This window comes from Microbacterium sp. BR1, from assembly GCF_002812725.1.
In the GTDB taxonomy this organism is placed as follows: Bacteria; Actinomycetota; Actinomycetes; order Actinomycetales; family Microbacteriaceae; genus Microbacterium.
Genome location: NZ_NMUN01000003.1, coordinates 113,551 through 338,547 on the forward strand (window position 1 = coordinate 113,551; position 224,997 = coordinate 338,547).

General features: G+C 68.5%; 195 protein-coding genes and 1 tRNA gene (1 of these 196 only partly in view). 109 read left to right on the plus strand and 87 right to left on the minus strand.

The window, feature by feature from the left end:
• A protein-coding gene (locus CGU35_RS03265; RefSeq protein ID WP_100810352.1) for an NAD(P)H-quinone dehydrogenase crosses the window boundary here: on the plus strand, positions 1–1,315 show its 3' portion. It extends 137 nt beyond the left edge of the window; 1,315 of the gene's 1,452 nt are visible here — the last part of the coding sequence; the start codon falls outside the window, past its left edge; its stop codon occupies positions 1,313–1,315.
• 27 nt (positions 1,316–1,342) lie between these two features.
• Here the strand turns inward: CGU35_RS03265 and CGU35_RS03270 are convergent, their stop codons facing one another.
• The gene (locus tag CGU35_RS03270; RefSeq protein WP_100810196.1) at positions 1,343–3,109 is read right to left on the minus strand and encodes an acetyl/propionyl/methylcrotonyl-CoA carboxylase subunit alpha; all 1,767 of its coding nucleotides are present in this window, start codon (positions 3,107–3,109) and stop codon (positions 1,343–1,345) included.
• Positions 3,110–3,187: 78 nt separating this feature from the next.
• Positions 3,188–3,835 (minus strand): Maf family protein, encoded by a 648-nt coding sequence (locus CGU35_RS03275; protein ID WP_100810197.1) that lies wholly within the window; start codon positions 3,833–3,835, stop codon positions 3,188–3,190.
• A 59-nt stretch (positions 3,836–3,894) separates the two neighbouring features.
• Between CGU35_RS03275 and CGU35_RS03280 the strand changes: the two genes are divergently transcribed.
• Genes CGU35_RS03280 through CGU35_RS03295 form a run of 4 tightly spaced genes read left to right on the plus strand, consistent with a single transcriptional unit; the run spans position 3,895 to position 8,289 of the window.
• On the plus strand, positions 3,895–5,217 hold the full coding sequence (locus tag CGU35_RS03280) for a class I SAM-dependent RNA methyltransferase (RefSeq protein WP_100810198.1): 1,323 nt from the start codon (positions 3,895–3,897) through the stop codon (positions 5,215–5,217).
• A 9-nt stretch (positions 5,218–5,226) separates the two neighbouring features.
• Entirely contained in the window at positions 5,227–5,892 is a 666-nt protein-coding gene (locus CGU35_RS03285) for a response regulator transcription factor (RefSeq protein ID WP_100810199.1), read from the plus strand.
• A complete protein-coding gene (locus CGU35_RS03290; protein WP_100810200.1) occupies positions 5,882–7,267 on the plus strand; it encodes an ATP-binding protein in 1,386 nt (461 codons plus the stop codon). Before CGU35_RS03285 ends, CGU35_RS03290 begins: the two co-directional genes overlap by 11 nt.
• Entirely contained in the window at positions 7,264–8,289 is a 1,026-nt protein-coding gene (locus CGU35_RS03295; protein WP_100810201.1) for a hypothetical protein, read from the plus strand. The genes CGU35_RS03290 and CGU35_RS03295 overlap by 4 nt, the downstream gene beginning before the upstream one ends.
• Positions 8,290–8,517: 228 nt before the next feature.
• Here CGU35_RS03295 and CGU35_RS03300 read toward each other — a convergent pair whose 3' ends face one another.
• The 3 genes from CGU35_RS03300 to CGU35_RS03310 form a co-directional block, all read right to left on the minus strand.
• On the minus strand, positions 8,518–8,733 hold the full coding sequence (locus CGU35_RS03300) for an acyl-CoA carboxylase subunit epsilon (RefSeq protein WP_100810202.1): 216 nt from the start codon (positions 8,731–8,733) through the stop codon (positions 8,518–8,520).
• Positions 8,730–10,316 (minus strand): acyl-CoA carboxylase subunit beta, encoded by a 1,587-nt coding sequence (locus tag CGU35_RS03305; RefSeq protein ID WP_198519506.1) that lies wholly within the window; start codon positions 10,314–10,316, stop codon positions 8,730–8,732. The genes CGU35_RS03300 and CGU35_RS03305 overlap by 4 nt, the downstream gene beginning before the upstream one ends.
• Positions 10,317–10,535: 219 nt before the next feature.
• Positions 10,536–11,363, minus strand: a complete 828-nt coding sequence (locus CGU35_RS03310; protein WP_100810204.1) for an endonuclease domain-containing protein — start codon at positions 11,361–11,363, stop codon at positions 10,536–10,538.
• A gap of 232 nt (positions 11,364–11,595) precedes the next feature.
• Between CGU35_RS03310 and CGU35_RS03315 the strand changes: the two genes are divergently transcribed.
• The 5 genes from CGU35_RS03315 (at position 11,596) to CGU35_RS03335 (ending at position 16,311) form a co-directional block, all read left to right on the plus strand.
• Positions 11,596–12,408, plus strand: a complete 813-nt coding sequence (locus CGU35_RS03315) for a biotin--[acetyl-CoA-carboxylase] ligase (RefSeq protein WP_100810205.1) — start codon at positions 11,596–11,598, stop codon at positions 12,406–12,408.
• Positions 12,409–12,469: 61 nt separating this feature from the next.
• Entirely contained in the window at positions 12,470–13,048 is a 579-nt protein-coding gene (locus CGU35_RS03320) for a PH domain-containing protein (RefSeq protein ID WP_100810353.1), read from the plus strand.
• Between the two features lie 84 nt (positions 13,049–13,132).
• A complete protein-coding gene (locus CGU35_RS03325) occupies positions 13,133–14,266 on the plus strand; it encodes a 5-(carboxyamino)imidazole ribonucleotide synthase (protein WP_100810206.1) in 1,134 nt (377 codons plus the stop codon).
• Between the two features lie 141 nt (positions 14,267–14,407).
• A complete protein-coding gene (purE, locus tag CGU35_RS03330; RefSeq protein WP_100810354.1) occupies positions 14,408–14,875 on the plus strand; it encodes a 5-(carboxyamino)imidazole ribonucleotide mutase in 468 nt (155 codons plus the stop codon).
• Positions 14,872–16,311 carry an LCP family protein gene (locus tag CGU35_RS03335; RefSeq protein WP_100810207.1) on the plus strand — a complete coding sequence of 480 codons (1,440 nt, stop codon included), beginning with the start codon at positions 14,872–14,874 and terminating at the stop codon, positions 16,309–16,311. The genes purE and CGU35_RS03335 overlap by 4 nt, the downstream gene beginning before the upstream one ends.
• A gap of 201 nt (positions 16,312–16,512) precedes the next feature.
• Here CGU35_RS03335 and CGU35_RS03340 read toward each other — a convergent pair whose 3' ends face one another.
• The 4 genes from CGU35_RS03340 to CGU35_RS03355 form a co-directional block, all read right to left on the minus strand.
• Positions 16,513–17,655 (minus strand): glycosyltransferase, encoded by a 1,143-nt coding sequence (locus tag CGU35_RS03340; RefSeq protein WP_100810355.1) that lies wholly within the window; start codon positions 17,653–17,655, stop codon positions 16,513–16,515.
• 105 nt (positions 17,656–17,760) lie between these two features.
• Positions 17,761–18,507, minus strand: coding sequence for a hypothetical protein (locus CGU35_RS03345; protein WP_100810208.1), 747 nt, complete (start codon positions 18,505–18,507; stop codon positions 17,761–17,763).
• Between the two features lie 120 nt (positions 18,508–18,627).
• Positions 18,628–19,185, minus strand: coding sequence for a hypothetical protein (locus CGU35_RS03350; RefSeq protein ID WP_100810356.1), 558 nt, complete (start codon positions 19,183–19,185; stop codon positions 18,628–18,630).
• 144 nt (positions 19,186–19,329) lie between these two features.
• The gene (locus tag CGU35_RS03355) at positions 19,330–21,096 is read right to left on the minus strand and encodes a DUF4012 domain-containing protein (RefSeq protein WP_157813876.1); all 1,767 of its coding nucleotides are present in this window, start codon (positions 21,094–21,096) and stop codon (positions 19,330–19,332) included.
• A 123-nt stretch (positions 21,097–21,219) separates the two neighbouring features.
• Between CGU35_RS03355 and CGU35_RS03360 the strand changes: the two genes are divergently transcribed.
• A complete protein-coding gene (locus CGU35_RS03360; RefSeq protein WP_100810210.1) occupies positions 21,220–22,323 on the plus strand; it encodes a glycosyltransferase in 1,104 nt (367 codons plus the stop codon).
• A gap of 6 nt (positions 22,324–22,329) precedes the next feature.
• Here the strand turns inward: CGU35_RS03360 and CGU35_RS03365 are convergent, their stop codons facing one another.
• Together CGU35_RS03365 and CGU35_RS03370 are read right to left on the minus strand one after the other, a co-directional pair.
• On the minus strand, positions 22,330–23,031 hold the full coding sequence (locus CGU35_RS03365; protein WP_442923026.1) for an ABC transporter ATP-binding protein: 702 nt from the start codon (positions 23,029–23,031) through the stop codon (positions 22,330–22,332).
• A 22-nt stretch (positions 23,032–23,053) separates the two neighbouring features.
• Positions 23,054–23,923, minus strand: coding sequence for an ABC transporter permease (locus CGU35_RS03370; protein WP_100810212.1), 870 nt, complete (start codon positions 23,921–23,923; stop codon positions 23,054–23,056).
• A 122-nt stretch (positions 23,924–24,045) separates the two neighbouring features.
• Here CGU35_RS03370 and CGU35_RS03375 point away from each other — a divergent pair, with 122 nt between their 5' ends.
• Positions 24,046–24,972: a glycosyltransferase family 2 protein gene (locus tag CGU35_RS03375; protein ID WP_157813877.1), complete on the plus strand. Its 927-nt coding sequence runs from the start codon at positions 24,046–24,048 to the stop codon at positions 24,970–24,972.
• A 218-nt stretch (positions 24,973–25,190) separates the two neighbouring features.
• Positions 25,191–27,104, plus strand: a complete 1,914-nt coding sequence (locus tag CGU35_RS03380; protein WP_157813878.1) for a glycosyltransferase family 4 protein — start codon at positions 25,191–25,193, stop codon at positions 27,102–27,104.
• Between the two features lie 14 nt (positions 27,105–27,118).
• Here CGU35_RS03380 and CGU35_RS03385 read toward each other — a convergent pair whose 3' ends face one another.
• Together CGU35_RS03385 and CGU35_RS03390 are read right to left on the minus strand one after the other, a co-directional pair.
• Positions 27,119–29,359, minus strand: a complete 2,241-nt coding sequence (locus tag CGU35_RS03385) for a glycosyltransferase (protein WP_100810215.1) — start codon at positions 29,357–29,359, stop codon at positions 27,119–27,121.
• Between the two features lie 82 nt (positions 29,360–29,441).
• Positions 29,442–31,640, minus strand: a complete 2,199-nt coding sequence (locus tag CGU35_RS03390; protein WP_100810216.1) for a glycosyltransferase — start codon at positions 31,638–31,640, stop codon at positions 29,442–29,444.
• A gap of 107 nt (positions 31,641–31,747) precedes the next feature.
• On the opposite strand from CGU35_RS03390, the gene CGU35_RS03395 reads away from it, so the two are divergent.
• A complete protein-coding gene (locus CGU35_RS03395) occupies positions 31,748–33,697 on the plus strand; it encodes a hypothetical protein (RefSeq protein ID WP_100810217.1) in 1,950 nt (649 codons plus the stop codon).
• A 3-nt stretch (positions 33,698–33,700) separates the two neighbouring features.
• Here CGU35_RS03395 and CGU35_RS03400 read toward each other — a convergent pair whose 3' ends face one another.
• The 3 genes from CGU35_RS03400 to CGU35_RS03410 are packed head-to-tail and all read right to left on the minus strand — an operon-like array spanning position 33,701 to position 36,701.
• Complete coding sequence (locus tag CGU35_RS03400) at positions 33,701–34,861, minus strand: glycosyltransferase family 4 protein (protein WP_100810218.1); 1,161 nt, start codon at positions 34,859–34,861, stop codon at positions 33,701–33,703.
• Positions 34,810–35,238, minus strand: a complete 429-nt coding sequence (locus tag CGU35_RS03405) for a GtrA family protein (RefSeq protein WP_100810219.1) — start codon at positions 35,236–35,238, stop codon at positions 34,810–34,812. The genes CGU35_RS03400 and CGU35_RS03405 overlap by 52 nt, the downstream gene beginning before the upstream one ends.
• Positions 35,235–36,701, minus strand: coding sequence for a UbiA family prenyltransferase (locus CGU35_RS03410; RefSeq protein ID WP_157813879.1), 1,467 nt, complete (start codon positions 36,699–36,701; stop codon positions 35,235–35,237). The genes CGU35_RS03405 and CGU35_RS03410 overlap by 4 nt, the downstream gene beginning before the upstream one ends.
• A 161-nt stretch (positions 36,702–36,862) precedes the next feature.
• On the opposite strand from CGU35_RS03410, the gene CGU35_RS03415 reads away from it, so the two are divergent.
• Genes CGU35_RS03415 through CGU35_RS03425 form a run of 3 tightly spaced genes read left to right on the plus strand, consistent with a single transcriptional unit; the run spans position 36,863 to position 41,593 of the window.
• Positions 36,863–38,233, plus strand: a complete 1,371-nt coding sequence (locus CGU35_RS03415; RefSeq protein WP_100810221.1) for a polysaccharide biosynthesis protein — start codon at positions 36,863–36,865, stop codon at positions 38,231–38,233.
• Positions 38,234–38,274: 41 nt separating this feature from the next.
• Positions 38,275–39,087 carry an NAD-dependent epimerase/dehydratase family protein gene (locus CGU35_RS03420; protein ID WP_269800319.1) on the plus strand — a complete coding sequence of 271 codons (813 nt, stop codon included), beginning with the start codon at positions 38,275–38,277 and terminating at the stop codon, positions 39,085–39,087.
• A gap of 52 nt (positions 39,088–39,139) precedes the next feature.
• On the plus strand, positions 39,140–41,593 hold the full coding sequence (locus tag CGU35_RS03425) for an LGFP repeat-containing protein (RefSeq protein WP_100810223.1): 2,454 nt from the start codon (positions 39,140–39,142) through the stop codon (positions 41,591–41,593).
• A gap of 28 nt (positions 41,594–41,621) precedes the next feature.
• Here the strand turns inward: CGU35_RS03425 and CGU35_RS03430 are convergent, their stop codons facing one another.
• The 10 genes from CGU35_RS03430 to CGU35_RS03475 all read right to left on the minus strand — a co-directional run bounded on the left by CGU35_RS03430 (position 41,622) and on the right by CGU35_RS03475 (position 53,792).
• On the minus strand, positions 41,622–43,586 hold the full coding sequence (locus CGU35_RS03430; protein WP_100810224.1) for a hypothetical protein: 1,965 nt from the start codon (positions 43,584–43,586) through the stop codon (positions 41,622–41,624).
• 73 nt (positions 43,587–43,659) lie between these two features.
• Positions 43,660–45,081 carry a sugar nucleotide-binding protein gene (locus tag CGU35_RS03435; protein WP_100810357.1) on the minus strand — a complete coding sequence of 474 codons (1,422 nt, stop codon included), beginning with the start codon at positions 45,079–45,081 and terminating at the stop codon, positions 43,660–43,662.
• An 8-nt stretch (positions 45,082–45,089) separates the two neighbouring features.
• Complete coding sequence (gene rfbB / locus CGU35_RS03440; RefSeq protein WP_100810225.1) at positions 45,090–46,088, minus strand: dTDP-glucose 4,6-dehydratase; 999 nt, start codon at positions 46,086–46,088, stop codon at positions 45,090–45,092.
• Positions 46,088–46,957 carry a glucose-1-phosphate thymidylyltransferase RfbA gene (gene rfbA, locus CGU35_RS03445; RefSeq protein ID WP_100810226.1) on the minus strand — a complete coding sequence of 290 codons (870 nt, stop codon included), beginning with the start codon at positions 46,955–46,957 and terminating at the stop codon, positions 46,088–46,090. The genes rfbB and rfbA overlap by 1 nt, the downstream gene beginning before the upstream one ends.
• A 76-nt stretch (positions 46,958–47,033) precedes the next feature.
• A complete protein-coding gene (locus CGU35_RS03450; RefSeq protein WP_157813881.1) occupies positions 47,034–47,954 on the minus strand; it encodes an NAD-dependent epimerase/dehydratase family protein in 921 nt (306 codons plus the stop codon).
• Positions 47,951–48,961 carry a GDP-mannose 4,6-dehydratase gene (locus CGU35_RS03455; protein ID WP_100810228.1) on the minus strand — a complete coding sequence of 337 codons (1,011 nt, stop codon included), beginning with the start codon at positions 48,959–48,961 and terminating at the stop codon, positions 47,951–47,953. Before CGU35_RS03455 ends, CGU35_RS03450 begins: the two co-directional genes overlap by 4 nt.
• A gap of 47 nt (positions 48,962–49,008) precedes the next feature.
• Positions 49,009–50,250, minus strand: a complete 1,242-nt coding sequence (locus CGU35_RS03460) for a lipopolysaccharide biosynthesis protein (RefSeq protein ID WP_100810229.1) — start codon at positions 50,248–50,250, stop codon at positions 49,009–49,011.
• On the minus strand, positions 50,247–51,374 hold the full coding sequence (locus CGU35_RS03465) for a glycosyltransferase family 4 protein (RefSeq protein ID WP_100810230.1): 1,128 nt from the start codon (positions 51,372–51,374) through the stop codon (positions 50,247–50,249). The genes CGU35_RS03460 and CGU35_RS03465 overlap by 4 nt, the downstream gene beginning before the upstream one ends.
• Positions 51,375–51,378: 4 nt before the next feature.
• Positions 51,379–52,578, minus strand: a complete 1,200-nt coding sequence (locus CGU35_RS03470) for a glycosyltransferase family 2 protein (protein WP_232711128.1) — start codon at positions 52,576–52,578, stop codon at positions 51,379–51,381.
• A complete protein-coding gene (locus tag CGU35_RS03475; RefSeq protein WP_100810231.1) occupies positions 52,575–53,792 on the minus strand; it encodes a glycosyltransferase family 4 protein in 1,218 nt (405 codons plus the stop codon). The genes CGU35_RS03470 and CGU35_RS03475 overlap by 4 nt, the downstream gene beginning before the upstream one ends.
• A 216-nt stretch (positions 53,793–54,008) precedes the next feature.
• On the opposite strand from CGU35_RS03475, the gene CGU35_RS03480 reads away from it, so the two are divergent.
• The 3 genes from CGU35_RS03480 to CGU35_RS03490 all read left to right on the plus strand — a co-directional run bounded on the left by CGU35_RS03480 (position 54,009) and on the right by CGU35_RS03490 (position 57,024).
• Positions 54,009–55,067, plus strand: a complete 1,059-nt coding sequence (locus CGU35_RS03480) for a glycosyltransferase family 4 protein (protein WP_100810232.1) — start codon at positions 54,009–54,011, stop codon at positions 55,065–55,067.
• A 72-nt stretch (positions 55,068–55,139) separates the two neighbouring features.
• Positions 55,140–56,021 (plus strand): glycosyltransferase family 2 protein, encoded by an 882-nt coding sequence (locus CGU35_RS03485; RefSeq protein WP_157813882.1) that lies wholly within the window; start codon positions 55,140–55,142, stop codon positions 56,019–56,021.
• 61 nt (positions 56,022–56,082) lie between these two features.
• Entirely contained in the window at positions 56,083–57,024 is a 942-nt protein-coding gene (locus tag CGU35_RS03490; protein WP_100810234.1) for a UDP-glucuronic acid decarboxylase family protein, read from the plus strand.
• A gap of 1 nt (position 57,025) precedes the next feature.
• Here CGU35_RS03490 and CGU35_RS03495 read toward each other — a convergent pair whose 3' ends face one another.
• Positions 57,026–58,336 (minus strand): UDP-glucose dehydrogenase family protein, encoded by a 1,311-nt coding sequence (locus CGU35_RS03495; protein WP_100810235.1) that lies wholly within the window; start codon positions 58,334–58,336, stop codon positions 57,026–57,028.
• A 53-nt stretch (positions 58,337–58,389) separates the two neighbouring features.
• Complete coding sequence (locus tag CGU35_RS03500; RefSeq protein ID WP_100810236.1) at positions 58,390–60,318, minus strand: DUF6541 family protein; 1,929 nt, start codon at positions 60,316–60,318, stop codon at positions 58,390–58,392.
• A 159-nt stretch (positions 60,319–60,477) separates the two neighbouring features.
• On the opposite strand from CGU35_RS03500, the gene glf reads away from it, so the two are divergent.
• The 3 genes from glf to CGU35_RS03515 all read left to right on the plus strand — a co-directional run bounded on the left by glf (position 60,478) and on the right by CGU35_RS03515 (position 63,267).
• The gene (glf, locus tag CGU35_RS03505) at positions 60,478–61,614 is read left to right on the plus strand and encodes a UDP-galactopyranose mutase (RefSeq protein ID WP_100810237.1); all 1,137 of its coding nucleotides are present in this window, start codon (positions 60,478–60,480) and stop codon (positions 61,612–61,614) included.
• Positions 61,615–61,729: 115 nt separating this feature from the next.
• A complete protein-coding gene (locus tag CGU35_RS03510; RefSeq protein ID WP_100810238.1) occupies positions 61,730–62,521 on the plus strand; it encodes an ABC transporter permease in 792 nt (263 codons plus the stop codon).
• On the plus strand, positions 62,521–63,267 hold the full coding sequence (locus CGU35_RS03515; protein ID WP_100810239.1) for an ABC transporter ATP-binding protein: 747 nt from the start codon (positions 62,521–62,523) through the stop codon (positions 63,265–63,267). The genes CGU35_RS03510 and CGU35_RS03515 overlap by 1 nt, the downstream gene beginning before the upstream one ends.
• 18 nt (positions 63,268–63,285) lie before the next feature.
• On the opposite strand, the gene CGU35_RS03520 is transcribed toward CGU35_RS03515, so the two are convergent.
• From CGU35_RS03520 to CGU35_RS03535, 4 genes are read right to left on the minus strand one after another with little or no spacing between them, the layout of a single operon-like run.
• The gene (locus tag CGU35_RS03520; RefSeq protein ID WP_100810240.1) at positions 63,286–64,284 is read right to left on the minus strand and encodes a glycosyltransferase; all 999 of its coding nucleotides are present in this window, start codon (positions 64,282–64,284) and stop codon (positions 63,286–63,288) included.
• Entirely contained in the window at positions 64,281–66,191 is a 1,911-nt protein-coding gene (locus CGU35_RS03525) for a glycosyltransferase (RefSeq protein ID WP_100810241.1), read from the minus strand. Before CGU35_RS03525 ends, CGU35_RS03520 begins: the two co-directional genes overlap by 4 nt.
• 54 nt (positions 66,192–66,245) lie before the next feature.
• A complete protein-coding gene (locus CGU35_RS03530; protein ID WP_232711129.1) occupies positions 66,246–67,589 on the minus strand; it encodes an O-antigen ligase family protein in 1,344 nt (447 codons plus the stop codon).
• A complete protein-coding gene (locus CGU35_RS03535) occupies positions 67,586–68,989 on the minus strand; it encodes an O-antigen ligase family protein (protein ID WP_100810242.1) in 1,404 nt (467 codons plus the stop codon). Before CGU35_RS03535 ends, CGU35_RS03530 begins: the two co-directional genes overlap by 4 nt.
• A gap of 183 nt (positions 68,990–69,172) precedes the next feature.
• Between CGU35_RS03535 and manA the strand changes: the two genes are divergently transcribed.
• The 4 genes from manA to CGU35_RS03555 all read left to right on the plus strand — a co-directional run bounded on the left by manA (position 69,173) and on the right by CGU35_RS03555 (position 75,476).
• A complete protein-coding gene (gene manA, locus CGU35_RS03540) occupies positions 69,173–70,363 on the plus strand; it encodes a mannose-6-phosphate isomerase, class I (protein ID WP_100810243.1) in 1,191 nt (396 codons plus the stop codon).
• Between the two features lie 164 nt (positions 70,364–70,527).
• Complete coding sequence (locus tag CGU35_RS03545) at positions 70,528–70,848, plus strand: WhiB family transcriptional regulator (RefSeq protein ID WP_081766244.1); 321 nt, start codon at positions 70,528–70,530, stop codon at positions 70,846–70,848.
• Positions 70,849–70,905: 57 nt separating this feature from the next.
• Entirely contained in the window at positions 70,906–74,076 is a 3,171-nt protein-coding gene (locus tag CGU35_RS03550; protein WP_198519509.1) for a glycosyltransferase family 2 protein, read from the plus strand.
• Positions 74,073–75,476, plus strand: a complete 1,404-nt coding sequence (locus CGU35_RS03555; RefSeq protein ID WP_100810244.1) for a DUF5719 family protein — start codon at positions 74,073–74,075, stop codon at positions 75,474–75,476. The genes CGU35_RS03550 and CGU35_RS03555 overlap by 4 nt, the downstream gene beginning before the upstream one ends.
• Before the next feature lie 72 nt (positions 75,477–75,548).
• Here the strand turns inward: CGU35_RS03555 and CGU35_RS03560 are convergent, their stop codons facing one another.
• Positions 75,549–75,995: a metallopeptidase family protein gene (locus CGU35_RS03560; RefSeq protein WP_232711130.1), complete on the minus strand. Its 447-nt coding sequence runs from the start codon at positions 75,993–75,995 to the stop codon at positions 75,549–75,551.
• A gap of 142 nt (positions 75,996–76,137) precedes the next feature.
• Between CGU35_RS03560 and CGU35_RS03565 the strand changes: the two genes are divergently transcribed.
• Together CGU35_RS03565 and CGU35_RS03570 are read left to right on the plus strand one after the other, a co-directional pair.
• The gene (locus CGU35_RS03565; RefSeq protein ID WP_100810361.1) at positions 76,138–76,344 is read left to right on the plus strand and encodes a DUF3499 family protein; all 207 of its coding nucleotides are present in this window, start codon (positions 76,138–76,140) and stop codon (positions 76,342–76,344) included.
• A 189-nt stretch (positions 76,345–76,533) separates the two neighbouring features.
• Positions 76,534–77,817: an HNH endonuclease signature motif containing protein gene (locus CGU35_RS03570; protein ID WP_157813883.1), complete on the plus strand. Its 1,284-nt coding sequence runs from the start codon at positions 76,534–76,536 to the stop codon at positions 77,815–77,817.
• Between the two features lie 183 nt (positions 77,818–78,000).
• On the opposite strand, the gene CGU35_RS03575 is transcribed toward CGU35_RS03570, so the two are convergent.
• Positions 78,001–78,858, minus strand: coding sequence for an RDD family protein (locus CGU35_RS03575; RefSeq protein ID WP_100810246.1), 858 nt, complete (start codon positions 78,856–78,858; stop codon positions 78,001–78,003).
• A 17-nt stretch (positions 78,859–78,875) separates the two neighbouring features.
• Between CGU35_RS03575 and CGU35_RS03580 the strand changes: the two genes are divergently transcribed.
• From CGU35_RS03580 to katG, 3 genes are all read left to right on the plus strand, one after another.
• Positions 78,876–79,871, plus strand: a complete 996-nt coding sequence (locus tag CGU35_RS03580) for a stage II sporulation protein M (RefSeq protein WP_100810247.1) — start codon at positions 78,876–78,878, stop codon at positions 79,869–79,871.
• A 100-nt stretch (positions 79,872–79,971) separates the two neighbouring features.
• The gene (locus CGU35_RS03585) at positions 79,972–80,439 is read left to right on the plus strand and encodes a Fur family transcriptional regulator (RefSeq protein WP_100810248.1); all 468 of its coding nucleotides are present in this window, start codon (positions 79,972–79,974) and stop codon (positions 80,437–80,439) included.
• Positions 80,440–80,470: 31 nt separating this feature from the next.
• Positions 80,471–82,810, plus strand: a complete 2,340-nt coding sequence (gene katG / locus CGU35_RS03590) for a catalase/peroxidase HPI (RefSeq protein ID WP_100810249.1) — start codon at positions 80,471–80,473, stop codon at positions 82,808–82,810.
• A gap of 71 nt (positions 82,811–82,881) precedes the next feature.
• Here katG and CGU35_RS03595 read toward each other — a convergent pair whose 3' ends face one another.
• The 6 genes from CGU35_RS03595 to CGU35_RS03620 all read right to left on the minus strand — a co-directional run bounded on the left by CGU35_RS03595 (position 82,882) and on the right by CGU35_RS03620 (position 89,169).
• Complete coding sequence (locus CGU35_RS03595) at positions 82,882–83,670, minus strand: aquaporin (protein ID WP_100810250.1); 789 nt, start codon at positions 83,668–83,670, stop codon at positions 82,882–82,884.
• 78 nt (positions 83,671–83,748) lie between these two features.
• Entirely contained in the window at positions 83,749–85,104 is a 1,356-nt protein-coding gene (locus CGU35_RS03600; protein WP_100810251.1) for a DUF58 domain-containing protein, read from the minus strand.
• A gap of 8 nt (positions 85,105–85,112) precedes the next feature.
• Entirely contained in the window at positions 85,113–86,069 is a 957-nt protein-coding gene (locus CGU35_RS03605; RefSeq protein WP_100810362.1) for an AAA family ATPase, read from the minus strand.
• 33 nt (positions 86,070–86,102) lie between these two features.
• A complete protein-coding gene (locus CGU35_RS03610; protein ID WP_198519510.1) occupies positions 86,103–87,305 on the minus strand; it encodes a DUF4350 domain-containing protein in 1,203 nt (400 codons plus the stop codon).
• Complete coding sequence (locus tag CGU35_RS03615; protein ID WP_157813884.1) at positions 87,302–87,964, minus strand: DUF4129 domain-containing protein; 663 nt, start codon at positions 87,962–87,964, stop codon at positions 87,302–87,304. Before CGU35_RS03615 ends, CGU35_RS03610 begins: the two co-directional genes overlap by 4 nt.
• Positions 87,961–89,169 carry a hypothetical protein gene (locus CGU35_RS03620; RefSeq protein WP_100810253.1) on the minus strand — a complete coding sequence of 403 codons (1,209 nt, stop codon included), beginning with the start codon at positions 89,167–89,169 and terminating at the stop codon, positions 87,961–87,963. The genes CGU35_RS03615 and CGU35_RS03620 overlap by 4 nt, the downstream gene beginning before the upstream one ends.
• Before the next feature lie 232 nt (positions 89,170–89,401).
• Here CGU35_RS03620 and mtrA point away from each other — a divergent pair, with 232 nt between their 5' ends.
• From mtrA to hpf, 5 genes are all read left to right on the plus strand, one after another.
• Complete coding sequence (mtrA, locus tag CGU35_RS03625; RefSeq protein WP_100810254.1) at positions 89,402–90,082, plus strand: MtrAB system response regulator MtrA; 681 nt, start codon at positions 89,402–89,404, stop codon at positions 90,080–90,082.
• 125 nt (positions 90,083–90,207) lie between these two features.
• Positions 90,208–91,911 carry an MtrAB system histidine kinase MtrB gene (mtrB, locus tag CGU35_RS03630; protein ID WP_232711148.1) on the plus strand — a complete coding sequence of 568 codons (1,704 nt, stop codon included), beginning with the start codon at positions 90,208–90,210 and terminating at the stop codon, positions 91,909–91,911.
• Positions 91,908–93,575 (plus strand): LpqB family beta-propeller domain-containing protein, encoded by a 1,668-nt coding sequence (locus CGU35_RS03635; RefSeq protein ID WP_100810255.1) that lies wholly within the window; start codon positions 91,908–91,910, stop codon positions 93,573–93,575. Before mtrB ends, CGU35_RS03635 begins: the two co-directional genes overlap by 4 nt.
• A gap of 86 nt (positions 93,576–93,661) precedes the next feature.
• Positions 93,662–94,411 (plus strand): ComF family protein, encoded by a 750-nt coding sequence (locus tag CGU35_RS03640; protein ID WP_100810256.1) that lies wholly within the window; start codon positions 93,662–93,664, stop codon positions 94,409–94,411.
• A 94-nt stretch (positions 94,412–94,505) separates the two neighbouring features.
• Positions 94,506–95,171, plus strand: a complete 666-nt coding sequence (gene hpf / locus CGU35_RS03645; RefSeq protein WP_100810257.1) for a ribosome hibernation-promoting factor, HPF/YfiA family — start codon at positions 94,506–94,508, stop codon at positions 95,169–95,171.
• 118 nt (positions 95,172–95,289) lie between these two features.
• On the opposite strand, the gene CGU35_RS03650 is transcribed toward hpf, so the two are convergent.
• Together CGU35_RS03650 and CGU35_RS03655 are read right to left on the minus strand one after the other, a co-directional pair.
• Positions 95,290–96,600 (minus strand): hypothetical protein, encoded by a 1,311-nt coding sequence (locus CGU35_RS03650; RefSeq protein ID WP_100810258.1) that lies wholly within the window; start codon positions 96,598–96,600, stop codon positions 95,290–95,292.
• A gap of 41 nt (positions 96,601–96,641) precedes the next feature.
• Positions 96,642–97,280: a PadR family transcriptional regulator gene (locus CGU35_RS03655; RefSeq protein WP_100810364.1), complete on the minus strand. Its 639-nt coding sequence runs from the start codon at positions 97,278–97,280 to the stop codon at positions 96,642–96,644.
• 399 nt (positions 97,281–97,679) lie between these two features.
• Between CGU35_RS03655 and CGU35_RS03660 the strand changes: the two genes are divergently transcribed.
• Positions 97,680–98,669, plus strand: coding sequence for a phosphodiesterase (locus CGU35_RS03660; protein WP_269800317.1), 990 nt, complete (start codon positions 97,680–97,682; stop codon positions 98,667–98,669).
• Here CGU35_RS03660 and CGU35_RS03665 read toward each other — a convergent pair.
• Positions 98,626–100,296, minus strand: coding sequence for a stealth family protein (locus CGU35_RS03665; protein WP_100810259.1), 1,671 nt, complete (start codon positions 100,294–100,296; stop codon positions 98,626–98,628). The genes CGU35_RS03660 and CGU35_RS03665 overlap by 44 nt on opposite strands.
• Positions 100,297–100,611: 315 nt before the next feature.
• Here CGU35_RS03665 and secA point away from each other — a divergent pair, with 315 nt between their 5' ends.
• The 3 genes from secA to CGU35_RS03680 all read left to right on the plus strand — a co-directional run bounded on the left by secA (position 100,612) and on the right by CGU35_RS03680 (position 105,230).
• Positions 100,612–103,440 (plus strand): preprotein translocase subunit SecA, encoded by a 2,829-nt coding sequence (gene secA, locus CGU35_RS03670; protein ID WP_100810260.1) that lies wholly within the window; start codon positions 100,612–100,614, stop codon positions 103,438–103,440.
• A gap of 139 nt (positions 103,441–103,579) precedes the next feature.
• Positions 103,580–104,806 carry a pyridoxal phosphate-dependent aminotransferase gene (locus tag CGU35_RS03675; RefSeq protein WP_100810261.1) on the plus strand — a complete coding sequence of 409 codons (1,227 nt, stop codon included), beginning with the start codon at positions 103,580–103,582 and terminating at the stop codon, positions 104,804–104,806.
• Between the two features lie 70 nt (positions 104,807–104,876).
• On the plus strand, positions 104,877–105,230 hold the full coding sequence (locus CGU35_RS03680) for a hypothetical protein (RefSeq protein WP_100810366.1): 354 nt from the start codon (positions 104,877–104,879) through the stop codon (positions 105,228–105,230).
• Positions 105,231–105,239: 9 nt separating this feature from the next.
• Here the strand turns inward: CGU35_RS03680 and CGU35_RS03685 are convergent, their stop codons facing one another.
• Together CGU35_RS03685 and CGU35_RS03690 are read right to left on the minus strand one after the other, a co-directional pair.
• On the minus strand, positions 105,240–106,715 hold the full coding sequence (locus CGU35_RS03685; RefSeq protein ID WP_157813885.1) for a DHA2 family efflux MFS transporter permease subunit: 1,476 nt from the start codon (positions 106,713–106,715) through the stop codon (positions 105,240–105,242).
• Positions 106,716–106,779: 64 nt separating this feature from the next.
• Positions 106,780–107,205, minus strand: a complete 426-nt coding sequence (locus tag CGU35_RS03690; RefSeq protein WP_100810263.1) for an Rv3235 family protein — start codon at positions 107,203–107,205, stop codon at positions 106,780–106,782.
• Between the two features lie 158 nt (positions 107,206–107,363).
• Between CGU35_RS03690 and CGU35_RS03695 the strand changes: the two genes are divergently transcribed.
• Positions 107,364–108,014, plus strand: coding sequence for a hypothetical protein (locus CGU35_RS03695; protein ID WP_232711131.1), 651 nt, complete (start codon positions 107,364–107,366; stop codon positions 108,012–108,014).
• 24 nt (positions 108,015–108,038) lie between these two features.
• On the opposite strand, the gene CGU35_RS03700 is transcribed toward CGU35_RS03695, so the two are convergent.
• Positions 108,039–108,317, minus strand: a complete 279-nt coding sequence (locus CGU35_RS03700) for a helix-turn-helix domain-containing protein (protein WP_100810264.1) — start codon at positions 108,315–108,317, stop codon at positions 108,039–108,041.
• A gap of 177 nt (positions 108,318–108,494) precedes the next feature.
• Here CGU35_RS03700 and CGU35_RS03705 point away from each other — a divergent pair, with 177 nt between their 5' ends.
• The 3 genes from CGU35_RS03705 to CGU35_RS03715 are packed head-to-tail and all read left to right on the plus strand — an operon-like array spanning position 108,495 to position 111,952.
• On the plus strand, positions 108,495–109,121 hold the full coding sequence (locus tag CGU35_RS03705) for an SAF domain-containing protein (protein WP_100810265.1): 627 nt from the start codon (positions 108,495–108,497) through the stop codon (positions 109,119–109,121).
• Positions 109,118–110,449 carry an AAA family ATPase gene (locus CGU35_RS03710; RefSeq protein ID WP_100810266.1) on the plus strand — a complete coding sequence of 444 codons (1,332 nt, stop codon included), beginning with the start codon at positions 109,118–109,120 and terminating at the stop codon, positions 110,447–110,449. Before CGU35_RS03705 ends, CGU35_RS03710 begins: the two co-directional genes overlap by 4 nt.
• Before the next feature lie 9 nt (positions 110,450–110,458).
• On the plus strand, positions 110,459–111,952 hold the full coding sequence (locus CGU35_RS03715; protein WP_100810267.1) for a sensor histidine kinase: 1,494 nt from the start codon (positions 110,459–110,461) through the stop codon (positions 111,950–111,952).
• Positions 111,953–111,994: 42 nt separating this feature from the next.
• Here CGU35_RS03715 and CGU35_RS03720 read toward each other — a convergent pair whose 3' ends face one another.
• A complete protein-coding gene (locus tag CGU35_RS03720; RefSeq protein ID WP_036295594.1) occupies positions 111,995–112,243 on the minus strand; it encodes a WhiB family transcriptional regulator in 249 nt (82 codons plus the stop codon).
• A gap of 255 nt (positions 112,244–112,498) precedes the next feature.
• Here CGU35_RS03720 and CGU35_RS03725 point away from each other — a divergent pair, with 255 nt between their 5' ends.
• The gene (locus CGU35_RS03725) at positions 112,499–112,924 is read left to right on the plus strand and encodes a histidine kinase (protein WP_232711132.1); all 426 of its coding nucleotides are present in this window, start codon (positions 112,499–112,501) and stop codon (positions 112,922–112,924) included.
• A 2-nt stretch (positions 112,925–112,926) separates the two neighbouring features.
• On the opposite strand, the gene bcp is transcribed toward CGU35_RS03725, so the two are convergent.
• From bcp to aroA, 3 genes are read right to left on the minus strand one after another with little or no spacing between them, the layout of a single operon-like run.
• Positions 112,927–113,403, minus strand: coding sequence for a thioredoxin-dependent thiol peroxidase (gene bcp / locus CGU35_RS03730; RefSeq protein ID WP_100810268.1), 477 nt, complete (start codon positions 113,401–113,403; stop codon positions 112,927–112,929).
• Complete coding sequence (gene rsgA, locus CGU35_RS03735; RefSeq protein WP_374935775.1) at positions 113,400–114,497, minus strand: ribosome small subunit-dependent GTPase A; 1,098 nt, start codon at positions 114,495–114,497, stop codon at positions 113,400–113,402. The genes bcp and rsgA overlap by 4 nt, the downstream gene beginning before the upstream one ends.
• Before the next feature lie 14 nt (positions 114,498–114,511).
• Entirely contained in the window at positions 114,512–115,894 is a 1,383-nt protein-coding gene (gene aroA / locus CGU35_RS03740; protein ID WP_100810269.1) for a 3-phosphoshikimate 1-carboxyvinyltransferase, read from the minus strand.
• A gap of 46 nt (positions 115,895–115,940) precedes the next feature.
• On the opposite strand from aroA, the gene CGU35_RS03745 reads away from it, so the two are divergent.
• Genes CGU35_RS03745 through CGU35_RS03755 form a run of 3 tightly spaced genes read left to right on the plus strand, consistent with a single transcriptional unit; the run spans position 115,941 to position 118,215 of the window.
• Positions 115,941–116,609: a sigma-70 family RNA polymerase sigma factor gene (locus CGU35_RS03745; RefSeq protein ID WP_100810370.1), complete on the plus strand. Its 669-nt coding sequence runs from the start codon at positions 115,941–115,943 to the stop codon at positions 116,607–116,609.
• Entirely contained in the window at positions 116,606–116,851 is a 246-nt protein-coding gene (locus CGU35_RS03750) for an anti-sigma factor family protein (protein ID WP_100810270.1), read from the plus strand. Before CGU35_RS03745 ends, CGU35_RS03750 begins: the two co-directional genes overlap by 4 nt.
• 59 nt (positions 116,852–116,910) lie before the next feature.
• Complete coding sequence (locus CGU35_RS03755) at positions 116,911–118,215, plus strand: GNAT family N-acetyltransferase (RefSeq protein WP_100810271.1); 1,305 nt, start codon at positions 116,911–116,913, stop codon at positions 118,213–118,215.
• A gap of 22 nt (positions 118,216–118,237) precedes the next feature.
• Here the strand turns inward: CGU35_RS03755 and CGU35_RS03760 are convergent, their stop codons facing one another.
• On the minus strand, positions 118,238–122,002 hold the full coding sequence (locus tag CGU35_RS03760; protein ID WP_100810272.1) for a multifunctional oxoglutarate decarboxylase/oxoglutarate dehydrogenase thiamine pyrophosphate-binding subunit/dihydrolipoyllysine-residue succinyltransferase subunit: 3,765 nt from the start codon (positions 122,000–122,002) through the stop codon (positions 118,238–118,240).
• A 156-nt stretch (positions 122,003–122,158) separates the two neighbouring features.
• Between CGU35_RS03760 and CGU35_RS03765 the strand changes: the two genes are divergently transcribed.
• The 3 genes from CGU35_RS03765 (at position 122,159) to CGU35_RS03775 (ending at position 126,258) form a co-directional block, all read left to right on the plus strand.
• A complete protein-coding gene (locus CGU35_RS03765) occupies positions 122,159–123,613 on the plus strand; it encodes a GuaB1 family IMP dehydrogenase-related protein (protein WP_100810273.1) in 1,455 nt (484 codons plus the stop codon).
• A 231-nt stretch (positions 123,614–123,844) separates the two neighbouring features.
• A complete protein-coding gene (locus tag CGU35_RS03770) occupies positions 123,845–125,215 on the plus strand; it encodes a hemolysin family protein (RefSeq protein ID WP_100810371.1) in 1,371 nt (456 codons plus the stop codon).
• Positions 125,212–126,258: a hemolysin family protein gene (locus CGU35_RS03775; RefSeq protein ID WP_100810274.1), complete on the plus strand. Its 1,047-nt coding sequence runs from the start codon at positions 125,212–125,214 to the stop codon at positions 126,256–126,258. The genes CGU35_RS03770 and CGU35_RS03775 overlap by 4 nt, the downstream gene beginning before the upstream one ends.
• 215 nt (positions 126,259–126,473) lie before the next feature.
• Here CGU35_RS03775 and CGU35_RS03780 read toward each other — a convergent pair whose 3' ends face one another.
• Positions 126,474–127,562: an NADH:flavin oxidoreductase/NADH oxidase gene (locus CGU35_RS03780; RefSeq protein WP_100810275.1), complete on the minus strand. Its 1,089-nt coding sequence runs from the start codon at positions 127,560–127,562 to the stop codon at positions 126,474–126,476.
• Between the two features lie 42 nt (positions 127,563–127,604).
• On the opposite strand from CGU35_RS03780, the gene CGU35_RS03785 reads away from it, so the two are divergent.
• The 7 genes from CGU35_RS03785 to CGU35_RS03815 all read left to right on the plus strand — a co-directional run bounded on the left by CGU35_RS03785 (position 127,605) and on the right by CGU35_RS03815 (position 134,219).
• Positions 127,605–128,501 carry an ADP-dependent NAD(P)H-hydrate dehydratase gene (locus tag CGU35_RS03785; RefSeq protein ID WP_100810276.1) on the plus strand — a complete coding sequence of 299 codons (897 nt, stop codon included), beginning with the start codon at positions 127,605–127,607 and terminating at the stop codon, positions 128,499–128,501.
• Positions 128,502–128,597: 96 nt separating this feature from the next.
• Positions 128,598–129,866, plus strand: a complete 1,269-nt coding sequence (locus CGU35_RS03790) for a hypothetical protein (protein ID WP_232711133.1) — start codon at positions 128,598–128,600, stop codon at positions 129,864–129,866.
• Between the two features lie 13 nt (positions 129,867–129,879).
• Entirely contained in the window at positions 129,880–130,227 is a 348-nt protein-coding gene (locus tag CGU35_RS03795) for a thiamine-binding protein (protein WP_100810277.1), read from the plus strand.
• Positions 130,228–130,362: 135 nt separating this feature from the next.
• A complete protein-coding gene (locus tag CGU35_RS03800) occupies positions 130,363–130,791 on the plus strand; it encodes a DUF6855 family protein (protein ID WP_100810278.1) in 429 nt (142 codons plus the stop codon).
• 56 nt (positions 130,792–130,847) lie between these two features.
• Positions 130,848–132,119, plus strand: coding sequence for an MFS transporter (locus CGU35_RS03805; protein WP_374935777.1), 1,272 nt, complete (start codon positions 130,848–130,850; stop codon positions 132,117–132,119).
• Between the two features lie 71 nt (positions 132,120–132,190).
• Positions 132,191–133,528, plus strand: coding sequence for a TrkH family potassium uptake protein (locus tag CGU35_RS03810; RefSeq protein ID WP_100810279.1), 1,338 nt, complete (start codon positions 132,191–132,193; stop codon positions 133,526–133,528).
• Positions 133,521–134,219, plus strand: a complete 699-nt coding sequence (locus tag CGU35_RS03815; RefSeq protein WP_181003423.1) for a potassium channel family protein — start codon at positions 133,521–133,523, stop codon at positions 134,217–134,219. Before CGU35_RS03810 ends, CGU35_RS03815 begins: the two co-directional genes overlap by 8 nt.
• A 12-nt stretch (positions 134,220–134,231) precedes the next feature.
• Here CGU35_RS03815 and metX read toward each other — a convergent pair whose 3' ends face one another.
• Both metX and CGU35_RS03825 read right to left on the minus strand, forming a co-directional pair.
• Positions 134,232–135,437 (minus strand): homoserine O-acetyltransferase MetX, encoded by a 1,206-nt coding sequence (metX, locus tag CGU35_RS03820; RefSeq protein WP_100810280.1) that lies wholly within the window; start codon positions 135,435–135,437, stop codon positions 134,232–134,234.
• 303 nt (positions 135,438–135,740) lie between these two features.
• Positions 135,741–137,063, minus strand: coding sequence for a bifunctional o-acetylhomoserine/o-acetylserine sulfhydrylase (locus CGU35_RS03825; RefSeq protein ID WP_100810281.1), 1,323 nt, complete (start codon positions 137,061–137,063; stop codon positions 135,741–135,743).
• Between the two features lie 159 nt (positions 137,064–137,222).
• Between CGU35_RS03825 and CGU35_RS03830 the strand changes: the two genes are divergently transcribed.
• The 4 genes from CGU35_RS03830 (at position 137,223) to CGU35_RS03845 (ending at position 139,893) form a co-directional block, all read left to right on the plus strand.
• A complete protein-coding gene (locus tag CGU35_RS03830; protein ID WP_100810282.1) occupies positions 137,223–138,008 on the plus strand; it encodes an SDR family oxidoreductase in 786 nt (261 codons plus the stop codon).
• A 66-nt stretch (positions 138,009–138,074) separates the two neighbouring features.
• Entirely contained in the window at positions 138,075–138,569 is a 495-nt protein-coding gene (locus CGU35_RS03835; protein WP_100810283.1) for a phosphoribosyltransferase, read from the plus strand.
• A 4-nt stretch (positions 138,570–138,573) separates the two neighbouring features.
• The gene (locus CGU35_RS03840) at positions 138,574–139,266 is read left to right on the plus strand and encodes a uracil-DNA glycosylase (protein WP_100810284.1); all 693 of its coding nucleotides are present in this window, start codon (positions 138,574–138,576) and stop codon (positions 139,264–139,266) included.
• A gap of 9 nt (positions 139,267–139,275) precedes the next feature.
• A complete protein-coding gene (locus CGU35_RS03845; RefSeq protein ID WP_100810285.1) occupies positions 139,276–139,893 on the plus strand; it encodes a GNAT family N-acetyltransferase in 618 nt (205 codons plus the stop codon).
• A 67-nt stretch (positions 139,894–139,960) separates the two neighbouring features.
• Here the strand turns inward: CGU35_RS03845 and CGU35_RS03850 are convergent, their stop codons facing one another.
• The 7 genes from CGU35_RS03850 to CGU35_RS03880 all read right to left on the minus strand — a co-directional run bounded on the left by CGU35_RS03850 (position 139,961) and on the right by CGU35_RS03880 (position 147,098).
• On the minus strand, positions 139,961–140,827 hold the full coding sequence (locus CGU35_RS03850; protein WP_100810286.1) for a potassium channel family protein: 867 nt from the start codon (positions 140,825–140,827) through the stop codon (positions 139,961–139,963).
• A gap of 125 nt (positions 140,828–140,952) precedes the next feature.
• Positions 140,953–141,753: an ABC transporter ATP-binding protein gene (locus CGU35_RS03855; RefSeq protein WP_100810287.1), complete on the minus strand. Its 801-nt coding sequence runs from the start codon at positions 141,751–141,753 to the stop codon at positions 140,953–140,955.
• Positions 141,750–142,592, minus strand: a complete 843-nt coding sequence (locus CGU35_RS03860; RefSeq protein WP_100810288.1) for an ABC transporter ATP-binding protein — start codon at positions 142,590–142,592, stop codon at positions 141,750–141,752. The genes CGU35_RS03855 and CGU35_RS03860 overlap by 4 nt, the downstream gene beginning before the upstream one ends.
• Positions 142,589–143,521, minus strand: a complete 933-nt coding sequence (locus CGU35_RS03865) for an ABC transporter permease (protein ID WP_100810375.1) — start codon at positions 143,519–143,521, stop codon at positions 142,589–142,591. The genes CGU35_RS03860 and CGU35_RS03865 overlap by 4 nt, the downstream gene beginning before the upstream one ends.
• A gap of 11 nt (positions 143,522–143,532) precedes the next feature.
• Positions 143,533–144,483, minus strand: coding sequence for an ABC transporter permease (locus CGU35_RS03870; protein WP_100810289.1), 951 nt, complete (start codon positions 144,481–144,483; stop codon positions 143,533–143,535).
• A complete protein-coding gene (locus CGU35_RS03875) occupies positions 144,480–145,991 on the minus strand; it encodes an ABC transporter substrate-binding protein (RefSeq protein WP_100810290.1) in 1,512 nt (503 codons plus the stop codon). Before CGU35_RS03875 ends, CGU35_RS03870 begins: the two co-directional genes overlap by 4 nt.
• Before the next feature lie 183 nt (positions 145,992–146,174).
• Positions 146,175–147,098 carry an alpha/beta fold hydrolase gene (locus CGU35_RS03880; protein ID WP_100810376.1) on the minus strand — a complete coding sequence of 308 codons (924 nt, stop codon included), beginning with the start codon at positions 147,096–147,098 and terminating at the stop codon, positions 146,175–146,177.
• Between the two features lie 118 nt (positions 147,099–147,216).
• On the opposite strand from CGU35_RS03880, the gene CGU35_RS03885 reads away from it, so the two are divergent.
• Entirely contained in the window at positions 147,217–147,705 is a 489-nt protein-coding gene (locus CGU35_RS03885; RefSeq protein WP_100810291.1) for a carboxymuconolactone decarboxylase family protein, read from the plus strand.
• Complete coding sequence (locus CGU35_RS03890) at positions 147,702–148,421, plus strand: tyrosine-protein phosphatase (RefSeq protein WP_100810292.1); 720 nt, start codon at positions 147,702–147,704, stop codon at positions 148,419–148,421. The genes CGU35_RS03885 and CGU35_RS03890 overlap by 4 nt, the downstream gene beginning before the upstream one ends.
• 132 nt (positions 148,422–148,553) lie before the next feature.
• Here CGU35_RS03890 and CGU35_RS03895 read toward each other — a convergent pair whose 3' ends face one another.
• Positions 148,554–150,005: an HNH endonuclease signature motif containing protein gene (locus tag CGU35_RS03895; RefSeq protein ID WP_100810293.1), complete on the minus strand. Its 1,452-nt coding sequence runs from the start codon at positions 150,003–150,005 to the stop codon at positions 148,554–148,556.
• A gap of 188 nt (positions 150,006–150,193) precedes the next feature.
• Between CGU35_RS03895 and CGU35_RS03900 the strand changes: the two genes are divergently transcribed.
• A complete protein-coding gene (locus tag CGU35_RS03900; RefSeq protein ID WP_100810294.1) occupies positions 150,194–150,667 on the plus strand; it encodes an SIP domain-containing protein in 474 nt (157 codons plus the stop codon).
• 31 nt (positions 150,668–150,698) lie between these two features.
• Here CGU35_RS03900 and CGU35_RS03905 read toward each other — a convergent pair whose 3' ends face one another.
• From CGU35_RS03905 to CGU35_RS03920, 4 genes are all read right to left on the minus strand, one after another.
• Positions 150,699–151,172 carry a Fe-S oxidoreductase gene (locus tag CGU35_RS03905; RefSeq protein ID WP_100810295.1) on the minus strand — a complete coding sequence of 158 codons (474 nt, stop codon included), beginning with the start codon at positions 151,170–151,172 and terminating at the stop codon, positions 150,699–150,701.
• Positions 151,169–152,056, minus strand: a complete 888-nt coding sequence (locus CGU35_RS03910; protein ID WP_100810377.1) for an arginase family protein — start codon at positions 152,054–152,056, stop codon at positions 151,169–151,171. Before CGU35_RS03910 ends, CGU35_RS03905 begins: the two co-directional genes overlap by 4 nt.
• Before the next feature lie 31 nt (positions 152,057–152,087).
• Positions 152,088–152,840, minus strand: coding sequence for a PspA/IM30 family protein (locus tag CGU35_RS03915; protein ID WP_100810296.1), 753 nt, complete (start codon positions 152,838–152,840; stop codon positions 152,088–152,090).
• Between the two features lie 103 nt (positions 152,841–152,943).
• Positions 152,944–155,004: a TPM domain-containing protein gene (locus tag CGU35_RS03920; protein WP_198519512.1), complete on the minus strand. Its 2,061-nt coding sequence runs from the start codon at positions 155,002–155,004 to the stop codon at positions 152,944–152,946.
• Positions 155,005–155,227: 223 nt separating this feature from the next.
• On the opposite strand from CGU35_RS03920, the gene CGU35_RS03925 reads away from it, so the two are divergent.
• The 3 genes from CGU35_RS03925 (at position 155,228) to CGU35_RS03935 (ending at position 157,976) form a co-directional block, all read left to right on the plus strand.
• Positions 155,228–156,070 carry a DUF3097 family protein gene (locus CGU35_RS03925; RefSeq protein WP_100810297.1) on the plus strand — a complete coding sequence of 281 codons (843 nt, stop codon included), beginning with the start codon at positions 155,228–155,230 and terminating at the stop codon, positions 156,068–156,070.
• 294 nt (positions 156,071–156,364) lie between these two features.
• Entirely contained in the window at positions 156,365–157,024 is a 660-nt protein-coding gene (gene trmB / locus CGU35_RS03930; protein WP_100810379.1) for a tRNA (guanosine(46)-N7)-methyltransferase TrmB, read from the plus strand.
• 43 nt (positions 157,025–157,067) lie between these two features.
• Positions 157,068–157,976 carry a CPBP family intramembrane glutamic endopeptidase gene (locus CGU35_RS03935; RefSeq protein ID WP_100810298.1) on the plus strand — a complete coding sequence of 303 codons (909 nt, stop codon included), beginning with the start codon at positions 157,068–157,070 and terminating at the stop codon, positions 157,974–157,976.
• Between the two features lie 15 nt (positions 157,977–157,991).
• Here the strand turns inward: CGU35_RS03935 and CGU35_RS03940 are convergent, their stop codons facing one another.
• The 3 genes from CGU35_RS03940 to CGU35_RS03950 form a co-directional block, all read right to left on the minus strand.
• Positions 157,992–158,648 carry an SRPBCC family protein gene (locus CGU35_RS03940; protein ID WP_198519513.1) on the minus strand — a complete coding sequence of 219 codons (657 nt, stop codon included), beginning with the start codon at positions 158,646–158,648 and terminating at the stop codon, positions 157,992–157,994.
• A 465-nt stretch (positions 158,649–159,113) separates the two neighbouring features.
• Positions 159,114–159,186: transfer RNA gene (locus CGU35_RS03945), tRNA-Arg, on the minus strand.
• A gap of 62 nt (positions 159,187–159,248) precedes the next feature.
• Complete coding sequence (locus CGU35_RS03950; protein ID WP_100810299.1) at positions 159,249–160,064, minus strand: SGNH/GDSL hydrolase family protein; 816 nt, start codon at positions 160,062–160,064, stop codon at positions 159,249–159,251.
• A 115-nt stretch (positions 160,065–160,179) separates the two neighbouring features.
• Between CGU35_RS03950 and CGU35_RS03955 the strand changes: the two genes are divergently transcribed.
• The 10 genes from CGU35_RS03955 to CGU35_RS04000 all read left to right on the plus strand — a co-directional run bounded on the left by CGU35_RS03955 (position 160,180) and on the right by CGU35_RS04000 (position 172,811).
• Positions 160,180–161,031, plus strand: a complete 852-nt coding sequence (locus CGU35_RS03955) for a transglutaminase-like domain-containing protein (protein WP_100810381.1) — start codon at positions 160,180–160,182, stop codon at positions 161,029–161,031.
• Positions 161,032–161,185: 154 nt separating this feature from the next.
• Positions 161,186–162,853, plus strand: coding sequence for an arginine--tRNA ligase (gene argS / locus CGU35_RS03960; RefSeq protein ID WP_100810300.1), 1,668 nt, complete (start codon positions 161,186–161,188; stop codon positions 162,851–162,853).
• Positions 162,854–162,855: 2 nt separating this feature from the next.
• The gene (locus CGU35_RS03965) at positions 162,856–163,665 is read left to right on the plus strand and encodes an LmeA family phospholipid-binding protein (protein WP_100810301.1); all 810 of its coding nucleotides are present in this window, start codon (positions 162,856–162,858) and stop codon (positions 163,663–163,665) included.
• 215 nt (positions 163,666–163,880) lie between these two features.
• Complete coding sequence (gene lysA, locus CGU35_RS03970) at positions 163,881–165,320, plus strand: diaminopimelate decarboxylase (RefSeq protein WP_100810302.1); 1,440 nt, start codon at positions 163,881–163,883, stop codon at positions 165,318–165,320.
• Complete coding sequence (locus CGU35_RS03975) at positions 165,317–166,654, plus strand: homoserine dehydrogenase (RefSeq protein WP_100810303.1); 1,338 nt, start codon at positions 165,317–165,319, stop codon at positions 166,652–166,654. Before lysA ends, CGU35_RS03975 begins: the two co-directional genes overlap by 4 nt.
• A gap of 1 nt (position 166,655) precedes the next feature.
• Positions 166,656–167,741: a threonine synthase gene (thrC, locus tag CGU35_RS03980; RefSeq protein WP_100810304.1), complete on the plus strand. Its 1,086-nt coding sequence runs from the start codon at positions 166,656–166,658 to the stop codon at positions 167,739–167,741.
• Between the two features lie 79 nt (positions 167,742–167,820).
• Positions 167,821–168,747 carry a homoserine kinase gene (thrB, locus tag CGU35_RS03985; protein WP_232711136.1) on the plus strand — a complete coding sequence of 309 codons (927 nt, stop codon included), beginning with the start codon at positions 167,821–167,823 and terminating at the stop codon, positions 168,745–168,747.
• Positions 168,748–168,881: 134 nt separating this feature from the next.
• Positions 168,882–171,146, plus strand: a complete 2,265-nt coding sequence (rho, locus tag CGU35_RS03990) for a transcription termination factor Rho (RefSeq protein ID WP_232711137.1) — start codon at positions 168,882–168,884, stop codon at positions 171,144–171,146.
• Between the two features lie 26 nt (positions 171,147–171,172).
• On the plus strand, positions 171,173–172,246 hold the full coding sequence (gene prfA, locus CGU35_RS03995) for a peptide chain release factor 1 (protein ID WP_100810383.1): 1,074 nt from the start codon (positions 171,173–171,175) through the stop codon (positions 172,244–172,246).
• Positions 172,247–172,403: 157 nt separating this feature from the next.
• Complete coding sequence (locus CGU35_RS04000; protein ID WP_100810306.1) at positions 172,404–172,811, plus strand: phage holin family protein; 408 nt, start codon at positions 172,404–172,406, stop codon at positions 172,809–172,811.
• Positions 172,812–172,955: 144 nt separating this feature from the next.
• On the opposite strand, the gene CGU35_RS04005 is transcribed toward CGU35_RS04000, so the two are convergent.
• The 4 genes from CGU35_RS04005 to cysK form a co-directional block, all read right to left on the minus strand.
• Positions 172,956–174,551: a hypothetical protein gene (locus CGU35_RS04005; RefSeq protein WP_100810307.1), complete on the minus strand. Its 1,596-nt coding sequence runs from the start codon at positions 174,549–174,551 to the stop codon at positions 172,956–172,958.
• The gene (locus CGU35_RS04010; RefSeq protein WP_100810308.1) at positions 174,533–175,276 is read right to left on the minus strand and encodes an ABC transporter ATP-binding protein; all 744 of its coding nucleotides are present in this window, start codon (positions 175,274–175,276) and stop codon (positions 174,533–174,535) included. The genes CGU35_RS04005 and CGU35_RS04010 overlap by 19 nt, the downstream gene beginning before the upstream one ends.
• A gap of 139 nt (positions 175,277–175,415) precedes the next feature.
• Positions 175,416–175,994 carry a serine O-acetyltransferase EpsC gene (gene epsC / locus CGU35_RS04015; RefSeq protein WP_100810309.1) on the minus strand — a complete coding sequence of 193 codons (579 nt, stop codon included), beginning with the start codon at positions 175,992–175,994 and terminating at the stop codon, positions 175,416–175,418.
• Position 175,995: 1 nt separating this feature from the next.
• A complete protein-coding gene (gene cysK, locus CGU35_RS04020) occupies positions 175,996–176,934 on the minus strand; it encodes a cysteine synthase A (protein WP_100810310.1) in 939 nt (312 codons plus the stop codon).
• 169 nt (positions 176,935–177,103) lie between these two features.
• Here cysK and prmC point away from each other — a divergent pair, with 169 nt between their 5' ends.
• From prmC to CGU35_RS04105, 17 genes are all read left to right on the plus strand, one after another.
• On the plus strand, positions 177,104–177,994 hold the full coding sequence (gene prmC, locus CGU35_RS04025) for a peptide chain release factor N(5)-glutamine methyltransferase (RefSeq protein WP_100810384.1): 891 nt from the start codon (positions 177,104–177,106) through the stop codon (positions 177,992–177,994).
• 100 nt (positions 177,995–178,094) lie between these two features.
• Positions 178,095–178,784 (plus strand): L-threonylcarbamoyladenylate synthase, encoded by a 690-nt coding sequence (locus CGU35_RS04030; RefSeq protein ID WP_100810311.1) that lies wholly within the window; start codon positions 178,095–178,097, stop codon positions 178,782–178,784.
• Positions 178,781–179,956 (plus strand): MraY family glycosyltransferase, encoded by a 1,176-nt coding sequence (locus CGU35_RS04035; RefSeq protein ID WP_181003417.1) that lies wholly within the window; start codon positions 178,781–178,783, stop codon positions 179,954–179,956. The genes CGU35_RS04030 and CGU35_RS04035 overlap by 4 nt, the downstream gene beginning before the upstream one ends.
• Positions 179,953–180,474: a hypothetical protein gene (locus CGU35_RS04040; protein ID WP_051512886.1), complete on the plus strand. Its 522-nt coding sequence runs from the start codon at positions 179,953–179,955 to the stop codon at positions 180,472–180,474. Before CGU35_RS04035 ends, CGU35_RS04040 begins: the two co-directional genes overlap by 4 nt.
• A 239-nt stretch (positions 180,475–180,713) precedes the next feature.
• Positions 180,714–181,505, plus strand: a complete 792-nt coding sequence (atpB, locus tag CGU35_RS04045) for a F0F1 ATP synthase subunit A (protein WP_100810312.1) — start codon at positions 180,714–180,716, stop codon at positions 181,503–181,505.
• 43 nt (positions 181,506–181,548) lie between these two features.
• Entirely contained in the window at positions 181,549–181,785 is a 237-nt protein-coding gene (gene atpE / locus CGU35_RS04050; protein ID WP_036294846.1) for a F0F1 ATP synthase subunit C, read from the plus strand.
• Positions 181,786–181,814: 29 nt separating this feature from the next.
• Positions 181,815–182,384 carry a F0F1 ATP synthase subunit B gene (locus tag CGU35_RS04055; protein ID WP_036294851.1) on the plus strand — a complete coding sequence of 190 codons (570 nt, stop codon included), beginning with the start codon at positions 181,815–181,817 and terminating at the stop codon, positions 182,382–182,384.
• A complete protein-coding gene (locus CGU35_RS04060) occupies positions 182,384–183,190 on the plus strand; it encodes a F0F1 ATP synthase subunit delta (protein ID WP_100810313.1) in 807 nt (268 codons plus the stop codon). The genes CGU35_RS04055 and CGU35_RS04060 overlap by 1 nt, the downstream gene beginning before the upstream one ends.
• 79 nt (positions 183,191–183,269) lie before the next feature.
• Complete coding sequence (gene atpA, locus CGU35_RS04065; RefSeq protein ID WP_100810314.1) at positions 183,270–184,910, plus strand: F0F1 ATP synthase subunit alpha; 1,641 nt, start codon at positions 183,270–183,272, stop codon at positions 184,908–184,910.
• Positions 184,911–184,930: 20 nt separating this feature from the next.
• Positions 184,931–185,827, plus strand: a complete 897-nt coding sequence (locus tag CGU35_RS04070; RefSeq protein ID WP_100810315.1) for a F0F1 ATP synthase subunit gamma — start codon at positions 184,931–184,933, stop codon at positions 185,825–185,827.
• Positions 185,828–185,868: 41 nt separating this feature from the next.
• Positions 185,869–187,323, plus strand: a complete 1,455-nt coding sequence (gene atpD, locus CGU35_RS04075; RefSeq protein ID WP_100810316.1) for a F0F1 ATP synthase subunit beta — start codon at positions 185,869–185,871, stop codon at positions 187,321–187,323.
• 2 nt (positions 187,324–187,325) lie between these two features.
• Complete coding sequence (locus tag CGU35_RS04080) at positions 187,326–187,586, plus strand: F0F1 ATP synthase subunit epsilon (protein WP_100810317.1); 261 nt, start codon at positions 187,326–187,328, stop codon at positions 187,584–187,586.
• A 109-nt stretch (positions 187,587–187,695) separates the two neighbouring features.
• On the plus strand, positions 187,696–188,466 hold the full coding sequence (locus CGU35_RS04085; RefSeq protein ID WP_100810318.1) for a YaaA family protein: 771 nt from the start codon (positions 187,696–187,698) through the stop codon (positions 188,464–188,466).
• 101 nt (positions 188,467–188,567) lie between these two features.
• Positions 188,568–189,185 (plus strand): DUF5684 domain-containing protein, encoded by a 618-nt coding sequence (locus CGU35_RS04090; protein ID WP_100810319.1) that lies wholly within the window; start codon positions 188,568–188,570, stop codon positions 189,183–189,185.
• A 278-nt stretch (positions 189,186–189,463) separates the two neighbouring features.
• The gene (locus CGU35_RS04095) at positions 189,464–190,357 is read left to right on the plus strand and encodes a PP2C family protein-serine/threonine phosphatase (protein ID WP_232711139.1); all 894 of its coding nucleotides are present in this window, start codon (positions 189,464–189,466) and stop codon (positions 190,355–190,357) included.
• Between the two features lie 58 nt (positions 190,358–190,415).
• Complete coding sequence (locus tag CGU35_RS04100; RefSeq protein WP_100810320.1) at positions 190,416–193,307, plus strand: FtsK/SpoIIIE domain-containing protein; 2,892 nt, start codon at positions 190,416–190,418, stop codon at positions 193,305–193,307.
• Positions 193,308–193,425: 118 nt separating this feature from the next.
• The gene (locus CGU35_RS04105; protein WP_100810321.1) at positions 193,426–194,973 is read left to right on the plus strand and encodes an APC family permease; all 1,548 of its coding nucleotides are present in this window, start codon (positions 193,426–193,428) and stop codon (positions 194,971–194,973) included.
• A 49-nt stretch (positions 194,974–195,022) separates the two neighbouring features.
• On the opposite strand, the gene CGU35_RS04110 is transcribed toward CGU35_RS04105, so the two are convergent.
• Positions 195,023–196,018, minus strand: a complete 996-nt coding sequence (locus CGU35_RS04110) for an asparaginase (protein WP_100810322.1) — start codon at positions 196,016–196,018, stop codon at positions 195,023–195,025.
• A 95-nt stretch (positions 196,019–196,113) separates the two neighbouring features.
• Here CGU35_RS04110 and CGU35_RS04115 point away from each other — a divergent pair, with 95 nt between their 5' ends.
• The gene (locus tag CGU35_RS04115; RefSeq protein WP_100810323.1) at positions 196,114–196,587 is read left to right on the plus strand and encodes an OsmC family protein; all 474 of its coding nucleotides are present in this window, start codon (positions 196,114–196,116) and stop codon (positions 196,585–196,587) included.
• A gap of 32 nt (positions 196,588–196,619) precedes the next feature.
• On the opposite strand, the gene CGU35_RS04120 is transcribed toward CGU35_RS04115, so the two are convergent.
• Positions 196,620–197,408: a lysophospholipid acyltransferase family protein gene (locus CGU35_RS04120; RefSeq protein WP_181003416.1), complete on the minus strand. Its 789-nt coding sequence runs from the start codon at positions 197,406–197,408 to the stop codon at positions 196,620–196,622.
• Between the two features lie 123 nt (positions 197,409–197,531).
• Between CGU35_RS04120 and CGU35_RS04125 the strand changes: the two genes are divergently transcribed.
• Positions 197,532–198,479, plus strand: coding sequence for an FKBP-type peptidyl-prolyl cis-trans isomerase (locus CGU35_RS04125; protein ID WP_100810324.1), 948 nt, complete (start codon positions 197,532–197,534; stop codon positions 198,477–198,479).
• 101 nt (positions 198,480–198,580) lie between these two features.
• Positions 198,581–199,660, plus strand: a complete 1,080-nt coding sequence (dxr, locus tag CGU35_RS04130; RefSeq protein ID WP_100810325.1) for a 1-deoxy-D-xylulose-5-phosphate reductoisomerase — start codon at positions 198,581–198,583, stop codon at positions 199,658–199,660.
• Positions 199,661–199,692: 32 nt separating this feature from the next.
• On the opposite strand, the gene CGU35_RS04135 is transcribed toward dxr, so the two are convergent.
• The 3 genes from CGU35_RS04135 to CGU35_RS04145 all read right to left on the minus strand — a co-directional run bounded on the left by CGU35_RS04135 (position 199,693) and on the right by CGU35_RS04145 (position 202,884).
• A complete protein-coding gene (locus CGU35_RS04135) occupies positions 199,693–201,339 on the minus strand; it encodes a Mur ligase family protein (protein WP_198519515.1) in 1,647 nt (548 codons plus the stop codon).
• 135 nt (positions 201,340–201,474) lie between these two features.
• A complete protein-coding gene (locus CGU35_RS04140; RefSeq protein ID WP_100810326.1) occupies positions 201,475–202,188 on the minus strand; it encodes a YcnI family protein in 714 nt (237 codons plus the stop codon).
• Between the two features lie 87 nt (positions 202,189–202,275).
• Positions 202,276–202,884: a hypothetical protein gene (locus CGU35_RS04145; protein WP_100810327.1), complete on the minus strand. Its 609-nt coding sequence runs from the start codon at positions 202,882–202,884 to the stop codon at positions 202,276–202,278.
• A gap of 124 nt (positions 202,885–203,008) precedes the next feature.
• On the opposite strand from CGU35_RS04145, the gene CGU35_RS04150 reads away from it, so the two are divergent.
• A complete protein-coding gene (locus CGU35_RS04150) occupies positions 203,009–204,388 on the plus strand; it encodes a M50 family metallopeptidase (RefSeq protein ID WP_100810328.1) in 1,380 nt (459 codons plus the stop codon).
• A gap of 127 nt (positions 204,389–204,515) precedes the next feature.
• Here the strand turns inward: CGU35_RS04150 and CGU35_RS04155 are convergent, their stop codons facing one another.
• Positions 204,516–206,441, minus strand: a complete 1,926-nt coding sequence (locus CGU35_RS04155) for an anthranilate synthase family protein (protein WP_100810329.1) — start codon at positions 206,439–206,441, stop codon at positions 204,516–204,518.
• 203 nt (positions 206,442–206,644) lie between these two features.
• Between CGU35_RS04155 and CGU35_RS04160 the strand changes: the two genes are divergently transcribed.
• Both CGU35_RS04160 and ispG read left to right on the plus strand, forming a co-directional pair.
• Complete coding sequence (locus CGU35_RS04160; RefSeq protein ID WP_100810330.1) at positions 206,645–206,923, plus strand: 2TM domain-containing protein; 279 nt, start codon at positions 206,645–206,647, stop codon at positions 206,921–206,923.
• A 46-nt stretch (positions 206,924–206,969) separates the two neighbouring features.
• Complete coding sequence (gene ispG, locus CGU35_RS04165; protein WP_181003414.1) at positions 206,970–208,121, plus strand: flavodoxin-dependent (E)-4-hydroxy-3-methylbut-2-enyl-diphosphate synthase; 1,152 nt, start codon at positions 206,970–206,972, stop codon at positions 208,119–208,121.
• A gap of 36 nt (positions 208,122–208,157) precedes the next feature.
• Here the strand turns inward: ispG and CGU35_RS04170 are convergent, their stop codons facing one another.
• The 3 genes from CGU35_RS04170 to CGU35_RS04180 all read right to left on the minus strand — a co-directional run bounded on the left by CGU35_RS04170 (position 208,158) and on the right by CGU35_RS04180 (position 212,595).
• Positions 208,158–209,624, minus strand: a complete 1,467-nt coding sequence (locus CGU35_RS04170) for a maltokinase N-terminal cap-like domain-containing protein (RefSeq protein ID WP_100810331.1) — start codon at positions 209,622–209,624, stop codon at positions 208,158–208,160.
• Positions 209,621–211,390, minus strand: coding sequence for a maltose alpha-D-glucosyltransferase (gene treS, locus CGU35_RS04175; RefSeq protein ID WP_198519516.1), 1,770 nt, complete (start codon positions 211,388–211,390; stop codon positions 209,621–209,623). Before treS ends, CGU35_RS04170 begins: the two co-directional genes overlap by 4 nt.
• 263 nt (positions 211,391–211,653) lie before the next feature.
• On the minus strand, positions 211,654–212,595 hold the full coding sequence (locus tag CGU35_RS04180) for a linear amide C-N hydrolase (protein WP_157813886.1): 942 nt from the start codon (positions 212,593–212,595) through the stop codon (positions 211,654–211,656).
• 107 nt (positions 212,596–212,702) lie between these two features.
• On the opposite strand from CGU35_RS04180, the gene CGU35_RS04185 reads away from it, so the two are divergent.
• Positions 212,703–213,695, plus strand: coding sequence for a hypothetical protein (locus CGU35_RS04185; RefSeq protein WP_157813887.1), 993 nt, complete (start codon positions 212,703–212,705; stop codon positions 213,693–213,695).
• Between the two features lie 140 nt (positions 213,696–213,835).
• On the plus strand, positions 213,836–215,614 hold the full coding sequence (locus CGU35_RS04190; protein WP_100810390.1) for a proline--tRNA ligase: 1,779 nt from the start codon (positions 213,836–213,838) through the stop codon (positions 215,612–215,614).
• On the opposite strand, the gene CGU35_RS04195 is transcribed toward CGU35_RS04190, so the two are convergent.
• On the minus strand, positions 215,611–216,225 hold the full coding sequence (locus tag CGU35_RS04195; protein ID WP_100810334.1) for an acetate uptake transporter family protein: 615 nt from the start codon (positions 216,223–216,225) through the stop codon (positions 215,611–215,613). The two genes, CGU35_RS04190 and CGU35_RS04195, sit on opposite strands and share 4 nt — an antisense overlap.
• A 116-nt stretch (positions 216,226–216,341) precedes the next feature.
• On the opposite strand from CGU35_RS04195, the gene ppk2 reads away from it, so the two are divergent.
• Complete coding sequence (ppk2, locus tag CGU35_RS04200; protein WP_232711140.1) at positions 216,342–217,250, plus strand: polyphosphate kinase 2; 909 nt, start codon at positions 216,342–216,344, stop codon at positions 217,248–217,250.
• A gap of 47 nt (positions 217,251–217,297) precedes the next feature.
• On the plus strand, positions 217,298–219,130 hold the full coding sequence (locus tag CGU35_RS04205) for a lipase family protein (RefSeq protein WP_100810335.1): 1,833 nt from the start codon (positions 217,298–217,300) through the stop codon (positions 219,128–219,130).
• A 13-nt stretch (positions 219,131–219,143) separates the two neighbouring features.
• Here the strand turns inward: CGU35_RS04205 and CGU35_RS04210 are convergent, their stop codons facing one another.
• The 4 genes from CGU35_RS04210 to CGU35_RS04225 are packed head-to-tail and all read right to left on the minus strand — an operon-like array spanning position 219,144 to position 223,230.
• A complete protein-coding gene (locus CGU35_RS04210) occupies positions 219,144–219,968 on the minus strand; it encodes a DUF1206 domain-containing protein (RefSeq protein ID WP_232711141.1) in 825 nt (274 codons plus the stop codon).
• Positions 219,965–220,861: a DUF1206 domain-containing protein gene (locus tag CGU35_RS04215; protein ID WP_232711142.1), complete on the minus strand. Its 897-nt coding sequence runs from the start codon at positions 220,859–220,861 to the stop codon at positions 219,965–219,967. Before CGU35_RS04215 ends, CGU35_RS04210 begins: the two co-directional genes overlap by 4 nt.
• A gap of 41 nt (positions 220,862–220,902) precedes the next feature.
• Complete coding sequence (locus tag CGU35_RS04220; protein WP_100810336.1) at positions 220,903–222,411, minus strand: alanine/glycine:cation symporter family protein; 1,509 nt, start codon at positions 222,409–222,411, stop codon at positions 220,903–220,905.
• Between the two features lie 45 nt (positions 222,412–222,456).
• Entirely contained in the window at positions 222,457–223,230 is a 774-nt protein-coding gene (locus tag CGU35_RS04225) for an NADH:ubiquinone oxidoreductase subunit 4 (chain M) (protein WP_100810337.1), read from the minus strand.
• A 105-nt stretch (positions 223,231–223,335) separates the two neighbouring features.
• Here CGU35_RS04225 and nusA point away from each other — a divergent pair, with 105 nt between their 5' ends.
• The 3 genes from nusA to CGU35_RS04240 all read left to right on the plus strand — a co-directional run.
• A complete protein-coding gene (gene nusA / locus CGU35_RS04230) occupies positions 223,336–224,325 on the plus strand; it encodes a transcription termination factor NusA (protein ID WP_100810338.1) in 990 nt (329 codons plus the stop codon).
• Between the two features lie 72 nt (positions 224,326–224,397).
• Positions 224,398–224,670 carry a YlxR family protein gene (locus CGU35_RS04235; RefSeq protein ID WP_100810339.1) on the plus strand — a complete coding sequence of 91 codons (273 nt, stop codon included), beginning with the start codon at positions 224,398–224,400 and terminating at the stop codon, positions 224,668–224,670.
• A gap of 55 nt (positions 224,671–224,725) precedes the next feature.
• On the plus strand, positions 224,726–224,997 hold a 272-nt coding region (locus CGU35_RS04240; protein WP_232711143.1), incomplete at its 3' end, for a translation initiation factor IF-2 N-terminal domain-containing protein.

Genomic DNA, 224,997 nt, shown 5'->3' on the forward strand with positions numbered 1-224,997 from the left:
GGTCATCACGGATGTCGTGCCTTCGAAGACCCTGATCGCCACCGCCGACGCGGCCAAGGCGATCTCCGAGGCATCCGATCTCGGCGTTCAATTCTTCGCGCGGAACTCGGACGGCAAGCCCAGCCGCCCCGAAGTGGCGATCAATCTCGCGGCGGTCAACAAGCGCCTGCTCTCCCTCGCACGCCAGCAGTCCGAGGACATGCGTCAGACGCTGCTCGACGCGGGCGTACGCATCATCTCGGGTCACGGCCGACTGGAGGGTGTGGGTGCCGTCGTCGTCTCGACCGGACCCGGTGGCACCGACTTCGATCGCGTCGAGGCCGACACGCTGGTCATCTCGGTCGGCGCCTCGCCGCGTGAGTTGCCGAGCGCAAAGCCCGACGGTGAGCGCATCCTGACGTGGACTCAGCTCTACGACATGCCCACTCTCCCCGAGCATCTGATCGTCGTCGGGTCGGGTGTCACCGGTGCCGAGTTCGCCTCGGCGTACATGAATCTCGGTGCCAAGGTCACGCTCGTCTCGAGCCGCGACCAGGTTCTGCCCGGCGAGGACGCCGATGCCGCGGCCGTGCTCGAGAAGGTGTTCCGCCGCGGCGGCATGACCCTGCTCTCGAAGGCGCGCGCCGACTCGGTCGTCCGCGAGGGTGATGGTGTGGTCGTGACGCTCGCCGATGGGCGCCGCGTCGAGGGCAGCCACTGTCTGATGGCGGTCGGGTCGATCCCGAACACCGCCGGGCTCGGCCTCGAAGAGGCCGGGGTGCAGATGACGTCGTCGGGCAACATCCGCGTCAACCGCGTTTCGCGCACGTCCGTCCCGAACATCTACGCCGCGGGGGACTGCACGACGTTCGTGCCGCTGGCCTCGGTGGCCTCCATGCAGGGCCGCACGGCCGTGTTCCACGCGCTGGGCGACATCGTGATCCCGATCGAGCGTCGCCGGATCGCGGCGAACATCTTCACGGCCCCCGAGATCGCGACGGTCGGATGGTCCGAGCAGGACATCCTCGACGGCAAGATCGAGGGCGTCGTGCACAAGCTGCCGCTCGCGGCCAACCCGCGCGCGAAGATGATGGGCATCACGGACGGCTTCGTGAAGCTCATGGCCCGTCGGGGTTCGGGGACGGTGCTCGGCGGCGTGATCGTCGGGCCCAAGGCATCCGAACTCATCTACCCGATCGCGGTGGCGGTGGATCGTCGACTGAGCGTCGACCAGCTCTCGCGCGCCTTCGCGGTGTACCCGTCGCTCGCGAGCAGCATCACCGACCTGGCGCGCTCGATGCACGTCGTCGACCGCGGACCGGACGACGAGGGCTGAGCCCTCGCGGCAGCGGAGCGCGCCGGCTCAGCTGATGGTGAGCAGCTGGTGACCGGCCGAGACCGTCGTTCCCGGGTTCGCGTCGATCCCGCCGACCACGCCGTCCTTGTGCGCCTGGATGGGCTGCTCCATCTTCATCGCCTCGAGCACGACGACCAGGTCGCCCTTGACGACCAGCTGCCCGTCCTCGACCGCGAGCTTGACGATGGTCGCCTGCATGGGGGCCTTGACGGCGTCACCGGATGCTCCGGAGAGCACGGTCTTCGCGTGATCGCGGCGTGAGGGCGGCACGGCGACCGGGCGTCCGGCAGTTGTCGAGGACGACACGATCCGGTCGGGCAGGCTGACCTCGAGGCGCTTGCCCGCGACCTCGACGACGACCGTGTGGCGTGCCTCGGGGGGCGTCGGATCGCTCAGTTCGCCATCCCACGGCGCGATGTCGTTGGCGAACTCCGTCTCGATCCACCGGGTGTAGACGCCGAAGTTGCCGTCCTCGGCCGTGAAGGCGGGGTCGCGGACGACCTTGCGGTGGAAGGGCAGCACGGTGGGCAGACCCGCGACCTCGAACTCGTCGAGCGCGCGGCGGGCCCGGCTGAGCGCCTCGGCGCGGTCGCGACCGGTGACGATGATCTTCGCCAGCAGCGAGTCGAATGCGCCGCTCACAGTGTCGCCCGCGGTCACGCCGGAGTCGAGGCGGATGCCGGGGCCGCCGAACGTCTTGAAGACGTGGATCGGACCGGGCTGCGGCAGGAACCCGCGGCCCGGGTCTTCGCCGTTGATGCGGAACTCGATCGAGTGACCGGTGACCTCGGGGTCGCCGGCCTCGAGCAGACCACCCGCGGCGATCCGGAACTGCTCGCGCACGAGGTCGACGCCCGTGACCTCTTCCGAGACCGGGTGCTCGACCTGGAGGCGGGTGTTGACCTCGAGGAACGAGATGGTGCCGTCCGCGCCGATCAGGAACTCGCAGGTTCCGGCGCCGACGTAGCCGACCTCGCGCAGGATGGCCTTGGACGACTCGTAGAGCGTGCGCGTCTGCTCCGGCGTGAGGAAGGGCGCGGGCGCCTCTTCGACGAGCTTCTGGTGGCGGCGCTGCAGCGAGCAGTCGCGTGTCGAGACGACGACGACATTGCCCGCGGAATCCGCGAGGCACTGGGTCTCGACGTGACGGGGCTTGTCGAGGTACTTCTCCACGAAGCACTCGCCGCGGCCGAACGCGGTCACGGCCTCGCGGGTCGCGGACTCGAAGAGTTCGGCGATCTCATCGAACTCGCGGGCCACCTTCAGCCCGCGCCCGCCGCCGCCGTACGCGGCCTTGATCGCAACGGGAAGCCCGACCTCGCGAGCGAAGGCGATGACCTCGTCGGCGTTCGAGACGGGGCCCGGAGTGCCGGGCGCCAGGGGGGCGCCGACGCGCTCGGCAACGTGACGCGCGGTGACCTTGTCTCCGAGGGCGTCGATCGCCTCGGGCGGCGGGCCGATCCAGACGAGGCCCGCGTCGATGACGGCGCGGGCGAAGCCGGAGTTCTCGGCGAGGAAGCCGTAGCCCGGATGCACGGCGTCGGCGCCCGAGCGGCGCGCGATGGACAGGATCTTCTCGATGGAGAGATACGTGTCGGCGCTCGTCGTGCCCTCGAGGGCGTAGGACTCGTCGGCCAGGCGCGAGTGCAGCGCGTCACGATCCTGATCGGCGTACACCGCGACGGAACCGAGTCCGCTGTCGCGGGTGGCTCGGATGATACGGACAGCGATCTCGCCACGATTGGCGATGAGGACTTTGCCGAATTCGGGCATGGTCGCCAGCCTACCGACGCTCCGGCCCCGGGATTTGACAGGTACCGACAAGAAGCCGCCGGGAACGTGGGCGAACGTCTACAACACCCTCCAGAGGCTCGTCCATTCCACGCCCAGTTCGCGAGCCAGGCGGCGCAGAGTGGGAAGCGACATCCCCACCACGGTCGACGGGTCGCCCTCGATCCGCGTGATGAACGCGGCGCCGAGGCTGTCGATCGTGAACGCCCCCGCGACATGCAGGGGTTCGCCGGTGGCGACATAGGCCGCGATCTCGGCGTCCGCCACGTCATCGGCGAACGTCACCGAGGCGTAGGCGACGGCGTGCGCCTCTCGGGGCTCGAGTCCCGGGCCGACGCGGAAGACGCTGTGGCCCGAGTGCAGCACGCCCGTCTTCCCGCGCATCGCGTGCCACCGGGCGGTCGCGTTCTCGGCGGTGTACGGCTTGCCGAGGATCTCGCCCGCCAACTCGAACATCGAGTCGCCGCCGATCACGAGCCCATCGAAGTCCGGGTCGTCCCGGGCGACCCGCGCCGCGACATCCGCAGCCTTCCGTCGTGCCAACAGGAGGACGTGCTCGTCGGGCGAGAGCGTGCGGGCCTGCGCCGTCTCGACGGCGCGGATGACCTCGTCTTCGTCGACGTCGGGCGCCATCGTCAGGGGTTCGATACCCGCCTGGCGCAGCAGCATCAGACGGGCGGGAGAGGTCGAGGCGAGGCAGACGCGCATGCTCCCACGCTAGCGAGCGGCGCGACCGGGTATTCACCCGACTGTGAAATGCTCGGGACGTGGATACCGCCCAGACAGTCGACCTCGAGATCACCGGAGTCGCGCACGGCGGCATCTTCGTCGCCCGCCACGAGGGCCGCGTGATCTTCGTCCCCGACGCGATTCCGGGCGAGCGGGTGCGAGCTCGCATCACGGATGACTCGCGCCCCGCGTTCTGGCGTGCCGAGGCCCTCGAGGTGCTCGAACCTGCCGAGACCCGACGTCCGCACATCTGGGCCGAGGCCGACATCGCCCGGCCGCCGCACGTGCGCCCGGGCGGCGCGGACTTCGGGCACATCCGCCTCGATGCCCAGCGTGAGCTCAAAGCACGCGTGCTGCGCGAGGCGTTCGAACGCTTCGCCCACCTGCCGATCGACGTGACCGTCGAGCCCGCGGGCGCCGACGAGAGCACGGACGGCACGGGCTGGCGCACGCGCCTGAGCCTGCATGTCGGCCCGGACGGCACGGTCGGGCCCTTCGCGGCGCGCTCGCACGACATCGTCCCCGTCTCGTCGCACCCCCTCGCGGCGCCCGCGCTGGCCGAAGCCGCGCTCGGCCTCGGCACCCGGGGCGGCGATCGGGTCGATCTCGTGCTGCCCGCAGACGGACAGGTGCGTGTCATCGAGCGGACGGATGCCTCGGGCCCGCGCCGTGGTCAGCGTGGCGGTGCCCGCCGGGGCGCCGATGCTGCCGACCGCGAGGTCGTCGTCGAGACCGTACGGGGGCGAACGTTCCGCGTCGACGCCGGCGGGTTCTGGCAGGTGCATCGGCTCGCCGCGACGACGCTTGCGGACGCGGTCACGAAGGCTCTCGCGAGTACGGGATTCGATCCGGATGCCCCGAACCTCGACCTGTACGGCGGAGTCGGCCTGTTCGCGGCCGTCCTCGGCGAGGCCGGCGGGCCCGCGACGCGCGTCGCGACGGTCGAATCCGCGTCCCGGGCTACCCACCACGCGGCGCGCAACCTGCGTGAGTGGGGCAACGCCGAGGCGATCACGGCGCGCGTCGACCGTTTTCTCGCGGCCGAAGTGGCCGAGCTGGCCGAGGCATCCGCTCCTCACGCATATCGTGACGCCACGGTCCTGCTGGATCCGCCGCGTGCCGGGGCGGGTGCCGGTGTGGTCCGTGCGATCGCGGCGCTGGCGCCACGGACCACGATCTATGTCGCGTGCGACCCGGTGGCGCTCGCGCGCGACACCGCCACGTTCCTGACCGAGGGGTACGCGTTGCGTGATCTGCGGGCCCTGGACCTCTTCCCCAACTCGCACCATGTCGAGGCCGTTGCGGTCTTCGAACGCGACGCGCACCGCGCTGCCGCGGGTTCGGCAGGCTCGCGCAGCTAGGCTGTCCCCATGACGCGGGTTGCCCTGATCGACGATCACGAATCGGTACGCCTGGGGCTGGAAGCGGCCCTCGATCGTGCGGGCAAGGAACTCGTCTTCTCGGGTGCCACTGTCGCCCAGTATCTGGGGTGGCGTGCTGGCTCGCGCTCGGCCCCGGCGGACGTCGTGGTGCTGGATCTGACGCTCGGCGACGGCACGACCGCGACCAGCAACGTGAGCCGCCTCGTGTCCGACGGTTCGAGCGTCATCATCCACTCGGTTGCCGATCGCCCGGCAGCCGTCCGCGAGGCGCTCATGGCCGGAGCCGCGGGCGTCGTCAGCAAGAGTTCCCCGATCGGTGACGTCATCTCCGCGATCCGGACCGTGGCGGCGGGCGAGCACCTCGACAACGTGGAGTGGGCGAGCGCCGTCGACGGTGACCGTGCGTTCGCCGATGCGCAGCTCTCGGCGCGCGAACGCGAGGTCTTGCGTCTGTACGCGGCCGGATTGCCGCTGAAGGTCGTGGCCGACCGATTGGGTGTCGCCTATTCGACGGCGAAGGAGAACATCACCCGGGTCCGCGTCAAGTACGTCGAGGTGGGCAGGCCCGCACCGACGAAGGTCGACCTGTTGCGTCGAGCGATGGAGGACGGAATCGTCGAGCAGGCGTCGGAAGATCCGTCCGGTGGCTCCTGAGGTCGATGTCGTGAACGCCGCACCGGAGCCGGCGGCTGCGTGGGACCGGGCATGGGGTCAGATCCCGCAGGGCCGATTGGCTTCCGCCTGGCAGGGAACCTTCACCCGTCGGCGCATCGAACGCATCGCTGCGATCGCCGCGGCGGTGGGATGCTTCGTGCTGGGAATCCAGGCGTTCTTCATCGCCCTCGGAAACAACGCGGGGCTGCGACCCGGGTGGACCGTTCCGCTTCTGACGATCGTCTTCGGCTCTCTCGTCATCATGTGCGGCGCCTGCTTCTTCCGTGCGACGGCCCGGGTCGCCACCGGCGCTTTCGCCGTCATCTACATCGTGATGCTGGCCATTTGGCCGCTGGCCACGGCCGGGGCCGTGCCCGCCGCGACGCCGGAGCCGTGGCCGTGGTACCTGATCAACGTCGCGACGATCGCTGCGGTCATCGCGTTCCCCTTCCCCCTCCAACTGGCGTGGACGATCGCCACGCCCGTGCTGTACGGGATCGTGCGCGTCGTCCAGGGCGGCTTCCAGTTCGAGTATCTGCTCGCCGCGGTCTTCGAAGTGCCCTACTCCCTGATCCTGGGCGGCCTGCTGATGACGCTCGTGACGATCTTCCGGCGCATGGCCTCTGGCGTCGACCGCGAACGTGCGCGCACCGTTGCGGCATACGCGCAGGCCGCCGAGGCGCAGGCTGCCCAAGAGGAGCGGGTCGCCGTCTCGGCGCTCATGCACGACAGCGTGCTCGCGGCCCTGATCGCGGCGGAACGCGCCGACGGCCCGCGCGCTCGGTCGCTCGCCATGTCCATGGCGCGTGAGGCGCTCGAGGGGCTCGCCGACACCGGCACCCCGAGCGGCGGGATCGACCCGCAACCGGCGACGATGAAGTCTCTCGCCCGTGGCATCCAGGCATCCCTCGCCGACCTCGGCTTGCGACTGCAGGTCCGCGTCGAGGCGACGGATGACGAGCCGACGATACCGGGCACGATTGCCGCAGCGATGATCCGCGCGGCGACCCAGGCCGCCGCCAACGCGATCCAGCACGCCGACGGCGTCGGACTCGAGGCGATCGTGCGTCGGCCGGTCGACCTTCCGCGCGAGCCCGTGCTCGGCACGGACGCTCCGCGATCCATCGACGGAGAGTCGGGCGAGGATGCCTATGCGCCGTCCGACGTCGCCGATGACTTGCCCCGCCTGGCTGCGGTCGAGGTCGTGGTGTCGGACAAGGGGCCGGGATTCGATATCGACGCCGTACCCGACGATCGCCTCGGGATCAGCGCATCCATCCTCGCGCGCATAGCGGCGATCGATGGAGAGGCCGTCATCGATTCCGGACCGCACGGTACCGTCGTGACGCTCCGGTGGCGTGAGGTGCGTCGATGACCGTTCGTACCGTGCTCGCGGCCCTCGCGCTCGCCTTCGCCATCTACCAGGCGGCGCGTGGCCTGCTGTGGACTGTCTGGCCCCAGAATCCGGGCCTCCTGCTCGCCGCGGTCATCATCTACCTCGCGGCGACGGTCGTGACGATCTTCGCCGTACCTCGTCCGCTCGCAGGGTCCGATTCGCCTCGCGAACCGATGCCCCTCTGGGCTGCGCTCGTCGCGGCCGGCACCGTCGTGATCATCCCCTCGATGACCGGCTTCGCGGTGGCAGACGCCGACGGCATCGCCCGCACGGCGACCTACGCAACGTGGTACGTCGGGGGCGGCGGCGCGCTGATGGTCGTGCTGATGGTGCGGCGCAGGACGTGGATCGCCTGGGCAGGCACGGTCGTGCTCTCGATCGGCGCCATGATCTGGATGGGTCCGGTTCAGGCGCTGAGCCAGGGGCTCGTGGGCTCTATCGTCTGGGTCGGTGTCGCGCACCTGTTGGTCTTCTTGATCGATCGTGCCGAGCGCGACGCGGATCAGCTCGCGGAGCTGCAGGCCGTCACGTCCGCGTGGGAGGCCGCGCAAGAGGGGCGTGAGCGCGAGCGGCGTGTGCAACTTCAGCGCGCTCTGGCCGTCGGCGGCCCGGTTCTGGCCCGCGTGATCGCGATGCACGGTCTGCTCAGCGAGGCCGAGCGTCGCGAGGCCGGGATGGCCGAGGCGCGTCTGCGGGACGAGCTTCGCGGCCCACGCCTGCTCGACGATCGCGTGCGAGCCGAGATCGACGCGGCGCGCCGCCGAGGTGCGCAGGTGAGTGTGTTCGACGAGGGTGGCCTCGAGGGTGTGTCCGACGACGACCTGAGCCAGATCCGCGCCGAGCTGGCCGAGGCGCTGCGTGACTCGCAGTCGAACAGGATCATCATCCGAACGTCGCCGGACGACAGCGTCGCGGTCACCGTGGTCGGTCGACTCGTGGTCGAGCAGACCGACGAAGACTCGGTCGACCTCTGGCGCGAGATCCGGCACCCCGGTCGCTGATCGAACTCGTCCGCAGATGAGAGGAGAGGGGCGGCGAAGTCGCCCGCCCCTCTCCGTTGCGGAACGATTACCCGAAAATCGTCCGCGGAGCCGCTGTCCCGAGAATCGGGGGTCGCGGCCATACGCATGAGCGTGTCACGCATATTCAGTATGCGGTGGCCGAAAGATCCATGTCTGTAGGTACTTTGGGGGACAGTTTTGCCGGTTTTCCAGGGTTTTCGACGCGGGTCAGCCCGACCGTCCCCAGGGGAGTCCGCGCTCGAGCGGGGGGCGCAGGGCGCGGGCGCTGCGTGCCCAGGCCGACATCGCCGAGTCGTCTTCGGCGACCACGGCATCCGCCTCTCGGACGTACGCCTCGGTCACGACGGCGAGCAGCGCCGCGAGCTCCTGCTCGTCGGCCGCACCGCGCAGAACCTCGACCGATACGGGCTCGGATGTGCTCACAGCGGGATGTTCCCGTGCTTCTTCGGCGGCAGGCTCGCACGCTTGGTGCGGAGCGACCGCAACGCCTTGGCGACCATCACGCGTGTGGATGCCGGCTCGATGATGCTGTCGAGCTCGCCGCGCTCAGCTGCGAGGAAGGGGGACGCCACGTTGTACGTGTATTCGTTGGCGAGGCGCGTACGAACCGCCGCGACATCCTCGCCCGCCTCCTCCGCGCGCTTGATCTCGCCGCGATACAGGATGTTCACCGCGCCCTGGCCGCCCATGACGGCGATCTCGGCACTCGGCCAGGCGAAGTTCATGTCGGCGCCGAGCTGCTTCGAGCCCATGACGATGTATGCGCCGCCGTACGCCTTGCGCAGGATCACGGTCACCAGCGGGACGGTGGCTTCGGCGTAGGCATAGAGCAGCTTCGCGCCGCGACGGATGACTCCGGTCCACTCCTGGTCGGTTCCCGGGAGGTAGCCGGGCACGTCGACCAGCGTCAGGATCGGGATCGAGAAGGCGTCGCAGAATCGCACGAAGCGGCTGGCCTTCTCACCCGCGTCGATGTTCAGCGTGCCGGCCATCTGGGAGGGCTGGTTCGCGATGATCCCGACCGAACGACCCTCGATGCGCCCGAACCCGATGACGATGTTCGGGGCGAAGAGGGGCTGGACCTCGAGGAAGTCGCCGCCGTCGACGACGCGCGCGATCACCTGGTGGATGTCGTAGGGCTGATTGGGCGAGTCGGGGATGACCGTGTTGAGGGCGCGATCGCCGTCGGTCGTCTCCCACTCGAACCCCGACTCGTACACCGGGACGTCCGTCATGTTGTTGTCGGGCAGGAAGCCGAGGAGAGTCCGCGCGTAGTCGATCGCGTCGTCCTCGTCCTCGGCGAGGTAGTGGGCGACGCCGCTGCGCGTGTTGTGGGTGTACGCGCCGCCGAGCTCGTCCATCCCCACGTCTTCGCCCGTGACGGTCTTGATCACGTCGGGTCCGGTCACGAACATCTGGCTGGTCTTGTCGACCATGATCACGAAGTCGGTGAGTGCGGGGGAATAGACCGCGCCGCCCGCCGCGGGGCCCATGATGAGCGAGATCTGCGGGATGACACCCGAGGCTGCGGTGTTGAGGCGGAAGATCTCGCCGTACTTGCCGAGGGCGACGACACCTTCCTGGATGCGCGCGCCGCCCGAGTCGAGGATGCCGATGATTGGCATGCCACCGCGCAGGGCCAGCTGCATCACTTTGATGATCTTGTCGCCCGCGACCTCGCCGAGCGATCCGCCGAAGGTCGAGAAGTCCTGGGCGTAGACGGCCACCGTGCGGCCGTGGATCGTGCCGGTGCCGGTGACCACCGAATCGCCGTAGGGGCGCGCCTTGTCCATGCCGAACGCTGTCGTGCGGTGTCGCACGTACTCGTCGATCTCGACGAAGCTGCCCGTGTCGACGAGCAACTCGACGCGCTCGCGGGCGGTCAGCTTGCCTTTCGCGTGCTGCTTCTCGCGCGCGACGAGCTCGGCACAGACCACCGCTTCGTCGTAGCGGGCGCGCAGATCCGCGATCTTGCCGGCGGTGGACAGGTCGGGCTCATGACTCACGCGAATCACTCTATCCGGGCACCCCGCGCTCGAACGGTTGACGGTCTCGCACAACGACCCGCGACATCCGTTGTGGATTCTGTCTTGCGCGGTCTGGGCAATTCCTCCCGCGCCCGAGCCTGACCCCCGCTCCTTGCCCTCGGCCCGGCCTCACTCGAGGACTTCGGCTTGAGACGAGGAGCGCTTGGCTTGAACTTTCCTCTCCCCGCCCCGAAGCCCTCATGCGATGTGCAGGTTCTGAGCGACAGCGGCGAGAATCTGGCGCTCAACGAGTGGCCACCGATCCATGATCTCGACGTAATCGAAGCGCAGGACGGTGAACCCCGCGAGGCGTAGTCTCCGATCGTGCGCGATATCGGCGCGGCGCTGCGCTGCTTGGTGATACGCGAATCCGTCCAGCTGGATGACGAGTCGTTGCCCGATGAGGAGATCGACATCATGACCCAGCAGCGGAACCTGTTGCCGGGCCAGGATGCCGAGCCTCGCGAGCCGATGAACGACGAGTGTCTCGAGTCCGGAGTCGGACGCGCCACCGGCTTCTGATGCGAGTGCTCGCGCGGCACGCGTCGTCCACTCAACCGCCTGCAGATGCGCGACGGTAACAAGGCGCTTGTTGATGGCTGACTCCCAGATCGCCAGCGCGTCCAGGTGCGGCAGGCAGGTCGCCACGCGGGCGAGGACATTCTCGATGGCATCCAATGGCGACCTGGGGAACGCGTTCACCGGACCGATATTGCGATGGGCCACGAAGCGCGACACATCTCGCCCGGCATGCGGGTGGACCGCCAGGTGCACACGGTCGGGTGGACGCGGAACCCAAAGCCCGAGCATCCGTGCTGCGGATACGCACGTCAGACGCGCGCTGGCGCTCATCGCGGCCAGCAGTTCGTTGTCGACGCCCGGAACGTGCAGCCATTGTCGAGCGGTGACGAGGACGAGCGCCGAGCGCAACGCCTGTTCGATGCGGTAGCGCGTCCATCCCGCCTCGATTGCGTCAGCGCGGTGCGCCCACCCACCGCGCGCCCTGAGCCATGACGGAAGATCCATGCCGACATCGTTGCGCTCGCGCCGGGCTGTGATTGCCCCGCGGATGCGAACGGGGGACGATCGACGTTCCGTCGCGACGGGGGAGGGAGCGTGGGCCACTCCACAGGGGAGTCGATCGGCGCGTGCGCGAAGGAGTTCGGGGTGAGAGGAGGGCTCTCGAGCTGCGATGCTCCTCGCGCCGCCCGGAAGTCCTCCGGCCGCGCCGCGTCCTCTGGGCGCCTAGCCTGAAACCATGACCCTGCACGCAGAGAACTTCCGACGGGCGGCCACGGTCGCCACGCGTTTCGCCATCGCAGAGCGAACGGGTTCCACGAACGCCGATCTCGTGCGCGACCACGCACTCGACGCGTCCGCCTGGCCGCACCTCTCGGTTCTCGTCACGGACGACCAGACCGACGGACGTGGCCGGTTGGGCCGGGTGTGGTCGGCGCCGCCCGGATCCGCGCTCGCGGTCTCGGTCGTGCTCGATGTGGGAGATCTGCGCCCGGCCGACCGGGGGTGGGTGCCGCTCCTCGCGGGTGCCGCGCTCACACGCGCCGTCGCGGCACAGCTCACGGCGCTCCTCGGCCCCACGCACACGGTGAGGATGAAGTGGCCGAACGATGTGCTGGTCGACGGCCGGAAGATCAGCGGCATCCTCGCCGAGGTCGTCCCGGGGATCCCGGACACCATCGTGGTCGGTGCGGGCATCAACACGGCGATGACGGCCGAGCAGCTACCGGTGCCCACCGCGACGTCGTTCGCGACCCTCGGGGTCAGCATCACGCCGGATCTCGTCGACACGGTGCTCGCCGACTACCTCGCCGCTCTCGGTGAGCTCATGGGTGCGCTTCTGCTCGAGGACGGAGACGCCGTGCGCGCCGGCGTCCACGCCGAGGTCGAGGCGCTCTGCGGGACGATCGGGAGCGCCGTCCGCGTCCATCTGCCGGACGGGTCCGAACTCGTCGGCGAGGCGCTCCGGCTCGGACCGCACGGCGAGCTGGTCGTCCGCAACGGGCCGGACGAGACATCCGTCGTCGCGGGTGACGTCGTGCACGTCCGCTGACGAAGCGCACGGCACCGCGTGGGATGCGTCCGCCCGTGCTCGCGACCGGCAGAATGAGCGCATGACCCAGCCGACGACCTACGGCAATCGCCTGCCGGCGCCGCCGCCCGGGATCGCCGCACCCGAGCGCCTGGTCGCGCGCACGCGGGGGAGCGCGCGCCGGTTGGGCTGGTCGGCGTTGGTCCTGGTGGCCGTAGCGGGGGCCACGGGTTGGTTCTACGACAACCTCCCCGCGCCGTTCGAGAACTGGATGCTGCTCGCGGCCGCCGGAGTCGTCGTCGTGCTGCTCGCGGTGTTGCCGTGGATCGTCTGGCTGAGTCGGACGTACACGATCACGACGCGTCGAGTCATCGCGCGCCGGGGCATCGTCTCCCGCCGCGCACGTGAGCTCTCGCACGCGCGTGGCTACACGATCGGCCTGCGCCGCGGACCGATCCAACGGATGTGGCGGGCCGGCACCATCACCTTGAGCAACGGGGTGGACGAGCCGCTGCGCCTCGTCAACGTGCCCGATGTCGTGCTGCTACAAGAGGTGCTCGCCGACCAGATCGAGGTCAGTCAGATCCTGGCGCATCGCGATGCCCAGGGCATGGCGATCGACGAATCGGCGGCCCCGCCCCGCCCGCCTCTTCCCGCCTGAACGGCCAGCGGGGCCCTGTCGCGTGACGCGGTCCGTCCGGTGACAGGATGGAAGCGCACGTCGAGCCATCCTCGAGGGGGAACCATGACATACCGCGTCGGAGTCGTCGGCGGTGGGCAGCTGGCACGCATGATGATCGCCCCGGCGGTCGAGCTGGGGGTCGAGATCCGCGTTCTGGCCGAGGCGGAGGGGATGTCTGCGGCCCTCGCCGCGACAGCGGTCGGCGACTACCACGACGCCGACACGGTGCTGGCATTCGCGCGGGAGGTCGACGTCATCACGTTCGACCACGAACACGTTCCGCAGTCGGCGCTGCGCGCGCTCGTCGATGCCGGTGTCGCGGTGCACCCGGGTCCCGATGCGCTGCAGTTCGCCCAGGACAAGATCCTCATGCGAACGCGGCTGGCCGAGCTCGCGGTTCCGCAGCCCGACTGGGCCGCGGTATCGGACGCCGACGGGCTGCAGGAATTCGTCGACGCACACGGAGGCCGCGCCGTCGTTAAGACCCCGCGCGGTGGATACGACGGCAAGGGCGTGCGTGTCGTGAATCACGGCACGGAGGCCGCCGACTGGTTCGCCGCGCTCGCCGAGGATGCACACGGCGGACGACTTCTCGTCGAAGAGCTCGTGGACTTCCGGCGCGAGCTGGCGCAGCAGATCGCTCGAAGCCCCCGCGGTGAGATCGTCGCGTACCCCGTGGTCGAGACGATCCAGCGCGACGGGGTGTGCTCCGAGGTCCTCGCCCCCGCACCGGGCGCGGGTGGGCGGCTGGAAGATGTCGCGAGCGCGATGGCCGGCGACATCGCGGAGGGGCTCGGCGTGACGGGCATGCTCGCCGTGGAACTCTTCGAGACGACGGATGAGCGCCTGCTGGTGAACGAACTCGCCATGCGGCCGCACAACAGCGGTCACTGGTCCCAGGATGGCGCGCTCACCAGCCAGTTCGAACAGCACCTGCGCGCGGTCCTCGATCTGCCGCTCGGCTTGACCGCGCCGCACTCCCCGTGGACCGTCATGGTCAATGTCCTCGGCGGACCCGCCGAGGGCGGTCTGGCCGAGAGGGTTCCCGCGGCGATGGCGGCGCATCCGGGCGCGAAGATCCACCTGTACGGCAAGGATCCGCGCCCCGGACGCAAGGTCGGTCACGTGAACGTCGCGGGCGACGAGCTCGACGAGGTCGCCTACGAGGCCCGCGCCGCGGCAGCACACTTCGCTTGAGCGCGCGGCGCAGTTCGCTTGAGCGCGCGGCGCAGTTCGACTGAGCGCGCGGCGCAACGGCATTCTTGCAGGAGCGGGGCCTAGCCTGGTCGGGTGACCCGGCCGCTGCATTCCTCCGAGGCGCCCATCGTCGGCGTCGTCATGGGCTCCGACTCGGACTGGCGCGTCATGAGCGACGCCTCCCAGGCCCTCTCGGATCTGCTCATCCCGCACGAGGTCGAGGTCGTCTCGGCGCATCGCACGCCCGACAAGCTCATGTCGTACGGGCGCGCGGCGCGGGCGCGAGGCATCCGGGTCATCATCGCGGGCGCCGGCGGTGCCGCACACCTGCCCGGCATGCTCGCCTCGGTCACGTCGCTGCCCGTCATTGGAGTGCCCGTTCCTCTTTCGACCCTCGACGGACTGGACTCGCTGCTCAGCATCGTGCAGATGCCCGGCGGTATCCCCGTCGCCACGGTGTCGATCGGTGGCGCGAAGAACGCGGGACTCCTCGCGGCCCGCATCCTCGGGTCATCCGATGCCGCTCTGGCCCACGCGCTCGACGACTACGCACGGCGTCTGGAGTCCGAGGTCGAGGAGAAGAACCGGCGGCTGAAGGAATCGTTGTGAGCGTCGCCGCCCCCACCCGGCTGCCACGCGCCACGCCCTCGCTGCCGCCGATCGTCAACCAGCTTCCGCTGAGATACCCGGACTCCGGCTCGGCCGACTACATGCGTCGCCGCGCGTGGTGGCTCGTGGTGTTCAACGTGCTGGTCCCGGGCTCTGCCCAGATACTTGCGGGCAGCAGGAAGCTCGGGCGGTTCGCGCTCGGCGCGACGCTGTTCATGTGGTCGGTCCTGGTCCTCGCGGGCGTCGCGTCGCTCCTCTGGCCGTTCCTGCTCCTGTGGGTCGCGACGAACGGGATCGCCCTGTTGCTCATCCAGGGCCTCCTCATCGCGTACGCGGCGCTGTGGGTGATCCTGGCGATCGACACCTTCCGGTTGGTGCGACTGGTGAAGTTGCGCCCGCTCGCGCGTGTCGGTGTGTCGGCCGTGCTCGCCGGACTGCTCGTCCTCACATCGGGCGGCGCTCTCTGGGCCGCGGATGTCACGGGTACCACTCGAGGCACGTTGGGGTCGATCTTCGGTCTGGGCGGACCCGCCGTGCCGCCGTCGGACGGCTACTACAACATCCTTCTGCTCGGTGCCGACAGCGGCGAGGGACGCGACTCGATGCGCTACGACAGCATCTCGGTCGTGTCCATCAACGCGGACACGGGTGCTGCGACCATCACCGGCATCCCGCGCGACATGCCCGGGTTCCCGTTCGCACCGGGACCGATGCTCGACCTGTACCCGGAGGGGCACACGAACCACCCGGACGCGAAATGCGGCTGGGGTTCGGGAATCAACCAGCTGCGCACCGAGGTCGAGGTCTGCCGGGACGGTGACGCCCTGTACCCCGATGCGCGCGCCGCCGGCTCCTCCCCGGCGATCGAGGCGACGAAGGATGCCGCGGAAGGCATCCTGGGCATCGAGATCCCCTACTACGTCTTCATCGACATGCACGGCTTCGCTGCTCTCGTCGATGCGCTCGGCGGCGTGGACATCACGGTCGAACAGCGTCTGCCGAAGGGTGGCGGACCCGCGTATTCCGGGCAGTCGGCCGAGGACTGGGCGATCGGATGGATCGAGGCCGGCCCACAGCACATGGACGGTGATACCGCGCAGTGGTACGCACGTTCGCGGTACACGACGAATGACTGGGATCGCATGAAGCGCCAGCGCGAGCTGCAGGCCGCGATCCTGGCCCAGTTCACGCCGAGCAATGTCCTGAGTCGCTTCAAGGATGTGGCGGTCGCCGGCACCGCGATCGTCGAGACCGACCTTCCCGAGTCGATGCTGCCGTACTTCGCGGACCTCGCCCTCAAGACGAGAGAGCTTCCGATCACGGCGATCGAGTTGACGCCCGAGGGTGGCGTCGACGCCGAGCAACCCGACTACGCCTACGTGCGCGAGCTCGTGCAGTCGAAGCTGCATCCTCCCACCCCGACGCCGACGCCCTGACTCCGCGCCTGCCGAATTCTCGCCGCGTCACTCGGGCCGAACTTCCTCACCTGGGGCGTCAGCATGACGCTGGGGCGTGGGGCCCCACGCCCCAGCGTGTTTCTGACGCCCCAGGTCGGCGCTGAAGGGGGCGACGACACCGCGGGCGCTGAAGCGGGCGACGACACCGACGACACCGACGCTGTGGCGGAGGGGCTCGGGCTATAGCTCGCCGGGCTGCATCGCCTGTTCGTCGAGCTTCTGCGCGAGTGCGCGACGCCGTGACGGCGCGCCCTCGCGCTGCGGTGCGTAGACGACGAGGGAGTGGAAAGCGAAGCGCGCCACGAAAGCGACGGCGAGAGTGATGGCCGCCGCGAGCACGCTCGAGATGTGCCACGTCTCGACCAGGAGCGCCAGCACCGGGATGCGAATGAGCGCCTCGGCGTTGTTGAAGCTGAACGACTTGGCGAACCTCAGCCAGCGCGCGGAGGCGTTCCCGAGCATTTCGCGGAAGACGAACCGCTCCTGCAGGAAGAAGTTGCCCAAGATCGTGACCTCGGCGGCGATCACCGCGGCCCACACGTAGCTCATGCCCACATGCGTCAGGCCCGCCATGATGCCGATGTTGGCGACGGCCCCGATGGCTCCGATCAGGGCGAAGCCCGACATCTTGCCGAACTTCAGCACCGAGAGCTGCGTGAGAAAACGCAGTCCCTGACGGACGGATGCCTTCGACGATCCGGCCGATCGCTCGGCGAAGTCGAACGGCACCTCGGCCAGGACGACGTCGTTGCGGGCGAGGATCTCCAGGAGGATCTTGAAGCCCCGTGGGCGGAGGCGGTCGAGGTCGAGCTGGGTTCGGTCGACGAGGAAGTAGCCCGTCATCGGGTCCGTCGAGTTGCGCAGGCGCAGCGGGAACATCGCCTTCGTCAGCAGCGTCGCACCGCGCGAGACCGCCGTGCGCATGGCATCCGCCAGCCCTGTCGCGTCTCCACCGCCGGTGTAGCGGGATGCGGCGACGATGCCGGCGCCGGTGCGCTGCCGGGCACGGAGCATGTCGGGAATGGTCTCGGGAGGATGCTGCAGGTCACCGTCCATCACGATGCAGATGTCCGACTCCGCCAGACGCAGGCCTTCGAGGACCGCCCCGCCCAGGCCCGCCGTCGGCGCGTCGCGGTGGACGAGTCGCACCGGTATCTGCGTCGCGGCAGCGACGCGTTCGACCGCCGCCGGGGTGTCGTCGGTGGAGTCGTCGACGAAGAGAATCTCGCGATCAAGCCCGTCGGTCGCGGCTTGGATCCGCCGAACCAGTTCAGCGATGTTCGGCGCTTCGTTGAAGGTGGGAACGATGATCGAGAGGTCCACGGCGCACCCCTCGTTCACTCAGCGATCCCCGGACGGGGCCGTCATCGACGATGCAAGAATATCCCGCTGGAGGGACGCCAAACTGGGTCTTTCGTTTGCGTGGGTTCAGCGTCGTCGGGATGCGATCAACAGGACGATGATCACCACGCTCGCGGCCAGAGCGATGGCCGCGAGAAGCAGAAAGATCGCGGGGAATTCTGCGAGGCCGGGCCATCCGGGGGAGTCCGGGGCACCCCCGGGGATTCGGACCTTTCCCTCCCGGTCGGGCGGGGTGGGATGTCCGGCTTGACCTTGGTTGTCGGGCACGGCCTGTGGGGGCGTGGTCGCACCCGGCGTCGCCGCCTGCGTCGCGTGGCTTGCTTCTCCCGGCCCTCCCGCCTGTTCATGGGGCAGAAGGTGGGGGATGCCGGGGGTTCCCGGCACATGGGGAGTACCGGGAACCGTCGGGGGGTGGTCCGGCGGGTTTCCGGTCACGGTGACGACGGCGACGAAGTCGCGCGAACCCGAGAAGGTGAGCACGTACGGGCCCGAGCCGAGCAGGGGGGCGACGAAGACCACCGACATCCCCCCGTCTGCGCGGCTCACGAGCTCGGGCGACCCGGTCGCCATGTCGAAGATCAGAGCATCCTCGGCGCGATGGCCCGTGACCTGCGCCCGCACCGTCTCGTGCGGGGTGAAGAACCCCGCCGAGAACGTCGCCACCGCCCGACCCCCGGGCGCGATGACCGCGGGCGCAATCCAGGCGCCGGGCGAGACCACATAAGAGTCATCAACCACGTGAGCGACAGCCCCACCGCCGGGGGAGGTCAGTGCAGCGAGCGCGAGGGCCGCCGCCACGACCAGCTTGATCATCGAACTCCCCGTGTGGCCCAGCTGTCCGGCCACGCGCCTAGGTCTTGCCGACACGTTCGCGCATGGGGCGTCACGCCCCTGCCCGCCGGACGAGGCCGGGGAGGGGCGTCCGCACCGAGATCAGGCGCGCCGGCGGCGCAGAACCGTGAACGCGATCAACGCGGAGCCCACGACCAGCAGAGCCGCGCCGCCGCCGAAGATCCACGGCGACGTCCCGCCACCGGTGAGCGCGAGCGCCCGGTCGACTCCGGGGTCGTGGTCGCACGACGCGGCCGTGTCCAGGCCGTGACTGACGGTGATGGGCGCCGTGTAGCTCTGCGTCGCGCTGGTGAAGGTGATGTCGTAGACGCCTTCGCCGTCGACCGGGGGCAGGAAGGTCGCGGTCAGGCTGCCGTCGGCCGCCGCCTGGACGTTCGGGGTGAAACTCGCGCCGCTGACGCGCAGCCCGGACGCCGAGACCTCGACGGTCTCGCCGCCGAGCCAGTATCCCGCGCCGAACACGATGGTCGACGTATCGCACGGTCCGATGACCGGATTCTCGATCGTGACCGAGGCCGGCAGAACGTACGGAACGTAGTCGTCGTCGGTCTCTGCAAAAGCGGCGGTGGGAGCGGCGAACGCCCCGACGGCCAGAATCCCCAGTGTCACGGCGAGCGCGACGAACTTATTCTTCAGCATGATATTCCCCAGGCTCACGCGAAGCATCCGCGCGCTTCTGCTCCCCAGCGTCATGCGCGCGTTTCGATCGTGGGTCCGAGGACGGACGATCGAAGACTTCCCCAAATTGGTGTCAACTACCCCAGCTGACACTCACACACTACATCATCCGTCACACGATGCCGAGATAAATTCCACGTTCGTAGACCTGGCCAGCGGAGTGCTCACGAGGTCCCACACCCGCTCGGGGTCGGACGCCACCGTTCCCGCGAACTCGACGACGAGGGTGTGCGAGCCACCTGCCGTCGTCACGAATTCCGTCTGCAGCGCCGTGCGATCGTCGTACTGCGCGCTCTGCACGCCGGGGCGGGCATCGTCGAACGAGTAGTCCTGCAGGGTCCACCCCTGCGGCCCGACCACCGTGAGTCTCGTCAACGTCTCGCCGATCGGAGTGTCGGTCAGACCGAAGCCGTTGACATAGCTCGGCAGGCTCGTCGCCGCGTCCGCGGGGATCGTGTTGGTCCAGTTGACCGTGACCCGCGCCGTGGGCGTGGCGCCGCATTCGTCGACCTCGAGCGTGACGTTGGGGTCTGCGTAGTAGTCGAGCTTCGCGCCGGTGAGGTCGTTGAAGAAGACCCCTACGCGCGTGGCGTCGTCGTCGGGAAGGAGGATGGTCTCGAGCTCAGACCCCTCGATGCGTTCCTGTTCTTCGGGATGCGCACTCCACACGTGGAGGCGATGTTCGTCGAGCGCACGCTCCACCGACGTGAGGAGGTTCGGCAGGCCGACCTGTCCTGATGTCACGGATTCGAACAGCCGCAGCGTCACGGCGGAGAAGAAGGCATCCAGCACGGTCGGCTCTTGGATCTCGCGGTACGCGACCGAGAGCAGGATGTCGACGGCGTTGCCGGAGTCGAGCACGACCGAGCCGAAATCGAGGGGTCCCGTCGCCTCGAGGAGGTACCCGAGGCTGGTCGTGTCGATCGCGATGACGCCGTCGACGGCGATTCCGGTCGAGCGCTCGAGGAGGGCAGCGGCCGCGCTCGCCCCTTCCGCGAACGGCAGCGGCGACATCGTGTTCTGGATGTATCGCCCAGGCAGATCGGCGAAGAGGGCGATCGTCGACGGGGAGAGCGGAATCACCGATTCCTTCTCGATCACGTAGTCGCCCGAGCTCAATTGTCGCTCGATGCCGACGCGGCCGTCCTCGACGGTGATGACGGCTCCCGCGCCCGGTATGCCACCGTACGTCCGTGCCTCGGCGTTGTTCAGCATCAGGAGCAGATACGTGCGGGGTCCGTCGGCGCCGAGCATGGCCGGGAACAGAGCTGCCGCCCGGTCGAGCGCGTCCACGGCCGTGGCAGCGGGCAGGAGTACCTCCGTGAGGCGGTCGACGGCCCCCGCGACGAGCGGCACGGTCGGCTCGGGCAGATCGCGCACCGTGTCGACGGATCGCTGAAACGCGTCGTTCGCCTTTTCCACCACCGGCGCAGCATCGACCAGGGGCGTGAGGTCCAGTCGACCTTCCGTGAATCCCAGTCGAGCGATATCTATGTCATCTGCGATGGCGACCAGCGGCGAGATCGCGGAGACCGCCAGGTCGTCGGCGATCTCGCTCACCTCGCGCACAGCGGTGAGGTTCGAACCCAGCCACGGCACGAACTCGGCCAGACGCCAGACCGGATCCGACGTCGCGTCGCGCGCCGTCCGCGCGTCGGCGGCGAACGCGTCGGCGGCGGCTGCGCTGGCGGCCGGGTCGCCCGCTTCGAGCAGAGCCGGGAAGGTTGCGGCGACCTCCGCCGCCGATTCGAGGCTGTCGCGCGCGATCTGCGCTCGCGACAGGGTCCACAATGCGGCGGCGGCGGTCAACAGGATGAAGATGCCGACACCGACGAATGTCCAGAGGATGCGTCGGCGAGCGGTAGTGGTCACGCTCAGCATTCAAGCATCCCTGACGGTGAAGTTGCTTCGCATCTGTCGTGGTGTGGATAGCGCGCGCCCGGCGCGCCGGGTCCGCACGGGCTTGCGCGAGGCTCGGCGACTAGAGTCGAACGGGTGACAGTTCGACTGCGGGTGGTGCTCGACCGAGTAGCCGGGACCAACGATCCCGACCTCACGATCGCGTCCGCAGAACTCGTTTCCGCTCTCGTGCACACGGCTCCTCGAGGATGCCGAGTGGCAGGCATCGATGGCCGAGAAACGCCAAACGCCGTCCCGCCTGAGGGTCTGGTCGACGTGTGGCGGGCCCCCGTCGGACGTCGCGAACTCGCGACCGCCTGGCGGATGGGGGTGTCGCTCGGGGGATCCGGCGGGATGATCCACTCACCGTCGCTCATGGCGCCTCTCGTTCGGCACGACCGGACACACGATCACGATCAGACTGTCGTGACCGTGTGGAGCCTTGAGGCATGGACACACCCGCAGCGCCTCGACCGTGCTGATGCCGCCTGGCAGCGCGCCATGCTCAAGCGGGCCGTTCGATTCGCTGACGCCGTCGTCGTGCCGACCCACGCGATGGCGGCAGAGTTGGCCGAGATCGCACCGCTCGGAGGCCGGATCCGCGTGATCGCCGGCGCTCCGCGCACGGGCTTCCGTGTTCCGGCAGACGCACCAGGACGCGCGCGCACGCTCGGACTACCGGAGCGCTACATCGCGGTTGCGGGCAGTATCACTGACCCCGAGGGTCTGATACCGGCGCTGCGCGCGGCCTCCGACCTGGACGTAGATGTGGTGGTGGCCGGGGGAGGGAACGATGACCCGGCACGGGTCGGTGAGCTAGCCGACGCGAACGGTCTCTCCGGGCACCGTGTACGAACGCCGTCCTTGATCGATGCCTCCGATCGCGCCGCGGTCCTCCACGGAGCGCTCGCGGTGGTCGCGGCATCCGAGGCCCCCGTCTTCCCGTGGCGCGCGCTCGAGGCGCTCGCCGTCGGCGCCCCTCTCATCGCGGCGAAGACAGCGCAGAACGAAGAACTGGTGGGGGATGGCGCGTACCTGACTGCCCGCGGCGACTCGGACGATGTGGCCGAGGCGCTCCGGCGCGTGATCGAAGACGAGGACTTCGCCGCGCGCTTGCGCGTGCTGTCGGAAGACCGATCGCGGGCTTTTTCGTGGCGAGACGCGGCCGAGCGGGTGTGGCAACTCCACGCCGAGCTGTAGCGCGTTCTACGCCCGCATGTGCGCGACGGCGTCCTTGCTGTCGCCGTCGAAGACCGCTTTGCCATCGCGCAGGAGGATCCCGCGTTCACAGAGATTCGACACCATGTCGAGGTCATGACTGACGACGACGAGAGTCTTCCCCTCCTCGTGTAGCTCTCGGATGCGTGCGATGCACTTCTTTTGGAACGGCTCGTCGCCGACGGAGAGGATCTCGTCGATGAGGAGCACATCGACCTCGGTGTGGATTGCGACCGCGAATGCGAGGCGAAGGAACATCCCCGACGAGTAGTGCTTGACCTCTGTGTCAATGAACTGCTCGATTTCGCTGAACGCGACGATCTCGTCGAAACGTGACTCGGTCTCGCGTTTTGACATGCCCAAGATCGCTGCATTCAGATAGACGTTCTCGCGCCCGGAGAGGTCGGGGTGGAACCCCGCACCAACCTCGATGAGTCCTGCAACGCGGCCGCGAATGCGGATATTTCCCGTGTCGGGGCTGAGGACTCCGGACAACATCTTCAGGGTGGTCGACTTGCCCGACCCATTGAACCCGAGCAGTGCGACGGATTCGCCCTGCGCGACCGAAAAAGATACACCGTCGAGAGCGTGAAAGTCGGTCGTCAGGGGCTTGCGCCGCACCGCGGCGAGAAACGTCTCCTTGATGGAGTGCGTGTGCCGCAGTTTGAAGCTCTTATGCACGTCCTCCACGAGGATTGCGGGGATAGGCGTGTCAGAGATCCTGGGCAAAGCGGCCCTCCAGCTTGCGGAACACGAATTGCCCAATGATCAGAACGACAATAGAGATCGCGAGCGCGAGGAACGAGAACTCCCAGAGGCCGGGCAGTGGCTCTGCGTCTCGTGGGTCAAGAGGCATCCAGACTCCGTAGTGGAAGAGCTCGACAGCGGGCGTCACCGGATTCAGACGGTAGAGGAAGAACAACCAGTCGGGGACCTTCGATGCGACCATCTGCCATTGGTACATGACGGGCGAGGCCCAGATTGCGCACATGAGGATGATGTCGACGAACGCCTGAGCATCTCGAAAGCTAACGTTCACCGCTCCGAAGAGCAGCCCCAGCCCCGTTGCGAGGACTGCGACGATGACGAGGGCGAGGAGTATCGCGCCGATGTGCACGACCGACGGTGCCCATCCGAAGAACAGCGCGATCACGATCACGACGACGATTTGGGGAAGGGTATTCACCGCGGCGACGAGCATGCTCGCAACAGGGAACAGCTCGCGAGGCAAGTAGATCTTCTTTATCAGCGCGGAGTTGTCGACGAGGGATCGTGTGCCGTTCGCGAAGGCCTCGTTGAAGAAAGTAACGATCGTGATGCCGGCCAGCAGATAGATCGGGTAGAAGTCGATGGCCCCGCTGAGGCCGAGGAAGATCCCCAGCGCAACGAAGAAGACGGCGAACTGTACGAGTGGCTTGACGTACGACCAGAGCCAGCCGAGGACAGATCCCCGATAGCGGATCTGAACCTCCTTGCGGACCAGCAATGTGAGGAGATACCGGCGGCGGAAGACATCCACCATCCCGAGGCCGGTGCCGGGTTCGCGAAGGGGCACCGCCGAGGAGGATTTGTCGACGCTCATCGCTTCCCCTCAGGCCGGTCGGCGCAGTTACCCATCCGTCCATTCTAGATGTGCTCGGTCCGCGTCTCCGCCCGCGCGATGGATATCATGGGGCAGATGTGTCGGACGGGGAGGAACTCGTGGTGAGCGATGCTTCCGGTCTGCCCGCTCGCGTGAACATCGTCATGCGCACTCGAAATCGACCCGTCCTGCTCTCCAGGGCTCTCGACGATGTGCTCGGGCAGGAGTACCTCGGATGGGTTCTTACCGTCGTGAATGACGGCGGCGACCGTGCGACGGTCGATGACCTCGTCGAGCGGCGAGCGGGCCTCCGGGACCGGGTCCGGGTGATCCATAATGAATCGTCAGTGGGAATGGAAGCGGCGTCGAATCAGGGCGTCCATGCTGTGGAGAGCGACTTCGTCGCGATCCACGACGACGACGACACTTGGCACCCTCTGTTCCTCTCCCGAACGTCGGAATGGTTGGACGATAATCCCGAATCGCCCGCGGTCTCCGCGCGTACGGAGATCGTCTGGGAAGAGATCACGGGCCGGATCGTTCGGGAGGTATCCCGGGAGACGTTCCTGCCGGACCGCACGCAGGTGACTTTCTTCGATCTGCTCCGTTTCAACACCTGCGTGCCGATCTCATTGCTCTATCGGCGCGAGCGGTTGGTCCAGGTCGGTCTGTTCGACGAGACGCTGTCCGCCACAGGCGACTGGGAATGCAACCTTCGTCTTGCGGCGACCGGCCAGCTCGGTTTTCTTCGCGAGACGCTTGCATTCTGGCATCAGCGTGCGGGACAGAGCGGTGACTTGGGTAATTCGGTCATCGCCGCGCGAGAGGCTCACCGGGATCTCGATCGACTCGTGCGTGATAGAGCGCTACGGGCATATGTCGGAGATCACGGAGCGGGACTACCCCTGTACCTGACGCGTTTCTTGGACGATCGTTTCGATGAGATGAGGGAGCGCCTCGACCGGATAGAGCGGGCGAACGCCACTCGATTCCCCGAGCGCGTCATCGCTGCCGCCCGCAGGGTGCTGCGACGACGGGCGAATCCGTGACCTCTGCCGACCTCGTGGCGATCGTGTCGGTGTGGAGACATGGACGCGAGGTGGTGTCCACGCTGCATTCGCTGGATCTGGCACGGCGCCGAAACAGAGGCTTCAGGCGGATCGTCGTCACATGTCCTGCGGAGCTCAGTGATCAGGTCCGTGACGCCGTTGCACGTTCGCGGGTGGGAGACATCGCGGTACACGCCGTCGCGGGAGACCCGACACCAATGGCATTGCGTGCAGATGCCGTAGCGGTGTGCGATGCCGAGTTCTTCGCCTTCGTGGACGCGGGAGACCTCGTCGGCGAGCGTTGGCTGGACGCGGCGCAGGCCGCGCTCGTGTCGTGTCGGCGTCGAGTCATCCGGCCCGAGTTGATCATTACCTTCGGCCGACGCAGCGGATCCTGGCCTCAGCGGGAGTGGCATGGTGACGTGAGCACTGCTCGCCTGCTCGCGAGCTTCGACCCGTGGGCGGGGGTTCTCGCTGTTTCGCGGGATGTGCTGTCGGAGGTGCCGTTGCCGCGAACCGCGACTTCCAATCTCGCGGCGCGGATGTGGAATGCCGCGCTCATCCAGGCGTCGATCCCTCAGGAAACGATGAAGCGATCCGTCGCATTCGTCCGTGTCTGGGACGACCAACCCACGTGGGAGTCGGCGAGCGGTCCCGTCCTCGCTCAGAGCGCACTCCTAACGAATCGAGAAATCGCCGCCGCGAAGGTTCCGCGCCACCCACCGCGGAAACGGGTGCCGACCGTTCTCGCGAGGATCGCGCGTGTCGCGCGATCCAGCGTCCGTCCCTGGCGGGACGCCGCCGCTCGGTGTGCGACGCGCCGCCGAGCTGCTCGTAGGTTCGCGCCGGAGGTGCTGTCGGATTGGCGATCTCAGAATGCCATTGAGCCGCTCCTGCCCTATCCGAGGCCGATGGTCGGGGAATGGTATGAAAAATGGGGCGCGCCGTGGCCGACTCGCCTCGCTCGCGAAGCGGACGCGTATTGGAACCTTCTGAAGGCTCTGCCGCCCCGCGTTGACTATCTCTTCTTCGCCCCGTGGGTCCGGACGGGTGGCGGGGATCGTGTGCTTTCCGCGTATCTCTCTGCTGTCGAACGGCTGGACGAGGGGGCGAGCGTTGCACTCGTGACGACCGAGGACATCGCGTCGACTCGCCTTGATTCGCTGCCACCACGAGTTGCCGTCGTGCAACTCCGGGATGAGCTGATGGCGGGAGTCCCGCGGCAGGCGCTCGTCGATCGTATTCTCCCGCAGCTAATCGCTCAGCTTGCGCCGCACACGATTCATGCGTTCAACTCCACGGTGGCGCTCGACATCTTCGAGTCCTACGGGCGTGCGCTCGCTCCTCGCTCAAACCTGTATATCTCGACGTTCGCGATCGATCGAACGCCGGATGGCGAGCGGACGTCGGTGCTCTTCCTGAGATCGCCCGATTTCCTCGAACCCGTCACGCGAGTGTTGACGGACAGCGATGCGTTCGTGCAGCAGATGGTTCAGGAGCAGGGCTATGATCCAGCTGCTTTCATTGTTCAGCGTCAAGTGATCGCGTCTTCGTCTCGATCACGTCATGAGCCCGCTCGATTCGATCGCGCTCGTCCGCTTCGGATGCTGTGGGCGGGGCGGTTCGACGTGCCCAAACGCCTCGACGTCCTGGCCCGCGTGGCGACCGAACTGCGCGGCCGCGGTCTGCCTGTCGAGGTGGTGTTCTGCGGCGAAGAGGTGATGGGAGACCCGACGCTCGGAGCGACTTTGGCATCACTCGCGAAGTCGGGCGCCGAACGTCGACCGGCATATGCAGCGTTCGCCGAACTTCCTCTTGCTGACTTCGACGTCGTGATCATGACGAGCGAATGGGAAGGGCTTCCGCTTGTCATGCTCGAAGCGATGGGATCGGGAATACCCGTTATTGCGCCGTTGGTCGGAGGGGTTGGGGAGGTACTGAACGACGAAACCGGGTACCCGATCGTGCGATTCGACGATGTCGGAGCGTATGTCGAAGCGACCGAGTCGATCCTCACCGACTACGCGGCAGCGCGTGCTCGCGCATCCCGCGCGCGCGCTCTCATTCTCGGCGAGTTCTCGTCGGCGAGTTTCGACGCGCGCCTCTGCTCCGTCCACGGCTATTTGCGCTGAGGCGATGTCGGTCGCTACCTGAGGTCTGTGGCGAGGGTCTCGCCGACCGTTCGTGCGAAGGCAGCCCAAGAATGATGTGAGACCGCGAAGGCATATCCGTTCTCGATGAGCTCGCGACGGAACTCGATATCCGCCATCAGACGCTCGACTGCATCCGCATAACCCTCGATATCGTCCGGACCATTCGTCAGGAGTCCCGTCGTCTCGTGGACGATGATGTCGGGGACCCCGCCCACGCGTGACGCGATCGCGGGCAGTCCAAGCAGGAGTGACTGCACCAACACAAGGGGTAGGCCCTCGGACTTCGAGGTGAGGAGTAGAGCATGGTACCGATTCGTATCGAGCGATGCGAGGCCACCCGAGTAGGGCCCGCGGTAGATCGCTCCCGCCTCTTTCAAGTCGCGCAATAAAGAGGTTCCGGCGGGAGTCAGAACGCGTTGGCCCCACACCTCGATGCGCGCGGGGATCTGCCGACGACGCAGCTCACGACTCAGCGCGACCAGGACGTCCGGGCGCTTCTCATCGTCCAGACGGTGAGGCCACAAGAGTGTGAACGGGGCCATATCCGAGAAGCGGTCATCTCGGTAGGCGTTCGTGTCCCGGTTCAATGCGGGTGTCTCGTCCATCGCTGGCTGCCGGTGCACGAGTACACGCTCGGGTGGAAGAGCGAGGATCTCCTCGATCAACATTTCGGTTGTGCTGTTGTCGGTCAGGAGCCCGTCTATCGCGTCGAGGTAGGTGCGCTGACTGTCGTCGGTGATCGGGTTCACCGGGTACCCCTCGCCGATCCTGTCGAATGCAAAGAGCGTGGCGTACGCCCGTGTACCGTCCAGGATCTGGCCGTGATGGTCCTGCAAGGCTTCGGTCACGTGGAAACAATTCACGGAGACGAGCAACTCTGGGCGCACGAGGACGATCAGCTGGGCGATAAGCCGACGTCGGATGTGCGGGGCCAACTCGAGCCAGCGCGAGTCGAGGTGGACATAGCTGATCGACTCGGGGATCAGCTCCCTGACGGTCCGCTCCTGGAGGAACGTGCCGAGTATCGTTGTGCGATCGCGGAATCGGTCAGTGCCCGCTAGGGCCTTCGCGTAGTTCAGGGACACGATGTCCGCCCCACCGACTCCGATCCAGGGGACGGCGACCAGAGCGCCCCCGCGTCTGTCGAGCTGATCGAGCGCAGCTTCGAGGCACTCTGCGTATCCATCGTCCCTTGCGAGCCATATGGGTAGCTTCTGAAAGGAGTGCGCTGTCCAGGATACCGCTGGATCGATTTCGGCCGCTGCGCTGAGCGCAGCTGCGACGGCCGGCCGAACTCGATTCGTGGCGCGTTTCCCGGAACCCGTGACCGTTCGCATCACGCCGCGAGCTGCACGGTAGATGCCGTGCTTCGCTTCGAAACTCAGCCAGCGTGTCGACCAGCGCGCGAACGGCAGAAGGATCGCGTACGCGCGCTGCGGGAAGCTTCTGCGGTGAGGAGACGAGGAGGAGCCGGGTTGCGTACCTGGGATCGGGAGGTGCCGCTTGAGTCCTTCGAAGTCGAAGACGGGCAGGATCGACACAGAGTGGCGGCTATTGACGCCGCCCTGTTCCCGCACTCGATAGAAGAACACCGTGTCGGGCGCTACGTCGTGCACGACGCCAGCGGCGCTCGTGTCGATATTCCACACCCAGTCTTCGGGGCCATAGCCTTTCTCGGGGGGCAGTGTGCGATAGGGATGCTCGAGGTATACGTCGCGTCGCGTTACGGCCGAGGACGGCCAGAGGTTGTGCCTGATCAGGTCGCGGTACGACACATCGTGCGTTCGTGTGGACTCGGTACGCCAGAGGAGCGACCGCGCTCCGAAGCTCACGACATACTCCGGATGGATGATCGTTGGGGCGTCGCTTGCCCGCAGGAGGCGGAGCGCATCGTCGAGATAATTCGATGACACGAGGTCGTCGCCGTCTACGAAGGCGACGTACTCGCCCAGTGCTTCGTACGCTCCAGCATTCCTCGAGGCGCCCGACTCGCCGAGCGCAACCTCTATCATCCGCACGTCATAGCCGAGGTCCGAGAGCGTGCACCATCGCCGCGCTTCGGACAGCACGACGTCGTCGGCGTTGTCGCAGACGATCAGGAGTTCGGCGGTGTTTCCAGAGTCCACAACGCATTCCAGCGCCGAAGCCACAGAGCGCAGCGTCGGTCGCAGGAGTCGGCCTTCGTTGTGCGCGGTGATCACCACAGTCAAATCCGGTCGCCGCGGCAGAGGCATCAAGAACCCACTTCATCGATCGGAGAGCCCCGCGGGGCGAGTGTCACAGCATCAGCACGATTCTCCCACGAGTCGTCCCCGGTCAGTTCCCCGCCGATTCCCCGAACACCTCTGCTACGCGGCTGCGAAACGACGCCCAGGAGTGCTGGGCAGCGGCGTATTCGTATCCCTGTTCGATGAGCGTCCGGCGCAGAGCGGACGAACGAAGGCGTCGGATCGCGTCCACCATTTCTTCCACGTCTTCGGGGCCACGCACCAGCAGGCCTGTGCGCCCATCGATGACGATCTCTGGCACACCTCCTACTGCCGTCGCGACGACCGGGAGGCCCAGGAGCAAGGACTGGACCAGGACGAGCGGCAGGCCCTCCGTCTGTGAAGTGAGAAGCAGGAGGTGGTAGTCGGTGAGTGGGAGGCTCAATAGGCCGCCCGCATATGGACCGCGGTAGCGGATGCCTGCGCCTGCGAGATCTGTGAGGAGGCCGTCGGCCGCGCTCGAATCGACGACAGGCGATCCCCATACGTCGATCTCAGCCGCTATCCCATGGCTGTTGAGGGTTCTTGCGAGCTTGATCAGGGCATCTGGACGCTTTTCCGCATCGAGTCGGTGCGGCCACAGCACGCGGATCGGTTCGTCGTCCGCGAGGTCATCCGAGTATGCAGCGCCCCCGCGATCGAGGTCGGGAGTGACAGGGAAGGCGGGCTGAAGATGCACATGAGTCATGTGCTCGACGGTCACGATCTCCTTCAAACGCGAGGCCATCGTCGAGTTATCGGTGAGTATTCCCGCCGCCAGGGAGAGCGGCGCGCGCATTCCCTCGTCGGTGAGAGGGCTCGATGGCAACCCGGAGACGCGTCGATCGAATCCGAACATCGTCAGATAGAGGTCCGTGGCATCTGTGATCTGCTCGGGGAACTGCTGCATCGCGTCAGTGATGTGATGGCAGTTCACGGAGATGATCGATCGTGGGGCGAGAAACACCACCAGTTGGGCGAAGAATCGCTGACGCCAGTACCCATCGCGCTCGTCAAGCAGTGTCGGAATTTGAAGGAGCGAGACGCCGTCCGGCACTGCGTCGAGCACAGTTCTCGCTGGGTCCCCTGTGGTGAGAAGGACGACGCGTTCATCGTTCGCCGCGAGTTCGATCAACGCGCGGAGGTAGTTCGTCGCTACGAGGCCCCCTCCGCCGATTCCGAGCCAGGGCACGGCGACGAGAGTGGTTCGTCGGCCGTTGCCCTGCGATAGGAGGCGCTCGAGCAAGGCGCCGTGCCCATCGTCGCGAGGCCGCCAAAGCGGGAGCTGCGCAAGGTTCTCGACCGCCCAGGAGACTGCTGGGTCGAGCACGGTTGCTTCGCGAAGCATCTCGAGGAGTTCGGCCGACGGGCATGTGTCAGACGCGACGGCACCTTCTCGGTCTGCCCCGCGCTCGACGACTCGCTTCAGCGCGGCGCGCAGGCGCCCCGGCAGCGGGAGCCGTCTCGCGAAGCGAGCCGCACGATCGAGGCCGCCGTGCCGCGGTGTGCGGACGTGGGGATCGTGCGCGATCGGCGCGGTGTCGGGGTATCGAAGGAGTCCCGTCATGTCGATCGGGGGGAGGATCCGCGCAACCGCGTCGGCGGCATTCGTGGAGAACGTTTCGCGCTGCAGGTGCATTGTCTGGGCGACGGAGCGATGGTCGATTCCGGAGGACAGGGTGTCCACGCTCCACGCCCACACCTCCGCGTCCCGACCGTACGACGCGGGAATTTCCTTGAACGGCGCCGTGCTGAGCGTCCGCCGCCTTCCCAGGGCGAGGGATGACCAGGGTTGATGATGGATCAGGTCCGCGAGGGCGAGATCCTCGCGTCCGTGGGGGAGAAGGCGCACCTCATTCTTCCGACCGAAGCTCAGGACGGCAGCGGCGTGGATGATGCACTCGCGATCCGTGGACATGGCCGCGGAATGCGCCCGAGCCAGAAAGTCGGGTGTCATCATGTCGCCGGAATCGATCATCGCAACTGTGGTTCCGGTGGCAGAACGGACCGCTTCGTTCCTCGCCCCGCCGCGTGTCGTGGCGTCGCTCCGGAGAATGTGTAGAGGGGAATCGTGTGAAGACATGTGGGATTCGAGCGGCGGCAGTTTTATGCTCCTGCTGGTCGCGATGATGACTTCGCAGGAGAGCCCTAGCGCCTCAGCACGCGCGGTTGCGGCGAGCACGGAGTGGACAGTCGGCCGGAGAGAGCGCGTATCGCGATCTGCGATGACGAGGACGGAGACGTCGATCACATCGGAATTGGCGCTCATCCTTGTATTCTCCTCTCGGTCATGCGCCTGCGCACGTTCCTTCACGCGGTGCGAGCGCTCGCCGAGCCACTGAGTTCGCAGTGAGGTCCATCGGATATCCTCGCGATGTGCTGAATACCCTTGCCGGTTCTGTCGGTCTCGTCGTGCAGGCCGGGTTGTTCGCCGGTGTGTATCTCCTCGCCGCGCCGCGCCGTGGACGTGCTATTGCGCTGCTCTTCGCGGCGCTCGTCGCTGTCGACGGTTACGCTCTCATCCTTCTCGGGGCGATGGCGCTCGGGATCCCGTGGCAGGCTAGCAACGGAGTTCTGGTGCTGGCCCTCGTCGGTCTGGCCTGCTCTCCTTCTGCACGCGAGCGCGTTAGGCGTTCGCGTGCTCGACTAGGAACCCTCGTGCGTGCATCGTGGGGAGCCATCGGAATTCTTGCGGGCGTCCTCGCAATACAGCTGCTCGCCGTCATCCTGGCTCCGGAGATGTCGATCGACGGTCAGCTCTATCATGGTCCAGTGCTTGCCCAACTCCTGCAGAGCGGCACGCTTTGGGGCTGGGACGCCCCCAATCAGTACATGTATTACACCGATCTCGCCATGGTGGGCACGCTCAACCTCGCCACATTTACAGGTACGACATGGTTCGACAACGGTGCCCAAGTGCCGCATCTGATCATCCTGCTTTTCGCACTGAACGTGGCTCTACAGGCGCGATTCCCCAGGGCGTGGGTGCGGTTTGCGATGGCCGGGTTGATTATCTCCGCGCCAGTCATCTGGATTCAGCCGCGCATCCTGTACGTGGATGTGGCATACGGTGCGGCGGTCGCCGCTCTGATCGTCCTGATCGCGACATCGCGGCGCGCGCAGTGGTGGGATGTGACGATCGCAGCGATCGCGGGCGCGTCCATCCTCGCGATCAAGCCGACCGGGCTGTTGACGGGTGGGCTGCTCCTCGCCGCGCTCGTCGTCGTGGCGATATGGAGAAGACGCCGTTCGCGACTTCCATGGCAACGCGCGGTCGGCGGTGTGGTAGCTGCCGGAGTCGTACCGATCATGCTTGCTATGGGCTTCTACTTTCGGAACCTCGTCTCCTTCGGAAACCCCGTCTACCCGGTCCAGGTGACGGTAGGCTCCTTCTCGCTGCCGGGCATCATCGACCTCAGCGTCTTCGCGTCGGGCGATCGCGGGTCGGGGTTGCTCGATCTGCTTCGCTACCAGACGTTTGCGGAAAGCCTCTGGGACGGCGTCGTAAACGGAGTCACCAAACCCGACTACGACCCGCGGTCGGGCGGGTTCGCGTACATGCCTCTGTTCGTGCTCGGAATCGCGGTGGCCATCGTCGTCGCGCAGATCGTCTGGCGAGCGCGGGATAGTCGTGTACCCATCGACCGGCGCGGCAACTGGGGAGTCCAAGCGGCCTTAGTGCTCATGAGCGCTGCCGTACTGATCGTCCAACCCGCGACTTTCGATACCCGGTACGTGATTGGGCCCGCGGCTGTACTGGCGGTGGCGGTCCTCCTGCCCACAACGTTGCGCACGACGCCGCCGATAATCGATATTGCGGCGGGCGCGGTCGCCCTCGTCCTCGCCATCGGGCAGGTGGCCTGGGCCGAGTCGAACATCCTGCTGGGCATGTCCACGATCAAGGACCTGCGAGGATTCCCTGCGGTATGGCAGCCCATTACCCCGGGGAATCCGTGGGGTCGGGGCGAGAGCATCTCGTGGCTGCCCGACGATCCGTCGCGTTGCTTCGACATTGTGCTGCAGACCTCGGGCGGTGTGAGCGCGGGCGGACTCGCCGAACGCACCTCCCTGTCCGCACTGCCATACGGTCTCTACGGTCCCGCCCTGTGCAATGTCGTCACGCCGGTGCAGATCGATTCATACGCGGACGGTTCGTTCCAGGCGCACCCGCTCCTCACGGCTGACTTCCTCCTCTTCAACGCCGACGACGAACAGAAGTGGAGGCAGCTGGCGCCGGGTGCGTCCGACTGCTGGATCGTCGTCGACCAGGTGCCGGGCTCCGAGACGTATCCTCAGGATATCGTCGTCATCCGGGCTGTCTGTTGACGATCAATTGCTGCGCACCCGCATATGGATCTCTCGATATGCCAACTCCGGTCTGGGTGACAGATAGACGGAGTCGAGGATCTTGCGCGCGGACTCCTTATCGTAGGAGCTTTCGAGTGCGACGCGTATGGCGCGCGCGAGATCGACGCTATCGCCGGTATTCGCGACCTCTCCGAATCCCGTCGTCTGGATGATGGTGCGGACCCCGGGGAGGTCTGACGCGACGACCGGCGTGCCAGCAGACATCGCCTCCACCTGCACAATCCCGAAGGCTTCGAACGAGTTGGTGGAGGGAAGGACGAAAAGGTCGAGCGACGCGTAGAAGTCTGCGATCTCGTTCTCTGCAAGGAATCCGAGAGATCGGACTCGTCCTTCGCTGATGAGCTCCTCGAGCCGCGCGCGATCATAGCCCACTCGCTCGCTTAGCCCTTCGAGCGGTCCCGCGAGGGTGAGGAGTATGTCCGAGGGAAGGAGATCGAGCGCATCCATAAGAGTGTCGATGCCCTTCTCGGACGTCGGTCTACCCAGGAATCCGATCTGCCGCCGGCCAGGGACGGCATAGCGAGCGACGCCACCGCGGCGGTCCTCGCTGGTCGCGGGAACGGCCATGGAGCCCTTCCTCGCAAAAAGCCGATGCAGTCTCGAATGCTCGGCATAGTCTGCGCTCGACGTGCACACCACGGTGGAACGACGGATAAGGGAGCGGTGGGAGATGTCGAGCGCACGGGCCATGAGTGACATCGTGACGCCCCCCGAAGGTGCATCGCACTGATAGGTCACAACGGAAGGGCGCCGACGTAGTATCCATCCCAGAAGACCCGATTCCGGGAGTGGCAGATGGAAGTGTGTCGTTCCCGGCTTCTTGCGCACGCGCCATGCGGCGCGCAAGAAGCCGCTCGAGAAGTTGCCGCGCCCGAGAGAGAAGTTCCGTCGATACGCGTGGACGGTTACGCCCGACTCGACGTATTCGATGCTCGGGCCGGATTTCGCGACACAGTGCACATGGACCTCATTGCCCTGCCGAACCATGTCCTCGGCGAGAGCGGCAGCCATGTTCGTCAGTCCGCTGACGTGCGGCTTGTAGTACTGAAGGAACACATCGATGCGGTGCTTCATCGGTCCTTCTCCTCTCTCGCGGATGGCTGCGTCGCTCGGAACACCCATTGGCGGTTGACGATGAACGTGGCGATGAGCAGTACGGCGGTAATTCCCACCTGAGAGGGGAAGGCAGGGAGGCCCCAGAGCGTGACCGTCAGGAAGAGGAGGAACGAGTTGATGAGTGAAACGGCCAGATTGACCACAGCGAACTTCGCCAACTCGCGGCGCCACATTCCGCGCGACCGCCACACGACGAGACGCTGGAAGATGAACCCGTTGATGATTCCGAGGCCCGCGGAAATCCAGTACACGGCCTGGACACCGAGTGTCTCGCCGAGGAACGTGTCGAGCAACCAGAACACCGCGAGCGTGAAGCCGACGTTGTAGATTCCGACGGCCAGATACCGTCCGCCTTGGCCTGCGAGGCGGACATGCCGACTCACGCGATCACTCGCGCGTAAGGGAGAATCGTCGCGGTCAAGGGGAGCGACGCGATGACGAACACGACCGCCATCACGAGCGCAGCCCCGAGGCTTGCGCGGTCGCGGAGCGCGAAGATGACCGGATCGTCGTGCATGAGGCCGCGGCCCGCCTTGAGCCACAGATTGGCGACCCAGAAGAACATCACAGGGATCACGAGCCAGAGAACCACCGGAGCGGCGTAGATCTCGCGGACGGCTTCGCTCTGGATGTAGATGGCGGTCAGGAGCGTCGCCGCCACACCGGAACCAGACCCGAGGGCCAGAATCGCATGAATGTCGTCACCCGAGTAACCGCGACCGGGTATCGTTCCGCCGCCCTCCCGGCGCTCATGTGCCTCGGCGTAGCGCTTCACGAGTGCGAGCGAGAGGAACAAGAAGAGCGCGACGCCAGTGAACCAGAAGGAGAGCGCGATCCCCGTCACGACCGCACCGGCGACGATTCGCACCATATAGAGCAGGGCGAGGACGACGACATCGATCAGCGCGATGCGTTTCAAGACGAAGCTATACGCCAGGGTGAGCGCAGCGTATGTGAGGAGTACTCCGAGGAATGCGGCGCTGAGTGCGGTGCCCAAGACGATGGCGAGAATCGCGAGGATGCCCGCGACCACGAGTGCATGGACAGGGGATATCCATCCCGCTGCGAGCGGGCGTGCCCGCTTTCGCGCATGAGCGCGGTCCGCGCGGAGGTCCACCGCATCGTTCAGGAGATACACGGAAGCGGCCATCAGCGTAAACGCGATGAACCCGCCGACTGCAAGAGCGAGTGCGCGTAGATCAGTCAGCTGGTGCGCGGCCACGAGAGGGAGAAAGAGGAGGAGATTCTTCAGACTCTGGTGGATCCGCACCGCTCGGAGCCAGGCGCGCCACGGACGTGGCCCCGGGTCGCGCAGGACCGCCGCGAACACGAGGTCCCGTGCCCACCGCGGGACGCCGGCGCGACGCGTGGTGGCTAGGTAGGCCTGATCGGCCGAGCGCCAGACGGCGCGGTCGGCCGGTGAGTTGCCGACGTAGTCGAAGCCCCTCTCGCCGAACTCGCTCACGAGAGCACGAGCCTTCTCGTGGCTCGTGAAGTTGAGGTCGCCTGTGCTCGTATACGCACTCTCGATCTCCGGCACGCGCGGCAGGAACGCGTCCGCAACGGCGGCGTCCGCGCCGGTGGCCAAAAAGACGCGTCCGCCGTCCTCCGCACGAGCAACTATCAGATCACGCACAGCCGAGTTGAGCGGCGCCGTCTGCACATCGGCGCGTTCGGTTTCGGCGAAGGCTCTCTTAAGAGCCACCTTGCCGCCACGGAACATCGCGACGACTGCTCGCAGCAGGCTCCGCGGATGCGCGAGGTTCGCGGCGATCGCCTCGTGCAACGTGTCGGATCGAAGCAACGTGCCATCGAGATCGACGACCAGCGGCTTGATACTGTCCACAGGATCCAATCTATTGCGCGCGCATGCCGCCTAACGCGCGAGCATGCCGCTTGCAAGCCTAGTCGTCGTCCCGGTAAACGGCTTCAACGGTTCCGACGAGGTTTGTCGAACTAGAATCTCCGGAGCGTCCCCGGCAACCGATCGAAGGTAGAGCAGTCTTGATGAAACGAGTCCTGATCGCGGGTAGGGGCGCTGCCGGCAAGAGCTTGGCTGACGATACCGCGGCTGCTGGCGACATCGTCGTCGGATATCTGGACGATACGGCGACGGGGCCTGATGTTCTCGGGCGCCTGGACGAGGTGGGCTCCGTCTGCCAGCTACATCGCGTGGATGTGGTCTACTTTGCGATTCCCTCCGCACCGAGCGATGTCGTGCGCGATTTCGTGGGGCGTGTGCCGCGCCCCGCCGTTGAGCTCGCTGTGATTCCTCGGACCTACCGGATCGTGGCTAGGGAACGGGTGGCGCTGACGGACCTGACCGATGTCGATGTGCTGGACTTCGTCGGTCGAGCGCCGGTGAAACACGACATGGTAAGTGCGCGGGAGCTCATAGAGGGGCGACGGATCCTGGTGACGGGAGCGGGCGGCTCGATCGGTTCGCGGCTCGTTACGCAACTCCACATGCTCGATCCTGAGATCGTCGTGTGCGTGGACAGGTCGGAGCCGGCGATCTTTCACCTTGGACAGTCGCTCATCGACATTCCCAACTTCAGGTTGGAGGTCGCGGATGTGCAGTCCGAGCGCCGGATCGCGCAGATCATGGCACGTCACCGGCCCGAGGTCGTATTCCATGTCGCGGCATACAAGCACGTCCCCCTCATGCAGCAGAACGTCGTCGAGGCGTTCAACAACAACGTCGGCGGCACGCTGAACGTCCTCGAGAAGGCAGCCGAGTGGGGTGTCGAACGAGCGGTCTACGTATCGACCGACAAGGCGGTTCATCCGACGAACGTCATGGGAGCAACCAAACGCATCGGCGAACTTCTCCTCGCCGACTTGGCTCGGGGCGAATCGGCGACCAGATTCTCCGGTGTGCGCTTCGGCAATGTGTTGGAGAGCGAGGGGAGCGTCATGCAGACATTCCGTCGGCAACTTCAGCGCGGGCATAACCTGACGGTGACGCACCCTGAGATCACCCGCTACTTCATGACGATCGACGAAGCGGCGCAGCTCGTGATCCAGAGCGCTACGACCGGACAGCAGGGGGATCTCTTCGTTCTGGACATGGGCGAGCCGATTCGGGTGTATGACCTCGCGCGCGCTCTGATCGACGCCGTGAATCCCGCGTTGGAGATCGAGATCATCGGACTTCGGCCCGGGGAGAAGATGTACGAGGAACTTTCCTATCGATCAAGCTCTGTCGATGCAACAACCCATCCAAAGATCTTCATCGTTACGGAGCCTGGCGAGCGGCCTCCAGGCGACGCGCTCGTCTGGGCTCGGCGGATGCTGGACCGGACTCGTGCCTACGAGATCTCGGATGACGAGTTGCGCGTCGAACTCCGATCGTTCGGCTTTTCGGCTCTCCAGTGACGAAAAGCCCGAGGACGCCCGCGCGCGCGGACGTTCTCCTGGTGGGAGCCGCGGGGCCCATCGGGCGCGCGACGACTGAGCGGATGCGTTCGCGGGGTCTGAGAGTGGTGGCCACGGCGAGGTCCGGCCGACTGGAGCCGCTCGATGTGTCAGACGACGCGCAGGTTCTCGATGTGCTCGCGAGGTGGCGGCCACGCGGGGTGGTCTACCTCGCCTCTCCCGTGTTGACTCCGTCCGACGCGGACGCGAGGCAGCGCGCCGTGCGCGCGCTGCGCGACCTCGAGCGATTCCTCCATGCTTGCGCGGCGAACGATGTCGACCGCTTCGTCTTCGCATCGAGTGCCGCCGTGTACGGGGATGCCTCGCCGCGACGGTTGCGCGAGTCCGACCCTCTGCTCGGCACCTCGGCGTATGCGGACTTCAAGCGGCGCGCCGAAATCGCTGTCGGCGGTTCCCGGCTCTCGGGCGCCTCGTTGCGATTGTTCAACGTCTACGGACCGCGTTGTCACGCTTCGCTCATCAACCGACTGGTCGAAGGGGAGCGCCCTTCGCTGTTGATGACATCGAGCTTCGTGCGCGACTACGTCGACGTGCGCGACGTAGCCGAAGCAATCGACGCTGCGGTAGCGTCCCCCGCTTTGGGGCCGATAAACGTGGGTACCGGAATCGGGATCGACAATCTCTTACTCGCGGGATGGGCTCGCGATGAGTACGCACCCGTCCCCGGCGAAGGGATACATTCTTTCAGCGTGGCTGATGCGACGCATGCCGAACGGGTCTTGGGTTGGACCGCGCGACGCCGAGTGGAAAGCGTCTGGAAATCCCTGGACACCACGACACGCGGCTGGGCGTGACGAACAGCGGGGAATCCACGGGTTATCGGCGCACCTATGCGAACCTTGACGAGTGAGTTCCTTTCTGCATATCCTGCGCGCGCGCGTCGCCGCAATCTCCGCGCTTTCGATCGCGGTGGCGCTCTTCGTTGGTCTGCCCGCGGTGAACGCCGAGGCAGGAGAGCTGTCTCTCAGCTCGCCCACGCTAGAATCGGGGATCACCAGCGCCGCTATCGAGTCAGCGGGCCGCGTTCAGACGGCGAACCTCGGCGCATTCAACCCGGGCCGCATCATCGACGACGCCCTGTTCTTCAACGGCTCCGCGATGACCGCGCGACAGGTCCAGGATTTCCTCGACTCCAAGTACCAGGGCTGCGTCGCAGGCTATACCTGCCTTCGTTCGTACCGTCTCGATACCTATTCCAAACCGGCCACGGCGTACTGCGGAGCATATTCCGGTGGCCCGTACGAATCCGCCGCGGACGTGATTGCCAAAGTCGGTGCTGCGTGTGGAATAAGCCAGAAGGTCCTGCTGGTCACACTACAAAAAGAGCAAGGCCTCGTCACGCATTCCGCGCCCAGCGACTTGCGTTACCGGAAGGCGATGGGGCAGGGATGCCCGGACACCGCCAATTGTGATTCTAACTATTACGGTTTCTTCAACCAGATATACGGAGCGGCACAGCAATTCAAGGTCTACGGTGTCTCCCAGAACTTCAAATACTACGCTCCGGGGAAGACGTGGAACATCAGATACAGCCCGGACGCCACTTGCGGTTCCTCGCCCGTCTACATCCACAATCAAGCTACCGCCAATCTGTATTACTACACCCCCTACCAGCCGAATTCTGCGGCCTTAGCTGCTGGATACGGCGAGGGTGATAGATGTTCGAGCTACGGCAACCGAAACTTCTACAGCTATTACACCGACTGGTTCGGCCCGACGCTCGGCAATGAGGTCGGCTCATACTTCCTGTCGTATTACGCGTCGAATCGGGATTGGCTGGGTTACACGACGGGTCCCATGACGTGCGGCGGCCCGAATGGCGGCTGCTCACAGGCTTTCCAGAACGGCTTCGTGTTCAGCAGCACCCACTCGACAGCGACTGGCGTTCGTCCCGATGTCTTCGCGACATGGTCAAATCAGGGCCGTGAGTTCGGTTCCCTGGGATATCCGATTGCGGATCGCCGCTGTGACGACATGGGTTTCGGCTCGTGTCGGCAGGAGTTCCAGGGCGGCTGGATTGTGTCGAGTCCCGTGGGCGGTATGCGTGTCGTGCTGAACGACGTGAGGTACACCTGGTCGAACTGGGGCCGTGAGTACGGTGCTCTCGGTCTTCCACTAGGTGACGCGACGTGTGCCGGCGCCACATGTATTCAAATATTCGAAGGTGCGTGGGTGGTTTCTAACCCAGCCGTGGGGACTCGGGTTGTACCTAACGCGGTGCGCTGGCTCTGGACGGACTGGGGACGCGAGGCCGGGATCCTCGGCCTCCCCGTCGGGGACCCCTCGGTGCCTGGCGGCTCGAACTATGTGCAGGCGTTCCAGGGTGGTGTGGTGACCGTCACGAATGGCTCGGCCGGTTTGACGTCGTCGACGGATCCGTGGTTTGGGACGGTGTTGGCGAACGGCTGGTTGGGTTCTGGGGTGAGCGGTAAGTGGTGCGGTATGGCTGCGGGTGCGTGCTCCCAGGCGTTCCAGAACGGGTGGGTGGTGCACAGTGGTGCGGGGGCGTATGCGATGCCGTCGGCTGTGGTGTCGTTGTGGTCGAGTTGGGGTCGTGAGGGGGGTCTGCTCGGGTTCCCGACGTCAGGTCCTTCGGCGGATCCTGGGTCGGGGAATTACACGCAGGCGTTCCAGGGTGGTGTGGTGACCGTCACGAATGGCTCGGCCGGTTTGACGTCGTCGACGGATCCGTGGTTTGGGACGGTGTTGGCGAACGGCTGGTTGGGTTCTGGGGTGAGCGGTAAGTGGTGCGGTATGGCTGCGGGTGCGTGCTCCCAGGCGTTCCAGAACGGGTGGGTGGTGCACAGTGGTGCGGGGGCGTATGCGATGCCGTCGGCTGTGGTGTCGTTGTGGTCGAGTTGGGGTCGTGAGGGGGGTCTGCTCGGGTTCCCGACGTCAGGTCCTTCGGCGGATCCTGGGTCGGGGAATTACACGCAGGCGTTCCAGGGTGGTGTGGTGACCGTCACGAATGGCTCGGCCGGTTTGACGTCGTCGACGGATCCGTGGTTTGGGACGGTGTTGGCGAACGGCTGGTTGGGTTCTGGGGTGAGCGGTAAGTGGTGCGGTATGGCTGCGGGTGCGTGCTCCCAGGCGTTCCAGAACGGGTGGGTGGTGCACAGTGGTGCGGGGGCGTATGCGATGCCGTCGGCTGTGGTGTCGTTGTGGTCGAGTTGGGGTCGTGAGGGGGGTCTGCTCGGGTTCCCGACGTCAGGTCCTTCGGCGGATCCTGGGTCGGGGAATTACACGCAGGCGTTCCAGGGTGGTGTGGTGACCGTCACGAATGGCTCGGCCGGTCTGTAGCTTCCGCCGTTGTCAGCTACATGTTTCGTTAGTTGCGTAGAGCACACGTGTTGGCGAGTACCGCATTCGCTTCAGGGAAGCTGCCTTCGAACGCGGGGATCGTGAGTATTCGCTGCCAGCACTGCGCGGAAGCGGGGTACGCAGCTTCCCAGAACGCCATGTCTCGTTCGTAGAGGACGAGATAGTCGGCAGTCATCAGCGCCGCCTCTGCAGCGCCCTGACGGGCGCCGTCGGCGACGACACCCGGGATTGTGATTCCGATCACCTCGTTGCACAAACGTGGACCATACAGGGGGTAGGGCAGAGCGGCGAACGGAGCATCGGTCTGCCAGCCGTTGGCGTCCAGACCACCCGAGGTCTGCAGCGCAATGGTCGAACAGTCATCGCCGAGCCAGGACGTCCGCCACCCTTGTCCCCACGGATTGCCGGGTGTGTCGGCTTGGAGATCCGCTGAATAGCTTCGCGTATCGAGTACAGATCGTAGCCCGGGATTCATATGCGTCTCAGTCCACCAGATCTGATTGCCCGCGAGTATCAGTGCGCACAGGGCGGCGATCGCATCGATCAACCGAGGGGGGCGCAAGACGGGGCTGATGGCGAGTGTTGCAGCGAGAATGCAGACCGTCGGGCCTATTACGTAGCGCGAGTCGAACGACGCTGGTTGGAGGGTGATCACTCCGATGGAGAGAGCCGTGATGATGATGGCTGGCACGAAGAGGTCTGCGCGCCATGCGAATCGTGATGTGCGCAGCACTCCCACGATCGCCTGAGCGATCAGGAGGGCAACTGCAAGAATCAAGATCCAGAGGGGGACGTAGCCGAAGCCGCCCTCGCGGGGGTCGTAGTCGAGTTTGGTGACTCCATGCATCGCGCCGCTCGCGAGCCCTTCGGCGAAGGTCCGGAGACGGATGAGATCAACCAGCCCCGCGCCTCGGTCACCCGACGAGAAGAGCGAGAAATCGACGACTCCACGTAAGTCGAGTGGGCCGAGCGAGACCCGAACTGGGTAGACGGGATTGCCGAACGCGATGAGATTGCGCGCGTAGAAAGTCAGCGAGAGGAGGAGGGGGACCAGCGCTGCTGACGCATGGTGAAGCAGGAGCGGACCGACGCGCGCACGTTGCCGAACTCCCCGAACGATCACGGCGAGCACGAGGAACCCCAAGAGGAGAGCGCTCGTTGCAATCCCAGTCGGCTTGGATGCGAGGACGCCGGCGATCGCCATCGCGCACATCATCGTGTCGAGCGGACGCGCGTGTCGAACAACGGCAATCAGCACGATCGACGTCGAAATCGCTGCACCGTAGGCCAGGTCCACTAGGAGGGTTCGAGGCTGAAGCCAGATCACAGGAGCGGAGACGATCAGTATGGCCAGACACATGCGCACGGTAGAGCTGCGAAACCGCCGCTGAAACGCGACGTTCAGCACGAGCAGCAAGACGAACAGATGCGGAATCTGAGCCGCATCGTCGAATGCCGCCGTGCCCGTGAACGTCGCAAGATTGATGGCACCGACCATCGTCAGGTCGGTGTATGCCATGTACTGGCTGACCATGTCCCAGCCCCACAGACTCCCCGACTGCGAGAGCAGAGCGAGGATGGGGCCGTGGTACATCATTCCGTCACCGGACACCTCAGGCTTGAACGCGGCGATGGTCCAGTGAATCCCGAGGGCGGCGACGATGATCGCCAAAGCAGGCCAGTTCCTGCGTGCGTCCGATGGGATCATTCGCAGGCCATTGAGGACCGGCTCGCGCACCGAACGCAATGCGAACGCGCCAACGATCGTCGCGGCCAGGATCACGTTCGTGACCTGCCACGGAACGTTCACGAAGAGAAGGGCCACCACGACAAGCGGATAGCCCACTATCGCCACAAGCGCCCCGTAGAGGGCAGCGAGGGCCGTCCCTCGTGAGGAACGCAGTGATGCGGCGACGCCGAACAGAAGTGCCAACTGGACGAGTATGCCCAGCGAGCCGAAGATGCCGCTCATTGATGCTGTCGGTGCCTGGGCAAGGCATTCAGCCGCAGTACTGCCTCAGTCGGGACAACACGCGAGTTGCCCATCAGACTTCCCCACACCATCGGGCAACGGCCTGCCCAAGACGTCGATCGAAGTCGACCGGTGAATAGCCAGTCGCCTCAATCTTCGAAAGGTCGAGTTCGCTGCTGCGCGGTCGAGGAGCGACCGGACCTTGGGCCTCGCGGTAGTACTCAGTGGTGGACACGGGCGTGACGCGATTAGCGTCGCCCCCCGCGAGAGAGAAGACCATGCGAGCGATCTCCGCCCAGGACCGCGGGTCGCCTGCACCCGTGAGGTTGTAGACGCCGAAGGGGGCTCCCGTCTCGACTAGATGGAGTATTCCAGTGGCAAGATCTTCGGTGAAGGTCAGGCGTCCCACCTGATCGTTGACGACCTTGGGTGCCACGCCACGCTGGGCCAGGTCGACCATTGTCCTCACGAAGTTCCTCCCGTCGCCGATGACCCACGATGCGCGTACGACGTAGTGCTTGGGAACCGTCCCCACTAGAATATCGCCCGCGGCCTTCGTCTGGCCGTATACACCAAGAGGACTAACAGGGTCGTCTTCGCGGTACGGTCGATCGGTCTCGCCATCGAAGACATAGTCCGATGAGACATGAACGAGCGTGAGGTCGTTCATGGCCGCGATCCTCACGAGGTGAGCGACCCCCTGGACATTCGTCGCCCAGGCCTCCCGTCGCCCATCTGGCGTCTCGGCGAGGTCGACTGCTGTATACGCCGCAGCGTTGATGATGACTTCGTAGTCGCTCCACAGGCGGGCATGCAGCACCGACTCATCGGCGACATCGAACTCCTGCCGGTCCGCGAACTCGACATCTTTCCTCGCATCGAGTGCTTGTCGGAGGGCGTGTCCGAGCTGGCCCTCCCCGCCCACGACCAGGATCTTGCGTCGAGCCACCGGAATCACGGCAGCCAGTCGTGGGTGACGCCTGTCCTTGGCGGACACCGCCGCTCGATCCAGCGCGATCGGCCACGCGATCGCCGCGGTCTCATCTTCGAGGTTGAGGAAGGTGTAGTGAGCGTCCGAGGACCAATGATCGTTCACCAAATAGCTGTAGGCGGTGTCTTCTTCCAAGGTCTGATAGGCGTTTCCCACCCCGCGCGGAACGAACACGGCACGCGACGGGTCGAGTTCTGCGGTGAAGACGGTTCCGAAGGTCGGCCCGTCCCTGAGGTCGACCCAGGCCCCAAAGACGCGACCCGTAGCGACGGACACCCACTTGTCCCACGGCTCCGCATGAATACCGCGCGTTGTGCCGATTGCGTCGTTGAACGAGACGTTGTTCTGCACCGGGCCGAAGTCCGGAAGGCCCATCGCAATCATCTTCTCGCGCTGCCAGTTCTCCTTGAACCAACCTCGCGAATCGCCGTGGACGGGCAGATCCCACACAGTTAGTCCAGGAATCGGGGATGGAAACGCTGCGAGATGCTTACCGAACTCCATGACCACGCCTAGTGACCCTTCGATGCGTAGAAGGCCTCGGTCGCGTCCTTCGCGGGCGCCCACCACGCTTCGTTCGCGCGATACCACTCGATTGTTGCCGCAAGCCCGGCCTCGAAGTCCCGGAATCGAGGGCGCCATCCCAGCTCACGTCTCAGTTTTGTTGAGTCGATGGCATAGCGGAGATCGTGCCCGGGGCGGTCCGCGACGTGTTCGTATGCGTCTGATGGCTCGCCGAGCAGCGACAGGATGAGCTCTACGATCGCCTTATTGTTGCGTTCTCCGTCCGCACCAATCAGATACGTCTCCCCGATTTTCCCTCCCTCGAGGATCGCGAGGACCGCCGAAGAATGATCGTCTGCGTGGATCCAGTCGCGCACGTTCTCGCCCGCCCCATAGAGTTTGGGGCGGATGCCGCGGAGGATGTTCGTGATCTGGCGGGGGATGAACTTTTCCACGTGCTGGTAGGGGCCGTAGTTGTTGGAGCAGTTGGAGATCGTGGCACGGACGCCGAAGGAGCGTACCCATGCCCTCACCAGAAGATCGCTTCCGGCTTTCGTCGATGAGTACGGCGACGAGGGGTTGTAGGGGGTCTGCTCGGTGAATCGCGCCGGGTCGTCGAGTTCGAGGTCTCCGTAAACCTCGTCGGTCGAGATGTGGTGGAATCGACGGTCATGCCGGCGGGCCGCTTCGAGCAATGTGTAGGTGCCGATGATGTTCGTGTCGAGAAAGGGACGCGGATCGCTCAACGAATTGTCGTTGTGCGACTCGGCCGCATAGTGCACCACGGAGTCTGCGCGTCCGACCAGGTCATCGACGAGCGTCGGATCGGCGATGTCGCCCTTCACGAAGGTGACGCGGCTCTCCGGCAGACCCGCGAGGGAGGCGAGGTTTCCCGCGTAGGTGAGTTTGTCGAGAACGGTAACGTGATGATCGGTGTGCTTCACGACGTGGTGAACGAGGTTCGAGCCGATGAATCCGGCACCGCCGGTGACAAGGAGCTTGGCCATCACCGGCCCCGCTCAAGGATCTCGAGTAGGTAAGCGCCGTAGCCGGACTTCACGAGATCCTGAGCGCGAGCGCGCAGTTCCTCGTCGCTGAGGAACCCCTGCCGCCAGCCCACCTCCTCGGGGGAGCCGATCTTCATCCCCGTGCGCCTTTCGATCGTCCGCACGTAGTCGGCGGCATCGGTCATCTGATCGAATGTTCCGGTATCGAGCCATGCCGTACCGCGAGGCAGCACCTCGACGGTCAGCTTGCCTCGCTCGAGGTACGCGCGGTTGATGTCGGTGATCTCATACTCTCCCCGAGCGCTTGGGGCGAGGCAGCGCGCGATCTCGACGACGTCGTTGTCGAAGAAGTACAGCCCGGGGACTGCATAGTTGCTCTTGGGCCGGACGGGCTTCTCTTCGAGGGAGATCGCCGTTCCAGCGGCGTCGAACTCGACCACGCCGTACGCGTGAGGGTCGGAGACCCAATAGGCGAATATCGCCCCTCCGTCTACCTCGGCATAGCGTTTCAGCTGAGTGCCCAACCCCGGGCCATAAAGAAGATTGTCGCCAAGTACGAGAGCCACTTTGTCTTCGCCGATAAAATCGGCGCCGATCGTGAAGGCTTGAGCTAGCCCGTCTGGGGATGGTTGACGGGCGAAGCTCAATGAGATGCCGAATCGCGAGCCATCGCCGAGGAGATGCTCGAAGAAAGGAGCATCGTGTGGTGTCGTGATGATGAGGATGTCGCGAATGCCCGCCAGCATGAGAGTCGACAGCGGGTAGTACACCATCGGCTTGTCGTAGACGGGGATGAGTTGTTTGGACACACCCAGCGTGATCGGGTGCAGGCGGGTGCCAGAGCCGCCGGCGAGGATGATGCCCTTCACAAGAGACCAGCCTGCCACGTCGTGACAACGTCGTCCTCGACCGTCGAGGGCAGCTCTGGACGCGCCGTTCCGTGCGTCATCGTCGTCCCGCGACAAAGTCGTAGATCGATTGCCGCCATCCGATGGTCGGTTTCCAGCCGAACTCGTCGCGCAGGCGAGCTGCGGAGCCGACGATGTTCGGTGGATCCCCGGGGCGCAAGCGCGCAGAGTCCACGATGACCCGTGGTATGGGGCGACCAGACGCGGCCGCGACAGCCGCAAGTACCTCGCGCCCCGAGTGCGATTCGCCGGATGCCACGTTGTACAGCCGGTGTGCGTGTGTAGGAGCGAAAGCGAGCGTCAGATACGCTCGCGCGACGTCACGAACGTCGGTGAAATCGCGTTTCGAGTCAAGATTTCCCACGGTCAACGCTTCGCCATCGCGGAGATCTCGCATCGCGAGAGCGAAGTCGGGAACGATGAACCCGGGACCCTGGCCGGGGCCGATGTGGTTGAACGGACGCGCGACGACCGTGTCGAGTCCCCGGCGGGAGTAGTACTCAGATTGTGTTTCGACGAGAAGCTTCGCTACGGCGTAAGGGGAGTTTGCGGAGCATGGATCCGCTTCCGTGATCGGATGCCCGTCCTCGGGTGGGGTGTACACGGCACCCGAGGAGACGACGACAACCCGTGCCCCCTGCCCTGCATGGAGCAGCGCCTCGCACATCGTGGTCATAATGCCGCTGTTGACCGTCAAGTACCTTTGCGGCTGCCCGAATGACGGCCCGACTGCTGCAAGGCCGGCGAGGTGCACGACGGCATCCGCGTGTTCGAGCACCGGCCATGTCGTCTCGAGGTCGGCGCGCAGGTATACCGCGGCGTGCGGAGAGAGGGCGTCGGACGGCTCCGGTTCCCGGCCGACCCCGATGACGCGCACCCCGTCCGCCGAGGCGAGCGCGGCCACGTGCGCGCCGACGAAGCCGTTCGCGCCCGTGATGACGAGCGTTGGTGCGCTCACGCGGACGCTATCGACGCGGCGGCCGATTGCGTGGCGAGGTCGTGTGCCACCATACGGCTCACCAGCCCGGGGAAGTCGACCTTGCGGCGCCAGCCGAGCTCCTGTTCGGCCTTCGTCGGGTCGCCGAGGAGGATGTCGACCTCGGCGGGACGCATGAACTCGGGATTCTGCCGGACGTACGGGCGCCAGTCCTCGATGCCGATCTCGGCGAACGCGAGCGTCAGGAACTCCTCGATCGAGTGCGTCTCGCCCGTGGCGAGCACGAAGTCGTCGGGCACGGAATGCTGCAGCATGCGCCACATCCCCTCGACGAAGTCGCCCGCGTAGCCCCAGTCGCGCTTGGGCCAGAGGTCGCCGAGCTCGATGTCGGGCTGCAGACCGAGCTTGATGCGTGCCACGGCGTGCGTGATCTTGCGAGTGACGAACTCTACCCCGCGACGTTCGCCCTCGTGGTTGAAGAGGATGCCGCAGGCGACGAACATCCCGTAGCTCTCGCGATAGTTCTTCGCGATCCAGTGGCCGTACAGCTTCGCGACGCCGTAGGGGCTGCGCGGGTGGAAGAGCGAATTCTCGTTGTAGCCCGCACCGGGGCGGTTGTAGTCGAGCCCCCCGAACATCTCCGAGGTCGAAGCTTGGTAGACACGGGTACGTTCCGCGCGGCCGGTGATCCGCACGGCCTCGAGCACGTTGAGAACGCCCTTGGCCGTCACATCCGCCGTGAGCGTGGGGTTCTTGAATGAGTACCCCACGTGGCTCACGGCCGCGAGGTTGTAGAGCTCGTCCGGGTCGGAGGTCTCTACGGCGCGCACGAGCGATGTCGGGTCGGTGAGGTCACCCTCGATCAGGCGGACGTACGGCATCTCGACAGCGACGCTTTCGCGGCGCGGATTGTGCTGGCCCCGGATCAGGCCGTAGACCTCGTAGCCCTTCTCGTGGAGCAGCTCAGCGAGGTGCCCACCGTCCTGACCGGTGATCCCGGTGATGAGTGCGCGGCGCGTATCTGCCATGAATTCCTCCTGCTTGATAACCCTGACAGCATAGTCGGCGAGGCTCCCTACGCCGTGATGGGCGGGGTCTGGTCGAGCGTCTGCAGCGCCCGCCGACACCGTCGCCAGAGCAGTACCGTCGCTCCCATTTCGGTGAGTGCGTATCCGATTGCTGCGCCGACGGGTCCGATCATGAGCGCGAGCACGATCATGGCCGGGACTCCGACCAGTGTGGACAGCAGCGTCGCGCGCAGGACCGCGCCGGCTTCGCCCGCAGGGTAGAGGATGTGCCGGGTCATGGAGGTGCGAACGGAGAAGAACGCGAAGGTGAGACCCATCGCCAGAAGCACCGGAGTCGATGACGCTGCGGCCGCACCGAAGAGGATCGCGCTTACCCAGGCGCCGAGAACACCGAGGCCGGCGAAGCCGAGGAGCCCGACCAGCCCGTGCGCCGTCAGAGCAAGTCGCATACGACGGCTGCGTCCGGGCCCGTGCGCCTCCGCGATCCAGGTCTGCAGGGCGTTCGCGAGCGTCATCGGGATGAACTGACCGAGCTTGAGCATCTTGTCCGCCGAGGCGAAACCCGCCGCCGCGGAGACCGGAGCGGTGAGCGACACGAGTGGCGTCGGCACGGTCGAATAGACGCTCAGCCCGACATCGTTGAGCGCGACGGGCGAGCCGGACCGGAATAGCTCCGCGACGTCCCGTCGGCGCGGCCACGCCGCGGGGTGGCTCCTGAGAACGCGCAGTGTGAAGAGTCCCGTGCCGACCAGAGTGACGGCGATCCCGGCGATCGGATAGAGCTCGACGGGAGCGCCGTAGAGGATCGCCAGAGCGCAACCGGCGGTGACGGCGAGGCGCGGGAGCGAGTCGTAGAAGACGATGGAGAGCGGATGGCCGACACCCGCCGAGAACCATGTGAAGGTCAAGGCGATGAATGCCCCCTGAAGCCCCATCAGTACCGCGAGCCACGTGTGCCCCGGGTCCGCGACCACCCAACAGATCACACACATGATCGGGAGGGCGAGCGTGGCGACGAGCAGGCGGACCACGAGCGATCCACGGTACAGCTCACCGCGCCGCGTGTGGTCACTGATGGAGATGAGCGCGGGGCCGATCGACATCCAGCCGTATCCGATCACGATCGATGCGAGCGAGCCGATCGACTCACCCGCTATCGCGCTCGCCCATCCGGCCGGCCCAGCCGAGCGTGCCACGATGGGCAGGACCAGGAGCGGCGAGATGGCGGCGATCGTCGGGACGAGGAAGAACAGGACGAGGCGCCGCCACAGGGGGGAATCGTCGTTCATCGACCGGTCCGGCTTCGCTCGGCCGCAGCCTGGATGACTCGCGCGGTCTGCTCCGCCGAACGCTCCCACGTGTATTCGCTGCTTCGCCGCACGCCGGCCTCGCGGCGCTCTGTCTGATCATCAGCGAGTGCGTCACGGATTGCCGCGGCGAAAGGCGCCGGTGAGGTCGCATCCGCATAGATCGCGACATCGCCGCCGACCTCCCGCAACACGGGCACATCGTTCGCGAGCACCACGCACCCGCGGCGCATCGCGTCGAGCACGGGCAGGCCGAATCCTTCTTCGAGAGACGGGCACACGTACAGCGATGCGCACGCGTAGAGCGCCTCGAGCTGTGCTGCGCTCACCCAGCCCGGCAGGACGACGTCGCCTTGGAGGCGCAGACGTTCGACGAGCGGAGCCAGGGGGTCCGCGCCGCGACTGCCCGGAACGACGACGAGGGGGCGGTCGCCCTCCACGGTCGCAACGGCGCGCAGGATGCCCTCGAAGTTCTTGTGCGGGAGCCGGTTGCCGGTGCTCATCACGATCGGGCGGCCCGGACGGATTCCCAGCGCCGCGAGCTCGGACCACGGGTCGTCCGGCACGGACGGCTCGTTGGTTCCGTGCGCGATGACCGTGACGACTGCCGGATCGACTCCCATGTGGGCGATCACCTCGGACGCTGCGGTGTGCGAGCCGGTGATCACGAGGTCCGACGAGCGGGCGGCCCGTCCCATCAGCCAGGCCGTCACGCGAGCGAGCACACCGCCCAGACCTCCGCCATCGCGGAGGTGATAGGTCGCGTCGTGGGTCGTCGTCACACGGGGGACGACGGAACGGCCGAGCGGCGCGAAGTTGGCCGGGCTCCAGACGACATCGGCCCCGAGCCGCCTTGCGCGCCGGTCGACTGCCAGCACCTCACCGGCCGCCCACGACAAGCGATCCGTCCCGACCCAGTCGACCACGTGCACCTCGCCGGGGAAGAACCCGCGTACGCGGTCCGCCCCTGCTCGATTCGTCAGCGCGACGAACTGCGCGTCGGGGAGCGCCTGCGGCAGACGCGTCGCGATCGCACGTGCGTACGTCTCGGTGCCCCCTCTCCGTCCGGTGAAGAAGAGCAGATCCACGAGCACTCGGATCGGCATCCGATCAGCTCTCGATGACTGCGCCCGGGCGGGTCTCGCGGCGGGGAGTGGTGAGGACACCGGAGAAGAAGCTCATCATCATCGTCTGGAACCCGAGGATCAGACCGAGCGCGCTGGGGATGGCGATCCGCACCACGTCTGCCGCATCCTGCGGACCGAAGTCGAGGCTTCCCCATCGTGCGACCTGGACGACGCCGATCGCGATACCGATCAGGAAGAGAGCGAGTCCGATCAGCAGGCCGCGTTCGGCGGACCACTTCGCCACGACGGACCGATAGCGGGGACTGGCCGGAAGGAATCCTTCCTGCGTTGCGAAGAGCTTGGTCAACCAGAAGAACAGGAGCGCCTGGTAGCCGATGACGCACAGCGCGCTCGCGTAGACCATCGTCGTCACGTCGAAACCGACTCCGGCGATCTCTATGCCTCCGAAGGCGATGATGCCGACGGCGATGGCACCGAGGAGGAATGCGACGAGGCCGGGGTACACGAACAGCCAGCGCGGTGCGAACAGCAGCAGGAATCGCAGGTGACGCCACCCGTCGTGCCAGCTGCGCAGATGCGGCGGGCGGGATCGTCCATCCTTCTTCAGGGTCGTCGGCACCTCTTCGATCCGGTACCGCGCGAGCGAGGCTTTGACCACCATCTCGGAGGCGAACTCCATCCCGGTGGTCTGCAGGTCGAGAGCGCGGATGCGGTCGCGATTGAAGCCGCGCATGCCGCAGTGGAAGTCGCCGATGCCGGGGCGGAAGAACAGCTGGCCGATTCCCGAGAGCACGGGGTTGCCGAGGTACTTGTGCAGAGGGGGCATCGCTCCGGGTTCGATACCGCCCTTGAAACGGTTGCCCATGACGAGGTCGGCGCCACCGCGCAGGCGCTCGACGAAGGCGTCCAGGTTCACGAAGTCGTAGCTGTCGTCGGCGTCGCCCATGATGATGAACCGACCGCGTGCGTTCTCGATCCCGTTGATCAGCGCGGCTCCGTATCCTCGCCGCGGCGCTTCGCTCACGCGCGCGCCGAGTCCTGTCGCGATCGCCTGGGAGCCGTCTGTGGACCCGTTGTCCGATATCAGGACCTCGCCCCGCACGCCGCTGCGCGACAGGAAGCTCTGCGCCTTTTCGATGCAGATGGCCAGGGTCTCTGCCTCGTTGAGGCACGGCATCAGGATGGTCAGTTCGAGCGAGTCCTGCTGGGCGGGCTGGGTCACGTTGATCCTTCTGGGGTCTCGGCGCGGTGGTCGTCAGCTGTCCGCTGCGGATCGGGCGGAGATCCGAGTTCCGTGAGGATGCCGTCCACCGTGCGGGCGACGGTGCGCGTCGTGATGGCCGATTCGTACCAGGATCTCGCACTTCGACGGAGAGTCGTTCCGCCGCGGACGGCTCGCACGATCGTGTCGCCCAGATCGGACGGCGAGGTCGAGTCGGCGATGTAGCCGTTGACCCCGGCCTCGATGAGCTCGGTTGCGGCGTTTCCCGGGTCGGAAACGAGGACCACGGGGGTTCCGTGCGCCGATGCCTCGACGACGACGAGCCCGTACCCCTCGCGTCGTGACGGGTTGACCAGCAGGGCGGCACCGGCCATGATCTCGTCGAGCCGCTCCTGGGACACGAATCCCTCCCGTTCGGTCCATGCTTCGCCGTTCACCGCTGTGATCGCATCGTCGACGGCCGAGGTGCTCGGGCCCGAGCCCAGGATCACGAGTCGTAGGTCGGGGATCTGTTCCCGGGCTGCGGCGATGGCCGCGGGGATGACTTCCACCCGTTTGTCCGGGATGTGTCGGCCGGCGTACACGGCATAGGGCGGCGAAGCGGCCTCTGGGCTGAACCGATTCGGCGAGTCGCCGTCGATCAGGCCGGGGCTGATCGCCAGGCGTCCGCGCAGGCCTTCCCTCTGCAGCTGCGTGGCGGTGAGTTGCGAATGGCAGGTCGCGATCGGTGTCAACCGAACGGCGATCCGCTGCAAAGCCCACGCGACCGTGCCGGTCACGCGGCCCGCATATTCGATCCACTGCGCTCGACCCCAGACCTCGAGATAGTCGACGACGATCCGGGTTCCGGAGCCCGCGAGCGCGGCCCGGGCGGCGAAGACGTTCAAGATCGGCAGACCGCTGACGATGATGGCGCGATATTCGCGTCGTCGGCGCAGGAGGAAGCGGAACAGCCCCCACGCATAAGCGAGTGCGGCGGACGTGCGGCGGACGCCCTTTTCGTCGTAGAGGCGCAGCGCTCCCGTGACGGGAATGACGGTGAAGGCGTCCTGTGCGGGTGCCTCGTCGGCCGGCCACTGCCTGGTCGTGAAGTAATCGACGTCGATTCCGCGGTGCTGCAGGTGTTCGGCATACGAGCGATAGACCCGCTCTCCGCCGCCGGTGGAGTGCGGGAAGAGGCAGTCGTAGGCGATCGCGATTCGATCTCGTCGCACGCGGTCTCAGCATTCTTCGGGGCGGAGCGGATGTTCCGCACTGATCTCTTCGACGAAAGCCGGGGCGTCGGGCATCCGCTCGTCGATCATGGTTCACCCGGTCGGCAGATCACCAGGACAGTGACACACTTTAGCCGATGGCGCTTGAGCGGCTCCTGATCGAGGGAGCACGCGTGCTGCCCGGTCCACTGCGGGCGTCTCAACTACGATGGCCCGGTGACGATTGCGATCAACGGGCGGTTCGTCCTCAGCTCTTTCGGCGGGGCGCGCCGCTTCGCTTTCGAACTCACCGAGGGTCTCCACCGGCTCCGCGAGGACGTCCTGCTGCTGGTCCCGCCGGTGCCCGCCGGCACCGAGTTGCCGAACGTTCCGACGCGGACGATCGGTCGCACGTCAGGTCCGCTGTGGGAACAGATCGAGTTGCCGCTGTGGCTGCGGACCCACGGGCGACCTCTGCTGGTCAATCCCGCCACGATCGCCCCCGTCTTCCACTCGCCGCAGATCTCCGTCGTGCACGACATCGCCCCCGCGCTGCGACCGCAGGATTTCAGCGCTCTCTTCCGGCTGCAGTGGAAACTCGCGGTGCGATTCGGGATGCTGCGCCGAGGGCAAGGACTCGTGACGATCAGTGACGTGTCTCGCCGGGAGATCGCGGAACACTTCGGCGTCACCCCGGAGCGAATCGAGGTCGTGTACCTCGGAGCGGACGGCCCCGCCGGGGGAGTACCGCGCTCGACGTCCGATACGGCGTCGTCATTTCTCGTGTTCGGACGCCACGGCGCGGCGAAGAACATCCGCGCGGTCATCGATGCCGCGACGCACCTGCCGGATTCGTCACCGCTCACGGTGCGGTTCATCGGACAACTCGACCCCGCACTCGAGCCGTACGCGCGCGACAAGCGCGTCACCGACGGTCGTCTCGTGTGGCGAGGACGGGTCAGCGACGAGGATCTGGTGAACGAATTCGCCGGTGCGCTCGGTTTCGTCTGGCCGTCGCTGCACGAGGGATTCGGTCTTCCGCCTGTCGAAGCGCAGCGGTTCGGTCTGCCGGTCATCGCCTCGGACATCCCCATCAATCGCGAGATCCTGGGCGATTCCGCGATGTACTTCCCCCCGATGGACCCTGCTGCGCTCGCCGCGTGCATGACCCGGCTCGCCGAGGACGCCGCTCTCCGTGGCGAGCTGCGTGAGCGAGGCCGAGAGAACGCCAGCCGCTTCACCTGGGACGAGACCGCGCGCGGTTGGGATGCGCTGATCCGCAGCCACGGCTCATGACGTCGTGCGCCGAACGGCACCGCTGAGGCGGGGTGTCTCCGTGATCGCACGAATCGGGGGAGAATGGCCGACGTGAACCTCGGACTTGTCGTGACGACCCTGGGACGGATCGATCCGTTGCGCGCCCTTCTGACCTCGTTGGTGGGGCAGCTCGAAGCCGACGACCGTGTCGTCTTGGTCACTCAGGGGCGTCATGACGAGGTGGTCGCGCTCGCCGAGGAGTTCGAAGCGCAGGGAGTTCCGGTCGTCGTCGCGCGGTCCGAGCGCGGCGCCGCCCTCGGTCGCAACACGGGCGTGGCGGCCCTGCCGGCGGGAGATTTCGTCGTCAACTTCCCGAACGACACGACCGTGTTCCCCGCCGGCGTCGTCGGCCGCATCCGCGCCGCAGTCGGCGCGCCCGACTTCATCGCCGGGGGCTTCACCTCCTGGGACGAACGAGGCCCGAAGACCGTGCTCCCCGCCGCGGGCACCGCCCTCGACAAGTGGAACGTGTGGAGCGTCATCGAGATGGGCATCCTCATGCGGCGATCGCTGTTCGACGAGGTGGGGGGATTCGACACGACGATCGGCCCCGGTGCGACCACGCCCTGGCAGGTGGCCGAGGGCACCGACCTGCTGCTGCGTGCCATGGAGCGAGAGCCGGCGATGGCCGAGGAGTTCGTCTGGCTCCCACACGACGTCTATGTCGAGGGGATCTCCACAGCGTTCGGGCTGACGCCGCAAGAGCGACGCCGGAAGATGCGAGCCTACGGACGCGGAACGGGTCGGGCGATGGCCGTGCATCGCTATCCGCTGTGGTGGCGCGCGGCCTTCACTCTCGCGGGGCTGCTCTACGGGGTGCGCAACCCCCACCCGGTCACCCTCACCGATGGATGGCCGATGTTCGTCGGACGACTCGAGGGTTCGCTCGGATTCACCGTGGGCCAGCGCGCGATGGTTTCGACCACCCGCTGACGCTCGTGCGCGAGCACGTCGGTCGCCTGGTCGTCACGATGCGGGCGGGTAGGCTACGTGGGTGTCATCTCGGATTCTCGTCACCGGCGGCGCCGGATTCATCGGCTCGCACCTGTCAGAGCGCCTTCTCGCCGAAGGCAATGAAGTCATCTGCGTCGACAACTTCTTCACCGGGGCTCGCGCGAACATCGAGCACCTGTTCGGCAACCCTCGTTTCGAGGTGTTGCGCCACGACGTGACGTTCCCGCTCTACGTCGAGGTGGACCAGATCTACAACCTCGCCTGTCCGGCGTCGCCCGTGCACTATCAGCACGATCCGGTCCAGACCACGAAGACGAGCGTGGTCGGCGCGATCAACATGCTCGGCCTCGCCAAGCGGCTCCGCGTGCCGATCCTGCAGGCGTCGACCTCGGAGGTCTACGGGGACCCGGCCATCCATCCGCAGACGGAGGATTACTGGGGCAACGTCAACCCGATCGGTCCCCGATCCTGCTATGACGAGGGCAAGCGCGCTGCCGAGACCCTCTTCTTCGACTACCGCCGGCAGCACGACCTCGACATCAAGGTCATCCGTATTTTCAACACCTACGGTCCGCGCATGCACCCGAGTGACGGCCGGGTGGTGTCGAACTTCATCGTCCAGGCGCTCCGCGGCGAGCCGATCACGATCTACGGTGACGGCTCTCAGACGCGCTCGTTCTGCTACGTCGATGACCTGGTGGACGGCATGGTGCGCCTGATGGCGACGGGCCATGACGTCACGGGTCCGATCAACGTCGGCAATCCGGGCGAGTTCACGATGCTCGAGCTCGCGCAAGCGGTCATCGAGATCACGGGAAGCTCGTCGACGCTGGATTACCGGCCGCTTCCGCAGGACGATCCGAAGCAGCGTCAGCCCGATATCTCCCGAGCCCGTGCGGAACTGGGCTGGCAGCCGACCATCGCGCTCACGGAGGGGCTGCGGAGCACGGTCGACTACTTCCGCGGCGTCCTCGCGGTCTGACCTACGGGCGCCCCATACCCAGGTACGTCCACCCCGCGGCGCGCCAGGCCACCGCATCCAGGCAGTTGCGCCCGTCCACGACGATCGGATTCGAAACGAGCGCGGCCGCGCGCACGGGGTCCAGGTCCCGACGGTAGGCGTCCCACTCGGTCACCACGATGACGGCGTCCGCGCCGGCGAGCGCTTCGTCGAGGTCGCGCGCGAACGACAACTGCGGGTAGGCCCGCGCGGCGTTGTCGATCGCCGCGGGGTCCGTGACGACGACGTGGGCACCCAACCCCTTCAGGCCGACGGCCACGTCGAGCGCGGGTGAATCGCGGATGTCGTCGCTGTGGGGCTTGAACGCGGCGCCCAGCACCGCCACCTTCTTCTCGAAGAGGGTTCCGTCGAGCGCATCGACGACCATCTGCACGGCCCGTTCACGGCGCCTGAGGTTGATCGCATCGACCTCGCGCAGAAAGGCGACGGACTCGCCCCGGCCGAGCTCCTCGGCGCGCGCCGAGAACGCCCGGATGTCTTTCGGGAGGCATCCGCCGCCGAACCCGATCCCCGCACCGAGGAAGCGCCGGCCGATGCGGACATCGTGCCCGATCGCGTCGGCGAGTTGTGTCACGTCTGCTCCGGTGACCTCGGCGATCTCGGCCATGGCGTTGATGAACGAGATCTTGGTCGCGAGAAACGCGTTCGCCGCCACTTTGACCAGCTCGGCGGTCGCGTAGTCGGTGACGATGAAGGGCGTCCCGCTCGCCACCGCGGGGTGGTAGACGTCCCGGAGGATGTCGGCTGCCCGAAGGCCGTCGGGACCGCTCGGTACACCCGCCACCAGACGGTCGGGTTCGATCGTGTCTTGCACGGCCCAGCCCTCACGGAGGAACTCCGGGTTCCAGACCAGCGTCGCTCCGGTGGGCGCTATCCGCTTCGCCAGGCGCTCCGCGGTGCCGACGGGGACGGTCGACTTCCCGGCGACGACGTCGCCCGGCTGAAGGTGGGGGATGAGCGCGTCGATCGCCGCGTCGACGAACGTCAGGTCCGCCGCGTCACCGCCGCGCTGCTGCGGAGTGCCCACACCGATGAAGTGCACCGCGGCCCCGGCAGCGGCGGCGATGTCGGTCGTGAACCGGAGCTTTCCGGCGTTGATGCCCTCGGTCAGGATCTCGGTGAGGCCGGGCTCGAAGAAGGGCGCTCGAGCGTTCGACAGCGCTTCGATCTTGTTTGCGTCGACATCGATCCCGACGACGTCGTGACCGATCGATGCCATCGCGGCGGCATGGACGGCACCGAGATAACCGCAGCCGATGACAGACAGGCGCATGGAGGGACCTTTCGTTGAGAAAATGGGAGGGTAGGCCGCGTGTGCGAGGCTGCTCAGCAGCCCTCGACTCGGAAGAGGCGCGCGCTCGGTCCCTCCGAGTCGACCAGCACGAGGTGAGACGAGGTTCGGAGATCGTTCAGACCGGCCATCTCGACCCCCGAGTCGGGATTGCTGAAGACGTTGGCTGCGCCGAAATCGAGGACGTGCGTCACGCCGAGTCGCTCGATCGCCTCGCAGACGCCCGGATCGTCGTCGATATTCACGAGGTTCTTCTGAACGTAGAGTTCATCGTCGTCGCGGCTGCCGAAGACGTGCTTGTCGACGACCTGCCTCCCGCCCAGCGCATACGCCAAGGACGCGCCCGTCCACGGGTTGCCGAGGATCAGCGCGTCCTCGGGGGTCGTTTCTTTCAACCTGTCGATCAGCGCCCGTTCCTGGCTGGTGAGGAGAGCCGAGGTCGAGCTGAAAGCGTATGAAGCGCGCGCGTCGTTCGCCACGGCCGTGACATTGGGGCCCACGCCGACGGAGAGGAGTGCTGCAGAAGCCGCGATCGAGAGCACCGCTCGAAACCATCGAGGCGCCGACCATCGGTGCAGGAGCCATTCCGCTCCGTCTACGACCGCGAGCACACCGGCGGTCACCACCGGGATACCGACGACCGGAAGCAACGCCGCCAGCCGGAACGAATCGTTGTACCAGGGATTGGTGATCAGGTCCCGGATGAAGGTTCCCGCCGGAAGGCCCGACGCGACGACGAACATGAGTGCCGCAACCGCGAAGGGAACCGCGACCCTCAGGTACGTCAGGGGCCGTCGTGCGATCGCGATGAACCCCAAGAGGATCAGGAGGGACGTCACCACGGTGATCGGGTACGCCCGGGGGCTGAGCAGCGCCGCCTCGCCGAAGGCCTGGGCGGTGCTCTGCCAGGCGCCCCAGCCGGACATCGCACTGCCTGTGCGCGCGAAGCGCCACAGCAGAAGTCCGCCCGCGGCCAAGCCTCCCGCGATCACCGCGGTCCGAACCCAGGTACGCCGCTCTCGCCTGTCAAACGCGGTTCTGAGCATCTCGGCGAGTGCTGCAGCCGCACCGAACGCGTAGAGGGCGAGAAATGCATTCGGGTGCGAGAGTCCGACCGCGGCGCAGATCACGAGCAACACGACCGCAGCCCGGACCAGAGGTGCCCGGCCCGATGAGCGCAGGAGCAGGAACACCGCGGCGAGTCCCGCAGGGAGGATCGCATAGCCGGTCATGTTCGGGTAGAGCACACCGAAGTAGAGGAGCAGGATCGGGAACGCTCCGAAGCCCGTCGAGAGGGCCGCCGCGCTCCACAGCGCCGCCGCCCGCTCGCGGAAGACGACCGCCGCCAGTGCCATCGACGACGCGGGCCAGATGACCCCGGCGATGGCGAGGTTCGCGGCGTTGACGGCGACCGGGATGCTGACTCCGGTGGTCTGCGCGGCGAGGGTGACGTAACTGTGCCATCCGTTCGGATAGAACCCGATGTCGGACGTGCGTCCGACCGCGAATGCAGACGCGTCGGCGGCATCGAGGGTGAGTCGAATGGAGCCCAGATGAACGATGTTGTCGAACGTCTGCGAGATGTTTTCGGGGTCGCCGAACACGTAGACGAGTTGAGCGACGATGATCGTCGCCGCCAGCACCAGCCCGGCGACCGTAGAAACGATCGCGCGCACGGGCGGTCGCTCGACCGGTTCTCTCCCCACCCATCGGCGCAGCCCGAACGCCACCGCCGCTGCTACCGCCGTGACGATCGCGACGGGGATGACCGACCACGGTAGGCCGATCAGGGGGGCGAGATTCGCCGCGATCGCGACGATGGCCGTGGAAATCGCCGGCACGAGCAGGTACGGCGTGAGCGCACGGGGGTTCCAGCCGGCCATTCGGACGATGAGACCCGGCAGGACGATGAGCGCGACAGCGACGCAGAACGGTGCAACGGCCACCAGCCAAGACCCGCCCATTCCGACTCCTGTCACTGTTGACGACCGTCAGCAATGCTAACGGAGCGATTCCGGTGCATTGCTGAAGCAGGTCCCGCGGGTAGTCCGGGGTAGCATCGTGGGGGTCGTCACGGCCCTGATCACTCGCCTTCGGCGCCCTGCGACACGAAAGAACGCTGCATGGATCTCCTCATCGTCGGCTCCGGATTCTTCGGGCTCACCATCGCCGAGCGCGCCGCAGCATCCGGTCGCAAGGTGACCGTCATCGATCGTCGTCACCACATCGGCGGAAACGCCTACAGCGAGGACGAACCCGAGACGGGCATCGAGGTCCACCGCTACGGCGCTCACCTCTTTCACACGTCGAACCCCACCGTGTGGGAGTACGTCAACCGCTTCACGACCTTCACCGACTACGTGCATCGCGTGTACACGAACCACAAGGGCGTCGTGTACCCCCTGCCGATCAATCTCGGCACGATCAACCAGTTCTTCCAGGCGGCGTACTCGCCGTCCGAGGCGCGCGCGCTCGTTCACGAACTGGCGGGCGAGTTCGATGTGAAGGATGCCGCGAATCTCGAAGAGAAGGCGATCGCGCTGATCGGTCGGCCGCTGTACGAGGCTTTCATCCGGGACTACACCGCGAAGCAGTGGCAGACGGACCCGACCGACCTGCCCGCCGAGGTCATCAGCCGGCTTCCCGTGCGCTACACCTACGACAACCGGTACTTCAACGACACGTGGGAGGGCCTGCCGACCGACGGGTACACGGCGTGGATCGAGCGGATGGCGGATCACCCGAACATCGAGGTCAAGCTCTCGACCGACTTCTTCGACGCGACGCAGCCGCTGAACAAGGCCGCCACCGTCGGCCAGCTGCCCATCGTCTACACGGGACCCGTCGACCGCTACTTCGACTATGCCGAGGGTGCGCTGTCGTGGCGCACGCTCGACTTCGAAGAGGAAGTGCTCTCCGTGGGCGACTTCCAGGGAACTCCGGTCATGAACTACGCCGACGCCGACGTGCCGTACACCCGCATCCACGAGTTCAAGCACTTCCACCCCGAGCGTGCCGACCGCTACCCGACGGACAAGACCGTCATCATGCGCGAGTTCTCGCGCTTCGCCGAGGGTCAGGACGAGCCGTACTACCCGGTCAACACCCCGGAGGACCGCTCCGGGCTCCTGGCCTACCGTGAGTTGGCCAAGGACGAGAAGGATGTGTCGTTCGGCGGCCGCCTCGGGACGTACCAGTACCTCGACATGCACATGGCGATCGGTGCCGCGCTGTCGATGTGGAACAACCAACTCGCCTGACTGTCGAGCGGCCCCGCAGACGCTATACCCGGAAGCGGGACCGAGTGCCGGCACGGCGTGTCGCATCCTCTCGCGGCGCGAAGGCCGACCCCGGCCCGGAAGTAGACTCGCATGCGTGACCACCGCCGCCGTCGGTAGCCCCGGCTCCGCCCGGCGATACCTGCACTCCCTCTGGCTGCTCTCGGCCCGCGATCTGAGGGTCCGGTACGCCACGAGCGCCCTCGGTTACCTGTGGTCGATCCTCGATCCGCTCGTGATGAGCGCGATCTACTGGTTCGTCTTCACGCAGATCTTCCAGCGGACGGTTGGGCACGATCCGTACATCGTGTTCCTGATCACCGCTCTGCTGCCGTGGGTGTGGTTCAACTCCGCCGTCTCGGACTTCACGCGGGCGTTCAACAAGGACGCGCGTCTCGTGCGCTCCACGGCGATTCCCCGTTCGATCTGGGTCAACCGCATCGTCCTCAGCAAGGGTGTCGAATTCCTGTTCTCCCTCCCCGTGCTGGTCGCTTTCGCCATCGTCGCGGGCGCGCCGGTCGGCTGGGGGCTGCTCTGGTTCCCGGTTGCGATAGTCCTGCAGACGGCGTTGCTCGTCGGCCTCGGCCTGCTGGTGGCACCGTTGTGCGTGCTGTACACCGACCTCGAGCGCACCACCAAGCTGATCCTCCGCGTGCTCTTCTACGCCTCGCCGATCATCTACAGCGTGGGCGACCTGCCGGGCATCTTTCCCCAGCTGGCGGCGTTCAATCCGCTGTCGGGCATCTTCACCCTCTACCGCGTCGGGTTCTTCCCCGAGGTGTGGGACACCCTCAGTGTCGTCGTCGGTGCTCTCATGTGCCTCGCCTTCCTCGGGCTCGGAATCCTGGTGTTCCGGGGGCTCGAACGACCCGTCCTGAAGGAGCTCTGATGGGCGGGGCAGCCATCGAGGTGCGCGACCTCGGCATCCGGTTCCGGCGCAACCGCCGCGGACGTCGCAGCTTCAAGGACCTGTTCGCCGGGTCATCCCGCCGCGTTCGTCCGAACGAATTCTGGGCGCTACGAAACGTCTCGTTCGACGTGCAGCCGGGGGAGTCGATCGGCGTGGTCGGCCGCAACGGGCAGGGCAAGTCGACCCTCCTGAAGCTCGTCGCACGGGTACTGATCGCCGACGAGGGCAGTGTGCGCGTCAACGGCGGCGTCGCACCGCTGATCGAGATCACGGGCGGCTTCGTCGGCGACTTGACGGTGCGCGAGAACGTCCGCCTGACGGCCGGTCTGCACGGGATGTCCCGCGCCGAGGTCGCTCGGAGGTTCGACGGCATCATCGACTTCGCCGAGTTGCACGACTCGGTCGACACGCCCTACAAGCACCTGTCGAGCGGCATGAAGGTGCGGCTCGCGTTCGCGGTCGTCTCGCAGCTCGAAGAGCCGATCCTGCTGGTCGACGAGGTGCTCGCGGTGGGGGACAAGGCCTTCAAGGAGAAGTGCTACCGCCGGATCGATGAGCTGCTGGCCGAGGGGCGCACGCTCTTCTTCGTCTCGCACAACGAACGCGACCTGCGCCGTTTCTGCACGCGCGGTCTCTACCTCGACAAGCATCGGCTCGTGCTGGACGGCCCGATCGACGAGGTCCTCGACCGGTACAACGCCGACCACAACAGCCCCCCGGCCTAGCCGGTCCCTCCGACAGGCTCAGCGCGGCGCGGCCTCGAGCGCGGGCATCGGCTCCCACGACGCATCCCGCGCGATCTTGCGTCCATCGCGCAGGCCTCGCCACAGGTTGCTCGTCCCGCGCACGGTGTGCTCGACGAACACCAGGCGGATCAGTTCCTTCGCGAAGGTGAGGAACGTGCCGACCGCGAAGCGGACAGGCCGATGGGCGCCGTGCGCCTGGAAGTAGTGCCGCATGTGGCCGCGGTTGCGCATGATGTAGTACCGATACGCGTTGCTGGAGGCGTTCAGGTGCCGCACGCCCATGTCCCACTGGCGGATCTCGCGGGTGCGGCGCAGCACGAACTCGTCCACGATGACCGCGGTCGTCTGTCGAGATGCGAGCCAGCCGTACACCGAGTCGTCCCAGTAGATGAAGAAGCGCGGATCGGGCAGGCCGATCTTCTGCACGATGTCGCGGTGGATGAACATCCCCTCGAAGCATCCGGAGTTCATCTCGCGATAACCCGACTCGTCGAAGCCCGCGGGGGCGAACGGGATCGGGATGCCGAGGGGGATCGACAGGCGGTACTGCCAGTAGAACTCGCTGCCGTCGTAGTCGTAGCGGCGCCCCTGGATGCTCTTGAAGCGCGGCGCCCACGCGCCCATGCGGGCGAGGCCGTCGGGCAGGACCTCGACGTCGTCGTCCATGAGCCACATCCACGTCGATCCGAGGTCGTACGCGACGCGCATGCCCTCGCTGAACCCGCCGGACCCGCCCGTGTTGGTCTCGAGGCGGCGGTAGATGATCGTGGCGGGGATCTGCTCGCGGAAGGACTCGACGACCTCGGCGGTGTCATCGACCGAGGCGTTGTCGATCACGACGACACGGCCCGGGTGCGGGTCCATCCGCACGATCGACGCGAGCAGCTTCGACAGCAGCGCGGAACGGTTGTACGTCACGATCGCGATCGTCGCCGATGCGGGGTCGAACGCCTCGCGCTCGTGGACGCTGGCTTCCGTATTCGTCGTCGTGGTCATGATCGTCCCTCGAACGTGCCCTTCCAGGCGGCTTGCGAGCTCAGCTGCTCGGCATCCGCCCTGTACCGCTTCGCCAGCGAGGACCACTCGCGGCGGAGGCGGCGGTGGAGCAGAACAGTATCCATCAGGAGCCGACGGTACTGACCGCGGTCGCGCGTGTAGACGTTCTTGCCCGACCCGTCGGCGGCGCTGACCAGGGCGCTGTCGAACTGCGGAACCCGCCACCAGTGGGCGTCGCCCTTGGCGAACTCGACCTCGGGGTGTTCCACGTTCTCGGGCCGCGGCTTGTGCAGCCAATGCGCAGCGAGCGTCCGGAGCGTGAAGATACGCAGGCGCATGCCCGTCGGACTGTCGAACTCGTGCGTGCGCTTGCGTCCGAACACCTGGCGACCGCGGCGGGCGCGCATCGGAACACCGGAGTCCTTGTGGATGATCGTCTCTGGGAATTCCGCGGCGAGCTTGCGCGCCGCGGGCATCGCGGTGGCGAGTCCGGCGCGCATATGGGCCGGTCCCGAGAGGATGTCGCGCAGCGCCCGGTGGCGAAGCGTGACCGGGTAATACTGCATCATCATGAGGTGCTTCAGATCGACACGTCGGCTGTGGCGCAGGAGCGTGCCGCCCTCGGGCTGACCCGAGTGCAGCAGCGCGGCGACGATCCGATTGCGAGCGTGGAAGTACGCCTGCCAATCGAGCGAATCGTCCTTGCCGAGCCACGAAACGTGCCAGAGTGCGACGCCCGGAACCGAGACCGTCGGAAAGCCCGCCTCTCCGGCACGCAGGCAATATTCGGCATCATCCCACTTGATGAAGGCGGGCAGGGACAGCCCGACCGCTTTCAGTGTCTCGACGGGGATGAGGCACATCCACCAGCCGTTGTAGTCGGCGTCGAGCCGCGCGTGCAGCTCGGGTGTCTGCCGCAGGTTCGCGACGCTGAAGTCGTGCGGCATGCGCTCCTGATTGAGCGTCCGCCACATGAACGGGGCTTCGTCGACGACTTCGGCCCAGGCATGAAGTTTCGGGCGATCCAGCAGGTCGAACATGTGCGCGCCGACGATCGTGGGAACGCTCGCGTACTGGCCGAAGACGATCGAGCGCCGGACGGACTCGGGCTCGATCCGGACGTCGTCGTCGAGGAGCTGGACGAAGCCGCTCTCGCCCGCGTCGAGCGTCTCGGACATCGCTCGGGCGAATCCGCCGGAACCGCCGAGGTTCGGCTGCCGGATGATCCGCAGCTTGTCTCCGAGTGCTTCGGCGACGCCCGGGTACGCGGCCTCGTCCTCGACGTTCACGGTGCCCTGGTCGATCACCAGGATGCGGTCGATGAACTCCAGAGCCTCGGGCGCATCCGCGAGCGCGCCGAGGGTGCCGACGCAGTAGTCGGGCTTGTTGTATGTCGTGATGCCGAGTGTGGCGCCCCCCGTGCGGATGGGAGCCTGCTCGGTCGTCCATTCCGCGCCCTCGAGCACGGCGTTCGAGTCGTCGGCCACGACATCGAACCAGATCCAGCCGCCATCGCTGTACTGGTCGAGGCGCAGATCGAACGACGAGGTGGCGTCCCCGGCCACCTCGCGCGTCTCGAGTCGCTGCCGCGCCCCCTGGCCGTTCGACCGGTAGACCAGCAGCGTCGCACGCCCCGTCGTCCGCACGGTCAGGCGGACATCGCGGACGGGCGTCCAGTGCTGCCAGTACGAAGCGGGAAAGGCGTTGAAGTAGGTCCCGAGTGAGACGCGGCGCCCAGCGAGGATTCGTGCACGACGGCGATCGAGGATGTTGCCGAGGTGCGCGCGACTCGAGACGCGCACGGGCTGCTCGTCGACGACAGACCAGGTCTCGGGGTCGGCGTACAGCGGCAGGAGGTCCGGGTCGCGATCGAGGGGGAAGACGACATGTTGCAGGACGTGAGTCACGGGCGATTTCTCCGGGAGTGGGCGGGCGCGCAGGCGTCGTGCCGACAGTGCAGCCTACCCCGCGCGATCGAGCGGTTGCTGGGGGAGCGCCGGGGGCACGTTTGTCGGCGCGGCTGATCGGATGCCATCCCGCCACGACCGGCTGAGCCCCGCACGCACGACGCAGACGACGAGCAGGAGCCACCCGAATCCGCTGAGCGTGAAGCTCTCGAACATCGAATCGACGAGCAGGGTGACCAGGATGAGCGGTGTCCAGGCGTAGAGGACGGAGCGACGCTTGCTCGCCACCAACCATGAGCGGACGACCGCGAGCGCGCACATTCCGGCGAAGAGCAGGAAACCCACCCATCCGGACTGCAGAAGCACGTCGAAGTACGCGTTCAGGGCGGTCGCGTGCGACTCGTTCGTGATGATGTTGATCGACGCGAACGGGAACTCGGACGTCGGCCACGGGCCGAACCATCCCCAGCCCTGAATCGGGCGGAAGCGCACGTAGATCAGGATCGTGTCCCAGAGCTCGGCGCGAGTCGCGAAGTCGGAACCGGCGTTCAGGAGCGCGACGATCGCATTCCGGAAGAAGTACGCGATCGTGCCGCCGAAGACGAGGAGTGCCAGCAGGGCGATCTGGAGGGTCCTTCGCTGCGCGGCGGGGGCGTGGCGGACGAGAGCCAGCGCGCCGGTGGCGAGGGCGACCGCGAGAGCGAGAACGAACACCGTCGGAGACGCGGACAGGATGGCGAGGAGCCCGCCGAGCACGAGTGAGAAGATCGCGAGGCCGCGCGGGATCGACCGGGTCCGCCACTCGATGACGAACGTGATGAGGGCGATCACCGCGACGAAGCCGAGCATGTTGCGCGTGCCGAAGATGCCCTGGACCGGACCGCCGAGGGCGATGTTGCCCTGGATGCCGAGGAATCTGATCGGTATGTCGAGCAGGATGCCGGAGAGGATCTCGAGGGCGAGCGACAGCGAGAGGAGGGCGCGGAGAGTGTCGCCGAGGGCACGCATGGTCTGCAGGGTGTCGCGAACGTGAGCGACCACGATCGCGAGAAACGCCGGTCCCGCGAGCACGAGCCAGCCGACGAGCGTTCGGGGGGGCTCCGTGCTCCACACGGCCGTTGCCAGCAGCCACACGAGGAACAGCACGAGAGTCGAGGGGACGAGGCGCATCAGCACGAGCTCGTGTCGACGGCGGACGAGTATCGCGATGCCGACGGCGCACAGCCCCGCGACGATCGTGGCGTAGGCCGTGACCCCCGCCGTCCTCTGGATCGCGAAAGACAGCGCGATGGAGCCGAAGACGGCGAGCGTGAACGCGCGCGCGAAGGCGGCGGAGTCGAGTGCGTCCCAGACCCACTCGAGCAGGGGATGCCGAGGCAACCCCGCGGGATTCGTCACGGGATGATCCGCTCGACCTGCTCGCCGCGCTCCATCGCGAGCCGGCGCTCGGTCGGGCCCTCGCCGACGAGCGGCGACTGCCCGATCTTGTGCGAGAGCATGACGACGAACAGCCAGCCCCACTCCGACAGGGGGCGGGATTCGGCCAGGCCCTGAACGAGCAGGACCGTCATGACGAGCGTGGGCAGCAGCGTGAGCGCCTGGTACGGCCGGTCGGCCGTCAGGTCCCAACGGGGACGGTCGATCGCGAAGAACCAGGCGCGCCAGATTAGGGCGACGTACGTCAGGATCAGCAGGCCGAGGCCGATGGCGCCGACCTGGAAGAAGGCGTCGAGCCACATGTCGTGTGCGTGGAACACGGTCAGATCGTTGACGACGATCCAGCCGTCGAACTCGGGCACCCACGGCAGCCATGGGGTCGAGAACCCCCAGCCCAGGACGGGATGCTCGATCGCTCGGGCCCACACGGTCTCCCAGATGTACTCGCGCCCGGTGAGGTCGCTCGACTTGCCGAGCAGCGCCAGCACCTGATCGCGACCGAACCATGCGGCGAGTGCCCCACCGACCCCTATCACGGCGTAGGCGATGTAGAACTTGGTGCGCTCGCCGGGTCGCCGGGTCGTCCGCATGAGCAGGGCGGTCGCCAGCACGATGGCCACCGCGATCACGGCCAACCAGACCGTTCCCGAGCTCGAACGCCAGAGCAGGAACGCGGACAGCGCGATCCATCCGTACAGCAGGGCCTTGCGCGGCGCGCCCGAGGCGATGCGGATGGCGAAGACGATGATCGCGAGCAGCGCGGCGATCGCGAGCAGGTGTGCGTTGCCGACGATGCCCTGGATGCGGCCCCCGTCGAACAGGTTGTTGCGTGACCAGTCCAGCTCGGTGACCATGTCGCCGTCCCACAGCAGGAAGTTCGGCAGGACCGGATGCCGCACGACGAGCGAGACCCAGAGCTCGAACAGGATCGACAGCGCCATGACCCACTTGAGGGCCGACGCGATCGCGCGCACGAGCTCGCGCCAGGTCAGTACGCTCGCGATGAAGAGTCCCTGGACCGTCGTTGCGGCCAGCAGCACCCATGTCAGGACGGTCGCATCCCGCCACGTCGACCAGATCACGGATACACCGGCCCACGCGACATACGCGAGAGGCAGCCACGGGAGCTGTCGCCAGGCGATGACGGGACGCAGCACGGCCCAGAGTGCGCCGCTGACGAGCGTCGTGACGCAGACGAGGACGACGAGGCCGACGGCGCCGAGCAGGTTGAACCAGAACGTCGTCGCGAGCGCGATGAAGAGGACGAAGATCGTGTACCCGCGCAGCATCAGGTGGCCCGTCGATTCGCGGGTGGGCGCCGCCGGAGGGGCGCCGACGGGGTGTCGCGTGTGGACGGCCATGGTGGATTCAGGGTACCCGTATCGGCGCTGCATCCCTCGGTGGGTGAGCGCGCCACACCGCGCGCGGCATGAGGACTTCGGCGCGAGAGGAGGATGCGGCGGGCTCCGGGGTCCTCGCGCCGAGCTGAACTCCTCACGTGCGTGCTCAGTCGAGGCGCGGGCCCGCCCGTCTAGGCTTGTCGCATGCTCGTGCCCCTCACCAATGTCCCGCGCAACTACGACTGGGGTTCGCGTGACGCGATCGCCCGTTTGCAGGGCCGCGAGGCATCCGGCCCGCCCGAGGCCGAGGTGTGGTTCGGGGATCATCCCGGTGCGCCCGCCCTCGTCGGCGACGGGTCGGGGCGCACGCTCGACGCCTGGATCTCCGAGGAGGGCGCGGCGCGGGGCATCACGACATCCCTGCCGTACCTGCTCAAGCTGCTCGCGGCAAAGTCGCCCCTGTCGATCCAGGCTCATCCGACCCTCGAACAGGCCCGAGCGGGTTACGAGAGCGAAGAGGCCGCGGGCGTGCCGCGCGATGCCGCGCATCGCAACTATCGCGACGCCAATCACAAGCCCGAGGTGATCGTCGCCATCGATCGGGACTTCGAGGCGCTCGCGGGCTTTCGTCCGGTCGGCGAGCTTGCAGAGATTCTGGATGCCCTGGGTGTGGAGGACCCGGATGTGCGCCACCTCCGCGACGCGCTCGATGGGACCGAAGACGATGCCCGGCGGGCGATCACCACCTTCGTCGGCGCGCTGCTGACCGGTGAAGTCGGGGGAGCGGCCGCGTTGATCGCGGCCACGGCGTCCGCGGACGCCCCGCGGTTCCGGGACGACTTCGCCGCCCTGCGTCGCATCGAAGAGGCGTATCCGGGTGATCCCGGCGTCGTCGTCGCCCTGCTCATGAACCGCATCGTGCTCGCGGAGGGTGAGGCGCTGTTCGTGCCGGCGGGCGTGCCCCACGCCTACCTGCGAGGTCTCGGGGTCGAGATCATGGCGGCGAGCGACAACGTGCTGAGGGGCGGCCTGACGCGCAAGCACGTGGATGTTCCCGAGTTGCTGAGTGTTCTCGACGCGAGTCCGGGACCCGTCGCGCTCTTGACTCCGGTAGCCGAGGCACCGGGTGTCGACGTCTTCGCTCCCCCCGTGTCGGACTTCTCGCTGGTGCGGGTGCGGCGGAACGATGCGGCCGATGGGGAGACGCCGGTCGAGCCGCTCGGAGCCGCGATCGCCCTCGCGACGCGCGGGCGTCCGACGATCATCGGATCGACCGGATCGCTCACGCTCGCGCCCGGGGAAGCCTGCCTGATCACCCCGGATGAGGCGACCGTGCGGATCGCGGGAACGGGCGAGGTCTTCCTCGCGCGGTCCGGTCGAGCGGTGTCGGGCTGAGCCGGGCGCGCCTCCGACCGTCGACACGCCCGGTCCGGCGCGTCGTGAACGTTCATCTCCGGATTGAGGGTTTACGATGCCGCGCTTGACCTGGAGCGAATGACAACGGTGTAATTAGTCCTACGCGATTGCGTGTGTGGGGGGACTAAGAGGTGGGAGACGAAATGGCGGGTACGGAATATCGTTCCGGCGTTCCCGACAACTGGTTCGTCGACCCGGTTAATTTGGGGGTTCCGGGAGTTCGACGGCCTGTCGAGGACGAAGATCCCTTGTCGTGGCAGACGGACGCGTTGTGCTCGCAGACGGATCCGGAGGCCTTCTTTCCGGAGAAGGGCGGATCCACGCGAGACGCAAAGCGTGTCTGCACGACGTGCGAGGTACGCGGCCAGTGCTTGGATTACGCACTGGCCAACGATGAGCGCTTCGGCATCTGGGGCGGGCTCTCCGAGCGCGAGCGCCGCAAGCTGAAGCGTCGGGCGGTCTGACACACGCGGCGCGTTCACCCCGGCGAAGGCGCGTCGCGCGCCTAGGCTGACGGAGTCATGCCAGCCCGTGTTCATGCTCTTCTGGTCGTGCGCGTCGATGGCGCGGACGACCAGGCGATCGGGCACCTCGAACGCACCCTAGGGGCGCTGGGCGAGGGCACCCGGCGCCCGGACGCCCTGACCCTGGTCGTCTGTGGCCGCGTCGCCCCGCGGCTGACCGAGCTCGCCTCCTCAGCCGGAGTCGAAGCCGTCATCGAGGCTCCCCGCAATACCGGCTACGCGGGTGCGGTCCGGATGGCGAGCGTCCGGCTCGGCGACGCCGACGCCATCTGGCTTCTCGCGCAGGACACGGCGCCGGATGCGGACGCGCTTCGTCTCCTCGCGGGGTCGCTCGAGCTGCAGCCTTCGGTTGCCGCGGCGGCGCCGAAACTGGTCGCGTGGGATGCCTCCGACGCGATCGTCTCGCTCGGAGTGTCGATGACCCGATACGGGCGCACCGTCGGCCTCGTGGACGGGCGACTCGACCAGGGGCAGCACGACGGGGCGGAGGACGCACTCGGCGCGGACATCCGGGGGCTGCTCGTGCGACGCGCGGTGTGGGATCTGCTGGGCGGCATCGACCCCGCCCTGCAGGGCGCCGACGAGGGGCTCGACCTGGGTATCCGCAGTCGCCTCATCGGCGGGCGGATCGCTCTCGTCCCGGCCGCGCGCATGGCGGTCGCGGGGGACGGCGTCGCGGGCGTGCCCGCACCGCGCGATGGTCGTCGCATCCGTCAGCGGGATTTCATGGCGCGAACGGCGCAGCTGCACCGACGGCTCGTCTACGCGCTCTCCGGGCTCGTGCCGCTGATCTGGTTGAGCATCCTTCCGCTCGCCGTCGCGCGGACGATCCTGCACCTCGTTCGCAAATCACCCGGCTCCGTCCCCGGCGAATGGCGCGCGAGCGCCCTGGCGTGGGCCCGCGTGGGCGGGGTCGCCCGCGCGCGCGGCAGAATCCGGGCAGCGGCCCGCGGCACGGGAATCCGGGTCCCGTGGGCGCAGCTCGCACCGCTGCGCGTGACGCGGGCGGAGCTCGTCCGTCGATTCGACGACCCGGACGACACGGCCACGGAAGCCGATGTGCGCACCGATCTGAGGTTCTTCACCGGTGGCGGCGCCTGGACGGTGCTCGCGGCGCTCGTGGTCGGAGCGATCGCCTTCTTCCCCCTGCTCGCCTGGAGCAGCGTCGAGGGTGGTGGTCTGCTGCCGTTGCAGTCCACCCTGCACGGCCTATGGGCCGATGCGGCATACGGTCGACGGGAACTCGGACTGGATGTCGTGGGTCCGGCGGACCCCTTCGCCGTGATCATGGCGATCCTGGGCAGCCTGACCCCCTGGAATCCGTCGACGGCCCTCATCGTCCTCTGGGTTCTCGCCCTCCCGCTCGCGACGCTCGGTGGCTGGTATGCCGCAACGCGCCTGACCGAGCGCTCGGGCTTGCGCATCGCGGCCGCGATCCTGTGGGCCCTCGCGCCCACCTTCCTGACGGCGCTCGTGCAGGGGCGTCCCGGAGCCGTTCTGCTCCACCTGCTGCTTCCCTGGCTGTTCTACGCCGGTGCGGTGGCGCGACGATCGTGGGGTTCGGCGGGAGTGGCGTCGTTGCTCCTCGCGGCCGCGGTGGCCTGTGCCCCCTCACTTGCCCCTGCGCTCGCCGTGCTCTGGTTCGCCGCACTGGTCACCGCGGGCCGCGGTGTTGCGCGTGTCGCGTGGCTGCCGGTACCGGCGCTCGCGATGTTCGCGCCGCTGATCTGGTTCCGCGGCATCCGCGGCGGGGACGTCTGGGGACTATTCGCGGATCCGGGACTGGTGTGGGCCGCGCCGCAGGCCACGGCGGACGTCGCGGGTCGGGCGCTCCTGGCCGCCGGATTCCCGACACCGGACCTCGCCGGGTGGACGACGTGGCTCGTCGGTTCGGGCATCGACTCCGGGGCCTCATGGTGGCTCGTGCTGCCCCTCGCTCCGCTCGCGGCTCTGGCGCTGTTGTCGCTCAGCACCCCACGCTGGCCGGTCGGCGGGACGCTCGTCGCCGTCGCGGTGGTGGGGCTCGCGTCGGCGTTCTTCGCAGCCGGATTCGTCGTGCAGTTCGCGGCGGGTGAACCCGTCGCCCTGTGGCCGGGGAACGGTCTCAGCCTCGCCTGGCTCGGCGTCGTGGGGGCGGCGGTCGTCGCTGCCGATACGCCCCTCGCGCGTCCGATCGGGGCGCTGCGTCCGTGGGCGGTCTTCGTCGCCGTGGCGGGCGTCGTCATCCTGTCGTTTCCCGCGCTCTCGGCGACGATCCAAGATCGAGCAGAGCTGCAGAACGGCCGGTCCTCCACGCTCCCCGCCTTCGTCGCCGCGGTCGGGCGCGACGATCCCGATCTCGGCACGCTCGTGCTCACACCGCTGGCCGATGGGGCCGTTTCGGCTCGCGTCGTGTGGGGTGCGAGCGAAACGCTCGGCGGCCAGACGACGCAGCTGAGCACCGCGACGGTGCCGACCGCTTCCGCGGAGCAGCTCGCGGCGCTCTCGGCCGAGCTCGTCTCGCCGAGTGTCGTCGACGTCGCCGCCGATCTCGCCGCGCAGGGCATCGGCTTCGTCCTGCTCGGAGACGGCGCGGGCACAGAGGCATCCGACGCTCTCTCGCTCCAGGCGATCGCCTCGCTGGACGCGCGCGCCGGTCTGGACGCCGTCGGTGACACCGCACGCGGCAAGCTCTGGCGGGTCGCCGACGACATCGAACTCGCACCGCGCGCGCCGCTCAGCCGCGCGGACGTCGCGATACAGCGCGTCATCGTCGCTGGTCAGGCGGGTATCGTCCTGATCGCGCTGTTGTTGGCGTTCCCGACCGCCGCCTCGCGCCGTGCCGCGAGGTCTCGTTCACGCCTGGTGGGGATGCCGACCCGGGCGGCCGGCGCGGGTACGTCCCGGCCGCGCCCGGCGCGCGTTCGTGCCGAGCGGACCGCGCGGACCGAGCGGACCGAGAACGCTGTCGCGGAGCCGACCGAGGCCGGGCACGCCGAGCCGGAGTCACCGGAATCCGAGACGACGGCGTCCGGTTCGACAGAACCCGACGCGCAGCAGCCCGAGCCCGAGCCCGAGCCCGAGCCAGAGGGCGATGGTGCTGGCGCTGGCGCTGGCGAGGAGAGCATGACCGATCGAACGCAGGACGACCGCGCGACGCGCGCGTCGGACGGAGAGGATCGCGCATGAGGGCGACGGGCTGGCTTCGGGCGCTGACGACGAGCACACGGGTGCTCATCGGGGCGTTTCTCGCGGTCGTGATCGTCGTCGTGGTGATCGCTGCGGTCGGATTCCCCGTGCCGGGACTCACGCGAGAAGCGCTGCGCATCGTCGATACTCCGACGCCCTCCGAGTCGGTGGCTGTCTGCCCGGGACCCTTGCTGGCCACCGGCCGTACGTTCGGGGCGGCCGGCGACGTCTCGGTCGCGGGCGAGGCATCCGTCGTGTCCGGGGCTCCGGAGGGGAGCCCGCGCGAGGATTCTCTGTCAGCGCGCATCGGCGAGGGTCCGCGGGTCCTCCGGCTCGAGCCGACGGGCGACGTACCCGCCGCCCTCGCGGCCGCTCAATCGTCTACGGTCGCGGACGACGACCTCTCGGGATTCGCCGCCACCGCGTGCACGTCGCCGCAGTTCGAGTCGTGGCTCGTCGGCGGCGCGACGACGACGGGCTCGTCGGACCTCGTGGTCCTGTCGAACCCCGGCGACGTTGCCGCAACCGTCCAGCTGACCGTCTACGCATCGACGGGAGCACTTGCGCCGCCGGGTGGCCGTGACGTCGTCGTCGCCGCGGGCTCGCAGGTGGTTCTGCCCCTCGCCGGTCTCGTTCTCGGCGAACTCGCGCCCGTGATCCGGGTGCAGGCCGAGGGCGCGGCCGTCGTCGCGCACCTGCAGACGAGCCGGACGCAGACGCTTCAGCCTGTCGGGCTCGACGTCACCGGACCCACGTCCGCGCCGACCGAGCATCAGAGGATCGTGGGCCTCGTCACACCGAACCCGGGCGAGGGGGCTGCGAGCAACGTCGCCACGGCCTCGGTACGGTTGCTGGCTCCGAGTCAAGCGGTCTCGGCAAAGATCAGCGTCTTCGCCATGGGCGCCACCCAGCCGGTCGGTCAGCCCGTCGACGTCCCGCTGAGCGCGGGAGTCCCGCTCGAGATCGATCTGCCGGGGCTCTCGGCCGGCACGTACACGATCGAGGTGACCGCGTCGTCCCCGATCGTCGCCGCCGGATGGAGCTCGACCGCGGCCGACGGCGTCCGCGACAACGCCTGGATCGCGGCCTCGCCGGCCCTGGATGAGCCTTCGTTCGTCGCGGTCGCACCCGCTCCGGCCGGGGCGTCTCCCACGTTCCGCGTTGCTGCCGACGATGAGCCCGCGCGGGTCACCCTCACCCCGCTGGACGGGGGCGCACCGATCGAGGTCTCGCTCGAGGCGGGTGTGTCGCAGTCGTTTACGGTCGCGTCCGGGGTGTGGCGTGTCGAGGCATCCGACACCGTCTTCGCGTCGATCGGTTACGCGGGTCCGGCTGCGCTCGCCGGATACCCCGTTTCCGCGTCGGCGCAAGCGTCGGCAGCTGTCGTCGTCGTTCCGTGAGGCATCGCGTTCGCTAGGGCGTCGTCGCCTGAGGCGCCGTGCCGAGGTGCGGGGCGCCGACTCCCGACGCGTTCAGAAGTAGCGGAAGCGTTCGGGCCCGAGGTCCCAGGGGTCGCGGTCGAGATACTCGGCGGCTGCGCGAAAGACGGTGCCCTCGATCATCATGCGCCGGTGGAGTTCGTCATCCCGATGCGTCCGCGCGAGTCGCTCGATCGGCACGCGGAAGAGGACGATCCGGTTCGCCTCGCGATCGATATGCCACCGGGGGATTCCGTCTTCGTGCGGCTCCGTCGGCATGTGGCCGATCTGGAACTCGACATCGCGCAGTTCGGGCCACGCCGAGCGGAGGAAATCGGATGCCGCGCCCACGGCGATGTCGAAGCGCTCGAATCGCGTATCGAGGGGGCCGATCGGTGGTCGGACGACGGCGCTGCGCCCCTGTCGGCCGTGCCGACCGTGTCGGTCCGGGCGCGGTGTGGGATCGACGCCGCGCGTGGACTTGCCTCGCCGAGCGATCATGCCTCGATCTTAGGCCGATGCCCGCGGCCCCGTTCGAGCGGTCGTCGGGAACGTGAGTGCCGGCGGCGCATCGCCGGTCACGTATCGCCGGGCACCGCGCGCCGCGGTTGCGGTGTCGGGAGGTGCGGCTACGCTGACCCCGATGCACGCAAGACTCTGCTCGAAAGTGGGCTGCGCCCGCGAGGCCATCTCGACGCTGACCTACGACTACGGCGACCAGATGGCCGCCCTCGGCCCGCTCGGCGTCGCCGCAGACCCGCACGCCCACGACCTGTGCGCGATTCACACCGAGCGCATGTCCGTGCCCAAGGGATGGGTCGTCGTCCGTCACGAGACGCTCCGCGCCTGACACCTGCGGTTGTTCCAGTTCATCACGGGCTGGATCGCCGGTTTCGGGTGATCGAGGCGGGCCGGTGCTCAGGCTCGCCCGGATAGGCATCGGTGGATGTGAGAACTCTCATCTTTTCGGGGCTTTCTCAGCGTGATTCAGGGCCATTTCGGGACTCGGATGTCGGTGGCTATCCGTAGAGTTTCGAACATGCATTCGAATGTTCGCGACGCATCCGGTGACGATGTCGATGTCGCCGCGCGTGATCTCGCGGTGCGGTTCGCGGAGGCGTCGCGGGCGGTGGCGCGGGCGCAGGCGGCGCAGGCGCGGGTGTTGGCGGATGCGGCGGACCTCGGGATGCGGCGGGTTGCCGAGTTGGTGTCGACGTCGTCGCGTGAGGCGGAGTTGCCGGTGCGGGCGTTGGCGGCGGAGTTGGGTGCTGCGGCGAACATGTCGGACCGGACCGTGCAACGCCGGATGAACGACGCCGCGACCCTGGCTGAGGCGTTCCCGGCGACGTTCGAGGCCTGGGACGCGGGACGGGTCAGTGCAGGGCATGTCGCGGTGATCGTGGAGCACGGACTGCCGCTCACGGATGCGGAGGCGCGGTCGGAGTTCGAGGCGGATGCGTTGGCTCGCGCGGAGGGGACCACGCCGGGACGACTGGGAACGGCATTGGCTCGACTCGCGGAGTCGTTGCAGCCCCGGTCATTGACGGAGGGTCACCGGGAGGCGCGGGCATCGCGGGGTGCGTGTGTGCGGGACCTCGGCGACGGCATGGCGGAATTCAGCACCATCCAACCCGCGGTGTTGGCGCATGCGATGCACGACCGGATCACCCAGCAAGCGCGGGCGATCAAGAACACCGACCCGAGTGATGCGCGCACCGTCGATCAGATCCGTGCGGACCTGGTCGCGGACATGCTCCTCACCACCACCCCGGACGCCGGGTCGGGGGCGGGAATGTCAGACGGATTCGGCGGGTTGGGGGCGATCCAGGCGATCGTGAACGTCACGGTTCCTGCCCTGGCGTTGGCCGGGGTGACGGATGAGCCCGCGGAACTGGCGGGGCGCTACCCGATCGACCCCGTGACCGCCCGCGCTCTTGCCGGGCACGCGACCGGGTGGGACCGGGTTCTCGCGGACCCGATCACCGGGTGTGTTCTTGCCGTGGACCGGTACACGCCCTCGGCGGATATGAAACGGTTTCTGCGCGCGCGGGATCAGCACTGCCGGTTCCCCGGCTGCCGGCAACCCGCACACCGGTGCGACCGCGACCACACCCACGACTACGCCCTCGGCGGTGACACCCGCACCTGCAACCTCGCGTGCCTCTGGAAGAGACACCACACCCTGAAAGGCGAAACGGGCTGGACCGTCCGCCAACTCGGCGGCGGGGTCCTCGAATGGACGTCGCCGGGTGGGCACGTCTACATCGACAGACCGCCACCCGCCGTCCACTTCACACCCAACACCGACCCACCACCCTTCTAAGGCATGGACTCGACGCATGGTCGGTCGCTGATCTCGTCGACGTGACCCGTTGTGCGTGCCTGGTCGCTGAGCTTGTCGGGGTGACCCGTTGTGCGTGCCTGGTCGCTGAGCTTGTCGGGGTGACCCGTTGTACGTGCCCGGTCACTGAGGCTGTCGACGTGACCAGCGCCGCCGCGACACGAGTCAGCGGCGGGGAAAGCCGAAGGGGACGCGCTCGAGGATCGGTGCGAGCTCTCGCATCCGGTTCTCTTGCGCGGCGAGTGCGCGTAGCTCGCGGTCGCGACGGGCGGCAGCTATACCGAAGAGGGCCGTGAGAGGGTCGGCGAGGGGCATCGGGAAGACGAATGCGGACACCTCGTCACGGAGTTCGGCGGCGATGCGGTCGCGCGCGGCGGGCGCGAGTCGCGGCGCCTGTGCGAGGAACTGGGCGAGGCGGCGCGAGACGCGATCCGGCAGTCGTGCCACATCGACGACGGTGGCCCACTGTTCCAGCCCGGGCGGAACCGGCGGGAGCGGCGGTGGGAGCGGCGCGACACGAGTGTGTTGCGAATATGTCCCGGCGAGCAGATCGCCCAGGCGCTGCGAGCGTGGGGTGAACGCTCCTGCGAGAACGGCGATCACACCGACCGTGAAGTAGATCTCGAGCACGCCGACGAGAGCCCGGATCAGGGCCTGACGGAATCCGGATGCCCCGCCATCCGATCGCACGATGCGCGTTCCGACCGCCAGTCGACCGAGACTCCTTCCGCGCGTCGTCGTCTCGACGACGGTGGGCAATACGACCAACACGAGAACGAGCGCGACGATCAGCGTCATCTGCTGGGCGCCCGCGGGCAGGAGCGGTCCGAGCGGGCCCGTGATGATCAGCAGGGCCGCGAGCATCAACACCAGCGACAACAGGATGTCGATCACCGCGCCGACCGCCCGAAGCAGCACGCCGGTGGGTTGCACGTCGAGGGCGACGGCCTCGCCGGTGAGGACCTCGTCCTCGCCCAGATGAATGGCCAGATGGGTGGCCTCGGGAGAGGAGCGCGAGGTCATGCGGGTAGTTTAGGCGCGTGGACCTCGACGCGCTGGCGACCGCACGGGCAGCCGAATGGCAACGGCTCGCCGAGCTGTCGTCGCGTCGAAGGCTCACGGGTGCCGAGGCCGACGAACTAGTCGCGCGCTATCAGTCCGCCTCGGCGGACCTCGCCGAGATCAAGTCCACGGCGGGGCGGGCGCCCCAGGGCGATGTCCTTTCGACGCTGCTCGCCGCGGCCCGGCTTCGGTTGACCCGCGCCAGCGCGAATCCGCTGCGCGCCCTGCCACGCTTCTTCGCGCTGCAACTGCCCGCAGCGCTCTACCGGGTGCGCTGGACGACACTCGTGATCGCCGCGGTCTTTGTCGCGGTCGTCGTGATCGTCGCCGCCTGGGTGGTGAGCGATCCCGCGCTGGTCGCGGTACTGGGGGACCGCGCGGATCTGCAGTACTACGCCGACGAGGAGTTCACGAGCTACTACTCCGAGAACCCGGCGGCCGTCTTCGCGGGAGCCGTGTGGACGAACAACGCCTGGATCGCGGCGCAATGCGTCCTGTTCGGGATCACCGGCTTCTGGCCCGTCATGGTCTTGATCCAGAACGCCGTCGGCGTCGGTACGGCCGCCGCCGTCATGTTCGCGTTCGACCGCGGCGACGTCTTCGTGCTGTTCATCCTTCCCCACGGTCTGCTCGAACTGACGTGCATCTTCGTGGCGGGAGCCGCCGGCCTCCACATCTTCTGGGCATGGGTCGCACCCGGGCCGAGGACGCGTCTGGAGGCGCTCGCGGTCGCGGGCCGGTCACTTGCCACCATCGCGATCGGCATGCTGCTGGCGCTGCTCGTGTCGGGCATCATCGAGGGCTTCGTGACGGCGCAGCCGTGGCCGTGGCCCGTCAAGATCGGCATCGGAGCGGCAGCTCTCGCCGGATTCCTGTTCTACATGCTCTTCGTGGGCGGTCGGGCGTCGCGTGCGGGCGAGACCGGAGATCTGACGGAGTCCGAGGCGGGCACGCCGACGCTCGTCTCGGGCTGAGTCGCACCCACTCATCGGATCCCCCCGTTCGTCGTTGCGTCGCCTGTTATTCACGGCTGCTTGTTTTGAGGTGATCAAAACTGGGGTCTAGGCTAAGGGAATGAGTTCCGCGACTGTCCATTCCCCCGGGTTGGATGCGGCCGATCTCATCCGACGGGCCGGGCTGCGGGTGACGGAGCCCCGTCGCGCGGTCGTCGAGGCCCTCCGCGTCAGCCCTCACGCGAGCGCCGAGACGGTGTTCCGCCTCGTGGCGGCGTCGGTTCCCCAGACCAGCCTGCAGTCGGTCTACAACGCGCTCGGCGACTTCGCGGACGCGGGCCTGGTGCGCCGGATCGAGCCCGCAGGTCGGCCCGGACTGTTCGAGCTCCGCGTCGCCGACAACCACCACCACGTCATCTGCACGGGATGCGGGGCGGTCGCCGATGTGGATTGCGCCGTCGGCGAAGCACCCTGCCTCACTCCCTCCGAAACACACGGCTTCGCGGTCCACGCGGCCGAGGTGACGTACTGGGGCACGTGTCCCGACTGCACGGCCGCTGCGATCGCCGCGGCATCCGCGACCCCCTGAACCCCACAACGAATCCCGAGGAAGGAAGACCATGAGCGACATCGACGACACCACCACCGGTATCGGCAACGATCCCACCGGTACGGATCAGTCCGTCACCGACATCGACACGCCCGTAGACGAGCGCGAGGACGGTGAGACGCGTCCGAGCCCGAACCCGGACGATGCCAGCTGCCCCGTCATCCACGGTCAGTCGCAGGCTCGACCCGACCGGGCACAGCCGCACCCGACGACGGGTTCTGCCAACCGCGTGTGGTGGCCGAACCAGCTGAACCTGAAGATCCTCGCGAAGAACCAGCCCGCGCGCGACCCGCTCGGTGCTGACTTCGACTACCGGGCGGCGTTCGCCTCGCTCGACCTCGCCGCGGTCAAGGCCGACATCGCCGAGACCCTCACCACGAGCCAGCCCTGGTGGCCCGCCGACTTCGGTAACTACGGACCCCTGATGATCCGCATGGCGTGGCACTCGGCGGGCACGTATCGGGTGACGGACGGCCGCGGCGGTGGTGGCACCGGGCAGCAGCGCTTCGCGCCCCTGAACAGCTGGCCCGACAACGTCAGCCTCGACAAGGCGCGCCGCATCCTGTGGCCCGTCAAGAAGAAGTACGGCCAGAGCCTCTCGTGGGGCGACCTGATGATCCTCGCGGGCAACGTCTCGCTCGAGACCATGGGTTTCAAGACGTTCGGCTACGCCGGCGGGCGCCCGGATGTCTGGGAGCCGGACGACGACGTGTACTGGGGTCCCGAGACGACCTGGCTCGCCGACGAGCGCTACGAGGGTGACCGCGAGCTCGAGAAGCCGCTCGCTGCCGTGCAGATGGGCCTCATCTACGTCAACCCCGAGGGCCCCAACGGCAACCCCGACCCGCTCGCCTCGGCCCGTGACATCCGCGAGACGTTCGGCCGTATGGCGATGAACGACGAAGAGACCGTCGCGCTCATCGCGGGCGGCCACACCTTCGGCAAGACCCACGGCGCGGCCCCCGACACCAACGTCGAGGCGAACCCCGAGGCCGCCGGTCTGGAGCAGCAGGGCCTGGGCTGGAAGAACAACTTCGGCACGGGCAAGGGCGACGACACCATCACGTCGGGTCTCGAGGTCACCTGGACGTATCACCCGACGCGCTGGGACAACGAGTTCTTCCACATCCTGTTCGCCTACGAGTGGGAGCTCATGAAGAGCCCGGGCGGCGGACACCAGTGGCGTCCCATCAACGGCGGCGGCGCCGACATGGTGCCGCTCGCCCATGACCCGTCGAAGCGCCGCGAGCCGCGCATGCTGACGAGCGACCTCGCCCTGCGCGTGGACCCGGACTACGAGAAGATCTCGCGCCGGTTCCTCGAGGACCCGGATGCCTTCGCCGACGCGTTCGCGCGTGCCTGGTTCAAGTTGACCCACCGCGACATGGGACCCATCGCCCGCTACCTCGGCCCCGAGGTCCCGGCCGAGGAGCTCATCTGGCAGGACCCGGTACCCGCCGTCGACCACGAGCTGATCGACGAGGCAGACGCCGCGGCGCTGAAGGCGCAGATCTTGGCGACCGGCCTGACGGTCGCCGAGCTCGTCGCGACGACCTGGGCCTCGGCATCGACGTTCCGCGGCAGCGACAAGCGGGGTGGCGCCAACGGTGCGCGCGTCCGCCTCGCGCCGCAGAAGGACTGGGCCGTCAACAAGCCCGAGCAGCTGGCCCGCGTGCTGGGTGTGCTCGAGGGCGTGCAGGCATCCTTCAACGAAGGCCGCACCGACGGCAAGAAGGTCTCGCTCGCCGACCTGATCGTGCTCGCGGGCAACGCGGGCGTCGAGAAGGCGGCCGAGGATGCCGGCGTCAGTGCACGGGTGCCGTTCCACCCGGGACGCACCGACGCGACGCAGGAGCAGACGGACGCCGATTCGTTCGCCTACCTCGAGCCCACCGCCGACGGCTTCCGCAACTATCAGGGTCCGCTCGCGCCGATGCCGGCCGAGTACCACCTGATCGACCGCGCGAACCTGCTCACCCTCACGGCTCCCGAGATGACCGTGCTGGTCGGCGGGCTCCGGGTGCTGGGTGCGAACTGGGACGACTCGGCGTACGGCGTGTTCACCGACCGTCCCGGCGTGCTGACGAACGATTTCTTCGCCAACCTGCTCGACCTCGGCACGACATGGAAGCCGCTCGACCCGGGCTCGCACGCCTTCGAGGGTCGTGTCGATGGGACGGACGAGCTGTTCGGCCGCGGCACGCGCGTCGACCTGCTGTTCGGTTCGAACTCCGAGCTGCGCGCCCTGGCCGAGGTGTACGCCTCGGACGACGCACACGAGAAGTTCGTCCGCGATTTCGTCGCCGCGTGGGGCAAGGTCACCGAGCTCGATCGCTTCGACCTGGCCTGACCCGCGACTGACGCAGAAGAGCGGCCCGTCCCCGAGGGGGCGGGCCGCTCTTGCGGTGCCTGCGGTCGTTTCTACCGGGTGCGCGCTTCGGCCTGAGCCGGGAACGCCGGCTTCGGCTCGAACAGGGCGCGGTGGACGAATCCCGCGATCAGACCGCCGATGAGCGGGAACACGATGAAGACCCAGAGCTGTGCGAGCGCGTCTGCGCCGCCGTAGATCGCCGTCGCGATCGAGCGCGCCGGGTTGACCGACGTGTTGTCGATCGGGATCGACGCGAGGTGGATGAAAGTCAGCGTGAGACCGATGGACAGGCCCGCGAGCGCCGGTCCCGTGCCCCGGGACGCGTGCGTGACGCCGAGGATGACCATCACGAAGATCGCCGTGAAGAGAACCTCGGCGATGATGGCCGCGCCGATGCCGAAGCCGCCGGGGGAGTGTTCGGCATACCCGTTGCTGGCGAATCCACCGTCCTGGGCGCCCTGCAGCCATCCGTCGGGTCCGAAGAGCCCGATCAGCACGATCAGGGTCGTTCCGACCGCGCCACCGACGAGTTGGGCGACGATGTAGGCGGGAGCGTTCTTCCATTCGAAGCGCCCGGATGCCGCGAGGCCGAGCGTGACGGCGGGGTTGAAATGTCCGCCCGAGATCGGTCCCCAGGCGTAGATACCCGCCATCAGGGTCAGACCGAACGCCAGGGAGACCCCGACGAACCCGACGCCGAGCGGCGTGCCGTTCGAGCTGACGCCGAAATTCGCGGCGAACAGTGCGGTGCTTATGGAGCCGAAGACCAGGAGGAAGGTGCCGAGTGCCTCGGCGGCGAGTTTCGTGGCTGTGGAGGGGGTTTTCACGGGTTCCGTCATGGCGGACTCCTCTCTTCTGGTGCCGAGCGTAGCGGGGCGCGTGCGTCCGGCGCGAGAGCCGCGCATCAGGTGTTCTTCTCAGAGTCGCCCGGCGGCCTTGAGCGCCAGGTACCGGTCGGAGATCTGCGGGGGCAGTTCGTCCGGTCCGCGCAGGACTGCGTCGGCACCGAGACGTGTCAGCGCGTCGGTGAGGCGCCGTGTATCGAGCAGTGTTCGCTCTGCCGCCGCGGCGAGCCACAGGTCATCGCTCCGATCGCGCTCGGCCGCGATCTGGTCGAGCAGGACGTCAGTCACGGCCCCGACGAGGACACGACTCCGCCCCGTTACGGCCGGCAGCCGCGAGAGCAGCGTGCGGCTCGCGCTCGCGGCGTCGAGCGCGGTCAGCAGCACGACGAGCGACGCGTGCGAGGTGAGCCGGGATGCCTGGGCGAGCGCGGTGTCCCAGTCCGTGTCGATCAGCTGGGGTTCCACGTCGGCCATCGCGTCGACGAGCGCCGGCAGCAGGCGGGTGCCCCGCACGCCACTCACCCGCGCGCGCACGACCCGGTCGAACATGAGCAGGTGCACGTGGTCGCCGGCCCGGTCGGCGAGGGCCGCGAGCAGCAGCGCGGATTCCATCGCGGCGTCCAGACGGGTGCCATCGCCCACGCGGGCGGCTGAGGCGCGTCCCGTGTCGATCACGATGACCACGTGCCGGTCGCGTTCGGGCCGCCAGGTGCGGAGCATCGTGGTGCGGGCCCGCGCGGTGGCACGCCAGTCGATCGAGCGCACGTCGTCACCGCGCACGTACTCGCGCAGCGAGTCGAACTCGGTGCCCTGCCCGCGCACCTGGACGCTCGTGCTGCCGTCGAGTTCCCGCAGTCGGGCGAGCCGTGAGGGAAGGTGGCGACTCGCGTGAAAGGGCGGCAGGACGCGGAGCGCGGCCGGTGCGGAGGTGACGGCCTGGCGACCCGCGAGCCCCAGGGGGCCGAGGCTGCGCACAGCGACGAAGGCCGTCCGGCGCTCGCCGCGTCGGCGGGGGACGAAGGTCACGGGCAGAGTGCGGCTCTCGCCGGGAGGTATGTCGAGCTCCTGACGCGAGGGTTCGGCTCCCGCGGTCGGTTCCCAGCCATCGCGGAGGAGGCCCCGCAGCCGCCGTCGCCCCGTGACCGCGACCGTGATCGTCGCGCGCACCGGCACGCCCAACCGGGCGCGTGCTGGTGTCTCGCGCTCGATACGGATGGCACGCGGGTCGGCCGCGGCCGAGGCATCCGCGATAGCCGCGATCGTGCAGAGCAGGAGCCAACCCGCGACCGCCAGCCACGCGACGGTTCCTGAAGGAATGCCCGTGCCGGTCGAGCCGCCACCGTCGGATCCGCCCGCGGCGAGCGAGAGCAGGATGACGGGCACGACGCCGAGGCCGATGAGCGCGGCGAGACGTCCGGTCACGTACACGGGTATCCCTAGAGCGGCACGGGGGTCTGCTGCACGACCTGGCGCAGGATCGCGTCGGCCGTCACCCCCTCGATCTCGGCTTCGGTGCGCAGCCGCACGCGGTGCCGCCACACGGGAACGAGCATCGTCTGCACGTGATCGGGGGTGATCGCGGGGTAGCCGCCGAGCCACGCCCACGCTTTGGCGGCGGCCAGCAGCGCGGTCGAAGCGCGTGGGCTCGCACCGAGCTCGACCGACGGGCTCGAACGCGTCGCGCGCGCCAGATCGACGACGTACGCGAGCATCTCGTCGGTTGCGGCGACGGATGCCGCAGCGCGCTGTGCGGCGTGCACGTCGGCGATCGTCACCGCGGGCTCGACACCGGCGGCCTCGAGGTCCCGCGGCGAGAAGCCCGCGGCGTGGCGGCGCAGAACGGAGACCTCGGCGTCGCGATCGGGCGCCTCGATCACGAGCTTCAACAGGAACCGATCGAGTTGTGCTTCGGGAAGCGAGTAGGTGCCCTCGTGCTCGACGGGGTTCTGCGTCGCCGCGACCAGGAATGGGTCGGGCAGCGGACGCGTCACGCCGTCCGCCGAGACCTGGCGTTCCTCCATCGCCTCGAGCAGCGCCGACTGCGTCTTCGGTGGCGTGCGGTTGATCTCGTCCGCGAGCAGCACGTGCGTGAAGACCGGGCCTTCGCGGAACTCGAAATCACCCGCGCGCGCGTCGTAGACGAGCGATCCCGAGACGTCCCCCGGCATGAGGTCCGGTGTGAACTGGATACGGGTCGTCTCGAGGCCCAGCGCGCGGCTGAACGAACGCACGAGCAGCGTCTTGGCGACACCGGGAACCCCCTCGAGCAGCACGTGGCCGCGGGCGAGCAGGGCGATCAGCAGGCCCGTGACGGCGCCGTCCTGGCCGACGACGGCCTTGCCCACCTCTTCCCGCACGCGGTTCATCGACTCCCGCAGGGCGTCGTCACTCATCCGTTCTCCCTCATTCGTGGTCATCGGTTCGTCTCATCGTCCGGTGTCATCGTCCGGTCTCATCGGGTCGGGCGGGGTCTCGCCCCGGATGCCGCGCGCGACCGCGGCCTCGAGTGTCCGCAGGCCGTCGCTCAGCGCGAGCAGTTCGCGCTCGCCGCGGGGTTCGTCCTCGATCAACAGATCCCTGGCCGCCCGGTGAGAGATGCCCGCGAGGTCGGCGGATGCGTCGGCGATCTGTGCGGCACCGGCCGCGGGTGGGAGCGCGAGGGCGCGGCGGAGCCGCTCGAGCGTGCCGAGGCGCAGCGCGTCCGCCGCGTGAACGGTATCCCCGCCGTGTTCGTACAGGCGGCCGCGCCCCTCCATGGTCTCGGTGGCGCGCGCCGTCACGGGCAGGCGTTCCACGACGAGCGGCCCGAATCGGCGTCCACGCCAGAGCGCCGCCGCCACCGCGCTCGCGCCGAGCAGCACGATCGCCGGGGTGACCCACCCGGGGGTCAGCTCGCCGAGCGTCGGCTCGGTCGCCACGTCGCTGTCGGTGAGCGCGGGCACATACCAGACGAGGTCCGGCAGGCGCCCCATCAGGTTCAGCGCGAGCGCGGCATTGCCGTCCGACGCCAGGCTGTCGTTCGTGATCAGGCCACGTCCGTCGAAGGCGGAGACACGGCGGTCCGCACCCGCGCCGATGAGCAGTCCGAATCCGTCACCCGCCGGGTAGCACCCGGCTGCACCGGACGTGCCGGGCACGAGCAGACGTCCGGGCATCACGGACCCGGCGCGCCGTGCGGGCGCTGCGTCGCATTCCGGCGCGACGGTCTCGGCCGGTGCGAATCCGCCGGCCGTTGCTCCGGGAAAGAGCAGCTCGACGCCGCGGGCTCGCGGGTCGACCAGCACGATGTCGGTCGCCGCCTCGAAGATCTCGCGCAGTGCGTCATCGCCGAGGATCGGCGAGTCTGCCATCACCAGGGTCGTCGGGGCCGCGCCGAGAAGCCGCAGCGTCTCGTCGCGATCACGCGTGACCGCGACGGCGACACCCTGCTCGCGCAGGATCGCGACGAGCGCTGCGGTGCCGCCGGGGCCGACGCTCTCGGGATCGAGTCGGTCCCTCTCGGTCCAGGTGCCGATGCCCGAAAGCAGCGCACCGGCGATGCCGACGAGGATCACGAACGCGACGATGGAGATCCAGACCACGGCGCGGCGGCGGGACGCCGGGACGGTGCCCACGGCATCCGGCGTCACGATCGGCTCCCGGACGCGACCGCCGCGCGTTCGTCACTCACCGGGCGCGCGGCGGCCACGGCGTCATCCGTCGCCGCAACCCGCTCGTAGTCGCCGGGCGTTCCGGGACGGCGCAGATAGCGCACATCATCGAAGACGGATGCCGTCTCGACCAGCGACCGAGCGAGCGCGGGGAAGGCCCGCGCGGCCGATCGGGCGAACGACTGCGCCGTGGCGCCGGGGCGCGCTGCGACGACACCCCGGTCGATCATCGAGCGCGCCAGGGCACGAAAGCGCAGCACGATCGCGGTATCCCAATCACCGGCGCCGGCTCGCTCGGATGCCTCGCGCCGGAGGTCTGCGGCGGCGCGGACGTCGTCCTCGCCGAACAGCGGGGTCGCCGCCGCGGTCCGTCGTGAGAGCCGCGGGCGACCCCAGATCGCGAACGCCACGACGATGAGTGCGATCGCGAGCAGCGCGAGCCCGACGAGGACCGCGGGGCCGAGCCCCGCCGGGGCCCCCGCGCCGAACAGCGCCCCGAGCATCTCGTTGATGGCTTGGGCGAGCCGGTCGAGCGGCGTCGGTTCGGCGGCGGCGTAGCGCGGATCGGCGAGTTCGCGCTCGGCCCACTCTCGTCCCTCGGCGCCATCCGGGATGAGGGGGAGGTCTCCGAGTCTCACGGCCGAGTGGATTGCGGGTCGGCGTCGCTCCCACCCGCGGTCGGGGGCGCCCACGTGCGAGCGTCCGGGGGCGCGGCCGGTGATGGCGGCGCGGGCGGTGGCGGTGACGGGGCGGGGTACGGCGGCGGCGCATAAACGGGTGGTCCCCACACCGGGGGCATCGGCGGGCGGTCCGCGTGCGGCCCCCACGGGTCGGGGAGGGGGGAGCCCCCGGCGTCCCGGCGCTCGACGTACCGGAGCAGTTCGATGTCGAGTCCCTCACGCCGCATCCGGCAGTCGATGTAGATCAGGACGCTTGCCGTGGACTGCACCACCAGTCCGACGGCCTGGATGGTGAGGGTGAGCACATAGGTCAGCACGACCGTCACCACCACCGCGACGATGGCGCCCGCGGTGGGTTCGCCGGTCGGCGAGACGATCGTCGTGAGAGCGGTGCTGAGCAAAGACAGGGGGAGGCTGACGAACTGGGCGACCGCGCCGAACAGCAGCGAGATGATCACGATCACCCCGAGGGCCGTCCAGAAACGACCGCGCACGAGCACCCACGATCGGGCGATCGCGCCACGGATCGTCGCGCCCTCGAGGATCAGGGCGCTGGGCACGAGGAGCAGCTTCGTGCTGAGCCACAGCGAGAGGGGGATGGCGCCGAGGATCACGAGCACGGTCAACACGATGGCGATGGCGGGATGCACGGCGACGCCGATGGCGATGATGGCCGCCGTCACAGCCGCGACGAGCAGACCGATGGCGAGCAGGAGCAGGGCGGAGTACCCGATCAGCCGTCCGAGGCTCGGTCGCACCTGCCGCCACAGCACCGAGAGTCGGAGCTTTTCGGCCACGACGGCGTGCGATACCTCGCCGACGACGACCGCCTGCACGATGACCTGCAGCGCCGTAGCGAGCAGACCGAGGACGAAGGCGGCCAGTCCCGTGATCAGGGTGGAGCCGGCGAGGACCGCGTCGAATTCTTCCGTGCCCTCGCGAAGCGTGTCGAGGCGCGAGAAGGTCAGCCATCCGATGCCGCCGACGCCGACGATCAGGATGATGAAGGCGATCGCCTGAACACCGAGGGCGAAGCCGAACAACACCGCCGGGTTGTGCCGCAGCGCCGCGAACGAGCGGCCGAGGATCGTGCCGAATCCGAGCGGATGGAGGGGGATGATGCCGGCCCGGGGCGCGGGCGTCCACGTCGGCTGGGCGCTCATCTGGATCCTCCGTAGGCACTCGGCGGGCACGGGGCGGGCGGATGCATGCACCCGGCGCTGGTGTTCGCTCGTCCATCGTGTCACACGCCCCCGGCCACGCCACAGGCAGCGCCACAGGCAGCGCCACAGGCGGCGTTCAGTCCACGCTGGGGCGCTGTCGACTACTCTGTGGTTACCGGCCGCGCTCGGGCCGCGCACGACACTCCGTCGCAGAAGGACGAAACCCCGTTCCATGAGTTCACGCATCCTGGTCGTCGACGATGACACCGCCCTCGCCGAGATGATCGGGATCGTCTTGCGCACGGAGGGCTTCGACCCCGTGTTCTGCTCCGACGGCTCCGTGGCTCTCGACGCCTTCCGCTCCGAGCGTCCGGACCTCCTGCTGCTCGACCTGATGCTCCCGGGCATGGACGGGATCGAGATCTGCACGCTCGTGCGCGCCGAGTCCGGCGTGCCGATCATCATGCTGACGGCCCGCACCGACACGGCGGATGTCGTGAAGGGGCTCGAGTCGGGCGCCGACGATTACATCGTCAAGCCCTTCAACCCCAAAGAACTCGTCGCGCGCATCCGCACCCGCCTGCGTCCGACGCCCGAGAGCACCGGCGCGCCGCTGCGCATCGGCGATCTCACGATCGATGTCGCCGCCCACGAGGTGCGCCGCGCGGGCGAGATCATCGCCCTCACACCGCTCGAGTTCGAGCTCCTCGTCGCGCTCGCCGCGAAGCCCCACCAGGTGTTCTCTCGCGAGATGCTCCTCGAGCAGGTGTGGGGCTACCACTACAAGGCCGACACACGCCTCGTGAACGTCCACGTGCAGCGCCTGCGCGCCAAGGTCGAGCTCGACGCCGACAACCCCCAGATCGTGACCACGGTGCGCGGCGTGGGCTACCGCGCCGGCGCTGTCGTCTGAGGATCGCCGTGACGCCGTCCCCGACCGCGTCCCCGCCTGCTGCGCCCACGAGTACGGCGACGACGAGTACGGCGACGACGAGTACGGCGACGACGAGTACTGTGCCGCAGGCCACGCGGACGTTCGTGTCGTTCGCGTGGCGGCATCCGTCGACGTGGATCGAGGGCACCTCGCGACTGTGGCGTCGTTCGCTCCGTTTTCGCACGGTGCTCATCACCCTCGCCCTGACGGCCTTCGCGATCCTGATCGCGTGCGTCTGGATGGCGCTGGCCATCCAGAACGACCTGTTCCAGTCGCGTCGTAACGAGGTCCTCGACGACTCGCTCCGTGCGGCGGTCGCGGCCCAGACGAAGCTCGATTCGGCCGAGGTGCAGGGCGACCGGGTGCGACTGCAGAACCTCATGCGCGGCGTCGGCGACGACATCGCGCGGCAGTCGTCCAGCGACGAGATCGCGGTGTTCCGTGTGGATTCGGCCCCGTCGTCGATCGCGCCCCAGGACTTCACCGCCGGGGGATTCGACGAGCAGATCGTGTCGGAGGGTCTGCGCGAGCGCGTGCAGGCGCAGCCGTCGTCCCAATGGTGGCAGTCCGTATCGCTCGAGGATGCCTCCGGTCGAATGGTCCCGGGGATCGTCGTCGGGCAGCAGCTGCTCGTGCCCGAGGTCGGCGCATACGAACTGTATCTGGCGTACGACCTGTCGGCCGCCTCGCAGACGCTCGGTTTCGTGCAGAGCACGCTCTGGATCGTCGGCATCACCCTCATCCTGCTCATCGGGGGAATCTCGTGGTTCGTCCTGCGTTCCGTCGCGACGCCGATCTCCGAGGCCGCCGAGACGAGCGAGCGGCTGGCCGCGGGCGAATTGCAGGTGCGGCTGCCCGTCCGCGGCGAGGACGAGCTGGCAACTCTCGGACGATCGTTCAACGCGATGGCCGACAGCATCCAGGCCCAGATCCTCGAGCTCGCCGACCTGTCGCTCGTGCAACAGAGATTCGTGTCGGATGTCTCGCACGAGCTGCGCACGCCGTTGACGACGATCCGCCTGGCGGCCGACATCCTGAACGATCGTCGTGAGAGCTTCGACCCGGCGGCGTCGCGCGCGGCCGAGCTGCTGCACGCGCAGGTGCAGCGCTTCGAGACGATGCTCGGCGATCTGCTCGAGATCAGCCGCTACGATGCCGGATCGGTGCAGCTCGAGTGGGAGCCGACGAGCCTCGCGCATCTCGCTGAAGACATCATCTCCGAGATGGAGCAACTGGCCGAGCAGCACGGGTCGGATGTGCGCCTCGTGGCGCCCGGCGGGTATTCGCCGGTCGACATGGACGCGCGCCGGGTCCGCCGAATCGTCCGGAATCTGCTCGGCAACGCGATCGAACACGGCGAGGGGCGGCCGATCGTGGTCAGCGTCGACAGCAACTCGACCGCCGTCGCCATCGGTGTGCGCGATTTCGGGCTGGGCATGAAGCCGACCGACGCCGAGCGGGTCTTCGACCGCTTCTGGCGCGCGGATCCCTCGCGCAAACGCTCCATCGGCGGCACGGGGCTCGGACTGTCGATCGCGCTCGGCGACGCGCGGCTGCACGGCGGCACGCTCGCGGTGTGGAGCGAGGCGGGCAGGGGCTCGAACTTCGTCCTGACACTGCCGCGCCAGCCCGGCGGCACGATCGAGGCGCCGCCGCTGCGTACCGAGCCCGACGCCGAGATCGACGCGCTCGGACTGACGCAGGCCATCGACGTCCTGGGTAACGAGACCACGCCCGGGGACGATCACACGGATGCGACATCGCCGGATCCGGCGAGCGACAGGGCACGATTCGGGGGAGTGTCATGAGGGCGAGGATCGTCGGGGCCCTCGCGGCTCTCGTGCTGGTGCTCGCGGGCTGCGCGGGGCTGCCGAGCGGCGGCTCGGTCAACCCCGGGCTCGCGCTCGACGAGGCCCCGGACGTCCCCGACTTCTCGTTCCTGCCGAACCGTCCGCAGCCCGGCGCGACGCCGGAGCAGATCGTGGAGGGATTCGTCGCGGCGGCGACGAGCCCCGCCGGACGGTGGGAGATCGCGCGGCTGTTCCTGGCCCCCGACATCAGTCGATCGTGGCGCCCCGAGACGGGCGTCACGATCGACCGGCCGGGGTCACGCAGCGTCACGATGGTGGACAGCGACGTGGTCGAGATGACCGTCGCGCAGACCGGCGAGGTCGATCAGACGGGCGCCTTCCACGCGGCGGATGGCGGTGCCGCCACCCTCGGATACGAACTCGAGCAACAGGGCGACGGCGAGTGGCGCATCAGCAAGGCGCCCGACGGGATCGTGCTGAACGAACAGGATTTCCGCGTCGTCTTCAGCGCGTACGGCGTGATGTTCTTCGATCCCTCGTGGAAGTTCCTGGTGCCCGATGTGCGGTGGTTCCCGACGCGGCAGAACGTGGCGACCCTCATCACACAGGCGATCATCGGCGGCGGGCCGAGCCCGTGGCTCGCGGGCGCCGTGGTGTCGGCGGTCACCGACGGTGTCGTCCTGGAATCATCCGCCGTGCCCGTCGTGCAGGGCATCGCCCGGGTCGAGCTGGGTGCGGCGGCACTCGACGCCGACCCGGTCGCGCTCGGTCGGTTGCTGCGGCAGCTGCAGGCGAGCCTGCAGGGCACGGGGGTGGCGGGTGTCGAACTGCTCGTGGGCGGCGCCGAGCTCGCGGTCGAACCCGCGCAGGCGCTCAGCACGGCAATCGATGCGCGGCCGCTCGTGCAGATCCCGGACGGGTTCGGATTCTTGGGCGAGGGCGATCTGACGACCGTTTCGGGGCTGAGCACGCGTATCGCGGAGCTCGACGCCTATGCGATCGCCGTCGGACGCGGGGCACGCACGGCTGCCGTCCTGCTCGCCGAGGGCGGGGTCGTGCGCGTGGAGGGCAACGTGGTCACGACCGCAGACGAGCGGGCCGATCTGATCGAGCCGGCGATCGACCCGGACGACACCATCTGGACCGTTCCTGTGAACCAACCCTCGGCCGTGCGCCTCGCGACTGCCGGCGGAGACACCCGTGACATCGCCAACGCCTGGCCGGGCGCGACCCAGATCGGAGCCATGGAGGTGTCGCGTGACGGTACGCGCGTCGCGGCCATCGTTACGGACGCCGGTCGAGATTGGGTCGAAGTGGCCGGCATCCAACGCGCCGACGGGGCGCCGGTGTCGCTCGGCGCGCCCGAGCGCGTGCTGCGTCTGGATGGGAGCGGGTCCGATCTCGCCTGGCTCGACGATCGCACGCTCGGCATCCTCTCGGAGGGCACCGAGGGTACGGTCGTCACGGAGCAGGTCGTCGGGGGCCTGAGCACGTCGGGCACCGGACCGGCGGGTGTCGCGGTCTCGCTCGCTGCCGGACCGACGGTGTCGTCGGCGCGGCTGCTCACCGTGGACGGCGCGCTGTTCGTCCGCCGCGGCACGACCTGGCAACGCGCGGCGGATGAGGTGCTCGTGCTCGCGTCGCAGCTGGGTGCCAACTGATCCTCCCCAGGCCCTGTGTCGGCTGACTCCGCCCCGATTCCGCACGCGTGTCGTCGTCGAGCAGTCGCCGGGGGCACCCTGGATCGATGTGGTCGACGGGGCAGGACGCCTGGCGGATCGTGCGCCGTGCGGTCGCCGACGCCGCCGCACTCGCTCTCCCGGAACGGTGCGCCGGATGCCTCGCACCTGGACGACGCGTCTGTGCCGCCTGCCTGCGGGCGCTCGCGCCGGACCCCGCGCCGGTCGTGGTCGCGGGCGATGAGCTCGCGGTCTGGGCGGGTATACCCTTCGCCGGGCCCGCGGCATCGATCCTGCGCACCGTGAAACGCGACGCACGGCCCCGGCTTGCGCGGTGTCTCGCCCCGGCGCTCGCCGGAGCTCTGCGAGAAGTCGCTCACTCGTCGGAGGCCGCGCCGGGTTCGCTCGTCGTGGTGCCCATCCCCTCGAGCCCGAAGAGCTTGCGTGCCCGGGGATTCCGGCTCGTCGATCTGGTGGCGCGGCACGCGGGGGTGCAACCGCGGCGGCTCCTCGCGCTACGCCGCTCGGCTGCCGATCAGCGGGGACTGGGGCGGGTCGACCGGCTCGAGAACCTTCGCGGCGGCATGCTCGCACGCCGGGCCACGGGGCTCCGGGTCGTGATCGTCGACGACGTCGTGACGACGGGCGCCACGCTCATCGAGGCCGCGCGGGCGTTGCGGGCCGGCGGTGCCGTCGTCGTCGGCGCCGCCACGATCGCGGCGACACCCCTGCGTGGACACACCCCGTCGCGAACACGGCCCTTCGCGAACACAGCCCTTCGCGAACACAGCGGTGATGCATCCGAAACTCGCAGGTGACACTCCCGGTCTGCAGGGCTAGCGTGGGAGAGACCAAGGCGAGCGCACGATCCGCTCTTGTACGGGCGGATCGTCCCGAGCAAGGAGGTCAAAGATGGAAACAGGCATCGTCGGCGTTGGAGTGAGCGTCACGGATCGATTCCGATCGGTGGTCGAAGAGAAAGCGACCCGCATCGAGAACCTCGTCCCCCGAGCGCAGCGGCTCGAGGTGAAGGTCACGCACCGCGCTTACAAGGGCGGGCGCATGGAGGACGACACGGTCGAGCTGACTCTGATCGGAAAGGGTCCCGTCGTCCGGGCCGAAGCAACGGATGCGGACAAGTTCGCCGCCCTCGACCTCGCGGTCGACAAGATGTGCGAGCAGCTGCGCCGGGCCAAGGGCAAGCGCGTCGACGCACGCAAGCACCCGCACGGCGCCCACTTCGAGAAGGGCAGCGGCGAGCTCACGGGGATCGATGTTCAGCCGGCCTCGGCCGACATGATCCACGCGGTCGCCACGGGCGAGATCCCGATCATCACCGGCAACGAGGACGAGCCCGACTACACGCCCGTCGTGATCCGCGTCAAGAGTTTCGACGCCGAGTGGATGCCCGTGGAAGAGGCCGTCGATCGCATGGAGCTCGTCGGGCACGACTTCTTCCTGTTCATCGATGCCCGCACCGATAAGCCGAGCGTCGTCTACCGGCGCAAGGGCTGGGACTACGGCATGATCTCGCTGGGCGCGCAGTCCGCGCCGCCCGCCGAGGTGCTCGCCTCGTAGCATCCCGCCGCCGCGTCAGTCATCGAACGGACGCGACACGCCGTCACCTCTCGGGTCGCACGGCGTGTTGCGTCCGTTCGCGCGAGCGGGGGATCGCGTCGCGTGGCGCTGAAGCGCGTCAGTCGAACATGCCGCCGAGCAGGCTGCCGATGACGAGGCCGCCGAGCATGCCTCCCATGCCATCGCCGCCCTGCCCGCCGCGCCGACCTCCACCCCAGCCATCATCCTGCGGGGGGCGCGACGAGTCGATGTCGCGCTGGGCGAGTTGGAGCGCCTCGCTCGCGAGCTGCGCCGACCGGCGTGCGAGCTGGAAGGCGTCCTCGCGCGAATCCTCGTCGCCGGGCAGCCCGGCCATATCGGCTCGCGTGCGCTCGGCTTCGGCGAGTCGCGTGCGCGCATCGGCACCGATCCAGCCGCGGTGACCGGCGATCACGTTGCGGGCGACCGCGATCTGACGGTCGGCGTCGTCGGTGGCATGGCGGACCTGGGCGGGTGTCGGCAGCGGCTTCGCCGCGCGCTCGCGCGCCTTGTCGACCGCGACATCCAGTGCCGTGTTCGCCTCGCGCAGGTGTGAGAGCTGCGCGAACGGGTCGACCTTCGTGTTGGCCGGGGGCAGTGCAGAGAGCGCGGATTGGAGGGCGCTCAGCGCCGCCGTGACCTGGGGGGTCGCCGGTGCATCGCGCGCCGCGATCACGTCGCCGCGTGAGTCCGCGATGACGTCCGCCAGGGTCGACTCAGCACGCAGCGCCTCGATCTCGAAGTCGTCGACACCGTCGAGAAGCGTCGCCGCGCGGCGCACGGCCTCGGTCGCGGTCTCCAGCGCGAGCATCGCCTCTTCGCGTCGGGATGCCTCACGCCGCCGTTCGGAGATGTCGGCGCTGTGCTCGGCGAACGACAACAGCTGCTCGGCCTCGTCCGGCGCGCGGTCGATCTGCTGGAGCGCGGACGGCGCGTACCGGTCGGCGAGACGCGCAACCGTCGTGCGGGCCTGGGGAAGCCGCTCGCGCAGGCGCACGGCGTCGGAACGCACCTGGGCGAGGATCTCGGGTGCGCGGCGCACCTTTGCAATCTGCTCGGCCAGGGTCTGCGTCTTCTCGTCGAGCAGGTTCTCCGCCCACTCGCAGAGCTGGGTGATGCGTGCGTGACGCTCGCGCAGCTCCTCGGGGGTGTCGGGGATCTCGTCATGATTCAGCTGGTTGAGATGGAACGCCTCGGCGAGGTGGTGGCGCACGGCGTCGAGCGCGGCACGGAGGTCCTTCGTCGCGCCCTCGCCCAGTTCCGCGTTCGCGAAGTCCAGCTCATCGGCCGTGACCCGGATCCGCTCATCGGCCTCGACCAGCGCCCGGCCTGCGCGGCGCGCCAGTTCGGCATCCTGCGCATCCAGTGCGGACTGCTCTTCACGCTTGCGTTTGCCCCAGAATCCGGCCATGCTCCGATCCTAAGCCGGGTTCGCTCTCGCCTCTCCGTCGTTCAGGCGATCGGAGTGCGCCCTGCGAGAACGCTCGACGAGGCGCCGAGGCCACCGACCCGGGGCGGGCGACCTCGGCGCGGACGCTCGGCGACGAGGGGCAACGTGATCTCCCTCGGCGGGTGCTGCGCCAGGCGGTCCCGAACGTGATCGAGCCAACGAACCTCGGTCTCCGCCTGGAACAGGAGGGCATCGGCGACGAGTCGGGTCGCGAGTTCTGCTCCGTCGGGCTCGTCGACGTCCCCCTCACGCGCTTTCCTCAGTGCCTCGAGCGCGGCGAGCGACGCGCTTCTCTGTGTCTCCACGATCGCGACGACGTCGACGTCGGGAAGCGTGGCGGCGAGCGCGAGTTTCAGAAGGAGTTCGTCTCGTGTCCCGCTCGGGCGGATGACGGGGGAGCGGAGCCAAGATCCGGCCTCGTCCCGCCCCGCCTGTGTGATCTCGTAGTACACGTGTCCCTGGTCATCGGTCGCGCCCTTCGCGACGAGTCCGTCGCGCTCGAGCCGATCGAGCGTCGTGTATATCTGGCCGACGTTGACCGGCCAGCTCGAGCCGGTGCGGCGGTCGAATTCGGACCGCAACTGGTAGCCGTAGCAGGGGCCCTGATCGAGGATCGCGAGGAGGCTCTGGCGGACGGACATACGGATCTCCAGACGAACGGCATTCTCGGTATACATCACCGAGTATATGAATATGGAGCAGGGCTCTGTCGTCGGAAGGAGCAGACGATGGGTGTATCCGGCACCGCTCCCGTGGTGCGAGTCCCGATCGTCACCGCGCCCGGGGTTCTTCACCCCGCTCACGTCGTCACACTGCAGCACGATCTGCGCGGCGGCGGGCCTGCCCGGCGTCAGCGACCGACCGCCGGACTCCGTCTTCTTCAGTCGGGGCGTGACGGCGAGCTTTGGGCGTGGCGGGGTGCTTCCACGCTCCTGACGGGTCGCCCGCCGTGTCCGATTCATCCGGAATCTGCGTCACGAACCGACATCGTTCACCGTTTCGCACCCAGGTGTTCGAAACACTCCGGTAACATTCCGGGCGTGATCACCGCGAACGGCGTGCGTATCGCCGAGTACGCACGCCCGAGTCATCAACTGCTGCACCTCAGCGATACGCACCTGAGGGCGGGGGATGACCCGCTGTACGGTTCCATCGATGCCTCCGCGCGCCTGGGTCGCGCGCTCGCGCAGATCGCCGAATCGGGGTCCACACCCGATGCGATCATCTTCACGGGCGACCTCGCCGACCACGGCGAGCCCGAGGCCTACGAGACGCTTCGCGCGCTCGTCGATCCGTGGGCCGCTCGCCTCGGTGCACCCGTCATCTGGGTCATGGGCAACCACGACGACCGCGCCTCGTTCCGCGCGGGACTGCTGACGGATAGCGCAGCGGATGCCTCGGCCCCGGTCGACGCCGTGTACGACATCGACGGCCTGCGCGTCATCGCGCTCGACACGTCGGTTCCCGGCCACCACCATGGCGAGGTCACCGAAGCCCAGCTCGAATGGCTCGAGATCGAGCTCGCCATCCCCGCCGCCCATGGGACGATCCTCGCGATGCACCACCCGCCCGTGCCGAGCGTGCTCGACCTGGCCGTCACGGTCGAACTCCGCGACCAGTCACGTCTCGCGGCCGTGCTGCGGGGGAGCGATGTCCGCACGATCCTCGCCGGACACCTGCACTACTCGACCGCCGCGACCTTCGCGGGCATCCCCGTCTCGGTCGCATCGGCCACCTGCTACACGCAGGATCTCGGCGTGGTCGTCGGCGGCACGCGTCCGCAGGATGCCGCGCAGGCGTACAACCTGGTGCACGTCTACGACGAGACGGTCGTGCACTCCGTCGTATCGGTCGGTGACACGGTCGCACTCGGCTATGTCGATCCCGCCGAGAGCGCTCGGCGGATCGCGGAGGCCGGCATCGTGATCCCCGACTCCGCGACGCGCGCGCTGCGCGCCGAACGCCTCGACGACTCCGGGCGGGTGGTTACGAGCCGACCGCCGACGACGCCTCTTCCGATCGTCCGCTGACCGACTCGCCCGCCGCGCTTGTGTCGGACACCGTGACCTCCCACGGTGCCCGGACCGGGAAGTACCCCTCGAGCGTGTCGCGCAGCACCCGCTCGCGAAGCGCCTCGGGGACCTCGGGACGGCTGCCGTCGTTCAGGCAGAACATATCGACGTCGCGACGAGCCAGCAGGCGTTCCATCTGTCGGATGCCGGGCTGCAGCGTCGTCTGGATGTAGCGCGTCCGCGGTTCCCGGGTCGTCACGGCTCGGCCCGTCATCAGCGCGTAGTAGTGGTAGAGCGAGTTCGTCACCGAGATGTCGGTCGCCGAACGGAACGTCGCCGCCGCCGTCCGGGCGAAGTCCTCGGGGAACGTCTCTTCGAGTTCGTACATGACGCTCCGGCGGAGCGGCGCGGCGCAGTGCTCGAGGTCACGTGCGATCACGCGGCCGAAACGCTCCTCGAGCAGGGCGCGGTTGATCCTCGCGGCGTTGTCGTGGCCGCTTCGCTCGGGATCGGTCGGGCCCACGCCGATGCGTACCCGCGATTCGACGAAGCGCGAGATGCCCGCCGCCGTGAAGAACAGTTCGGGGCGCACGGGGCGGCCGAAGAACATGTCATCGTTGGCGTACAGGAAGTGCTCGGCCAGCCCCTCGATCCGGTGAAGCTGGGCCTCGACCGCGTGTGAGTTGTGGGTGGGCAGCGACGCTCGGTCGGCGAAGAACTCTTCGCTGCGCACGATCGTGACCTTCGGGTGCTCGGTCAGCCACCAGGGTGCCGGGCTGTCGGTCGCGATGAAGATGCGCCGGATCCACGGGGCGTACTGGTTCACGGAGCGCAGCGCGTAGCCGATCTCGTCCACGTGACGGAAGCGTGCCGAGTGCTCGTCGCCGTCGCCGACGACGTAGCGGCTCATCCTCCGGGCGCGCTCGCGCTGGAAGTCGCTCGACGAACCGTCGACCCACGAGAAGACGATGTCGACGTCGTGCGTGAACTCCGACGGACCGGGGGTGAACATCCCCTCGAGCGTCCGCCAGTCTCGTCCGTGGCGCGCGATGGTGACGAAGCGGAGGTCGTCGGCGGCCATGACGCGGCGCGAGAGCGCATTCGCGTGGGGTGCCGTGACGACCGGGCCATCCCATCGCCAGAACTCCAGACGGATGCCGTGGCTGGCGCCCAGGCGGAGTGTTCCGCTCGGACTCACCCGCGGGCGGTAGATCGTGGCGCTCTCGTCGCGGCCGAACGGGTTGTTCGACCCTGCTCCGAAGACGCGGGCGCGTCCGGCGCGGCCGACGATCCACGGCTCGGTTTCCGCATCCGCCCGCAGCGCGGCGATGGCACGTTTGCGTGCCGCTGCGTCAACGGCCAGGGCAGGGCGCCCGCTGGCGCGCCGCAGCAGGATCGGTTCGATATCGGCGGCCTCGAGCAACGCGGCGAGCCGGAGCAGATCGTCGGTCTGCGCCTGGTCCGGCGTGACCTCTGCCACGAGATGCGGGACACCGCCGACCAGGACGACGTCGTCTCGTTCCAGTACAGGAGCCCAGCCCGCGGAGGCCTCGTCCGGCGCGGCGCGCTGCCCCGAAGGGGTGCTCCGCCCCGAGTCGACCCGTCGTGCGGAGGGAACACCGTTTTCTGAAACGACACGCGCCATCGATCACCTGTTTCTTTGTCGTGCGACCCGCGGGCGTCCTCGCCGCGTTCGATCGCTGCCTTCTCGTCGTCGGGGCGATCGCCGATCCGGCGATGCGAGCCCCTCTCCGCAGTGTAAGTCAGCAAATGTGTCACGCGTGTTGCGGGATAGCCCCTTGACAAGCGACGGATCTGACAAGCGGCGGATCGAGTGCCCGCCCGGGACCGGGTCGTCACTCACCCAGGGGATTCCAGGTCACGGACCGGTAACATGAGACCGTATGCCTGTCGCGCGGATACCGATCCGCGGGGCATCCGATCGGATGGAGATCCTGCCGTGGCAAATCCCCTCGAGAAACTGCTCCGAGCCGGTGAGGGTCGTATCCTCAAGCGTCTGCAGCAGGTCGTCAAGGCCGTCAACGCCCTCGAGGAGGACTACTCGCAGCTGAGCGACGACGAGCTCCGCGGCGAGACCGCCGAGCTTCGCACACGGTATGCGGCGGGCGAGACGCTCGACCAGTTGCTTCCCGAGGCGTTCGCCGCGGTCCGTGAGGCCGCGAAGCGGACACTCGGCCAGCGCCCCTACGACGTCCAGCTGATGGGTGGCGCGGCCCTGCACCTCGGCAACATCGCCGAGATGCGGACGGGTGAGGGCAAGACGCTCGTCGCGACGCTCCCGGCCTACCTGAACGCGATCGCGGGCGAGGGCGTCCACGTCGTCACGGTCAACGACTTCCTCGCGACCTACCAGTCCGAGCTCATGGGTCGTGTCTTCCGCGCGCTCGGCATGACGACGGGTGTCATCGTCTCGGGTCAGACTCCCGCGCAGCGCCGCGAACAGTACCTGTGCGACATCACGTACGGCACGAACAACGAGTTCGGGTTCGACTACCTCCGCGACAACATGGCCTGGCGTCAAGAGGACCTCGTCCAGCGTGGTCACTTCTTCGCCGTCGTGGACGAGGTCGACTCGATCCTCATCGACGAGGCGCGCACGCCGCTCATCATCTCGGGCCCGTCTTCCGGAGAGGCGAACCGCTGGTTCACCGAGTTCGCGAAGATCGCCCGCACCCTCGAGCTGGATGTCGACTACGAGGTCGACGAGAAGAAGCGCACGATCGGCGTGCTCGAGCCGGGTATCGAAAAGGTCGAGGACTATCTCGGCATCGACAACCTGTACGAGTCGGCCAACACGCCGCTGATCTCGTTCCTCAACAACTCGATCAAGGCGATGGCGCTTTTCAAGCGCGACACCGACTACGTCGTGATCAACGACGAGGTCATGATCGTCGACGAGCACACCGGACGCATCCTGGCCGGCCGTCGTTACAACGAGGGCATCCATCAGGCGATCGAGGCGAAAGAGGGCGTGCCGGTCAAGGCCGAGAACCAGACCCTCGCGACCGTCACGCTGCAGAACTACTTCCGCCTCTACGACAAGCTCGCGGGCATGACCGGTACGGCCGAGACCGAGGCGGCCGAGTTCATGTCGACCTACAAGCTCGGCGTCGTGCCGATCCCGACCAACAAGCCGATGATCCGCAAGGACCAGTCCGACCTCGTCTACAAGAACGAGCAGGCGAAGTTCGCGCAGGTCGTCGAGGACATCGCGCGGCGCAACGAGACGGGCCAGCCCGTCCTGGTCGGAACCGTCAGCGTCGAGAAGAGCGAGTACCTCTCGCGCCTGCTGGCCAAGAAGGGCATCAAGCACGAGGTCCTGAACGCCAAGAACCACGCTCGCGAGGCCGAGATCGTCGCCCGCGCCGGCCTGCCCGGCGCCGTCACCGTCGCGACGAACATGGCGGGCCGTGGTACCGACATCATGCTCGGCGGCAACGCCGAGTTCCTCGCGGTGCAAGAGATGAAGGCGAAGGGCCTGGACCCCGTCGAAACGCCGGAAGAGTACGAGGCCGAGTGGGAGGGCGTCTACGACGCCGTCCGCGCCCGCGTCGCCGACGAGGCCGAGAAGGTCGTCAGCGTCGGCGGACTCTACGTGCTGGGTACCGAGCGCCACGAATCGCGCCGCATCGACAACCAGCTGCGCGGGCGTTCGGGACGTCAGGGCGACCCGGGTGAGAGCCGGTTCTACCTGTCGCTGACGGACGACCTGATGCGCCTGTTCCAGTCGGGTGCCGCCGAGGCGATCCTCAGTCGCGCGAACTTCCCCGACGATGTCGCGATCGAATCGTCGATGGTGAGCCGCGCGATCAAGAGCGCGCAGTCACAGGTCGAATCCCGTAACGCCGAGACACGCAAGAACGTCCTGAAGTACGACGACGTCCTCAACCGTCAGCGCGAGGCCATCTACGCCGACCGTCGACACATCCTCGAGGGCGACGACATCGCCGGGCGTGTGCACCACTTCATCGAGGACGCGATCGGCGCCGTCATCGACGAGCACACCGGCAGCGGACACAGCGAGGGCTGGGACTTCGATGCCCTGTGGACCGAGCTCAAGACGCTCTATCCCGTCGGCGTGACGATCGACGAGGTCGTCGCCGAGGCCGGCACGAAGGGGCGCATCACCCCCGAGGTGCTCAAGCGCGAGATGCTCTCGGACGCGCTCATCGCCTACCAGAACCGCGAGGAGAAGCTCGGATCGGAGGCGATGCGCGAGCTCGAACGACGAGTCGTGCTGCAGGTTCTCGACCGTCGCTGGCGTGACCATCTCTACGAGATGGACTACCTCAAGGACGGCATCGGCCTGCGCGCGATGGCTCAGCGCGACCCGCTGATCGAGTACCAGCGTGAGGGCTTCCAGATGTTCCAGGCGATGATGGGCCAGATCAAGGAAGAGACCGTCGGGTACCTCTACAACCTCGAGGTCGAGGTGCGGCGCGCGGGCGAGGGCGAGCAGGCCCACGCCGAGGTCGAGGCCAAGGGTCTCGACGCGCCTCCCGAGCAGAAGCTCGAGTACTCGGCGCCGAACGACGCGGGCGAGGTCGAGGTTCGCAACGAGCGTGGCCAGGTCCAGCAGGCCGCGACGGCGAAGCTGCAGCGCGACCAGGCCCAGCGAGTCGCGCAGGGTCTGCGTCCCGAGCCCGCCGAGGCGGCGCCGGCCGCGCGCGGGGCGTTCGGGCAGCGGACGGATGCTCCGGCCGCGGGTTCGACGCCCGCCGCGCCGGTCAACCGGGCCGACCGCCGCGCCGCCTCGAAGCGCAAGTAGCACCGCTTCGAACGGTCGCGACACGCCGAGTCGCCACGAAGCACACGGCGCGTCGCGACCGTTCGCGCGTGTCCGACGCCGGGTGGACAAGGCCACGAGGTGGACGGTGGCACGCTCGGCGCGGGGATATCCTGAGCCGATGAGCACCCTCCGACCCCTCGATCAATCCTCGAAGCTGAAGAACGTCCTCTACGAGATCCGCGGCAACGCCCTCGTCGAGGCCGCCCGGCTCGAGGCCGAGGGCCAGACGGTCCTGAAGCTCAACACCGGCAACCCCGCGACGTTCGGGTTCGAGGCGCCGTACCAGATCGTCCGCGACATGATCGCGGCGATGCCCACGGCGCACGGGTACAGCGAGAGCCGAGGCATCCTGTCGGCCCGTCAGGCGGTCGTGTACCGCTACGAAGAAGAGCCCGGCTTCCCGCGCATCGACCCCGACGACGTCTTCCTCGGCAACGGCGTCTCCGAACTCATCACGATGACCATGCAGGCGCTGCTCGACGAGGGTGATGAGGTGTTGATCCCGGCCCCGGACTATCCGCTGTGGACGGCCATGACGAGCCTGTCCGGCGGCACGCCCGTGCACTATCTGTGTGACGAGAATGCCGGGTGGCAGCCTGACCTCGAAGACATCCGCTCGAAGATCACCCCCCGCACCAAGGCGATCGTGGTCATCAACCCGAACAACCCCACGGGGGCCGTCTACACGCGCGAGGTGCTCGAAGCGATCGCCGAGATCGCGCGCGAGCATTCGTTGCTGCTCCTCGCGGACGAGATCTACGACCGCATCCTCTTCGACGACGCGAAGCACATCCCGATGGCGTCGATCGCGCCGGATCTGCTGTGCCTGACGTTCAACGGCCTGTCCAAGACCTACCGGGTCGCGGGTTACCGCTCGGGATGGGTCGTCATCACGGGCCCGAAGGGGCACGCGGCCGGATTCCTCGAGGGCATCAATCTGCTCGCCTCGACGCGCCTGTGCCCGAACGTCCCCGCTCAGCACGCGGTTCAGGCCGCGCTCTCGGGGGTGCAGTCCATCGATGCGCTCATCGCGCCCTCCGGTCGGCTGCACGAGCAGCGTGATGTCGCATGGGAGGGACTCGAGTCCATTCCGGGGGTGTCGTGTGTGCGTCCGCAGGGGGCGCTGTACGCCTTCCCGCGGCTCGACCCCGAGGTGCACGAGATCCGGGACGATGCGAAATTCGTGTACGACTTCCTGGTGGCCGAGCGGGTCCTGCTCGTGCAGGGCACGGGCTTCAACTGGCCGACGCCCGACCATCTGCGGGTCGTGACGCTGCCCGAATCGCGGGTCCTCGCCGACGCGATCGAGCGTCTGGGCAACTTCCTGTCTTCGTACCGGCAGTAGTCGCTAGCACGTCGACGGGATCCGTCAAGGCCCTGTGCGGGGCGGCGATGATCGTCCTATCGTGCCGAACATGGCTATCGAATTGAATGGACCGGCGCTGCGGCAGGCGCGTTCGCTCATACGTGACGGCAAGGTGGTGCGAGACGAGCGCGACGACTGGTCGGAAGCGGCACCGACCGCCGACGACGAGAACGCGTTCATCGAGCGAGAGGGCTGGACGGCCTTCTCGCATTGGCACCTCGGAATCGACAGATCGGCGAACCCCGAGACGAAGCAGGCCTACAGCTTTCCCTACGGCGACTTCGACCGGGTCCACCGCTCGGGTGTGATCTCGGGGGAGAGTCGTGCCGGTCAATACGATCACGACGAAATCGAGCGCGAGTTGAAGAAGCTCCTCGAGCTGATCGACGCAGAGGGGTCCTGACGCGCCGACTCAGACGAGCGCCCGCGCGACCTCGGCGGGTTCGTCCTGCATCATGGGCTTCTTGACGAAGAACACGAACACGATGATCGCGACCGAGGCGATGGCCGCGACCACGAGTGCTCCGTGCGTGCCCTCTGCCACCGATTCGGGTGTCGCGGTCGTTCCGCGGCCCATGGCGTAGATCACCATGAACACCGAGGTGCCGAGGGCTCCGGCGATCTGCTGCGCCGTGCCGATGCCCGCGCTCGCGTAGGTGTAGTACTTCGGTCGCACCCCCGCCATGGCGACCGTGAACAGCGGCGAGAACAGCAGCGCCAGACCCGAGCACAGGATGAGGTAGAGCACGGCGACCGTGCCGGTCGACGCATTCGGCGTGAAGAGGATCGCCATGAGCGTCAACGCGAAGGTCGTGATGAAGGCGCCCGGGATGATGAGAGGGCGCGGGCCGATCTTGTCGTACAATCCGCCGACCAGCGGGCCGGCGAGTCCCATGAGCAGACCGCCCGGCATGACGATGAGGCCGGACTGCAGCGGGTCCGCGCCCAGGCCCTCCTGGATGTAGAAGGGCAGCAGCGTGAGCGATCCGAACAGGATCGCGTTCATCACGACCATCGTGACGAGAGCCCACGTGAAGGTGCTCGAGGTGAAGATACGCAGATCGATTAGGGCCGAATCGGTGCGCTGCAGCCGCAGCTGTCGCAGCACGAACACCGTCAGGGCGATCAGGCCGATCCCGAGCGGCACCCACGGCGGGATCCCGCCCGCGTCGCTCACCCGGTCCCCGAAACTCGCCAGGCCGTAGATGATGCCTCCGAACGCGAAGATCGACAGGATCACCGAGATCACGTCGACCGGCACCTTCGCGGTCGGGGTGATGTTGACCATGCGTCGCATACCGAGCACGAGCGAGATGATCCCGAGCGGGAGGATCGTGAGGAACAGAGCCGACCACGGAAGGAAGGTGACGATGACTCCGCCGACCAACGGGCCGAGCACCGGGGCGACCGAGATCACGACGCCGATCAGGCCCATCATGACCCCGCGCCGGGATGCCGGCACCACCGTCATGATGGTGGTCATGAGCAGGGGAGTCATGACTCCTGTGCCTGCCGCCTGAAGAATGCGCGCGAGCAGCAACACGCCGAACTGGATGCTCTCTGGCAGAAGGGTCGCGACGGCACCCACCGCGGTACCCGCGACGAAGAGCGAGATGGCTCCCAGGAAGACCTGTCGCGTCGTGAACCGCTTCATCAGGAACCCGGTCAGCGGGATCACGACCGCCATCGTGAGCATGTACGCCGTCACGAGGAACTGACCGGTAACGGGGTCTACCCCGAGGTCCTTCATGATCGTGGGGAGCGCGACGCCGACGATGGTCTCGTTGAGCATGACGACGAAGGCGCTCGCGAGCAGGAGAGCGAGGACGATGCGATTCGCGGGGGAGATCTTCTCGGGCGCGGAAGAGGCTTTCGGGAGGGCAGTCACGGTGTCATCATGGCAGGGCGGCGCTCTCGCCGGTTGCCGGTGACCGCGTCGTGCGTGTGACCGGCTACAGCAGAGCCAAGGATGTTGCACGCCAGCGCCCATCCGTGCCCTCGAGCCGCAGGGCGATCGCTCGCGTGCGGTGCGGGCCCGCGAGGACGACGACGGATTCGACCACGCCGTCCGCGGGCGACATGTGTCGGACGCGGAGGATGTCGAACACGGGGCGCGTCGCCCGCACGCCGCGCGCGTTGCGGGCGCGGGTGGCGAGGTTGCTTCGTGTCAGCAGCCTCCGGTATGCGTCTTCAGCGAACCACCGGGCGAGTTGGTCGACCTCTCGCACCCCGGCGAAGACTTCCATCACGCCGCGCGCGAGGTTCGTGATCAGTGGCTGCGGATCGGGGAGCTCCGACGACGAGGTGCGCTGCGGGGAGAAGAACTCGTCCGCGTCCGCCGAGCGTGCGCGACGTGTGACCCCGGCTTGTGCAGCCACGCGGGGACCGGACGCCGGCCCCGGGGACGCGGTGTCTCGTGCTGTGCCGGCTGGTGTGCTCATGGAGATCCCCATCTCTCGGGCGGATCGGGCTGAAATTGCAGTAGACCACAGGGAAGCCCAGCCCAGGCTGGGTATCTGCCCACTGTGGATAACTCGTGACCAATCTGAGACTTCTCACCTATGGTCCTGTTGTGCGCTGGGAGCGGCTATTCGAAGACCTCGAGGGGCAACTCGCCGCCGAGTGGGAGAGCGAACGCGCCGCCCTGGAGAGCGAGGGGGAGCGGCTTCGTCTTTCGCGCGTCCGCCTGCACGACCGTTTGGTTGCGCTCGCGGGCGCGGGGGCGCGGGAGCCGGTCGCCATAGCCCTCGCGGATCGATCCGTCCTACGCGGCACGGTCGAGGCGGTCGGCGTCGACTTCGCCGCTCTTCGCCTCGATGCGTCCGCGGGCGGTCTCGCGCTCGTGCGCGCGGCCGCCCTCGCGACGATCACGGCATCCGAGGCGGGACTCATGCGCAGCGCACGCCCCGAGGCTCAGCTCGCGAACTCGGGACTCGCGGAACGGCTGACACTCGGGTTCGTGTTGCGCGACCTCGCGCGTCGGCGCGTACCCGTCCGGATCCACGCTCTGTGGGGCGACGCGGAATTCGGCACTATCGACCGGGTGGGCGCGGACCATCTCGACTTCGCCGTGCATGACGCCGGTGCCGCACGCCGAAGAGAAGAGGTGCGGGCGTTCCGTCTCGTGCCGCTCGGCGCGATCGCCTGGCTCATGCTCGAGCGGGGCGAGTCGCCGACGCTGTTGTGAGGCGCGCCGTCCCGCTGGCGGCGTCTATTCGGGTCGCGCGGCGTTTCCCGAGCCCCACACTTCGGGGAAGCTCGCGGCCTGTGACTGCTGCCACAGGTGCATCTGCCGCGCCTCTTCGACCTGGTCGTCGATATATCCGCGCAGACTCTGTTCTTCGATACGCCATTTGGCGGGGGACCCGAGCCGGGCGCCGCGGAGGCGGCCCTCGTGGACCAGGTCCATGACTTCGTCGATGGAGATGCTCAACAGCTCAGCCACCTGCGACGGAGCCAGGTAGCGAGGGCTGGGGGAGCTCTCGGACATGACCCCATTATGGACCCCTCGAAGCCGTGCCGGACACGCTCTCCTGTGGATAACCCGCGGGGCGTGCGAGCGGGATCGGCGACGATGGTGCGGGCACGGAGCGGCCCCCCAGCCGACGCCGTCACCCGTAGCCACCCACCGCCACCATCCGACCCGATCCGACACCGGGGGAACGTCATGACAACTCTCGACAGCCCGTCGCGGCGACCCCGCGCCTTCTGGAACGACATGCGCTTCTTCGTGGGTCTGGGCCTCATCGTGGCCTCGGTGGCGGGCGTGTGGTTGACGGTGACGGCCGCGCGCCAGACGGTTCCCGTCTTCGCCGCGGCGCGCACGATCGTGCCAGGGGAGGAGGTGTCGGCCGCGGATCTGCGGGTCGTCGAAGCCTCGCTCGGGGCTGCGGCGGGCGCGTACGTGACCCCGGACGCTCTGGCGCCCGGGGCGGTCGCGACACGCACGGTCACCGAGGGAGAACTCGTCCCGGTGAGCGCGCTCGCGGACGGCGAACGCAGCCGCACGACGACGGTCGTGGTACAGACCACGACCGCGGTGCCGTCGGATGTGACCGTCGGCAGTGTCGTCGAACTCTGGGCATCACCGGCCCTCGAACAGGGCGCGTTCGGTACCCCGGCGATCCTCGTAGCGGACGCGACCGTCGCCGCGGTGAAAGAGGCCGACGGTCTGCTGGGTGCGCGGGGGTCAGCGCTCGAACTCGTCGTGCCGCGCTCCGATGTCGCGGCCGTGCTGCAGGCGGTCGCGGCATCCGCGGCCCTGTCGGTCGTTCCCGCGGCGGGCGGCGCATGATCCCCCGCATCGTGCTCGCCGTTGCCGGGCAGCGCGGCGAGAGCCTTGCCGTGGACCTCGGGCGGACGGGTGTTCGCGTCGACACCGTGGTGGACCCCCTCGTGCTCGAGGACCCCAACCTCGCCAGCGCTCTCCCGGTCCTGGAAGGGGTCGATGTGCTCGTGCTGACGGCGGATCGCCGGACCCTCGGCTCGCACCTGGTCTCGGTGTGCGATCGGCGGGGGATTCGGCTCGTGCTCCTCGCGGGCGACGCGGACGGCGAGCGGGTCGCTGCGGCGTTCGGGCTCGCCGCTTCCCTCGTCGCGCCGCGCGCAGAAGAGATCGCGGCCGTGATCCGGGGTGTGATGCAGCACGGTTCGCCGGTCGCCGATGCGAGAGCCGGCCGCGTCGTCGTGGTGTGGGGGCCCGAAGGGGCGCCGGGTCGCTCGACGGTGGCGAGCATGCTCGCATTCGAGCTGGCGCGCGGGGGAGGGGGCGCGGCGCTGGTCGATGCCGACTCGCATGCGCCGTCGCTCGCGTTGACGCTCGGGCTCGCCGACGAGGGCCCCGGGTTTCCCGCGGCGTGTCGGCAGGCAGGCATCGGGACGCTCGATGAGCGCGAACTCACCCGCATCAGCACGCCGGTCCGCGTCGAGGGCGCGGCCGTCGATGTTCTGTGCGGCATCAATCGTCGAGCTCGATGGCCAGAACTCGCCGACGATCGGGTCGCGGCCGCGCTCGGAGCGGCCCGCGGCTGGGCGCCGTACACCGTGGTGGATGTCGGTGCGCCACTGGAGCAGGACGAGGAGATCATGCACGACCTCGAGGGTCCGCGCCGCAACGCCGCCACGATCGCTTCGCTCCGCGCGGCCGACGTGATCGTGGCCGTGTGCACCGCCGATCCCGTCGGCATCGCCCGCTTCGTCCGCGGGCACGCCGAGGTGCGTGCCGTCGCGGGAGCGACGCCGGTGCTCGTCATCGCCAACCGTCTGCGGCCGGGTGGACTCGGACTCGATGCCCGGGGGCAGGTTCGTCGCACGCTGGACCGGTTCGCCGATATCCGAGATGTGTCGTTTCTCCCGGCGGATCAACGCGCGGTGGACGCCGCTGTGCTGCAGGCCCAGCCGATCGCCGCGGTGGCGCCGCGATCAGCGCTCGTGGCCGCCGTGCGTCGCTTCACGGGCGACACTCTGCTGCCCGCACTCGGACGAGTCGGCGGCGCGCCCGACGCGCAGTCCGGCTCTCGAAACGGCACGGCAGAGACGGCGCGCCCGCACCGACGATCGTCCATGTTCTCGCGAGGACGGCGGCATGGCGGTGACGGGCGGGAGAACCGGCTCACGGCATAGGCTGGATCGGTGCCGACCCTCAGTGAACTCGTCTCCGCCCAAGGCCGTTCGAGCGCCGACGACATCGAGTGGTTGCATCGCCTCGCGGGTGACGGACAGCTCCTCGCAGACCTCGCCTTCGCCGACATCGTGTTCTGGGTGCCGACGAAGGATGACTCGTTCATCGCCGTCGCCCACACGCGTCCCTCGGGTGCGGCCACCCTCTTCTACCGCGACATCGTCGGCGATCAGGTGCGTCCGCAGTGGCGGACGCAGGTTCAGGATGCGGCGCAGGGCGTCCGCATCATCGACTCGGCCTCTCCCGATTGGTTCGAAGAGACACCGACGCGCGTCCGTGCGGTCCCGATCGTGCGCGGCCCGCTCCGCGATGGCAGCGATCCCGTCGTGCTCGGCGTCCTGACGCGGCACACGAACCTGGGTGAGGCACGAACCCCCAGTCGGCAGCAGATCACCTTCAACGACTGCGCGGACGATCTGTTCGGCATGATCGCGCGCGGCGACTTCCCCGACCTGTCTGCCCCGACCGGCCCGCGCCGCGGCGCGCCCCGCGCATCCGACGGTCTCATCCGTCTGGACGTCGACGGCACGACGACCTTCGCGAGCCCCAACGCTCTCTCGGCATGGGGGCGTCTCGGCTTCGACGACGAGCTCGAGGGTGAGTCGCTCAGCGAGGTCACGACCCGCATCCTTCCCGCGAAGGAGACGATCGACGAGTCGCTCCCGCTGGTCGTGACGGGCCGAGCCCCGTGGCGTGCCGACATCGAGGCGCGCGGGGTCACGGTGTCCCTCCGTGCGATCCCTCTCCGCGAGCACGGTGAGCGCGCGGGTGCGATCATCCTGTGCCGTGACGTCACCGAACTGCGGCACCAGGAGCAGGAACTCATCACCAAGGATGCGACGATCCGTGAGATCCATCACCGCGTCAAGAACAACCTGCAGACCGTCGCATCCCTCCTGCGCATCCAGTCCCGCCGCACGCACTCCGAAGAAGCGCGCGAGGCGCTGACGCAGGCCATGCGGCGCGTATCGGCGATCGCCGTCGTGCACGACACCCTGTCGGAGGGTCTGACGCAGACGGTCGACTTCGACGAGGTCTTCGATCGCGTTCTCAAGCTCGTCGCCGAGGTCGCGGCCGGCGCGGGAACGCGCGCCCAGACGCGTTCGAGCGGGACCTTCGGCAAGTTACCGAGCGCGTACGCCACGCCGCTCGCCCTCGCGCTCACCGAACTCGTGACGAACGCCGTGGAACACGGGTTGGCGGGTCGCGAGGGCAAGGTCGAGATCGAGGCGAAGCGTTCGTCGTCGCGGCTCAAGGTCAGCGTCCGCGACACCGGCGTCGGCCTGGCCGAGGGTCAGGTCGGCCGCGGGCTGGGGACACAGATCGTCCGCACGCTGATCCAGGGAGAGCTGGGCGGCACGATCGACTGGCACACGATCATGGGCAGCGGAACAGAAGTCACGATCGACATCCCGTTGCGATGGATCGACAGGCCGAAAGCCTGAGTCGGTGAGACCGCGGGGCGGAGCCGGAGAGGCCCCGCCGGCCTATGAGGCGCGGCGGGCGCGCGCGGCGCGACGCTTGAGGGCGCGACGCTCGTCTTCCGACAGGCCGCCCCACACGCCGGAGTCCTGACCGGACTCGAGGGCGTACTGCAGACAGATTTCCGTTACGGTGCAGCGGGCGCAGACGGCCTTCGCCTTCTCGATCTGGTCGACCGCGGGCCCGGTGTTACCAACGGGGAAAAACAGTTCGGGATCGACCGTGAGGCATGCGGCCTTGTCGCGCCAGTCCATGCAGATGCTCCTTGTTGCGTGGTGGGTGTGAGCGAGTGCTCAGAGATCGGTTTCGGGTCCGGTACCCTGGTAGGTGCGAGCAGAATGCTCGCCCCACGGCGCTGTGGGAGCACATGGCTTTCACTATCGTCCCACACGGCCCCGGTACGATCAAGGGTCCACTGCGTGAATTCTGCGCAGGATGCTGAGCATCGGCCGAGCGGCCTGGTGATTCCGAACAAAAGATCAGGCGCAACGAGCGGGGCGGGGAGAGAATTGCAACCGGAACCCCCAACACCGTCGCCGATCGGCTCCGACTCCACGGCGTGCGCCGCCGCCATCCTCGTCGGGATCGAGGGGCTGGGCGTTGCCGCACTCGCGGGGTGGATGACGCTGTCGCTGATCGCGGGTGACACGGCCGAGCTCGGCACGGCGCTCGCTCTGCTGCTGATGACGGCGGTCGCGGCCGTCGGGGTCATCGCCTTCGCCATCGCGATATTCCGGGGCCACGGGTGGGGGCGCTCGGGTGCGATCGTCGTGCAGCTGCTCATCCTCGCGGTGGCGCTCGGCGCCGCGACCGGTGCGTACGCGCATCCGCTCGTCGCTCTGGCGCTCGCCGTCCCGGCGATCGTCACCCTGGTCGTCGTGATCGCCGCTGCCCGCGCCGCGGGCCGTCGCGCGGCACCGCCGGCAGAAACGTAGGCTCAGGCGTCGATGCCGACGAGCTTGCGGATGCGGGCAACGTGCCCGGTCGCCTTGACGTTGTAGAGCGCGTGCGCGACGCGTCCCTCTTCGTCCAGGATGAACGTCGAGCGGATGACGCCCTCGATCGTCTTGCCGTAGTTCTGCTTCTCGCCCCAGGCGCCATACGCATCGTGGACCGAGTGATCGGGATCGCTCAGCAGGTCGTAGGTCAGGCCGTCGCGCGCACGGAACTCGCGAAGCGTGGCCGGCTCGTCGCGTGAGATGCCGAGCACGACGTACCCCGCGGCCTGGAGCGGGGCGAGGCTGTCGCGGAAGTCGCAGGCTTCGGTCGTGCACCCGGGCGTCATGGCGCGCGGGTAGAAGAACAGCACGACGCGCTTGCCGCGGAGCGAGGCGAGCGCGACGGGGGCGCCGTCCTGGTCGGGAAGCGTGAAGTCGGGGGCGGGCGTACCGGGTTCGAGGCGTGCAGTGCTCATTCGTCCAGCGTAGGGTGCCGCTCCCGCCCCGCAACCTTCCCGAAGGTCAACAGCAGGCGTTGCAGCGAATCGAACCGCGCGGCACCGTTGGGCCCGAGGCGTCCCGCGGCCACGGCCTCGGCGATCGCGCAGTCCGGCGCATCCGGCAGATGCGTGCACCCGCGGGGGCAGTCCTTCGCGATCTCGTCGAGGTCGGTGAAGGAGCGCAGGATGTTGGCGGGGTCGACGTGACCGAGGCCGAACGAGCGGACGCCGGGGGTGTCGATGACCCATCCGCGCCCCTCCTCGCCCACGTAGCGCAGCGAGACGGTGGATGACGAGGTATGCCGACCGCGCCCGGTGACCTCGTTCACATGGCCGGTCGCGCGCCTCGCACTCGGCACGAGCGCATTGATCAGCGTCGACTTGCCCACCCCCGAGTGCCCGACGAAGACGGTCGAGTGCCCGACGAGTTGCGCACCGATGCGCTCGATGGGCACCTCGCCCTGCGCGCTCGTGAAGACCTGCACGTCGAGACCGTCGAAATGGTTCAAGAACTCGGACGGATCGGCGAGGTCGGTCTTCGTCACGACGAGCATCGGCCGCACCCCGGCGTCGAAGGCGGCCACGAGGTAGCGGTCGACCAGGCGCGTGCGCGGCTCGGGGTCGGCCGCCGCCACGACGATCAGCATCTGGTCGGCGTTGGCGACGATGATGCGCTCGACCTGGTCGGTGTCGTCGGCCGAACGCCGCAGCAGGGTCGTGCGCTCCTCGATGCCGACGATGCGGCCCAGGGTCCCCTCGTCGCCCGAGGTGTCGCCGACGACGCGAGCTCGATCGCCCGTGACGATCGGCTGCTTCCGCAACTCGCGCGCGCGGACCGCCGAGACCTCGTGTTCGTCGGGCCCGTCCTCGTGCATGAGAACCGAATACCGGCCTCGATCGACCCCGATCACACGTCCGATCTCGGCATCCGCGTGGGCGGGGCGGCGCTTGCTGCGCGGCCGGTTCGCCTTCGGATTCGGACGCATCCGGATGTCGGACTCGTCGAGCTCGTCCGCATCGGCGTCATCGGCGTCGTCGTAATCCCACCAGTTCGGATCCGAGTCGCTCACGGTCGGGCCATCTTCTACTCGGGCAGCCCGGCGGTCGCGCGCGAACCGGCCAGCATGTCGTCCCACAGCTGCTCGAACTGCGGCAGTGTCTTCGCGGTCACGCTGAGATCGTCGACCTCGATGCCGGGAACGCTCAGGCCGAGCAGAGCGCCGGTCGTCGCCATGCGGTGGTCGTGATGCGACCTCCAGAGCCCGCCGTGCAGCGGGCGAGGCACGATGCGGATGCCGTCGGGCAGCTCGCGCGCTTCGCCGCCGAGGTCGTTCAGCCCGTCGACCAGCGCGCGGATCCGGTCGGTCTCGTGCAGACGGATGTGTCCGATGCCCGTGATCGTCGAGGGCCCGTCGGCGAGCGCCGCGAGGCCGACGATCGTGGGTGCGAGCTCGCCCGCCGCCGAGAGGTCGATGTCGAAGCCGCGGAGCGGGGTCGTGCGGGTAACGGTGAAGGCGCCCCCGCGACGTGCCACGCGCGCCCCGGCGCGATGCAGCAGGTCGCCGAGGAGCGCGCCCGGCTGCGTGGAATGGGTCGGCCATCCCGTGATCGTGACCGATCCACCCGCGACCATTGCCGCCGCCAGAAACGGAGCCGCGTTGGAGAGGTCGGGCTCGATCGTGACATCCTTGGCCCGGACGGCGCCGGGAGCGACGATCCACTCGTTGGGCGCGGGGCGCTCCACGCGCACGCCGCGGTGCGCGAGCGCCTCGATCGTCATCTCGATGTGCGGCAGGCTCGGCAGGCGCTCGCCCGTGTGGATGAGGTGCAGGCCGACATCGAAACGCGGGGCCGCGAGCAACAGCCCCGAGACGAACTGGCTCGAGCGTGACGCATCCATGTGCACCTCGCCGCCGCGAACGTGGCCGTGGCCGCGCACGATGAAGGGCAGCGACCAGTGGCCACCGTCGTCGATGTCGAGGCCGATGTCGCGCAGGGCCCTGATCAGCTCGCCCATCGGGCGGTGCAGGGCCGTCTCGTGTGCCGTGAGCCGTACGTCACCGCGCGCGAACCCGGCGATCGGCGCGACGAATCGCATCACGGTGCCGGCCTGGCCGCAGTCGATCTCGCCGCCGTCCGTGAAGGGAGCCGGGGGAGTCACGACCCAGTCGTTGCCGAAGGCGCCGTCGCCAGGCACGGGTTCGATCTGCGCACCCAGGGCGCGCAGGGCCCCCACCATCCGCTCGGAGTCCTGTGAATGCAGGGGGGATTGCACGCGGCCCGGTCCATCGGCCAACGCCGCGAGGACGAGCTCGCGGCTGGTCAGCGACTTCGAGCCCGGAATCGCCAGTGTCGCATCGAGCGGCGACGCGGCGGTCGGCGCCCTCCACGGGCTGGGCCCGGCGGTGGTCTTGGCAGCCGCAGGAGATGTCTCATCGGCGCGAGGGGAATAGCCGTGCGGTGTCATCGGGTTCTACTCTATCGAGCCCCGAGAGGACACCATGATTCGGACGATGGAACGCACGCCTGCGTCGCTCGTTCTGGCGCACCTAGACTGGGACCTGATGGACGAGCAGCCTGAACCCGAGGTAGACGTCGCGCCGGCGCAGGTCGCGCGCGCGCAATTCGAGGACCAGGCGCTTCCGTTCATGGACCAGTTGTACGGCGCGGCCATGCGGATGACGCGCAACCCCGCGGATGCGGCAGACCTGGTGCAGGAGACGTTCGTCAAGGCGTTCGCCTCGTGGGCCACGTTTCACCAGGGTACGAACCTGAAGGCCTGGCTGTACCGCATCCTGACGAACACCTACATCAACACGTATCGCAAGAAGCAGCGCGAGCCGTACCAGGGCACGATCGATGACCTGGAGGACTGGCAGCTCGGGGGAGCGGAGTCGACGACCGCGTCGACCAATCGCTCTGCCGAGGCCGAAGCGATCGACCACATGCCGGCATCCGTCGTGAAAGACGCGCTGCAGGCGATCCCGGAGGACTTCCGGTTGGCGGTCTACCTCGCGGATGTCGAGGGCTTCGCCTACCAGGAGATCGCCGACATCATGAAGACACCGATCGGCACGGTCATGAGCCGCCTTCACCGTGGAAGGCGTTTGCTTCGCGACATGCTGGCCGACTACGCACAAGAGCGGGGCATCGTCTCCGCGAGCCCGGGAGCGAAGAAATGACCGATTGCGGTTGTGAGCAGGCGAGGCGCGACCTCGAGGAGTACCTGCGCGACGAGGTGTGCAAGACCCAGCATGCCGACATTCGTGAACACCTCGAGAACTGCCCGGGATGCCGCGACGAGGCGCTCGTCGCGAAGACCCTGACCGATGTTCTGGCGCGTGCCTGCCGCGAGAGCGCACCCGAGGACCTGCGCGATCAGGTGCTCCAGAAGCTGCGCACGGTTCAGGCCTCGCACCACTAGCCCGGGCCGTCGCACAGTGCGGCCACGGTCGTGTCGGGATCGGCGAGTAGCCTCGAAGGATGGCACGCACCGACGCCCGCACACTTCCGCTCGATCCGACCTCGACCGCCGTCCTGTCCGACGGCGGTCTGGCGTACCGACTCGTCGACCCGGGCGACCCCGAAGCGCTCCGCGCATACTCGACAGCCGAGGCGCGCGGCTTCCTCGGTGAGGAACCGACGGATGACGAGGCTCGGGAGTTCGGCGAGTCCATCGCCTACCGCCGCCGGATCGGCGTTTACGACGAGTCGGGGCTCGACGCTCACGTGCCCGTCGCGACCGTCAACTCGTGGGTGGGTGAGCTTTCCGTCCCCGGAGACCGCGTGACGCCGTTCTGGGCGATCAGCGGTGTGACGGTGTCGCCGACCCGGCGTCGGCGCGGTATCGCTCGGGCGATGCTCGAGGGTGAACTGCGGACGGCCCGCGATGCGGGCATGGCCGTTGCGGGTCTGACCGTGTCGGAGGCGACGATCTACGGCCGCTTCGGCTTCGCGCCCGCGGTCGAGGCGACGGACTGGGATATCGACACGCGGCGGGCCGGATGGCGCGGGGGAGAGGTCACCGGAACGTTCGAGTACGTGCGGCGCGAAGACGCGGTGGCCCTTCTCGAAGACCTTCACGAGCGCGTTCGCGTGACGCGTCCGGGCGATGTCGACGGATGGACGGGGCGCTGGCGTCAGTTCGCGATGATCGCGGGCGGCTCCAAGGAGCCGGGCCGCACCCGGGTCGTGCGCTACGCCGGCCCCGACGGGATCGTGCGCGGAGCCGTGGTCTATCGCCTGACCGAGGATCCGGCCGATATGGCGCGGCACACCCTCGATGTGACCTATCTCGTGGCCGACGGTGACGACGCGTATCGCGCGCTCTGGGGGTTCTTGCTCCGGCACGACCTGGTGTCACGCGTCCAGGCGACGCTGCGCTCGGTCGATGAGCCGCTCGCGTGGTTGCTCGCGGATCGACGCGGCGCCACGGTATCCGTACACGATCACGAGTGGCTGCGCATCCTCGACGTTCCCGCCGCGCTCGAGGCGCGCGGCTACGCTGCGCCGGGCACCCACGTCATCGCCGTTCGTGACGAACTCGGCTTCGCCGGCGGGACCTGGCGTCTCGAGGTCGATGCGGATGGTGCCGCCCGGGTTGCACCCACGGATGCGGAGCCCCGGGTGTCGATGCCGGTGTCGTCGCTCGCCGCGCTCTACCTCGGGGGAGTGCGGGCGTCGACGCTTCGCGCGGCCGGGCTGCTCGAGGGTGCCGACGATGCGGTCCGGGCGCTCGGCAGGTCCTTCTCGGGCGACACGGCGCCCACGCTCGGTATCTGGTACTGAGCGCGGGCGGCCGCGTCACGGCTCAGGTGAGCGGCGCGAGGGCCTTCTTCATCAGTTCGGCATGCTCGACCGCGTGAATCTTCGGTGAACCGGTCGCCGGTGATGCCGCGGCGGCGCGTGAGACGACGCTCATCGTCCGGCCCGTCAGGTGCTTGACGACCTCGAGCGCGATGAACGGCCACGCACCCTGGTTCTCGGGCTCGTCCTGCACCCAGACCAGCTCGGCGCCCGGGTATTCGGCGATGACGGCGTTCAGCTCGTCGATCGGCGCGGGGTAGAACTGCTCCAGGCGCACGAGGGCGACCGAGGGGTCGGGGTTCTTCTCGAGCTCGCCGCGCAAGTCCCAGTGGGTCTTGCCGGCGTGCAGCAGGACCTTCTTGACCTGTGACTTGTCGATGCCGCGGTCATCGTCGAGCACCGGTTCGAAACGGCCGCTCGTGAAGGCCTCGACCGGGCTCGTCGCGCCACGCAGACGCAGCATGGCCTTCGGGGTGAAGACGATGAGCGGACGGCGCGGGCGGGCGTAAGCCTGACGGCGCAACAGGTGGAAGTACGACGCGGGGGTCGACGGGCGCGAGACGGTCATGTTGTCCTGCGCGCACATCTGCAGGAACCGCTCGATGCGGGCCGACGAGTGGTCGGGCCCCGCACCCTCGTAGCCGTGTGGCAGCAGCAGCACGACACTCGACTGCTGGCCCCACTTCTGATCGGCTGAGGTGATGAACTCGTCGATCACCGACTGGGCGCCGTTGGCGAAGTCGCCGAACTGTCCCTCCCACAGCACGAGCGCGTCGGGGCGCTCGACCGAATAGCCGTACTCGAAGCCCATCGTGGCGTACTCGCTCAGGTACGAGTCGTAGACCCAGAAGCGTCCCTGGCGATCGCTCAGGTTCGTCAGCGGGATCCACTCCTGGCCGTTCGCCCGGTCGTGCAGCACCGAGTGGCGCTGGACGAAGGTCCCGCGGCGGGAGTCCTGACCGGCGAGGCGCACGTTCGTGCCCTCGAGCAGGAGCGATCCGAACGCGAGCAGCTCGGCGAAGCCCCAGTCGATCGTGCCGTTGCGACTCATGTCGTAGCGCTTGTCGAGCAGCTGCTGCAGCTTGGTGTGCACCGTGAAGCCCTCGGGCTTGTTCACGAAGGCGTCACCGATCAGGCGCACGACATCCGTCGCGACCCCGGTCGTCTCGATGTCACCCCAGGTCAGCTCCTCGATCTCGGCGTCCGCGTCCGTGATCACGCCGTGCGAGCCGGTCTCGGCCGCGTGCGTCTCCGCGAACGCGATCTCGAGACGGTCCTGGAAGTCGCGCTTGGCCTCTTCGTACTCTTCCTCGGTGATGTCGCCGCGTCCGACGAGGGACTCGGTGTACAACCGACGGACGGAACGCTTCGCCTCGATCAGGTTCGTCATGAGCGGCTGCGTCATCGAGGGGTCATCGCCCTCGTTGTGACCGCGTCGGCGATAGCAGACGAGGTCGATGACCACGTCGCGGTGGAACTCTTCGCGATACTCGAACGCGAGCTGAGCGACGCGCGTCACGGCCTCGGGGTCATCGCCGTTGACGTGGAAGATCGGCGCCTGGATGGTCTTGGCGACATCCGTCGCGTACACCGACGAGCGACCGTCCTGCGGGAGGGTTGTGAAGCCCACCTGGTTGTTGACGACGACGTGGATCGTGCCGCCCGTGCGGTAACCCCGCAGCTGCGACATCTGCAGCGTCTCGACGACGACGCCCTGGCCCGCGAAGGCCGCGTCGCCGTGGACGAGGATCGGCAGCCACGAGAACGTGCCGATGGCCTTGCGGTCCTGCTTGGCGCGGACGATGCCCTCGAGCACGCCGTCGACGGTCTCGAGGTGCGAGGGATTCGCCGCGAGGTAGATGGGGAGTTCGACGCCGTGGTCGTCGACGAAGGTGCCCTCGGTGCCGAGGTGGTATTTCACATCACCCGAGCCACGCTTGTTGCCGAGCGCGACGCTTCCCTCGAACTCGCGGAAGACCTGTCCGTAGGTCTTGCCCGCGATGTTGGTGAGCACGTTCAGACGGCCGCGGTGCGCCATCCCGATCGCGGCTCCGTCCAGCCCCGCGCCAGCGGCACCCTGAAGGATCTCGTCGAGAAGGGGGATCAGGGACTCGCCGCCCTCGAGGCTGAAGCGCTTCTGGCCGACGTACTTCGTCTGCAGGAAGGTCTCGAAAGCCTCGGCCTCGTTGAGCTTGCTGAGGATGCGTAGCTGCTCGTCGTGGGTCGGCTTGGTGTACTTGATCTCGACCTTCTGCTGGAACCAGCGGCGCTGGCCCGGGTCCTGGATGTGCATGTACTCCAGGCCGATCGTGCGGCAGTAGGAGTCGCGCAGCACGCCCAGGATGTCGCGCAGCTTCGCCATCCGCTTGCCACCGAAACCGCCGGTGACGAATTCGCGATCGAGGTCCCAGAACGTCAGCCCGTGCTCTTCGATCTCGAGGTCGGGGTGCGTGCGCTGCTCGTACGCCAGCGGGTCGATGTCGGCCATCAGGTGGCCGCGCACGCGGTAGGAGTTGATGAGCTCCTGCACGCGGGCCTGCTTGTCGATCCGCTCGGCGATGTCGACATTGATGTCCGCCGCCCAGTGGATGGGCGCGTACGGGATGCGGAGGGCCGCGAAGATGTCGTCGTAGAAGTGGTGCTGGCCGATCAGGCGCTCGTGCACCTTCTTGAGGAATTCGCCCGACCCGGCGCCCTGGATGACGCGGTGGTCGTAGGTGCTCGTGAGCGTGATCGTCTTGCCGATCGCGAGTTCGTTGAGCGTCTTCTCGCTCGCGCCCTGGAACTCGGCCGGATACTCGAGTGCACCCGCGCCGACGATGCACCCCTGGCCGCGCATGAGGCGGGGCACGGAGTGCACCGTGCCGATGCCGCCCGGGTTGGTGAGCGAGATCGTGGTGCCCTGGAAGTCGGCCGCGGTCAGCTTGTTTCCTCGGGCGCGCGAGACGGTCTCTTCGTAGGCGCTGAGGTATTCGCCGAACGTCATCGACTCGGCGCGCTTGATGCTCGGGACGAGCAGGGCGCGCGTGCCATCGGGCTTGGGGATGTCGATCGCGATGCCCAGGTTGATGTGGGCGGGCGCCACGACCGAGGGCTTGCCGTCGATCTCGGCGTAGAAGACGTTCTGGCTCGGGAAGTCCTTCAGCGCCTGGATGATCGCCCAGCCGATGAGGTGCGTGAAGCTGACCTTGCCGCCGCGGGTGCGGGACATGTGGTTGTTGATCACGATGCGGTTGTCGATCATCAGCTTCGCCGGGATCGTTCGCACACTGGTGGCGGTCGGGACGGTCAGCGACTCGTCCATGTTCGCCGCGAGGGTCTTGGGCATGCCGCGGAGCGGGGTGACCGTGTCTTCCTCGAGCGGCTGCGGAGCGGCGGCGGCCTTGGGCTTTTCGGGAGCCTGCGCGGGGATCGGCGGCGGCGACGCGGGGCGCGTCGTCGTTCGTGCGACCGGCTGGGCACCGATCACGGGAATGGGTGCGGTCACCGGACGGGGCTCGGATGCCGCGGGCTTGGCGGTCTCCGCTGCGGCGGCGGCCGGAGCGGGGGCTGCAGCCGGGGTGGCGGGGGCTGGTGCCGGCGGTGCGGCCGAGGCATCCGCTGCATCGTCCACGTCGACCGGGTGGTATGCCTCGAGAGTCGGCCACCACGCCTTGTCTACCGAGTTCTTATCGACCTTGAACTGTTCGTAGAGTTCGTCGACGAGCCATTCATTGGCCCCGAACTCCCCCTCGTTCGAAGTCCCGACGCCCGTCACCTGGCTCGACACGCTGGATCGCCCTCTTTCGTCGATGAAGGTTGTCGCGCAGCGCCTCTTCGTGGCCCACGCGCACGAACATCTAGGCTATCTCAGATCCGTCGGCTCCGTCGCGGATCGTGCCGTCGTTCGGGCCATAGGGTGAGGGTGAGTGGCTAGCGTAGGGGTATGGAATTCTCGGGTGAACGGCCGATGGTGGATCTGACCTATTCGGATGTCTTCCTGGTGCCGCGGCACTCGGCCGTCACGAGCCGACTGCAGGTCGACCTCGCGCCGCACGACGGCACCCCCGCGACGATCCCGATCGTCTCGTCGAACATGAACTCGGTGACGGGGGCCCGCCTGGCCGCGACCCTCGCCCGCCGGGGTGGTCTGGGCGTGCTGCCCCAGGATCTGCCCCTGCAGGAATTGGATGCCGCGATCCGCTGGGTCAAGCGCCAGCCCGTGCTGTGGGACACGGCGCTCGTTCTGCCGCCCGAGGCGACCGTTTCGGCCGCACTGCGCATCCTGCCCGCGACGCCGGGGCACGGCATCGTCGTGGCCGAGGGCGGCGAGAACGTTTCGGCGGCTGAGGTCCGGGGCATCGTCCCCGCGTCGCGGCTCGCCACGGCGCTTCCCGACGCCCGACTCGGCGACCTCGCGCGCGGCGACACGCCCTCGCTCGAGTCGGAAGACGTGGAGGATCCGCGTGCGGCCTTCGACACGATCGTCGCGGCCGGTGTCGAGGTCGTCTGCGTCATGCGGCACGGTCGCCTGGTCGGGACCCTCAGTCGCCGCAGCGCGCTGCGCTCGACCCTGTATCGCCCCGCGGTAGACGCGGGCGGGCGTCTGGCGGTCGCCGCGGCCGTCGGCATCAACGGCGACGTCGCGGCGAAGGCGCGTGCACTGGCGGCAGCGGGTGTCGACGTGATCGTCGTCGACACGGCGCACGGGCACCAGGACGGGATGCTCGCGGCGCTCCGGACGGTCGCCGACCTCGGTCTCGACATCCCGATCGCGGCCGGCAACGTGGTCACGGCCGAGGGCGTGCACGACCTGGTGACCGCGGGAGCGTCGATCCTGAAGGTCGGTGTCGGTCCGGGCGCCATGTGCACGACGCGCATGATGACCGCGGTGGGGCGTCCGCAATTCTCGGCGGTGCTCGAGACGGCGGAGGCCGCTCGGATCATGGGCGCTCATGTCTGGGCCGACGGCGGGGTGCGCTACCCCCGCGATGTCGCGCTCGCGCTGGCGGCGGGTGCGGCATCCGTCATGATCGGCTCGTGGTTCGCCGGGACGATCGAGGCGCCGGGCGAACTGCTCACGGATGCGAGTGGTCGCGTCTTCAAGGAGTCGTGGGGGATGGCGTCGACGAAGGCCGTGCACGATCGGTTCGGACGCCTGGACCCGTACGAGCTGGCGCGCAAGGAGCTTTTCGCCGAGGGCATCTCCTCGTCGAAGATCTACCTCGATCCGCTGCGCCCGGGCCTCGAAGACCTGCTCGACATGATCACGTCGGGCGTGCGGTCCTCCTTCACCTACGCAGGCGCGGCGACGGTGGCCCAGTTCCACGAGAGGGCCCTGGTCGGTCTGCAGTCCGCGGCGGGCTACGAAGAGGGCAAGGCGCTCCCCGTCAGCTGGTGAGGGTCCGCTCGTTCTGCGAGTGCATGACCTCGGTGCGAGTGCATGGCTTGTGACCCGCGCCGACGCCGTGCAGTCGGCGCACAGTCGTGCACTCGGCGATACGGAGGCGGTCGCGGTCCTACGCACCTCGGGTAAACTCGACCCCACGATGGACGACCCCCCCAGTTGTAGACGCTCGCCCCACCGCCCGATCGAACCCGCGAGGGTCGACGCGTGACGTACGAGTTGGTCATGCTGGGAGTGGGGCTGCTGCTCATCGTGGGCACCGGGCTGTTCGTGGCCAGCGAGTTCGCCCTCGTCAATCTGGATCGCGCCGACCTCGAGGCGCGCCGCGAGCGCGGTGAGTCCCGTCTGTCGATCACGATCGGCGCGCTGAAGATCACGTCGACGCACCTGTCGAGCGCTCAGCTGGGCATCACGCTGACGACGCTTCTGACGGGGTACACGATGGAGCCGGCGCTGTCGAGCCTGCTGCGCCCGGTGCTGACCGGATGGGGATTGCCCGAGGCGCTGGTCTCGCCCATCGCCGTGATCGTCGCCATCTCGGTCGCGACGATCTTCTCGATGATCCTCGGCGAGCTCGTGCCGAAGAACTTCGCCCTGGCCCTCCCGCGCCAGACCGCCAAGCTCGTGCTGCCGTTCCAGGTGGCGTTCACGATGGTCTTCCGGCCCGCGATCGTCGTCCTGAACGGCTCGGCGAACGGCGTCCTACGCGCGATCGGCATCGAGCCCAAGGAAGAACTCTCGGGTGCCCGTACGGCAGAGGAGCTGTCTTCCCTCGTCCGCCGTTCCGCGAGCGCCGGTCTGCTCGAGCAGGACACGGCATCCCTCCTGAACCGCACGCTCCTGTTCGCTCGGCTGAGCGCCGCCGATGTGATGACACCGCGACCCAGCATGCACTGCGTCGCGCGCGACGACTCCGCGGACGACGTCATCCAGCTCGCGCGCCGCACGGGCCACAGCCGGTTCCCGGTGATGGGGGACTCCCTCGACGACATCGTCGGAGTCGTCCACCTGAAGGCCGCCGTCAGCGTCCCGCGCGAGAAGCGGCAGGATGTCCCGGCCGCTGCCCTCGCGACGGAACCCCTGCGCGTGCCCGAGACCGTGCACCTCGACGCGCTGATCGCCGAGCTGAGGGCGCGGGGCTACCAGCTCGCGATCGTCGTCGACGAGTACGGGGGCACGGCCGGTGTCGTGACGCTCGAAGACCTCGTCGAAGAGATCGTCGGCGAGGTGTCGGACGAGCACGACCGCAGCCGCGCGGGCCTCGTCCGCGGCAAGGACTCGGTCACCTTCCCCGGCAACTGGCGACCCGATGAGCTGCACGACCGCACGGGCATCCGTGTCCCCGAGGGCGAGGTCTACGACACGGTCGGGGGGTTCATCATGAGCCGCCTCGAGCGCATTCCGTCGACGGGCGACACGGTCGAGACCGATGACGGCGTGCTGCGCGTGCAGCGGATGGACGGGCGCCGCGTCGACCGCATCCGGTACACACCCCATCTCAACGCGGCCGACGGACTCGACAGCGAGCCGTCGCAGACGACGGGACCCGAACGCATCCTGCGGGGCCGTGGCGCGAAGGACGGGGGTGCGTCGTGAGCGATTGGGCCGGAATCGTCTGGCTGGTCGTCCTGCTGGCGTTCAACGCGTTCTTCGTCGGTGCCGAATTCGCCGTGATCTCGGCGCGACGATCGCAGATAGAGCCCCTCGCCGAGAGGGGTTCGCGGGCCGCCAAGACCGCGCTCTACGCGATGGAGCACGCGACGCTCATGCTCGCCACCTCGCAGCTGGGCATCACGATCTGCTCGCTGCTGATCCTGAACGTCTCGGAACCGGCGATCCACCATCTGCTCGCCGTGCCGTTCGGGCTGACGGGTCTCTCCGAGGCCGTGGTCGATGTCGTCGCCTTCATCGTCGCACTGCTGATCGTGTCGTACCTGCACGTGGTGTTCGGCGAGATGATCCCGAAGAACCTCGCGTTCTCGGTTCCCGACCGCGCCGTCCTCATCCTCGCGACGCCGCTGGTGTGGGTGTCGAAGGTCTTCCACCCCGTCATCGCGACCCTCAACTGGATCGCGAACGCTGTGCTGCGTCTGTTCCGCGTCGAACCGAAGAACGAGGCCGCCTCGACCTTCACGCTCGACGAGGTCGCGACGATCGTGAGCCAGTCGACCAGCGAGGGCGTTCTCGACGACTCGTCGGGCGCGCTCGCCGCCGCGGTCGAGTTCACCGACAAGAAGGCGCGCGACATCGCGGTGCGACTCGATCAGCTCGTGACGCTGCCCGAGTCGACGACGCCGGCGCAGATCGAGCGAGCCGTCGCGGTGCACGGGTTCTCGCGCTACGTGATCGTGGATGCCTCGGGTGAACCCGTGGGGTACGTGCACCTGAAGGACATCCTGCGCGCCGCGGATGTCCCGGACGAGCGTTTCGACAAGCCCGTGCCGGCCAAGCGCATCCATCACATGGTTCCGGTGCAGGAGACGACCGACCTGGAGGACGCGCTCGCGACCATGCGTCGCACGGGCCGCCACCTCGCGCGTGTTCGCGACGAGCGCGGCGAGACGACCGGGGTGCTGTTCCTCGAGGACATCATCGAGGAACTCGTCGGCGAGGTGCAGGACGCCACCCGACGCCGCTAGGCGTCATCCCGCCCCCGCTACACCTCCGCGTCCTGCGCCGGGCGCCTGTACTCGCTGGGGGTCATGCCCGCGTCCTAGCGGAATGAGCGCGTGAAGACGCTCGGGTCGGTGCTCCCGCAGCGTACGGCGACATCGGCGAGCAGGAGCAGGCGCGGGTCATCGAGCCGTTCGTGGATCGCACGGTCGAACCCCGCGAAGAGGACCGCATGCGTTGCTCAGGCCGAGCGCGCCGGGACCCGTGCGGCGCGCGCGTACTGCGCGGGCCAGACGTCGACGCCCTCGCCGAGCTCGCCAGCCGCGCGCAGCCCGAAGTGCGGGTCGCGCAGCCACTCGCGCGCGGCGAAGATGGCGTCGGCCTCGCCGACCTGCAGGATCTCTTCGGCCTGCGATCCCTCGGTGATCGAGCCGACCGCGCTGACGACGAGTCCCGTCTCGCGGCGGACGTGCGCGGCGAGAGGTACCTGATAGCCCGGGCCGGGTACGATCTTCTGGTGGGCGACGAGCCCGCCGCTCGAGATGTCGAACAGGTCGGCGCCCGCATCGGCAGCCCAGACCGCAACGGTCGCGGTGTCTTCGATGTTCCAGCCGCCCTCGGCGGCATCGGTTCCCGAGAAGCGCACGAACAGGGGCACGGCGTCGCCGACCTCGGCACGGATGGCCGCGACGATGCGCAGCAGCAGACGGGCGCGGTACTCGAGGCTGCCGCCGTACTCGTCGGTGCGCTGGTTGCTGAGGGGTGAGAGGAACTCGTGCAGCAGGTAGCCGTGCGCGGCGTGGATCTCGAGCACGTCGAAACCGGCCTCGACCGAGCGGCGCGCCGCGGCGACGAAGCCCTCGACGACCGCCTCGATGCCGGCCGCGTCGAGCGCCCGGGGCTGTGCGTAGCCCTCGAAGGCGATCGCGGAGGGCGCGAACGTGGTCCATCCGCCCTCTTCGAGACCGACACTGCCGTGTCCACGTCCCGCGAAGGGCCACCACGTCGAGGCCTTGCGCCCGGCGTGCGCGAGCTGGATGCCTGCCGCCGCGCCGCGGGCGTGGATCGACGCCACGATCGGGGCCCAGGCATCCCGTTGCTCGTCCGTCCAGATACCGGTGTCGCGCGGCGAGATGCGACCCTCGGGAACGACCGCGGTCGCCTCGGCGACGATCAGGCCCGCGCCGCCGGACGCGAACTGGGACAGGTGCACGTGGTGCCAGTCGTTCGGCATGCCCTCTTCGGCGCTGTACATGCACATGGGCGCGACCCACAGCCGGTTGGCGATTTCGGTCGCGCGGACGGTCATGGGCTGGAACAGCAGACTCACGGGGGCTCCTCAGGGATGATGCCTCGGCGGTAACGTGGGGGGATGCCTGACGTCTCGCCGTGGTCCGCAGCCGAGACGGCCGCACACCTGCAGAGGCCAACGGACGACGACGACAAGTATTCCCGCGGCGTGGTCGGAATGCGAACGGGCTCGGTCGCCTACCCGGGGGCGGCGATGCTCGGGGTCGAGGCCGCGTGGCGGGCGGGCGCGGGAATGGTGCGCTACATCGGACCGGATGCCGCGGCATCCCTCGTCCTCTCGCGACGCCCCGAGACGGTGCGCGCTGCGGGGCGTGTTCAGGCCTGGGTGATCGGCTCGGGGATGCCCGATGGCGCATCGGCCGACGACGTCGCTGGTGGGCCGGACACCGGTGCGATCGGCCTCGACACGATTCTGACCGGACGGGAACCCGTCGTCGTCGACGCGGGTGCGCTGGGGCTGCCCGGGGCGACGGCGCCGCGGGTCTTGACCCCTCATCGCGGCGAGCTCGCCCGGCTGCGCACCCGGCTCGCGCTGTCGCCCGAGTGGTCGGATGACGCGGCGGCCGCACGCGAGACCGCGGCGGTGACGGGGGCGACGGTCCTGCTCAAGGGCGCGCGAACCTGGGTCGCCACGCCGGGCGGATGGCTGGGACTCGTCGAGTCCGGAGCGCCCTGGCTCTCGACCGCGGGGACGGGCGACGTGCTCGCCGGCGTCGTCGGCGCGCTCGTGGCGGCACGCAGCTCCGCCGCGATCGCCGACCCCGAAATCCTCGGCCCGCTGGCCGCATCCGCGGCGTGGCTGCACGGTGCCGCCGGCCGACTCGCCTCGGGGATGGCGCCGGTGCACGCCGACGTCGAGAGTGGAGAATCCGAGAGGAGGCCCGGGTCGGGGCATCCGCTCGTCGCTCTGGACGTCGCCGCGGCGATCCCCGTGGTGTGGGGGCGACTCTCGGCGTGACTCGAACCCACGACTCGGGGCGGGAGTCAGGGCGGGACTCGGGATGAACTCGGGGCGTGGCGCGGCCAGCTCGGATCAGCCGCTTAGGATGAGCGGGTGTCGGGTGGGATGTGGCGGGCGTGGATGAAGAACCGGGCTGTTCTGTGGACCGGCTTCGCGGTGGTTCATCTGACGGTCGCCGTTCTCGGCTGGACCCTGCCGAATCAGCCGATGGGCGACGTCTACCTGGTGTACGAACCGTGGGCGGACGCCGCGCTCGACGGTCGTGAGATCGTCGGTATCACCGGCCCGTTCGTCTATCCGCAGCTCGCTCTCGTGCCGATGATCCTGGCGCGGGGCCTCGCGTGGCTCGGCGGGTACATCATCGCCTGGGCGATCCTCGTCACGGCGCTCAACGCGATCGCTTTCGCCGTCCTGGTGGGGCAGGGGCGGTCGAGAGCGCGGGTGTCGGCTGCCTGGTTCTGGCTCGCCTACGCGTTGGTGCTCGGGCCGATCGGGATGTATCGGATCGACGCCATCACGGTGCCGCTCGCGGTGCTGGGACTGCTCTGGCTCGCCGGTCGTCCCGCCGTGGCCGCCGCGTTGCTGACGGTGGCGATGTGGATGAAGGTGTGGCCGGCCGCACTGATCGCCGCCGCTGTCGTCGCCCTGCGCCGCCGCCTGACGGTGATCGCCTCGGCTGCGCTGGTGACCGCGCTGGTGCTCGGCGTGATCGTCGCCCTCGGTGGGTGGGCGCACGCCTTCGGCTTCATCGGCGAGCAGACGGGGCGTGGACTGCAGCTCGAGGCTCCCGTCAGCGCCTTCTATCTCTGGCAGGCCGTGGCGGGGGTCCCGGGATCCTTCCCCTTCTACGACGACGACGTCCTCACGTACCAGGTGACCGGTCCGAACGTCGATGTCGTCATCGCGGCGATGACGCCGCTGCTCGTGCTCGCGGTGGCGGCCGTCGTGGGGCTGGGCGCGTACAAGGCATGGCGGGGGGCGTCCTATGCGCGGCTGCTGCCGCCGCTCGCTCTCGCCCTCGTGCTCGCGTTCATCGTGTTCAACAAGGTCGGTTCGCCACAGTTTCAGGCCTGGCTCATCGCGCCCCTCGTGCTCTGGATCGTGCTGGACCGGACGCGCGCGAGCACCGCCGCCGCACTGTCGTTGGTCAGCGCCACCCTGACGCTCATCGTCTATCCGATCGTGTACGGCGGAGTGCTGAACGTCCAGCCTGTGCCGGTCGCCCTGCTCACCGCACGGAACATCCTGACCGTCGTGTTGCTCGTCGTCGCCGTCACGGCGATCGTCCGTGTACCGATCCGCCAGGCATCGACCGTCACGGTGCGAACGCGTGATGTTCGTCGATTCCTGCCCGCCCCCTGACCTCGGGAGAACCATGCTGATCGCCTTCTCTGTCGCACCCAGCGGTGCCCCCCTCCGTTCCACGGGCGACGATGCCGATGCTCTCGGCGCCGTCGATGGATCGGTGCACGACGCCGTCGCAGCCGCGGTGCGCGTGGTACGCGATTCGGGATTGCCGCATCGCACCAGCTCGATGTTCACCGAGATCGAGGGGGACTGGGACGAGGTCTTCGACGTCGTCCGACGGGCCACCGAGGCCGTGATGCCCTTCGGGTCCCGCGTGTCGCTCGTGCTGAAGGCCGACATCCGCCCGGGCTACACCGGCGAGCTCGACGGCAAGCTCGAGCGCCTCGAGAAGGCCCTGTCCGAGGCGGACGAGTAGCGGCTCTCGTCGGACGCCGCCGACCCGTTCGGCGAGATATCGGCGGTAGCGATGCGGGCTCTTGAATCGGACTCCTGCGCGGCGGATACTCGGATTGCGCGTCGGGTTCCGCCGCGCAGACGAAGGGGCACCGCCATGAGCGAAGGACACGGGTCGGGATCGGGAACCGCGGCCGACCCCTGGATGCTGAAGACGGCACCGCTGACGTCCGCGTACACGATGTACCGCGACGAGACGAGTGAACCTCCACTGCTGGTGTGTCAGGTCGGGACGACGAAGCTGACATATCTGGCACGGGCGATCGAGGACCTTCACACCGAACTGCTGCGGCGGGGCGATTGGGTCTCGCTCGGCGCAGCCGACGAGGGCAAAGAGCCCGCGACCGACACGGTCGAAGCATGGGGAAGGTGGGAAGGCAATCCCGTCGGCGGCTGGTACGGGCAGCGCAAGGGGTACCGCGGACGCTTCGGTATGTACCTGCCGCCCTTGCTCGAGAGGCTCGGACTCGTCGAGCTGGAGCACAACGCGCGGAACAACCGTGTTCGTGCTCTCGTGACGGGGTGAACCGCGCATTCGAATCGATTCGATTGCCGGAGTAGGATCGGTCGGTGACTTCCGCCGTGACTTCCGCCGCGCCTTCCCGCGCCCCGTCTCGTCGTATCGCCGCCTGGGCCCTCGTCTCGCTGGCCGTGGGAAGCTTCGGCATCGGCATGACCGAGTTCGTCATCATGGGCCTGCTGCCCGAGATCGCTCGCGACCTGCTGCCGAGCGTATGGGCGATCTCGCCGGACGACGCCATCGCGCAGGCGGGCTGGCTCATCTCGCTCTACGCGCTGGGCGTCGTCGTGGGTGCTCCCACGATCTCCGGGCTCGTCGCACGCTTTCCGCGCAACCGGGTGATCGTGGCGCTCGCCGCGGCCCTGACCCTGTTCACGGTGCTCACGGTCATCGCACCGACGTTCGAACTCGTCGCTCTGTCGAGATTCTTCGCCGGACTGCCGCACGGCGCCTTCTTCGGCATGGGTGCGCTGATCGCCGCCGACATGCTCGGACCGGGCAAGCGCGCGAAGGGTGTCGCGATCGTGCTGATGGGGCTGACGGTCGCCAATGTCGTCGGTGTGCCGGTCGGCACGTTCCTCGGACAGGCGAGCGGCTGGCGCCTGGCATTCCTGATCGTCGCGGTGATCTTCGCGGCCGGCACCGTGATGGTGTGGATCTTCGTGCCGGCGCACGAGGGCGATGACGGGCGCACGTTCCGTGCGGAGCTGGGGGTGTTCCGCGTTGGCCAGGTGTGGCTCACGTTGGCGATCGGTGCCATCGGGTTCGGTGGCTTCTTCGCGGTGTACAGCTATGTATCGCCCCTCGTGACCGAGATCTCGGGCAGTCCGGTGTGGGTCGTGCCGATCGTGCTCGTCGTGATGGGGATCGGGATGACCGTCGGCAACCTCCTCGGCGGGGTGATGGCCGACAAGAATCTGCGCGCAACGCTCATCGGGGGCCTCGCCGTGCTCTTCGTGGTGCAGGCGTCGCTCGCGGTGACCGCGTCGCACATCGTCCCGCTCACCGTCTTCGTCTTCCTCATCGGCGTCGCGTCGTCCGTCACGAGTCCCGCGATCCAGACGCGCCTGATGGATGTCGCGGGCGACAACCAGGCGATCGCCGCTGCCCTCAACCACTCGGCGCTCAACATCGGCAACAGCCTGGGTGCGGCGCTCGGCGGGGTCGTGATCGCCCTCGGATGGGGCTTCGTCATGCCGTCGTGGGTGGGTGCGACGCTCGCGGCTCTCGGCGTCGGCATCGCCGTTCTCGCATTCGCCCTCGAGGCCCGATCCGCGGCGCGGGGGGCCCGAACGCGTGTCGAGGTTGCGGTGGGAGATACAGTTCTGCGGTGAGGAAGAGAACGCCGGCCGCGGCCGCGGCAGCGGCAGCAGCACGCGGCCGGCAGGCGGCGCGGGGTCGTCAGATGCGCGCGGTGCGCCATCACCTTCAGCCCGCGCAGGCTGTCGCCCTCGGGTTCGCCGCGGCGATCGCGGTCGGAACAGCGCTCCTGATGCTGCCCATCGCCAGGGTCGGGCCGGGCGGGGCGAACTTCGTCGAGGCATTGTTCACGGCGACGAGCGCCGTGTGCGTCACGGGCCTGATCGTCGTCGACACCCCGGTCTTCTGGACCGGCTTCGGCCAGGTCGTCATCCTGGCCCTGATCCAACTCGGGGGCTTGGGGATCATGATCTTCGCGGCCCTGATCGGGGTCGTTCTGGCGCGCAGGATGTCCGTTCGGTCGCGGCTGAACACCGCGGCCGAGGCGAAGTCGCTCGGCCTGGAAGACGTCCGCGGTCTGGTCAAGCGCATCGTGCTGATCTCCGTGATCATCGAGGCCTGCACGTTCGTGCCGCTGTTCCTGCGCTTCCTCCTCGGGTACGGCTATGACCTCGGCGGCGCCGCATGGCACGCACTCTTCCACGCGATCTCGTCCTTCAACAACGCCGGCTTCGCGCTCTACAGCGACAGCCTGATGGGCTTCGCGAGCGATCCGTTCATCTGCCTGCCGATCTGTGCCGCGATCATCCTGGGCGGTCTGGGCTTTCCCGTGATCATGCAGTTGCGCCGGGAACTCCGTCGTCCGCTGCACTGGTCGATGAACACCAACCTCGTCGTGGCCGTCACGGCCGTGCTGCTCGTGGCGGGAACGGTCTACATCACCGCGATCGAATGGAGCAATCCCGCGACCCTCGGGGGACTCGATCCCTGGTCGCGTGTGCTCGCCGGATTCTTCCAGTCGGTGCAGACGAGAACGGCGGGCTTCAACTCGGTCGACGTCGGCGCGATGCACGACGAGACGTGGCTGGGCATGGACGTGCTGATGTTCATCGGCGGCGGGCCCGCGGGAACGGCCGGCGGCATCAAGGTGACGACGTTCGCCGTGCTGCTCTTCATCCTGGTGACCGAGTTGCGCGGTGAGGGTGCGGTCAACATCTTCGGCAAGCGGCTGTCGCGGGCCGTGCACCGTCAGGCGATCACGGTCGTGCTGATGGCGGTCGCGGCCGTGATCACGGGCACGGCGCTCATCATGTTCTTGAGCGGCGAGAACCTCGACAAGTCCCTGTTCGAGACGATCTCGGCCGTCGCGACGGTCGGAATGTCTACCGGCATCACCGCGGCGCTCCCCGAGAGCGCCCAAGTCGTGCTGATCATCCTGATGTTCCTCGGCCGTATCGGCCCCCTGACCCTCGGATCGGCGCTGGCACTCCGCGAGCGCCGCATCCTCTACGAACTCCCGAAAGAGAGGCCGGCAATTGGCTAAATTCCCGCACTTCGGTGCCAGCGAACGCTCGCGGCGCATCGCCGAGGCCGACTCCGTCGCCGTGATCGGGCTGGGCCGATTCGGGCGTTCGCTCGCGCTCGAACTGATGGACGCCGGTACGGAGGTGCTCGGCATCGACCTCGACGAGGACATCGTCCAGTCCCTCAATGGAGAGCTCACCCAGGTCGTCCGCGCGGATTCGACCAAGCGTGAGGTGCTGCACCAGCTGGCGATCGACGAGTTCGACCGGGTCGTCGTGTCGATCGGCGGCAACGTCTCGGCATCCATCCTGACGTGCTCCGTGCTGCTCAGCATGAACATCCCCGTGATCTGGGCGAAGGCCGTCAACGACGAGCACGGGCTGATCCTCGAGCAGCTCGGGGTGCACCAGGTGATCTACCCCGAAAAGGACATGGGGCGGCGTGTGGCGCACCTCGTACGCGGCGCGGCGCTCGACTTCATCGAGATCGCTCCGGGATACGCGATGGTCAAAGCGCCCGTGCCGACGTCGATCCAGGATGTCCCGCTCGGATCCACCGGCATCCGCAAGTCCCACGGGGTGACGATCGCCGCCTACCAGCACGACGACGTGTGGCAGAACGCCGACAACCAGACCGTTCTGCGCGCGGGCGACACGATCCTGGTGGTGGGCAAGACCCGTGCGGCGGAGAGCTTCGCGCAACTCCGCTAGCCGACCGGCGGGCTAATCCTCGAGGAGGCGCCGCAGGTGCGCGCCGACGACGTGCGTCTCGATGAGGAAGCCGTCGTGCCCGTAGTCGCTCGTGATGACCGTGGGCGAGCTGCCGTCGAGCGTGTTCGGGATGGCGCGGGCGATCCGCTCCTGCCCCTCCAGCGGGAACAGCCGGTCGCTGTCGATGCCGAGCACGAGCGTCCGCGCGGTGACCTGCGCGAGGGCCTGCTCGACGCCGCCGCGATCGCGCCCGACATCGTGCGAGTTCATCGCCTCGACGAGACGGATGTAGCTGTTCGCGTCGAAGCGGCGGGTGAACCTGTTGCCGTGGAAGTCGAGATACGACTCCACGGCGAATCGTCCGCCGTGTCCGAGGGGGCTCACGCCCGACTGCCACGAACGCTGGAACCGCTGGTTGAGCTCGGTGGGGCTGCGGTAGTTGAGCAGGGCCATCCGTCGCGCGAGGGCAAGACCGAGGTGCGGTCCATCGCCGTCGCCCGCGTCGTAGTACTCGCCGCGCTGGAACCGCGGGTCGATCGCGATCGCGTCGAGCTGAACCGAGTTCAGCGCGATCTGATCGGCGGTGTTGATCGGGGGAGCGGCGATGATCGCCGCGCGTGCGACCCGGTGCGGATGCCCCGCCGCCCACTCGAGGGCGTGCATGCCGCCCATCGAGCCGCCGACGACTCCCGCCCAGATCGCGATGCCGAGTTCGTCGGCGAGTTGCGCCTGGGCGGCGACCTGGTCGCGGATCGTGACGTAGGGGAAGCGTGAGGCCCACTCGTAGCCGTCTGGCGCGATGCTCGCGGGTCCGGTCGACCCCTGGCATCCGCCGAGCATGTTGGGTGCGACGACGAACCAGCGGTCGGTGTCGATCGCGGCGCCCGGGCCCACGATGTCGGACCACCAGCCGTCGGTCGGATGTCCCTGGCCCGCCGGTCCGCGAACGTGACTGTCGCCCGTGAGGGCGTGCAGGATCAGGACCGCGTTGTCGCGCGCGGCGTTCAACTCGCCCCACGTCTCGAACGCCAGGCGGAAGCTCGGCAGCTCGGCGCCGCCCTCGGTGCGGAAGGGCCCGAACGCGGCGAAACGCCGGTCACCGATCGGATCTCCGTCGCGCCAGGCGCCGGTCGCGGGAGGGCGACCCAGCAGCATCCGAGCATCCGCCTCCGTCACCGGCATCGCCGGATAGGTGTCCTCAGAGCTCTGCCAGTCCATCTGCCCATTCTTGCGTGCCCGGCGGGGGCCCGGCCGTCACGTTACGGTCGGACGCGTCGTCGGCGCACCTGGGGCGTCAAGAACCCGTTGGGGCGCGGTCTGCCGCGCCCCAACGAGAATTCGACGCCCCAAGTTGAGCTGGGCGGGCGCGGGAGCGAACACGGATACTCCACCCGGTCCCACGGGGATGCGCGGGCCCGTACCCCACGAGGATGCCCCGGCCGGTCCGTACGAGGATGCCCCGGCCCGTACCCACGAGGGGTCAGGGACCGGGGCATCCGTCCGATCAGGTGGTGCGAAGCGTTACGCGCGCGCGGCCTCCGAGACCTTGCGGGCCGCCGCGAGTGCCTGCTCGAGGTCGGCCTTGAGGTCGTCGATGTTCTCGATGCCGACCGACAGGCGCACGAGTCCGGGCGTGACGCCAGAGGTGAGCTGCTGCTCGGGCGTCAGCTGCGAGTGCGTCGTCGACGCCGGGTGGATGACGAGCGAACGCACGTCGCCGATGTTCGCCAGGTGGCTGAACAATTCGAGGGAGTTCACGAACTCGCGACCCGCCTCGACACCGCCCTTGAGCTCGAACGAGAGCACGGCACCGACACCCTTGGGGGCATACGTGTTCGCCGCGGTGTACCAGGGCGAGGACGGCAGACCCGAGTAGTTGACCGTCGCGACATCCTCGTGGTCTTCGAGCCACTCGGCGATCTCCTGTGCGTTCTGCACGTGACGCTCGATGCGCAGCGACAGGGTCTCGATGCCCTGGATCAGCAGCCACGCGCTCTGCGGGGCGATGGATGCGCCGAGGTCGCGCAGGAGCGTGACGCGGGCCTTGATGACGTAGGCGAGCGCGTCGCCGACCGCCGTGGTGTAGCTGGCGCCGTGGTACGACGGGTCGGGCTCGGTCAGGCCGGGGAACTTCTCGACGTTCTGCGACCACGCGAACTTGCCGCCGTCGACGATGATGCCGCCGATCGTCGTGCCGTGGCCCCCGAGGAACTTGGTGGCCGAGTGGACGACGATGTCGGCGCCGTGCTCGAGCGGGCGGATCAGGTAGGGCGTCGCGATCGTGTTGTCGACGATGAGCGGCAAGCCGTTCTCGTGCGCGACGCCCGCGACCTTCGCGATGTCGAGGATGTTGATCTTCGGGTTGCCGATCGTCTCACCGAAGAACAGCTTCGTGTTCGGGCGGACCGCGGCGCGCCACTCGTCGGCGTCGTCCTGGTTCTCGACGAACGTCGTCTCGATGCCCAGCTTGGCGAGCGTATACTTGAACAGGTTGTACGTGCCGCCGTAGATCGACGAGGACGACACGATGTGGTCCCCGGACTGCGCGATGTTGAGGACCGCGTAGGTCTCGGCGGCCTGGCCGCTCGCGACGAGGAGGGCACCGGTGCCGCCCTCGAGCGCGGCGAGGCGCTGCTCGACGACATCCTGCGTCGGGTTCATGATGCGCGTGTAGATGTTGCCGAACTCGGCCAGCGAGAAGAGGTTCGCGGCGTGGTCGGTGTTGTCGAAGACGTACGACGTCGTCTGGTAGATCGGCGTCGCGCGTGCCTTGGTGGTCGGGTCGGGCTGCGCGCCCGAGTGGACCTGCTTGGTTTCGAAGCGCCAGTTCTCCGGTGCGGACATGGTGGATACTCCTGTGGTTCGTGGGCCGCGGCGGGTGTCGCGTCTGTAGCGAGGCTACGGATCGACGGATGTCTCGACAACGGTCCGGAAATGTTACGTAACACAATCGGAGGGCCCTCGGCGTTCGATCACACGGTCGCGGCGGACTAGCGTGGATCCGTGACGAAGAGGCGTGCGGTTGTGACCGGGGCGAGTTCGGGTATCGGCAGGGCGACCGTCGTGGCCCTGCGTGAGGCGGGATGGGATGTGGTCGGTGTCGCGCGCCGAGCGGATCGTCTTGCGGAACTCGCGCACGAGACCGGTGCCGAGGTCTTCGCGGCCGATCTGACGAACCAGGCCGATGTCGATGCGCTCGCCGTCTGGCTCGAGAGCACGGGGTCGGTGAACGCCCTCGTCCAGATCGCGGGCGGGGCGCGTGGCACGCAGCGCGTGGAGGACGGCGACCCCGCCGACTGGACATGGATGTACGAGGTCAACGTGCTCGCCACGCAGCGGATGGTTGCGGCGCTCCTGCCGCTGATGCGCGCGGCGGCGGACGATGACGGCCACGCCGATGCCGTGTTCGTCACGTCGACGGCCGCGCAGGTCGCCTACCCCGGTGGTGCCGGGTACAACGCGGCCAAGGCGGCGGAGGCGATGCTCGTGCACGCCCTGCGCCTCGAACTCAACGGCGAGCCGATCCGCGTCGTCGAGGTCGCACCGGGCATGGTGCACACCCCGGAGTTCACCCTCAACAGGCTGGGCGGCGACGCCGCCGCCGCGGATCGCGTCTACGACGGCGTCGATGCGCCGCTCGTGGCCGAGGACGTCGCGGACGTCATCGTGTACGCGATGAACGCTCCCGCACACGTCAACCTCGACCTCGTGACGATGCGCCCCGTGGCGCAGTCCGCGCAGTACCTGCTGGCCCGCGGGCCCCTGCGGGTGCGCTCGGACCGCGAATGATCGGACTCCCGCCCGCGATGACCGCAGCAGCACGAACACGGCGCGAGCCGGGAAGGAACCGTCCGCATGGGTGAATACACGGGCGAGCGCGAGCACCTGACCTGGGACGGTTTCGGCGAAGCGTCGCGCGACCTCGCCCGCACGATCGTCGCCGACGGGTTCGTGCCCGAGGTCGTCGTCGCGATCGCGCGCGGAGGTCTGCTGCCCGGCGGCGCGATGGCCTACGCGCTCGGCGTGAAGAACTGCGGCGCCCTGAACGTCGAGTTCTACACGGGCATCGGCACCGTGCTGGATGCCCCCGAACTGCTGCCCCCCGAACTCGATATGGAATACCTCGGCGGTCGCCGCGTTCTGCTCGTCGACGATGTGGCCGACAGCGGACGTACCCTCGCGCTCGCCGTGCGCCTGTTGAAGGATCGCGGGGCGGACGTGCGCTCGGCGACGATCTACACGAAGCCGGGTTCGATCCAGATGCCCGACTACTCGTGGCGCGAGACGTCGTTGTGGATCGACTTCCCGTGGTCCTGGAAGGGCTCGGTCCTCGAAGAGGATGGGTTCTGAACCGATGGCTCGTTCGCTCGCGCAACTCGCCGACGACGGCCTGATCGATGCGGGCTGGGCTCGCGCCCTCGAGCCCGTCGGCCCGGACATCGCCGCTCTCGGTGAGCGCCTGCGTGCCGAGGCGGCGGCCGGTCGCGGCTATCTGCCCGCCGGGGATCGCGTATTGCGCGCGTTCCAGCGCCCCCTCGAAGACGTCAAGGTGCTGATCGTCGGACAGGACCCGTACCCGACGCCGGGGCATCCGATCGGCCTGTCTTTCGCCGTCGAGCACGCTGTTCGGCCCGTTCCGCGGAGCCTTCAGAACATCTACAAGGAGCTCGACAGCGATCTGGGCATCCCGCCAGCCCCGCACGGCGACCTGTCTGCGTGGGCCGACCAGGGGATCATGCTGCTCAACCGGGTGCTGACCGTGACCCCCGGAGCCCCCGGGTCGCACCGCGGGTGGGGGTGGGAGCGGGTCACCGAACGGGCGATCCGCACCCTCGCCGCGCGTGATCGTCCGCTCGTGGCGATCCTGTGGGGGAGGGACGCCGCGAACCTGCGGCCGCTGCTCGGAACGACGCCGATCATCGAGTCGCCGCATCCGTCGCCCCTGTCGGCATCCCGAGGATTCTTCGGGTCGAAGCCGTTCTCGCGGGCCAACGAGATGCTCGAGAAGGCCGGATCGACGGGCGTCGACTGGCGGCTTCCCGCGTAGGCTGGCGTGATGCTGGAGGAGGAATACGACAAGCAGAAGCGGCGTCCTCCTCGTCACCTGCGCAAGCTTCCCGAGCCCGAGCGTCCGTTCTCGTACGAGATCCGCCCGGCCACCGTCGCGGACATTCCCGACATTCGCGAGATCTACAACTACTACGTCACCAACTCGGTCGTGACGTTCGACGAGAAGCGGTGGACGCTGCGCCGGTGGCGCGACAAGTTCGACCATCTCGCCAAGCTCGAACTGCCGTTCCTCGTCGCGGTATCGCCGAGCGGGCAGATCCTCGGGTACGCGCTCGCGCAGCCGTGGGCCGGTAAGTCAGCGTTTCGCTACACGGTCGAGAACTCGATCTACCTCGGTCACGCGGCGGCGGGCAAGGGCCTCGGCCGGGCGCTGCTCGAGGCGCTGATCGAGGCCTGCGAAGAGAAGGGCATACGCGAGATCGTCGCCGTCATCAGCGACAGGGGCGCGGATGCCTCGATCGCGCTGCACGAGAAGCTCGGTTTCACCGAGGTCGGACGGATGGGGCGCGTCGGCTTCAAGTTCGACCGGTGGCTCGGCACGGTGTACCTGCAGAAGTCGTTGTCGCCGAAGAAGAAGCACAAGCGCGGCCTGTTCCGCCGGTGAGCCGCGGCGCTCGGGATCGATCCGAGGACCTGTCACCGCGGGCGCGCCGCTGTCCGCCCGCGGCGACTCACGCGTGGTCGCGGGCGAACGACTCGATGAAATCCGCACGCGACTCTCCCCGCGCGCCGAAGTTGTCGCGCAGGCACGCACCGAGGTCTTCGAGCGCGTCGTCGAGCACCGCGCCTGCCATGGCGAGGTCGGTATGGGGTGACGTGAGCGCCTCGTGCGCGAGCGCGACGGCGACGGGGAGCGCGCGCCCGAGCGACGTCGGGGCCTCGCCCTCGCGAAAGTAGTAGGACTCGGGGCTCTGGCTGAGGTCGACGCGGACCGCAGCGATCTGTTGGGCGACACCGTGCACCAGGGTCGCCGCGGCCGCCGCATCCATCTCGTGCAATCGCTCCGGGTATCCCGCGCGGCCGAGCATCGTGAGGGACAGTGCGGTCGTTCGCCGCCGGCCGAGAGTGGGGAAGAGCTGCAGCAGCCACGTCGCTGACGCGGTCAGGAGTGCGAATCCGATCACCGCCTGAACGGGGGTGAGGATGCGGATGATCGGCTCGGTCGGCACGACCTCGCCGAACCCGACGGTCGACAGCGAGACGAGTGAGACATACAGGGCTTCGAAGAAATCGACGTAGCGATCGGGATCGATCCCCTCGTTGTACAGGAAGCCCTCCGGAACATGCGGAAGATACACGAGGGCCCATCCGACGGCCTGCGCGGCGGCCCACGCGAGCACGACGGCGAGGGTTGCGATCGGACCGGACGCGGCCCGCGCCCGCGGGCCCAGACCCGAGGTCAGGCGCCACACCCCGGAGACGATTCCCCGGGTCATCCGTCCGCGCGCGTGCGGATGCAGCAACGTGAGGAAGATGTCCGTGAGGCCGTAGACGATGATCGCCACGCCCAGCACGGTACTGCCTACGGTCCAGATCACGAGCCCACGCTACTCGGGCGCGGCGACCGACGTGATCCGCGATCTCGGTCCATGCTCTGTGCGTTCGCGGAGGGGATCCTTGGGGCGCCCGCTTCGACAGCGGGTCCAGCTAGCCGCCCGGCTCGCTAGCCGCCCGGGTTGATCACGGGAATCGAGTCGAGGAGACGGCGGGTGTAGGCCACCTGCGGCTCGAGAAGCACGCGTTCGGTCGGTCCCTCCTCGACGATCCGGCCGTCTTTCATCACGACGACCGTGTCGCACACGTTCTGAACGACGCCGATGTCGTGCGACACGAGCAGCAGGGCCATGCCCTGCTCATCCCGCAGTTTCTTCAGCAGGGCCAGGATCTGCGCGCGCACGGTCACGTCGAGCGCGGACAGCGGCTCGTCGCCCACGAGCAGGCGCGGCCGGTGCACGATCGCCCGGGCGAGAGCGATGCGCTGCCGCTGGCCGCCCGAGAACTCGTGCGGAAACCGTTCCGCCATCTCGGGGTCGAGGCCGACGAGATCGAGCACCTCGCGAACGCGCGCACGGCGGTCGCCCTCGACGCCGAGCGCCCACAGCGGTTCGCCGACGATCCGCCCGACGCTCATGCGCGGGTCGAGCGACGAGTACGGGTCCTGGAACACGATGCCGGTGCCTCGACGCAGCCAGTGCAGGTCGCGGGCGGATGCCGAGGCATCCACTTCTCTGCCCTCGAACGACACGGTTCCGGATGTCGGGGCGTCGAGCGCGAGCAGCAGTCGCACGAGCGTCGACTTGCCCGAACCCGATTCGCCGATGATGCCGACGGACTCGCCCGAGCGCACGTCGATGTCGGCGTCCTCCAGCGCCGTCGTCACCCGGCGCGGCTCGAACAGGGTGCGCCGCGGGAGGATGTGGCGACGGGTCAGGCCCCGTCCGGCGAGGAGTGTCTCGCGGTTCATGTCGTGCCCCGTTCGCGGGCGTCGTCTCGGCCATCGTCTCGCGCGGCGGCCTCCAGCTGGTCGGCTGAGCGCCACAGCGTCGCGGTGGCGTCGCGCAGCAGGCCCCGCGTGACGGACGAGCGCGGAGCCGTCAAGAGTTCGCGGACGGGTGCGGACTCGACGACGCGTCCGTGCTCGAGCACGACGCCGTGCGTCGCGATCTGCGATAGAACGGCCAGGTCGTGGGTGATGAACACCAGAGACATCCCGTCCTCCTCGACGAGGGTGTGCAGGAGGCGCAGGATCTCTGCCTGGATCGTCACGTCGAGCGCGGTCGTCGGCTCGTCGGCGATCAGGAGCCGCGGACGACAGGCGAGGGCCATCGCTATGGCGACGCGCTGCAACTGGCCGCCCGAGAGCTGATGCGGGTAGCGCGCCAGCAACTGGACGGGGTCGGGCAGGCTGACGCGTTCGGCCTCGCCGAGTGCGCGCTGCCACGCCTCGCCCTTCGACGCGCGCTCGTGGATGCGGATCGATTCGGCGATCTGCCGTCCGACCGTGCGGATCGGGTTGAGCGCTGCGCGCGGCTCCTGGAAGACGATGCCGATGTCATCGCCGCGCAGGGTCGCGAGGTCCCGATCCGGCATCCCGATCAGCTCGCGGCCGTCCCAGATGATGCTCCCGGATGCCTCGGCTCCCTCGGGAAGCAGCCCGAGGATTGCGAGGGCGGTCAGCGACTTTCCCGACCCGGACTCGCCGATGAGCCCGAGGCGCGTGCCATCCGCAACGTCGAACGAGACCCCGTCGACGACGCGATTGCCATCGATCTCGATCACGAGATCGCGCACGACGAGGCTCACGAGACGACCTCGGGGATGTGGGTGCGCGCACGGCGGGCCGAGCCGCCCGCACCGCGCAGCGTCGGGTCCGTCGCTTCGCGGATCGCGTCGCCCAGCAGATTGAGCGCGAGCACCGTGATCGTGATCACGAGACCGGGCCAGAGCACCGAGAGCGGGTAGACGGTCAGGAATCCCTGCAGGTCGGCCAGCAGGCGACCCCACGAGGGCTCGGTCACCGAGGCCCCGAACCCGAGATACGACAGACCGGCCTCGGCGAGCACGGCCACCGCCATCGACCACGACAGCTGCACGATGAAGACGGGCGCGACGTTCGGCAGCAGGTGACGGCCGAGGTTCTGCAGGGGGGTCAGACCCGATGCCTTGCCCGCGAGCACGAAGTCGCTGCGCAGCACCCGACGCAGCTCGGGTCGCATCACGCGGGCGATGTTGACGCCGAATCCGATGCCGACCGACCACACCACGACCCAGAGCGACCCGCCCCAGACGGCCGAGATCATCATCGCGATCAGAAGGACGGGGAAGGCGATCAGGATGTCGACCAGCACGGCGATGGACTCGCGGACCCAGCGGGCCGTGAGCGCGCCGAGCGCCGCGAGCAGCACGCCGAAGACCGTGGCGACGATGCCCGCGCCGACGGCGACGAACACGGTCGTCCGGGCGCCGGCCATGATCATGCTGAGCATGTCGCGTCCCGTGTTGTCGGTGCCGAGCAGGTGCGGCCATCCGGGCGGTGCCCAGCGGTCGGTGATCTCGACGCGCTGGGGATCGAATGGCGTCCAGACGAGCGAAACCGCGGCGGCGAGGACGACGAGCCCCACGACGATCAGTCCGAATCGTCCGGTGGACTGCCGCCACAGGCGCCCGAGCGCGCTGCCTCGCCGCGGGCGAACCGATGCGGCGCGCGGCCGGGTCGCCGGGTCGTCGTCCATCACGCCGTCGCTCACTGCGCCTCCCGTTGCCTCGGGTCGAGTGCGCGGTGGACGATGTCGACGACGAAGCCGAGAACGAGGACGAACCCGGTCAGCACGAGCAACTCACCCTGCACCTTCGGCAGATCTCGCGCTCCCACGTCGTTCACGAGCATCCGTCCGATCCCGGGCAGCGCGAAGAGTTCTTCGATGATGACGGAGCCCACGATGATGCCCGCGACCTGCAGGGCGAGCACGGTGATGACCGAGAGGCCGACGCTCGGCAGCCCGTGCCGGATCAGCGCCTGCGTACGCGTGAGCCCCTTCGCGGCCGCGGTGCGGACGAAGTCCTCGCCCGCGGCCTGCATGGTGGCGCTGCGCACGAAGCGCAACAGCAGCGCACCCTCGACGATGCCGATCGTGAGGGCGGGCAGCAGGAGAGACCGGAAGGCGGCTCCCGGGTTCGCCCACCCCTCGCGGGGGAATCCCTGGGCGGGCAGCCATCCGAGCCACACCGCGAACACGACGACCAGCATCATGCCCGCCCAGACCACGGGTACGGCGGCCAGAGCCTGCGAGCCGACGTTGATCGCCGTGCCGCCCGCGCGGTTCCTGCGGATGGCCGAGAGCACGCCGAGCGGCAGGCTGAACAACAGCGCGATCACGAGCGACATCAGCCCGAGCGGCCCGGTGACCTCGGCCTTCTGCGCGAGCTCGGTGGCGACGGGTGACCCGTTGATGAGCGAGGTTCCGAGGTCGCCGCGCAGCAGTCCGCCGATCCAGTCGATGTATTGCGAGACGACGGGCTGATCGAGATCGAGCCGCTCGCGAATGGCCGCGACCTGCTCGGGCGTGCCCTGCGCACCGGCAATCAGCTGCGCGACGTCACCCGGCAGAACGCGGAGCGTCGCGAAGATGAGCACGCTGGCAACGAGCAGTCCTGCGAGCAGCAAGAGCAGCCGTGTCAGCGCGTATCGGATCAATCGGCGCTCTTACCCAGCTTCGCGACATTGAGGCGCTCGTTGACATTGGTCGACGGCATGCCCGACACGTTCGTGCCGACCGCGAGGACGGACTCGCCGTTGTACAACCAGTCCGCTGCCATGTCTTCCGAGACCAGGCGCGCGGCCTGCCGCAGCAGGTCTGCCGCCGTCTCTTCGTCGAGCGAGGCGATGGACGCCGCGTACAGACGCTGCACCTCGGGGTTGTCGTAGGTGAAGTAGTACTCGGGGTTCGCCCAGTTCTCGAAGTCGCGAGCCTCGGTGTGCAGCACGAAGCTCAGGTCGTAGTCCTGGTTGACGTAGACATCCTGCAGCCACGTCGCGAAATCGACGGAGTCGACGGTGAGCGTGATGCCGACGTCGGCCAGCTGCGAGACCAGGACCTGTGCGATCGTCGTGGGGTAGAACGAGGGGATCGTGAGCGTCAGTTCGAGGTTTTCCTGGCCGGCCTCTTCGAGCAGCTTCCGTGCCGCGTCGGGGTCGAACGATGCGACATCCGACAGGTCTTCGTAGCCGGGGTCGAGCTCGGGGATCGGGCCGTAGAGCGTCTGTCCGGCCCCGAGTGCCTCGACGATCGCGTCGTGGTCGATCGCGCGACGGATCGCCTCACGCACGCGGATGTCGTCGAGCGGCTTGGCGCGCGAGTTGAACGCGAGGGTGCCCTTGTCTGTCGAGGGGCCCGTGACGACGGCGAAGTCGCCGTTCGCCTCGATCTGCTCCTGGAAGTTGGGGTCGAAGCCCGTCAGTACGTCGACCTCGCCGGCGAGGGCGGCGTTCAGCGCCGCCGTGGTGTCGGGGATGTAGTCGAAGACCACCTCCGCGGCTGCCGCGGGCTCGCCCCAATAGCCGTCGTAGCGCGCGAGCGTGATGCTGTCGCCCTGGCGCCAGCTCGCGAGGGTGAACGGACCCGTGCCGTTCTCGGCCGTGTTCAGGTTGGTGGTGTCGCCCTCCTTGAACACGAGTCCCGCGCGACCCGTGAGCGTCCACAGAAGCGTCGAGTCGGGTGCTGCGAGGGTGAGCACGACGTTCTGGCCGTCGGCGGCGATCGACGTGATGCCGGCGAGGCGTCTCGAATCCACGAAGGCGGGGTTGTCACGCACCGCGGTCAACGAGCTGACGACATCCTGCGGCGTCAGGGGTTCGCCGTTGTGGAAGGTGACGCCCTCGCGCACGGTGAACGTGTAGGTCAGGCCGTCCTCCGAAACCGCGTACTCGCTGGCGAGCGAAGGGACGATCTCTTGCTCGGGCGTGCGGGCGATCAGGCCCTGATACACGTTGTCGACGAGCACCTGGTCGAGCGCCGCGCCGGAGGTCTCGCGGATGTTCAGGTTGCTGGGCTCGAGCACGAGGCGCACCGTCACGGTGGCGCTGGGGTCGGACTCGGCGGCCGACGTCGAGGGAGCGGGATCGGGACTTCCGGAGCAGGCGGAGAGAACGAGAGCTGCGGCCGCGAGCGTTGCGGCGACGAGTAGTGCGGGACGGCGGAACATGTGGGAGGTCCTTTCGCAGGTACCGCGGCGTCGGATTGCTGTGCGAGCGCCGCGGCTGGGAAACTTCTCGGGGTGCGTCATTGCTGCGATCACCCAGCCTAGAGCGCCCGGACGGGTGCATCCGACCCAACGGCTTTTATAACGACACATGCGCGCGGTACGTGCCCGCGGCGAGTGATCTGCTCACCTCGCCACGCGATCGCGTACGAGGTCGGCGAGCGCCAGGGGGATGGTCTCCTGCACATTGTGGCCGGCTTCCACTTCGACGACGGATGCGTGGGGCAGGCGCTGCTCGAACTCGGCGAGATTGCTCGGCGACACGTACCCGTGCGCCCCCCGAATGAGCGTCAGCGGGGCGTCGACGGCCGCGAGATCGTCCCAGCCGTGGCCGCCGAGGACGGGTTTCGGCTCGTTCGCGCCGGCTTCGGGAGCGGTGGGCGCGAGTGCGGTCGCTGCGAGGCGGGCCAGGTGATGCTTCCACTCCACACGCCCGTCCGGGCGCACGCGGGTGTTGAGGTAGACGCCGCGTTCGGTCGCCTGACGGTCGCCCCCGAGCCCGAAGGCCATGGCGCGGTCGACCAGCTCGTCGCGGGACGCGAAGTCGGTCGGGCCGGAGAAGAACTCGCGCAACTCGGCGGGACCCTCGCCGGGGTCGATGCCCGGAGTGACGTCGACGAGCACGAGTTCGCGCACGGAATCCGGATGTGCCGCCGCGACCGCGGCCGCGACGATGCCGCCGAGCGACTGACCGACCAGCACCTGCGGCGCATCCGTCCATGCCTCCAGGCCCGCCGTGACATCGGGGGCGATCGTGCGGGGACGGTAGTCGGCGTCCTCGCGCCAGGAGGAGTCGCCGTGCCCGGGCAGATCGATCGCGAGGGCGGGGATCCCGAGGGCGAGGATCGTGGTGTCCCACGTGTGCGCGTTGAGCCCGGCGCCGTGCAGGAACGTCACGCGGGGGCTTTCGGTGCCCCAGCGCAGAGCGCTCAGGCGGCGTCCGTCCTCGAGCGTGATCGCGAGGCGGCGGTGGGCGCTCTCGGGCTTGTCGATCCCCGCGGCTCGGGCTTGTTCTGCGACGAACGAGAACTCGTCGAAACTGTCACTCATCAGTGGGTGTCCTTGGTCGCTCGCGGGATCGATCGCCCCCATTCTGCCGCCGTGGGGGAGGGTGCGGCGAATTCACCGCGCCGGGGCTCGCGGGTCGGTGCGCGGCTAGAATGGGGGCATGACGCAACCGCGCGTGCACCTCTCCCGCGCGGAGCCCACGGCCTTCCGCTCACTCGACGCTTTTTCGAAGGCCGTTGGCGCCATCGCCCGCGAGAACGGCATCGACGGTCGCCTGCGCGAGCTCGTGCTCCTGCACATCTCACAGTTGAACGGATGCGCGTACTGCGCACGCATCCACGTCGCTCGCCTGATCGAGGCGGGGGCGACCGCGGACGTCGTGGCCCAGCTGCCGACATGGCAGGAGTCGGGCGTCTTCTCGGAACGCGAACGCGCGGCCCTCGAGCTCGCCGAGGCCTTCACCTTCATCCACGAGGGCGGCATCCCCGACGAGGTCTACGACCGCGTCGGAGGAATCCTGTCGGAGAAGGAGTACACCGCGATCAGCTGGCTGAGTGTCTCGATCAACGCCTTCAACCGCGTGGCGATCGCCGGTCGCTACCCCGTCCCCCCGCTCGATGTGGGCGCGCCGGCGGCTGGTAGGGCGTGAGCGATCCATCCCTCATTCCCGGAGTCCTGAACTTCCGGGACACGGGCGGGCTGCCCGCGGCGGGCGGTGTGACGCGCCACGGCGTGCTCTTCCGCTCGGGCAATCTCGCCGCCGTCGCCGACCCGGGGCGTTCCGCGCTCGGCTCGCCCGGCCTGCGGCGGGTCGTCGACCTGCGGGCGGATGACGAGGTCGAGAGGTGGCCGAGCATCGGCACCGAGTACGCGCACACCGTTCGCGTGCCGCTCTTCCACGGATCGGTCGGGTCGTTCTTCGCGCGGGACATGGACCTGGACGCGATGTATGCGCAGATGATCGACGCTTCCGCGGCGCGCGTCGTCGAGGTCGTCCGCGCCGTTGTGGAAGATCAGCCCGTGCTGGTGCACTGCACCGTCGGCAAGGATCGGACCGGCGTGACCGTCGCGCTGATCCTGTTGGCGGCGGGCGTGGACCGGGATGCCGTCGTCGCCGACTACGCGCGGACCGAGACGTTGCTGCCGGAGAAACGCAACCGCGAGGTCGTCGAGCGGATCCGCGCCGTGCATCCCGAGGCGGTCAACATCGAGCAGCTCGCGACACGCTCGCCGGCGCCGGTGATGCACAGACTTCTCGACCGGCTGGGTGAGCGATACGGGTCGCCGGTCGGGTTTCTTGAGGCGCACGGACTCGCGGATGACGAGATCGCCGAGCTGCGTCGTGTTCTGATCGCCTCGTCCTGATCGTCCTGATCGTCCTGATCGTCCTGATCGTCATGTCGATCGTTGCGCGAGGAGCGCAGAGTCGAAGCGTGCTGTCGTTTCGTCTCGCTGCGCTCGTTCAGCGGGCGAGCGGGGGCTGTTCACGGGTGCGGGTCAGAACGGGATGAGCTCGAGCGGGTCGAACTGCAGCTCGTCGTATTCGATGTCGTCGGGCTCGAGCTTGTCGGGTGTCCGCATCGCTGTCGTGGGGATCGGGTCGTCGGGTATTTCGTGTTCGGGGTCGGGGGCGAATTCGATGGTGCTGATGGGTGTGTCGGTGTAGGTGCGTCGGGTGGGGCTGGTCCATTCGAGGACGCCGCCGGGGAGTTGTCGGACCGTCCAGGCGGTGTTGTGTTTGAGCATGTGGTGTCTCTCGCAGAGGTGGGCGAGGTTGTATTCGCAGGTCACCCCGCCGTGGGCGTGGTCGAGGGTGTGGTCGATGTCGCAGCGTTTGGCGGGCATCCGGCAGCCCGGGAACCGGCAGTGTTGGTCTCGGACGGTGAGGTGTCTGCGTTGGTCGTGGTTGGGCCGGTAGCGGTCGACGGCGAGGACTTGGCCGGAGATGGGGTGGGTGAGGATCCGGTCCCACCCGGCCGCCCCGGCGGTGAGCATGCACGCGGTTTCGGGGTAGATGGGGGAGTGTCCGACGAGGAACGCTGTTTCGTAGGGGTCGGTGATCCGTTTCTCGATCAGTGACATGACGGGCACGGTGATCTGGACGCTCGCACGGATCGCGCCGAGGTCGGTGGGCCCGCCGTCGTGCGCGGTAGGAGCGGCGGCGAGGAGTAGGTCGCCGAGGATGTCAGCACGGACCTGGTCCGTTGTGCGGACATCAGGCGTGTCCGCGGACCCATCGTCCCCGCATCCAGTCGGATCGGCGTCGGTATCCGTGTTCAGCTCAACCCGCCGCGCATCGATGACGGAGCGTGCCATTTCGCTGAGCCGATCGTGCACGCCGTGCGCGACCACGGCGGGCAGGAGCGCGCGAAGCTCGGCCATGCCATCCTCGACATCGGTCACCCACACCGCCCGGTCCTTGACCGCCCGGCGGTGGCGCTGCTCGAACGTGGTCTCGGCGTACCACTCCGCCCGCCGTTTCGCGAGCGGTATCAGCCGCGTTGCGGACTCCGCGGCCGCGATCTGCAGCACGTCCTGTTCGAACTCGCCCCGCATCCCGGGGGTTTCGATGATCGCACCCGCGGTGACGATCGCCCGGACGTGCGCGACCGAGATGACTCCGGCATCCAATGCTTCGAGTGTCCCCGCGTAGTCGCTGACGAGGGTCGCCGCGTCGCTCATCTGGCGTTGCACGGTGCGGTCGCTGACCCGCCACGCGGCACCGATCTCGGCCGCGACCGACCGGTACGGGAACCCCGCATCCGACCCGACCCGCCCGTACTGCGCTTCGTCGGTCCAGTCATCCGCAATGGTCTGCGCCTCGGCCAGCAACCGTGCTTCTTCCGCATCGAGGCGTGCCTTCGCGGCCCGCACCTCCACCAGCCTCGGCAACAACACATTCATCCGCTCGTCAGCCCGAAGTCGGGCATTCAGTGCGGTGTTGGTCATGCATCCATCATCCGACCAACCACCGACATTCCACCCCCGAAAAGCACCCCAACCGGGTCTTTACAGATGAGAAGAAGATGAGAAAAGGCGGCTCAATGACACGCCGACCGGTCGCCACCCCGATCACGCAGGTTTTTCACGGCCACAAAGGTAAGGCTCTCCTATCTCAGCGGTATAGTTGAGGAATCATGTCGATCGATTCCCTCCCCACCGCAGCGGCTCGCGCGGCGGCGCGTCGTGCGTCCCGTGCCAGCCGCGTGCAGCACCTGGTGACGGCCGACGAGACATCGCTCGCCGAGCTCGAGGCGCTCCTCGTGACGCTTCCGCTCTGCTCGACCGGCCGCATCTTCGTCGAGGTGCCGGATGCGTCTTTCGTCACCGATCTCGACGTTCCCCAGCGCATGACGCTCACGTGGCTCGACCGCTCCCGCCGCACGGGCGACCCCGGCACGGGCCGCGGCTGCGCATCCGGTGCCGCGCTGACCCGCGCCGTCACGGCCTGGGCCGACGAGATGATCTGCGACGACAGCGACGACACCCGCGTGACGCTGCTCGGCGGATTCCTCGGTACCGCCGACATCCTCGAGCACCTGACCGACCGCCGCGGCGTCTCGCCGGCGGCGATCGCCACGCCGCAGCGCTACGGCCTGCTCGCCCGCTGAACCCTCTCCGGTAGCGCGGGCGGAGCCCGACTCAGCTCGCGGTCGCCCGCACGACTCGTTGACGCGGGACGTACCGCCCGTCTTCGAGCCCGGCTTCGATCTCGAACCGGTTGCGGAGAGGATCGCGACCGGCGATCGCGTAGAGCAGCGGCATCAGCATCCCGTACTTCTGCCACTGCCGACGATGGATCGCCTCGTGCCGCAGAACGGATGCGGGGACGGGGCCGTCGCCGGTGAGGAAGCATCCGCCCGTGCACACGCCCCCGCGGGGGAACGCCCACGGCGGCAACCCGCGGAAGACCCACAGACCCTGCTTGCGTTCGATGCGCCCCGTGCTGAGCAGCCCGCCCCAGACCCACGCGACTCCCGTGGCGTAGAGGTAGCCGGTGCGGCTGATCGCGGAGTCGAGCAGGAATCCGGGGATGAAACGGTCCAGTCGCTGCCCCCGGCGCACGGCGCGATCGGCGCGCTCGCGCCATCCGGCCGGGGGAGTCGCGGGGCTCATACGAGCGCCCCGACGATGCGCAGGATCGTGCCCATGTCGTCGACGGCATCGTCGGGGGATGACGGTGAGAACTCGGTGATCGCCGCGCCCGCGAGAGGGAAGCGGGCTCGAAGCGCCTTGATGGTCGCGATCAGATCGGCGGGCTGGGCGCCGAAGGGCACCGGGAATGCGAGTCCCGTGAGAGCGGCCGGGTCGAGGACGTCGACATCGATGTGCAGGAACACCCGGCTCGCGCCGGTCTCGGCCACCGCGGCAACGACGGACGTCGGTTCGGCGAGGCTCTCGACCGGAAGCATCCGTATGCCCGCTCGCGCGATGTAGTCCTCTTCGGGCGCCGCGAGGTCACGGGTACCGACGAGGACGACCCGATCGGGGGTGATCGCGCCGCCCGGCAGGGTCATGCCCTCGACGCCCTCGCCGAGGATGGCGCGCAGCACCATGCCGTGGAACGCGCCGGACACGACCGTTTCGGGCGTGTGCAGGTCGGCGTGCGCGTCGAGCCAGACGAGCGCGATATCGCCGTCGGGATCGTCCGCCGCGACGGCCGCCACAGCCCCGACCGATACTCCGCAGTCGCCACCGATGACGATCGCGGGCTCTTCGCCGCCGACCACGGCCTGCTGTACCAGCTCACGAACGCGGCGGAGCGTCGACAGACGCCGGACGCTCGTGTCGAGGCTCTCGCCCGCCTCGGCGGGGACCTCGACGAACGTGCAGGCAGACCGTGGCAGATCACCCGCGATCGCGGTCGCTCCATCGACGAGTTGCATCGCGCGGCTCGACGACGAACCCTGCCACTGCGGGACGATCACGAAGCGCGCCATCTGCCCATCCTTCCGCAAGCGCCGCGCCGCGGCATCCGTTCCCTTGTCGGAATGACGGATGCCGCGGCGCGGGCGTGCACGGTCGCGCTGATTACGACGCGGAATCCGGCGCGTCGATCGCGGCGCGCTGCGGGCCACCGGACTTCAGCTGGGCCAGACGCAACTCGACCTCGGTCAGCTGACCCAGGTCTTCGAGGCTCTCGAACTGCGCGTCGATGCTCGACGCGGCGAGCTCGGCCTTGCCCGCGGCGAGGGCTTCTTGACGGCGGATCTTGTCTTCGAAGCGTCCGAGCTCGCTCGTCGGGTCCATGACGTCGATGGACTTGACGGCGTCATGGACGCGGTTCTGCGCCTCGGCGGTCTTCGCGCGCGCGAGCAGTTCGCTGCGCTTGGCGCGCAGCTGCTCGAGCTTCTGCTTCATGCCGTTCAGGCCGTCCTTGAGCTTGTCGACGACCTCGGTCTGCGACGCGATCTGCGGTTCGGCGGCACGCGCCTCGCCCTCGGCCGCGATCTGGCGCTGCAGCGCGATCTTGGCGAGGTTGTCGAACTTGTCGGCGTCGGTCGGGTCGCCCGCCGCGCGCAGCTGATCGGCCTTGCGGCTCGCCGCGAGCGCCTTGCCGCCCCACTCCGTGGCCGCCTGGATGTCTTCCTGGTGGTCGCGCTCGAGCAGGCGCAGGCTTCCGATCGTCTCGGCGATCGCCGTCTCGGCGTCGGCGATGTTGTTCGTGAAGTCTCGGACGAGCTGGTCGAGCATCTTCTGCGGGTCTTCGGCCTGGTCGATCATGGCGTTGACGTTCGCCCGCACGAGGGTCGAGATGCGGCCGAAAATGGACTGCTTGGCCATTACGGTTTCCTTCCTTTTTGGCTGTTCACGTGGTCTGTGGCTGTTGTGGTCCGGATGACGGATGCGCCGGCTCGTCGCGGTGCGGTGGCCCCGTCGGCCGCGGTCAGAATCGGCCTCCGCCGCGGCGCCCGCGGGTGCCGCCGCCCCCGAAACTCGCGGGACGTGCGCGGCCGCCCCCGAAGCTCCCGCCGCGTGACCCGCCGCGGGAGCCACCGCCTCCGAAGCCGCCCAGCCCGCCGAGGCCGCCGAAGCCGCCGGACGAGCGCGAGCCGCCGCCGAGCAGGGAGTTGAGCACGACGCCGCCGAGCACGGCCCCGAGCATCCCGGCCCCGCCGTTGGAACCTGATCCGCTGCCTCCGAAGCCGCCGCCGTCGAAAGAGCCGACGTCGCGCTGGGCGACCGATGTGGCCTCGGCGGCGAGTTGTGCCGCGCGCCCTGCCTGCGCGAGGGCACTCGCGGGATCTGTGCCCTGCAACTGCTGCGCCGCGGCGAGTGAGGCGCGGGCCTCGGCCAGGCGCGTGCGGGCGGTCGCGCCCACGGCGCCGCGGCGCGAGGTGATGTAGTCGTCGGCGGCCGAGATCTGGGCCTGAGCCTGCAGCATCGCCTGCGAGAGCTGCTGTCGAGCGCGATCGTCGCGGGCCTGCGCGTCGCGCACACCCGCGATCACCGCGTCGATCTGTTCGTTCGCCGCACGCAGGGCCTCGAGAGCGGCGAGCGGACGGCTGGGCGGAACGAGCAACTTCCGGGCTTCGTCGACGCTTCGCCGCGTCGCGAGCGCTGCCGCTGCGACACGTCCATCGGGATCGGGCAGCGATGCGGCGGTCGCGAGGTCGGTTTCGAGCTCACTCACCAGCGCGGCCGCCTGACGTTCGCCCTCGGCGAGGTTCGCCGCCAGGTCGTCGATGGCCTTCTCGAGCAGGCGCGCCTGGTCGACGGCATCCTCGGCGGCGCGGATGCCGATGGCCGCTTCGCCGCCCCTGCCCGCGCCGACATCGCGCTGCGCCTCGGCGAGCTGGTCGGTCGCGAACTCCAGGCGCGCACGAGCCTGGTCGGGGTTGTCGGAGACCGTCGCGAAGGCTTCGGGGGCATACCGGGCGCCGAGCGCGGCCAGCGCGGCGTCCGCGGCCTCGATCGAGGCCGCCGCCTTCACCCGTTCGTCCTCGACGCGAACGAGGGCCTCGGGGGCGTTCTGCTCGAGCTTGCGCAGCTCGTCGAAATCGGCGGCTTTGGCGTCGAGGTCGGCGTTCGCCGCCGCGCAGAGTTCGAGGATGCGCGTGTACGCGGCTCGGGCCGAGGCATCCGTGTCGGGCGTTTCGTCGTCGAGGGATTGCTGCAGCGAAAACGCCTCGGTGAGCGCCGCACGGGCGCGCTCCAGGGCGTCCGAGAATGCGGCCGTGGCCTCGTCGCCGAACTGGGCCTTGGCGAAGCCGAGTTCTTGTGCGCTCGTGGTGATCGCGTCATCGGTCGCGACGAGGGCGGCGGATGCCTGGCGCTCGAGCTCTTCGGTCGGCATGGCAGGGGCTTCGATGGCGCTGGGGGAGGGGTGCCGGCGTTTGCGCAGCAGAACCCAGCCGACCAGCACGAACCCGGCGAGGACGACGGCTCCGACCGCGAGGAGGGGAAGGAGGCCGCTCGAGCCGTTCGAGGACGAGGAGCCGCCGTCATCCGTGCCCGTTCCGGTCGCCTCGGCGAGTCCCTCAGCCGTCGCGTCGATCGCTCCGGCCCAGTTGCCTGCTGCGAGGGCGGGCTGGATGTCGTTCTGCTCGATCGAGCCCAGCTGCTCGTCTGTCACGGGTCCCGCGCTGTCACCGGAGAGGTAGAACTGCCGCGACTCCGTGGCGACCGCGAGCAGATACTGGGTGGGGCCGAGCCCGTTGTCGAGCGCGGTCTGATTCGCCCAGTCCGCGGACGAGGCCGGATCGGTGAACTCGTCGACGAAGACGACCCAGAGATCGAGTCCGGACTCCTCGCGGAACCGCTGCAGGCGCTCCTCGGCGTCGGCCGCGGCGGGCGGTGCGAGCACGCCCGCGTCGTCCAGGATGTAGCCGGAACCGAGCGTCACCGGCGGCGTGGCGATCGCGGCGCCCGCGGGGCCCAGGAGGAGCGCCATCACGGCGAGGACGAGAGCAGCCGCGCGCGCGTTCAGAGACCAACGCGCGTGCATCGCGACCCCCTTCGCGGGCCGAGGAAAAGCCCACTCCACGAGTCTATGCGGCGCCCGGCATGCCCGATAGCGGCGTCCGCGCCCTCGCGGGGCGATCGGGGTGACACCCGGCGAGGCGCGCGATCCGGATCCGATGCCGGGGTAGCGTTTCGCGCCGGGCGCACTGTCTGCGGCATGCGCCGACGCCGGCTCGGATGCTTCGGATCGACCCCAGGAGGGCGACATGGACGACAGGTACGGAACGGACGTGCTCGCCGCGGGATGGCGCGACAAGAACGCGCGTCGCGTGCCCCGCGTCGCCGCCGAGCACGACCTGGTCGTCGAGGTCGCGTCGGACGGATGGTGCGGCGCGGTCACCGGCGTGAAGTCCGGCCACGTCGAGCTCGAAGACCGCCACGGGCGTCGTCGCCTGTTTCCGCTCGGCCCCGGATTCATGGTGGATGGTCAGCTTGTCGAGCTGGGACCGCCGGCCCCCGCGACTCCTGCGGTCCGGCCGCCCGCCGCCCGCACGGCGTCGGGCTCGTTCGCGGTCGCCGATGCGCGCGCACGCGTCGCGCTGCCGAGCCGGATCCTCGTCGAGGGCCGGCACGATGCCGAGCTCGTCGAGAAGGTGTGGGGCGACGACCTGCGCATCGAGGGCGTCGTCGTCGAGTACCTCGAGGGCGTCGACCTGCTCGACGCGATGCTCACGGCCGAGCCGCCGTCCGCGAAGCGCCGCTACGGCGTTCTTGTCGACCACCTCGTGCCGGGTTCGAAGGAGGCGCGCATCGCCGACGCCGTGGCGCGCGGACCGCACGGGGCGCACACGCTGATCGTGGGACATCCGTTCGTCGACGTCTGGCAGTGCGTCACGCCGCAGGCCCTCGGCATCCGGGCGTGGCCCGAGGTCCCGCGTGGGATCGACTGGAAGACGGGCGTCTGCCGGGGACTCGGATGGCCCGCCGAAACCCCCGCAGACCTGGCTCGCGCCTGGCGGCGGGTGCTCGGCGCCGTGACGTCGTATCGCGACCTCGAGCCCGCGCTGCTCGGCCGCGTCGAAGAGCTCATCGACTTCGTCACCTCCTGACGCCCGCCCGCCCGTCCGGCCTCGCCCGTCGTCCGGGCGCTCCGGTTCGCTTCGCTTCGCTCCGCGTCGGCCCGGCCCCGGTGCCCTCGAGGCCCCGAAGCACCCCATCTGTGCCGAAAAACCCCAGACTGGGGGTGTTTCGCCGCAGAACGGGTGTTTCGGCGGGGTGGGCGGCGTGCGCGGGGCGACGGCGGGGAACGGATGCTGCGGCTCGGTAGCCTGGGGAGTGTGACCGAGCCCGACGCACCCACCTTCCGCGACAAGCCGGTCTCGTTCGTCCGGCGGGGTGGCCGCATGTCCGACGGACAGGAGCGCGCCTGGGTCGAGCTCGCCCCCGCGTACCTGATCGACGTGGCGCGGGGTGTCGCCGAGACATCCGTCCATCCCGACGCCCGGTTCGACCCGGCCGAGGTCTACGGACGCACCGCGCCGCTGATCGTCGAGGTCGGCTCGGGGCAGGGTCACGCCATCATCGCCGCGGCCCTCGCCCGGCCCGATGCCGACTTCCTCGCCGTCGAGGTCTTTCGCGCGGGACTCGCCCGCACGATGCTCGACGCCGAGCGCGAGGGCGCGCGCAACATCCGTGTGATCGAAGCGAACGCCCCCGAGGTGCTGACGACGTTCGTGCCCGAGGCATCCGTTTCCGAACTCTGGGTGTTCTTCCCCGACCCGTGGCACAAGAACAAGCACACCAAGCGCCGCCTCGTGACCGAGGAGTTCGCCGAAGCGGCGGCGCGCGCGATCACCGCGGGCGGCATGCTGCGCATGGCGACCGACTGGGAGGACTACGCGCGGGGGATGCGCGTGGCGTTGGATGCTTCGCCGCACTTCGAGCGCGCCTTCGAGGGCGACTGGGCCGAGCGGTTCGAGGGCCGGGTGATGACGGCGTTCGAGCGCAAGGGGATCCGTGCGGGCCGAGACATCCGGGACCTCGCGTACCGACGCGTCGGCTGAGCTTGCCGGGCGGGATAGTGCACCGTCTGAAAGACTGAGGCGGATGCCCGCGCTCACCGATACGAACGCCCCCGTCCGTCCGACCGTCTGGATCGGGCTGCTGCCGGCGCTCGTTGTGTGCCTCGCGGCTCCCGCGTTCTTCGTGCTGCGGATCACCTGGCTCGGCTGGGCGCTGCTGGCGCTCGGGATGCTGCTGGCCTGGCTGCTGCGCGGTCAGCTGGATGGTCGGGGTTCCGCTGAGGCATCCGATGCCCCTGCGGACCCGCACGCCGCTGGTGCCGTCGCGCGCCGGCCGAGTCTCGTCCGCGACCTGTCGCTGATCGCGATCGGCATGCTGATCGTCAGCGTTATCCCGCTGAAGGCCGAACTCGACAACTGGGCCATGGTGCGTTTCACTCTCGCGCTGGGCGGCGCGGTGCTCGTGCCGTACCTGATCTCGCGCTATGTCTACCGGGACTACGCCATCCGCTTCCCCTGGCGCGGGGGCGGTAGATGGACGACGTTCCAGTGGACGTGGCTCGTCGTCGTCCTGGCGCTCGGATGGCTCATCCTGCCCTTCTACTTCATCACCTCGGGCGTCTACACGAACTGGCCGGTCGTGAACACGCCGGAGCTGATCGCGCGGCTGTTCGTGGGCGTCGGCGCGGTCGGCATCTGGGACGAGCTCTTCTTCATCTGCACGGTCTTCGTGCTGCTGCGCCGCCACTTTCCGATGGCGGTCGCGAACGTGCTGCAGGCGATCGTGTTCGTGTCGTTCCTGTGGGAGCTCGGCTACCAGGCGTGGGGGCCGTTGCTGACGATCCCGTTCGCGGTGCTGCAGGGCTTCATCTTCCTGAAGACGCGGTCGCTGGCGTACGTCGTGACGGTGCACCTGCTGTTCGACGCGGTCGTCTTCCTCGTGCTCGTGCACGCGCACAACCCGGGGATGCTCGACGGACTCTTCCTCGTCTGAGCGGCCGGGTGGTACTCATGACGGGGTGGGATGTGAGAGCGAGCGCTCTGAGCGCCGACGGATGCCCCGCAGCATCCTCTCGGTCATGACGAAACTGACCATCTCGACCGGCTCGACCAGTGCCCCGGCCCAGCGTCTGAGGTACGCATACCGCTCGCGAACGATGAGCCGTGTCGAACCATCCGCTCGGGGACGCAGGACGAAGGCCCATGTGAAGTCGTACGGAGCTCCTTCGCCGGTACCGTCGGGGCCGACAGCGCCGCGCAGCACGAGATCGCTCTCCTCATGGATGGACGCGACCGATAGGGCGACGCCCGGAGCCAGATTCACGGCATCGCCGACCGAGCGGATCTGGAACGCGGGGACGACGGTGTCGGCGCTGTGGATCTCGACACCGACGAGGTTCTCGAGCCAGTCGTAGGTGTAGAACCCGCCGCGATTCTGCCCCAGCTGCGCGAGCCATGGCCATACCGCGGACGGCGGCGCACCGATCGAGATGGCGCGCGTCGCGACGAGATCCGGACGGGGCAGCAGATCATCCCCGGCCAGCTTCGCGAGAAGCTCCTCGTCCGTCGCGCCCCATCGCAGTGAGGCCCGTCGCACGGCCAGGATCACAGCGGCCGCTGCCGCGGAGAACACCGCCGCACCCGTCAATCCCCGTATCCAGCCCATGCGGGCAGTATTCCACCAATGGCAGCCCGTGGCAGCGGAATCCGCCGTGCAAAACCAGGGCAGGAATCGAGGAACGCCCGAGGCTCATCGCGCCTTCCCGACGACCGTCGCGAAGGCGATCGCGCACGGAACGAGCGCGGACCTCGCTGACAGGCGCTGTCAGCGCGAGTTCGAGCTGTTCCGCGTCGAAGGCAGCAGCCATCACCGCGAGCTGCTGTTCGGGAATCGCCAGCTCTCGGGCAACCTGTGTCCACTTCTCCACCTCTGCCTCTGCGCCGAAACGACGAGCGGGTCAGGTGGGTTCAGGGGCGGCTTTCTCGCCTTTCGCGGACCTGTTCGACCATGATCTCGACGATGTCGCGGGGGCGCTGCATCAGGCGAAACGCGCCACGAATGCTGTCACGCTGTTGTCACGAGAAAGGGACCGCGAGGTCGAAATGACCCGCGATCCCTTGCCCCGGTCTGTGCCCCCGACTGGAATCGAACCAGCGACCTTTGGTACCGGAAACCAACGCTCTATCCCCTGAGCTACGGAGGCGTACCGATCGAGGTTATCACCCGGCGACGGGCTCCCTCGTGCCTCTCGGCGTGACCCGATCCTCAGCCGTCTGTCGGGGCGGGGGTCTCGGCGACGGCCTCGACCACAGCCATCCGCTCGGCGAGCGCCTGCGCCAATCGCTCCGCGAGATACGCGTGACCGGCGGTGGACGGATGATTCCTGCCGACGCCCGTATCGATGACGTCGAAATAGTTCGACGCGACGATCCACGTGTCGTCGATGGGGGAGATGTACCACCAGCCGCGTTCGGCGGCCAAGCGTGAGAGTTCCGAGTCGATGAGGGCGGTGCCGCTCTCGACCGGAAGGACGTGAGGGGCCGGCCCCAGTACGACGATCGAGGCATCCGGATACGTTGCGGAAAGCGCGTCCCAGGCCGCGTTCACGGCGCCGGCGTAGTCGTTCTTGGCGACGAGCAGCCGATCGTTGATCGACCCCTGCACGATGATCACGTCGGGATCCAACGCGGAATCGAGTGCCGCGATGCGCTCGCCGAAGGAGGGGCCGTCGATGCCCGGCCTCAGGTATCCGCTACCGCGCACACCGTCGACGACGGTCGTCCACCCGGTCACGCGGCCGAGCTCATACGCGTAGCCGAGAGTCGGGTCGCTCGCCGCGGAACCGTATGTCCACGAGTCGCCGAACACGAGCACCGTCGCGTCGGACGGAATGGTCAGGGCGGCCGGGGCCGAGGCATCCGTCCCGGCGTTCGCGAGTCCCGCGCCGCCCGCGACTTCGGCGGCGGGTGTGGGGCGTTGCCACGGCTGCCAGGCGCCGATGACGGCGGCCGCGAGGACGCCCGCGGCGAGGGCCCAGAGCACGCCGACGCGCACGCGCGGACGGCGGGGAGCTTCAGGCATGCATAGAGGGTAAGTCACGGAATCATGTGCGGATGCCAGGACCGTCGTCTGCTGTGGGATGAGCATCGTTTCGGCCGCGTGCGAGGGTGTCACGCGAGCGTGCAAGGATGTCTCGGTGCAGCGCATCGTCACCGCAGAACTCGACCTCGATCTGGCCGGCACCGCCGACCTGATCTTCTCGCTGACGACCGCGCGCCAGGTGCCGCTCGCGAGCGAGATCCTGACGTTCACGCGCGACGATCTGGTGTACACACCGACCGAGATCATCGACCAGGACGGCACCCGTCTGCACCGTCTGACGGGCGAGCCGGGGCCCCTGCGCGTGCGGTACGAGGCGATCGTCGAGGGGCAGACGGGGCCCGCGCGGACGAGCGAGCTCGACAGCATCATCTACCTGCGTCCGAGTCGCTACTGCCAGTCCGACGAGGTGTTCTCGCAGGCGCGCCACCAGTTCGCGGGGCTCGCGGGCGCCGAGCTGATCGCCGCGGTCACGCGCTTCGTCGAGCAATCGGTGACCTACACCCCGGGGCTGAGTCTCGGAACCGACAGCGCCGTCACGACGCTCATGACCGGGCAGGGCGTGTGCCGCGACTACGCCCACGTCGTCATCGCGCTGCTGCGGGCGATGGATGTGCCCGCCCGATACGCCGCCTGCTATGCCCCGGGACTGACCCCGATGGACTTCCACGCCGTCGCCGAGGCGTACCTCGACGGCGCCTGGTACGTCATCGACGCGACACGCCTGGCCGACCGGCGCTCGCTCGTGCGCATCGCGACGGGGCGCGACGCGGCCGACTGTGCGTTCCTCAGCTTCCACGGCGCGCAGGTCGGGCTCGACCGCCTGCACGTCGACGCATGGGTGGTACCGGATGTCGCGGGCCCGGCGAACGCGGATGACCCGTCCGCAGACCCGTTCGCCCAGGCATCCGTCCCCGACGACTACCTCGAGCTCGTGCAGCTGGGCTGACCCGGCGCTCGCGACCCACCTCCGCGAACGGTCGCGACACGCCGTTCCAGAGTCGTGTGGAACGGCGTGTCGCGACCGTTCGGATCCGGTGCTCGCTTCGACAGGCTCCGCGACCGCGGGCCCCACACGGACGCCGAACTAGACTGGGCCAGCTATGAACCCCGAGGATCTCTCCGCCGCCCTGCTCGCCGTCGTCCGCCCGCTCGCCGAGGCGCGACGCCCGGGTTCGACCGACGGACTCACCGCGGCTGACCTGCCGGTCGAGCGTCCGAAGAACCGCGACCACGGCGACTGGGCCTCGAACGCCGCCCTGAAGCTCGCGAAGCTCGTCGGGGCGAACCCGCGCGAGCTCGCGAACGAGATCGCCGAGGCGCTTGCGCAGGCCGAGGGCATCGAGAGCGTGGATGTCGCGGGCCCGGGATTCATCAACATCACCCTCGATGCCGCCACGGCCGGGTCGCTCGCCCGCACGATCGTCGAGGCCGGTGCCGCCTACGGCACGAACGAGTCCCAGCGCGGCAACACGATCAACCTCGAGTTCGTCAGCGCCAACCCCACGGGTCCCATGCACATCGGGCACACCCGCTGGGCGGCGCTCGGCGACGCCATGGGACGCGTGCTCGCGGCCAGCGGCGCCACGATCGTGCGCGAGTTCTACATCAACGACGCCGGCGTCCAGATGGACAGGTTCGGTCGATCCGTCCTCGCCGCGGCGAAGGGTGAGCCCACGCCCGAGGACGGCTACCCGGGCTCGTACGTCGAAGATCTCGCCCGGCGCGTGCTCGCGGTCGAGCCCGGACTGCTCGATCTTCCCGCCGACGAGCAGCTCGCCGTCGCCCGCGAGCGCGCCTACGCGCTCCAGCTCGGCGACCTGCAGAGCTCGCTCGTCAAGTTCAACGTGCACTTCGACGTGTGGTTCAGCGAGCGGACCCTGCACGCCAAGCCGGCGGATGGCGGACCCAGCCTCGTCGACGAGGCCGTCGATCGACTACGGGCGCAGGGTCACGTCTTCGATGCGGACGGTGCGGTGTGGGTGCGCACGACCGACTTCGGCGACGACAAGGATCGGGTCATCCGCAAGTCCGACGGCGAGTACACCTACTTCGCCGCCGACGCCGCGTACTACCTCAACAAGGGCGACCGCGGCTACGCGCACAAGATCTACCTGCTCGGCGCCGACCACCACGGCTACGTGCACCGGCTGAAGGCGCTCGCGGGCGCGGCGGGCGATGACCCCGACAGGGACATCGAGGTGCTGATCGGCCAGCTCGTGTCGATCAACGGCGCACGCCTCAGCAAGCGCGCCGGCAATATCATCGAGCTCGACGACCTGCGCGACTGGCTCGGAACGGATGCGTTGCGCTACTCGTTGGCGCGGTATCCGGCCGACTCGCCCCTGACGCTCGACCCCGAGATCTTGCGCAAGCGCACGAACGACAACCCGGTCTTCTACGTGCAGTACGCCCACGCGCGCACGCACAACGTGGCGCGCAACGCCCTGGACTCGGGTGTCGACCGCAGCGACTTCGCGCCCGAGCTGCTGACGCATGAGACCGAGTCGGCCCTGCTCGGGGCTCTGCAGGAGTTCCCGCGCATCGTCGGGTTCGCGGCCGAGGTGCGCGAGCCGCATCGCGTCGCCCGGTACCTCGAGGAGCTCGCGGGCCTCTACCACCGCTGGTACGACAACTGCCGGGTCATTCCGCTCGGCGACGCCCCGATCGAACCCGTCCACCGCACCCGCCTGTGGCTGAACGATGCTACCGGGCAGGTCCTGCGCAACGGCCTCGACCTGCTCGGCGTCTCGGCGCCCGAACGGATGTAGCGATGACCACGCCGCCGGACGTGCCGCCAACCCTGTACTGGGACGACGCGCCCCCGCCCCGGCGGAAGCGCCGGTTGTGGCCCTGGATCGTCTCGCTCGGCGTGGTGCTCGTCCTGTTCGGCGGTGCGGCGTTCGCGGGCGAGTGGCTGGCGCGGGATCTGGTCGAGCGCGGTGTACGCAGCGCCCTCGCGAGCGAGCTCGGCGTGCCGGCAGACCAGGCCGAGGTGCAGGTCGGGGGGCTCGTCATCCCGCAGCTGATCTCGGGTCGATTCGACGAGGTGCGCATAGAAGCTCAGGATGTCTCGCTCCAGGGCTTCACGGGCGACGTCGAGGTGACCGCGCGCGGCGTGCCTCTCACGGCGGACGGGCCGCTCGATTCGGCCGAGGCATCCGTCTCTCTCGACCAGGAGCAGCTGCGCACGCTGCTCTCCGGGGTCGAGGGGTTTCCGGCGGAGTCCCTCGGGCTGTCGGGCACGGACGTGACCATGACGGTCCAGCTCAACGTGTTCGGCGTCGCGGTTCCGATCGGTGTGGGGCTGACCCCGTCGGCGGCGGGTGGGGCACTGGTCCTCACGCCCGCATCGTTCACGCTGGCCGGCGCAACGGCTGATGCGCAGGGACTGCGCGATCAGTTCGGCTCGGTCGCCGACGCCGCACTGCAGCCGTGGCAGGTCTGCATCGCCTCGTCTCTCCCCGCGGGGCTGACGCTCACCGACGTTGCGGTGGTCGACCATCAGGTCGTCGCGCAGTTCGACATCGCCAGCGGGATCCTGGTGGATTCGACCCTGCGCGATTCCGGCGTCTGCGGCTGAGCCCGACCCGGGCGCGTCCGACGGATCCATCCGCCCACCCGCCTCTCTGGCAACACGAGTGCGCGCCGGCCCGAGCGGTCCGACGGATGGGGGCCGCACCCGGCCCGTGCCCTAGACTTTCAGCAACCGCCGGGGTGGTGTGTGTAAACCGCCGCCCGCGGATTTGCGTCGGCCCGCGCGTCGATGAACGTCCCGAATCCACCGATTGGTCTGCCGTGTCCGTCGCCTCGCCGCTTGCCCCCGGATGGCTCGTGCCGCCCGCCGACGCGAATGCTCTGGCCGAGCATGTGTGGCCGGCGGCCGCGCGCAGACGTGACGACGGCCAACTCGAACTGGGCGGCGTTGCCGTCCGCGACCTCGTGGCGCAGTACGGCACGCCCGTGCTCGTGCTCGACGAGGGCGAGGTCCGCGACCGCGCGCGCCGCACGCGCGAGGCGTTCCAGGATGTCGCAGCCCGCCATGGCACCCAGGCCCGCGTGTACTACGCCGGCAAGGCGTTCCTCTCCACCGAGGTCGCGCGCTGGGTCACGGAAGAGGGGTTGCGCGTCGACGTCTGTACGCGCGGCGAGCTCGAGGTCGCTCTCGCCGCCGGCGTGCCCGCGGATCACCTCGGCTTCCACGGCAACAACAAGTCCGTCACCGAGCTCGAGCGTGCGGTCGAGGTCGGCATCGGCTCGATCGTGATCGACAGCGTGTGGGAGCTCGACCGCCTCGCCGCGATCGTCGCCCGCCTCGGCCGGGAAGACGGCGGCGCACAGGACGTCCTGTTGCGCGTCAACACCGGAGTGCACGCCGAGACCCACCACTTCCTCGCGACCTCGCACGAGGACCAGAAGTTCGGCTTCGGTCTCGAGGCCGCCCCGGATCTGGTCGCCCGCGTGCGCGCGACGCCGGGTCTGAACCTCGTCGGGCTGCACTGCCACATCGGATCGCAGATCTTCGGCACCGACGGCTTCCGCGCGTCCGCCGCACGCCTGCTCGGCGTGCTCGCAGACCTTCCCGGCGGACCGCTGCCGGTGCTGAATCTCGGCGGGGGCTTCGGCATCGCCTACACCTCGGCCGACGAGCCGACGCCGATCGCCGAGCTCGCCGAGGGCATCGTCTCGGTCGTCGCGAGCGAGGCGCAGCTGCTCGGCATCCCGGTGCCTTTCCTCGCCTTCGAGCCGGGCCGGAGCATCGTCGGTACCGCCGGTGTCACGCTGTACGAGGTCGGGACGACGAAGGATGTCTCGGTCGAGACATCCGACGGCGCGAGATCCGGCGTTGCAGCCACGCGTCGCTACGTGAGCGTCGACGGTGGCATGAGCGACAATCCGCGTCCCGCGCTCTACGACGCGCAGTTCTCGGCCCGCATCGCCGACCGCACGAGCACGGCCGAGCCCGCGCTCGTGCGCGTGGTCGGCAAGCACTGCGAATCGGGCGACATCGTGGTCGACGCCGAATACCTGCCCGCCGATGTCGCGCCCGGTGACCTGCTCGCCGTGCCCGCGACGGGGGCGTACTGCTACGCCCTCGCGAGCAACTACAACCATGTTCCGAGGCCGCCGATCGTGGCCGTTCGGGACGGAGCGTCGCGCGTGATCGTGCGCGGCGAGACGATCGACGACCTGCTCGCCCGCGACGCCGGGCTTGCGGGCCGGAGGGGAGACCGATGACCGACTACCGCACGCTGCGCGTCGCACTGCTCGGCGCCGGAGCCGTGGGCTCGCAGGTCGCCGGGCTGCTGCTGCGCCACGGCGACGAACTGGCCGACCGTGCCGGTGCGCGACTCGAGCTCGCCGGCATCGCCGTGCGCGACGTCGACGCGCCGCGCGATGTCGACCTGCCGCGCGAGCTCTTCACGACGGACGCCGACTCGCTCATCGTCGGCTCCGACATCGTCATCGAGCTGATGGGCGGAATCGAGCCCGCGCGCACGTCGATCCTGCACGCGATCTCGTCCGGTGCGGACGTCGTCACGGCCAACAAGGCGCTGCTCGCGACCCACGGCACCGAGATCTTCGACGCGGCCGACCAGGTCGGCGCATCCGTCTACTACGAGGCCGCTGCCGCGGGGGCGATCCCGATCATCCGGCCGCTCCGCGACTCGCTCGCGGGTGACCGCGTCCGCCGCATCATGGGCATCGTGAACGGCACGACCAACTACATCCTCGATCGCATGGACACCGAGGGCGCCGAGTTCGCGGACGTCCTCGCCGACGCCCAGCGCCTGGGCTACGCCGAGGCCGATCCGACGGCGGATGTCGAGGGCTACGACGCCGCGCAGAAGGCCGCGATCCTCGCGAGCCTCGCGTTCCACACGAGCGTCCCGCTCGACACCGTGCACCGCGAGGGCATCACGTCGATCGACGCCTCGCTGATCGAGTCCGCTCGCCACGCCGGCTACGTCGTCAAGCTCCTCGCGGTCTGCGAGCGGATCGAGGATGCCTCCGGCACCGGACCCGGCACCGCCAGCCGGGACGCGATCTCGGTGCGTGTCTACCCGGCGCTCGTGCCCCGGACACACCCGCTCGCGAGCGTCCACGGCGCCAACAACGCCGTGTTCGTCGAGGCCGAGGCCGCCGGGAACCTGATGTTCTACGGCGCGGGCGCCGGGGGAGTGCAGACCGCCTCCGCTGTGCTCGGGGACGTCGTCTCGGCCGCGCGCCACCACATCGCCGGCGGCGTCGGCGTGGGGGAGTCCACCCGCGCGAACCTGCCGATCCTGCCGATCGGCCGCGTCACGACGCGGTACCAGATCACGCTCGAGGTCAGCGACGAGACGGGCGTGCTCGCCACCGTCGCCGGGATCCTCAGCGAGGGACGGGTTTCCATCGCGACCGTCGAGCAGACGGTGGTGACGGACCCCGCCGGCGGCCCCGGCATCGCACGCATCGTGATCGGCACACACAAGGCACTCGAGCAGGACCTCAGCGACACCGTCGCGCGACTCGCCGCCAGCGGCGTGGTCGAGCGCGTTGTCTCGGTTCTGCGGGTAGAAGGAGACTGACATGGCACACCTCTGGCGCGGAGTCCTCCGCGAATACGCCGATCGGCTGGGCGTCACCGACGCGTCGACCGTCGTCACCCTGGGCGAGGGTGGCACCCCGCTGCTGCCCGCCCCGGCACTCTCGCGGCTGACGGGCACGGATGTCTGGGTCAAGTTCGAGGGCATGAACCCGACCGGGTCCTTCAAGGACCGCGGCATGACCGTCGCCCTGTCGCGTGCCGTCGAGCACGGCGCCAAGGCCGTCATCTGCGCGTCCACCGGCAACACCTCGGCCTCCGCCGCGGCCTACGCCGCCCACGCGGGCATCACCGCCGCGGTGCTGGTGCCCGAGGGCAAGATCGCGATGGGCAAGCTGAGTCAGGCCGTGGCCCACAACGGCAAGCTCATCCAGATCCGCGGCAACTTCGACGACTGCCTCGAGATCGCGCGCGAGCTGGCCGACAACTACCCGGTGCACCTCGTCAACTCGGTCAACCCCGATCGCATCGAGGGCCAGAAGACGGCCGCCTACGAGGTCGTCGAGCAGCTCGGCGATGCCCCCGACTTCCACCTCATCCCGGTCGGAAACGCGGGCAACTACACCGCCTACTCGCGCGGTTACCGCGAAGAGCTCGACCGCGGCGTCTCCACCCGGCTGCCCCGGATGTTCGGTTTCCAGGCCGCGGGCAGCGCCCCGCTCGTCCGCGGTGAGATCGTCCGTCACCCCGAGACCATCGCCAGCGCGATCCGCATCGGCAACCCCGCCTCGTGGGAGCTGGCGCTCGAGGCGCGCGACGCGACCGACGGGTGGTTCGGCGCGATCGACGACGACCGCATCCTCTCGGCCCAGAAGCTGCTGTCGGGCGAGGTCGGCATCTTCGTCGAGCCCGCCTCGGCGATCAGCGTCGCGGGTCTGCTCGACCGGGTCGACGCGGGCGTGATCCCGAAGGGGGCGCGCGTCGTGCTCACGGTCACGGGTCACGGACTGAAGGACCCGCAGTGGGCCCTGCGCCGCGAGGACGGTTCACAGGTCGAGCCGATCGTGGTCGACGCCGAGACATCCGAAGTCGCCTCCGTGCTCGATCTCGTCCCCCAGTCGATCGCGTGAGTGGGGCGACCGCGTGAACACAGCCCCTCGGGCTACCGACCCCGCCCCGCGGACAACAACGGCAGCCCCGCGGACCCGGGTGGTCCGCGTTCCCGCGACCAGCGCGAACCTCGGGCCCGGTTTCGACACCCTCGGCCTCGCGCTGAGCGTCTACGACGAAATCCTCTTCACCGAGCTGCCCGAACCCGGTCTCGAGGTTCTCGTCGAGGGTGAGGGCGCGGAAGACGTCGCACGGGATGGGTCGAACCTGGTCGTCCGCGCCATAACCTACGCGTTCGCGGCGTTCGGGCAGGAGATGCCCGGGCTGCGGCTCGAGGCGCACAACACGATCCCGCACGGGCGCGGCATGGGCTCTTCGGGGGCGGCCGTCGTGTCGGGGCTCGTCATCGCCCGCGCGCTCCTCGAAGGCACGGTCGAGGTCACGGACGACGACCTGCTGCGCCTGGCGACCGAGCTGGAGGGGCACCCCGACAACGTCGCCCCCGCTCTCTTCGGCGGTCTGACGATCGCGTGGATCACCCCCGAGGGTCCGCAGCACAAGAAGCTGCTCGTCCACCGCGGCGTCGCACCGCTGGTCTTCGTCCCCGGCTTCACGATGTCGACATCCCTCGCCCGCAGCCTGCAACCGTTGAGCGTGCCGCGCGAGGATGCCGTGTTCAACGTCTCGCGATCGGCCCTGCTGATCGCCGCGCTGACACAGAGCCCCGAGCTGCTGCTCGCCGCCACAGAAGACCGACTGCACCAGGAGTACCGTGCCGAGGCCATGCCCGAGACGCTCCGCATCGTGCGGGCGCTGCGCTTGGCCGGGTTCGCCGCTGTCGTGTCGGGCGCGGGTCCGAGCATCCTCGTCCTCGCGGACGGTCCGGGGCGGCGCCTCGAAGCCGCCGACGTCGTCGCACGCGAGGCCGACACCGCCTGGGACGCCCTCATGCTGGCCGTCGACTTCAAAGGTGCTACAGTGAGGGAACACACGGAGGGTGCCACACAGCCATTTTCGGCCGGGTGAATCTGGCCTCCGATCGCAATCTGCGAAGCACTGCATGCCCCCCGAATCTTTCTTCATTCTTTCGGCGTGGGCGGGTGTCCGCCGCGGCGACATCGCATGCAGTCGTGTTCATTCACACGTGCAAGGGAGTACTCGTGGAGTCAATCTCCGAGATCCAGACCGGCGCCACCCCCATTCAGGGTGAGCAGACCGGTGACATCGCGCCCGAGGGCGCACAGACCACCGAAGTGGCACCTCAGGACGCCGCTCCTCAGGAAACGGCGCCTCAGGATGCCGCTCCTCAGGATGCCGTTCCTCAGGACGCCGCTCCTCAGGAAACGGCGTCTCAGGATGCCGCGCCCGTCGAGTCGGCACCCGAGCAGGGTTCCGCCGCGGCCGACGCATCCGCACCGGACGAGGCGCCCGCCGCGAAGCCGCCGCGCGCTTCGAAGCCGTCGCGTGCCTCGAACCGCCGTCGCGTGCGCGAGCTCGCAGCCGACTTCGGTGTGGACGCCAAGCGCGTCATCGCCGTGGCCGCAGAGCTCGGTCACACGCTCAAGACGTCGCAGTCCGCGCTCGACGCCGAGGTCGACGCTCAGGTCTCCGCGGCCCTCACGGCTGCGGCCCTGACGTCGACGACGGATGCCTCGGCCTCCGACTCGTCCGCCGCCGCGGAGCCGAGTGCCGAGACGGCCGAGGGTGCCGCGAGCCCGTCGCCCGACGAGGCCCCGGCGATCACGCCGCCGTCCGATTCCGCAGCAGCGGGGTCCGACGTCGAGGGCACCGAGGCATCCGCGTCGTCCACCGATAACGCCCAGAACGACGGCGGCGCCCAGACCGATGGCGAGGGCGGCGAGCAGACGGGAAGTCGTCGGAGCCGCAACCGCAACCGCAACCGCAGCCGCGGTGGTCGTGATGCGCAGGACGGCCAGGACGGCCAGCCCGCTCAGACAGACCAGGCCGGCCAGGGCAATCAGAATCAGGGCGGCCAGAACCAGGGCCGTCAGGCCAAGGGCGACCAGAACCAGGGCAGCCAGAACGCCCAGGCCGGTCAGAACCAGGGCAACCAGAACCAGCGTGGACAGAACCCGCAGCGTGGTCAGAACGCGCAGGCCCAGAACAACGGCCCCGTGGACGACGACGACAACACGCAGGGCGGACGCGGCCGAGGCCGCGGTCGCACCAAGCGCTCGCCCGGCACGCCGATGGACGAGTTCGAGACCGAGATCGGCGACGACGACGTTCTCATCCCGATCGCCGGCATCCTCGATGTCCTCGACAACTACGCGTTCGTGCGCACATCCGGCTACCTGCCCGGCCCGAGCGACGTCTATGTCTCGCTCGGCCAGGTCAAGAAGTACAACCTGCGCAAGGGCGACGCCGTCGTCGGCGCGATCAAGCAGCCGCGCGAGGGCGAGCACCAGGGGCGTCAGAAGTACAACGCCCTGGTCAAGGTCGACGCGATCAACGGCCTGTCGGTCGAAGACGCGGCGACGCGTGTCGAGTTCGGCAAGCTCACGCCGCTCTACCCGCAGGACCGCCTGCGCCTCGAGACGGCGCCCGAGAAGCTGACGCAGCGCATCATCGACCTCGTCGCGCCCATCGGCAAGGGCCAGCGCGGCCTCATCGTCGCGCCTCCGAAGGCCGGCAAGACGATCGTGCTGCAGCAGATCGCCAACGCGATCGCGACGAACAACCCCGAGGTCCACCTCATGGTCGTGCTCGTCGACGAGCGCCCCGAAGAGGTCACCGACATGCAGCGGACGGTCCGCGGAGAGGTCATCGCCTCGACGTTCGACCGCCCCGCCGAAGACCACACGACGGTTGCCGAGCTCGCCATCGAGCGTGCCAAGCGCCTGGTCGAGCTCGGTCACGACGTCGTCGTGCTGCTCGACTCGATCACGCGCCTCGGCCGTGCCTACAACATCTCGGCGCCGACCTCGGGTCGCGTGCTGAGCGGTGGTGTGGATGCTTCGGCGCTGTACCCGCCCAAGCGCTTCTTCGGTGCCGCGCGCAACATCGAGAACGGCGGATCGCTCACGATCCTCGCGACCGCGCTCGTCGAGACCGGGTCCAAGATGGACGAGGTCATCTTCGAGGAGTTCAAGGGAACGGGCAACAGCGAGCTGCGCCTCTCGCGTCAGCTCGCCGACAAGCGGATCTTCCCGGCCGTCGACGTGAACGCATCCTCCACGCGCCGCGAAGAGATGCTGCTCTCGGCCGACGAGGTCAAGATCACGTGGAAGCTGCGACGTGCCCTCGCGGGCCTCGACCCGCAGCAGGCCCTCGAGGTCGTGCTCGGCAAGCTCAAAGAGACGAGCTCGAACGTGGAGTTCCTCGTGCAGATGCAGAAGTCGATCCCGGCGCCCACGACGGGCGCGCACGGCAGCAGCCACGGGCACGACAACAACATCCGCTGATCGGGGACGCTGTGTCCGAGCCCGGGATCTTCGACTCCGTTCGCGGCCTGATCGACGAGCACCGGCGGGTGCAGGAGGAACTCTCCGACCCCGCCGTGCACGCCGATGCGGGCCGTGCCAAGCGCGTCAATCGACGCTACGCCGAGCTGAGCCGGATCGTGGCCGCGTACGACGCGTGGACCGCGGCATCCGATGACCTTGCGGCGGCGCGCGAACTCGCGCGCGAGGATGCGGCGTTCGCCGAAGAGGTTCCCGGACTCGAAGAGCGGGTCGACGCGGCGCAGGAGCGCCTGCGTCGCCTGCTGATTCCGCGCGACCCCGACGATGCGCGCGACGTGATCATGGAGATCAAGGGCGGCGAGGGCGGTGCCGAGAGCGCCCTCTTCGCGGCGGATCTGCTGCGGATGTACATGCAGTACGCCGCGTCCAAGGGCTGGAAGACCGAGCTGCTCGAGCGCACCGAATCGGACCTCGGTGGATATAAAGACGTGCAGGTCGCGATCAAGGGATCCTCGGCCGATCCCGCGCAGGGCGTCTGGGCGCACCTGAAGTACGAGGGTGGCGTCCACCGCGTGCAGCGGGTGCCCGCGACCGAGTCGCAGGGGCGCATCCACACGTCGACGACCGGTGTGCTGGTGTTCCCCGAGGTCGATGAGCCCGACGAGGTCGAGATCAATCAGTACGACCTCAAGATCGACGTGTTCCGCTCGTCCGGTCCCGGTGGTCAGTCGGTCAACACGACCGACTCGGCCGTGCGCATCACGCACCTCCCGACGGGCATCGTCGTGTCGATGCAGAACGAGAAGTCGCAGCTGCAGAACCGCGAGGCCGGCATGCGCGTCCTGCGCGCCCGCATCCTCGCGCGGCAGCAGGAAGAGATCGCGGCCGCGGCATCCGATGCCCGCAAGTCGCAGATCCGCGGGATGGATCGCTCCGAACGCATCCGCACCTACAACTTCCCCGAGAACCGCATCGCGGACCACAGGACGGGCTACAAGGCGTACAACCTCGACCAGGTGATGGACGGTGCCCTCGGCCCCGTGATCGACTCCTGCATCGCGGCGGACGAGGAAGAGCGCCTCGCCTCTCTCGGCACCTGATACCTCCGCCCGACCGGCGCGCCGCGCGCTCGCCGTCGGCAACCCTCCGAACGGTCGCGACACGCCGCACGAGCACCGTGGCACACGGCGAGTCGCGACCGTTCGCGCAGCACGTCCCGCCTGGGCAGGTCATGCTTTGACGCGATAGGGTCGCCACGTGATCGCCTTCGTCATCCGCAGCCTCATCTTCGTCCTGTCGGCCGCCCTGGGGCTCCTCGTCGCCGACTGGGTGCTGCCCGGTTTTCAGATCCAGTGGCACGAGTGGTGGGGCTTCGTCATCTGCGTGCTGATCTTCGCGGTGCTGCAGAGCGTGCTCGCGCCCTGGATCGCGAAGATGGCCCGCCGGTATGCGCCGACACTGCTCGGCGGCATCGGCATCGTGTCGACCTTCGTGGCCCTGCTCGTCGTCGTCCTCCTGCCGATCGGGGGCCTGCGCATCACGGATGCGATCTCGTGGGTTCTCGCGCCCGTCGTCGTCTGGCTGATCACGGCGCTCGCGACGCTCTTCCTGCCCATGATCTTCCTCAAGAAGAAGGTCGGCGAGGCGCGCGAGTCCCGCCCCTGAACCCTTCGAGGCCCGATTCGCGCCGAGTCGACCCCGCGAACGGACGCAACATGCCGCGCGATGAACTGACCGCGCGGCATGTTGCGTCCTCTCGCGAGGAGTTTGGCGCCGAGCCCTCGCTGAGGGGGGCTTGCCGGCCCGGGTCTAGGAACCCGACGCAGCTCGCACGCGCAGCAGGAGGTCCGGCGCGGTCCGGTCGAGGATGCGCCCGCCGATCTGGATGCCGAGGATGAAGAACACGACGCCGAGCACCACTCCCACGATCAGCGCGAGCCATCCGAAGAGCGTGTCGCCCGTGACGGCGACCAGGACGGCCAGCACGATCTCGGGTGCCGCCAGCAGGGCCGCCAGCACCCACACGCCCAGGAAGCCCAGGAAGATCGAGAAAGTTGCGCCGGGAACCCGCTTGAACGGGTTGTCGCCCGGCGCGGGAACCGGCACGATCAGGTAGGCCGAGCTCACGGCGCAGACGCCGTATGCCGTGAGGAGCATGCCGATCGCCGACCCGATGATCGCGGGGGCCAGGTGCCAGTCGCCCGTGATGGCGATCGTCACGACCGCCGTGACGACGACCAGCGGAAGCCCGACGGTAGCGGCGCCCAGCATACGCCCGAGCCGGTCGGCACGTCCGCGCACACCGGTCGCGACGATCGTTCCGAAAGCCGTGCCGTCGTACGACACGTCCGCGTACGGCACGATTCCGAGCACGAAGGCGACGAACGTGGCGCTGAAGGCGATGAACGTGTTGGACATGTCGCCGCGCGCCCAGAACACGACGAGCACGGGCACGAGTGGCACGGTGATGAGCTGTCGCAGATATCGCGGGTCGTGCACCCAGTAGGTGAGGGACCGGGCCCAGCTGGCGCCCGTTCCGCCGGTCGGCAGGCGACCGAACCATCCGAGCTTTCCGGCCGCCACCTGGCGTCCGCCGCGTGCCGGGGGCGCGATGAGGGACGCGGAGAGGCTGCGATACCAGATGAACCACAGGAGCGCGATGCTGCCGATGGCGATCAGCAGCTTGGCGCCCGCGACGAGCGGTGCACCGGAGGCGAGATCGCCCGGCGCCGACCACGCGGCCGCGAGGGGAGTCCACGAGACCGTTTCGAGCACGCCGCCGAGCGCGCTCAGATCGTCGGACGGCCCCGAGGCCGCCCGGATCAGCCCGCCGATTCCGGCGATGATCGGTCCCGCGAGGATGAGCACGATGAAGGCGACCATGCCGATCACCTCGCGGATGCGCCGACCGCCCGTCATCCCGCCGGCGATCGCGGCGAAGGTGCGGGATGCGATGACACAGAGCAGGATGCCGAGGGGAACGCAGACGACGGCCGCCGCGAGAGCGATCGGCCACCGCCACCAGGCGACGAGGCTGGCGAGACCCCCGAGCACCGTGGCGAGGCCGGGGACGCCGGTCAGTCCCGCGGCCGTCAGCGCCACCATCATCCGTCCCGTGGTGAGCGGGAACGTCGCGAGACGGGACGGATCGAGGGTCGTGTCGATGCCCGCCGCGAAGACGGGTGCGAGCACCCAGCCGAGCGTCAGCAGGCCACCACCCGCGATCAGCACGAGCCGTGTCACCTCGAGGCCGAGGGCACCGACGAAGAACAGCCCGAGCGCGATCAGGCCGACGGCGCCGATGGCCCAGAGCGTCCCGAAGATGAACCCGACGAGCTGCCACGGATGGCGGGAGAGAGTGTTGCCGAGGACGCGGAACCGGATCCTCAGGAGAGTCGCAACCACTCGGGGCCCTCCGTGTGGTGACGACCGCCGACGAGTTCGACGAAGCGGTCCTGCAGGGTCGCGTCGCCGCGCACCTCGGCGACCGTGCCGGCGGCGAGGACGCGCCCGGCCGCGATGACGGCGACGTGGTCGCACATCCGCTGCACGAGGTCCATCGAGTGGCTCGACACGATCACCGTGCCGCCACCCTTCGTGTAGTCGCGCAGGATGTCCTCGATGTTTGCGGCCGAAACCGGGTCGACGGACTCGAACGGTTCATCGAGGACGAGGATGCGGGGGGCGTGGACGAGCGCGCAGGCCAGGGCGATCTTCTTGGTCATGCCGGCCGAGTAGTCGACGACGGGTGTTCCGGCGGCCGGGGTCAGGTCCATGATCCGGAGCAGGTCTGCCGTGCGGGCCGCGACCTCTGCGTGCGACAGGCCGAACATCATGCCGGTGTACGTCACCAGCTGCTCACCCGTCAGCCGGTCGAAAAGGCGCACGCCGTCGGCGAGGTTGCCGATCATCGCCTTGGCGCGGACGGGCTCCGCCCACACGTCCACTCCGTGGATGAAAGCCCGTCCGGCATCGGGTCGCAGGAGCCCCGTCGCCATCGAGAGCGTGGTGGTCTTGCCCGCTCCGTTCGGTCCGACCAGACCGTAGAAAGACCCCTCGGGAACCACGAGGTCGAGCTGATCGACCGCGGTCTTCTCGCCGAATCGCTTGACGAGGCCGATCAGCTGCATCGCGAGGGCGGGGCCAGGGGTGGAGGATGGTGGCGGCGCGGCCGCGGAAGGAGTCGGCGAAGTCACCACTTCACGCTACGTGTTCACCCGTAGCTGGTATATCAGTCGTTCGGTGTGTCGCGGGGGTGGGCGGGACGGATCAGATCGAGTATTCCGGTGCGGTCAGCAGCGCGCGGGTGTCTTCTCCGGGGCGACGGGCACGAGCTTTGGCCGGTATGCCGACGAGCACCGAGTTCGCGGGTGCGTCGCGGGTGACGACGGCGTTGGCGCCGACCGCCGAGTCGTCGCCGATCGTGACGGGTCCGAGGATCTTCGCGCCGGCCCCGACGACCACACGGTCGCCGAGGGTGGGGTGCCGCTTGCCGCCCTCGCGCTGGCGGCCGCCGAGCGTCACGCCGTGGTACAGCATGACGTCGTCGCCCGCCTCGACGGTCTCGCCGATCACGACGCCCATGCCGTGGTCGATGAAGAAGCGGCGTCCGAGTCGCGCGCCGGGGTGGATCTCGATGCCGGTCAACCACCGCGTGAGCTGCGACAGCGCGCGCGCCAGGAACTTCGCGCCCCGCACCCACAGGCGGTGATGGATGCGATAGGCCCACACGGCATGGAGCCCCGGATACAGCAGGGCGATCTCGAGGTCACCGCGTGCCGCGGGATCCCGCAGGCGAGCGGCCGCGACATCCTCGCGGACGCTCAGCCAGGCGGAACGCAGGCCCACGTCAGTCCTCGCGCAGGTGCTCGTAGAGAGCGGTGGAGAGGTAGCGCTCACCGGCCGAGGGGACGATGACCACGATGTTCTTGCCGGCGGCTTCGGGGCGGGCGGCGATCTGCAGGGCTGCCCAGATGGCGGCGCCACTGGACATGCCCACGAGGATGCCCTCGTCGGTCGCGACCTTGCGGGCGACCTCCAGGGTGTCTTCGAACGAGACGTCGATGACCTCGTCGATGACGTCGCGGTCGAGGATCTCGGGTACGAAGTTCGGGCCGATGCCCTGGATCTTGTGCGGGCCGGGGTGACCCTTCGTGAGGATGGGGGAGTCGGCCGGCTCGACGGCCACGATCTGCACGCCCGGCACGCGCTCCTTGAGCACCTGGCCGACGCCCGTGATGGTGCCGCCCGTGCCGATGCCGGCCACGAAGTATCCGATGTCGCCGTCGGTGTCGCGCAGGATCTCTTCGGCGGTCGTCTTGCGGTGGATGGCGGGGTTCGCCTCGTTCTCGAACTGGCGGGCCCAGATCGCGCCCGGTGTGTCGGCGACGATCTGCTTGGCGACGTTGACGGCCTCCGACATCCCCTTCGTGGGGTCGGTGAGCACGAGCTCGGCGCCGAACGCCTTCAGCAGCATTCGCCGCTCCTTCGACATCGAGGCGGGCATCGTCAGGATCACCTTGTAGCCGCGGGCGGCGCCGACCATGGCGAGGGCGATACCGGTGTTGCCGCTCGTGGACTCGACGATCGTTCCGCCGGGCTTCAGCTCGCCGGATGCCTCGGCCGCATCGACGATCGCGATACCCAGGCGGTCCTTCACGCTCGAGACCGGGTTGTAGAACTCCAGTTTTGCGAGCACCACACCCCCGAGTCCCTCGGTCACGCGGTTGAGGCGGACGAGTGGGGTGTTTCCGAATGCGGAGGTGATGTCGGGGTGGATACCGGCCATGGGCGTGCCTTTCGCGATGGTGCAGGTGTCTCGGGCGGAAGCGGTGCTTCGGCGTCGACCTCGACGCACTCCCACGAGCCTAGGCGAGGCCCATCGGGGTCGGCGCGATTGTGACGATTCCGCGGATTCGCGGCTCGGTGGAGCGGCCCCCGGTAATGTGGTGGCGCTCATGCCCCCCTCCGAAAACCCCCCTCCTTCCGCGCGCGCGCTTTCGCCCCTGCTGCGCGTGGCCGCCGAGCGACTCGCCGCGGCGGGCATCGCCGACCCCGGGGTCGATGTCGAACTCCTCGCCGCGCACGTGCTCGGCACGAGCCGCGGGGGAGTGCAGGCCGCCAGCATCCGGGGCGATGAGATCGAGAGCGCGGATGCCTCGGCGTTCGACGAACTTGTCGAGCGGCGAGCCGCGCGGGTTCCGCTGCAGCACATCACCGGGTATGCCCCGTTCCGGCGTCTGGTCCTGAAGGTCGGTCCCGGGGTCTTCGTGCCGCGCCCCGAGACCGAGATCGTCGCGCAGTTCGCGATCGACTCGCTCGGTGCCGCCGCGTCACCGACGCCCATCGCGGTGGACCTCGGCACGGGCAGCGGCGCGCTGGCGCTCGCTCTCGCGACCGAGGTGCCGCACGCGATGGTCTACGGCGTCGAGAAGTCGCCGGATGCCTTCGTCTGGGCGAAGGGCAACGCGGAGTTCGTCGGGGCGACGAACGCGCGGATCGTCCGCGGTGACCTCGACACGGCGCTCTCCGACCTCGACGGCACGGTCGATGTCGTCGTCTCGAACCCCCCGTACGTTCCGGACGACGCGATCCCGCGCGACCCCGAGGTGCGCTTCCACGACCCTGAGGCCGCGCTCTACGGCGGACCCGACGGCCTGGACGTCGTGCGGCGCGTGAGCCGCGCGGCCCTGCGCCTGGTGCATTCCGGGGGCACGGTCGTGATCGAGCACGGCGAGTGGCAGGGCGCGGCGGTGCGAGACATCCTGACGGCGGACGGATGGCGCGCGGCCGCGACGCATCCGGATCTGACGATGCGCGACCGCGCGACCACGGCGCTGCGTCCCTGAGGTGAACGCACGCACGGCTCGCGGCGTCTGCGCGAATCGCGCGGGACGGGGATGGCATCGGGCGGGCGACGCGGATGCCCCACCGTAGACTTGGCGGGACATGTCCGACATCTTCGACTGCCGCGACGAGGCGCAGCTCCTCGCGGGCCTGCGGCACGCGCGACGTTCTATCGCGCGCGGTGAGCTCGTCGTTCTGCCGACCGACACGGTCTACGGTGTGGCGGCGGATGCCTTCGACCCGGCCGCTGTCACCGCTCTGCTGGCCGCGAAGGGGCGCGGTCGCCAGTCGCCCCCGCCGGTCCTCGTCTCGGGCGCACCGATGCTCGCGGCGCTCGTCAGCGAGGTGCCCGAGCCCGTCGAGCGGTTGATCGCCGAGTTCTGGCCCGGCGGGCTCACCATCGTGCTGCCGAGCCAGCCCTCGCTCGCGTGGGACCTGGGCGAGACGCACGGCACCGTCGCGGTGCGGATGCCCGACAATCGCGTCACCCTCGACCTGATTCAGGATGCGGGGCCGCTCGCGGTCTCGAGCGCCAACCTCACGGGTCGCCCGGCCGCGACATCCGTCCTCGAGGCGGAGCGGATGCTGCGCAGCAGCGTCAAGGTGTACCTCGATGACGGACCGTCGAACACGGGTGTCGCGTCCACGATCATCGATGCCACCGCGCTGGCCCGCCACGAGAAGGACGCGCGGGTGCGGGTGCTGCGCGAGGGCGCCGTGTCTTTCGAGCGGCTGCGCGAATCGCTGGGCGAGCTCCTGGGCGACTCCCTCGAGTCGGGTGCCACCGCGTGAAGCAGTACATCTTCACCATCCTCTTCACGGCATTCCTGACGTTCGCCCTGTCGTGGGCGGTGTGGCAGCTGAGCATGCGGTTCAAGCTGTACCCCGGCATCCGCGAGCGTGACGTGCACAAGACCCCGACGCCCCGGCTCGGCGGGGTCGCGATGTTCTTCGGCATCGTCGCGGCCTTCGTCGTGTCGCGCGCCAACGACTACTTCAATCCGTTCTGGTCGGCCCCGCAGCAGATCTACGGAATCCTCGGCGCGATGCTGCTGATCGTCGTCGTGGGTGTGATCGACGACCTGTGGGATCTGGACTGGCTCATCAAGCTGGGCGCGCAGTTTCTCGCCGCGGGGCTCATCGCGGGCGTCGGGGGACTGCAGATCTACTCGCTGCCGATCGGCGGACTGACGGTCGGCTCGAGCTGGGTCAGCTTCACGCTGACGGTCTTCTCGATCGTCATCGTCATGAACGCGGTCAACTTCATCGACGGGCTCGACGGTCTCGTGGCCGGCGTCTGCCTGATCGCGAACGGCGTGTTCTTCGTCTACTCCTACCTGTTGCTGCGTGAGTTCGCGACGAACAACTTCTCTCTCGCCACCTTCATCGCCGCCGTGCTGGTCGGAGCGTGCCTGGGCTTCCTGCCCCTGAACTGGACGCCCGCGAAGCTCTTCATGGGCGATTCGGGTGCGCTGCTGCTGGGCTTGCTGATGGCGACATCCGCCATCGCGATCACCGGTGCCATACCGCCGGGCGCACTCGACCCGGAAGACTTCGGTCGCTCGCAGCTGCTCGGTGCGTTCATCCCGATCGTCCTGCCGATCGTCGTCGTCCTGCTGCCCCTGCTCGACTTCGGGATGGCGGTGCTGCGCCGCCTGCGCGCGGGCAAGAGCCCGTTCTCGCCCGACCGCAAGCACCTGCATCACCGCATGCTCGACATGGGCCACAGCGACCGCGACGCCGTGCTGATCTTCTACGCCTGGACCGCGGTCATCAGCCTCGCGGTGCTGCTCATGTTCATCGCCGAGCGCAACCAACTGTCCTACTGGATCGGGGTCGGCTTCGCCGCGATCGGCGCCGCGGCGTGCCTCGTCCTGACGTTCATGCCCTCGAGGCGCCGCCGGCGTGAGGCGGACCCCCGCACCGCCGAAGAGATTCTGACCCCCGTGGAGGAACTGCCATGAAGAAGACACGCTCATCCCCGCCCTCGGACCGGGTCGTCGCCAGCACGCCCATTCTCGCCGCGACACTGCGCTGGAGCGTGATACTCACGGCGGCCCTCATCGTCGTGGGCGTACTCGTCGGCTTCAGCGTGGCCCAGGCGGACGGGGCGCTGAGCGCCCTCTCGGGGGTGCTGACCGCCGCCGTCTTCCTCGGCATCACGGCCATCAGCATCCTGATCGCCAACCGCTGGTTCGGCGACCCCCTCTTCGTCCCGATCTTCTTCGGCATCGTGCTGGGCGGCTGGCTGCTGAAGTTCGTCGTATTCATCGTCGTCCTGCTGGTGCTGCGCGGGCAGGAGTGGATCGTCCCGCCCGTCTTCTTCATCGGACTGGTCGCCGGAATCGTCGCCTCGCTCGTGGTGGACGTCGTCGTCATGCTGCGGATGCGACTGCCGTACGTGAGCGATGTGACGTTGCCGGGGGATAGCAGTGCCCCTGAAACCCCGCAGGCCATCACGAAGCCGCCCGCGGATTCGTGACCTGCCCAGATCCTTGATAGGGTTGAGGCGTTCCCCTGGGCCGTGCATCGAACTGAGGTTCGTGACAGACACAGTCGTAACAGACACCGTCGTTAGACATTTTTTCGGCAGTCTTTTCCGCAGTCTCACCGATACACAGTGACGTGCACCGCCGCGGTTGACTCTCACCATTCCCGTCGCATCGGTCTCGACCGGTGCCCCCGAAGCTGGAGCCAGCGCAGTTGACTCAAGCCGCGACTTTGATCGCCACCGCAAGCACTGACGATGGTGGATTCCATCCGCCGTCGATCTGGGAGTTCTTCCCTGACGCCGTCCTTTTCGAGGGAACCTGGTTCGCGCTCACGCGCATCAACCTGATCCAGATTCTCGCGACCGTCGTCCTGATCGTCGTCTTCCTGGTCGGCACACGCCGCATGAAGGTCGTTCCCGGACGGTTCCAGAGCGTCGTCGAGATGGGCCTGGACTTCGTCCGCGTCAACATCGCGCACGACCTGCTCGGACGCAAGGATGGCGATCGCTTCCTGCCGATCTTGACGACGTTCTTCTTCCTGATCCTGTTCATGAACATCACGGGAGTCATCCCGTTCCTGAACATCGCCGGCACGAGCGTCATCGCCATGCCGCTGCTCCTCGCGATCGTGGCGTACGTCATGTTCATCTATGCGGGTGTGCGCAAGAGCCCGGGCAACTTCTTCAAGAACTCGCTGATGCCCTCGGGCGTGCCGTGGCCGCTGTACATCATCATCATCCCGCTCGAGTTCCTCTCGACCTTCATCATCCGGCCCGTCACGCTGACGCTCCGACTCTTGATGAACATGATCGTCGGGCACCTCATGCTGGTGCTGTTCTTCGCGGCGACGCAGTTCTTCATCTTCTCGCTCGGCGGCTTCTGGTCGTTGCTCGGCGTCGGAACGCTCGCGTTCGGGTTCGCCTTCACCCTCTTCGAAATCCTGGTGGCGTTCCTCCAGGCTTACGTTTTCACCATCCTCTCCGCGGTCTACATCCAGCTCGCGGTGGCGGAAGAGCACTGATCGGGTCGGCAACCGCCGCCCCTCACCGAAAGGAAACATACCCGTGGATGCAACTACGGTTCTCGCCCAGGTCACCGGCTCCGTCGCGACCGTCGGATACGGCCTCGCCGCGATCGGCCCGGCCATCGGCGTGGGCATCGTCGTCGGCAAGACCATCGAGGGCGTCGCGCGTCAGCCCGAACTGGCCGGCCGCCTTCAGGTCCTGATGTTCATCGGTATCGCGTTCACCGAGGCGCTCGCCTTCATCGGTATCGCGACCGGCTTCATCTTCGGCTTCTAAGCCATCAGACCCTCACTTAAGGAGACAGGATGCTGAACGCTCTTGTCACTCTTGCCGCTGAAGGCAAGGGCGAGGCGCCCAGCCCGCTCATTCCGGCGATGTACGACATCGTCTGGTCTGCGGTGTGCTTCGTCGTCATCCTGCTGGTGTTCTGGCGTGTCATCCTTCCGCGGATGACGGCGCTGCTCGACGCGCGGTCCGCCGCGATCGAGGGCAACATCGCGAAGGCTGACGAGGCGCAGAAGCAGGCCGAGGCAGCGCTGCAGGAGTACACCGCGCAGCTGGCCGACGCCCGCCGCGAGGCCGGTGAGATCCGCGAGGCCGCCCGTGAGGACGGCAAGCGCATTCTCGCCGAGGCCAAGGACGCCGCAGCCGCCGAGGCCGCGCGTCAGACCGCGACGGCGCACGCGCAGATCGAAGCCGAGCGCCAGGGCGCACTCGTCTCGCTGCGTTCCGAGGTGGGAACGCTCGCGCTCGACCTCGCCGGCGGAGTCATCGGAGAGACGCTCTCCGACGACGCGAAGGCGAAGTCCGTGGTCGACCGCTTCCTGGCCGAGCTCGAGGCATCCGAAAAGGCTGCTGCGGGGAAGGCCGAGTAATGGGCAGCGCGACCACTCAGGCGCAGCGCGCGACGAACGCCGAGCTTGCCGGTGCGAAGGGCCTCGATCTCGCCGTCGCGAGCCAGCTCTTCCACTCGGCACGGGTCGTCGGTTCTTCGTCGCACCTGAGCGGTGGGCTCGCCGACCCGTCGGCATCGCCGCAGTCGCGTCGGAAGGTCGTCGAGGATGTCTTCGGCGCGACGTTCGCACCGACGAGCGTCTCCCTTCTCGCGTTCGCCGTCGAGCAGCGGTGGTCTTCGGCCGCCGATCTGATCGCCGGAATCGAAGAGCTCGCGATCCGCGTCGTGGCGATCTCGGCGGGTGCGGGCACGACGAGTGCCTCCGACATCGAGGGCGAGTTGTTCTCGTTCTCGCGGACGGTCACGGCGAATCCGGAGCTCGAGCTCGCGCTCGGCAGCCGCCTCGGCGACGCGACCGCGAAGGGCGCGCTCGTCGACACGCTGCTCGCCGGTCGCGTCAGCGCGGGCACCGCCCTGATCGTCTCGTCGATCGTGCAGCAGCCGGGGGAGCGCCGCATCCGCGAGTCGCTCTCGCGCACCATGCGGATCGTCTCGGACGAGCTGAACCGGACGGTTGCGACCGTCACGACGGCCACGCCCCTCACGGACGCGCAGGCGGCGCAGCTGATTCGCCTGCTGAGCGCGAAGTACGGCCGCGACGTATCCCTGAACACGGTGGTCGACGAGGCCGTCGTCGGGGGCCTGCGCGTGCAGATCGCGGACGATGTCATCGACGCATCCGTCTCGGCTCGCCTCGCGGAACTCCGCCAGCGGTTGGCGGGCTGAACCCAGATTTCCCGCACCCCGTGCGGAACGCGGAGCGAGAGCCCCGCACCAGACAGCACTCTCAAGACAGAGGAAGACAATGGCAGAACTATCGATCAGCCCCGACGTCATCCGTGACGCGCTGAAGGACTTCGCCGCCGCGTACGAGCCCACCGGCGCGGCCGCGGCCGAGGTCGGCACGGTCGTCGACGCGGCCGACGGCATCGCCCACGTCGAGGGCCTGCCCGGCGTGATGGCGAACGAGCTCGTCACGTTCGAGGACGGCACGCAGGGCCTCGCCCTGAACCTGGACGAGCACGAGATCGGTGTCGTCGTCCTCGGCGAGTTCTCGGGCATCGAGGCCGGCAACTCGGTCACCCGCACGGGCGAGGTCCTCTCGGTCGCCGTCGGTGACGGATACCTCGGCCGCGTGGTGGACCCGCTCGGAAACCCGATCGACGGCCTCGGCCCGGTCGCGACCGAGGGACGCCGTGCGCTCGAGCTGCAGGCGCCCGGCGTCATGCAGCGCAAGTCGGTGCACGAGCCCATGCAGACCGGCATCAAGGCGATCGACGCCATGATCCCGATCGGTCGCGGACAGCGTCAGCTCATCATCGGCGACCGCCAGACCGGTAAGACGGCCATCGCGATCGACACGATCATCAACCAGAAGGACAACTGGGCGTCGGGCGACGAGAACAGGCAGGTTCGCTGCGTGTACGTCGCCATCGGCCAGAAGGGCTCCACGATCGCGGCCGTCAAGGGCGCGCTCGAGGACGCCGGAGCGATGGAGTACACCACCATCGTCGCCGCGCCCGCGTCCGACCCGGCGGGCTTCAAGTACCTCGCGCCCTACACCGGCTCGGCCATCGGCCAGCACTGGATGTACGGCGGCAAGCACGTCCTGATCATCTTCGACGACCTGTCGAAGCAGGCCGAGGCCTACCGTGCCGTCTCCCTTCTCCTCCGTCGTCCGCCGGGCCGCGAGGCCTACCCGGGTGACGTCTTCTACCTGCACTCCCGTCTGCTCGAGCGTTGCGCGAAGCTCTCGGACGAGCTCGGCGCCGGATCGATGACGGGTCTGCCGATCATCGAGACGAAGGCCAACGACGTCTCGGCGTACATCCCGACCAACGTGATCTCGATCACGGACGGCCAGATCTTCCTGCAGTCCGACCTGTTCAACGCCAACCAGCGTCCCGCGGTCGACGTGGGCATCTCGGTCTCGCGTGTGGGTGGTGACGCTCAGGTCAAGTCGATCAAGAAGGTCTCGGGAACGCTCAAGCTCGAGCTCGCCCAGTACCGCTCGCTCGAGGCGTTCGCGATGTTCGCGAGCGACCTGGACGCGGCATCCCGTCGCCAGCTGGCGCGCGGTGCTCGACTGACCGAGCTGCTCAAGCAGCCGCAGTACTCGCCGTACCCGGTCGAGGAACAGGTCGTCTCGATCTGGGCCGGCACCAACGGCAAGCTCGACAACATCGCCGTCGAGGACGTGCTGCGTTTCGAGGCGGAGCTGTTGGATCACCTGCGCCGGAACACCGAGATCCTGACGACCCTCCGCACGACCAATGTGCTGGACGACGACACGCTCACCGAGCTCGACAAGCAGGTCGACGCTTTCACCCTCGAGTTCCAGGGCGGAAAGGGTCAGAGCATCTCCGCTCCCGGACATGAAGAGGTCGCGGCCGCCGAGGCCGAGGACGTCAACCAGGAGCAGATCGTCAAGGGCCGCCGGGGCTAGGGAGACGCGACAGCGACACCATGGGCGCACAACTACGGGTCTACAAGCAGAAGATCTCTTCTGCCCAGACGACCAAGAAGATCACGAAGGCGATGGAGCTCATCGCGGCTTCGCGCATTCAGAAGGCGATGGCGCGCGTCAAAGCGTCCTCACCTTTTGCGCGCGCCGTGACGCGGGCCGTCTCGGCGGTCGCGACCCACTCCAACGTCGAACACCCGCTCACGACGGAACGCCCGGTCATCCGCCGGTCGGCCGTCGTCATCTTCACCTCGGACCGCGGTCTCGCGGGCGCGTTCAACTCGCAGATCCTGCGTGAGGGGCTCGAACTGGCCGCGCTGCTGCGTTCCCAGGGCAAGGAAGTCACGTACTTCCTGGTCGGGCGCAAGGCGGTCGGCTACTTCCAGTTCCGCAAGCTGGCGAGCGCCGCGCAGTGGATCGGCGACACCGACACCCCGCAGTTCACGACGGCGGAGAAGATCAGCGCCGAGCTGCTCGAGTCCTACCGGCGTGGCGGAGAGACGGATGGCGTCGACGAGATCCATCTGGTGTACAACCGCTTCGTCAGCATGATGGTGCAGTCGGCCGAGACGGTTCGCCTGCTCCCTCTCGAGGTCGTCGAATCGGATGCCTCCGACTCGAGCGCGGTGTACCCGCTCTACGAGTTCGAACCGGACCCCGAGACGGTGCTGGACGCGCTCCTGCCCGTCTACATCCAGAGCCGAGTCTTCAACGCCCTTCTGCAGTCGTCCGCGGCAAAGCACGCCGCAACGCAGAAGGCGATGAAGTCCGCCAGCGACAACGCCGACAAGCTCATCACGACGTACACACGTCTGCGCAACAACGCGCGCCAGGCCGAGATCACGCAGCAGATCGCCGAGATCGTCGGCGGCGCCGACGCCCTGGCATCGAGCAAATAAGCATCTCGAGCAAGTAAGCCCACACGAAAGAGAAGAAGACCATGACCCCCACCGCCACCGCCGAAACGACGGAGACCGCGGTCGTCGGGCGCGTCGCGCGCGTCAACGGTCCCGTCGTCGACATCGAGTTCCCGCACGACGCGATCCCCGACATCTACAACGCGCTCAAGACGACGATCACGATCGGCGAAGAGTCGACCGAACTCACGCTCGAGGTCGCCCAGCACCTGGGTGACGACCTCGTGCGTGCCATCGCCCTGAAGCCCACGGACGGTCTCGTCCGCGGCCAGGAGGTGCGCAACACCGGCGGCCCCATCACGGTGCCCGTCGGGGACGTCACCAAGGGCAAGGTGTTCAACGTCATCGGTGAGGTGCTCAACGCACAGCCGGGCGAGAAGATCGAGATCACCGAGCGCTGGGGCATCCACCGCAAGGCTCCGAACTTCGATCAGCTCGAGTCGAAGACGCAGATGTTCGAGACCGGCATCAAGGTCATCGACCTCCTCACGCCGTACGTCCTCGGCGGAAAGATCGGTCTCTTCGGTGGTGCCGGTGTCGGCAAGACCGTCCTCATCCAGGAGATGATCCAGCGCGTCGCGCAGGACCACGGTGGTGTGTCGGTGTTCGCCGGTGTCGGCGAGCGCACCCGTGAGGGCAACGACCTCATCCACGAGATGGAAGAGGCCGGTGTCTTCGACAAGACGGCCCTCGTGTTCGGCCAGATGGACGAGCCGCCGGGAACGCGTCTGCGCGTCGCCCTGTCGGCGCTGACGATGGCGGAGTACTTCCGCGACGTTCAGAACCAGGACGTGCTGCTCTTCATCGACAACATCTTCCGCTTCACGCAGGCCGGTTCCGAGGTTTCGACCCTGCTCGGCCGTATGCCGTCCGCGGTGGGCTACCAGCCGAACCTCGCTGACGAGATGGGGGTGCTGCAGGAGCGCATCACCTCGACACGCGGTCACTCGATCACGTCGCTCCAGGCCATCTACGTCCCGGCCGACGACTACACCGACCCGGCCCCGGCCACGACGTTCGCGCACCTCGACGCCACGACCGAGCTCTCGCGTGAGATCGCCTCGAAGGGTCTGTACCCGGCCGTCGACCCCCTGACGTCGACCAGCCGCATCCTGGACCCGCGTTACATCGGTGCCGACCACTACCGCGTGGCGACCGCCGTGAAGCAGATCCTGCAGAAGAACAAGGAACTGCAGGAGATCATCGCGATCCTCGGTGTCGACGAGCTCTCGGAAGAGGACAAGGTCGTCGTGTCGCGCGCACGCCGCATCCAGCAGTTCCTCTCGCAGAACACCTACATGGCGAAGAAGTTCACCGGTGTCGAGGGTTCGACGGTCCCGATCAAGGAGACCATCGAGTCGTTCGACGCGATCGTCAAGGGCGACTTCGACCACGTGGCCGAGCAGGCCTTCTTCAACGTGGGCGGTATCGGCGACGTCGAAGAGCGCTGGGCACAGATCCAGAAGGAGAACGGCTGAGCATGCCCGTCAACGTGAGCCTGGTCTCCGCGGATGCGGAGGTGTGGTCCGGTGAGGCGACGCTCGTCATCGCCAAGACGGTCGAGGGCGAGATCGGTCTGATGGCAGGTCACGAGCCGATCCTCGCGATCCTCGCGCAGGGTCAGGTTCGCATCACACAGCCGGACGGGTCGAAGGTGCTCGCGAACGCGCAGGACGGGTTCCTGTCGATGGAGGGTGACGTGCTCACCATCGTCGCCGGAAACGCCGCGCTCGTGGCCTGAATCGATTTCCGTCTGATTCGAACGCAACGAAGGCGAGGGGCCCGCAGGGGCTCCTCGCCTTCGTTCGTGCGGCATCCTTCACCCGTCTTCCTCGCGCTTCGGAGTCGTCATGCTGGTCTTGCTTCCCCCGTCCGAGACGAAGAAGCCCGGTGGCGCACTCGCGCCCCTCGATCTCGATCGGCTTGCCCTGCCGGTCCTCGGTCCGCAGCGCCGGAGCGCCGTGGACGCGCTGATCCAGCTCTCGGGTGACCACGCCGAGGCCGCGCGGGTTCTCGGATTGAGCCCCCGTCAGTCGGGCGAGATCGAGGTCAATGCGGCGCTGGACGCGTCCCCGACGATGGCCGCCATCGACCGGTACACGGGAGTGCTCTACGACGCCCTCGCGGCCGACACTCTCGGACCGGCAGCGAGACGCTGGCTCGGTGCACACGTCATGATCCACAGCGCGCCCTTCGGCCCGGTGAGTGCACTCGATCGCATCCCCGCCTACCGGCTGGGGGCGACGGCGTCGATCCCTTCGCTCGGCTCCCTCCGTCGGCACTGGGCGACCGCGGTCACGGCAGCGCTCGCGGCATCCGGAGCCCCGTTCATCCTGGACTTGCGCTCCGAGGCGTATGCGGCGCTGGGTCCCGTTCCCTCTGCGCTCCCGTCGGTCTATCTGCGCGTCGTGACCGCGACCGGCGATGATGGCGCGGTGCGGGCCCTCAACCACTTCAACAAGCACGCGAAGGGCGCGCTCGCGCGCCTGCTCGCCAGTGACCGGCCGCGCATCCGGAGCGCGGCCGGGTTCGCGCGATGGGCGGGTGTCGCGGGCGTCGAGGTGCGACCGGGGGCCGACGGCGTCTGGACCCTGGTGGAGGAAAAATCGGGAGTTACCTGAGATTCTCCTGCATGTTTGCCCGGTATCTCGCTACCATGTGACACGCGGGCCCGACGGGCCCCCGAACCGCGGCCTGAGGGCCCCGAGAGATGGATATGGACATGCCTCTGGATATCACCTACTACGACAACGGGTCGGGTGCGGCGCTTGCCTTCCTGTTCCTCTTCCTTCCGTTCCTCTTCATCATCCTCATCGCCGGATACGTCATCGGAGCGATCTTCTACATGAAGATCTTCGAAAAGGCCGGGGTCGAGGGCAAGTGGCGCGCCTGGGTGCCGATCTACAACACCATGATCTTCGTCAAGCTCGGTGACCTGAACCCGTGGTGGCTGCTGGTGCTCTGGCTCGCGAGCGGTGTCCTCGGCTGGATCCCCGTCATCGGCCAGATCATCCCGATCGCGGCCTTCCTGTACACGCTGGCCGCCGCGTGGCGCGTGGGGCTGAAGCTGCAGAAGGAGGCCGTCTGGCTCATCCTCTACTTCTTCCTCGCGATCGTGTGGCTCGGCATCCTGGCCTTCGACAAGTCGCGCTGGAACACCGCCATCCCCGCGGCGCCGTGGGCGGGCAACTTCCTCGCCGACAAGACGGTCTGGAACGGCATCCCCGTTCAGACCCCGGCTGGCGGGTTCCCCGCGAACCCTGCCACGCAGCCCGGCTCCTACTCGCCGCCTCCGGCGCCCCCGGTCGCCCCGGAAGACCCGAGCGCACCCCGGACGTAACCACCCGTGCCGAAACCCCCGTCGCATCCGTGGCGGGGGTTTCGTCGCGCGGGTGCCCGCTCGTTCGACGGCGTGTTCGCTCTCGGCGAACGGCTCGTCGGGATTCTGTTCCGCCGCAACCGGACCACGGGCGCCGAGACGGGGGCTTCGGTGATACTGCGCACCACGAAATCTGCAGGTCCGGGGTGGTCTACTAGGATGTGTAAGCCGCGCCGCGCCGCGCGCGGTCGGCGTGATCTCGGCGCACCGAGTCGCTGGCCCATCGGAGGGATGACCGCGTGCCCGAATTCGACGCGATCGCAGATCGCCGCACCGTAACGCTCAAGGGCGGCGGCGAGCTCTCGCTTTCGTGGGCTGCCGTGACGCATCGCGGGATGCGTCGTGAGCTCAATCAGGACGCCGTTCTCGCCGACTATCCGCTCTTCATCGTCGCGGACGGTATGGGCGGGCATCTGGGCGGCGAGATCGCCAGCGCGAGCGCGGTCGATCGCCTCGGAGATCTCGTGCGTGACGGCCGGATCAACCCGAAGTCGATCGAGAAGGCGCTCTCGCGCGCGGTGAAGGACATCATCGCCCACCCCGAGGCGACCGACGACGGCACCGGGACCACGGTCACCGGGATCTTCCTCGAGACCACGGGCATCGAACCCACGTGGGTGACTCTCAACATCGGTGACTCCCGCGTCTACCTGTTGCGTGACGGAACGCTGGCCCAGGTCACGACGGATCACTCGGTCGTCCAAGAGCTCATCGCCTCCGGCCGTCTCAGCCCGGAAGAGGCCGAGAACCACCCCTACGGAAACGTCATCACGCGCGCCGTGGGTCCGAGCGAGAGCGTGCACCCCGACTACATTCGCCTGGACGTGCTCGATGGGGATCGCTTCGTCATCTGTTCCGACGGGCTGACCAAGGAGCTCACCGACTTCGGCATCCGTCACTTCCTGCTCGAGAACGACGATCCGCGGGTCGCGATCGAGCAGATGATGCAGGCGTGCCTCGATAACGGAGGACGAGACAACATCTCGATCGTCGTCGTCGACGTGCGGCGTCCGGGAACGCGCCCGGCCGACGTGACCGACGACGACACCGACACGGCCGAGCGCGGTTCCGCGCGACGACCGCAGGCCACCGTGTCGGAGAGTTCCTCCCCAGAGCCGGCTGCCGGCGCCTGATCCCCGGATCGGGCTCACCGGCACCATTGTCCGTGGTGTCACGCGTTGACTGGGGCATGTGCCCCTCGATGATCCCCTGACGCTTCCCGCGCCGCCCGTCCTGCCCTCCCGGGCGCCTTTTCCTCTCGTCGCGACGATGGTGCCCCTCGTCGGTGGCGTCGCGCTCTGGGCCATCATCGGCTCGCCGTTCGCCCTCCTGTTTGCGCTCCTCGGCCCGCTCGTGGCGGTCGGCGGGCTCCTCGACCAGGTGCGGGGAGGCCGCCGCCGCAGAGCACGGGCCGAGGCCGAGTACGAGCGGGTGCTGGCCGAGATCGAAGCCGCCGCGACCGTGCGCCACGCGCGCGAACGGCGAGAACTGCGTGCGCTGCATCCGGATGTCTCGGCGTTCTCTCAGCGCTCCGAAGAGATCTGGCGACGACGAACCCCGGGGTCGCGACATCTCGTCGTGGGTCGAGGCGAGCGCCCGAGCGATCTCCGGCTGACGGGCGATACGTCGCGACCCGAGGCCGAGCGGCTACGCCGCAGCGTCGCCAGCCTCCGGGACGCACCGCTCACGGTCGATTGGCGCGTCGGCGTGGCGGTGCGCGGTGAACCGGCGCTCGCGCGCGCCGTCGTTCGCGGGCTCGTCCTGCAGCTCTGCCTCGCGCATACGCCCGAGGCGCTGCGGGTGACGGGTCCTGAGCCGGAGCGATGGGAGTGGATGTCGGGGCTCCCGCACCAGGCGCTGCACGGTGACGGGCACCGCGACGAGTACGGTGCTGTGCTCCGCGACGGGTACGGCGACCCGCTTCGCGTGTCGGGCATCGGCGAGGGCCCCATGCAGCTCGTCGTGAGCCCCGCTGACTCCGGTCCCGCGCGCAGGGGCATCCTCATGACGTGGGGTCCGGCGGGGTCGACGATCGATCCGCGGTGCGCTGTGGTCCTCGACGTGCGTGAACCGGACGACGCGACCCTCACAGTCGGGACGGATCGAGTCGAGCTGGCCGTCGAGGCGCTTTCGGAGGGCCAGGCGCGGGCGATGGCACGCCTGCTCGCGGAGCGTGGACGGGTGCTCTACGGGCGAGATGAGACGGAGGGTCCGGTCTCGTTCGCTTCGGTGCGCGACGCCCTCGGGGTCGGTGAGCCCGGGGGTCTATCCGTGGCCCTGGGGCGCGCGGGCGACGGCGACGTGCTCGTGGACCTCGTCCGCGATGGACCGCACGCCGTCGTCACGGGCATCACGGGCAGCGGCAAGTCCGAGCTGCTGACGACGTGGATAACGGCGCTGTGCGCCGCCTATTCGACACGAGAGGTCTCCTTCCTCCTCGCCGATTTCAAGGGCGGGATGACGTTCGACGCGCTCGCGGACCTCCCGCACGTCACGGGCGTGATCACCGACCTGGACGGCGGGTCCGCCGAGCGGGCGATCGCGAGCCTGCGGGCCGAGCTGCGCCGACGCGAGCACGAGCTCGCGCTTCGCGGTGCGCGGGACATCACCGACCCGCGGGTCGATCTGCCCCGGCTCGTGATCGTCGTGGACGAGTTCGCGGCGCTTCTCGCCGAGCACGATGGGCTGCACCGCATCTTCGCGGATGTCGCGGCGCGGGGGCGGGCGCTCGGCCTGCACCTCATCCTCGGTTCGCAGCGTGTGTCGGGCGCAATGGCCGACGCGCTGCTCGCCAACTGCCCGCTCCGCGTGGCGTTGCGCTCGGCGGATGCGGCGGATAGCCGCGCGGTGCTGGGTGACGACTCCGCCGCGCGTCTTCCCGGGGGCTCGGCCGGCCGGGGGCGGGCATTCGTCCGGCGCGCGGGCGACACCGCCCCACAGGCTCTGCGCGTCGCGCTGACGAGCAGCGCCGAGCTTGCGGACGTGGCGCGCTCGACCCGACCGCAGGGTGCTCCCCGCGCGCCGTGGCTGCCGGCCCTCCCGGGTCAGGTCACGCTGCAAGACCTCCGCGAGCGGTCGGATGCCGACGGGGCCGTGCTGCTGGCCCTCGCCGACGACCCGGCTCGTCAGCGGCAGTTCCCGATCGCGCTCGCCGAGACCAGCGGCCTTGCCGTCATCGGGCGCGGTGCATCCGGAAAGTCGTCTATCGTCGCGCTCATCGCGGCTCAGGTCGCTGACGCGATCGTGGTGCCCGACGATCTCGAGGCGGCGTGGGACACGCTGATGGGCGAGCGAGAGACGGGGCTCTGGCTCGTGGACGACGCGGATGACCTGCTTGCCCGATTCCCGCCCGACCACGCCGTCGCCGTGGGGGAGCGCCTCGACCGGATCGCGCGTTCGGGACGGCTGATCGTGACGGCGCGCTCCCTGTCGGGTCGCCTGGGTCGGATCATCGACACGCTGCCGCAGCGCGCGCTCCTCGCGCTCACCACGCGCGCGGATCACGTCGCCGCGGGAGGTGAGGGCAGCGGGTTCCGGCCGGACCTGCCGCCCGGCCGTGGAAGATTCGCGGGCTGGGATGTGCAGTTCGCCCGCGTCGAGGAGCGCCCCGCGTCGACGCCTCCGAGTCTGGGAACGTGGACACCGGGGGTGCTCACGGGGGTCGTCACGCGACAGACGGACGCGACCGCCGCGGCGCTGCGTACCCGCGTGGGCAGAACCGCGGGCGTACGCCTACTCCGGGACACACCGCTCGGCGTGCGGCTGGGCGATGTTCAGAGGGGCGATGTTCACAGGGGCGCCGTTCAGACGGGCGACGTTCAGACGGGCGATGTGCGGGCGGAATCATCGACGGCGCAGATTCTCGTCGGCGACGGCGAGGAGTGGTTGGCGCGCTGGGGCCTGTTGCAGGAGCTGCGGCCGAGGCATCCGTTGATCGTCGACGCGGACTGCGCGTCCGAGTTGCGGACGGTAGCCGGGGAGCGCTCGCTTCCGCCGTACGCCCGCCCGGGCGCGGGACGAGCATGGCTGTGCGCCCCGGGAGCGCGTCCGGCACGGGTGGATCTGCGGGGATCGTCGAGGTGATGTGGCAGGTGCGGCGCGGGTCGTCGAGGCCGCGCCGGGGGGCGCATTGCGCGGGGGAGACGCCCGAAGACACGATTCTCTCTTGCGGTGAAGGCTCCGGCTCGGCCAAGGTGTGGACATGACCGCCACCACTCCGATCGACCTCCGCCGTCCCGAAGGCAAGGGTCTCGCCGCCGGCACGCTGGGGCTCTGGGGTTCGACCGTGATCGGACTGGCCTCGACCGCGCCGGTCTACTCGCTCGTCGCCACCCTCGGCTTCGTCGTGCTCGCGGTAGGTGCCCAGGCCCCGATCGCGTTCGTGATCGCCTTCATCCCCATGCTCTTCATCGCGTTCGCGTACCGCGAGCTGAATAGAGCCGTGCCCGACTGCGGCACCACGTTCACGTGGGGCACCAAAGCATTCGGACCGTTCGTCGGGTGGATGGGTGGCTGGGGCGTCGCGGTCGCCGGAATGGTCGTGCTGGCAAACCTCGCCCAGATCGCCGGCATCTACCTGTGGTCCCTCATCGGCGACGGATCGCTCGCCGACAACGTGCCGCTCGTGACCGCCACAGGGGTCGCCTTCATCGCCGCGATGACCTGGGTCAGCTGGCGGGGCGTCGAGATCGGCGAACGGGTGCAGAACGTCCTGCTCGCGATCCAATACCTCGCCCTCGCCATCTTCGTGATCGCGGCCCTCACCCAGTTCTTCTCGGGCACCGCACCCGGCGCGACGCCCTTCGACTGGGCATGGTTCAACCCGCTGGGCTTCACCGACTGGTCGGGCTTCACCGAGGCCGTCCTGCTCGCGCTCTTCATCTACTGGGGATGGGACACCTGCCTCGCGCTCAACGAAGAGACGAAGGATCCCAAGCGCATCCCCGGTCTCGCCGCCCTGCTGACCACGGTCATCCTGCTCGTCACGTACGTCACGGTCACGGTCGCCGCCATGATGTACGCGGGCCTCGGCACCGACGGCACAGGCCTCGGTAACGAGGCGAACGCCGCAGACTTCTTCCTGGCGATCAAGGACGGGCTGCTCGGTCCGTTCGGCTGGGTCCTGGTCGTCGCGGTGCTGATCTCGGCCGTCTCGTCGACGCAGACCACCATCCTGCCCACGGCGCGCGGCACCCTCGCCATGGCCGCGTACAAGGCCCTGCCGCGGCGCTTCGCGACCGTGCACCCGCGGTACAAGACCCCGTCGTTCTCGACCCTCGTGATGGGCGCCGTCGCCTCCCTGTACTACGTCGGCATGACCCTGATCAGCGACAACATCCTGCAGGACTCGATCCTGTCGCTCGGACTCGCTATCGCGTTCTACTACGCCATCACCGGCTTCGCCTGCGTCTGGTACTTCCGCCGAGACCTGTTCCGCTCGGGCCGGGATTTCTTCTACAAGGGTCTCCTGCCGCTGCTGGGCGCGCTCATGCTCACCTACGCGTTCGTGCAGTCCGCTATCGACATGTACGACGTCGACTACGGTTACACCGTTCTGCTCGGCATCGGCGGCACTTTCGTGGTCGGCGTCGGTGCCCTCGCGATCGGCGTCCTGTTGATGCTGATCTGGTTCGCCTTCCCGCGGTCGAAGCCCTTCTTCCGAGGGGAGACACTCAACCGCGACTCCGAGGTGCTCGTACCCGAAGACCCGGCCGACTATGGACGGTCGATCGACGGAGGTCTCGTCTGAGCATGATGCGCGGGCGGGATGATCCCGCCCCGGGTCACGCGATGGCGACTCAGACGGTGACGGCCGCGCGGATGCGGCCGACGACCTCAGCGCCTCCGCGGATATCCAGGTGCAGGTCGTCCGCCACGAGCGCGACGTCCGCGGCGCTGAGGGCGCCCGCCGTCTGAAGCAGGGTGAGCGCCACGATCGGCGCGGCGCGCTGGCCGCCGTCGAGCATCTTCAGCGCCACCGTCGTCCCATCGGGGGCGACCGCGACCTGGACGCCCTCAGCGCCGAGCTTCGCGAACACGCCGAGGCGCTCGCCGAGGATCGTGTCGGGTTGGTCGGGTCCGGCGATCGTCCAGGGATTCTCCCGCACGGCGCCAACGACGGATGCCGCGTGGCGGTGCAGGGCGAACGGCGAGCGCTCGGACGCGGTCCCCATGCGGTGGATACCGCGCGCGAGCCCGGTCAACGTCACTGCGTGGACGGGCGCACCGCATCCGTCGACCACGCTCGCCTGGACCTTCTCGCCCGCGAGGCGCTCGATCGTATCGCGCACGTGACGCTGCAGCGGATGCTCGAGGTCGAGGTAATCCGCCGTGTCCCAGCCGTTCGCGACGCAGGTGAGGAGCATCGCCGCGTGCTTGCCCGAGCAGTTCATGCGGATCGACGACGCGGGATCGAGGTCGCGGATCTGCCGGTCGCGCGTCTCGGGATCGGACGCGCGTGCCGCGGGGCAGCCCAGGGCGTCCTCGGTCAGTCCCGCCTGATGGAGGATCGCGCGGACGACCTCGACGTGCCGGTCGGTTCCGGTGTGGCTTGCTGTGGCGAGGCCGAGGCGCTCACCCGCGAGCTCGGCATTGGCCGTGAGCATTCCGACCGCCTGGAGCGGCTTGAGGCTGGAACGGGGCAGCAGCGTCGCCTCGGCGTCGCCGAAGGATGCGCGGACGGTTCCGTCGGGCGCGAGCACGACCGCGGCACCGCTATGACGAGACTCGACGAATCCGCCGCGATCGACGGTCGCGAGTTCGACGGCGCCCGGAACAGAGAGGGATTTCGACACCACGTCAGCCTAATCGCGTCGCCGCGCGCCGACGGATGGCAGAGCTTCGAGCCCGCGATCGCCCCCGGGCGCACGCGGCGTGCGACACTTCCGGTATGAACGGCGAGCACCTCTACCGCGTCGCGACGACCTGGACGGGCGACCGGGGCACCGGCACCAGCGGCTACCGCGACTACGACAGGGCGGTGACGATCGAGATCGCCGGTAAACCGGTGCTCGAGGCATCCGCGGATCGTCCGTTTCGGGGCGACCCCGCCAAGTGGAACCCCGAGGACCTGCTCGTCTCTGCGCTCTCGGAATGCCACCTGCTGAGCTACCTGCATGCCTGCGTCACGCTCGGGGTGGTGGTCGTGGGGTACACCGACGAGGCGGAAGGCAGGATGGTGCTCGACGGTCGCGGGGGTGGCGCATTCACCGAGGTCGTTCTGCGGCCGCGCGTCGTGGTCGCGGATGCCGCCATGCGCGACGAGGCTCACCGCGCGCACACGCTCGCCCACGAGTGGTGCTTCATCGCGAACTCCGTCAACTTCCCGGTCCGCCACGAGGCGACGATCGAGGTCGCGAGCTGACGGATGCCGTGGGCACGCCGAGGGTCGAGACGTCAGAGTCGCTCGTGGGGAAGCGCGCGCTTGATCTTCTCGACGGCTCCGTGCGCGGGCGCCTCGTTGTAGGTCCCGGCGAGCTCCTGACCCGTGAGCGCGTGGATCGCCGCCATGATCTCGTCGGTCGCGCCGCGCCGGGCGCGGCCCGACTCGGGTGCCCCGTGATGCGACAGATCCAGAGGTTCGCCGAACCGCACCGTCACGCGTCGGCGGAGTGACGGCATCCGCGCGCCGACGGGCATGACTTCGGCGGTGCCGATCAGTCCGACGGGCACGACGGGGGCGCCGGTCTGCAGGGCGAGGAACGCCGCGCCCGTCCGCCCGCGGTACAGGCGTCCGTCGAGCGATCGGGTGCCCTCGGGGTAGAGCGCGACGGCGCGGCCGGCGTCGAGGAGCGCCCGCTGCTGGTCGAGCGCATCGAGCGCGGCCTGGCCGGCACCGCGCTGAACAGGCACGGCGCCGATCGCGGAGAAGAACTCGCGGGTGAACCATCCCGAGATTCCCGTGCCCTCGAAATAGGCAGACTTCGCCAGGAAGTGCACGGGGCGGGGCGCCGCGACGGGGATCGCGATCGAGTCGATGAACGAGAGATGGTTGCTCGCGAGAATCACCGGGCCCTCACGCGGTACCCGCTCGCGGCCCTCGACGATCGGGCGGTAGATGAGCCGGGCCAGCGGGGCGACCACCATGCGGCCCACGCCGTAGGTCAGTCCCATGCCACCCGGTTCGCGGCGATCCTGGGCGGTCGCGACGGGCGCGCCCGCGGGCTCCGGTTGTGCGGGGGTCATTGCCCGAGGGTATCGCGCGACGCATACGCGACGCGGAATCCAGCCCCGCGGACGCGTTCAGGTGAGTCAAAGGAATGTCCGACAGGATGGGCCTCTCTCCCCGAACAGCATTGAGGTCCATCCGTGCGCATTCGCCCGCTCGCCGCCCTGTCGGCGCTCGCCCTGTCCGCCATCGTCCTGGCCGGATGCTCCGGCACGAGCACGCCCGACGCCTCCGCCTCCGGCTCGTCGGCGCTGTGCGACGCGGCGGCGTCCTCCGGCAAGGCATCCGACTCGGTCACCGTCGAGGGTGAGATCGGCACGGTCTCGACGGCGACGTTCACCCCGGGGCTCGAGGTCGCAGCGCTCGAGCGCACGGTCATCACCGAGGGTGACGGCGACGCGCTCGAGGAGGGTGACTACGTCCAGTACGCGCTGAGCGCGTTCGCGGCCGACACCGGCGAGCGCCTCGGTGACGTCGGGTACGTTGACGGCGAACTCCTGCCCCAGCCGGTGACCGCGGGCCAGAGCATCGCTCAGATCCTGGGCTGCGCGAACGTCGGAACGCGGCTCGCGCTGACCTTCCCCGCAAGCCAGGACCAGTCCGGTGCGACGGTGGGCGCCCAGGTGTACGTCGTGGACGTCCTGGGTGTCACGCCGCTCGCCGCCTGGGGTGCCGATCAGGACCCCGTCGATGGCTTCCCGACCGTCGAACTCGCGGACGACGGTGCCCCGACGATCACCCTCCCGGAGAGCGAAGCCCCCACGACGGTCGACATCGAGGTGCTCAAGAAGGGCGACGGCGCGACCGTCAACCCGGGCGACACCGTGCTCGTGCAGTACACGGGCGTCAAGTGGTCGGATGGCACGGTCTTCGACTCGAGCTGGGACAAGGGTGCACCCGCGAGCTTCTCGACATCGGGGGTCGTCGACGGATTCCGTCAGGCGCTCGAGGGTCAGACGGTCGGCTCGCAGGTGGTCGTCGTGATCCCGCCCGAGTTCGGCTACGGCGCGGTCGAGGGCAACGAGTTGCAGAAGGAGACCCTCGTCTTCGTCGTCGACATCCTCGCCACGCAGCGCGCCGCGGGCTGATCCGCCGCCCGGTCGCTGAGGAACGGTTCGCCCCTCACGGAGCATGTCGGTCGCGGCGCTCGTCGAAGTGACCCGTCATGCCCGCTCGGTAGGCTGACCGGATGCGCCGCATCATCATCCTCGGATCCACCGGCTCGATCGGGACGCAGGCGCTCGACGTCGTGCGCGCCAACCCCGGACGTTTCGAGGTCGTCGGGCTCGCCGCCGGGACGGACCGCGCGACGCTCGAGAAGCAGGCAGCCGAGTTCGGCGTGGAGTTCACGGCGCTCGGAGCGGAAGAGGCCGAGCGCCTGGTTCGGGATGTCGAGGCGGACGTGGTGCTCAACGGCATCACCGGGTCGGTCGGCCTCGGGCCGACGCTCGCCGCGCTCGAGTGCGGGCGCACGCTGGCGCTGGCGAACAAGGAATCCCTGATCGTCGGTGGGGATCTCGTCTCGCGGATCGCCGCGCCCGGCCAGATCGTTCCCGTCGATTCGGAGCACTCCGCCATCGCGCAGTGCCTGCGCGGCGGCTCGGCGGACGAGGTGCGACGTCTCGTCCTCACGGCCTCCGGGGGCCCGTTCCGCGGTCGCTCGCGTGCCGCGCTCGAGAACGTCACCCCCTCCGAGGCTCTCGCGCACCCGACGTGGGACATGGGGCGCATGGTCACGACCAACTCCGCGACGCTCGTCAACAAGGGCCTCGAGGTCATCGAGGCCCACCTGCTGTTCGATGTCTCGTACGACGACATCGATGTGGTGGTGCACCCGCAGTCGATCGTCCACTCCATGGTCGAGTTCGTGGACGGTTCGACCCTTGCTCAGGCATCGCCGCCCGACATGCGGTTGCCGATAGCGCTCGGGCTGGACTGGCCGGACCGCGTCGGCGGCGTCGGACGCCCTCTCGACTGGACGCAGGCGACGGCCTGGACGTTCGAGCCGCTCGATGAGCACGCATTCCCCGCGGTCGCCCTCGCGAAGCGGGTCGGGCGTGCCGGGGGGACCTACCCCGCGGTGTTCAACGCCGCGAACGAGCAGGCCGTGGATGCTTTCCACGAGGGACGACTCGGGTTCACGGGCATCGTGGACACGGTGGCGCGCGTCGTCGACGAGCACGAGGCGCCGGAAGCGCTGACGCGCGAGAGCCTCGCGGATGCCGAGGCCTGGGCGCGACGCACCGCCGACGCCGCGATCGCCCGCTGAGACGGGCCGCAACGACGATCCGGAACGCCGTCTCAGTCGGTGTACGGCACCGGCCAGTGCGGATCGGGCACGGGCCAGCCGCGCGCCTTGAGCGCCCGGCGCGCCAACTCGCGCGCCGAGTAGGGCGTGCGGACCCCGCGGATGTCGCGATAGTCCTGGTGTCCGGGCCCGGCCCACAGGATCGCGTCGCCCTCGCCGACCAGGTCGACCGCGGCCTCGATGGCCCGCTCGGGCGGCGAGAACTCGTAGATCTCGGCGTCCGGTCTCGCCCGCCGCGCTCCCTCGATGAGGGTCGCGCGGATCGAGTCCGGGTTCTCGAAGCGCGGATGGTGATCGGTGACGACCAGGATGTCGCTGCCCTGCACGGCCGTCCGCCCCATGTCGTGCCGCTTGGTGGTGTCACGGTCGCCGTCGGCGCCGAACAGCATCAGGACGCGTCCGGGCGTGACACGGCGGACCGCGGCGAGGGTCTTCTCGAAGGCATCGGGGGAGTGGCCGAAATCGACGAAGACGGCCGGCCCGCGGTCGCCCGAGACGCGTTCGGTGCGACCGGGGAGATACGCATGGATGGTGCCGTCGCGCTCGAGCGCCTCGACGATCCGACCCCACGCATAACCCGCCTCGCGCAGCATGACGATCGCCAGGCCCGCGTTCGCGGCCATGTGCGGCCCGATGACCGGAACGGTCGTCGTGAGCTCGCCGTCGGGGCCGGACAGCGTGAAGCGCGTTCCGGTCTGCGCCTCGTCGTGGATCGTGACGGTCCAGTCGGCGGCTGCGGCGGCCTCGGGATCCACGGCGATCGCGGGCGTCCCGATCGTCACGACCGGGATGCCCGCACTCGCGACGAACTCGGCCCCGGCGGCCGAATCGAGCGCGACGACTCCCCGGCGTGCGCGGTCGGGTTGGAAGAGCGGCAGCTTCGCCTCGAGGTACGCCCGCATGTCGGGATAGTCGTCGAGGTGGTCGTGCGTGAGGTTCGTGAATGCCGCGACGTCGAACATCAGGCCGTCGACGCGGTGGCGGCTGAGCGCCTGCGCGCTGACCTCGACCGCGACGGCTTCGACGCCGCGCTCGCGCATCAGGGCGAGCAGCGCGTGGAACTCGGATGCCTCGGGCGTCGTGAGTCGCGACACGATGACCTCGCCCGCGATGTGCCTCTCGGCGGTGGAGCTCAGTCCCACGGTCACGCCGAGCTGCTCGAGGATCCCGGCCAGCAGATGTGACGTACTGGTCTTGCCGTTCGTGCCCGTGGTGCCGAGCAGGATCGGCAGGTCATCGCCCGGACCGGTGCCGTAGACCCAGGCCGACAGATCGCCCAGCATCGCGCGAGGGTTCTCGACCACGATGATCGGCAGACCCGCATCGGCCGCGATCTCGGCGCCTGCGGCATCCGTGATCACCGCGACGGCACCCTTTTCGGCGACCTGCGCGGCGAATTCGGCGCCGTGACGGTTGACGCCCTGGATAGCCACGAACGCCTCGCCCGGCCGCAGGTCGGCGGTCGCGAGGGTGATGCCCGAGACGGTGGCGTCGGCGATGTCGCCGTGCACGGCTGTCGCATACCGATCGGCGAGTTCCTGCAGGGAGCGGGCGGGCGGATTCTCGGGCCGCAGCACCGGCGGAAGCAGCGAGGCACCCGGCGAGGAGTCAGACTCTGGTTCAGAGGCGGGTGTCGTCATGGCGCCTCCATCTAATCAGACGAGAGCACGGATGCCTCGGCGCCGTGCTCCGGCCCGCCGCCCGGCGCGGGGCGCGCCGGGCTCCGGCCCGGTCCCCGCGCGGAGAGCACCGGGCCGGAGCATCCGGGTCGCGCGTCAGCTGCGCGCGCGACGGAACGCGAGCAGGGCGACGACCAGCGCGCTGGCGCCGAGCACGAGTCCCGCTCCGCCGAGCACGAGAGGCAGCGCCGAGACGTCGCTCGAATCACCCGCGGCCTCGGCGTCGGAGGCGTGCTCCGTGTCCGAATGATCCGATCCGTGCTCGTCCGATGCGGCCTCGCCGACGGTCACCGTGGGCGCCGGTGCGTCGAGCGAGTGCGGATCGACGCCGGCGTCGGCGATCTCGGCCCAGTTGGTGTTTCCGACCTCGCACACCTGGTCGACCGGGAACGCGAGAGTCTCACCCGCGGCGCTCTCGGAGTACTTCACACCGAGAACGAGGGCCGCGCGTAGTCCGTCCGCGACGGGCTGCTGCGCCGTGTAGGTCACGAGCGATACCGGCCCGTTTTCGCCATCGCGCTCGACGGCGATGTCCCAACCGGCCGCGATCGTCGGCGTCACCGAGTCGAGACCTTCCGGGATCGTGATCGCGAGCGACTTCGTGGGCGAGCCGTCGCAGCCGTGGCTGAAGGCGAACGTCAGCGTGCCGTAGCCGCCCGCGTTCGCGGAGTCGGGAGTAGCTGTGACGTGTGCCTGCGCAGCCAGGGGAGCGGCGACGACGAGGGCCGCCGCGGCGAGGACGACGGCCGCCGCGCGGGCGCCGAAACGACGGCGTGCGGAACGGGTGGGTGCAGGGGTCGTGCTGTTCATAGTCGAAAGATCTCTCTGTGGACGCCGCGCGGCGATGAGCCGCCACGACGGATTCGTGGGGAACGCGCGAGCGGATTGCCCGGCGGACTATGCGACGCTGGCGTCGCCCCACGGCAGAGGTGGCCCGCGGCGGCGGACCACGCCGCGAGCGATACGGAGGAGAGGCGCGGGCGCGTCCGTGAAGATCGCGCGCGGGATGGCTAGCGGGCCGGATGCCGTTACGGTGGCCCGGTCGAGCAGGCGGAGCGTCCACGCGGCGACGGTGCGAAGCATCCGTTCCCCGGCGAACAGCAGGACGAACGAGGCGATTGCGGCGAGCACATGCGCGGTCAGCATGGGGGGAGAGGGCAGGACGAGCTGAGCGATGGACCCGGCGGTATCGATGGCGACCTGACCGTGCGCGTGCGGTGCGTTGCCCGGCAAGGAGCCGCTCGCGGGGGTGCCGACGCTCGAGGTGAGTGCGAAGACGACGTGCAGCGCCGTCTGCGCGACGATGACGGCCGCCGCGAGTCCCGCGGGATGCGGACGACGCCCGACGAGCGCGGTCGTCACGGGCCAGGCGAGGGCCGAGACGGCGAGCAGGACGGCGAGGCTCGGTGCGGTGCCCCCACCGATCGTGTGCGACACGGCGGCGAGGAGCACGGCGATCGTGGCGGCGGATGCACCGCGGAGCGCGCGCAGTTGGCGTGTGCGCATGCCCGGCCCCCCTCCGATCGTCCGCTTACCCTGTCGACAACTTTAGCCGCGCCATGAGTGCTCTCCCGCCGGAGCCATACGCCCCTCGGGGCGGGTTCCAAGCAACCGGCGGTAGCGTGGGCCCGTGACCGTGCTCACTTTCGTCATCGGCCTGCTGGTCATCGTCGTCGGCCTGGCGATCTCCATCGCTCTGCATGAGGTCGGGCATCTGCTCCCCGCCAAGCTCTTCGGCGTGCGCGTCGGCCGGTACATGATCGGCCTCGGCCCGACCCTGTGGTCCCGGCGATTCGGCGAGACCGAGTACGGCATCAAAGCCCTCCCGATCGGCGGGTACATCTCGATGGCGGGCATGTACCCCCCGACCCCCGCGGAGCGCGAGGCCGAGACCGCGGCTGCACGGGACGCGGGAGGCGAAGGTGCGGTCTCGAGGCCGCGCCCAGGACGTGCCGCGGGGATGTTCGCGGCGATGATCCAGGACGCGCGCGTCGCCAACGAAGAGACCATGATCGGCACCGCGGACTCGCGGACCTTCTACCGTCTGCCCGTCTACAAGCGGATCATCATCATGCTCGGTGGACCGGTCATGAACCTCCTGCTCGCCATCGTGCTGTTCACGCTGGTCTTCAGCGGCATCGGCGTGCAGACCGCCTCGACCTCGGTCGCCGCCGTCAGCGAATGCGTCGTCGCGGCCGGATCCACGCAGACCGAGTGCGCGCCCGGCGACCCGGCCAGTCCCGCCGCGGCGGCCGGCATCCTGCCGGGCGATCGCATCCTGTCGATCGATGGAACAACGGTCGAGTCCTTCGACGAGGTATCCGCGATCATTCGGGACAACCCCGGCACGCGCCTGAGCTTCGAGATCGAGCGTGATGGTGCACGGCAGACGCTTGCCGTCACGCCGCTGCTGGCGGAGCGGCCCGTCTATGACGACACCGGCATGCCGGTGCTGGATGCGAACGGCGTCGCCGAGACGCAGGACGTCGGCTTCGTGGGAATCACCCCCGCCAACGAACTGCAGAGTCAGCCGATCTGGACCGGCCCCCAGACCGCCATCGAGAACGTCGGTGCCGTCGTCGGCATCGTCGCGCAGCTGCCGGTGAAGCTCTACGAGACCGGCGTCGCCCTGTTCACGGGCGGAGAGCGCGACCCCAACGGTCCGATGAGCGTCGTCGGCGTGGGTCTGATCGCGGGAGAGGTCGCGTCGACGGATGCACCGATCCTGAGCCGCGTCTCGGTGCTGCTCGGCCTGCTCGGCTCGCTCAACATCGCGCTCTTCGTCTTCAACCTGGTGCCGCTCCTGCCTCTCGACGGCGGCCATATCGTCGTCGCGCTGTGGGAGGGCGTGAAGAAGACCTGGGCGCGCGTGTTCCGCCGCCCGCCGCCGAAGCCCGTCGACGCGACCAAGCTCGTGCCGGTCACCTTCGTGGTCGTGATCCTGCTGATCGCGATGGGCGCGCTGTTGCTGCTCGCCGACGTGTTCAACCCGATTCAGCTGTTCAACTGACCCGCGCCCGGTTTCCGTCACCACTTGGGGCGCTGAAACCCCGTTGGGGCGCGGAGGCTCGCGCCCCAACGGGGTTCTGACGCCCCGAGTGGTGCGCTGGCCTGGCTCAGCGAGCCGGGGGAACGGATCAGGCGTCGACGGGGGCGAAGGCCTGCGCGATCAGCCGCTCGAGCGTCTCGATGCCGTCGCGCGACAGGATCGACTCGAGGTGGCCCTGTACCGACGCATACCCCGGTCCGCGCATCGCGTAGACGTCACCGGATGCCGGGTCGGCCGCGATCTCGGTGGCTCCCAACCGCGTCGTCCCGGGCTCGACCCGCACCGTGAACGTGTTGTAGAACCCGATCGAGGCGCGCTGGCCGAAGATGTCGACGTTCAGCTGCAGTCCCTGGTGCGGACGCGTGAGCGGCGCCAGCGTCAGCCCGAGGGTGTTCGCCAGGATCTGGTGGCTCAGGCACACCGCGAGCAGCGGCTTCCCCGAGGCCAGACGAGCCGACACGATCTCGCGCATGCGACGCATCCGCGGGCTGTCGTCGAGCGGGTCGCCCGGACCCGGCCCGGCGATCAGCAGCCCGGTATCGGATGCCTCGGCATCCGTCACCTCCGACCAGTGCGCGATGCGCACGGAAAGTCCCAGGTGGCGGAGCTGATGCGCGAGCATCGTCGTGAAGCGGTCCTCGGCGTCGACGACGAGCGCACTGCGTCCGGCGAACGGGCCCGAGGCATCGACGTCCTGCGGGTTCAACCAGAACGGCGCGAGCCGCGAGTTGCGCGAGGCGAGCAGGGTCGCGATCGTGGGGTCGTCCGCGAGCGGGACGCGCGGCGTGGTCGGTGCATCGGGATCCGCGACGGGCGCGGGCGCGCTCTCGCGCGGGACCGCGCCGATCGCGCCGAGCAGGCCCGCCGCCTTGCCGTGCGTTTCGCCCACCTCCCCGTAGGGGTCCGAGTGGCGCACGAGCGTCGCGCCCACCGGCACGCGCAGGCGGCCGTCGACGAGATAGGCCGTGCGGATGAGGATCGGTGCGTCGAGGTCGTGCTCATCGCCGTTCGGGGTGAACAGCGCGGCCACGCCGGAGTAGTAGCCCCGGGCGGTCGTCTCGTGCCGGCGGATCACCGTGCACGCGTTCTGCATCGGTGAGCCCGTCACGGTCGGCGCGAACATCGTCTCGCGCAGGATGTCGCGGGGGTCGAGCGTGCTGCGCCCGCGGAGCATGTACTCGGTGTGCGTGAGGCGCGACATCTCCTTCAGATGCGGACCCGTGATGCGGCCACCGTCCGAGCAGACCGCGCTCATCATCTTCAGCTCCTCATCGACGACCATGAAGAGCTCTTCGGTCTCTTTGGTGTTCTCGAGGAATGCCGTCAGCGCTTCGGGGGTCGAGCCGCCGGCGGGATGCCGGAACGTGCCCGAGATGGGGTTCATCGTGACGACACCACCGCTGGCGCTGACGTGCGCCTCGGGGCTCGCGCCGACGGCGACGTGCCCCGGTGTGGCGATCGCGAAGGTCCAGTAGGCGCCTCGCTCGTGCTCGAGCAGAGCTCGGAACCAGGTCAGGGCGCTCTCGCGCGGGTCGGCGTCGATGCGCGCGGTGAAGTCGCGTCGGATGACGAAGTTCGCCCCCTCACCGCGTCCGATCTCTTCGGCGATCACGTCGCGCACGATCTCGGCGTAGTCCTCGTCACTCACGTCGAACCCGGTGTCGTGCAGGGGCACGGGGGTCGCGGGCAGGACGCGCATGGCCTCGTCGCGCGAAATCGTGCCGCGCTCCGACACGATGACGCAGCGCAGCGGCGCGCCGTCGTCATGGCATTCGAAGCCGCGTTCGCGCACCTGTCGGTACGGAACCAGCGCGAGGACCTCCTGCGGTGAGCCGTCCGCGTCCGTGAGGGGGATGTCTGCGAGCAGCTCGACATCGACGACGGTGCCCGTGAGGACTTCGACATCCGCACCATCGCGCGCGATCAGGACGAGGGGGCGGTCGTCCGCGGATTCGCGCAGGCGCTGCAGCAGTTCGCTGCCATCCGCATCACTGGGGGGGCGATGGCCGGTCATCGTGGGTCCTTCGGCTCGGCCCGGCGGGGCGGTCGCTCAACGAAAAGACCGCCACGGCGGGCGGTCTGGATTCGTGGAAACGCGAACACACCGCCTAAGAGGCGGGCCACCAGGAGCGGTTCGCGGACATGCCGTCACGATAGCACGCACGACACGCGACCTCTTCCTGTCGGTCCGCGCGGGCCACCCCTAAGCTTTTCGCCATGAGCGACGATCTCCGCGGGCGTGCCATCAGCAGTCTCAAGGCCAAGGGCCACTTCTGGCAGGCACTGATCACGTGGGTGGTGCTGAGCCTTCTCTTCGTGTTGATCTGGGCCTTCTCTGGCGGGGCATCGGACGGATTCGAGGGCTTCTGGCCGATCTGGCCGATCGCGGGAATCGCGCTCGGCGTGATCTTCACCGGTATCCGCGCCTTCGGCGCCGGCGCGGGTGGGCCGAGCGAAGGTCGGATCCAAAGCGAGATGAAGCGCCTCTCTGAGTGACCTGGGAGCGGGCCGTGCCCGTGCCCGACCCGCGTAGGCTGGGTCCGTGCCAGCAGTGAATCTCGGAATGCCGAAGGTGCCGGATGTTCTCGCGCCGCGTCGGAAGAGTCGACAGATCCGCGTCGGCAAGGTGCTCGTCGGCGGGGATGCGCCGGTCAGCGTGCAGTCGATGTGCACCACGCCGACGACGAACATCAACGCGACGCTGCAGCAGATCGCCGAACTGACGGCATCCGGCTGTGAGATCGTGCGCGTCGCCGTGCCCTCGCAGGACGACGCAGACGTGCTCCACATCATCGCGAAGAAGAGCCAGATCCCGGTGATCGCCGACATCCACTTTCAGCCGAAGTACGTGTTCCAGGCGATCGATGCCGGGTGTGCCGCCGTGCGCGTCAACCCGGGCAACATCCGCAAGTTCGACGACCAGGTGGGTGCGATCGCCGCCGCGGCGAAGGCCGCCGGCGTATCGCTGCGCATCGGTGTGAATGCCGGATCCCTCGACCCGCGCCTGCTGCAGAAGTACGGCAAGGCGACTCCCGAGGCGCTCGCCGAGAGCGCGCGCTGGGAGGCATCCCTCTTCGAAGAGCACGACTTCCACGACTTCAAGATCTCGGTCAAGCACAACGACCCCGTCGTGATGGTCAAGGCGTATCGCCTGCTCGCCGAGATGGGCGACTGGCCGTTGCACCTCGGTGTCACCGAGGCCGGACCCGCATTCCAGGGCACGATCAAGTCCGCGACGGCCTTCGGCATCCTGCTCGGCGAGGGCATCGGCGACACGATCCGTGTCTCGCTTTCGGCTCCACCCGCCGAAGAGGTCAAGGTCGGGCACCAGATCCTGCAGTCGCTTAACCTGCGTGAGCGCAAGCTCGAGATCGTCTCGTGCCCCTCGTGCGGTCGAGCTCAGGTCGACGTCTACACGCTCGCCGACGACGTGACCGAGGGTCTGAAGGACATGACGGTCCCGCTCCGCGTCGCCGTCATGGGTTGCGTCGTCAACGGTCCGGGCGAGGCTCGCGAGGCCGACCTGGGTGTCGCATCCGGCAACGGCAAGGGACAGATCTTCGTCAAGGGTCAGGTCATCAAGACGGTTCCGGAGTCGGAGATCGTCGCGACGCTGATCGAAGAGGCCAACCGTCTCGCGGATGAGATGGGCCCCAACGCTGCTCCGGGCACCGCGCAGGTCGTCACGGCCTGAGCGGCCCCGCGCCCCTGCGGAATGTGACCGCGGGCTCTACTCGCCGTCGATACGCGCGAGTGCGGCGAGCGGGATTCCGATCCATGCCGGGCGGTTGCGCTTCTCGTAGACGACCTCGTATACCGCCTTGTCCGCAACGTATGCGGTGAGCAGCACACGACGCTCGTCCGTGCTGGTATCGTCCGTGCGGGTCTCGTGCGTGCTCGTATCGTCGTCGCTCGCCGCTCCGGCGATCACCCCGACGTAGCCGTTGATGAAGTGGCTACGGGCGCGTGAGGACCACTCGGCTGCTCGCTCCGCCCGCAGCGCCCACTCGTCGTCGTCGATGATCCGGCCGGTGCCCACGAGCGACATCTCCACGACCCCGGGGGCATAGTCGAACGAGCGCAGCATTCCGGCGACGTCGCGCCACGGCGAGTCGGGCAACGCCCGCTCCGCGAACGGGCGGCCCGGTTCGCCCTCGAAATCCACGAGCCGCCATCCCCGGGATGTCCTGAGTGTCTGACCGAGATGCAGATCGCCGTGCACCCGCTGCACATCCAGACCCTCGAGCGCCGCCACCGCGGAGTACGTCGCTCGGAGGCGAGCCGCGTGGGGTTCGATCTCGGGCACGACGCGCAGCGCGTGATCCAGTCGTTCGGTCATGGCTCGCGCCAGCTCCGCGGTGGTCTCGGCCCCCCGCCGCCCGGCGGGGAAGCGCTCGCGCAGCAGCGCGTGCACCTTCGCGAGGGCTTCGCCGAGGCGCGCAGCCTCTCCCGCGAAGTCGCCACCCGAGTCATCCGGTTCCTGTTCGAGATCGACGAGCAACGTGCGCACGCTCGCCATCGCGAGCTCGAAACCGTCGGTGGCGGTACGCAGGAACTCCTGCAGCATCGCCAGTTGGATGACCTCGCCATCGACGGTCGTCTCGACCCAGCCGAACAACTCGGCGATGTACTCCGAGTGGCCGCGGGTGAGCTCCTCATGGATCTCGATATCGGGATTCACGCCAGGACTGAGCTTGCGGAAGATCTTCATCATCGCGGTCTCGTCGAAACGGACCGACGAGTTCGACTGCTCGCCCGTCATGGGCGAAGGCCGTAGCTCCGGATCGAGCGGCTCGCCGCCGGGCAGCCGGTGGAATCTCAGACCATCGACATCCGCGCCACCGGTGGGCTCTGCTGCGATGAAAGCGTCCAACCAGAGAGCCATGGCATCCCGGTCGTGGACGGCGTCGTAGAGATGCCGCTGTCGACCATCCACCTCGATCGCGCCCACGTAGGCGTGGCCGATCCGGTCCTCGATCTCGTCGTACCCGGCCAGGGGCACCTGATAGAGCTCGGTTCCTCCGACCTCGTCGGAGTAGGCCACGGTGACGAGGTAGACGGTCGCGCTCGGCCGCTCGGGTGCCGACAAGTCGGCCAGCACGCGGACCCGCGACACCTGGAACGGGCGTCCCTTGCCACCGAACCACCGCGTTCGTACCAGGTAACCCTCGAGAAGGGCATGATCGATCGCGCTCACAGCAACCCCACTTCCTCTGACTCCGTCGCCGGCTCGTGCAGTTGGAACCAGTAGAACCCGTGGCCTCCCAGCGTCAACAGGTAGGGCAGCTCGCCGATTCGGGGGAAGGGGGCTCCGCCGATCAGCTCGACGGGCACCATGCCCTCGAAACGTCGCATGTCGAGCTCCACCGGCTGCGGGAACTGCGACAGATTGTTGACGCAGACGATCACGTCGACCGTGCCGTCCTCGTTCGTGTGCTCGCGGGAGTACGACAGCACCGACGGGTTCGATCCGCCCAGGTCGTTGAAGCTCCCGAGCCCGAACGCGGGATGGCGTTTGCGCGCCTGGATCATCTGTCGCGTCCAGTGGAGGAGCGACGAGCGGTCCTCCTGCTGCGCCTCGACGTTGACGGCGAGGTATCCGTAGACCGGGTCCTGGACGATCGGACGATCCAGCTTGCCGGGATTCGCGGTCGAGAATCCCGCGTTGCGATCGGATGTCCACTGCATGGGAGTGCGTACGCCATCGCGGTCGCCGAGCCAGATGTTGTCGCCCATGCCGATCTCGTCGCCGTAGTACAGCACGGGTGACCCGGGGAGCGAGAGCAGGAGCGCGGTGAAGAGCTCGATGCGGTCGATGTCGTTGTCGAGCAGCGGCGCGAGGCGGCGCCGGATGCCGATGTTGGCCTTCATGCGCGGATCCTGCGCGTACTCGTTCCACATGTAGTCGCGGTCTTCGTCCGTGACCATCTCGAGCGTGAGCTCGTCGTGGTTGCGCAGGAAGATGCCCCACTGGCATCCGGAGGGGATCGAGGGCGTCTCGGCCAGGATCTCGCTGATCGGGAACCGCGACTCCCGACGCACCGCCATGAAGATGCGGGGCATCACCGGGAAGTGGAAGCACATGTGACACTCATCGCCCCCGACATCCGGGTCGCCGAAATAGTCGACGACGTCGGCCGGCCACTGGTTCGCCTCGGCCAGCAGCACCCGGCTCGGGTACTCGGCGTCGACGATTCGGCGCACCTTCTTCAGGAACTCGTGCGTCTCGGGCAGGTTCTCGCCGTTCGTGCCGGGTCGTTCGTAGAGGTACGGCACGGCATCGAGCCGGAACCCGTCGAGGCCCATGTCGAGCCAGAACCGCATGGCGTCGATCATCGCCTCGTGCACCCTCGGGTTGTCGAAGTTGAGGTCGGGCTGGTGGGAGAAGAACCGGTGCCAGTAGTACTGCTTGCGCACCGGGTCCCACGTCCAGTTGCTGGGCTCGGTGTCGACGAAGATGATCCGGGCATCCTCGTACAGCTCGTCGGTGTCGCTCCAGACGTAGAAGTCGCCGAACGGGCCATCCGGGTCGTTGCGGCTGGCCTGGAACCACGGGTGCTCGTCGCTGGTGTGGTTCATGACGAAGTCGATGATCACGCGGATGTCGCGCTCGTGCGCGGCGTCGAGGAACTCCTGGAAGTCCGCCACCGTGCCCAGCTCGGGCAGGACGCCGGTGTAGTCGGCCACGTCATAGCCGTCGTCGCGCAACGGTGACGGGAAGAACGGCGGAACCCACAGACAGTCGACGCCGAGCCACTTCAGGTAGTCGAGCTTGTCGATCAGGCCGCGGAAGTCGCCCGTGCCGTCGCCGTCGCCGTCCTTGAACGAGCGCACGAGCACCTCGTAGAAGACCGCCGTCTTGAACCACTCCGGCTCGGGGCTGCCCGGGGTATCGGGGAACGGCTCCTGCGTCATGATCGGGATCGACGCCGTATACGGAGCGGGTTCTGCGGGAGCAGTCATGCGTTCGTCCTCATGTTCAGGATGCGGTCGGCGCTGGTCCTACGCGTACGAGGTGGCGGGCGATGAACCACCTCTCTAAACCTGTCACAGGCGTGCTCTGAGCGCGATCATCCGGGCACCCGTTGCGCCGTGCTGGGCGTTGCTGTATTGGCCTGGCGCGGGCCTCCGCTCCGGCGTCCCGTGCGCGGCGAACTGTCACGAACCGCTGCATCCGTTGCTCGCATCGAGCGTTTCGTGCCAGCTCGACGGCTGTAGGTAGCTCCCTAGTACCGCAGGGCGGCGGGTTCGAGGCGGGATGTCTCATCGCCGACCAGCGACGTGTCGCGCGGGTCGAGGCGGAGGACGCCGGTGGTGCCTGCGAGGGCGGGCAGGTCGATCCAGAAGATCCCGGGGCTGCGCGTCGAGCCGAAGTAGTACGTGCGGTTGGTCAGGTCCGCTGCCGAGCGCCACCAGGTCGGGTACACGCCGCCGTCCGCGTAGGGCGCGCCGTACGGCACGGAGACGTTGGCGATCAACTGCACGACCCCGGCCACGGCCTCGTCGATGCCCGTGGGTTCGGGCAGGTAGTGCAGGAAGTAGGAGGCGCGCACGAAGCGGTCTTGCGACGTGATGTCACCGGGCGGCGGGAGTTCGCCGCCGAACGGGCGGTAGCGCGCGAGATTCTCGAGTTGGCGGTCGAGCGTGGGGGAGTTCGCCATGACGGTGAATTCGCGGCCGTGGTGCACGACCATCCGGCCGTCGATCGGCTCGATGATCGCGGAGTCGCCGGTGCTGTCCTCCAGGGCGATGTGCACCCCGAAGGTCTCGCCGCGCAGGGGAGGGGCGACGATCCGGATGTCTTCTGCCGCGGCGACGGCATCCGCGACGGTGGCGAAATTGTCCACCAGATACTGCACCCACATGGTGTGGGCGACCGCCGGGCGTTCGTCGGCGGCGGGGAACGAGACATCCGTCGGGTCCAGGTATAGGGCGTGGGCCGCGAGCCCCGCGTCGTTCAGGCCGTCGACCGTGCCGATGCCCCACATACTGATGACGACGTTCGCGTGCTGCGAGACCCAGGTGTGGGATCCTTCGCCGGCGTCGCCCGAGCGGTGCTGACCGGCCGGGACGTACCAGAGCTCGGGTTCGTCGCTGACGGCCCAGTCCATGCAGCGGGCCACGGTCTTGGCGATGCGGTTGTCGTTCCAGAAGATGCGGGTGCACACGCGCGTGAGCCTAGCGGGAGCGATGCGGACACACGCGTGATCGGATCGTAGTTTGCTGACCGGCATACGGCTCGATCAAGGCCCGGAGCGGCTCATAGGGTCGAAGGATGACGAAACTCCCACGCCGAGCGATGGCATCCTTCATGGTTGTCTCCGCCCTCATGCTCAGCGCGTGCGCAGCCGAACCCGAGAGGAGTTCGTCGTCGTCCCCGACGCCCACGCCGACGCCGTCCCAAAGCCCGAGCCCCACACCGACGCCGGAGCCGATCGCGCAGGCGTTCGGAGGGGACTGTGCTGAAATGCTCTCGGATGCCGAGGTTTCGGACCTGTTCGGCCCCCCGATCGAACTCGATCCCGTGCGCGAGGCGCGCCAGCGGATCGCGGAGGAGGCATCCGTGATCCGCGAAGGCGGCATCGTCTGCAACTGGGTGTTTGATCAGGTGGGTCTGGGTGTCGTAGTGCTGCCCGTGTCGGTCGTGCCTCCGGAGTTGCACGTCTCGGTGCCGGAAGAAGCGTGCATGAGCGGGTTCACGGATTGCAGCTGGCGCACCGTGTCGGGACCTTGGTGGATGGAGACGACGGAATGGCCGACATCGTCGTACGAGACCTGGGCTGAGAGCCCCGAGCGTGTGGAGGCGCTCTCACAGATGATTGCCCCGCGGGTCCTGGCATGGAGCCCACCGGCCGTCGGCGGCGCGGCGGAACCGTTGCTCGACTGCACAGAACTTCTCGCGGCGGTGAACGCGGCGGTGCCGGCCGCGGGTCTCGTCGAGAGCGGCTGGGGGATCGCGGGGCTGGAGGCGATCGCGCTGATGACGAACATCGTGGAAAGCTGTGCGTGGAGTAACGAGAGCGGCATCATCTCGCTTCGGGTGCAGCGAGACGTCGGTGCGCCGGACTCGGCTGACCTCCGCACCGTCGGCGCCGAGGAATACTCGCTCCCGAACGGAGTGCTCGGTCATCTGGTCATGTTGGCGCCGGAATACGGAACGCTGGTCGCCACGGCTGGCGACACGCGCGTCGCGATCAGCGGGGACAGCGTTGCCAACGACGAGCAGGGCACAGCGGCCATCCTCGCGGCCGTGCTCGACGCGCTCTGAGCGAATCGAGCTGTCACGAAACGCTCAATCTTGAGCGCATTTCGAGCAGTTCGTGACGGTTCGGCAGGAAAGAGAGTCACGGAGCGCGCCGAAACGAGGGCGCAGGGGCCGAGGCATCCGCGCGCCTAGACTTGACGATCGTGGTCACCCGTCTCTCGCACTACTTCCTCCGCACGCTCCGTGAGGACCCCGCCGATGCCGAAGTCACGAGCCATCGGCTGCTCGTGCGCGCCGGATACATCAGGCGCCAAGCGCCCGGCGTCTTCGCCTGGCTGCCGCTGGGGCTGAAGGTCAAGGCCAAGATCGAGGCCGTCGTCCGGGAGGAGATGGCGAACGCCGGGGCGTACGAGGTGCACTTCCCCGCGCTGCTGCCGCGCGAACCGTACGAGGTCACGGGCCGCTGGGAGGAGTACGGCGACGCGCTGTTCCGCCTGCAGGACCGCAAGGGCGCCGACTACCTGCTCGCGCCCACGCACGAAGAGGTCTTCACGTTGCTCGTGAAGGACCTGTACTCGTCGTACAAGGACCTGCCCCTGTCGATCTACCAGATCCAGGACAAGTACCGCGACGAGGCGCGGCCCCGCGCCGGCCTCCTGCGCGGCCGAGAGTTCACGATGAAGGACGCCTACTCCTTCGACTACACCGACGCCGGGCTCGACGCGAGTTACCAGGCCCAGCGGGATGCCTACGAGCGCATCTTCACGCGCCTCGGACTCGAGTACGTGATCGTGCAGGCGGATGCCGGGGCCATGGGCGGCTCGCGCAGTGAGGAGTTCCTGCACCCCACCGCGGTCGGCGAGGACACGTTCGTCCGCTCAGACGGCGGGTACGCGGCCAACGTCGAGGCCTTCACGACGCTCGCGCCCGAGCCGATCCCGTTCGACGGGCTGCCCGAGCCCGTCATCTTCGACTCGCCGAACACCCCGACGATCGCCACGCTCGTCGACCACGCGAACGCCCACCTCGAAGCCCCGGCTGAGGGGGAGTGGACTGCCGCGCACACGCTCAAGAACGTCGTGCTCGCCCTGACGCACCTCGACGGTACGCGCGAGCTCGTCGTGGTGGGTCTGCCCGGCGACCGCGACGTCGACGACAAGCGCGTCGAGGTCGCCTTCGCCCCCGCCGCCGTCGAGGCCGCGACCGAGGCGGACTTCGAGAAGCACCCGCTGCTCGTCAAGGGCTACATCGGCCCCTGGTCGCCCACGGGTGCGATCCTCGGGTCCGAATCCGCCACCGACATCCGTTACTTCCTCGATCCTCGCGTCGTCGACGGCACGTCGTGGATCACCGGCGCGAACGCGCACGAGAAGCACGTGCACTCGCTCGTCGCGGGGCGCGACTTCGCGGCCGACGGTTTCGTCGAGGTCGCCACGGTGCGCGAGGGAGACCCGGCACCGGATGGCTCGGGCCCGGTCAACCTCGCCCGCGGCATGGAGATCGGTCACGTCTTCCAGCTCGGCCGCAAGTACGCCGAGGCGTTGGGCCTGAAGGTGCTCGACGAGAACGGCAAGCTCGTCACGGTCACGATGGGTTCGTACGGGATCGGCGTGACCCGCATCCTCGCGATCATCGCGGAGCTGAACAACGACGACAAGGGCCTGATCTGGCCCGCGTCCGTCGCTCCCTTCGACGTGCACGTCGTCGCGACGGGGCGGGATGCCGTGGCGTTCGATCTCGCCGCGTCCATCGCCGATCAGCTCGAGACGGCGGGCCTCGATGTCCTCTACGACGACCGTCCGAAGGTGTCGCCGGGCGTGAAGTTCGGTGACGCGGAACTCATCGGTGTGCCGCGCATCCTGATCGTCGGGCGCGGGGCGGCCGAGGGTCAGGTCGAGCTCTGGGATCGTCGCACGGGTGACCGCGAGGTCGTGTCGGTCGCCGACGCGTTGGCGCGGCTGAGCGCCTCAGCGCGCGGCTAGGACTCCGGATCGCGTGAACCGCGAAGCCACGCCGGGCCGAGCGGCACGACCGAGCGGCCCATCGTGCGCACGATGAACTTCTCGACCAGCATGTAGGTCGCGAGACCGGATGCGACGATCAGCAGGACCGATCCCGCGGCCCCGAACGCCGTCGCGCCGCCGAACGCGGTCACGGACTGCAGCGCGAGCCCACCGGATACACACATCAGGGTGATGGGCAGCGCGCTGTTGTGCGTTGCGCCCGGGAACACGAAGAGCCCCGCCAGGACGGCGAACATGAGCGTGAAGACACCTCGCGCGGGACCGGCGACCTCGAAGAACCCGAGCTCGCCGCCGAGCAGGAACCCCGGCATGCAGAGCCAATACCAGCCGAAGGCGTTGTAGACGAGGAAGTGGAAGTCGTCGCCGATCGTGAACGACAGCATCCCCGCGATGATCTGCACGATCCCCCCGAAGATCGCGCCGACCCAGAACACCGAGCTGTCGTCGTGGACGCCGAGGTGCGCGAGCTGGGCGGTGAGGGTCGCGATCGCGAAACCGAGCAGCCCGATCAAGCCGGGGTCGGCGGTGCGGAACGATCGGAGGGGCGGCGGGGCCGGGGTCGTGGGCACGAGGCGACCGTAACCCAGAACGCCTCGCGCGCGAGGCGCCCGCGGCCGTGACTTTTGTTCGCCGCCCGTTCCCTGTCCGTCTACGGTCCGTTGGGTTCGGGGGCTAGTCTCACGACGTGACCATTCCTACCGGGCAGCAGTCGCTGCGTGAGTACATCGAGAACCTGCGACAGGAAGGCTACTACGTCGTCGGCGGACAGACGGGCGATCCCGATCTGGTGGATCCGATGGGCAATCCGGTCACGACCTGGCAGGAGGGTTACCCCTACGACACGCGGATCGACGCGGAGGAGTACGAGGACCAGAAGTACCTCCTGCAGATCGAACTGCTCAAGTTCCAGTACTGGGTGCAGGACACCGGGCACCGCGCGGTCATCGTGTTCGAGGGTCGCGACGCCGCGGGCAAGGGCAGCACGATCAAGCGGTTCATGGAGCACCTCAATCCGCGCGCGGCGCGCGTGGTCGCGTTGAACAAGCCGAGTGACAGCGAGTCCGGCCAGTGGTACTTCCAGCGATACGTTCAGCACATGCCGACCGCTGGCGAGATCGTCATGTTCGACCGCTCCTGGTACAACAGGGCGGGTGTGGAGCGCGTGATGGGCTTCTGCTCGACCGACGAGTACGAGGAGTTCATGCAGCAGGTTCCACAGTTCGAGAAGATGCTCGTCGAGTCCGGAACCTCGCTCACGAAGTTCTGGTTCTCGGTGTCGCAGACCGAGCAGCGCACGCGTTTCGCGCTGCGTCAGCTCGACCCGGTGCGTCGTTGGAAGCTCTCACCGATGGACCTCGAGTCCCTCGGACGCTGGGACGATTACACGGCCGCGAAGGATGAGATGTTCCAGCGCACCGACAAGGGTTTCGCGCGCTGGACGATCATCCGCTCGAACGACAAGCGGCGGGCGCGCCTGAACGCGATGCGCTACTTCCTGTCGCAATTCGAATACGAAGACAAGGATGCCTCGGTCGTCGGCGAGCCGGACCCCCTCCTGGTCCTGCGCGGAAAGCGTGACGAAGTCGGCGACTGAGCCGCGCGAGACCCGAGGTTCGCGGGAGCCCATCTAGCATTGCCTGAGTGACCCAGCAGCCCACGAACGCGAGCGCCCCCGTGCCGCGGCGCGGCGGGTTCAGTCGGCTCGTCGGCCACGCGCCGGCCTGGGTGGGCATCGCGGTCGGGCTGCCCCTGATTCTGCTCGGCGTATTCATCGTCACCCGGCCGCTGACATCCCTGTGGGTGCTGGCGATCTACATCGGGGTCAGCGCCATCGCGGCCGGTGTGATGGACCTGATCGCCCCGCGCGACGTCCCGCGCCGCGCGAACATCGTGCTCGCGATCCTCTGGATCGTCGGTGGTGGTGTGATCCTCTTCTGGCTCGGGCGCAACCTCGACCTGTTGCCGGAACTGATCGCTGCGCTGCTCGTTCTCGGTGGGCTCGGCGCATCCATCGGTGTCTCACGCGGCCGGGTGAGCGAGCGGGTGCTCGCCGCCGCATCTGCCGTGGCGCAGGTCGTGTTCGGTCTGCTGGCCCTGCTCTGGCCGGACGTCACCCTGCTCGTCGTCGCGATCGCCTTCGGGCTGCGGACCGTCGTGCTCGGTGGCGTGCTCACCTGGCGTTCCTCGCGCCGGATCCGCGGGCGCTCAGCGCGTCCGGGAGAGACCACCGGCAGTCGACGCGTGCTCGTCTGGGCCGCGGTGGGGCGCTACGCGCTCGCGGCGGTGCTGCTGGGGCTCGCCGGCGGATCCTGGTGGGTGAGTTCCTGGCTCGCAGACGGTGCCCCCGTGATCGACGCCTTCTACGACGCGCCCGCCGGGGCCCCGCCGAGTGCCCCGGGCGCGCTCCTGCGAGAGGGGGCGTACAGCGGACGCACACCGGTCGGCGGTGAGGTCAGGCGCATCCTGTACAGCACGACGGACGCGTTCGGCAGCCGCGCGCTCGCGAGCGGGTTGGTCATCTCGCCCACGGACCCGCCCATGGGGCCGCGTCCCGTCATCATCTGGAACCACGGAACGACCGGCGTCGCCCGCGGGTGCGCCCCGAGTCTCGCGGATGCCTCGGCCACGCGCTGGGCGATTCCCGCTATCGATCGGGCCCTCGCAGCGGGTTGGGTCGTCGTCGCGACCGACTACACGGGCCAGGGGGCTCCGGGCACTTTTCCGTACCTGATCGGTGAGGGAGAGGCGCGCTCGGCGCTCGACGCGGTGCGTGCTGCGGAGCACGTGGAGGGTCTGTGGCTGTCGTCCCGGGTCGTGGTGTGGGGGCACTCCCAGGGCGGGCACGCCGCGCTCTGGACGAGCCAGCTCGCACCCACCTACGCGCCCGAACTCAGCGTGCGGGGGACCGTGGCCATCTCGCCCGCGGCGGACCCGCTCGCGCTCGCCGAAGAGCTCGCTCGCACGCAGGACTCCGCGATCCTGTCCGTGCTCATCTCGTGGGTGCTCGTGCCCTATGCCGACACGTATCCCGATGTGTTGATCTCCGACTACGTCGCATCCGGTGGGCGCTCGATCGTCAGAGAGATGACGCAGCGCTGTCCGACGGAGCCGGGGGTGGTCGTGTCCGTGCTCGCGGCGCTGGGCGTCTCTGCCGATCGCCCCCTTTACGACACAGACTTGACGGTCGGGCCGCTGGGGGATCGGCTCGCGCAGAACGCGGCGACCGGGCCGTGGGAATCCCCCGTCCTGCTGGCCTGGGGCGGACAGGACGAGGTGATTCCGACGGCGCTGCACGAGCGATTCGTCGCCGAGAGGTGCGCCGAGGGGCAGCCGCTGCAGGTTCGCGTCTTCGATCGGATGGATCACACCGGCCCGATGCTGCCGCGCTCGCCGTTGCTGTCGACCATGATGCGGTGGACGCAGGCGCGGTTCGACGGCGTTCCCGTGGGGGCCGCGGCGAACGACTGCCCCTGATCGGTCGGCCCCCTCAGAGACGTGCGTAGCGGGCCCGGAAGAAGCAGTAGACCCCGTAGGCGATGAACCCGACGCCCGCGGCGCCGAGGAGCCAGGGCCCGAGGGGCAGGTCGATCAGGGCCGAGAGCGCCCGGTCCATCCCGCCGGCCTCCTCCGGATCGACCTGAATCGCGGCCGTGATGACCAGGACGCCGACGATGGCGAGGGCGATCCCCTTGGCGACGTATCCGGCGATGCCGAGAACCGTCACGATGCGACCCGTCGCGCCGCTCGGCATCCGGAGCTTCTCACGGAAGCTGCGGGTGACGCCCTTGAAGACGAATCCGGCCCCGACGCCGACGATGACCAGGCCGGCGATTCCCAGCAGGACGGGACCGCCGGGAAGCGAGAGCACGGTGCTGCTGGCGTTCTGGGCGCTCTCGTCGCCGCTCGATCCCGCGCCGAGTGCGACGGATGCCGCGCTGTAGCCGATGGCGACATAGACGACCGCCTTGGCCCACTCGCCGATCCGCTTCATCCAGCGCTTGCGCGCGTCGTCTACGTCCACGAGCACGCCCTTGACCAGATACCACAGGCCGAGAGCCGCGAGCCCGACGGCCAGGACCCAGAGCGCGACGAAGCCGAGCGGCGCCTCCGCGATGGCGCGGAAGGCGCCGGTCGGATCGGACTCGCCCCCACCCCCGCCGCCCCCGGCGCCGACTGCGAGCACGATCGCGCCGATGAGGAGGTGGATCACGCCGTTTGCCGCGTATCCGGAGCGCGCGAGCATCCGGAACGCGGGGTGTGATGCCGCCTTGCGAACGGTCCTCTGCGCGGAGTCAGCCATGTCGGGTGTCATTCCCCGAGCGTACGTGCGGGGACTCGGCCGGTGTGCCGGTTCTCGAGGCTCGACGTGCGCCGCGAAGCGTGCCGGGCGGGATCGGGCGAGAGTCGCGCATACCGGGCACGGAAGAGGCAGAAAACGCCATAGGCGATGAAGCCGATCCCGATGGATGCGACCAGGACGGGTCCGAGGGTGAGTCCGAGCAGCGCTGCGAGGGCGCCGTCGAGGCCTCCCGCCGTTGCAGCCTCGTCCCGGACAGCGGCGATGACCAGCAACACCGCCATCGCCGCGAGCGCCGCGCCTTTCGCGACGAACCCGACGATGCCGAGGATGTCGACGAGCCGTCCGAGAGCGCCCTCCGGGACCGAGACCTGCCCGCGGTAGCTGCGCCGGACGCCCATGGACAGGAACGAGATGCCGGTGGCGCCCACGCCGATACCGACCGCGATCAGGAGGAACGTTCCCCCGGGTATGTCGAGAACGCCGCGGCTGGCCTTCTCGGCGGCTTGCTCGCTGCTCAGGCGCGCGCCCAAGGCGATGGCCGCGGCGACCGTTCCGAACGCGGCGAAGACGACCGCCTGACCCCACTGGCCGACCCGACCGCCCCACTTCTTCAGGACGCTGTCGCCACGGACGAGGATGCCCTCGCCGATCTTCCACGCGGCGAGTGCGAAGAACCCCGCGGCGATGATCCAGAGCAGGGTGAAGCCGAGGGGGAGTGCGGCGATGGCGCGGAGGGCACCGGTCTGATCCGTCGCGGCATCTCCACCGAGGGCCACGATGAGCGCGATCACGCCGATCAGAGCATGGACGATGCCGCTCGAGACGTACCCGAGCCGTGCGAGCCCGCGGAACCAGGGCATCGTGGTCGCGTCGCGGGCGACGCGCTTCGGGGCCTCGGAGTCCATCGGCTCAGCCTAGGCGCGAGCCCGCCCCGTGGCCGCCTTCGTCAGAGCTTGGGAGCCCCGTGCAGGTGATCGCGATGCTTGCGCGCCTCGTGCTCCTTCTCGACGATGTCGATCGGGCCGGTGACGGAAAGCTCGTCCTCCCAGCATTCGATGCCCTCGACATCCGGCATGAGTGCCCGTGTGAAGACGGGATTGCGCCCCTCGCGGCGTTGCCGGGTGTAGTCCTTCAGCAGGCGGAACGCGATGCCCGAGAGCAGCGCGATCGCGATCAGGTTGGTCAGCGCCATCAGGCCCATGACCCCGTCGGCGAAGTTCCACACCAGGTCGGCCGTAACGACCGATCCGGCCAGAACCGCCAGTACGGCGAGGATGCGGTAGCCCACGAGCGCCCCGCGCTTGGTCGTGATGAACTCGATGTTCGACTCGCCGTAGTAGTAGTTGCCGAGGATCGAGCTGAACGCCAGCAGGAAGATGATGACGGTCAGGGCGATGTTCGACCACTCGCCGAGCGTCGATACGAGCGCCCCCTGGGTCAGGCCGATTCCCCTCGTGGCCGAGGTCAGGTCGGGCGCCGAGACCAGGATGATGAATGCCGTGATCGTGCACACGAGGAACGTGTCGAAGTAGACGCCCAGCGTCTGCACGAGTCCCTGCTTGACGGGGTGCGTGACCGCGGCACTCGCCCCGGCGTTCGGCGCCGATCCGAGTCCCGCCTCGTTCGAGAACATGCCGCGCTTGACCCCGGTGAGAACGATGTAGCCGAAGGCCGCGCCGACGACCTCGTTGAATCCGAACGCCTGCGTGAAGATCTGGGTGAACACCACCGGCAGCTGGTCGATGTGCAGCGCCACGACGGCGAGCCCGAGCAGCAGGTAGAGCAGGGCCATGGTGGGCACGAGTGCCTGCGTCACGGAGGCGATGCGACGGACCCCGCCGAAGATCACCAGCGCGGTCAGGAGGGTGATGCCGATACCGACGGCCCAGGGCAGCCAGGGTGCCGCGTCGTCACCGAGGCTTCCGCTGACCGTGGCCGAGATCGTGTTGGCCTGCAGGGACGAGAACGCGAAGGGGAAGCAGACGATCAGGATGATCGCGAACCAGATCCCGAGCCACCGCGCCTTCAGCCCCCGCTGCATGTAGTAGGCGGGGCCGCCGCGGAAGCCATCCGTGTCACGCACCTTGAACAGCTGGGCGAGCGATGACTCGATGAAGCTCGACGCCCCGCCGACGAAGGCCATGAGCCACATCCAGAAGATCGCCCCCGGGCCACCCAGCGCGATCGCGGTGCCGACACCGGCGATGTTGCCGACTCCGACGCGCGAGGCGGCCGAGATCGTGAACGCCTGGAACGCCGAGACCGACTGCGGCTCACCCGTCGCGGTCCGCGGCGTCCTGTCGGTGAGGGTGCGGAACATCTCGGGAATGAGCCGAAACTGGACGATACCGGAGCGTGCCGTGAAGTACAGGCCGAGCAGCACCACCACGGGGACGATGATCCAGGTCCAGAGGTTGTCGCCCCACGTCAGCAGCCAGTCGTTGATCTCATCCATGCGCACAGTATGTCCGGGAGGGAGCGCGATCGGGGGTAGCGCGGGCTATTCGAGACCGAACTGTTCGGAGATGTGCGCACGGATCTGCACGAATTCGGGCACGGCCCAGAAGAAGTCGAGCTTCTGCGCGAGCGGCGAGTCCGAATCCGGCTCCGCCTCGAGCACGAACGCCGCGAAGGACTCGGCGAAGTCCTCGGTGACGTTCGTCGCGGCGTAGTCGCTGACGAAGTCCTCCTCGTGCGCGGCGTAGAAGGCGTCCGCGACCTCGGCGTCGTCGTTGTCGGGACCGGGCGCCTCGTCACCGTAGGCGTCCCAGAAATCCGTCTGGAACGCGTAGATGAAGGACGTCGGCAGCGCGCATCCCTCGCTCAACTCGAGCGTGTCGCAGTCGCCGGATGGCTCGGGCACCTGGGCGACGTTGAGGCTCAGCACGTGCGCGTACTCGTGGATGAGGGTCTGCAGCAGGGTGTCGGCGTCGTCCGCGTAAGCGGCGTTCGCGACCAGCATCCACTCGGTGGGGTCGTCCAGATCGCGCGACACGTACGCCATGGTGTCGCTGTCGGCGGAATCGCCCACGCGATAGCTGTTGAAGGTGTCGGCCGCGACCGGTTCGGTCACGACGCCCACGAACATCGTCCAGATCTCGTCGGCCGGGCCGCTGGGTGCGGGCGACAGGGTCGCATCCGCACCGATGTCGTATACGTCGACGGCGCCGAGGTCGTCGTCCTCGGCCTGGATGTGGCTCGAGGTGGCACAGCCCGAAATCAGGAGCATGGCGGCGAACAGGGTGCTGGCAACGGCTGCGCGTCGGGAGTGCATGCGAACAGGGTATGGCCCTGGGACGATCGCCGATGTCATCCGGTAACGTAGGGGGGATGTCGACGCGCATGACGCGTCGACGAGAGCTGAATAGGGAGGTCTGAAGTGGACATCGATCTCGGACTGCTGAAGACGATCGAGCGCGAGAAGGAAATCCCCTTCGACGAACTCGTGAGCATCATCGAGCAGGCGATTCTGACCGCCTACGGAAAGCACACGTCGCCCTCGGGTGAGGTGCCCCCGGGCGCCCGGGTCGAGATGGACCGCAAGACCGGTCACGTCGGCGTGTTCATTCCGGTGACGGATGACGACGACGCCGTCATCGGCGAAGAAGAGACCACTCCCGACGACTTCGGCCGTATCGCCGCCTTCGCGGCCAAGCAGGTCATCGGCCAGAGGTTGCGCGACATCGCCGACGACGCCGTCTTGGGCGAGTTCAAGGGCAAGGAAGGCGACATCGTCGCCGGGGTCATTCAGCAAGGTCCCAACCCGCGCATGATCCACGTCGATCTCGGCTCGGTCGAGGCGATCCTGCCGCCCGAAGAGCAGTCGCCCGGCGAGGCCTACGCGCACGGCTCGCGCCTGCGCGTATACGTCACGAGTGTCGGCAAGGGTCCCAAGGGTCCCTCGATCACCGTGTCGCGCACGCACCCGGGCCTCGTGCGCAAGTTGTTCGCTCTCGAGGTTCCCGAGATCGCCTCGGGTCTGGTCGAGATCGTCTCGCTCGCACGCGAGGCCGGTCACCGCACCAAGATCGCGGTGCGGGCCAACGATCCCTCGATCAACGCGAAGGGCGCGTGCATCGGCGAGATGGGTCGCCGCGTTCGAGCCGTGACGGAAGAGCTCGGCGGAGAGAAGATCGACATCGTCGACTACGACCCCGAGCTCGCCAAGTTCGTCGGCAACGCGCTCTCGCCCGCGAAGGTCACGTCGAGCTTCATTCTGGATGCCTCCACCAAGGCCGTCCGCGCACTCGTCCCCGACTACCAGCTGTCGCTGGCGATCGGCAAGGAGGGCCAGAACGCACGTCTCGCCGCCAAACTGACGGGCGCGAAGATCGACATCCAGCCCGACAGCATTCTGGAGGACCGCTGACCGCGGGATCCGGAGGATCGCTGATCCCTGGCCGCATGCGTCGCGCCGAACGGCGTGAGCGGGAGGTGTAAGATGGAACCTGTACGGACGTGTGTCGGATGCCGCGCGCGTGCTCCCCGGTCGGCCCTCCTGAGGGTCGTCTCCATCGGTTCCATGCTCGTTCCCGACGAGCGTGCGACGATGCCGGGTCGGGGCGCGTGGGTGCACGAGACGCCCGCCTGCGTGGAGGCCGCACTGCGGCGCCGCGCGTTCGTGCGAGCACTACGCGTTTCGGGACCACTCGACGCGCAGACGTTAGAGAACAGGCTGAACGGCTATGGAAACAAAGTGAACGGCTCGAAATGAGTCCCGTCCGCGACTAACGGTCTGCCCTGCCTGGGTGGACCCAGACAGGAGAATTGTGGCTTCCAAACCACGCGTGCACGAGATCGCCTCAGAACTCGGCGTCGACAGCAAAGTTGCGCTGGCCAAGCTCAAAGAGCTCGGCGAGTTCGTGAAGAGCCCCTCGTCCACCATCGAGCCCCCCGTGGCTCGCAAGCTTCGCCAGGCGCTTCAGGCCGAGGGTGCAGCCGCACCCGCGGTCCCGGCGCCTGCCGCCGCGTCATCGTCACCGCGCCCCGCGGGTCGTCCCGGCCCCGTGCGTCCGGCGGCCCCGGCTGCTCCCGCTGCGGC

What these genes read in the sequence shown, in the direction of transcription:
- CGU35_RS03270 (WP_100810196.1), bottom strand. Translation starts at nt 3,109, where the DNA reads ATGCCCGAATTCGGCAAAGTCCTCATCGCCAATCGTGGCGAGATCGCT.
- CGU35_RS03275 (WP_100810197.1), bottom strand. Translation starts at nt 3,835, where the DNA reads ATGCGCGTCTGCCTCGCCTCGACCTCTCCCGCCCGTCTGATGCTGCTG.
- CGU35_RS03285 (WP_100810199.1), top strand. Translation starts at nt 5,227, where the DNA reads ATGACGCGGGTTGCCCTGATCGACGATCACGAATCGGTACGCCTGGGG.
- CGU35_RS03295 (WP_100810201.1), top strand. Translation starts at nt 7,264, where the DNA reads ATGACCGTTCGTACCGTGCTCGCGGCCCTCGCGCTCGCCTTCGCCATC.
- CGU35_RS03310 (WP_100810204.1), bottom strand. Translation starts at nt 11,363, where the DNA reads ATGGATCTTCCGTCATGGCTCAGGGCGCGCGGTGGGTGGGCGCACCGC.
- CGU35_RS03315 (WP_100810205.1), top strand. Translation starts at nt 11,596, where the DNA reads ATGACCCTGCACGCAGAGAACTTCCGACGGGCGGCCACGGTCGCCACG.
- CGU35_RS03320 (WP_100810353.1), top strand. Translation starts at nt 12,470, where the DNA reads ATGACCCAGCCGACGACCTACGGCAATCGCCTGCCGGCGCCGCCGCCC.
- CGU35_RS03325 (WP_100810206.1), top strand. Translation starts at nt 13,133, where the DNA reads ATGACATACCGCGTCGGAGTCGTCGGCGGTGGGCAGCTGGCACGCATG.
- purE (WP_100810354.1), top strand. Translation starts at nt 14,408, where the DNA reads ATGGGCTCCGACTCGGACTGGCGCGTCATGAGCGACGCCTCCCAGGCC.
- CGU35_RS03345 (WP_100810208.1), bottom strand. Translation starts at nt 18,507, where the DNA reads ATGATCAAGCTGGTCGTGGCGGCGGCCCTCGCGCTCGCTGCACTGACC.
- CGU35_RS03350 (WP_100810356.1), bottom strand. Translation starts at nt 19,185, where the DNA reads ATGCTGAAGAATAAGTTCGTCGCGCTCGCCGTGACACTGGGGATTCTG.
- CGU35_RS03370 (WP_100810212.1), bottom strand. Translation starts at nt 23,923, where the DNA reads ATGAGCGTCGACAAATCCTCCTCGGCGGTGCCCCTTCGCGAACCCGGC.
- CGU35_RS03380 (WP_157813878.1), top strand. Translation starts at nt 25,191, where the DNA reads ATGGCATTGCGTGCAGATGCCGTAGCGGTGTGCGATGCCGAGTTCTTC.
- CGU35_RS03385 (WP_100810215.1), bottom strand. Translation starts at nt 29,359, where the DNA reads ATGCCTCTGCCGCGGCGACCGGATTTGACTGTGGTGATCACCGCGCAC.
- CGU35_RS03390 (WP_100810216.1), bottom strand. Translation starts at nt 31,640, where the DNA reads ATGAGCGCCAATTCCGATGTGATCGACGTCTCCGTCCTCGTCATCGCA.
- CGU35_RS03400 (WP_100810218.1), bottom strand. Translation starts at nt 34,861, where the DNA reads ATGGGTGTTCCGAGCGACGCAGCCATCCGCGAGAGAGGAGAAGGACCG.
- CGU35_RS03415 (WP_100810221.1), top strand. Translation starts at nt 36,863, where the DNA reads ATGAAACGAGTCCTGATCGCGGGTAGGGGCGCTGCCGGCAAGAGCTTG.
- CGU35_RS03430 (WP_100810224.1), bottom strand. Translation starts at nt 43,586, where the DNA reads ATGAGCGGCATCTTCGGCTCGCTGGGCATACTCGTCCAGTTGGCACTT.
- CGU35_RS03435 (WP_100810357.1), bottom strand. Translation starts at nt 45,081, where the DNA reads ATGGAGTTCGGTAAGCATCTCGCAGCGTTTCCATCCCCGATTCCTGGA.
- rfbB (WP_100810225.1), bottom strand. Translation starts at nt 46,088, where the DNA reads ATGGCCAAGCTCCTTGTCACCGGCGGTGCCGGATTCATCGGCTCGAAC.
- CGU35_RS03455 (WP_100810228.1), bottom strand. Translation starts at nt 48,961, where the DNA reads ATGGCAGATACGCGCCGCGCACTCATCACCGGGATCACCGGTCAGGAC.
- CGU35_RS03460 (WP_100810229.1), bottom strand. Translation starts at nt 50,250, where the DNA reads ATGAACGACGATTCCCCCCTGTGGCGGCGCCTCGTCCTGTTCTTCCTC.
- CGU35_RS03465 (WP_100810230.1), bottom strand. Translation starts at nt 51,374, where the DNA reads ATGCCGATCCGAGTGCTCGTGGATCTGCTCTTCTTCACCGGACGGAGA.
- CGU35_RS03495 (WP_100810235.1), bottom strand. Translation starts at nt 58,336, where the DNA reads ATGCGCCTGTCTGTCATCGGCTGCGGTTATCTCGGTGCCGTCCATGCC.
- CGU35_RS03500 (WP_100810236.1), bottom strand. Translation starts at nt 60,318, where the DNA reads ATGGGCGGGTCTTGGCTGGTGGCCGTTGCACCGTTCTGCGTCGCTGTC.
- glf (WP_100810237.1), top strand. Translation starts at nt 60,478, where the DNA reads ATGGATCTCCTCATCGTCGGCTCCGGATTCTTCGGGCTCACCATCGCC.
- CGU35_RS03515 (WP_100810239.1), top strand. Translation starts at nt 62,521, where the DNA reads ATGGGCGGGGCAGCCATCGAGGTGCGCGACCTCGGCATCCGGTTCCGG.
- CGU35_RS03520 (WP_100810240.1), bottom strand. Translation starts at nt 64,284, where the DNA reads ATGACCACGACGACGAATACGGAAGCCAGCGTCCACGAGCGCGAGGCG.
- CGU35_RS03535 (WP_100810242.1), bottom strand. Translation starts at nt 68,989, where the DNA reads ATGGCCGTCCACACGCGACACCCCGTCGGCGCCCCTCCGGCGGCGCCC.
- manA (WP_100810243.1), top strand. Translation starts at nt 69,173, where the DNA reads ATGCTCGTGCCCCTCACCAATGTCCCGCGCAACTACGACTGGGGTTCG.
- CGU35_RS03545 (WP_081766244.1), top strand. Translation starts at nt 70,528, where the DNA reads ATGGCGGGTACGGAATATCGTTCCGGCGTTCCCGACAACTGGTTCGTC.
- CGU35_RS03550 (WP_198519509.1), top strand. Translation starts at nt 70,906, where the DNA reads ATGCCAGCCCGTGTTCATGCTCTTCTGGTCGTGCGCGTCGATGGCGCG.
- CGU35_RS03555 (WP_100810244.1), top strand. Translation starts at nt 74,073, where the DNA reads ATGAGGGCGACGGGCTGGCTTCGGGCGCTGACGACGAGCACACGGGTG.
- CGU35_RS03560 (WP_232711130.1), bottom strand. Translation starts at nt 75,995, where the DNA reads ATGATCGCTCGGCGAGGCAAGTCCACGCGCGGCGTCGATCCCACACCG.
- CGU35_RS03565 (WP_100810361.1), top strand. Translation starts at nt 76,138, where the DNA reads ATGCACGCAAGACTCTGCTCGAAAGTGGGCTGCGCCCGCGAGGCCATC.
- CGU35_RS03570 (WP_157813883.1), top strand. Translation starts at nt 76,534, where the DNA reads ATGCATTCGAATGTTCGCGACGCATCCGGTGACGATGTCGATGTCGCC.
- CGU35_RS03575 (WP_100810246.1), bottom strand. Translation starts at nt 78,858, where the DNA reads ATGACCTCGCGCTCCTCTCCCGAGGCCACCCATCTGGCCATTCATCTG.
- CGU35_RS03585 (WP_100810248.1), top strand. Translation starts at nt 79,972, where the DNA reads ATGAGTTCCGCGACTGTCCATTCCCCCGGGTTGGATGCGGCCGATCTC.
- katG (WP_100810249.1), top strand. Translation starts at nt 80,471, where the DNA reads ATGAGCGACATCGACGACACCACCACCGGTATCGGCAACGATCCCACC.
- CGU35_RS03595 (WP_100810250.1), bottom strand. Translation starts at nt 83,670, where the DNA reads ATGACGGAACCCGTGAAAACCCCCTCCACAGCCACGAAACTCGCCGCC.
- CGU35_RS03605 (WP_100810362.1), bottom strand. Translation starts at nt 86,069, where the DNA reads ATGAGTGACGACGCCCTGCGGGAGTCGATGAACCGCGTGCGGGAAGAG.
- CGU35_RS03620 (WP_100810253.1), bottom strand. Translation starts at nt 89,169, where the DNA reads ATGAGCGCCCAGCCGACGTGGACGCCCGCGCCCCGGGCCGGCATCATC.
- mtrA (WP_100810254.1), top strand. Translation starts at nt 89,402, where the DNA reads ATGAGTTCACGCATCCTGGTCGTCGACGATGACACCGCCCTCGCCGAG.
- CGU35_RS03635 (WP_100810255.1), top strand. Translation starts at nt 91,908, where the DNA reads ATGAGGGCGAGGATCGTCGGGGCCCTCGCGGCTCTCGTGCTGGTGCTC.
- CGU35_RS03640 (WP_100810256.1), top strand. Translation starts at nt 93,662, where the DNA reads ATGTGGTCGACGGGGCAGGACGCCTGGCGGATCGTGCGCCGTGCGGTC.
- hpf (WP_100810257.1), top strand. Translation starts at nt 94,506, where the DNA reads ATGGAAACAGGCATCGTCGGCGTTGGAGTGAGCGTCACGGATCGATTC.
- CGU35_RS03650 (WP_100810258.1), bottom strand. Translation starts at nt 96,600, where the DNA reads ATGGCCGGATTCTGGGGCAAACGCAAGCGTGAAGAGCAGTCCGCACTG.
- CGU35_RS03655 (WP_100810364.1), bottom strand. Translation starts at nt 97,280, where the DNA reads ATGTCCGTCCGCCAGAGCCTCCTCGCGATCCTCGATCAGGGCCCCTGC.
- CGU35_RS03665 (WP_100810259.1), bottom strand. Translation starts at nt 100,296, where the DNA reads ATGGCGCGTGTCGTTTCAGAAAACGGTGTTCCCTCCGCACGACGGGTC.
- CGU35_RS03675 (WP_100810261.1), top strand. Translation starts at nt 103,580, where the DNA reads ATGAGCACCCTCCGACCCCTCGATCAATCCTCGAAGCTGAAGAACGTC.
- CGU35_RS03680 (WP_100810366.1), top strand. Translation starts at nt 104,877, where the DNA reads ATGGCTATCGAATTGAATGGACCGGCGCTGCGGCAGGCGCGTTCGCTC.
- CGU35_RS03700 (WP_100810264.1), bottom strand. Translation starts at nt 108,317, where the DNA reads ATGTCCGAGAGCTCCCCCAGCCCTCGCTACCTGGCTCCGTCGCAGGTG.
- CGU35_RS03705 (WP_100810265.1), top strand. Translation starts at nt 108,495, where the DNA reads ATGACAACTCTCGACAGCCCGTCGCGGCGACCCCGCGCCTTCTGGAAC.
- CGU35_RS03710 (WP_100810266.1), top strand. Translation starts at nt 109,118, where the DNA reads ATGATCCCCCGCATCGTGCTCGCCGTTGCCGGGCAGCGCGGCGAGAGC.
- CGU35_RS03720 (WP_036295594.1), bottom strand. Translation starts at nt 112,243, where the DNA reads ATGGACTGGCGCGACAAGGCCGCATGCCTCACGGTCGATCCCGAACTG.
- bcp (WP_100810268.1), bottom strand. Translation starts at nt 113,403, where the DNA reads ATGAGCACTGCACGCCTCGAACCCGGTACGCCCGCCCCCGACTTCACG.
- aroA (WP_100810269.1), bottom strand. Translation starts at nt 115,894, where the DNA reads ATGACACCGCACGGCTATTCCCCTCGCGCCGATGAGACATCTCCTGCG.
- CGU35_RS03745 (WP_100810370.1), top strand. Translation starts at nt 115,941, where the DNA reads ATGGAACGCACGCCTGCGTCGCTCGTTCTGGCGCACCTAGACTGGGAC.
- CGU35_RS03750 (WP_100810270.1), top strand. Translation starts at nt 116,606, where the DNA reads ATGACCGATTGCGGTTGTGAGCAGGCGAGGCGCGACCTCGAGGAGTAC.
- CGU35_RS03755 (WP_100810271.1), top strand. Translation starts at nt 116,911, where the DNA reads ATGGCACGCACCGACGCCCGCACACTTCCGCTCGATCCGACCTCGACC.
- CGU35_RS03765 (WP_100810273.1), top strand. Translation starts at nt 122,159, where the DNA reads ATGGAATTCTCGGGTGAACGGCCGATGGTGGATCTGACCTATTCGGAT.
- CGU35_RS03770 (WP_100810371.1), top strand. Translation starts at nt 123,845, where the DNA reads ATGCTGGGAGTGGGGCTGCTGCTCATCGTGGGCACCGGGCTGTTCGTG.
- CGU35_RS03785 (WP_100810276.1), top strand. Translation starts at nt 127,605, where the DNA reads ATGCCTGACGTCTCGCCGTGGTCCGCAGCCGAGACGGCCGCACACCTG.
- CGU35_RS03795 (WP_100810277.1), top strand. Translation starts at nt 129,880, where the DNA reads ATGCTGATCGCCTTCTCTGTCGCACCCAGCGGTGCCCCCCTCCGTTCC.
- CGU35_RS03800 (WP_100810278.1), top strand. Translation starts at nt 130,363, where the DNA reads ATGAGCGAAGGACACGGGTCGGGATCGGGAACCGCGGCCGACCCCTGG.
- CGU35_RS03810 (WP_100810279.1), top strand. Translation starts at nt 132,191, where the DNA reads ATGCGCGCGGTGCGCCATCACCTTCAGCCCGCGCAGGCTGTCGCCCTC.
- metX (WP_100810280.1), bottom strand. Translation starts at nt 135,437, where the DNA reads ATGGACTGGCAGAGCTCTGAGGACACCTATCCGGCGATGCCGGTGACG.
- CGU35_RS03825 (WP_100810281.1), bottom strand. Translation starts at nt 137,063, where the DNA reads ATGTCCGCACCGGAGAACTGGCGCTTCGAAACCAAGCAGGTCCACTCG.
- CGU35_RS03835 (WP_100810283.1), top strand. Translation starts at nt 138,075, where the DNA reads ATGGGTGAATACACGGGCGAGCGCGAGCACCTGACCTGGGACGGTTTC.
- CGU35_RS03840 (WP_100810284.1), top strand. Translation starts at nt 138,574, where the DNA reads ATGGCTCGTTCGCTCGCGCAACTCGCCGACGACGGCCTGATCGATGCG.
- CGU35_RS03845 (WP_100810285.1), top strand. Translation starts at nt 139,276, where the DNA reads ATGCTGGAGGAGGAATACGACAAGCAGAAGCGGCGTCCTCCTCGTCAC.
- CGU35_RS03855 (WP_100810287.1), bottom strand. Translation starts at nt 141,753, where the DNA reads ATGAACCGCGAGACACTCCTCGCCGGACGGGGCCTGACCCGTCGCCAC.
- CGU35_RS03865 (WP_100810375.1), bottom strand. Translation starts at nt 143,521, where the DNA reads ATGGACGACGACCCGGCGACCCGGCCGCGCGCCGCATCGGTTCGCCCG.
- CGU35_RS03875 (WP_100810290.1), bottom strand. Translation starts at nt 145,991, where the DNA reads ATGTTCCGCCGTCCCGCACTACTCGTCGCCGCAACGCTCGCGGCCGCA.
- CGU35_RS03880 (WP_100810376.1), bottom strand. Translation starts at nt 147,098, where the DNA reads ATGAGTGACAGTTTCGACGAGTTCTCGTTCGTCGCAGAACAAGCCCGA.
- CGU35_RS03885 (WP_100810291.1), top strand. Translation starts at nt 147,217, where the DNA reads ATGACGCAACCGCGCGTGCACCTCTCCCGCGCGGAGCCCACGGCCTTC.
- CGU35_RS03895 (WP_100810293.1), bottom strand. Translation starts at nt 150,005, where the DNA reads ATGACCAACACCGCACTGAATGCCCGACTTCGGGCTGACGAGCGGATG.
- CGU35_RS03900 (WP_100810294.1), top strand. Translation starts at nt 150,194, where the DNA reads ATGTCGATCGATTCCCTCCCCACCGCAGCGGCTCGCGCGGCGGCGCGT.
- CGU35_RS03905 (WP_100810295.1), bottom strand. Translation starts at nt 151,172, where the DNA reads ATGAGCCCCGCGACTCCCCCGGCCGGATGGCGCGAGCGCGCCGATCGC.
- CGU35_RS03915 (WP_100810296.1), bottom strand. Translation starts at nt 152,840, where the DNA reads ATGGCCAAGCAGTCCATTTTCGGCCGCATCTCGACCCTCGTGCGGGCG.
- CGU35_RS03920 (WP_198519512.1), bottom strand. Translation starts at nt 155,004, where the DNA reads ATGCACGCGCGTTGGTCTCTGAACGCGCGCGCGGCTGCTCTCGTCCTC.
- CGU35_RS03925 (WP_100810297.1), top strand. Translation starts at nt 155,228, where the DNA reads ATGGACGACAGGTACGGAACGGACGTGCTCGCCGCGGGATGGCGCGAC.
- trmB (WP_100810379.1), top strand. Translation starts at nt 156,365, where the DNA reads ATGTCCGACGGACAGGAGCGCGCCTGGGTCGAGCTCGCCCCCGCGTAC.
- CGU35_RS03935 (WP_100810298.1), top strand. Translation starts at nt 157,068, where the DNA reads ATGCCCGCGCTCACCGATACGAACGCCCCCGTCCGTCCGACCGTCTGG.
- CGU35_RS03940 (WP_198519513.1), bottom strand. Translation starts at nt 158,648, where the DNA reads ATGGGCTGGATACGGGGATTGACGGGTGCGGCGGTGTTCTCCGCGGCA.
- CGU35_RS03950 (WP_100810299.1), bottom strand. Translation starts at nt 160,064, where the DNA reads ATGCCTGAAGCTCCCCGCCGTCCGCGCGTGCGCGTCGGCGTGCTCTGG.
- argS (WP_100810300.1), top strand. Translation starts at nt 161,186, where the DNA reads ATGAACCCCGAGGATCTCTCCGCCGCCCTGCTCGCCGTCGTCCGCCCG.
- CGU35_RS03965 (WP_100810301.1), top strand. Translation starts at nt 162,856, where the DNA reads ATGACCACGCCGCCGGACGTGCCGCCAACCCTGTACTGGGACGACGCG.
- CGU35_RS03975 (WP_100810303.1), top strand. Translation starts at nt 165,317, where the DNA reads ATGACCGACTACCGCACGCTGCGCGTCGCACTGCTCGGCGCCGGAGCC.
- thrC (WP_100810304.1), top strand. Translation starts at nt 166,656, where the DNA reads ATGGCACACCTCTGGCGCGGAGTCCTCCGCGAATACGCCGATCGGCTG.
- CGU35_RS04010 (WP_100810308.1), bottom strand. Translation starts at nt 175,276, where the DNA reads ATGCAGCTGATCGGCCTCGTCAAGCGATTCGGCGAGAAGACCGCGGTC.
- cysK (WP_100810310.1), bottom strand. Translation starts at nt 176,934, where the DNA reads ATGGCCGGTATCCACCCCGACATCACCTCCGCATTCGGAAACACCCCA.
- prmC (WP_100810384.1), top strand. Translation starts at nt 177,104, where the DNA reads ATGCCCCCCTCCGAAAACCCCCCTCCTTCCGCGCGCGCGCTTTCGCCC.
- CGU35_RS04030 (WP_100810311.1), top strand. Translation starts at nt 178,095, where the DNA reads ATGTCCGACATCTTCGACTGCCGCGACGAGGCGCAGCTCCTCGCGGGC.
- CGU35_RS04040 (WP_051512886.1), top strand. Translation starts at nt 179,953, where the DNA reads ATGAAGAAGACACGCTCATCCCCGCCCTCGGACCGGGTCGTCGCCAGC.
- CGU35_RS04055 (WP_036294851.1), top strand. Translation starts at nt 181,815, where the DNA reads ATGCTGAACGCTCTTGTCACTCTTGCCGCTGAAGGCAAGGGCGAGGCG.
- CGU35_RS04060 (WP_100810313.1), top strand. Translation starts at nt 182,384, where the DNA reads ATGGGCAGCGCGACCACTCAGGCGCAGCGCGCGACGAACGCCGAGCTT.
- atpA (WP_100810314.1), top strand. Translation starts at nt 183,270, where the DNA reads ATGGCAGAACTATCGATCAGCCCCGACGTCATCCGTGACGCGCTGAAG.
- CGU35_RS04070 (WP_100810315.1), top strand. Translation starts at nt 184,931, where the DNA reads ATGGGCGCACAACTACGGGTCTACAAGCAGAAGATCTCTTCTGCCCAG.
- atpD (WP_100810316.1), top strand. Translation starts at nt 185,869, where the DNA reads ATGACCCCCACCGCCACCGCCGAAACGACGGAGACCGCGGTCGTCGGG.
- CGU35_RS04080 (WP_100810317.1), top strand. Translation starts at nt 187,326, where the DNA reads ATGCCCGTCAACGTGAGCCTGGTCTCCGCGGATGCGGAGGTGTGGTCC.
- CGU35_RS04085 (WP_100810318.1), top strand. Translation starts at nt 187,696, where the DNA reads ATGCTGGTCTTGCTTCCCCCGTCCGAGACGAAGAAGCCCGGTGGCGCA.
- CGU35_RS04090 (WP_100810319.1), top strand. Translation starts at nt 188,568, where the DNA reads ATGCCTCTGGATATCACCTACTACGACAACGGGTCGGGTGCGGCGCTT.
- CGU35_RS04105 (WP_100810321.1), top strand. Translation starts at nt 193,426, where the DNA reads ATGACCGCCACCACTCCGATCGACCTCCGCCGTCCCGAAGGCAAGGGT.
- CGU35_RS04115 (WP_100810323.1), top strand. Translation starts at nt 196,114, where the DNA reads ATGAACGGCGAGCACCTCTACCGCGTCGCGACGACCTGGACGGGCGAC.
- CGU35_RS04120 (WP_181003416.1), bottom strand. Translation starts at nt 197,408, where the DNA reads ATGACCCCCGCACAACCGGAGCCCGCGGGCGCGCCCGTCGCGACCGCC.
- dxr (WP_100810325.1), top strand. Translation starts at nt 198,581, where the DNA reads ATGCGCCGCATCATCATCCTCGGATCCACCGGCTCGATCGGGACGCAG.
- CGU35_RS04135 (WP_198519515.1), bottom strand. Translation starts at nt 201,339, where the DNA reads ATGACGACACCCGCCTCTGAACCAGAGTCTGACTCCTCGCCGGGTGCC.
- CGU35_RS04140 (WP_100810326.1), bottom strand. Translation starts at nt 202,188, where the DNA reads ATGAACAGCACGACCCCTGCACCCACCCGTTCCGCACGCCGTCGTTTC.
- CGU35_RS04145 (WP_100810327.1), bottom strand. Translation starts at nt 202,884, where the DNA reads ATGCGCACACGCCAACTGCGCGCGCTCCGCGGTGCATCCGCCGCCACG.
- CGU35_RS04155 (WP_100810329.1), bottom strand. Translation starts at nt 206,441, where the DNA reads ATGACCGGCCATCGCCCCCCCAGTGATGCGGATGGCAGCGAACTGCTG.
- CGU35_RS04160 (WP_100810330.1), top strand. Translation starts at nt 206,645, where the DNA reads ATGAGCGACGATCTCCGCGGGCGTGCCATCAGCAGTCTCAAGGCCAAG.
- treS (WP_198519516.1), bottom strand. Translation starts at nt 211,390, where the DNA reads ATGACTGCTCCCGCAGAACCCGCTCCGTATACGGCGTCGATCCCGATC.
- CGU35_RS04185 (WP_157813887.1), top strand. Translation starts at nt 212,703, where the DNA reads ATGACGAAACTCCCACGCCGAGCGATGGCATCCTTCATGGTTGTCTCC.
- CGU35_RS04210 (WP_232711141.1), bottom strand. Translation starts at nt 219,968, where the DNA reads ATGACACCCGACATGGCTGACTCCGCGCAGAGGACCGTTCGCAAGGCG.
- CGU35_RS04215 (WP_232711142.1), bottom strand. Translation starts at nt 220,861, where the DNA reads ATGGACTCCGAGGCCCCGAAGCGCGTCGCCCGCGACGCGACCACGATG.
- CGU35_RS04220 (WP_100810336.1), bottom strand. Translation starts at nt 222,411, where the DNA reads ATGGATGAGATCAACGACTGGCTGCTGACGTGGGGCGACAACCTCTGG.
- CGU35_RS04225 (WP_100810337.1), bottom strand. Translation starts at nt 223,230, where the DNA reads ATGCACTCCCGACGCGCAGCCGTTGCCAGCACCCTGTTCGCCGCCATG.
- CGU35_RS04235 (WP_100810339.1), top strand. Translation starts at nt 224,398, where the DNA reads ATGGAACCTGTACGGACGTGTGTCGGATGCCGCGCGCGTGCTCCCCGG.